The following is a 230,686-nucleotide window of genomic DNA, read 5'->3' as shown; positions in this document are numbered from 1 at the left end:
ACCTGTCGAAGCAAATAACGTCCATGAAGGTGATATGTTGGCTTTTTCTCTTCAGAATCAACCGGCTGATTCATGGAGCTGGAAAAGGTGGTTTGTACCACTCGTTCTTTTTCTGCCTCTTCTATGGTAGCAATTTCTTCTTGCGTTGCAGATGCATACAGCTCGTTGAGCCGATCGAGTCGTTCTTGATTACTTTCCAGCGATCTAAATGATCCATAATCACGATCTTTTTTACTTGAAATGGACTGGCTCTCTCGCTGTATATTAAGGTGATCGAAACTGACATCAGCAGAGAAATCCAAAGAAGGAGTCACATTAAAGGACGCAAGGCCCTGACGTACTGCAGAATTGATTACGCCATATAGCATCCGATCATCATCAAACTTCACTTCCGTTTTGGTGGGATGCACATTGATGTCTACATGAATCGGATCTATTTCAATAAACAAGACGTAGAAAGGAAAGTAATCCTCTTTCAACAGACCTTGGTAGGCGCGTACCACCGCATGATTGAGGTAGCTATTCTTGATGAAACGATTATTTATGAAAAAGAACTGTTCGCCACGGGTTTTCTTGGCATTTTCAGGTTTGCCTATATATCCTGTAATCTTAACAAGGTCGGTCTCCTCACTACATGGCACCAATTGTTGCTGGTAATTTTTCCCGAAAAGCTGTACAATACGCTTACTCAACTTACCAACGTCAAGCTTATAGGTCTCCAGGTCGTTTTGAACCATGGTGAATGCAATTTCAGGATTTGCTAAAGCAACTCGCTGAAATTCGTCATTGATATGTCTTAGCTCGACAGGGTTGGATTTAAGAAAATTTCTTCTTGCAGGCACATTATAGAAAAGATTTTTAACGCAAATGGATGTGCCTTGATTGAAGGCGATGGGCTCCTGACTCTTAACTTCCGAAGATTCGATGATAAGCTGTGTGCCTAGCTCATTTTGTTCTTGACGTGTTTTTAGCTCCACCTGTGCCACCGCGGCTATGGACGCCATCGCCTCCCCTCGGAACCCCAAAGTGCGAATCTTGAAAAGATCATCGGAAGTGCGAATTTTTGAAGTAGCGTGTCTCTCAAAACTCATTCGGGCATCTGTGCCACTCATCCCACATCCATTATCTATGACTTGGATCAATGATTTGCCAGCATCTTTTACAATGAGTTTAATAGAAGTAGCCCCAGCGTCCACGCTGTTTTCAAGCATTTCCTTGACGACAGATGCTGGTCTTTGCACCACTTCACCAGCTGCAATTTGGTTAGCGATGCTGTCCGGTAATAGGTGAATGACATCACTCATCTTTTTCTTCTAAATGTTCTTAGACGGTAGATTAAGTAAAGAGGAACGATCACCCACAATAGGTAGTAGAAAATATCATTCCCAAACTGTAACCATCCTAAAACCATACTCCCTAGCAGAGCTGCGATTCCCAACTGAAGCATGGATGTTGCAGGAGCTGATTTCGTTTTTCTTTTAAAATTGATTTTGGTAGAACGGTATTCTTCAGCTTTTTTCCCTTCCATTTCTTCCCGAATTCTTTCTGTTCGCTCAAGGATTTCTTCCTTAACCGGGTCATAATAGCGTGGCTGTATCCGGAATTGTTGATGTTTTGGTAGTCTAAAAAGAGAAGGAAATCGCATTAGGTATACTTATTGATCGAATGTTGTCTAAATGAACACGAGATGAGTGAAAAATTGTTCAAATTTAATCCTGATGTTTGACATTAAATATGAAGTTGTGTTGATGCTTACAAAATCAGGATTTATCTTGACAACAAAGTTCGTCAAGATTTAAGATTAATTAAACACGTTAAAGAACATCAGCAGATGTATTCAGATTTTTCAAAGAAACCACCACTCGATCAATGAAAAATTATTTAAAATAGATTACTGATAATATGAGAAGCCGCCTATTCATAGGGTTGATGTGTGTCTGTACTGCCATTCTTGCCTCTGATAACGAGACAAGAGAGGAGGTGTGGATAGATGGTGACTCTTTTTACAAATCAGTCCGTCACAAAAAAAAATCTACCATCTATTTTGGAGAGTGGTCTAGCTATGCAGCGCAGTTTCTTGAAGATAAAAACTATTATGTAGCACTTCAATTAGATGATCGCTTTGACCCTTTGCCTAAGGATGATGTCATACTCCCTTCATTAGCTACAATAGCAGCAATATCAGACCCTTCCCTTAGAAAAGATTATTACCACTTTCTTGAAAGTTTCGGTAGAACCAAGGGGGTTAATCACATGGTATTACCTGATACCTCCGCCTATACAGATTTCGAAAAGGAGGTAATTCTGGAGCTCAATCAGCATTCTCCTTTTTATTTCATCGACAAATCGATTCTTTCCTATTCCCTTCCTGATTCAAGAAAAGAGTTTGAAACAGAGGCCAAGGTTCAGCCTACCATTTGGGTAGCAAGCCAGGATGCAAACACGAAGAAATTGTCTCGTTGGGGAGAAAAGATGGACAAGGATGAGTTAGATGCTTTTTACACCCGCATTAAACAATCAAAGCAAACAGCCTTTTTCCCGGTATATGATTTGCCAGGTTCGCTTGCTGAAAAAATGTTTGCAGAAAGTGTGCTCGCCTTTGATCCTGATAGTGTTTTCCCACTTCAGGTAGATCGAATAACATATCTGGGGTTAGACCTTCAATTAAGAAATAGATTGAAGCAGTATGTGGAGGTGTTGGACTATCGGGTGCCGGGTGTCCCGTGTATTGTTGATAAAAGAAATACTAATACAAAACTTTATGATCACGATATTTTGATTCAAAAAGGAGTTGGAAATAAAGATCATTCTGCACTTGTTTTACCTGAATTTACCATTGAGGAGCCGGATGTGCTCATTGCACAAATGTTGTTTGGAGCCCATCAGATTGTTGGAAGAAGCAATCATATGCATATCAACCCAATTAAAAACCCAGCCTATCTGGGCTTTTCTGACCTTGAGCGTGAAGGGTTAAGTAAGGAAAAACTGATTTGGATTGATTCCCTGGCGACCCTTGCAATCAATCGATTTGCAACACCCGGGATGCAAGTAGCAGTGGTTAAAAATGGTCAAATGGTGCTGGAAAAATCATATGGCTTTTTTACATATGACAGCCTCATTCCTGTTACCAGAAATACGGTTTATGATATCGCTTCCATTACCAAGGTGGCTGCTACTTTACCGGCTATTGCGCTTTTGATTGACCAAAATAAAATTCAGTTAGACGATTCTTTAAGTCAGCATTTAGAGGCCTTTAATGAGTCAAACAAGGGTCAAATAACCATCAGGCAATTACTTGCCCACAATGGTGGTTTAAGATCATACGTGCCATTTTGGAGTATGATGATGGATGGAGACAGGCTGGATGCGTTTTACTATAAGACATCTGAGGACGAGGCAAGGGATATTAGAACATACGGCCTGGAGCCACATCCTAGCATGTTAGATTCACTCAAAAGCTTTATTGTCAGGTCAGAATTAATCAAAAACCCGGAAAACTATAATTACAGCGATTTAGGATTCATGATCCTTCATTTGCTGGTAGAGGAGGTGTCTGGTTTATCTTTTGATGCATTTGTTACCCAAAATTTTTATGATCCAATGGGGATGAAACGCACCACATTCTTACCCATTAAAAATGGGATATCACCTAAAGAAATCGCTCCTACAGAATATGACAATCGCTATCGTAATTACCAGGTTTGGGGAGAAGTTCATGATCGTAATGCGTTGGTTTTTGGTGGTGTGGCTGGTCATGCCGGTCTGTTCTCAACTGCCAGGGACCTTGCAAAATTGATGTATATGTTCCTTAATGATGGTTATTATGGCGGAAGACAATACTTGTCACCGGAAACGCTAAGTCATCTAAATGCACGCTACTTTGAAAATAACAGGCGTGGACTTGGGTGGGATAAAAAGGATGGTGAAAAAGATGCAGCTGCTTCGCTGGCAAGTGATCGTAGTTTTGGTCACACGGGGTTCACTGGTACAATGGTTTGGGCTGATCCTGATCAGGATTTGATTTACGTGTTTCTGTCCAATCGTATCTATCCAGACGCTAATAATTGGCGCTTAGGGCAATTAAATATTCGAACTCAAATGCATGATGTGATTTATAAATCGCTCAAAAACGTGAATTAACGAAACTTATTTCACGATGTGGTGGTTTAACTCCCTTGAAGAATTTGACCTAAAGAATGAAGGTAGGAATTGTATGTTATCCCACGTATGGAGGAAGTGGAGTAGTTGCCACTGAGCTTGGAAAAGCACTTGCTAAAAAAGGGCACGAAATCCATTTCATTACCTACTCTCAGCCCACCAGGCTAGATTTCTTCAATCCGAATCTTTATTACCACGAGGTTAGCGTTAAATCGTATCCGCTATTTCAGTATGCTCCTTATGAGCTTGCATTGGCTAGCAGAATGGTAGACGTAGTACTAAATGAAAAACTTGATCTGCTTCATGTACATTATGCTGTGCCACACGCATCAGCAGCATATATGGCTCAGCAGATCCTTAAAACCAAAGGATACGAAATTCCATTCATCACCACTTTGCACGGAACAGATATTACAATCGTAGGGAAAGACGCTACCAATGAACCGGTTGTAACATTTTCAATCAATCAGTCTGATGGAGTCACGGCGGTATCGGAAGATTTGAAGAGTGACACTCTGGAGCATTTTGATATTTCTGTGCCGATAGAGGTGATTCCAAACTTTATCGATTTGGAACGCTTTAAAAAGCAGCGCAAAGATCATTTTAAAAAGGCCATTTGTCCGAACGGTGAAAAACTTGTTGTACATACTTCCAATTTTAGAAAGGTAAAGCGAGTAGACGATGTTCTGAAAGTTTTTTGTGAGGTAAGAAAAGTGGTGCCTTCGAAACTGTTGCTTATTGGTGATGGGCCTGAAAGGCAAAGGATGGAAGATATGGCTAGAGGCATTTGCACAGAAGATATACGCTTCTTAGGAAAACTAGAGGCTGTCGAGGAAGTACTTTCAGTGAGTGATCTTTTCTTGATGACCTCAGAAAAAGAAAGCTTTGGACTTGCGGCACTCGAAGCTATGGCCTGTGAAGTACCTGTCATCTCAACTAATGCAGGGGGTCTTCCGGAATTAAACAAAGAAGGTGAGTCAGGATATGTATGCGATGTTGGAGATATCGACAGCATGGTCAAGCGCGCAATACATATTCTGGATAATGATAATCTGGAAGCTTTTAAGATTGGAGCGCTTTCGAGAGCAAAAGAATTTGACGTGAATAATATTTTACCAAAATATGAGGCCTATTATCAGTCAGTATTAGAAAAACATAAAAAGTCATTATCAGAGAGTTTGTAAAAAATTAGGGTTTCTTTTCCCTAATTTTGTCTTGAATTAAACGAAGCAATGGAATTACAGAATAAACCACACGTGAAAGGAACCAAGGCACTTTTCAAGAATAAATTCATGGAAAGGCTCACACGAACGCATATAGCTATTCCGTTAGTCGTGTTCTCAGTTATTTCTACAGGGTTATTGATCTATGGGTTTCAGCAATCTTATATAACTGCAGTATCTGCTCCTCTATTATTCATTGGTGGGTTATTAGCGTTTACGCTAGTGGAGTATGTGATGCATAGATTCGTTTTTCATTTGAATCCAAAAAACGAAAAGCAAGAGAAATTTGCCTATACTGTTCATGGGGTGCACCATGACTATCCAAAAGACAAAGACAGATTGGCTATGCCTATTCCACTTAGCCTTGCTTTATCTACTGCGTTTTTCTTTTTCTTCAAGCTGATCATGGGTGTGAACGTTTTTGCATTCTTACCCGGCTTTTTAATGGGGTATGCAGCCTACCTATGGGTTCATTATATGGTGCATGCCTTCCAGCCACCTAAAAACTTTTGGAAAGTACTTTGGGTTCATCATGGAATTCACCACTATAAGGATCCTGGAAATGCGTTCGGGGTATCTTCTCCTTTTTGGGATTTGATATTCGGAACAATGCCTAAGAAATAACTACTCCGATTTCTTTTTTTTCTTAGCAGCTTTTTTAGCCTCTCTTTCTTTTCGCTTTTCCGGAGATGCTGGCTCTAGTGTTGCTTTGAATAGTAAATCTCTGGTTCCCCAAAACAAATTGGTGATCAAAGAAGCGAATATGGGACGTCTGCCAGGCATAACATGCGGAATATCTTACGTTAATTTAACGTAAAAAATTCTGATTTCATTGCCATGTTGTTTTTTCTATCGGAATTGCAATTCAAGGAGGGGCTTTGCGCCAATTAAAATCTGCCTCTTTGATTTTATTCTACTTGCATCAGGAAATCATTCTTGTCCATTTTTAGTTAAGTTAATGCTATGATCGGATACCGATTTACAGAATACATTCCAGAGAAAAATCCTGAACAGAATACATTCGATAATTTGCTCAATATTTTTCTCCAACTTCTTGTCATTACGTCTGGTGATGTGAGCGAAGCACTTAGCTGGTTGACTAATCTTGATCGTGAACATGGAATCTCCAATGCAGAATATGGGATTGGAGATTTTATAGACGATTTAAGAAACAAAGGATACATCGATGATAAAAACGAGAAAGGTGAGTTTAGAGTTACCGCTAAGAGTGAACAGGAAATAAGAAAAAGTGCACTGGAAGAGATTTTCGGAAAGCTGAAGAAGTCAGGGAAAGGCAATCATCGATCAGATCATACGGGGATAGGTGATGAGATTACATCGGATTACAGAGAATTTCAGTTTGGTGATTCCATAGAGCAAATTGAAATGACGGAGAGTTTACGTAATGCACAGATCAATCATGGGCTCAATGACCTGACTCTTACTGAAAACGACCTGGAGATACGCGAACGGGAATACAAAACCCAAACCTCTACAGTGCTCATGATAGATATCAGTCACTCTATGATTCTGTATGGAGAAGATCGGATCACTCCGGCAAAGAAAGTAGCCATGGCTCTTGCTGAATTAATCAAGCGGAAATATCCAAAAGATACACTGGATGTTATTGTTTTCGGAAATGATGCCTGGCAGATTGAAGTAAAAGATTTGCCGTATTTGAATGTCGGTCCATACCATACCAATACCGTAGCAGGCCTGGAGCTTGCGATGGATCTATTGCGCAGAAGGAAGAATAAAAACAAACAAATCTTCATGATTACAGATGGGAAACCCACCTGTTTGAAAGAAGGAATTAAATATTATAAAAATAGTTTCGGACTGGATCCGAAGATTTTAAATAAAACGCTGAATCTGGGAGCCCAGTGTCGTCGAATAAATATCCCTATAACCACGTTTATGATTGCTTCTGACCCGTATTTACAGGAGTTTGTAAGAGAGTTTACAGAGGTAAATAATGGCAATGCTTACTATAGCAGTTTGCAGGGTTTAGGGAATTTGATTTTTGAAGACTACAGACGAAATAGAAGAAAAAACCTCTAATGAAATATAAAGACCTAAGTACGGACCAGATGCTGAAAATCAGCACCTTGGGAGAATTGAAAGCGAGTGATTATTATCCTCAAAGTATAAAAGAGGAGCTGAGAACCAACCTGATCGAGAAGAAACGAAAAGGAGAAAGTGTTTTTGAAGGTATTTGGGGCTATGAGGATACGGTGATTCCGGATGTTGAGCGCGCCATACTTTCTCGTCATAATATCAATTTTTTAGGTCTGAGAGGTCAGGCGAAAACGAGAATGGCGCGCATGATGACCGGATTACTTGATGAATATATTCCGGTAGTAGAAGGTGCGCCTCTCAACGATGATCCACTTAATCCAATCTCAAAATATGCACGTGATAAAGTTGCTGAGTTGGGAGATGCTACTCCAGTTGGTTGGATGCATCGAGATGAGCGATATACCGAAAAGTTAGCAACTCCGGATGTGACCATTGCTGATTTAATTGGAGATGCAGACCCGATTAAAGCAGCCAGTCTCAAATTACCTTATTCTGACGAACGAGTGATTCATTTTGGATTGGTGCCTCGCTCACATCGTGGAATATTTGTTATCAATGAATTGCCGGATTTGCAAGCCAGAATCCAGGTCGCTTTGTTTAATATTCTACAGGAGGGAGACATACAGATTAGAGGTTTTAAATTGAGGATGCCACTAGACGTTCAGTTTGTCTTCACAGCAAACCCGGAAGACTACACCAATCGAGGCTCGATTGTGACTCCTTTAAAAGATAGAATCGACAGTCAAATCATTACACATTACCCATCTTCTATCGAAATCGGGAAAAAGATTACAGCACAAGAGGCCGCACTTGCAAAAGAGCAGGAAGAAGGTGTTGAAATCTATGATCTGGCAAAAGACCTGATTGAGCAGATCGCGATGGAAGCTCGTGAGAGCGAATATGTAGATGCTAAAAGTGGCGTTTCAGCACGTTTGACCATCTCTGCCTATGAAAATCTGGTGAGTGCTTGTGAGCGAAGAATGTTAGAAAGTGGAGAGACAAAAACTTCGGTTCGCTTGACTGATTTTATTGGTGTGATACCATCCATTACGGGTAAGGTAGAACTAGTCTATGAAGGAGAACAGGAGGGTCCTGGAATTGTAGCCAACAATCTAGTTGGAAAAGCCATTAGGACGCAGTTTATTAATTACTTCCCAGATCCCGAGAAGGAACGAAAAAAAGAAGAAGGAAACCCTTATGAGCCAATCAAAGAGTGGTTTGAAAAGGGCAATATGGTGGATTTAATATTCTCCGCCACTGAGAAAGCTTATCGAAAGGAACTTAAAAATATTCCGGGATTAGAAGCACTTGTGAATAAACATCAAAAAACTTCTCATGAAGGGTTTAAGTACTTTTTAATGGAATTTGCGTTATTTGGATTAGCAGAATATAGCATGCTCAGCAAGCACCAGCTGCAGCAAGGGATGCAATTCAAAGACTTATTTACCAGCATGTTTTCTATGCCGGAAATGGGGGATGAAGATTAATTGGGTTCGTCAGAATTGCAGTTGTGTTGAAGATTTAAAGAAACGATGCGAATTCCATGGGGCCAACAAAAAACAGCGATACACAAGCAAAAGTCAAAGAGGCGCTTAAGCTGATTCGAAGAGGGGAAGGCCAATTTGTTGAGTTTAAAAAAAAGGCCAATCACCCTGAGAAAATTATTCGTGAGGTTGTTGCATTTGCTAATGGAAGCGGCGGCAACCTATTCGTTGGTGTAGATGATAACGGAATACTTGCAGGCCTTAAATACCCCGAGGAAGACGAGTATGTATTGTCAAAAGCAATCAATGAATTGTGCCGTCCGGTCATTGATTTTTCAGTTGACATATTGCAGGTTAAGGAAGACATTGAAATTCTCCACTATCAGATTCCTGAAAGTGAAAACAAACCGCATTTCGCATTCCTTGAAAAGAAACATCGGTATGGAAAAGCATTTGTAAGGAGCGATGACCAGTCCATTCAGGCCAGCTATGAATTAAGGCAAATACTCAAAAAGAGCAAGCGGTCTCATCAGCCAATTGAATTTGAGGAGCAAACTCGAAAGTTGTTTCAATATTTTGAAAACAATGCTAGCATAACTTTGACAGAGTACACACAATTGAGCGGACTTAATAAAAAGCTTGCGTCTAATAAGTTAATTCATTTGGCTTTATCTGGGGCTTTAAAAATTGAGCCAAAAAAAGGAGGGGATATCTTCATGCCCACAGAATAATTTTACCCGAAATATACAATAGACTATTGGGTTTAATAAAGCCAAATATTCTATTGCATATTGACGGAAAAGTTCTTGTTGGAAAATTTTTGTCAGGGTAACTCCGACAAAGCAAAGCTTTTGTCTGCTGATGACGCTTTGGCCACAGTCAGACAAGTTTCACTTAGTCTGACCCATCAGGCAAATTATGCTTAAGCATAATTTGGGTTTTACAGAAATTCCTTCACTTTCTCTTCTTTTTTTCAGGCGAAACTCCAATATTACAGTCAATCCTTTTTGGAACTGTAAACCACTACTCCGCATGGCAAAATCTTCCAAGCAGAAAAAAATTTTCGTACTCGATACCTCAGTAATTTTATTTTCACACGACTCTATTCTCAACTTCGCTGAGCATGATGTAGGCATCCCAATTACCGTCCTTGAGGAACTGGATCAGTTTAAGAAAGGCAATGACACCAAAAACTTTGAAGCCAGAGAATTTATTCGCTTACTGGACAGGTTAGCTAAGGACCATAGCCTGCAGGACTGGATACCATTAAATGGAAAAACCAAAGGGTGCTTCAAGGTGATCATGGACACTGACAGCACTTTAGATGCTACTCAGGTTTTTAATGACGGTAAGAATGATCATAGAATCCTAAACGCTGCACTTACCATTAAGGAGCAAGAACCGAAACGAAATGTAATTCTTGTATCTAAAGACATCAATCTGAGACTCAAAGCAAAGTCTCTTGAGCTTCCGGCCGAAGATTATGAAACAGGTAAAATCAAAAATGTAAACACCCTTACCACTGGTAAAACGGAGCTGGAAGACATCAATTCAGAAGATATAGACGAGCTCTTCAAAAAGAATGTGGTGGATCGCAAAAAGATTCTTAAGCGGAAGAAGTTCCCTGCCAATAACTACTTCATATTAAAGAGTGAGAAGAATTCGGTGCTGGGTTATTACAACCCCCTTGAGGACACAGTAGAGAAAGTAGAAAAGCAAACTGTGTATGGCATTAAACCGAAGAATGCAGAGCAAACATTTGCCATGCATGCCATGCTCAACCCTGAGATAAAGCTGGTAAGTATCAACGGTGTTGCCGGAACAGGCAAAACACTTTTAGCTCTTGCATCAGCTTTAGAGCAGAGAAGAAACTTTAAACAGATATACCTGGCAAGACCTATCGTTCCACTGAGCAATAAGGACATTGGTTACTTACCTGGGGATATTAAATCCAAACTAAACCCATACATGGAGCCATTGTGGGATAACCTGAAATACATCCAGCATCAGTTCAAGGAAAATGACAAAGAATTTACCCGAATTACCGATATGGTCAATCAGGAAAAATTGATGATTACACCTTTGGCGTATATCAGAGGTAGAAGTTTGTCAAATATTTTCTTCATAGTGGATGAGGCTCAAAACCTTACACCTCACGAAATAAAAACGATTATAACCAGAGCGGGAGAAAATACGAAAATCATTTTTACCGGAGACATTTACCAGATTGATACACCGTATCTGGATTCCCAATCTAACGGACTTTCGTATCTAATTGATCGAATTAAAGATCATCCAATGTTTGCTCACATCACATTGGAAAAAGGCGAGCGTTCGGAATTAGCTAATCTCGCAAATGAATTACTGTAATGCCTTACATAGATGTAATACAGCCTGATGAAGCAGAAGGCCATTTAAAGGAAATCTATGACGGTCTGGTAAAAAGCCGTGGTAAAACAGCTGAGGTTCATAAGATTCAGTCATTGAACCCTGAGACAATAACCAGGCATATGGATTTATACATGACCATCATGTTTGGCAAATCTCCCCTACGAAGAGTTCACCGCGAAATGATGGCGGTGATAGTTTCCATTTCTAATAGATGTCAGTACTGTCAGATACATCACCTCGAAGCTGTAAAGAATTTCTGGAAGGATGATGAGAAGCTGAAAGCCTTTCAAATTGATTTTGAAACCGCATCTTTAGACGAAAAAGAAAAAGCCTTATGTCGCTTTGCAAAAGAACTTACAGAACATCCAGAGAAGTCACATGATGGAAGATTGATATCTCAACTCAAAAATGTTGGGTTAAATGATAGAGAGATTCTGGATGCCACGCTGGTCATTTCCTATTTCAATTTTGTCAATCGAATTGTACTTGGATTAGGGGTAAATCTGGAAGAGAATCCGGGAGGTTATAAATACGATTAATGTATCCAAATTCAATTCAATTCGTTAGGTTTAGCTTGTCAAAAACTTAATTAAAATGATCAACCTAAAAGACGTCAGCAAATTCATCGAATCCAAATATCAGCGAACTTTCATTTTGAAGGGGATTGATCTTGAGATAAAAGAAGGTGAATTTGTTAGCATTATGGGACCATCCGGTTCCGGTAAATCTACCTTGCTCAACATTATCGGAATGCTGGATAAGCCATCTGAAGGCGAGTATTACTTCATGGATGAACCAGTCCATAAACTTAGAGAAAAGCGTATTTCAAGAATACATAAAGAGCACATTGGATTTATCTTCCAGGCCTATCATCTGATTGATGAACTGACAGTCTATGAAAACATCGAAACGCCTCTAATCTATCGTGGAGTGAAAGGAAAGGAGCGTGCGAGTATGATTGCCGAAATGCTGGATAAATTCAATATGGTTGCTAAGAAAGACCTTTTCCCAGAGCAGCTTTCAGGCGGTCAGCAGCAACTTGTTGGTGTGGTGAGAGCAATCATTGGGAAGCCGAAATTACTACTTGCGGATGAGCCTACCGGTAATTTGCATTCCTCTCAGGGAGAGGAAGTGATGGATGTGTTGAAACAGCTTCATTCGGATGGTATGACGATTATCCAGGTAACACATAATGAAAAGTTTGCTGAATACGGATCCCGAATAGTTCAGCTCGAGGATGGACGAGTGATATCATAAATATATAAGTGGTTAGATAGGTTACTAAAATCCGTATCTTTGGATTAATAGAAGATTTAATTTAACAAAACCTATCTAACCATGAATATGCCAGATTATTTAGAGCGTTTAATTCACACAATCAGTGAATCTCTTCCCGGAGTGGTGGGAGCCATTGTGGTTCTCATAGTGGGGTGGCTCTTTGCTGTATTGATACGCAAAGTAGTCCATAGTTTAATGAAGAAAACCGAGTGGGATGAGCGTCTGCTGGGCAACACCATTGTGGACACAAATAAGTTCATTGCCAATCTGGTTTATTACATTTTGATGCTCATCGTTCTCCTCATCGTGCTTGAGATGCTTGGTGTGAGTTATGTGCTTGATCCAATCAGAAACATGCTCAATGAATTCCTTGGGTTTATTCCTAATATTCTCGCCGGAATGGCCATCATTTTCATAGGTTATATCATTGCTAAGTTTATTTCAAACCTTGTGAAAATGGCTGGTAGTTTCTTTGACAGGCTCGCCAATAACATGGGCTTTAAGGAGACAGACAAGTTGGTTCATTTCATCCAACAAGTTGTTTTTATTGTCATATTCATTCCTTTCATCATCCAGGGCCTTAATGCCCTTCATTTAGAAGCAATTACCAATCCGGCTAACAATGTTTTGCATCAGATGCTGGATTCAGTTCCTAATATCATTGGAGCAATACTTATCATTTCCATCTTCGTGGTTGGAGGTAGGTTCATCACCTCCTTTGTGAAAGATCTACTTGCGAATATTGGCATGGACAATATGATAGAACGCCTGCAACTTAAGTCTGTGTTGGGAGATCAAAAGCTGTCATCCATTGTTGCAAATATCATTTTCTTCTTCATGGTATTTTTTGGCGTGATCTCAGGAGTAGAGATGCTTGGTTTGGATAGACTGGCCGAAGTTTTACACACGATCCTCAATCTTTCAGGCAATGTGCTTTTTGGATTAATCATACTGGTGATGGGTAATTTTTTAAGCTCAATCATTTACAAGTCTATGAATGCTTCTGGCGAAAATGCATTTATGGCGGGCATAGCCAGAGTGGCAATTATAGGTTTGTTCCTGGCTATCGCATTGAGGACAATGGGCATTGCCAATAGCATTGTGGAATTGGCGTTTGGTTTGACATTAGGCTCGATCGCGGTAGCAGTTGCACTTTCCTATGGACTGGGAGGTCGTGAAGCCGCAGGGAAACACATGGAAGATATTCTCAAAAAACTAAAGGGAAAGAAGAATTAGTAGATAACAAAAAACAGCCCCGATACTTAAATGTGTCGGGGCTTTTGTATTTATTCGAAGCAGGTAGCTAAAATTGGTTGATACTGACTGCTGAATTTACGATAACACCATTCTTTGAGTAATACAACTTCTTCCGGAACAAGTGCCTTAATGGCCTTTTTTAATTCTTTCTCAAATAGCCGTTTATCAAAGCTTACTTTCGATAAAATAGTTTTGAAGTACTCTAGCATGTGAATAATTGTTAATGATCAAACCCACACCTTAAATTTGGCGTTCTGGTCTGATGGATGATAATCTTTAACATTTAGTTTGAGTAAAATAACGAGAGTTACATGAAATTAACGAACAAGATTCTCTTAGGTTGTGCCGTGATGTTGGTTTTTACCATGTCTGTTTTTTCTCAAGATATTTCCATTAAGATAGGGGAAAATGAGATAGGAATCAACCAGTATTTTACTATAACCATTCAGGTTGAAAATGATCGACTGAAGCAGTACAGCGATTTCCCTGAGATAGAAGGATTCATAAAAAGAGGGACCTCTTCATCAACAACTACCAACTACGTGAACGGTAGAATGTCATCTACGCAAAGCTTAACGCAGAATTATCAAGCTACGGAAAAAGGGACATTTCTTCTTGCTCCTTTTTATATGACCATTAATGGCGAAGAAATTAAATCTGAGGGTACGCAAATTGTAGTTGGAGATGCTGTGCAGCGGCAGGCACGAAAGAGTCCATTTAGCAGAGATCCATTTGAGGAGTTTTTCGGAGGAAGAAGTGAGACGGAAGAATTTGTTGATGTGGAAGCAGATGCTTTTGTTGCCCTTTCTCTGGATAAGGATGAGGTGTATGTTGGGGAGGGATTCACTGCTACACTCGCATTTTATGTGGCGGAATCCAATCGAGCTGAAATGAGGTTCTACGATCTTGCAAATCAAATTACTGAAATCGTAAAAACTGTAAAACCGCCTAACTGTTGGGAAGAAAACTTTAGTATTGATCAGATTTCAGGAGATCCGGTCACGATCGGAGGAAGGAACTATACCAGGTACAAAATTTATCAGACTGCCTATTATCCTTTGACACTGCAGGATATAGATTTCCCTTCTGTTGGCCTTAAAATGATCAAATATAGAGTTGCCAAGAACCCTTCGTTTTTCGGTAGAAACAGGCAAGAGGATTACGAGACATTTTACTCAAAAGCAAAGACGGTAAAGGTTATCGAGTTACCACCACATCCATTGAGAGATCAGGTAGCTGTAGGTAATTACAGATTGGATGAAGAATTGAGCAACGAGAGCTTAGCAACGGGACAAAGCTTTAATTATTCGTTCAATATTGTTGGTGAGGGAAATATCAGTTCCATTGAAGCTCCTGATCCGGGGAATAGCGATGTTTTTGATTTTTACGCTCCAAATGTGACTCAAAGAGTAAATCGTGCAGCGGGTAAAGTCACCGGGGTGAAGCGTTACGATTTTTATGCGATCCCAAATGAGCCAGGAGAGTATCAATTAGCCGATTTTTTCTCGTGGATTTATTTTAATCCGGCAATTGATTCCTATGACACTCTACGCTCTGAATATAACATTACTGTAACGGGAGATAGTAGAAAAAATCTCTCGATAGCTTCGAATGATTTAGGAGACTTTTATGACCAAATAGCTTCCGCCGACAATGACTTGCAGTCACTTGATGGAAATAGCTGGTTTACCATCATAGTTAATATCTTTATCGTTTTAATCTTAGGCTTTACTGCCTACCTGCTGTTTAAAAAGACAGCATGATTAATGGTCAAATTTTGATTACTTTTCTGTCATGAAAGCCATCGAATTCAAATCAAGCATTAAAAACAAGAAGATTACCATTCCAAAAAATGTGGATGAAGAGTTGTTGACCGATCGGGATGTAAAAGTTATTATTCTGTTTGAGGAAGCTAATGATTCTTTTGATGAGCTCACGGTATCACAGTTTTTGACAGGATATGATGAAGTAGACGCCATCTACGATGAAGCTTGAATTTGGAACCATTGTCCTTTTAAAATTTCCATTTTCCGATCTCAAAAAATCAAAAAAGAGACCCGCATTAGTAATATTGGATGCCGGAGATGGAGATATTTTAGTGGCAAGAATCACTTCTAAGGAATACCATTCTCATTTTGATGTTGTCCTTGATAATTGGGAGACCTATAACCTTAAGCTTCCATCTGTTGTCAGGCTGCATAAATTGGCTACTTTAAATGTAGGTATGGTGGATAGCATTTTAGGTAAACTCGATAAAAAGGATTTTAATAAGGTCAGGAGTAGTCAGTCGCCATTTGATTTATTAAGAGTAGATGGGTAATACACTCGGAAATATATTTAAGATCACTTCCTTTGGGGAGTCTCATGGAGCCGGAGTAGGCATTGTTATTGACGGATGTCCGGCCGAGATAGACTTAGATGTGGATTTTATTCAGTCTGAGCTTAACAGGCGTAAGCCCGGTCAATCCAAAATAACAACCCAAAGAAAAGAGGGGGATGCTTTCGAGTTTTTTTCCGGTGTATTTGATGGCAAATCAACAGGAGCTCCAATTACTATTCTGATCAAAAATCAAGATCAAAAAAGTAAGGATTACGATCACATAAAAGACATTTACCGCCCTTCGCATGCAGACTTTACATATCAGGAAAAATATGGCATTCGAGATTATAGAGGAGGAGGGCGAAGCTCAGCCAGAATAACTGCAGGCTGGGTAGCCGCGGGTGCCATTGCAAAACTTATTCTTAAGCAGGTCGGAATTTCAAGTCATGCATACGTTTCTCAGGTTGGGGGTTTGAAGCTTGAGAAACATTATACCGAGCTGGATCTTTCAAAAACAGATTCCAACGATGTAAGATGCCCCGATGAAAATATGGCCCAGCAAATGTTTGAGTACATTGATAAAGTAAGGAAAGAGCGAGATACCATAGGGGGCGTTGTGACCGGTTTAATAGCTGGTGTACCAGCGGGACTAGGCGAACCGCTTTTTGATAAGCTAAATGCTGCATTGGGTCATGCGATGCTCACAATCAATGCAGTAAAGGGATTCGAATTCGGAAGTGGCTTTGATGGTGTGCAAATGAGGGGGTCTGATCACAATGATATCATTGAAAACACAGGAGAAAAAATCAAAACCCAAACCAATCATTCGGGGGGAATACAAGGAGGGATTTCGAATGGCGAAGACATTTATTTTAATGTGGCCTTCAAGCCGGTAGCGACCATTATGCAGGATCAGGATTCCATAGATAAAGACGGGAAAGCCACAACCGTCAAAGGAAAAGGCCGCCATGACCCGTGTGTAGTCCCCCGTGCCGTACCAATTGTAGAGGCTATGTCTGCTATTGTCATGGCAGATTTCTATTTATTAGCTCAAACCAATAAATTGCGAGGCTAAGTTTCGGTCTAGATTATTTAATTTAACTACGAATCAACAACATGAAAAACCTACCCCTTCACGTAAAAATCATTATTGGCCTGGTGGCAGGTGTTGTATATGCATTTATTTCCAGTGCATTAGGGTGGAATGAATTCACCATCAATTGGATTGATCCTTTTGGTACCATATTCATTCGCATGTTGAAATTTATTGCTGTTCCATTAGTGCTGTTTTCGATTATTAGTGGAATCAGCGGATTAAGTGATATATCCAGGTTAGGTAAAATGGGTGCTAAAACCCTCGGCTTTTACCTGGTGACTACCGTTTTGGCAGTCTCACTAGGATTGCTTCTTGTCAATACAGTAAAGCCGGGTACATTTCTGGATGAAACGCAGCGTATTAAAAATCGCCTTTCTTATGAGCTCTGGGCCAATGAGACAGGGAAAGAGATAAAAGACAATAAAAACTTTTTGAATGATCCTCAATATGCGGATCTGGTATTGGAAGTATCAGGGTCAGAACAGGTGATTGATGAAAAGGTCGAGAAACTTCAAAGCAATGCAGAGTCTACCAAAGAGGCTTCTCCTTTACAGTTTTTAGTTGATATGGTTCCGGAAAACCTGGTCTTCTCCATCTCCAACAATGGACTGATGTTGCAGGTGATTTTCTTTGCGATATTTTTCGGGATTTCTATCGCTATAGTTGGACAGAAAGCCCAGCCAGTTGCTCAGTTCATTATTAGTATAAATGAGGTCTTTTTAAAGATGGTTGAGCTGGTGATGAAGGCGGCACCATATTTCGTGTTTGCACTATTGGCTGGTGTGATTGCAAAAATGGCGGATACTCCGGCTGAGGTATTGGAAATTTTCAGAAGCCTGGGGTCCTATGCCTTGACAATGGTAGTAGGATTAGGAACACTGATCTTCATTGTATACCCGATCATACTGATCCTTTTTGTAAAAGGAATGACCTATAAAAAGGTATTTAAAAATATCAGTCCTGCACAACTAATGGCATTTTCAACAAGCTCCAGTGCTGCAACACTACCTGTTACCATGAAGTGTGTTGAAAATAACATGGGTGTATCAAAGAATGTTGCCAGCTTTGTGCTGCCAATCGGTGCTACTGTAAACATGGATGGTACTAGCCTCCTACAAGCTGTTGCAGTAATATTCATGGCTCAGCTACACATGGTTGATTTGTCCCTTGGTCAGCAGTTAACAATTGTACTCACTGCCACACTAGCCTCAATCGGTGCTGCAGCAGTACCAAGCGCAGGGTTAATCATGATGATGATCGTACTAGGATCAGTCGGATTAAATCCAGCCTGGATCGCTATCATTTTTCCTGTTGATAGACCGCTTGATATGTTGCGAACTGTCGTTAATGTTACCGGTGATGCAACGGTAGCAACACTCGTGGCAGGCACAGAAGGAGAATTAAATCCAGAGGCCTAAGCCAGCATCAAATACGATATGTATACGGAAAGACCTATAGCTATCAGAATAACTGTAGCCATTATAGCTGCTTGAATTTTCTTGGTTACCATGACTTTTTGATTTAGGGTGATAAATAACGATTAAGAAGTATGGTGACTATATAAACGGCTATTCCTGAGCTACTTTCGAACTTTTCTACGAACTTTGTAATTGTATTGCTAAACGCACAAACTATGCAGATGACTGAGGAACCAAGAGTAGTGAATATCTACACTGAATCGAACCCTAATCCGAACTCCTTGAAGTTCGTTGTAAACTTCATGTTGATGCCTGAAGGGGTCAGCAGGGACTTTCCAACTATTGAGAGTGCGAACGAAGCACCGCTTGCTAAAGCCCTTTTTGAAACGTTTGATTTTGTGACAGGTGTATTTTACATGAGTAATTTCATTACGGTTACTAAGAAGGAAGAAATCGATTGGTTCGAAGTAAAGGCCAAGGTTCAACAGTTTATCAAAGATTTTCTTACCGATGGTAAGGAGATTCTTACGGAAGAAATCACTGACAATATTGATGAAGAATTGACGGGTAGTGATGCAGAAGCTAAAATCAAAGGGGTTTTAGAAGAATACATAAAGCCTGCTGTAGAAATGGATGGTGGCGCAATCAAACTTGCATCGTACAAAGACGGAATAGTAACGGTAACGCTTCAAGGGTCATGCAGTGGATGTCCTTCATCTACAATTACGCTTAAAAATGGCATTGAAAACCTGTTAAAGCGAATGGTTCCTGAGGTCAAAGAAGTGGTTGCAGAAGAGGGCTGATTTATTCATCTTTAAAGAAGTAAAGCTTCTTTTATGAAAAAATTATTCCTTGCGCTTCTATCGATAGGTATTTTACTTGCCTGTGAAAAGCCCGCAGCATCTTCAGCTGCTGAAAAATCCGAAATGATAATATCAAGCTATGACTCTTTGCTCGCGGTTGAAACGGGAGCAGATGACTATGGGATGAGAAGGTATGTAATGGCCTTATTGAAAGAAGGTCCAAATCGTGATCAAGATTCAACGGAAGCGGCACAACTGCAACGTGCTCATCTTGATAACATCACCCGAATGGCTGAAGAAGGAAAATTAGTGATGGCAGGGCCGTTTTTTGATAATTGGGAAGTAAAGGGCATTTATATTTTCGCTGTTGAGACAGTTGAAGAAGCAAGAGAGCTAACGGCAACAGATCCAGCCATTCAGGCAGGAAGGCTGGAAATGGAGTTGCACCCCTGGTATGGTAGTGCAGCTTTGATGAAGATGGGAGAAATGCACGAAAAGCTTGCCAAGGAATCTATATGATTGCCAATAGGATCAGAGTAAAAGGAAAAGTACAAGGTGTTTTTTTCAGAGCATCTACAGAGGAAAAAGCAAATCAGCTTGGTTTGAAAGGGTGGGTTCGTAACGAACCTGACGGATCAGTCTTAATTGAGATTGAAGGAAAAGAAGAGCCAATTAGGGATTTTAAGCAATGGTGCACCATCGGTCCGTCAGCTGCTCAAGTGGAAACAGTGAAGGTTGAAGAGATAGAAAAGCAAGGATTCACACGTTTCGAAGTGCGTCATTAGTGATTACTTGCTGAAATTCTGGATATCAAGAACAGTTAAGTTCACCGAATCAATGAGATCTGGATCAGTCCCAATTTCAATCGCGTTTGATTTCCAGCCAAAACTAGTAGGCTTAATAGATTTGATCGGGATTCCCTGTGACTGTAAAGTGAAAGCCACAATTTTAATATCTTCCACAGCTACATCCGATCCATAATAAATGACATTGCTACCAAGTCCGGCTGTCTCTGTTGCTTCTTTTTCATGAATGTAGTAGCCTAAATCTTTAAGGGCATAGACCTTTTCTCCATCCTGATCGTGCCGGTAGTACCTGATGACAACATCTTCACGCAACTGACCCTGAGGAAGCTTAGAAATAATAGGGGCTAAATAAGTGTTTTTTAGATCACTTAAATCGTTGGTGTTTGCAAAATCAGATCCCTGAGATTCATTTTCTTCCCAATCTCCCTGTTCTTGACCTGACGCCTCTTGCAGGTCGTCATTGACATTTGTAGCCACTTCTAACGTATCTGTGGTTGGCTGTGTTTCTATCCTTAAAGAATCAATACTGGCTCCTGCCTTCAAAACATCCTTCTTTTTAGGAGTCTCTGTTTTATTGCTGTTAGAAAACTTGGTTTCCTTGCTCTTTTTGTACTGATCAGCATCAAATACAAATATTTGCAGGATTTTAGCGATTCCTAAAAAAACAATCGCTAGGAAGAAGTAGACAGGAAATTTACCCTTTGACATATTCGTGATTTGGTAGCCTGAATTTAACGGTTAATCTGACAATTGACAACATCAATGAAGATTTAGGAGTGTTTGATAAGGTCGCTAAATGATCAAAAGGCATAAAAAAACCCACACCTGAAGGGGTGTGGGCTTGATTAAAATGCTTACTATCAGACTTCTTTTTTATTCAAATCCACCACAATTGGTGTAGCTATGAATATGGATGAATACGTACCTACAATAATTCCGACCAATAAAGCGAAGGAGAATCCTTGAAGAACTGCCCCACCAAAAAGGAATAAAACAAGCACCACAATCAAGGTAGTTAATGAAGTGATGAAGGTTCTACTCACTGTATTATTGAGTGATTCATTGAATACAGGGATTAGCTCAGAGCCTGATTTGATTCCCAGGTTTTCTCTGATTCTGTCGAATACCACCACTGTATCATTAATGGAATAACCAATGATGGTCAGAATTGCAGCAACAAATACCTGGTCAGCCTCAAAGGAGATTCCCGCAAGGTTTGCGATTGCAAAAGCAGACAATACAAACAAAGTATCGTGGAATAGTGCGATGATCGCCCCTAGCCCAAACTGCCATTTTCTAAATCGGAATACGATATAGATAAAGATACAGATCAGTGCAATGATTCCTGATTTATAGGATGAATTCTTAATATCATCAGCAATAGTGGCGGTCACTTTTGAAGAGCTGGATATAGTGAAATTCCCATCACTTAGCTGCGAACCATCCTCAATGTATGAAAGCCCTGTTGTTTCTGACAATCCTTTAATCAGCTCGTTTCTAACGACTAAATCAGCTTCGTCATTTTCTTCATCTATCTTATATGAAGTGGTAATCTTTAAAACGTTTGGAGCCCCAAAGGTTTTCACCTCTGTTCCTGCATTTTCAAAGTAGTTACTCAATGAAGTTTTTATCTCCGTTGGGTTTCTGGGCTCATCAAATGTGATTACATAAGATCTACCCCCCTTGAAGTCTACTCCTAAAGTAATACCCTTAACAAACATCGCTACAACCCCAATAGAGATGAAGACGATGCTAAACATATAGGCAAGCTTACGTTTGCTTAAGAAATCGATGTTCAGATTTGTCAGTGCATTTCTAGAGAATGCATTAGCAAATGAAAGCTTCGAATTATCTCCCTTCTTAGAGAATGCTTCTACAATCACTCTTGTGATGAATACAGCACTAAAGAATGAGCAAACAATACCTATCATCAATGTGATAGCAAAACCTTTTACAGGGCCTTGACCCAGCGTGAAAAGGATAAACCCAACAATCAAGGTGGTAACATTCGCATCAAAAATTGACCAGTAAGCTTTAGAGTACCCGGAAGAAATAGCTGCTTTTAACCCGGCTCCATTTCTTAGCTCTTCTTTAATTCTTTCGAAGATCAGTACGTTCGCATCGATCGCCATACCGATGGTAAGCACAATACCTGCTATACCTGGTAATGTCAGTGAAGTACCAAACTGGGCTAGAATACCCATGATGAAGAATACGTTGAAGAAAAGCGCAAGATTTGCAATCAAACCGCCTTTGGCGTAATAAAAAACCATGAACACAATCACGATGATTAGACCTATCATGATTGAGTTTAGTCCTTGACTCTGCGCTACTTTTCCGAGTGTTGGCCCTACAACAACATCTTCCACAATAGTAGTAGGAGCAGGAAGAGATCCGGCCTTTAGAATATTAGCAAGATCTTTTGCTTCTTCTATTGTTTTAAATCCACCGGAAATTGATGAGCTTCCATTTGGAATTTCACCATTTACATAAGGAGCAGAGAACACATAATTATCAAGAACAATAGCAATTCGTTGACCGATGTTTTCTCTTGTCATTTTCGCCCAGGTTCTTGAGCCTGTAGCATTCATTTGCATGCTAACTTCCGGTTCAGCTCGCTCATTTAATGAAGCAGTAGCGCTTGAGATAGTCTCTCCTGTAAGCGATGCTTTACCACTTCTATTGGTGCGAATAGGATATAGTTCCAATAAGTCTGGACCTCCAACATCTTCGCCTTTATCTTTTGGCTGCACATCCCACAAAAACTTCATAGTTGCTGGGATAATTGCTTGTACATCATCACGCTCCAGGATTCTATTGACCTTAGACGTATCTTTCACGTCATAAATCAATCCGCCATATTGTGAATTTACAAGTAAATCAAACAATGGAGATTGTGTTGTATTGATCAGAGAGTCCAGCGCATCATTTTCCGTTGAATCCCCTTCAGTGGAAGCAAGTGAATCTGTTTCACTACCCTCTAATAAAGCGGTAATGTCATCCTTTACTTGTTTGTCTCCCTCATCATCCAAATCAATAGAAGAAGGATTGTTTTTCATTTCCTCCACTATCAATGAATTGATAGACATAAGTACAGGTGCTACTTCCTGCTGCTGGTAAACCTCCCAGAACTCAAGTTTCGCAACACCTTGCAAAAGTTTTTTAACCCGTTGCGGATTATCAACTCCCGGAAGCTCAATTTGAATTCTGCCGGTTCCTTGTAATCTCTGAATGTTAGGCTGTGAGGTACCAAATCGATCAATCCTTGTTCTTAGAATATTGAATGATCGATCAATTGCACTTTCTACTTCAGTATCGATAATTTCAAGTATCTCAGCATCTGTGCTTTGAAGGCTGATTCTTCCTCTATTAGCTGCAGTAGCAAAGATTTGTGCAAGCTCTTTACCCGGTGCTCTCTCTTTGAACTCACTATAGAATTCATCAACAAAGTTTAATTGTGTACCTCGTACATTTTGTTTTGCTGCAGCTAATGCAGCTAGAAAATCCTGATCAGTGCTGTTTCCGCTTAATCCTTTGAGGATATCAATTGGAGATACCTCCAATGTTACGTGCATACCACCCTGAAGGTCAAGACCAAGATTTAATTCAGTTTCCTTGATTTCCTTGTAGGTGTAATCAATTCCGAATAGGTTGTAAACCGGCTCATTCCAGATAGAATCCAGATATCGCTGTTTTTCAGAAACGTCTACCGTTCCATCTGCATTCTCAGTAGCCGATCTGGCTTCTTTTTGAATGTTTTGAGAGATGTAAGTAAACGATAAATAGTAGATACAGAGTAATGAAATCAGTATCGTTAAAAAGACTATAAATCCTTTGTTTTTCATGGTTATAAGATTATTTCATTGGATTATCCAATGAGTTTTGGTTGTAAAATTTGCTTGAATTTGAGACTATAAAAATGGATAGACTCAGGGCGCGTTTGGAGAAATGATACGCCGGAAAAGTATTTTTAATGCTTTTTGACTAGCCGGTAGCAATGTCTTGACCACAGGCACTTTTTCATCTTCATCATCTTGATAAAAAAGCTCTGTAACTAAATACGATTGATAATCCAGGTTAATCTGTAAAGTAGAAGTAGGAACGATCGCTGACTTGGAGATTTGCTGGCTTGCATCGCTCTCTGATTCGCCTTGCTCCTGTTTATCCACCTGCTCATTTGGAATAATTACCGCCTGGGTAAGCACAAATATCCCTATCATCACGCCAAAAACAGCTTGATAAAATTTCTTCGATATAGATCTGAGTGGTTTCAAAGTGGGGGCAAATGTAGTAAAATCACTGATTAAGAAAAGCGGTTATTACTTTTAGTGCATTTTCAAAGCTGTCGTGATTAGGGATTATTAAGTCTGCGTAATCTTTTGAAGGCTCAATGTATTTTTTATAGGCGGGGGTCACATGATGCTCGTATCTGTAAAGCACGTCATCTAAATCATAACCCCTTTCCTTGGAATCGCGAATAATTCTTCGCTTCATCATCAGGTAATCCGGAGCTTCGATATATAGTTTTAAATCGAGTAGTTCACGAACGGTCTGTGTATGGAATGCGAATATTCCCTCCACAAGTATGATAGGCTTACTTTCAATAATCAGCTTCTTGGGCGTGGGGTTGTCCCGGTCATTATTGTAGGTATACTCGGTGATTTCAATGCTATTGCCTGAAATCAGAGTTAATAAGTCTTCACTAAATTTTTTTTGGTCAATAGAGTCAGGAGTATCGAAGTTCTCAATCCCCTCATCATCTTTGGGCTGACTTTTTTTGTCAATGTAGTAATTATCCATTGAATGTAGCGCTGCAGTGGGCACTTGACGAATCAGCTCATTCATGAAAAGTGTTTTTCCTGAACCACTACCCCCGGTTATTCCTACGACTATTGGTTTATTGGCTGACATGATGTAAATGTTCGAGTAGCTTTTGAATAGCTTTTGCTCTATGGGAGATGCGATTTTTCACTTCGGATGATAATTCAGCAAAGGTCTTATCATACCCTTTAGGCATGAATATGGGATCGTATCCAAAACCATTGGTTCCCCTTTTTTCAGTAATAATTTCCCCTTCTACATGCCCTTTAAATTGATGGGTGTCTCCCTCGCTATCAATAAAGGTAATTACTGTTTGGAATTCGGCGGATTTGTCAGTTTTACCCTTGAGGTTTGACAATAACAAGTCCATGTTTTTGTTATCGTCCTTTTCAAGACCAGCATATCTTGCCGAGTAGACTCCAGGCTCTCCATTAAGAGTGGTTACCAATAATCCACTATCATCAGCTAAAACCGGTAGTCGGTGTTTATCATAAACATACCTGGCTTTGATTAAGGAGTTTTCCTCTAGTGTCTTTCCGGTTTCCTGAATGTCCTCAGTAATTTGTAATTCATCAAGCCCGATGATCTGAATGTCATCGGGCATTAACTGATTGAGTTCTTTGACTTTGTTAGCATTATGCGAAGCAAAGCAAATCTTCATTTTATTGTTTGATTACTTTGGTAGGATAAAGTTCAAATAAAATCGGAGTATTAGGAGCGATTAGCGTTCCGTTTCCTCTCGTTCCGTATGCTATTCCGGAAGGAATGATAATAATTGATTTACCACCCACATTCATTTCTTTGAATGTCTCAGTGACACCATCTGAAAAGCCGGTAATAAATTGCTCATTGATGGTCCATCCCGATGAGGAATAGGTATAAGTCAAAGGTGCATATACTTTTCCTTGACTAAACAGCGTCAAAAACGTTTGGTGGATAGACTTATCTGCAAGACCCACACTATCCTGAAGAAAATGAGCTCTGATGCTATCGCCTACAGATTTTATTGATGTATCAAAAATGGTGTCGGATAGGAGAATACCTGTATAATCAAAAGAAACAATGTCACTTTCATCAATAGGTAAGCCATCGCCTTCCTCAAGGATTATATATCTTGTTCCGGTATCAGTGATTTTGTAATCATCATAGCCCTTCTCTGAAAGATATGCTGCAATAGCAATACTATCCTTCTCAAGCTGGATATCCGGATCTTCTTGAATGATCACATTTCCATCACCACAGGCCATTAAAAATGAAATGGCAGCCCCTAGTCCAATTAAAATCCCTTTTTTCATTTGATTACTCAACTATGTCTACTAGCTCAACGTCAAATACCAGGATAGAATTCGGTTTAATCACATTTCCTGAACTTCTACTTCCATATCCAAGTGGACTTGGTATATATAGTGTTGCTTTTGTGCCAACATTCAGCAAAGCAATTCCTTCATCCCATCCTTTTATCACTCTTCCTTGACCGATTGGAAAGGTAAATGGCTCGTAAACTCTACCCTCTCTATAAATACCTTGCTCTTTAGCAATTGATTCAATGCTTGTGTCAAAATATTCGCCACTCAAAACGTATCCTGCATAATTTACTTTTACGCTTTGTCCTACTTCAGGTTTAGGACCCGTTCCTTCTTCTTTGATTACATATCTCAATCCACTTTCAGTGGTTTGAGCATCAATACCTTTTTCTTCCAGGTAAGTATCTAAAAGCTCGTTATCGATGACCATTTGCTTTTCTGCAGCAGCCTCTGCTTTTTCAGCTACCATATCATAGTATCCTTGCTCAGTCAACTGATCTATGTAGGCAATTTCGAACTTGATTTTGCTGTCAGCCGGAATTGAGTCGGGAAGTGGTGCTCTAAACGTATTTTCGAATAACTCAGAAGCAACCAGTTCAAATCCAACACTATCTCCTGTTCTAAGCTGTGTCAGCACTTCAAAAAGTTCGCCTTGCGCTACTGCATTATTTGGATCAATCTTAAGAGGCATAGGCTCATTTGCATCCATCATCACAAATCCATTCTCAGTAGTATATTTTATTTTGAACATTGAAACTAGACTATCTACTGGTGTTTCTCCGTCCCCTTTTTCAACATAGGTAACAACTGTGCCACCTTCTGTTTCAAAGGTGTTGGATCCACATGCTACCATTATGATGGCTAATACGATATATCCTAATTTTCTCATTTGATTCTTGTATTTAAAATGTCTTTCTCTATTAATTCCTTGAATTTTTTTTCTGTTTCCTGTAGTGATAACTCTGACATTCCGCCAGAAGCATTCTTATGTCCACCACCACTAAAGTATTCTTCCGCGAATTTATTAACTGCAAAGTCCCCTATACTCCTGAATGATAGTTTTATTTCATTATCACGCTGGATAATAATTGCAGCAACTACTATGCCTTTGATTGAAAGCGCATAATTCACTAATCCTTCAGTATCTCCCTGCTTAAGTCTAAAATCTTTAAAGTCTTCCTCACCTATTATAAAGTAAGCAACACGGGATTTTTCATCGACTTTTAGTTTCTCAGCCAAAGCATGACCAAGAAACCGAAGGCGATCAAGTGAATTGGTGTCGTAAATGAGACGGCTCACCTTATTGACATCTGCCCCAAGATCTATAAGCTCGGCCACCATACGATGTATTTTGGAGGTGGTAGATGGATGCTTAAATGATCCTGTGTCAGTCATTATTCCTGCATAAAGGCATTCTGCAATATCCTTATCAATCGCATTTTTACCACTATACTCTACAATTAAGTCAAAAATGAGCTCGGCCGTTGCTGCAGACTTGTCATTCCAAAAATTAAAATCCGGCTTTATTTCAGGATTCAGATGATGATCCACTAGCGCAATCTTAGCTGAAGTGCCGGATGCTGCTTCTTTCATTCCCTTTATTCTTCCGAAACCGGAATAGTCAAGACAAAAAAGTAGTTCAGCATTAGCTAAAAGCTTTTCTGCAGCCTCTGTTGATTTTTCATAGTTTATCACCAAATGGTTGCCCGGCATCCACTCTAGGAAGTCAGGGTAGCTATTTGGGACAATCGTACTCACTTCATGACCCAATTGTATCAAAAAGTGATGCAGACCCAGTGAAGACCCCAATGCATCCGCATCCGGATTTGCATGAGTGGTAATAACGATCTTTTTAGGGGATTGTAAGAAGTCCTTTAACGCTTGTGTGTCCTTCATAAAAAATGCCCGAAACGGGCAAAAGTGAACCGCAAAATTAGTAACATTTATAAAACATGATAATGCTGAGTAAACTCTTTACGATTCCTTTATTTTTGCGGCGATTTTAGAAGCGTAAACAAAAACGAATAATGGCTGGAAAAAAGACTTTTACAATGATTAAGCCGGATGCGTATGCAGCTGGCAACTCTGGTGCAATCATTAAAATTATTGAGGAGGCAGGATTTAAAATTGAAGCAGCAAAATTGACGAAGCTTTCTGCTGAGCGTGCAGGTCAATTTTATGAAGTACACAAAGAGCGTCCGTTTTATAATGACTTAGTGGCTTATATGTCTTCTGGACCTATCATAGCAATGGTGCTTGAGAAGGATAATGCAGTGGAAGACTTCAGAAAGCTTATTGGTGCAACCAATCCTGCAGAAGCAGAAGAGGGAACGATCAGAAAGCAATTCGCAAAATCAATTGAAGCAAATGCAATTCATGGATCTGACTCTGATGAAAATGCTGCAATTGAAGCAAGCTTTTTCTTCTCCGCAACAGAGAGATTCTAATAAAAAATTGATTTTTTTAAGTAGGCCTGTTCATGATTTCATATGAACAGGTTTTTTTTATGCCTTCGCATCTGCCATAGCAGACTCATCGCGCCTTTCAATCCAGAAGTTGTTAAATCCTTCACCCAGGGAGATTACTATTTGCTTGAGCTGAAGAAGCTCCAGAATGGAAAGAAAGTTAAATATAACGAGGATTTTATCCGGCTTTTCTTCAATCATTTCAGCAAACGAGAGTTTTTTACCATACACTAAACGCTCCATTAGCTTGGTTTTTTGCTTATCTATCGTGTATGGATACTGTACTACCTGATGAACCGGCTTATTTTGTTCAAATTCATAACGCTTCATCACCTTTTGAAAGACCTTCATCATTTTATACAAATCAAGGTCCTGAAGCTCGGCTTCTACATTGATTGTTTCCGACAGGTGCCGAATCTCCTTTTTCAGATTGCCTCTTTTTTCTCGGTCAAGGCGATCTGATTCCATTTTTGAAAGCGTAGAGACCACTGACTTGTACTTCTTATATTCAAGCAGGTGCTTCACCAGTTCTTCTCTAGGATCAATCTCGTTACCTTCCTCATCTACTACGGGTCGTGGTAGTAGCATTTTAGCTTTTATACGCATTAAGGTAGCCGCCACCAAAATAAACTCACTGGCAACTTCAACATTTAGTTTTTCTAAATGCTCTAAATATTTGAGGAAGTCATCCGTGATTTTTGCGATCGGGATATCATAAATATCCAATTCGTCCCTTTCTATGAAGAATAGTAGTAAATCAAATGGCCCTTCAAACAGGGGAAGCTTAATTTCGAATTTTTGATCTGTAGTCACCTGCCAAAATTACTGACAATATGGAATTTCACTTTGATTAATTTACCTTTCTGTCTAATGCTTACTTTTGCAGACTGTCCTTCTATTAGAGCAGCAATTTTCAAACAATCTGAGCATTAGTATCGTTTGGAAGAAATACTGAAAAAACATGGAGATCAAACCCGGACCACTTTTAGCTGAAATTGATTCACCTGAGGATCTAAAAAAACTGGATGCCAGGCAGCTTACACAAGTATGTCAGGAACTTCGAGATTTTATCATTGATAATGTTTCTGTCTATGGAGGTCATTTTGGGGCCAGTCTGGGGGTTACTGAGCTCACAGTCGCATTGCATTATGTTTTTAATACGCCTACAGACCAACTGGTGTGGGACGTGGGTCATCAGGCGTATGGTCATAAAATCCTAACAGGACGAAAAGAAACATTTCATACCAACAGAAAATATAAGGGGATTTCAGGCTTCCCAAAACGTAGTGAGAGCGAATATGACACTTTCGGAGTGGGGCATTCATCAACATCAATCTCAGCAGCGCTTGGCATGGCTGAAGCTTCACGATTAAAAGAAGAAAAGGATAAACAGCACATTGCTGTTATTGGTGATGGAGCCATGACCGGAGGGTTAGCGTTTGAGGCAATGAACCATGCTGGAGTGAGCAATTCTAACTTATTGATAGTGCTCAATGATAATTGCATGTCAATTGACCCGAATGTTGGTGCATTAAAGGATTACTTAACAGATATCACTACAAGCCAGACTTACAACAAATTCAGAGATGAAATTTGGAAGCTCCTGGGTAAGATTAGCAAATTCGGGCCAAATGCACAGGAAATTGCAGCTAAGGTTGAAAACTCAATGAAGAGCTTGCTGCTCAAACAAAGTAACCTGTTTGAGTCTTTGAATCTACGATACTTTGGTCCAATAGATGGACATGATGTGAATCACTTAGTAGACGTGATGGAGGATCTGAAAAAGATCCCGGGTCCTAAGATTTTACACTGCCTGACTGTAAAAGGAAAGGGCTATGAGCTCGCTGAAAAAGATCAGACCTTGTGGCATGCTCCAGGCACTTTCGATAAGATTACAGGTGCCATTAACAAGAAGAAACATGACACGCCACAGCCTCCGAAATTTCAGGATGTGTTTGGTCACACTCTAGTTGAGTTAGCTGAAAAAAACGAGAAAATTGTAGGGATTACGCCTGCTATGCCGTCCGGATCTTCTATGAAAATCATGATGGAAGCCTTTCCTGATCGATCCTACGATGTGGGAATAGCTGAGCAACATGCTGTCACCTTCTCTGCAGGATTGGCAACCCAGGGCATGGTACCATTCTGCAATATTTACAGCACATTCATGCAGCGGGCTTATGATCAAGTGATTCATGATGTCTGCATTCAAAACCTACCTGTCATTTTCTGTATGGATAGGGCCGGAGTGGCAGGCGCTGATGGACCCACTCACCATGGAGCATATGATATTGCATATATGCGATGTATACCAAACATGGTGGTTTCCGCTCCTATGAATGAGTCGGAGTTAAGAAATCTAATGTTTACTGCTAGTGAGCACAACGGTCCATTTTCCATTCGATATCCTAGGGGGACAGGTGTAATGCCCGAGTGGAGGACTCCATTGGAGCAAGTAGAGATAGGAAAAGGACGAAGATTGATAGAAGGTGAAGAAATTGCTATTCTTTCCATTGGCCAGGTGGGGAATTATGCATTAGACGCAGCAGATGAATTAAGTAAAGAGGGTCTTAATCCTTCTGTTTATGATATGAGATTCGTAAAACCATTGGACGAAAATTTGCTGCATGATATATTCAAAAATCACAATGCTGTAATCACCGTAGAAGACGGATGTTTGATGGGAGGTTTTGGGTCTGCAGTATTGGAGTTCGCTGCTGATAATAATTACCAAGCAGCGGTTAAGCGACTTGGAATTCCTGATAAGATCATTGAGCATGGAGAGCAACCTCAGCTCCATAGGGAGTGCGAATATGATACTGAGGCAATTGTTAAAGCGGCGCATGAGTTGGTCGCTTCAAAAACTACCGTGATTTAAACTCTAGAAGCATTAAGACACTTCGTCATCACGATTAAGGATATTTTGTGTATTTTAAGAAATGATATGAATATTCATTTCAAGACCGCCTTGCTAACCACAATGCTGATGGTTAGTGTTTCCTGCAAGCAATCATCCTCTAGTAAATCAAATAATGATTATCCGGAGCGAGAGGAATTTATTATTGATTTAGATCTTCCAAAAATCAAAGAGCGAGGGTATCTCACTGCGATCATGGACAACAGCTCTACGGGTCTTTTTGTATACAAGGGCAAGACCATGGGTTATGAATACGAGCTTCTGAAGATGTTTTGTGAAGAACAAGGGCTGGAACTTCGTATAAATATTACGCAAAATTTGGGGGAAGCCTTCAACAAACTGAATACTGGTGAGGGAGATATCCTGGCATATAACCTAACCGTCACAAAGGAGCGAAAGAAGCGCATCGCCTTTACGCATTATCATAATCTTCAACGCCAGGTACTCATCCAAAGAAAGCCGGATAATTGGAGACAGATGAAGCTTCATGAAATTGAAAAAGAATTAATTAGAAATCCAGTAGAGCTTATAGGAAAGGAGGTTGTTGTGAGACCTTATTCGTCCTACTATGATCGTATGGCAAACCTGTCTGATGAAATTGGTGGAGATATCCTTATAGTACCGGGAGAAACCAACATTGAAACCGAACAATTAATCAAACAAGTCGCGGAGGGTAAAATTGATTATACGGTAGCTGAGGAAGACGTTGCGCTAGTAAACTCAACATACTACCCAAATCTTGATATCAAAACGCCGGTAAGTTTTTCTACGCAGATAGCATGGGGCGTTCGAAAAAATGCGGATCAGTTGTTAGCTGCCTTAAACGATTGGATTTTGAGAATGCGAAAAACGACTGATTACTATGTGATTTACGATAAGTATTTTAGGAGCTCAAAGTCTGCATTAAGAAGATCAAGAAGTAAATACTCGACCATAAACGGTGAGGGTGCAATATCTCCTTATGATAGTTTGATTCAAAATGCTGCTGCTGAACTTGGATGGGATTGGTTGCTGCTAGCCGCACAAGTATTCAGGGAATCGAAGTTTGACCAAAACGCCGAGTCCTGGGCAGGAGCGATAGGGTTGATGCAAGTAATGCCTAGAACAGGGAGGGAGTACGGAGTTAAAAACTTGTATGATCCCGATCAGAATATTTACGCGGGTATGAAGCATCTGATTTGGTTGCAGCGCCAATGGAAGAAAAAGATCGATGACGATGCAGAAAGGCTGAAATTTGTACTTGCTTCATATAATGTTGGGCTTGGGCATCTACAGGATGCAGTCAGACTTACAGAAAAATATGGAGGCAACACCGAAAGCTGGGATGATGTAAGCCAGTATTTGCTGAAAAAATCCCGGTCAAAATATTTTAATGATCCTGTAGTTGAATATGGATATTGTAGGGGATCAGAACCTGTGGAATATGTAGACCGCATTTTAGACATCTATCAGAATTACAAAGAGATTCTACAGCAGGAAAGTCAAATGCAAACCATTGCAAAGGAGTAAGCCTAAGGCAAAAATGATTTATTCCTATACCGGCTATCTGACGAAACAAATTATCTTTAGGCCCCAATAGCCACCATAGAAATGAAAAATCAGCACGAGACACTACTTGAAGAATATCATAAAGTAAGAAAGTCTGAGCTAGGCCTTGATCAGTTTACTTACATTTTAAAAATTTACCCCTCCTTGCTCGTATGTATGAGTGATGGAAAACTGGACAAAGAAGAGTGGGATGGAGTGCTTAATATTTCCAAGGGGTTGGCGCTTCTCTACCTGGACCAGATGCCCAATACAAATGCTGAAAAAGTTGAAAGCCTTTTCAGAACCGAGTTTCGATACCTACTTGAGAATATTGATAAGTGGGAGAAAAAGTTTTTAAACACGCTTAAAAGCTATTTGGAAGAACACCCTGATGAGCGAGAGTTTGTTTATGAAGCCATGTATTTGTTTGCAAATGCAGCAGACGGTATTTCTGCTGACGAGCAGCGAACGATAGACTCGTTGACTAGTCGCCTTTCTTTAGAGTATTAAAGCGGGCAATTACTTCACTAAAATCAATTTCACCTTTTTGATTCAAAAATTCATCCATTACCTTTTTCTGGATCTTTCCTAGCCTTAATGCTTCTGAATATGGTAAGTCTGAGAAGGTGACCATACTATAAAGAGGGATCCATTCCTTAGGATATTGCTCCTGAATCTGCGCTTCAAGTTTTTTCCTTCTCAGGAAATCCGGATCACCCACATGATCGCGCATCTCAATAAAGTTATGAAGCGCTAGTTCTGATATAGCATCCGCATCTTTTTTTCTGGTAGAACTATAAGCTGGTAATATTTCATTCCATTTCCAGTTCATTTCTTTAGCCATCTCCACTAAAAGGCGGACATCCTCAAATCCTGAGTTCATCCCCTGACCGTAAAAGGGAACAATCGCATGAGCTGCATCACCCAGAAGGAGCGTGTTGTTTTTATGCCATGGTTCGCACTTAGTTGTGACTAGAGAAGAAGTTGGGTTGGTAAAAAATTGATCAGCTAAATCTGGGATTAAATCCTTTGCATCCTTAAAATATTTGTCAAAGAAATCATTGACTTCCTCTTTGGTATTCAATTTAGCAAATGACGGACTTCCTTCAAAAGGGAAAAAGAGGGTGCAGGTGAATGTTTTGTCGTTATTGGGCAGTGCAATTAACATGAAGTTTCCCCTTGGCCAAATGTGCAGATAATTTGGCTCTAGTAAAAAATTCCCATTTCTTGGTTCAATACACAATTCTTTATATCCATGCTCGATGTAATGCTGAGAAAAATTGAATCGATCTGTGAACTGTAGTTTTTTTCTGATTGCAGAAAATGCCCCATCTGTTCCTACGATCAAGTCTGACCGGATGGATTTGCCGTTATCAAATTGTATTATACTTTTTTCAAAATCCACATCGGTGCATTTGTGATCAAAATGAACCTCAACGCCTGCTTTCTCTGCACTTTCTATCAGTAGTTCATTTAATTGGGCACGGGATACAGAGTTGATGAATTGGCCTTCTTTTCCATAGGGCTGAAATGTAAGCTCGCCAGCTTCGTCATGCATCATCCGCCCCTTCATTGGGATCAAATACGGCTCGATGATGTCATAAACGCCAGCCATTTTTAGTGGAAGAATCCCTCTCCGACTCAAAGCAAGGTTGATTGAGCGACCTTCAGCAACTTCTGATTTTCGAGGATCTTTTCGCTTTTCAAAGACCTGGACATCAAATCCTTTTTGCTTTAAGATTACGGCCAGTAATGAGCCTACCAGCCCGGCACCAACAATGCTGATTTTATCCTTCATTGGAAATAGCTTCTTCAAGAATTTTGACAAAGTTCACTGCGTCAGTGAATGAATTGTAAAGCGGCACTGGAGCCACGCGAATGACGTTAGGCTCTCGCCAGTCCAGAATTACCCCTCGTTCAATCAGATACTCAAACACGCTTTTCCCGTGATTGGTTAGATATATCGAAAGTTGAGCTCCACGCTCTTCATGACTTGTAGGAGTGAGAATCTTTATTTGATTATTGAGCACTTCAGAATTTAACATCAATTCCTCCATAAAATCCGTCAACAACAGGCTTTTAGCTCTCAAATTTTCCATGCCAGCCTCTTCAAATACCGAAAGGGATGCAAGATGTGATGCATGAGAAAGAATATTCACATTACTCAGCTGCCAGCCATCAACAGTAGGAATTGGATTGATCTGATTAGCCATTTTAAAGCGTGCCTCAGCATTATGTCCCCACCATCCGGATAATCGTGGCATCTCTTTGTTTTTACCATGATTTTCGTGGATAAACAATCCTCCTACACCTCCTGGGCCTGAGTTGAGATATTTATATGTGCACCAAACAGCAAAGTCAGCCTTGTCCTCATGAAGGTTTAGTGGTACATTCCCCACAGCATGAGCCAGGTCAAATCCTGCATATGCGCCCACTTTATGCGCTGCAGCAGCAATTTGGTTGATATCAAAAAACTGTCCGGTGTAATACTGAATGCCGGGAAACATCACCAAAGCTAATTCATCTCCGAGCTCTTCAATTTTTCGAATGATTTCCTGAGTGCTAAGGTTATCCGATCCAACTGCCGGCTCTAATTCAATAAGGTTTTCCTCAGGGTCATAGCCACTTACTTTAATCCGTGAATTAACCGCATAAAAATCGGAAGGGAATGCTCCTTTTTCAATTAAGATTTTTGATCGTTTTCCTTTCGGCTGGTAAAAGGAGGCGAGTGCAAGGTGCAGGTTTGTGGTCAGGTTATTCATGGCCACTACCTCGTGTTCATGAGCACCTACAATTTTTGAGAGATATGGCTTAGCATTCTGATGATAACTTACCCATGGTTTATCACCGGTGAAATGCCCTTCTACGCCCCATTTTTTCCACTTTTGAAGCTCTTCATTCACAAATTCAGAAGTTCTTTTTGGCTGTAACCCCAGAGAATTTCCACACAGATAGATGCAGTCTTTTCCATCTTTTTGAGGAAAGTGAAACTCCGACCGGAATTTAGATAGCTGATCCTGCTCGTCTAGTTGTTTGGCTTTTTGTAATGCTTCTTCCTTCAAAATGATTGTTTAGTCAGTAAATCGTGGATCCGTTTCCATGATTTCACCGCAATTATCGCAAGTTCTTAACTCTTCAGAATTGAAAAACTCTCTAAATCTTGGAAGAAAGTCTTTTTCAATGTTTGTGAGGTGGAAATATGTTTCGTGCAGTTTGTTGTTGCAGTTGTCGCAGTACCAAAGCAACCCATCCTGATGAGTTGACTCCCTTTTTCGCTCGATTACAAGCCCTACTGTATTGGCTGGCCTGGCGGGCGAATGCGGAATCCTCGCTGGGTGTAGGTACATTTCACCCTCCTTAATCGGAATTTTTACAGCCTTTCCGTCTTCCTGAATGGTTACCTCTATATCTCCCTCCAGTTGATAAAAGAGTTCTTCTGTTTCATTGTAATGATAGTCTTTGCGTGCATTTGGTCCACCCACAATCATCACTATATAGTCACCAGCGTCAGCATAGAGGTTTTTATTTCCTACCGGAGGCTTTAGCAGGTCTCGATTATCTTCTATCCATTTTTGAAGGTTAAAGGGTCTTTTTATCGCCATGTCAGAGATGTTTATTTTTGAAGAAAAGTTAGAAAAAATTTATGGATTTAGACCTGAAAGGAAGAAGAGCTTTAGTTTGTGGTAGTTCCCAGGGAATGGGACTGGCGATAGCAAAGGAACTGAGTGAGATGGGGGCAAACGTGACACTATTTGCTCGAAATGAGCATTCACTCAAGAATGCGCTGAATCAGTTGGCACCTGGTGATCATGATTACCTGGTTGCTGATTTCGACGATTTGGAAGCAGTCAAAAATGCAATCGATGTGGGATTGGCAAAGGCACCTTATCAAATCCTAATCAATAATTCAGGCGGACCAGCCCCGGGACCACTGGCAGATGCCGAACTTTCAGAGTTTCAAATCGCAATGAACAGACACCTTCATGTGAGTCACACCTTGGTTCAGAAAGTACTCGAAGGAATGAAAGAAGCAGGATACGGCCGAATTGTCAATATCATATCAACCTCGGTGAAAGTGCCAATAGCAGGCCTGGGTGTCAGCAATACTGTTAGGGGTGCCATGGCATCCTGGGCGAAAACGTTAGCCAATGAGTTAGGAGGGTATGGAATCACCGTGAATAATATTTTACCTGGATTTATCAACACGGCTCGTATTGAAAGTCTGGTAGCCGGAAAGTCTAAAAAACTTGGTAAATCTGAAGAGGAAATAGAAGAGGATATGAAAAAAACGATTCCTGCTGGTCGTTTCGGTGAACCTGAAGAAATCGCAGCATATGTAGGGCTTCTATGCAGTAATAGTGGAGCTTATATCAATGGAACTAGTTTACGAATAGACGGTGGCCGCACAGGCTCAATTTGATCATGCAAAGAATTCAAAATTTCATCAATGGCGAATATGTTGATCCGGCTAAAGGTCAATACATAGACAATGTAGAGCCAGGCACAGGAAAGGTATTTGCACAAATTCCAAATTCCACTCAGGAAGATTTAGATCAGGCTGTAGAAGCTGCTAAGGAAGCGTTTCCCGTTTGGAGCACCATGTCAGTGGATAAGCGCAGTAAGATTATAAATAAACTTGCTGATCTCATTGAACAGAATCTGGATGACTTTGCGCTGATGGAAAGCCGCGACAATGGGAAACCAATGTGGCTTGCCAGAGCTGTAGATATTCCTCGAGCGAGCACCAACTTTCGCTTTTATGCTTCAGCCATAGTGAATTATTCTTCGGAAGCACAGGTCTCAGAAGGCTTCATGGTAAACTACACGCGTAGAGCACCAATAGGCATTGTGGGATGTATTTCCCCCTGGAACCTACCACTTTACCTCTTTTCATGGAAAATTGCCCCAGCCCTTGCTATGGGCAACTGTGTGATTGCTAAGCCATCAGAGCTTACCCCGATGACAGCCTATTTGCTTGGGAAGCTTGCCAATGAAGCAGGGATGCCGCCGGGTGTTTTGAATATTCTCCATGGTGAAGGCAAAGGAATTGGACAGGCGATTGTAGAGCATGAAGCAACGAAAGCCATTTCATTTACCGGAGGAACAACAACTGGTAAGATTGTAGGAGCTACTGCAGCACAGCAATTCAAGAAGGTTTCTCTGGAGCTAGGGGGAAAGAACCCAAATATCATATTCGCAGATTGTGATTTGGATGAGGCGGTAAAAACCAGCGTGAAAAGTTCTTTTACAAACCAGGGAGAAATATGCCTGTGTGGTTCGAGAATTTTGATCGAAGAATCGATTTATGATGAATTTAAAAAGCGATTCCTGGAGGAGTGTAAAAAAATAGTTGTGGGAGACCCAATGGATGCTAAATCCATCATGGGTGCGCTTGTATCGGCCGATCATCTGGATAAAGTTGACTCGTACGTAAAGCTTGCTAAGGAAGAGGGGGGAACCATCTTACACGGAGGTAAGCGAATTGACAAAGAAGGTTTTTACTACGAACCGACGGTCATTGAGGGATTAGATAAAGACTGCAGAACGAATCAGGAAGAAATCTTTGGTCCGGTAGTAACGCTGAATCCGTTCAAGACCGAAGCAAATGCGATAGATATCGCTAACTCAACCCGATATGGTCTATCATGTACTATCTGGACATCCAATTTGAAGCGTGCTCACCGTGTTTCTCACGCCGTGCAGTCCGGAATCATATGGGTCAATTGCTGGCTTGTCAGAGATCTTAGAACACCATTTGGGGGAATGAAAGATTCCGGAATAGGAAGAGAGGGTGGAAATGATGCGCTTCGATTTTTCTCAGAGTCTCAAAATGTTTGCATCAAACTTTAGGCAATAAAAAACCCCGACAGAGATCGCCGGGGTATATTATCTATTCGGTTTTGAATTTCTTAGGTTGTAGCCTCGCCTGCTTTAAGCATTGCGATTTTGAAAGATTTTCTTTCCTTGTGTCCACAATATCCACAAGAATAGTATTTCATTAACTCACCTTCTTCAGTTTCAGTAGCAGTTTGAATAACTTCTTCTCTATCTACCTTAAGTGTCTGGTAGTTACAGTTGCTGCACTGAAGTGCATGTAACCTACCATTGTACTTTTCGATTTTAGTAAAACCAGACTCCTCATCAATCCATACATCATAGTCTACTGAGAAAGCATCTTCTTCTGCTTGCATACCTTCATCAAGGTATACATCCTCTTCTTCCTCACTCAATAGCTTCATTTTTCTTCCGTCAGGAGAAGTTCTAGGAGTATATCGTAGTTTTTTCAGACGCTTCTCAATGAAAAACGGATAATAGAACTTCAGCACATTCTGGATGATCACTCCAAGAATCACCGCAAACATTGAACTCATAAAGAGTCTTACAAAAAACCACAACCAAGTGGATTCGCTGAACATCGTGTTGAAATAAAGCGTGCCACCTACAATAATAAGCAGTGCTCCATTCCACAGCATGTTAATTTCATGCATGTTGATGTAGTCGTAGCGAGTTTTAAAATCACTAGTGGCTAGTAGTTTTAAATAATGGCCTAATAAAATTAACACTCCAACACCAGCCACAGCCATGGCAAGGTATCCTCCGTAAGTGTTCCAATTATTTAATAGTTCAGGTGAAATAGGGTCAGTCATAGCGTCTGTTTGTTAAATCGGAAATACTCCTTTTACAAAAATGTCAATTTTTTTAAAAACTCAACGTATCAAATTAAAATAAGAAGCATTTAAATCCCTCTAATTTTCTTGTAAAATATCAAAAAAATGTAATACGGACAATCCTATTTTATTCTGCAGTGGTCTAAAGTGGTTTAGGTATTTTTGTTGAAATCAATCAATTTGAAAAGAAATATGAATTTTTTACTTAAAAAAGCATTCACATTAGTTGTCTCTATAGCATTTATAATCGGTTGTACGGCTCCAAAAGAGGAGGCAATTGATTATACAACTCTTAGCGATGATGAATTGGCAAAAATCGCTGACTCACTGGCTCATGCCTACATTATTGTCGATGGCCATGTGGATTTACCCTATCGAATGAACGTAAAAGGGTTTATGATAACTAAGACTGTAGAAGATGTTTCGGTAGAAACCACCGGAAACTTTGACTATCCAAAAGCAAAAAGGGGTGGACTTGATGCACCTTTTATGTCCATATATGTTCCTTCAAGGTATCAGGAATCCGGAGGAGCTAAGGCTTTTGCAGATTCTCTCATTGATATGGTTTCTCGTTTACCCGAGACTTTTCCATCAAAATTTGCTCTTGCTGATTCTCCAGCAGATATTGAAGTTGCATTTGATCAAGGCTTGATCGCATTACCTATGGGAATGGAAAATGGTGCCCCAATCGAGGATGACATAAATAATGTGAAATATTTTTATGATCGAGGAATCCGATATATCACATTAACGCACTCAAAGGACAATCAAATTTGTGATTCATCTTACGATACCACTTATACCTGGAATGGTGTGAGCCCATTTGGCGAGCAGGTAATTGGAGAAATGAATAAGTGGGGGATCATGGTTGATATTTCGCATGTGACAGACAGTGCAGCGTTTGATGCACTACGTTTAACAAAAGCACCTGTGATCGCTTCTCATTCTTCGTGTAGAAAGTTTACTCCTGGATGGGAAAGAAATATGCCTGATACTTTAATTAAAGCAATGGCTGATAATGGAGGAGTGATTCATATTAATTTCGGTTCTAGTTTCCTTTCTCAGGAATCTCAGGACAAATTTGAAAAAATGAGGGAGGATCTGACAAACTACAGGGCTGAAAATAGCTTATCACCTGAGGATTCTATTTATAAAGCATATGCCAAACAGTATGCCATGGATAATGATGTTTATGAGGATGTGGAAAAAGTAGCTGATCACATAGATCATGTCGTAAGCCTGGTAGGCGTTGATCATGCTGGGTTAGGATCAGACTATGATGGAGTAGGAGATAGCCTGCCAAAAGGACTTAAAGACGTATCTACCTATCCAAACCTCATTCAAGAATTATTGAAGAGAGGCTACTCGCCTGAGGATATAGCAAAAATCTGCTATGAAAACACATTCCGAGTATGGAGAAGAGTACAGGAAGTAGCACAAGAGCTACAATCTGATATCTAATACTAATTAATTCTTTCGCTTGAGTGAATTGATAAAATTCGCCCAGGCGAAAGGATTTAGCAATTGATTTTGAGGAGGTGAATACCTGTTGATATAGGATTGCCGCTGTAGCTGCATATAATACTGATGATTTGCATTTGGTGATGCAGGAATATTAAGGTAAGCATCCCTCATGTATTGACTGTTGAGCCATTGATGAATATTGGCGTATTCTTTTTGATCGGGCAGCTCCATACTTATAAGTGCCTCTTTAAACATGCTCTCAGTAGGGTATGGTCGTATTTCCACTTCTTCTAGAAATGTTATGTCATCTTGTAAAGCAATGATCACTCGAAGACTAGACTCCTTATCATGTTTAGGTACAATAAAGTAAGCCCTTTTATAACCCACCGCACTGAAAACAATGCTATCTCCCTCTAAAACCGGGAGAGAGAAGAATCCGTAAGGATTTGTTGTGGTTCCTCTTCCTGATTTTGGGATGTAAACGTGAGTTCCGGGAACAACCGATGTACTATCCGAGCCAAAAACAACTCCTGTGAATTGAATAACCTTCTTGCTTTGCTCCTGAGATGAAGCTGAGAAAAAACAAAAAACTAAAAATAATGGTATCAGTATATATCTCAAATCAAGTTCCTTTGTCTATTAAAAGAGTTTTAGCCAATAAAAGTTTAACTTCGGTAAAAGTAGTGAAAAAATGAGGCTCAAGAATTTCAATCTCACTTTTGGCACCCAGATATTCAAGTCATTTTCGGATGAGTCTCGTACCCGTATCCTCCACCTTTTATACCGTCAAGAAGAGCTTTGCATTTCAGATTTAGAATCAATTTTAGATTTTACCCAGACAAAGACTTCCAGACATATAACGTACTTAAAAAATGCTGGTTTGGTAACTTTTCGAAAATATGATCAGTGGGTTTTCTACAGTATTAAAGAGGAGGGATATGATATGGTGAGTCAGATTTTCGAATTTTTAAGTAAAGATCCGATCTTGCGAAAAGATTTAGAAGTGTATAAAACAATGAACGCAAACTTGGCGTTGGCCAAGAATAAGATAGAGGCGAAAAAGTATAATAGGTGAAGGGAATTAAACACATTTTCTTCGATCTGGATCACACCATCTGGGATTACGATCGAAGTGCTCAGGAGACATTATTAGAAATTTTTGTAAATCTTGAATTGGCCACTTTAGGGCTTTCAGAGAAGAAATTCGTAAACACCTTTTATGAGGTGAATAACAAGCTCTGGGTTAAATACAATGAAGGTCTGGTGGATCGGGAATACATCAAAAATGAACGCTTCAACGATGTGTTTCGAACCTCCGGAATAGATGCAACCAAGTCAAAATTAGCCTCAGCGTATTTTTTAAGTCATTGTTCCTTGAAGCCCTATTTGATGTCGGATGCGATGACTGCTCTCAATTACCTATCAGGCAAATATGAGTTGCATATAATTACCAATGGGTTTTTAGATGCACAGAATAGAAAGCTAAGCAACTCAGGGATTTCTAAGTTTTTTAATGTCATGGTCACCTCAGAATGCGCAAACTCCAGGAAACCAAGCCCTGAAATATTCGAATATTCATTGAAGGAAGCAGGCGCATCCAAATCCGAAAGTATCATGATTGGTGACAACCCCAGAACAGACATTCATGGGGCCAGAGAATTTGGCCTAAAAACGGTCTTTTATGATCCCAGTGGACGTAAAAAGTCGTTGGCAGATTTCACCATTCAATCACATATGGAGCTAATCAAATTGTTTTAAAAACGTGGTTTGAAGCCTCTTCCATAACCTGGCTAAAATTTGAACTATTCCCCTTAATTTTGCGCTCCATTCATAAAAAAGAAAAGAGATGCCAAAAGGAAATTTTTTTGTCCCAGATCCAATCAATGAACCGGTACTAAGCTACGCTCCAGGCACTGCTGAGCGAGATGAATTGCTTGCTAAATACAAGGAAATGTACAATCAGCAAATTGATGTGCCGATGTACATCGGAGATAAGGAGGTTCATACCGACAAAAAAATTGCTATGACATGTCCTCATGATCACAAGCATGTTTTAGGTCATTTTTCAGAAGGCGATTCTTCGCATGTAGAAGACGCTGTTTCAGCAGCACTTGCAGCGAAAGAACAATGGGAAGGAATGACTTGGGAGAATCGAGCCAGTATATTTTTGAAAGCTGCAGATTTATTAGCTGGTCCCTATCGATCTAAAATCAATGCGGCAACCATGCTTGGTCAGGGCAAAAACGTTCATCAGGCAGAAATAGATGCAGCATGTGAATTCATTGATTTCTTAAGATTCAATGCAGCATTTATGCAAGAGCTGTATATGCAGCAGCCAATTTCTTCTGAAGGAGTTTGGAATAAGATGGAATACAGACCATTGGAGGGCTTTGTTTTTGCGATTACTCCTTTCAATTTTACAGCGATTTCGGGTAATCTTCCTGCTGCGCCAGCCATGATGGGCAATACTGTAGTTTGGAAACCAAGCTATACACAAGTGTATTCGGCACAGGTAATCATGGAAGTGTTCAAAAAGGCGGGGTTACCGGATGGTGTTATAAATCTGATATATGTGGATGGACCTGTTGCCGGGGACGTGATTTTTAATCACCGTGATTTTGCCGGACTCCATTTTACAGGAAGTACCGGTGTTTTCAAGATGCTTTGGAAAACGATTGGATCTAATCTGGATGCTTACAGGACATATCCAAGGATTGTTGGCGAAACAGGAGGTAAAGATTTTGTTGTTGCTCATAAGTCAGCAGATGCAAAAGAAGTTGCCACTGGATTGGTGCGAGGAGCGTTCGAATTTCAAGGGCAGAAGTGTAGTGCAGCATCAAGAGCTTATATTCCTTCCAATCTATGGGAGGATGTGAAAAAATACATGGTAGAAGACCTGAAGTCAATCAAAATGGGTTCTCCGGAAGATCCTTCCAATTTTGTAAATGCCGTTATTGACGGAATCGCATTTAAGAAAATTTCAGCCTACATCGATGACGCTAAAGCGGCAGATGGTGTTGAGCTTATCGCAGGAGGAAACTATGATGATTCGAAAGGCTGGTTTATTGAGCCAACCGTGTTTGAAGCAAAAGATCCTAAGTACAGAACCATGTGCGAGGAAATCTTCGGGCCTGTTCTTACGGTTCATGTATATGATACTGATAAGTTCGAAGAAATTCTGAGTGTGGTAGATGAAACCTCTCCTTATGCACTCACAGGAGCAATTTTCAGTAAGGACAGATATGCTGTTGATTTGGCAACATATAAATTAAGAAATGCAGCCGGTAATTTCTACATCAATGATAAGCCTACCGGTGCAGTTGTAGGTCAGCAACCATTTGGAGGAGCAAGAGCTTCCGGTACAAATGATAAAGCAGGTGCAATGATGAACCTGATGCGATGGGTAAGTGCCCGCACAATCAAGGAGACTTTTGTTTCGCCTACTGATTATCGGTATCCATTTTTAGGCTAATTTTAGATTAATGCCTTTAAGACCATTTCATTTAGCTGTGCCGGTAAGAGATTTGGGTGAAACCAGATCTTTTTACCGGGATATTATGGGGTTTGAGGAAGGCCGCTCTTCAGACAGATGGGTTGATTTCAATTTTTACGGCCATCAATTTGTCATACACATGGTTGACAAAAAGGATGAACTTGAAGTAAATCCGGTAGATGGCCATTCGGTACCTGTGCCACACTTCGGGGTAGTCCTTCAGTGGGATGATTGGGAAATCCTAGCCCAACGATTACAAGAAGCCAAAATCGATTTTATTATTGATCCTTATGTAAGGTTTGAAGGTGAAGTGGGAGAGCAGGCAACTATGTTTTTTAAAGACCCATCGGGCAATGCACTTGAGTTTAAAGCCTTTAAAAACGACTCAGAAATTTTTGCTAAATAAGGAAAGTGGTTCTCTTTTTTGAGAAATCTTGCCTACTTTCAAATTCTTTAAAACTGACACTATGAGTGAAATTTCAGAAGGCAAGGTAGATGCGATACTGCAGCTCACAAAGTCAGAATCTCTTCAAAGCGGAAAATTCAAGGATTTTGTATCTGAGTTAATTCCTGCCATCTGTGCATGCATTAGTGCCTATCAAGCCTCGTTTTGGCTTTATAGAAGTGAAAATGCTTCGTTTGAAGCTATTCAAACCTATGATGTAGATTCAAAAAAAGCATCTAAAGGGAAAGCATTGGAAGCTTCCTCATTTACGGAATTCATGGAAGTAATAAAAACTAATTTATTTGTTCACCTGCAAAGTACAGATGACTCAAAAGCAAATGAAGATTTTGTAGTGGACTACTTACTAAAAAACAGGCTGACATCCTGGGCCTCAGTTCAGGTGTGGAATGACAATCGACTATTCGGTCTTGTGGTTGTTGAATGGAAGTCGAAAAAGGACTTTGTCGACACAGATAAGTTGATTTTGACTACTGCATCTTCGATGATCAGCCAATGTTATGACGCCTTACTTAGGTTAAAAGAAGATTTTCTGCACCGAAATGAGGTGAGTTCATTGAAGGTTGAGGAAAAGGAAAAAGAAAAGCTGGCAAAAAAACTTTCCGATCACGCTTTTTACACCTCTCATAGTATTAGACATCCACTTTCTACGATCTTGGCACTTATCGATTTAATCAAATTAAATTGGGAAAGTCGTGAAGCTTATGAAGAGCTGCTACAGCAATTAAAAATAGAAACAATGAATTTGGATGATGCAATCCGAGTGATGACGGCAAAAATTGAATTAGATTAGTCGCCTTATTTTTACGTACTGCCATCTCCAATGACCAAGAAATCTAACCGGATTAAAGAAGTAATTCTTAAGAGGAGCACCTTTATCATTTTTCTTATTCTGATATTGGGAGCATTTGGATTGCTTCGAATAGTGACTACCCATAAGGATATCGACGATGTAGCCAACATCGACCTGCCAATCATTGAGATTCTCACTCAGATCGAAACGTATCAGTTAGAGCAAGCGATTGCGTTTGAGCGCGCAATCCGATATGCAGAAGAAATCGAGCCTGGAAACAACCTTGCTTTGCAAGGTTTTTCGGAAGCAGATAGTACGTTCAGGTATTTGGCTCAGTTGGTAGATATTCTACTCCTTGATTCCGAACAGACGGTTGTGGATGCACTGAAGCAGACCAATCAGGAGGCACAACGAATTAAGCTAAAGGGGCTGTTGCTTTCAATTAGGAAGTTGGAAAGTGACCATACCAGCTATGAAAAACATGCGTTGGAAGTGGTTGATCTTTTGGAGGAAGGCAGAATAGACGAGGCAGTATTTGCATCCGAGCGTGTTGAATCAGAGGAAGATCAATTCAACAAGCAAGTGGAAGGTGTGCTCATGCGTCATGAAATGTTCACTGAAGCTTTGGTGAAAATAGTGGAGCAGGAAGAGGTGTTATCTATGAAATGGATAGTGACATTAACGCTCTTATTCATTATCCTTTCGTTACTAGCAGTCTATACATTCAGTTATAAAATATGGCGTCCATTAGAAGATATCCGCACGGGTGCAGAGAGAATTGGTCGTGGTAATTTGAATGCTCGAATCAAGTTGACGTCAAACAGTATCACCAGCGATATTGTCGATTCATTTAACGAAATGGCAGATCGACTGTCTTATTCTCAGAAGGAGATTGATCAATTCATACATTTCTCCTACAGCACGGCCGATGACCTGAAGGCTCCAATTACAAATCTTGGGTCACTTCTGGACATGCTAGGAAAGGATAACATGAATACTTCCAATTTCAAGGCGATTCTCAATAATGCGAAAAAGACTAATCAGCAACTTCACAAAACGGTGAATTCACTTGTAGAAGTGAATAAAGTAAGAGAAGAATTGGGCAGTGAGAATGAGCTACTTGAGGTTGATGAAGTATTAAAAGAGGTAGTTGCTAGCAATATCAGTAAGATTAAAAATGCCAATGCGGTTATAAAGAAGGATTTCTCAGAATGTGCAGATTTGGACTATCCAAAATCGCAATTGAAGATGATTTTCAAGCATCTTTTAATTAATGCGATTGCTTATAGAGATCCTGAAAAACCACTTCAAATTAGGGTAAAAACCAAGCGTGTCAGCGGACACACCACACTCATCTTCAAGGATAATGGACTTGGTTTTGATTCAATCAAACATAAGGAGGAGATTTTCAGGCCTTACACACGATTACATTCTCATGTGGATGGGTCAGGCTTAGGCCTCTATATCATCAAAATGATCATTGACTATCACCGAGGAGGAATAAGAGTGGAGAGTGAACCCCGAAAAGGAGCCACATTTGCAATCAGGCTGAATTAATTTTTCACCAGGTGATCTTCGTAAATCTGATAAAGCAGCTCTGGAGAAAGTGGTTTGGAAATGAAAGCTGCAATCTGTTTGGACAATGAAGCCCTTTCTTCGTCTTTAGCTGAAATTGATGATGTAAGCATCACAACCTTAGTGCCGCCATTCATTCCGAGCTTCTCATATTCATCCATGAAATCCCAACCGTCTTGATCAGGCATATTAAGGTCTAAAAAAATAACATCCGGGGTTTCACCTGATGATTTTGCGTGATTCAGAAATTCAATAGCCGACGGAACATTGTTAATGGTTTTTACTTCATCAGCGAATTTTGCATGTTTTATAATGACCGAATTGATTGAATTTACAATATCGTCATCATCAACGAGAAGTACCTTTTTGAATCGTTCCAAAATTAAGCGATGGTTTATGTGCTAAAGTTAAAAAAAGCATCATGAATATTGATTTTCAGTGTGGCTTTTTTTGAGTTTAGGCCAAAGTCTTCGATGAGACGCTGATTTAAGCGATGGTTAAAACAAAATATTCATGATCCAAGAACACCAACAACCATGTAAGTCATCCTACCACTTTGAGTGGTGGGACGACTAGATTTTATGTTAATAGAAACAAAAAAAGCCCGGCGATTTGCCAGGCTTCTGCTCTCCCTCTTGGGCTCGAACCAAGGACCCTCTGATTAACAGTCAGATGCTCTAACCAGCTGAGCTAAGGGAGAATTTTTTATAAAATCAATCCTTTTAGAAGGTCTTCTCTGCTCTAATGCTGACGCTTCGGTCAGCATCTAAGGGAGAAGATTTCCTAAAAAGGAGTGCAAATGTAAACATCCAGTTTGCAATTCTCAATGCCTCCGATTAAAAAATTTTCAAAATCTTAAATTACTTGATAATAAGACATAATGACATGAAATATGTCATTATTCATTCAAATGAAGACATAATGGCATTAAATTAAGTCCGTAAAGTGATTGGTACAGAATTCGATTAATGTCTAACCGAATTTGAAACATGTAAAACCAAAAAACTTAAGAAAATGGGACTTATAAAGTACAACACGGACGATTACAGACCAACAAGCTTTAGAAGCTTTGTAGACAGGTTTTTCAACGATGAATTTGTGGGTGGCTCTATGCCGACCTTCTCACCGAAAGTGGACATTGCTGAAACTGAAAAGGAATTCGAAGTTCAGTTACATGTTCCTGGAATGAAAAAAGGTGATTTTAACATTGATCTAAATGATGATCAAATCACAGTAAGTGGTGAGAGAAAGTTTGAGAATGAGAAGAAGGACAAAAATTACCACAGTGTAGAAAGCTACTATGGATCATTCAAAAGAACTTTTTACTTACCAGACGTGGTAAACAAAGAAAAAGTAGATGCTTCTTATCAGGATGGTATTTTGAATATCATCTTACCAAAGGATGAGAAGAAAGTCACAAAGAAGCAAATAGCAGTTAAGTAGTGTTTTGAGTAGGTGATTGGGGTGTCCACCGACCGGTGGATGCCCTTTTTTTTGTTAATAATGGTTAACCTTTGGGTCTTTATTGATTTTGGGTATAACCATTTGATCAATTTTGTGGTATAATGACTACAGTAAAAAGGATAGGATATGAGTAAAAGAAATTTAATAATGGCGATGGTGTTTTCCTCGTTGTTTGGAGGAATTGTCGCTGTAGTAGGATACAATTTAATATCACCAAAAGAACGAATTATACAGCAAGCCACAGGGGAAGCCAATCCGGTTAGCCTTACAAACTATGTGTTTGATTCGGCTGATTTCATTGTACCGGAGGGACTCAACTTTGTATTTGCAGCAAAAAATGCTACACCCTCAGTGGTACATATTAGAACACAGTATACTGACGGCTCAAGAGCTAACAGTCCATTCAATGAATTTTTTAGGGATTATTTCGGAGAAAGATATGATCGAAGAGGAGGCCCTTCTCGAGGTGCCGGATCCGGAGTTGTGATTTCCCCGGATGGTTACATAGTGACGAACAATCACGTGATTGAAAATGCTGATGAAATTGAAATAGTGCTCAATGATAATAGAAGCTACCAGGCCAAAGTGATTGGAGCTGATGAGGACACAGACCTTGCGGTTTTGAAAATTGATGAAGAGAATCTGACTGCCGTTAAATACGGTGATTCAGATGATATAAATATTGGCGAGTGGGTGCTGGCCATCGGCAATCCATACGAGTTCAGATCTACTGTGACCGCCGGTATTGTAAGCGCGAAGGGGAGAAACATTAATATTCTGGCAGGTGATTACAAAATCGAATCATTTATTCAGACAGATGCCGCTGTGAATCCCGGAAACAGTGGGGGAGCATTGGTAAATTTAAATGGAGAACTGGTAGGCATCAATACAGCGATTGCATCACCTTCCGGGGCTTTTGCCGGTTACTCATTTGCTGTACCGGTTTCATTGGTTAAAAAGGTAGTAAGCGACTTGGTAGAGTATGGAGCTGTTCAGAGAGCACTGCTTGGTATTAGAATTTTTGATGTGAATGCGCAGGTTGCAGAGCAGTTTGATCTGGATATTTTAAAGGGCGTATATATTAATGATGTGGTTTCCGGTGGTGCTGCTTCAAAAGCAGGCCTTGAAGATGGTGATGTTATAGTCGCCATTGACGACCGTTCAGTCAATAATGTAGCCCAGCTTCAGGAACAGATTGCTATTAAGCGTCCAGGCGATCAGGTCAAAGTGAAATTTATCAGAAATGGCAGAGAAAAAGTGGCAATTGCAAAGCTTAGGAATGAGTCCAATACGACTGAGGTTGTAGAGTTAGCCGCTGACTATCGAATTGAAGGGGCAACATTTGTGGATGTTTCTGATGCACTTAAAGATCAGTTAGGGATAGATGGAGGAGTTCAAATTAAAGAATTAGGTCCCGGTAAATGGCGCGAAGTACGAATGAAGGAGGGATTCATTATCACGGGTATTGATAATGAGAAAATCAGAAACATTCGTGATTTGGAAAATTACTTCAAACGTCCACGAGCAGACGGAATTTTAATTGAAGGCGTATATCCGGACGGTAGCAAGGCGCACTATGGATTAGGTCTTTAAAACAATAAATTACATATTGTCAACCCCGCATGTGCGGGGTTTTTTATTTCTATAATTTCGGGGTAGTGAAAGATGTGATAGTCATTGGAGGTGGTCTTGCGGGATTAGTAAATGCGATTCTACTCAATAGGGCCGGGATAAGCGTGAAGCTTTTTGAAGAAAAAGAATACCCCTTTCACCGTGTTTGCGGCGAGTATATTTCAAATGAGGTTATTCCATTTCTGAAGTCAAATGATTTATTCCCCGATCAACTGCAACCATCTCCCATCACTCAATTTCAACTAAGTGCCATATCAGGAAAGCTACTGGAAATGCCATTAGACCTTGGCGGATTTGGGATAAGTAGATATGCTTTTGATCGATGGTTGGCTGAAATAGCGATACGGGAGGGTGTGGAAATCATTTATGAGCGAATTGTGAATGTGGAGTCTGAATCTGAAACCCTGATTGCAGGGGCTAAAGATGGAACCAATCATGAAGCCAATATCATAATTGGAGCATTTGGTAAAAGAAGCACGCTTGATAAAAGACTTGATAGAGACTTCCTGACCCGGAGGTCACCATACATCGGTGTGAAATATCATATCAAAACAGACCTGATGGCTGATGATTTAATAGCGCTGCATAATTTCCACAATGGGTATTGTGGCGTAAGTAGAGTGGAGAATAATACGTTCAACTTATGCTATTTATCCAGCCGGGATAATTTGAGGAAGCACGGTTCTGTTGAGAAAATGGAGCAGCATGTCTTAATGAAAAATCCATTTTTGAAAGATCTTTTTTCAGAGGCAGAATTTCTGTTTGAAAAACCTCAGGTCATAAATGAGATCACTTTTGAGAAGAAGGAGCCTGTCTTCAATCATGTATTAATGAGTGGAGATGCAGCCGGAATGATCACGCCTTTGTGTGGCAATGGGATGGCTATGGCCATTCATTCAGCTAAGCTGTTGAGTGAGTTAATCATTGAAAACTATGATTCTGGATTTAACAGACAGAAGTTAGAGAAAGATTATGCGAAAATCTGGAATGATCAATTCGCAAATCGACTGAAAGCAGGTAGATCCATTCAGAAATTATTTGGTTCTAAGATTATCTCAAATTCAGCCATTTCGATCGCTAGATCTTTTAGCCCGCTTGCAAACTTCCTTATGCGGCAGACCCATGGACAGCCATTTTAACGTCGGCGAAACTCTGTTTTCGTCAGCTGATGACGCTTTTGTTTTAATAAAACCAAAGAAATATAAAATAGGCGTTGAGCATTAGTGAAGAAATCAGGTTTAAACGCATGGTTGATTCATAATCAGCATTTTGTGAATTCGCTCTTACCCTTAGATACCAAGAGGTGAAATAGCCCAGTATTGGTGTCATAAATAGAAGAAAAACGTAGGCCTCTATGCTAGAATGATAGTGGAAGAAATAATAAAGAAAACCTACACTAGACACCAAAAAGGCAGCAGAGGTAAAATGAAAGGTTCCGATTATTCCCAATTTCAGGCTGATGGTTTTATCACCTCTTGATCTGTCTTCATCATGCTGATAAATCTGAGTCATAGGATATGATCCGAGAAGCAGAAGTGAACTTAAAATTCCGGGAAACTGAATGCTCCAAAGAAAGGTATCTGCCACATGTAAGTTATTAATTGCGATATAGCTAAGGATGAAGGTGAAATAACCTTGAAAGATTCCAGCGGCTAACCATCCAATAACTGCAAATTTCTTAAGACGGATGTCCGGATGGCTGTAGGCTTTTGAGATCAGACCATACACCAATATCATCATCATAAACTCTACTGAAATTAGAAGTGCCAGTAATAGTGCAGCAACGTCCAGAAACAAAGAAATGTAATAAAGCTCTTTGGTCGTTTTGGGTGGCTTTTTAAGTCCACCAATACTTCCTTCGTCTTTATCAAAATAGGAATTGTATCCGTTGCTTGCCGGGTAAACCAGGAAATGAAGAATAAAAAAAGCAAGTGCTGAATTAATCCAGGATATATGCTCTGAAACTGCCAATGCGAGCAGGAATACAGGCATTAGGAAAAATGAAAACGGAATTCGAAGATGTAGTAATGTGGATTTTTTCAAATGGAATAGATCATCTCGGCTAAAAGTTGGTTAATATTAATGAACTAGTAGCAGATGGCCACATTTATTCAATCCATAGGGACCGCATTACCACCAAATTTGGCAAGTCAGGATCAAATAGCTGACTTCATGACCAGCCATTTGGAGCTATCTTCTCAAGAAGAAAGAAAGCTCCGCGTACTTTATCGAGCCAGTGGGATTAAGCAACGTTATTCCGTGCTAAAAGACTTTAGTCAAAATTTAAATGGTCAAAGTTTTTTTAAAGAAGACGCAGCATTTCCATCTGCTAAACCACGCATGCTAGTCTATCAAAAATATGCGATCGGATTAGCTCATGATGCATGTTTGGAAGCGATCAAAATTTCGGATGTAACTAAGGAGGAAATCACACATCTTATTGCGGTGAGCTGTACAGGAATGTACGCTCCAGGCCTTGACATTGAATTGATTGATCGGCTAGGTTTAAAGACTTCAACGCAACGAACCTCAATCAATTTTATGGGATGTTATGCAGCATTCAATGCGATGAAGGTAGCTGATAGTATCATTTCCGGAAACAGTCAAGCAAAAGTACTGGTGGTATGTGTCGAACTGTGTAGCATCCATTTGCAACAGAAAAAAGACGATGAGAACTTACTGGCCAATGCCATATTTGGCGATGGCGCTGCAGCAATGATCTTTTCAGGCGCTCCTTCCTCACGGTCATTGGAACTGAAAAATTTTTACAGCGACTTGGCGCTGCAAGCACGCGATGAAATGGGCTGGTACATCGGAGATCATGGATTTGAAATGCATCTAAGTGCTAAGGTGCCTGACGTTATTAAAGACGGAATTGGCCAACTGACCCAGCGGTTGTTACAAAGCATCCAACTAGAAGTTTCAGATATCAATTACTTCGCGATACACCCCGGAGGCAAAAGAATACTTGATGTGATAGAAGAGAAACTACATATCACCAAAGATCAAAACAAAGCAGCCAGAGAGGTGCTAAAGACACATGGGAACATGTCATCACCAACCGTCTTATTCGTAATTCGGAAAATCTTGGAAGAATTGTCTGAAAAGGATGATCAAAAACACTTACTGACCTTTGCTTTTGGGCCCGGACTCACCATGGAAAGTGCTGTGCTTAAAACTCACATCGATGCTTAGGCAAAGATCCCATGAAATCGAAATAATGGACGACCTCTCAATCTCGGGAGAGGTAGTTGATCAGACACTTCGGGAACTCAACACCATCAATAAGCGGCTTGGCGGCAATCAAATCAGTATTGCTGCCTTCAAGCAATTAAGTCGTGGAAAGGACGAAATTATATTGGCTGACCTGGGTTGTGGGGGTGGAGATATCATGGAGGAAATGGCTTCCTGGAGTAGGAAAATGAATATGAATGCTTCATTTATTGGCATTGATGCCAATGAAAATATTGTACACTACGCTGAAAAGAATACACGGAAGTTTCATGAGATAACCTATCAGGCTATTAATATATTTAGTACTGAGTTCAGGCAACAGACCTTTGACATAATTCATTGCTGCTTGTTTGTGCATCATTTTACAACAGAACAGCTCATCGAGCTTTTTGGTCAATTTAAGAAGCAAGCCAGAGTAGGCGTAATCATTAACGACCTTCACAGACATCCCCTGGCCTATTGGAGTATTTCTCTACTAACATCTCTTTTTTCTAAATCAACAATGGTCAGGAATGATGCAGCAATTTCTGTGGCACGCGGCTTTAAGAAACATGAACTCAAAGAGATAATGAGAAAGGCTGGGATTACAGATTATAAGCTAAGTTGGAAATGGGCTTTTAGGTGGAAACTAGTGTTTTAGATTACTTCCATTCACCAAAAATCAAGTTGCCTTTTGCATTTTCGTCACTAGACCTGAAAAAATTGTGAAGACCTGCAATCATCTCTTCAGCAGAGATATGATCATCATTATTTTCATCCAGTTCCTCAAAACCCTGAACAGCTACTTTCTGCGAGATATTGTAGATGGTGAGCATATTGGCATATTCCTCCCTTGATATCAATCGATCTTTATTCATATCAAACAGATCAAAAATATGCCTGGATGTTCGTTTGATGTAATGATCCAGTATCCCCGGTTCATCCGATTCTACCTGATCTCTGAAGAAAGCGATCCAGTCCCAGAGTGTGAGATTGATTTCAGGGTTATTCACATCTGTCAGTAACTGAACGAATAGTCGATGTGATTTAAGCAAGATTAAACGTGCGCTTCTTGATTTGGGACTAAGATTTAATTGCGCAACGATTTTCTTCCCAACGTTCACAAAATCGTTTGGCTGCAGTTGCCCATTCCGATCGATATCCAGCACATTAAAAAGGTGATGAACCTTCTTTTTTTGTGTTTCAGAAAAAACAGATCGGGGGCTTTTGGGTTGTGTGGTGGCCGTGCTCCCCATTTATCAAATGACAATTTACAAAAATATTTCCAGCCTTGCATGCATTTCGTAGCTTTGCACCCCAATTATTAACCCTATCAAAAAAATATGTCCCAGGATATTCAATCAATTTTAAAGAAGCTTCAAGTAGAAGCTAACAATAAAGGAGCTGCCTATGGCAGTAATTGGCTTAGCTCGGCAGGCGAGAGTATCGCTTCTAATTCTCCGGTGGATGGCAAGGTGATTGCCAATGTTCAGCTGGCGGATGAAAAAGCTTACGAGCAAGTGATTAATGAAGCACAAGCTGCTTTTAAAGAGTGGAGATTGTTACCAGCTCCTCAAAGAGGTGAAATCGTACGGCAGCTTGGCAATGAACTAAGGGAGTTCAAGCAAGAGCTTGGGTCTTTGGTTTCATATGAAATGGGCAAATCACTGCAAGAAGGACTTGGTGAAGTACAAGAGATGATTGATATCTGCGATTTTGCTGTTGGGCTATCCCGACAGCTTTATGGCTTAACGATGCACTCTGAAAGACCCTCACATAGAATGTACGAGCAATGGCACCCGCTAGGAATTGTTGGTATTATATCAGCATTTAATTTCCCTGTTGCCGTATGGTCATGGAATGCGGCCCTTGCCTGGGTTTGCGGAGATGTGTGTGTGTGGAAGCCATCCGAGAAGGCGCCTATCTCAGCTATAGCATGTCAGAAGATTGCACAGCGAGTATTCGAAAAGAACGGAATACATCCGGGCGTATGCGGACTTGTGATTGGAGATGCTGAAATCGGAAAGAAATTAGCAGCAGATACTCGTGTGCCGTTGATCTCAGCGACAGGATCCACCAGAATGGGTAAGAAAGTAGGAGAAGTTGTGGGAGCACGACTTGGAAAACACATCCTTGAATTGGGTGGAAACAATGCAATCATCATATCCGAACATGCGGACTTAAATATTGTGATCCCGGGAGCAGTCTTTGGAGCAGTAGGTACTGCAGGACAAAGATGTACTTCTACCAGAAGACTAATCATCCACGAAAGCCAGTATGAGGAGGTAAAGAAGAGACTGGTGAAAGCCTATGGTCAGTTGCGCATTGGTGATCCATTGGATGAAAACAATCATGTGGGGCCGCTTATCGATACGGACGCAGTAAAAATGTATCAGTCAGCTATTGAAAAAGTGAAAGCTGAAGGAGGAAAGACTGTGATTGAAGGAGAGGTGCTTTCAGGTGAAGGATATGAATCAGGATGCTATGTGAAGCCGGCAATCTATGAAGCTGAGGCCGACTATGAAATTGTTTGTAACGAGACCTTTGCACCCATTTTGTATCTGATTAAATACTCAACGATAGAAGAGGCCATTGACATTCAGAATGCCGTTCCACAGGGACTATCTTCCGCGATCATGACGACAAATATTCGGGAGTCTGAGTTGTTCCTTTCGCATGCGGGATCGGATTGTGGAATTGCTAATGTTAACATTGGTACTTCAGGCGCAGAAATCGGTGGAGCCTTTGGTGGTGAGAAGGAAACCGGTGGAGGCAGAGAGTCAGGTTCTGATGCATGGAAAGCGTATATGAGACGTCAAACCAATACGATCAACTATTCTACTGAATTGCCACTGGCACAGGGAATTAAGTTTGAGTTATAAAGGATAGAAATGCTAAAAATTAAGGCCTGCTCATTTGAGCAGGCCTTTCTTCATTTATTTAGCTCATATTGATAAACCAACCTACCCAATTCCCCTAAAAAGGGAAGGCCAACAGAGTCATATTCATAAATGCCATCGTTGTAGATTTCGTTTTCATTTACATGTATGGTGGCTGCTAAGAAAAATTCTACATCATTTTTTGTGTCTTTGATGTAGGCTACATCAGTGAGGTAGCCATATGCCCAACCTACCTTATTCATAATGACCATCGATTCATCATAGGTAGAGGCTTGAGAATCTCCGTAGATTAAAAACTTAACATAATTATCCTTTAACGTATCTATCGGGTACGGAAGGTCTATGGGCCTCAATGACATAATTTCTTCTAGCTCCTGATACGTTTGTTTATCAAAATCAAAACGTGAATCAACTCTGAAAAATGATGGTTTAATCACTCTTTCCAGTGAACCAATCAAACTTCTTAGCGGCACATAATTTTTGACCGTAAAATCAAATGGCTTCATAATCACATCGCCGCTTTTATTCATATACCCTTTTCCTTTCCGTTGATTTTTTGGGCTGAGATCGCTATTAAAATCTTGTTTTGAAGCTGCAGATTTTACTGCGTTTTTAGCATGGGTTATGATGGTTTTTGCTGACCATGAGTTTGATTCAGGGGTGAAGGAAAAGGCACTTTCCCCCAGTTGATGGATGATGCGTGTTTTTAATCCAAGGTTAGCATAAAGGCCATTTACATAGTCCTTACCTATGGTATTAAATAGTATGTTATTGGCTTGATTGTCACTGTAGACAAATATCTTTTTCAGTAGATTCTCTACTCTCAAAGAGTCTTTGAATAGTGAATCATATGTTAGGTTTCTTGGATGGTGGACCGTAGAGTCCATCTGAACAGTCGAACGTAATGACAACTTGTTTTCTCTTAGCCATTGTATCGAAGCAAATGCATTTAGCATTTTAATGGTGCTTGCAGGATAGAAATACTGAGAAGTATCTCCATAAACATGATGGATGATGGAATCACCTTTGACCTCTCCATATATTATTTGAATTTCATGTTTTTCATTGTCTAGTGTTTCTAGAAAAGTAGCAGAGCCATCACTTAATATCCTTTCGAGTTTGGGTCTTTCACCACACCCGATGAGTAGTAGTACGAATGCAATAATTACATTTTTCATATAGTGGCGATGATTTTAAAAAGCTTCGGGATTGATACCCTTAATTGAATCTCGCACCTTTAAAATAATAAACATAGATCGGATTATCTTTTTTTGAGAACCCAATTAGGGTCATTCCTGACGGAGTTTTAGTTGACCCTACCCTCTTCAAACGAGGGTTTTCCATTTCAGCAATTAAGCCAATTGGCCTATCCTTTTCATCAGTTGATTTTGAATAGTATTCTAATACCTGAATAGTTTCCTTAGTCATTTTGATAAATAGGCCAGGCACTCTGAAGTCAGGCGCTATCATTCCTCTAAAAACAAATAAATTGTTTTTGAGAGGTGCATGGTGTTGCTTATAAGAAGTGGTGACTCCTATAATCGTATCTTTTTCATTTCTGGCAACAATGACTACCTGCTTAGCACGCTTTGAAATATCTTCAGAAGGTGGAATAGCTTTGTATTGATTCCAGAAGTCAATGATTTCCTTAACCAGCTCATTTGGTTTGTTTGCCCATACGTTGTGGATGGTGATTTTTTGTTCGCTCATTTTAAACAGAGGTTGAATGATTGATAGCTTTTGATCGTATACTGATCTCTCAATACAGGTTCTTTTTCAATACTCAGCCGATCAAGGATTGGCAATAGTTTTTCAATTAAGACCTCAGCTTCAATTTCAGCAAGCTGGCTCCCAAGACAATGGTGGAGACCATAGCCAAAAGAAAGATGCTCATGTTTTTTTCGATCCCATATCAATTCATCAGGGTTTTCAAAGTGTGCAGGATCAACGTTGGCGGCAGCTATACAAACGGTAAGTGCAGCATTTTTGGGAATCGTCTGACCATCCAGTTCTATTTCTCTGTTATTGGTTCTACCAGTAATCTGAACAGGAGAATGAAGCCTTAAGATTTCGTTGATAAAAGACTTTACTCCGTACTTTTCTATTCTACTACGATATCCTTTGTTTTTAATAAGGTGATAAATGCATAGCGTCAGCAAAGAGGAGGTTGTTTCATACCCCGCAATGAAAATGAACAGCAATAAATTGATCACTTCAGTTTCAGGATACTTTTGAATCAATAAGTTGGTGAGTTTTGTTGGTGAGTATCCTTCCGCAAGGATATTTTCTTGTATGAACGATTGTAGTCTTTTGGAAGATTCTCCGATTGTGAGAATATCTCGATAGGACAAATAAGGACCAAGAATCTGAACAAGATTAATTCCATCTATGGCGTATTTCTTAGTTTCCTCTTTTGGAAGACCAAGCAGTGTGCTGATTACATTCAGCGGCACCTTTCTGCAAATGCTTTCTATGGCGTCAAATTGAGGAGGTAATTCATTAATTGCCACTGTGATTATTTCTTCAGATACTTTCTTCAATTCAGCCGTGCCGGGCCAGGATTTTGCCATGTCTGACTTAATTACCTGTTGTTCAGGCGGATTTATTTGGACGAGCATTCCGGCCACAGAGTCGATGAGGTGTGACAGGTCCTGACCTCTTTTTGAAGATTCATTAGCCATTTTTTCCACCCAGGATAGTCTCAGGCCTGTCCCGAATGAAGGATCCTGGAGGATATGCCTACACTCCTGATAACCTAAAACAACATAATCCCCAGTGTTTGCCCTAAATACGTCATGTGTTTTTCTAATCTCTCGATATGCATGGTAAGGGTTATGAATAAAGTCCCTGCTTGTTGGTTTCCAAAGATCAGCGACTGTCATGACAATTCTGTATGTAAAAATTCAGAAAATGACCTGATCGTTGGATTATCATAGACACTGAGAGGGTCAATGTACATGTCTAATTTCTCCTCCATCTTGGCCAGCAAGAAAATGCTATTTACAGAGTCAAGGCCAAGGTTGTGGAAGCTCTGAAGCTCGTCAAGATCCTCTGAATTTAAATTTAACTCTTTAGCGATAATGTCTTTAACATGTTGTTTTATCTCAGGTAGTGATGCCATACAACAAAAGTATTGTAAATAGAATTGTGAGTTGATGCTCAAATTATTTAGCTACAGCGAATAACATTTATCAGATGTAAAATGGGCTGTTTTATCCAAGAAGAACTGACCAAAGTTCAAATTCCGTTCAAGTCCTGCTTTAGGTCATACTCATGCCTTTCAAATGTCATCCAGAGTGATGTTAAAGGTCATATTTCGGTCTGTTCTATGTCATAATTAGGCACTTATTCCACCTCTAATTTAGCCTTAAAAATAAGAGGAAATAAGTGATGAAAAACCTGATAATTATGACAGTCTTAGGTGGCTTTTTCACCCTGGGACAAATACAACTAAATGCGGAAAAAAGTAGCCTGATAATCACAGGTACTTCCTCCCTGCATGATTGGGAGATGACAGTAGATGAATATGACGTGACAGGCTCTATCACGGACGAACAAGTTCAAAATCTTAAAGTGACCATAAAGTCCAAATCCATGAAAAGTGGAAAATCTATTATGGATGACAAGGCTTATGATGCGGTAGAGGCAGACGACTATCCTGAAATCATTTTTTCAGCGAATACCCTTCAGGTGAACGGTGATAAAATTTCAGGGACCGGGAAATTAAATATCGCCGGAGAATCCAGACCTGTTAATCTGGAAGCAAAAGTCATCAAAGACTCAGGAGCTGAAATCCAAATAAAGGGATCAGTACCTCTGAAAATGACAGATTTTAATATCGATCCACCAACTGCCATGTTCGGCACTCTGAAAACCGGAGATGCTGTGGTGATCGAGTATGACATTTTTTTAAATAAATAATTTATCCATTAAACAACCTAGATGATGAAAAACTCAATTTTTAAACTTTTATTAACGGGTGTGATGCTATTCGGGACAATAGCAATTTATGCTCAATTACCCTCTATTCAATACTACAGGTATAATGACTTAAGAGGATGGAATGTCTTCGAAACAAGCAAAGAAGATACTGTAAAATATGACGGATTTAAAGTCCGTGTTGGTGGTGGTTTTGCCATGCAATTTCAGGGTCTTTCCCAATCAAATGACGATGGTCTTACTGCCAATGTAGGTGGTACTGATTACTCACTTGACCTTGTAGATCTTGATAATAACATGACTCTTCCTACCGCAAACCTCAATTTTGATGTCCAATTGGAAGATGGACTTAGAATGCACTTAAGAACATATCTATCTTCTCGGCACCATCCGGAAGCCTATGTAAAAGGTGGGTATTTACAAATAGATAAACTTGATTTTGTGAGTCCTGGATTTATGAGCGGACTAATGGAAAAAGCCACCATCCGCGTGGGTATGGATGAGATCAATTATGGTGATGCTCACTACAGAAGATCAGATAATGCGCGAGCATTGTTCAACCCATTTGTTGGAAACTATATCATGGATGCGTTTACAACAGAGCCATTCATTGAATTGCGCTATCAATCAAATGGCTTTATTGGGATGCTGGGTATAACAAATGGTAGACTGAACCAGGAACCTGTACCAGGTGATGACGGGCGAGTGATTTTTGGAAAACTGGGATATGACAAGCAGATGAATGACGACTTTAGGTTGAGACTTACAGGATCGTTCTATAACAGTAGCGATGGAAGTACAAGAGATTATCTCTATGGTGGTGACAGAGCTGGTGCAAGATACTACAGTGTTCTACACACAATTAATGATGATGTAGTTAATAGAAGAGGACCTAGTGATTTTGAGCCGAGATGGAATCCAGGCTTCTCTTCACACACCGCGATTATGATCAACCCATTTGTTAAGTTTAAAGGCCTGGAATTCTTTGGAGTATATGAAACAACAAGCAATGGTGATGACACAGGTGGAGGATACAATCAAATTGCAGCTGATGTAATCTACAGATTTGGTGAAAGTGAAAGGGTATTTCTTGGAGCAAGGTATAATGCGGTAAGCGGTGAAGCTGCTGACGGTGCTGCAACTCAGGAAATTGACCGAACACACCTTGGGTTTGGATACTTCATGACTAAAAATGTGATGATGAAAACTGAATATGTAACAAGTTCATATTCTGGCGATGGATTTACTGGAACGAAACTTCAGGGAGCTGAATTCAGTGGAGTTGTAATCGAAGCGGTGATTCAATTCTAGTTTTAGCTCGATCTTAATGGATGAGAGCCACTCAGTTAATTGGGTGGCTTTTTCCTTTTTATAAGGGTGAAACTTTCATCCCGATCTCGAACTCGATGATTATATCATCCGTCACCTGAATCATTCCAAACATCTTGGAAGGAGGCTCAATATTAAAGTGTGTCATGAGCAATTGTTTCTTCCCTTTCAGTGTCAATTCCGCAGAAGAATGATTGATGACCTTTCCACCGCTAATCTCCACTTGTTTTTGCACGCCGGCAATAAATACCTCTACCTCGGCATCCACATTCAACTCCTCAAATGCATCATTTCCCGGATGTAATGTGATGGAATTGAGCTGTAGAAATAAATGAGGTTCTTCATCGGACTTTAAGAGTTCCTGAAAGTCGCTGTTCATCGCTCTTAGTCCACAGTCAAACTGATCTACCGGGTACTTGAGTCTTAATCCCTCAAACTCAAGCTTTTCATTCAACCAAATGTTCTTGACGCGTATGGAGTCATTAAGGGCCAGTTGGTCCATGCTACATTTAAACTTGTTGAGGTTTGTCTCCCCATGTATGGTAATTGCACTGGCCGTAATTGTCACCTGGTGGTAATTAGCCGTTCCATTTTGACAAAATGCCTGGATCGATGCATACCCAATAACTGTAGTGAACAACATTGCTCTCCAACGGATCATGGCATAATATTATAAAAAGTATGCCATAGGTGTGGTGATCAGATTTTTGAAATAGCTAAAATTTAAAACAGACCGGTGATTTTTCCATTTTCATCGATATCTATTTGCTCAGCTGCAGGCTTAGCTGGTAATCCCGGCATGCGAAGCATTTTGCCTGTAATTGGAATAATGAATCCTGCTCCAGCAGCAATCTCTACTTCTCGAACATTAATGGTAAAGTTGGTAGGTCTCCCATATGAAGCGGCATCATCGGAAAATGAATTTTGAGTTTTTGCCATGCATATTGGAAATTCACCAAAGCCCAAGTCTTCAGCTCTTTTCAGCATCTTTTTAGCATTTGGGCTGTAGCTGATTTTGTTTGCTCCATAGATGCGTTCCGCGATAGCTTTAATTTTCTTGGTGAATGGATCTTCTAATTCATAGGTGGGTTTAAACGGGCCCTCACACTTACTGACAGCCCTCACGACTTTCTCTGCCAAATCCTCCATCCCTTTACCTCCGTTTGCCCATCCATCAGAAATGGACACATCTACTGCGTGGGAGTTACATCTATCAATAATATGTTGCATTTCCTGTTCGGTATCCGCTTTGAATTTGTTGATGGCTACTACCACCGGGATGCCAAATGACTTTAAGTTCTCAATGTGTTTTTCGAGGTTTTCAAGGCCTTCTTCTACCGCTTCTGCATTCGGTTCCATAAGGTTGTCTTTCTTGACTCCCCCATGATATTTTAGTGCTCTTACCGTGGCAACAAGCACTACCGCTTTGGGGCTGATATTTCCGGTTCTGCATTTGATATTAAAGAACTTTTCTGCACCCAGATCTGCTCCGAATCCTGCTTCAGTTACGACATAATCAGCAAGCGACAGGCCCACTTTGGTGCCAATTAGCGAATTGGTGCCCTGAGCAATATTTGCGAACGGGCCTCCATGAATAATAGCGGGGTTGCCTTCAAGCGTCTGAACAAGGTTTGGCTTAATGGCATCTTTAAGCAGGGCCGTCATTGCTCCATGCGCATTGAGGTCTTTTGCAAAAATAGCTTCACCAGAAAAGGTATCCCCAATATAAATATTTCCTATCCGTTCTTTTAAATCCGGTAAGTCTTTGGCCAAACAAAGGATAGCCATGATTTCTGATGCAGCAGTAATATTGAATCCTGATTCCTGCAAGAATCCACCTGTTTTGCCCCCTATCCCTGTAATAATGTGTCTCAATGAACGATCATTCATATCCATTGCCCACCTCCATATTACTGTTCGGGGATCAATGCCAAGGCTTCTTGATCTTGAATAAATGTTGTTATTGATCAGTGCTGAGAGGAGATTGTTAGCTTTTTCGATCGCAGCAAAATCTCCATTGAAGTGAAGGTTGATGTCTTCCATTGGAATGATTTGAGAGTGCCCACCTCCGGTTGCACCACCCTTGATTCCAAAGACAGGTCCTAATGAAGGCTCTCTTAAAACTGCAATCGCTTTTTTTCCAATGCTGTTAAGCCCATCGGTAAGTCCAACAGATACTGTGGTTTTACCCTCACCGGCTGGTGTCGGAGTAATAGCAGTGACAAGAACCATGTTGCTTTTGGCAACCTGTTCCTCATCAATGTACGTTAGCGGAATTTTTGCTTTATACTTTCCGTATTGCTCAATCTCTCCATTGGTGAGATCAAGTTTTTTAGCTATTTCTACAATCGGTTTAGGTGTTACAGATTGGGCAATTTGGAGATCAATATTTTCTGTAGGCATTTAATTGGGGCTTTTATTTTGCTGCCAAAATAGCTCGTATACGGTCCTTTGAATATGATTATTATCAATATTTTGGCTGTAAATAGTCTTATTGGCGTCTTATAGCCTACAATTTACTCAAGTTAATCGCCTCTTCAATTTGTATCATATGACGCTGCTCATGTACCAATAAAAATTCAAAGCACTCCGGCACGTAAAATTTTACTTTTTCACCGAGAGCTGTAGGGATTTTTACATTTTTAAGATCTTTAGTTCTGGCAAGCTTGATTAATTCATTGAACCGGTTCTTCTTCGATAGGAACGTTTCAAAAACCTCATGCATGGAATCAGGACCAATGGCAGGGCGGAAGAAATCAAACGTTTTTACTTTGAACCTTCTCTTTTTTCCCTTTGGCTTGTTCGCATAAATGGATAGTCTCCCCAGAATAGTGCGTCTCATCTCAGGGGTTGCATGATCATTTAGCTTATTGGCATCATCGATGACCTTTTGAAAATTATCCAGATATACATCATATACCTTATTGAGATGCTCCACTACTTCCAATGCTGACCATTTTTTGGGTGAAACTTTGTGAGTTAGTTGTTCAGCAGGCTTTGCCGCGATTTCAGCTTTTATGTAGTTCTTAATCTGGTTGGAGTCCTGAAGGAGCTTTTCGTAATTAACTTCCATTGTATTGTGTTTTTGATTACCCAAAGCTCACGCATCCATTTCTTAAAAAAATTGATCTGTATCAATTAATCTCTTAAGGCTCTTAGACGACTAAATGTCTCCGGTTTCATATTTAAGTAGCTGGCAAGATACTTCTGTGGGATTTGCAATAGCTCCTGAGGACATCTTTTTACAAATGCGTCAAAACGTTCTTTGGCTGCTAAGGTCATCATTTCTACTTCTCTTGAAATACGACCCAAAAGTAAGTCTTCCATAAAGTGGGCTCGCCACTGATAGAATTCCGGAAAGCGATCAAATAGCTCATCCCATTGTTGTTTTGTTATGCCAATCATGGTAGATGGAGTAAGTGCTTCCAGGAAAAAATGAGAAGGCTCTCCCGTGACAAAGGAGTCAAATGCTCCTGAGGGTGATCCTCGGAATGAGAATCCAAGAATTATCTTTTCACCTTTTTCATTGATTAGATAAAGTGCCTGTACTCCTGAAAGCACGAAATAGAAATATTTGGCATAATTACCACCTTCTACTATCATTTCGCGAGAAGCGTATGTTTTTAACTGAAAGTTTGTCGATAAATAATTGTTAGCCTCTTCTGATAAAGGGATGTATTTCCCAAAGGTCTTATCGAAAAGCACTTTAATATCAGAGTTGTCCATGTCTTTAATTTAGGAGCTTCAAAGCTGTACTTAAGTGCAAGTCGTTCCTTAACCGACTGTTGATATCTAACTTTATAACCTCGTTATAGTTTGCTTGTGATTGATCAACAAAATAATCTGGTAGTATGCCTTTGGTTTGCCATGAAACACCTTTAGGGCTATACATCGCATTGGTGATAAACTTTAATCGGTATTCATTCTTTAGGGTAAATGTGGTTTCAATAACTCCCTTTCCATAGGTTTTCTTACCTACCAAAACCGCTCGCTCATGATCACGCAATGCAGCCGCTATTATTTCTGCAGCAGATGCCGTTTGTTCATTGATTAATATGACAATATTTAGATCATAAAACTGATTAACGTCTGCTACATAGTTTGTCACACCGCTGGATCGAGCTTGAGTTCTGAGAACGATATCGTTCTTTTTCATGAAAAGCTTTGCAATGTTTACTCCTTCGTTCAATACTCCACCACTGTTATTTCGAAGATCCAAAATAATATTTATTACTCCTTCGGATTTTAACTGAACTAAAGATGCTTGAAGCTCACCGGCCATGCTAAGAGTTATTTTTCTGAGTTCGATGAGCGCTGCATTTCGGCTGGGTATTTTGGTCACAACCATATTGTCTACCCTTAAAGAATCCCTGGTGAGCGAAACATCAAAGATTTCTATGTCACGTACCACTTTAAGCGTTGATGTTTGATTTAATTCTCCATCTATCAGTTTATTGACCTCATCAATGCTTTTATTTAGAAGTGGTTGATCATCAATCCGTAATATTCTGTCGTTTATCCTTAGCTTTTTTTCAGCTTCAGACCCCTCAGTCAGAGTGGTCACGGTAAGGCTGCCGTCATTGCTATTAAAAGTGCTATTAAATCCCATAGTGACCTTAATTCCTTTTAAAGAGTTAAGAATTCTTTCATATTCTTCATCTGTCCAAAGTGTCGCTAGCTCTGGAGATTCCGGTGGAGAAATATGCCTCAATATTCCCTCAATGGCAGCCCAGTTTAAATCTTCCCTTGTGATGCCATCGAAGTAATACTGGTCAAGAATAAGCTGTTGAACTTCTTCTAAGGTAGCCTCAGCGTTTGCGGACTTATTAATACTAACTTCAAATAATGGCTTTTGCTGACCGGATACATCAAATGAAATAAGGGTGCTGAATAGTAGAACAATCGGTAGACGAATCACATTTTTAATTTTAAAGTGCTGAAGGGAATTTACAATTTAGGAAATCAGACCAAAAGATGGTTTGGTGACAATAAAAAAAGCGGCCCCACCACGAGCCGCTCTATTTGCATCTGTCTGCTGACAGACGCTCCGCCTTAGTTATTCACTACCACCTTGAATAATCTAAAATGCCTACCTACCAATTTTCCAATCCTCAGCAGGAGTGCCAAAGAAGCAATTTGGTGTTACCGGAAATTCACTTGTTATCACATAATAATAGGTGCCGCCGGGATATTCCGGAGTGATGCCGGTTCGACCATTACACTCATCTAAATCTCCCAGATTTGCTACATATTCAAAATCCTGAATATAGTTACCATCGTGATTGCCATCGGGATAATCTACACCTGCTGTGCCAGTACCGGTACGGACGCCACTTTTCAACTGATAGCTACTTTTCAGTTCAATTATCTCACTGGTTGGATCATCCGAAACAGCATATCCATATTTGTAATAAATCGGGAATCCGTCCGCTGCAAAACCATAGATCAGTGAATGCCGAGATCCGTCTTCCTCCCCGGCAAGCCCTACAATGTCGCCATGATAATGATACAGACCTTGGGAGGTTACATGGGCACCAAATACATCCACATGCGTTTCACCCTGATCAGTTACTTTGGCTTGCCATTCCCAGTTTTCTTCACCGTTATTGGGGTTTTCCCATGGTTTGAGCCCCATGGGGTGAAATTCCACCCCATTGGTAGCGATTCCAAATTGCCAAAAATTATCATTGGATGGAGTCGGTGGTCCGGTTTCATCATACACGTATATGGGTTGACCGGTGTAAGTTGGTGACAAATCCAGTTCTCGGGTAATTTCAATAGCAGTAGGGTCTGCGTTTGGAAAACTCCCCACTTCATGATTCGCTAATTGATTGGATGAAATCGTTCTCAAATCAGAAGCAATATCAAAGCAAACTTGCCCTTCGGTTGTATTGGTTGTGACGCAGTTATTTGTAGAGCTACTAGTACTACTTTGCGAATTATCATAATTAGTACCGGTTTTCGGTATGACTTTGAAGTAATATTGAGTAGTTGATGATAGCAATGAAACCTCAAAAGGACTGTTTGTTGTGCCATTAAAAACCACCTGTTCGCCATATCCAATGTATGTGGTGCTGGCTAACTGACTTGTCTGATCACTAAATTCAGCGAACGAATCTTCTGTATTAATTACTACCAAATAGCTGTCTGCCCCGGTATCGGTCCATCCATTGACTACAATCGTATTTCCAGTTTTCGCTCCAAAATCTATCTCAATATCAGGATTAGCATTGGTGTCATTGTCACTTATTGAGATAGAAACAGCCGTTTTTGATCCTTCGGTCAATAGCTCGGGTAAGTTTCCAAGAGTTACAACAATTGTTTCATCACCTTCTACTTCCGAATCGTCAGAAATATTGATATCGAATGATACCTCTGTTTCATTGGCTCCAATTGTTACTGAGCTTTCATTAACAATATAATCATCATTCAATGTTGCTGTTCCTGAAAATGAAAGTGGGATCGAAAGATCAAACCCGGCAGTATTAGGCTGATTGAGATCAATTGATATCGAGATCGTTCCGGCATCTTCTCCAACAGATGAAGGAGCAGAAATAATGCTAACAGAGGCGGAAAAATGGTCGATAATATCATCATCCAAATCTTCACCACATCCCGAAAGCATTAGCGAGCAAAATGCTACAATTAAATATCTGTTCATATTTTATTTATTAATAGATGGCTTCTGTTGATGTACGATCTCTATGCATCCTGAATGATCGGTTTCGATCATTTAGTCGAAGTTTCACGATGTTGTCATGATCTTCGAAAAGGTCTACCATACACGTATTGGAGATGGTGACTTTTTGTATGTTATCCACTTCAAGATTTAGAGAGCCTTTTAAGTGGATGTTTAAATCTCCAAATTCAATTTCATGAATGCTGAATGAAGTACATGCTCCATTCACTTTTATGGACACTCTGCTTTCCAGATATTCGAAGGCTAAATCCCGGATTTCATGTTCCTGAATTTTGATAGGATACTCTTCCGACAGTGCGCTGTAAAAATCTTCTTTATCTACAGTGACAGTCATTTCCAAACCTGATTTCCCATCGTAGATTTCGAACATGGCCATTTTTATATCATGGCTAAATCCGAGATAGAAAGAACTTAATAAAAGGATACTGATTAACTTTTTCATGATTAAATGCCAAGTTTGAAGGTATTGTCAGGTGTGCCTACAAGACACCTTGGGATTACCGGAAACTCCTCTGTTATTACATAAAAGTATTCGTAGGTTTCGTTCCCGATCGTAACCGACCGATCAATTCCATTGCATTCATCCAAGTCGCCATTTGAAGCAGACCATTCATAATCTTTGGTGTATTTCCCATTGTATTCACCGCATGGCTCGTTTACACCATCTCCCGGACGTTCTCCTGGTTTGAGCGAATAACCCGATGTAAGCTTTTCTATCCCATTTCCGTTTGCGGTAGGCGCATACTTGTAATAAACAGGGAAGCCATCTGCTGCCCAGCCTATCTGTATCGCTTCTGATGGAGTAGTATTCCCATCTCCCAGTCCGGCAAGTATTGTGTTTGCATATTCAATCATGTTGCCATGATAATGATAGGTGCCATCCGGTTGCACATGCGCAAAGGCACAATCAAGCCCTACCGTTTCAGCATTGTTTGTTGGTTCAAACACCCAGTCCCAGTTATACTCACCCGTGTTGGTGTTTTCAAAAATGAATGGCTCAGCAGGAGCCGGATCTAATGGAACCCCGTTTCTAGCAATACCAAATCGATAATTTGGTCGATTTTGATCGTTAGTGATCGAGGTTGTAGTTGATGCTTTTGCCGGATCATTCGCAACAAAGTATGTTTTCGTGGAAGTGCTCAGAGTAACCCCTTGTCCGGAAAGCTGGTTTGCATAATCATGATTTGGCACACCATTGGTTACAATCTCTCGAAGACCATTCTGATTAACCGTATTGTCATCGTATGAATTTTCAATATTAGGAGAAAGGTCACAAGCAACATGTTGGTTGGAGGTCGAATTGTCATTAGCACATGAGCTAGATGAGTTATCGTCATTATCTGTAATTGTAATTGTCAGGCTTGAAGAAGAACCCAAACTCACATTCGAAGCTAGTCCTGTAGATGAAACTGTAATGATGATTGTTTCATCATCTTCTTCTTCATTGTCGTCTAATATGATAATCGGAACACTTGCTTCTGATTCCCCATCACTAATTGATACAGAACCGCTTAGCGTCTCATAATCCATATTTGAACTGGCTGTCCCTGATACGGAATAACCAATTGTTAAATTATTTCCTGATTCATTGGCAGGTGAGAGTTTTACTTTGAAACCTGTATTATCACCTTCAGAAGCCGCTGTATTTCCTTCAATACTTACGGTGTAGGCGGTTTCATCAATAACAGGATCCTCATCCTCACCGCATGATTGGGTGATAAAAAGGAGTGTAAGTAAGGTGATAATTTTCGTAAAAGGGGAATGTTTCATAATAGTAATAGTAGGTTTAAAAATATGACGGGGATGGGTTTAAATACCCTACCTTTTTGTTAGTACCTGACATTTTTCAGGCACGTTGGATTTCTTGTTTATGTAAATGATTAGACTCAAAAGACCAGCAATCCCAAAAGCTATTAAAATGATCATTTCTGATGTAAGTTGTTGTTGAGGTATTTCAGTTTTAAGCACTTGCTGATTTTGAAGAGAGGCAAAAGTAAAAGCATCGCTATATGTTTGGTTCATCCTTGTAAGGACTTGTCTAATTTGATGGTTACTCAATACGCTCATAATATTTGTGTCTGAATCCTATAGTGAACAAAGAGAAGTGTGAGATAAACCCTACCAGGGCTTTTGGTATTAGTGGCTACAATGATTGGTTATCAACAGGTTAGCTTGTCGGCGAGTCGAGAATATACACAACCAACGATGAGTTACTTTTGTCATTGGATTAAGCAACGAAAACTAGCAAATACGTGAAGCCACAACTTTGTGAGGAACAAGTCTTCCATCAGGAGTACACCAGCCATGAACTGAAGATCAGGAACTTCCTTTTTTATAAGCTTGGCGATTTAGAAAAAGCGAGGGATTTTACGCAAGAAGCCTTTATAAGATTGTGGGACAATTGTGCCAAAGTAGCCTTGGACAAGGTGAAGGGATTTTTGTTCACTACAGCTAATCGACTATTTCTTGATCATTACGATCATCAAAAAGTAGTCTTAAAATTTGAATACCGAATGGATCGATCAGAAGATCAGATGGAACAAAATCCGGAATTCCTTTATGAGGAAGGTGAATTTAAAGAGCGACTGGAAACTGCAGTATCCACCTTGCCTGAGAAGCAGCGGGTTGTTTTCTTGATGAGCCGAATCGATAAGTACAAAAACAGAGAGATTGCTGAGTTAATGGACATTTCCATTAAGACTGTGGAGAAGCACATAAGTACTGCTGTTAAAACCCTGAAGGATAATCTGGATGAACTTTCTAATCTCAAAGTTTGATGGAGGGTTTATTGTTACTTCCTCTTTATAAGGTCAAGACATTCTAACTATGGAAGAAAACGTATCAAAATGGCTGAATGGTGAGATCACAGAGGAAGAGCTTATTAAGCACATCGGACGTGAAGAAGCATTGAAATATATCCAAATCGTCAAGGAGGTAGATCAATGGGTGCCGGACCAGTCTAAGCATTTATTTGATCCAAAAGAAATCACAGCCCAACCAAAGGCAAAATTGCGATCTATAAGGCCATGGTTTGGCTATGCTGCAGCTGCCATAATTTTCTTGTCCATTGTTTCTTATTTCTGGGTGATTATGGGTGACAGCACCGTAACTTTTTCCTCTCAAACAGGAGAAGTCAGATCCATTGAATTACCAGATGGATCCACTGTTACATTAGCATCAAATTCGGAAATATCCTGGGATGAAGAGGAGTGGGGAAAAGTTGTTGCAATGAAAGAAAAGAGGCTTAAATCAGGAAGTGCTAGCAGAAAACTAAAATTGAGAGGTAAAGCGCTTTTTGAGGTTGAAAAAGGAGCACCTTTCAGTGTGGAGTCTTCTGTTGGAACAGTAGAGGTTCTTGGCACTACATTCGAGGTGGATGATTTTGAGGAGGGCCTCAATGTGGTTTGTTTTGAGGGCAGAGTGCGGGCAAAACCTAAAAAAACATCTAAATCAGTGACTATTTCCGGAGGTGAAGGATACCTTTTCTTTAAAGGCAGATGGGAAAACAAAAGAACCATTACAGATGACGAACCCGTATGGCTACAAAATCAGACAAAATTTGAAAATGCCCCACTTAGCCAGGTGATCAAAAATCTGGAAAAAATTTACGGCATTACAATAGATAAAGGGAACGTTGAAATCACACGAAGATTCACCGGCACCATTCCTAATAACAAGCTGAATGTTGCCCTGAAACTTGTTTTTACTCCTTTTAAAGTCGACTATAAAGTAGATGGAAAGAGTGTGACTCTATCTAAAGGGAATTAATACATACATGCGCGCCTTAGTTTTTACATTGTTTATTCTGACCACCTTGTCATTATATGCTCAGACTGACTCAAAGCCCTTTTTTGGAGCAATTGAAGCCTATGAAAAAAATGATGAAATCACTTTTTCCTTTGATGCTGAGCTGCTTGGGCTGATTGATAATCATACGCTGTTTACTGCCAACGATCTCACTCGCTTTAGGAGTGAAATTGAGCGTCGACTTCCTTTAAAAGTCGAAAAAATCGATGACAAGTACTACACAATGAGCGCCACTGAAACAACCTTTAGAATGGTGGTTTCCGACTCTTTGGATGGATCTATCATTGATCAATCTTTTGGGGTCCTAGTGATAGTAAATGATGCTGCCATCCCAACAAGTTATTCCAGTGGGTTTTGGGAGTTCGATTATAAACCAGATCACACGGATAAGATTCTAATATTTAGCCAGGGGTATAAATCGACTCCAATAGCAGTCAAAGATCTTTTCAATCAGAAGACGCTTGCTGTCAGTCTTGGCTTGACCACTCGTCGGTTAAGCACTGTTGTGGTTGAAGATTATTTAACAAAAGGAATCAATATGCTTCCCTCGAAGCAACAGATACAAATAGATGTCGATGATCTTCCATTGCTCCCCGGTGAAACAGATGGAGATATTTTCGCCTCTATCACGGCGCTCCCAGGCATTACCAATCCGGATGGAAGAGCCGGAAATATTTTTATTCGTGGAAGTGAGACGGATCAAACACTGATTCTTTTTGATAATATTCCTGTCTACCATCGTGGACACTATTATGGTACTATTTCGCCATACAATCCAAAAATTGTAGATGATGTGGAGGTATATCGAAGTGGCTTTCACCCCAGATTAGGTGATCGGGTAGGTGGTGCTATTGTGATCAATTCTGATGAGGCCGTGGATGGATCTAAATATGGACTGGGAGCAAATACCTTGTTCGCGATGGGTTATGGAAAATTTAGACTTTCAGAAAAACTCGGTGGCTCTCTTAGTATTCGAAATTCATATCCAAGAAGTTTTAAGTCACCTAAACTGGAAGAGATATCTGAATCTGTCTTTGCGGGTACTTCCCTCGTTACCCAACAAGGCTTACTGACCAATCGGGTAGAAGTTGGCTTTAGTGACTACAATGGCAAGTTGTCTTATCATATAGATAAACGAAACCGTCTTGGATTGTCAGTTCTTCATACCTTTTCAGATATCAATTTTTTACCGGTCACTCCTCAAGGCCAAATTCCACGGTCAAATGATAACAGGTATAAAAATACGGGAGCTAACCTTTTCTGGAAGTCAAACTGGGGACAAGGATGGAAATCAAATTTGAGCACTACGTATTCTAACTATGATTTTGAATTTCAGGTGAACACTTTAGCGCCAGATGTGGAGCCTTTTCTATCTAACAATAGCATTGATGATTTTAATGTAATACAGGAATTTTCAAAAGAAAGTAGTTATTCCAGCTTTCAATTTGGGCTGGACTATAAGTGGCAAAACGTATCTACCAATTACCAAAACCAGCTAAGAGATTCTTCAATTTATAAAATACAAAAGACAGTCACGTCTAATACGATTGCGCCATTTGCAAATTATGAATATTATGGATGGAATAAATGGTATTTACAAGTGGGTCTCAGGAGCACATACTATAGTGCTTTAAATGATTTTAGCGTTTCTCCCAGGGTTCTGTTCAACTATGATTTATCCGATCGAATTACTTTGAAGGGCTCTCATGGATGGTACAATCAATTTTTAAGTCAAGTGAAAAATTTGGAGTACTCTAGTGGCGGATTCGATAACGAACTATGGACCCTGGCGGATGATGAATCCGGATTTATCATTCGGGGGTCTCAGTCAATGTTCGGAGGAGTAGTTGATGTCAATGACTGGATTGTTGATGTGGAGGCATTTTATAAAAATGCAGATGATGTGACCATTTATGAAGACAGAAGACTGAATCCGAGCAAGAGATATTATGCGATGGATCAGGAAACTTATGGAGTTGACTTTTTAATAAAAAAGCAAGTATTTCAAGAGCTATCCATTTGGACTGGATATTCTTACCATGATTCTAAGATCGCAATAGACACAACAGATCAAATTAGCTATAAGTCAAAGTATGTTCAGCCTCATGTCTGGTTTACAGGAGGAGCTTTTAAGAAAAATCGCTGGAAAATCTCTGCCGGATGGAGATATGCCTCAGGTTTATATGCATATTCACTGGATATTGCGTTTGCTGAGTCTATTTTTAAAGCAGGACCTCCGCCTGGATCCGGCCCACCTCCTTCTGGTCCTCCACCCCGTAATCCATTCGAAGATGTTCCGGAAAGATATCCGAGTGTGCACTCACTTGACATATCAGCTTCCTATAAAATTCCACAAACAGATCAGCGGGAGTGGAGTGCATCTTTCGGTCTGTCTATCATCAATTCCTTGAATCAATCAAACCTGACAGATAGAGTGTACAGGAGTAGAGATGGATTTGTGGATAGAGAAGCCATTGGGTTTGCACCAAACCTGATGATCATCGTAGAGTGGTAGATTTGACTACAATTTCTAACTGCACGTGACGTTTTGGGATTAACTTAACTGAAAATCGTGTTATGCAAAATCTAAGAACGAGTGTGTCATTCGTAGCACTATTGCTATGTCTGATTATACAAGCCCAACCGGTCACTAAAATTGAAGTTCAGCTTGATGTAAGCAAGAAAGAACGAATCGCTGTAAAAGTTTTTCCTCCAGAACAAAAGTCAGATTGGCGATACGTAATTCCTGAAATCATTCCCGGCACCTATATGAAAATCAACTACGAGCGATTCTATGATAAAATAAGAGCAGTAGATGTAGAAGGCAATAAGATGAAGGTAAAAAAGAAAGATAATGTCTTCCTTATATCAGGAGATCAACCACTTGACTACATGACTTATGAGGTAGAGCAAAGCCAGGGTGATTGGAAAATATGGGATCGAATTTTAGCCTGTGCCGGTACTGTTTTTACTGAGGATGGCTATCTGCTAAACTTCCAGCTGATCAGTGGATATTTTGAAGACTTTAAGGATTTACCCTATGAAGTAGAATTCTTGAAGAAGAAAGATCTCTTTGCAGCCACTTCCATGAACGCAACATTAAGATCTGCTGAAAAAGATGTATTCAGAACAAACAATTATTTTGAATTAATTGATCAGCCAATTTTATACAGCGAACCAGATACTACCTCTTTTCAAATAAATAATAATCGTTTCAAAATTGCTGTACACTCCGAAACGGAAAAGGTGAAAGCTGAAATGCTTAAACCTCGACTTACCAAAATCATGCATGCAATAGATTCGTTTTCAGGCTTCACAAGTGAGGAAGATTATCATTTTATTTTCTATTATGTGAATAAAGATCGATTGAAAGGAGTGCTAAAAACGTTTGGAATGGGTTCTGCACTTGAGCATAATCAATCGTCAATTTATTATTTTAACGAGGCAGTATGGGATTCTACATTTAGTAATCTTGACTGGATTGGAGCACATGAGTATTTTCATACCATTACTCCTCTAAGCTTGCATAGTGAGAAGATTCATGACTTCAACTTTGAAACGCCTGATATGTCAAAGCATGGATGGCTTTATGAGGGTGTTACGGATTATTTTGCTGCATTGCTTAGTGCTCAGTACGATCTGTCTAATTCGATCACATTCAATATGAAATGGGCGGTTTACACAGCGGAAAAGCAAAAGCCAAGAAGCTTCACAGAAAGTAGTCAGAATATCATCAAGAAAAATATGTTTAGCTGGATAGGTAAGATTGGCCAGCTTGGCAATTTTTACGAACGAGGTAAGCTTGTAGCAATGGCAATGGATGTAGAGATTTTTGAAAATTCTGAAGGAGAAAAGCGACTTATTGATGTGATGTTGGAGATGAGAAAAGATTTTGAAGGAAGCTATTTTCCAGATGACCAATTACGCGATTTATTGGTCAAATATTCATACCCTGAAATTGGTGAAATCTATGATAAATATGTGGAAGGGAATGAGGTGGTGCCGTATGAAAAGTATTTTTCAAAACTAGGATGGAAATATTACCCAAAAGGAAGTAAACGCCCGTCATTTGGTAGATTCGGTATTTTTTATGACGATGAGAATCAGAAATACTATCTAAAAACCGTAAAGAAGAATATAATTGGATTCCAAAAAGGAGACACCCTTAAAACAGTAAACGGGGTTGATGCTACTCGTGAAAATGCATTGGAAGAGCACTTCTTTTCTTACATCTTTTACCCGGAAGAAAACAAAGAGCTAACCATTGAGGTGTTAAGAAATGGAGAGTTGATAAAGTTGGCAGAAAAGCCGGCAGAAGAAAAGATAAAATTTCCTCAAATTGTGGTTCAAAAAGAATTCACTGAAGAGCAAGAACTCTTTAGAAAAGACTTTTATGAGCAAGAATGAAAATCTTTACAAAAAAAATAACGGTAACCAACGATCACCTCGATTTCAATGACCATGTGAATAATCTGGTGTACATGCAGTGGGCCCTGGACATTTCTCGTGAACACTGGCTTTCGGAGATTACAGGAGAGATCGATGAAAAATATTTCTGGATGGTGCGCTCACACCATGTCGAGTATAGAAAGCAAGCTTTTCTGGGTGATGAAGTTACAGTAAAGACTTATGTGGATGGATACAGAGGTCCTTTTTCAGACCGGATCGTAAAGGTTTATAGAGAAGATGAACTGCTTGTAGAGGTAAAATCCAATTGGTGTTTAATAGACAGAGAGACGCAGAAACTAAAAAGAGTGCCTGATGAGATTCAAGCACTCTTTCAATAGTGGAGCTAATGGGATTCGAACCCATGACCTCTACACTGCCAGTGTAGCGCTCTAGCCAACTGAGCTATAGCCCCAAGAGTGAGCGAAAATAAATAAAAGCTACTTAATCACCCTCCGAAAATTTTTCACATTCTTTTTATAATAGTCAGCAAGCAGGCTAGATTCTATGACCCCCTTAGACGATGACGCATGAATAAATAAGATCTTATCTTCACTTACATAAGTGATCATACCGCTGTGAAACCACTTGCTACCCTTCTTTTTGAATTTGAAATAGACAAGATCTCCTTCACGGATACCGTCCCATCCACGTTTCTTTCCTGTTTTAGATTGCTCTTTGGCGGTTCGTGGCATGTCCACTCCAATGGTACTATACGCATTATATATGAGGCCTGAGCAGTCAATGCCTGAACGTGACATGCCTCCCCATTTATAAGGGGTGCCAATGTATGAGCGACCAGCTACAATTACCGTTTCAATGTTTCGCTTTCTGCGCTTCTTTTTTTTCTGCGCGGGGGCTGAAATAAAAATACCTGCTATCAAAAAGGCTGACAGCAGGTACCGAAAATATTTTAATTGATTATTTTTCACTTACCTAACCACGAATTAAACATCCATTGGGTTTTTTCCTGTGCGTTTACCAACCCAATCATCATGTCTTCCGTCTCATTGTCTTCTGCTTCAACGGCCAACTCTTTCACTTTATTTTCCTGAGCTACAAGTGTGGTTAGATTGCTGACAATCATTTTGACAAGAGCTTCATCCTTAGACTCATCTTTCACTGATTGGATGTTAGACTTTTCCAGATAAGTTTCTAAAGCATGATCAGGCCGACCACCGATTGTCAAAATGCGCTCGGCAATCTCATCGATGTTTTCCAAAGCTTCTGTATATAACTCCTCAAATTTTGCGTGCAATTCAAAGAATCTTGGACCTTTAATATTCCAGTGTGCTCCTCGTGTATTTTGATAATACACGTGAAAGTCTGACAATAATTGATTGAGTTCGTTTATTAATTTATCGTTCATTTTCAGAATAAAATTTTGATTCCCTTTCTATTTGGTTAGTAAACAGAATAAATCAAGGTTTTGTTCGGATTGATCGGCTAAACTAAAGTCTTCAAATGTGATCGATTTTACCAGCTCATCGTCCGTTTCTTTAAGCCTGTTTCTATTCACACGATTGAGTATGTCATAAGGAATTCTAAGCAAACCTGCAGGGAGCTTATGCTGTAAGTCGAAGATGTCAAATCGCATGAGCCGCTGAACTGAAATGCGGTTTCTTTCATGGTATTTCAATACGTTCTCATTTCCGGCTATTCCCTTCATCTCCACATTGTCGAAAAACCTTTTGCATAATGCCGTTAGTTCATCTCCGGTGTACTCTCTTTCATGCCATGGGTTTCTTGAGAGTGTCATTTTAATATTCGGGGTGGTTATTAGTGCTCTACCGCCTGGTTTCAGTACCCGATGGATTTCTTTTATAAATCCATCATCATCTTTTACATGCTCGATCACCTGAAATGTGATGATAGTGTCAAATGTATTGTCCTCAAACGGGAATGGAGGGAACACACCACTCATAAATTCATAATTTGGAAACTTCTTTTCCAGACGATCAATTACTGATTCTATTTTATCAATTCCTACGTATGAATCCGCTAGTGGAGCCAGCAGTTCTACTCCTCGACCTTCACCACATCCAAGCTCTAGTAGCTTTCCTTTAATGTAAGGTTTAGCTTGATAATAAGCTGAGAGGAGTCGTTGGTGGATCACATTGTCCGAAGGAATTTTATCTGAGGCTATTTCCGTGGTGTATACACTCATTAGAATATGGGTCTGCGAATGATTTTTTGTTTAAAGAGCACAAAGAAAATCAATTATATGGCTAATTTGGATACCTATGAGAAAGCAAATCCCATTATTCAGCATTTTTGCCCTTTTGATAGGATTCTCAGCCCATGCAATTAATTTTTCCAGAGTGAATGTGGCATGGCAATACGATGTAGCATTTGATGTGAAAATGGCTCATCGAGTGGTGAAGGACGAAGCTGGAATGTTTGTGTTTTTAAAGGTTTCATCAGATTCCATAGACTACTGGACCTATGAGTTTTTACTTCAGGAGGAGTATGAATCCGAAGCTCATCGCACCATTCAGTCTCCTTCCCTTGATACATTGGTGGACGTCAATGGACAGGTACTATTAAAATTGAACCTAAATCAAGTGAAAGAAAACTTGCTGGTAGTAAAGTTTTCAAAGCCTGAACAATTCTATTATTATGATATCAGCCTTAGAATCGGTTCATTGTCTTACCCCTCGATCTATCCCATAAATGAACAGCGGTTGCCGATTTTGGAAAGCTATATCAATAGATCAGGGCATCAATGGGTGGGTAGTGATACTCTTTTAGCGATGCAATATTTAGAAGTTGCGCCTCCTGCAGACCCTCCAATGGCTGACATGAAGCCACTAGCACCACAGGTGAAACTAGACTCTTCATTTGTTTTTAGTGAATCACCTGACTTCAGAGAAAATTACTTTTACAATGTGCGTAAGGACTCGCTTGCTACCGTTGGTGTTACAATACTACGGGTGCCCCCTTATTTTCCGGAATACCGAAAGTTGAACGAACTGATTGAGTCTATGCTTTACCTTACAAGCGAGCAGGAAAAAAAAGCAATGCTAGGCTCTAAGAATCCGAAAGAATCATTCGATTCGTTTTGGCTCAACACATACAGTACTAAATCAAGGGCTAGAAATGCAATCAGGAAGTATTACAACAAGTTAGAGAACTCAAATAGGTTATTTACAGATTACAAACCTGGCTGGAAAACGGATCGAGGCATGATGTATATCGTTTTTGGCAAGCCTGATGAGGTTTATCGATCCGCAAGTTCAGAGGAATGGTATTATGATAATGGTGGTGCCTTTGAGTTCACGATTATCTCCTCTTTTTTTGCACCCAAAACATACACACTCAGAAGAAGCAGGGATTTCGAAGAGCAATGGTACACTCAAATAGCAGCGATGCGGCGATGAATCAATGAACAAAAAATCAGATATTATTTATGGTCTTCGAACGGTTATCGAAGCGGTTAAGTCAGGACAGCATTTAGAGCGTGTGTTTATACAAAAAAACCTCAAAGGCGACTTGTATAAAGAGCTGATGCTGGAATTGCATCAGACCTCAACACCCATTTCGAAGGTTCCGGCTGAGCGGATTAATAAATTCACTAAAAAAAATCATCAAGGCGTTGTTGCACTAATCTCCCCTGTGCAATATCACTCGCTCGAGCATTTGATTCCGAAGCTTTATGAAGAAGGAAAAAATCCCCTAATCCTAATTCTGGATGAAATAACTGATGTACGAAACTTTGGAGCCATAGCCCGTACCGCTGAATGTCTGGGTGTGGATGGAATTGTAATTCCCTCAAGAGGAGGTGCACAAATCAATGAGGATGCTGTTAAAACTTCCGCCGGGGCATTCAATTATTTGCCGGTGTGCAGAGAAAGAAGTCTCATTGATGCGGTTCGCTTTCTGCTTGATTCGGGAATTAGCGTTGTTTCATGTTCTGAAAAAACAGAAAAAACACTCGATCAAATAAACTTCACCATTCCTACAGCCATAATCATGGGCTCAGAGGAACGAGGTATTTCCCCCGAACTAATAGATCTATCCAACGAGATCGCAAAGGTTCCAATGATTGGTTCCATAGAGTCTCTCAATGTTGGTGTAGCTGCAGGTATGGCTTTATACGAAGTTCAAAGGCAGAGGAAGTCTTAAACGAATTTATCGCCTTTTTCTGCCTTAACATCGGTGATAAAATCTCTGAATACAGATGAATCTTCTTTCTTACAAACCAGGAGCACATCGTCAAAGTCAGCGATAAGCATGCCTTCGCATCCTTGCACTACTGTTATCTTTCCTTTTCTTCCTTTGATGTAATTGTCTTTTGAGTCATAAGTCATGACTGATCCTTCTATGACGTTTTCATCTTCGTCCTTGCTCTTTATTTCATGCAGTGCATTCCATGACCCCAAATCAGACCAGCCAAAATCGCCGGGCACAACATAAACGTTGTTGGCTTTTTCCATGATGGCATAATCAATGGAGATGTTTTTACACTGACTGTAAGCTTTCTTTATAAAAAGCTGCTCATTATCCGTGTAATACTCGGAGAGCCCGTCTGCAAATAAACTGGCTATTTCTTCATCATGCTTTTCAAAGGCTTTAATGATTGAGTCGATGGACCAAACGAAAATGCCAGAGTTCCATAGAAAATCTCCGCTTTCTAAAAATTTAGCAGCAAGATCAGCTTCTGGCTTTTCAGTAAAGGTTTTAACCTTTTTAACAGGAACACCAGGTTCGCTGATGTACTGAATGTATCCGTATCCGGTCTCCGGTCGATTGGGTCTGATACCAATCGTTATCAGTTTTTCTTCACTAGCAGCACTATCCACAGAGGTTGAGATTACCTCTTTAAACTCTTTCTCCTTAAAAATGGCATGATCAGATGGACTCACTACAAGAACCGCATTCGGATCCTTTTTCATGATTTTATAAGAAGCATAAGCAATGCAAGGGGCCGTATTTCTCTTTTCCGTCTCAAGAAGAATTTGATGAGATTCCAATTCCGGAAGCTGCTCCTTGATAAGTGCGTCGTATTTTTCATTAGAAACAACCCAGATTTTATCCGGAGTTGTAATCTCTGTAAATCGATCGAAAGTCATTTGCAAAAGTGACCTGCCGGTCCCTAGCACGTCCAAAAATTGTTTTGGTTTTGCATCCCTGCTGTATGGCCAAAATCGGGTTCCACTTCCGCCAGCCATAATCACTACATAAATATTTGTACTCATAAGATTTTGGTGAGAAATTCGCGTTAGAATTAACCTCGGCAAATATACATTTATCCCTAAGTAATTGGGGATACAGCAAGCCAACCTAATCTAGTATTTGTTTGCCATCAAGGTTTTGATTAACTTTTTACTTTACATCTTATAATTGATGGAGACAACTTTGGAAGTGGGTCTTAAGGAAAGCCTTAAGCGCGTCTTTGGTTACGATAACTTTAGAGGCAAGCAGGAGGATATTATTAATAATATCCTGGACAGGGAAAATACATTTGTGATAATGCCAACAGGGGCAGGAAAGTCACTATGCTATCAGTTGCCAGCCATTGTACAAGGGGGAACAGCCATTGTCATTTCACCACTGATAGCTTTGATGAAAAATCAAGTGGATCAGATGAATGCAGTTGGCATTCATGCACGATTTTTAAACTCTACACTTACTAAGTCTGAAAGCAACAGGGTAAAAAAAGATACGATATCAGGGGTGGTCAAGCTTCTTTATGTGGCACCCGAATCACTGACCAAAGAAGAAAACGTAGAATTCCTTAAGCAGGCAAAAATATCTTTTGTAGCCATAGATGAAGCTCATTGTATTTCGGAATGGGGACATGATTTCCGACCGGAATACCGTCGAATCAAAGATATCATCGCAAGGCTTGGTGAAATACCAATGATTGCTCTCACGGCGACAGCAACACCAAAGGTTCAGCTCGACATTCAGAAGAATTTGTCGATGGATGATGCAAGGTTGTTCAAGTCCTCATTCAATAGAACCAATCTCTATTATGAAGTTCGCCCAAAAAAGGATGCTAAAAAGCAACTGATCAGATTCATCAAGGATCATAAAGGAGAGAGTGGTATTATCTATTGTCTGAGTAGAAAGAAGGTACAGGAAATCGCCGAATTTTTGCGTGTGAATGATATCAATGCTGCACCGTATCATGCCGGTATGGAATCCAAAGAGCGGATGAAGAACCAGGATGGATTCCTGAATGAAGACATTGATGTAATTGTTGCAACAATTGCCTTCGGTATGGGTATTGATAAGCCGGATGTGCGATTTGTCGTGCATTATGATGCTCCTAAATCCATTGAAGGGTATTATCAGGAAACAGGTCGTGCTGGCAGGGATGGTATAAATAGTAACTGTCTGATGTTCTATTCTTATAATGACATCTTGAAACTTGAAAAATTCAATAAAGACAAGGCAGTAACAGAGCGTGAAAATGCACGGTTTTTATTGGATGAGATGGCCTCATATGCAGATTCAGCCATTTGTAGGCGTAAGCAATTATTGCATTATTTCGGGGAAGAATTTCCGGAGGATAATTGTGGCCAATGCGATAACTGTGTCCATCCGAAGGAGCAGTTTGAAGGAAAAGAAATAATAGAATTAGTGATCAAGGCTGTTCAGCAGACCAACGAACGTTTTGATATCAATCACCTGGCTTCTTTGCTGGTAGGTAAGGCTACCCAGCATGTAAAAAGCTATGATCATGATAAATTAGATCTTTTTGGAAAAGGAAAGGAGATTGATGAAGATGAGAATTTTTGGAGATCAGTGATCCGACAAACACTGCTTCATGAGTTTTTGAAAAAAGACATAGAAAACCCTTCTGTATTTAAGGTTTCAAAAAAAGGAGCTGACTTCTTAAAAAGTCCATATTCGCATAAGCTTACGAAAGATCACGATTATACCACAGAAGCAGATACGGAGGAGGAGTCAGACAGAGCGCCGGTAAATGTCAGTGCATACGATAAGACGCTTTTTGGTATACTCAAAAAGCTTCGCAAGGATATCGCACATCAGGAAGATATTCCACCATATGTGATTTTCAGTGATCCTTCTCTAGAGGAAATGTGTACGGTATACCCAACGACCATGGACGATTTGAAACAAATCGTAGGTGTGGGTGAAAGTAAGGCCAAAAAATTCGGTGAACCATTCCTTCAAATGATTGATGAGTATGTGGAGGAAAATGATATTGTTACTGCATCCGATGTACTTGTAAAATCTTCAGGCACTAAGTCGAAGAACAAAATATACATCATTCAACACATCGACCAGAAAATGGATTTCGAGGAAATCGCTGAGGCAAGAGGAATGACGTATGAGCAGGTTATCGCTGAGGTTGAAAATATCTGTTATTCAGGTACAAAACTGAATATTGATTACTACATCGATCAACTACTTGATGATGACCGACAGGATGATATTTATGACTATTTCTTAAATGCTGAAACAGACGAGCTGAAAGTAGCCATGGAGGAGTTAGGTGAATATTATTCAGAAGATGAGGTTCGATTGATGCGAATAAAGTTTATGTCTGAATACGCACATTGATACAATTGCTTTGAAAAACGAATGAATACGGTGAACTTAGCCACCTGTTTTCAAAATCACACTCAATGAACATTCTAATTCTTGGTTCCGGTGGTCGGGAGCATGCACTCGCCTGGAAGGTAAAGCAAAGTCCAAAATGCGGAAAAATCTTCATAGCTCCGGGTAATGGAGGAACGCATAAGGTGGGTACTAATCTGGATATTGATCCTAAAAACTTCGAGAAAGTAGAGGCTGCCATAAAGGAAAATGAAATAGATATGCTAATCGTTGGACCGGAAGACCCGCTGGTTAATGGTATAGTAGATCATTTCCATTCGAATAAAGCGTTCAAAAAACTTCGAATTATCGGTCCCAATGCGAAGGGAGCTCAGTTGGAAGGCAGTAAGGAATATGCCAAGGAGTTCATGAAAAAATATGACATTCCAACAGCAGATGCACGAACTGTTACAAAGGACAACCTTGAAGAAACGATTAAATATATGGAGCGGTTGGAGCCCCCATATGTTTTAAAGGCTGACGGTTTGGCCGGAGGAAAAGGAGTGATCATTACTGAGGAGTTAGAAGAAGCTCGGAAATCCCTTCGAGACCTTATCGAAAACAAAAAGTTTGGGGAAGCAAGTGAAAAAGTGCTCTTGGAGCAATTTTTAAAAGGAATAGAAGTATCCTTTTTTGTCATTACAGACGGCAAAGACTATCGCATCTTACCGGAAGCCAAAGATTACAAGCGAATAGGTGAAAAGGATACAGGGCTCAATACCGGAGGAATGGGAGCAGTTTCTCCAGTGCTATTTGCCGATCGGGCATTCAAGGAAAAAGTAAACAAGCGCATTATTAAGCCTACCATTGAAGGGCTGAAAAAGGAAAAGATCGACTATTGTGGATTTATATTCTTTGGCCTGATCAATGTAGGTGGGGATCCTTTTGTAATCGAGTATAATGTGCGTATGGGTGACCCGGAAACAGAGGTGGTGCTTCCACGAATTAAAACAGATTTCCTGGAGCTACTTATAGCTGCTGCTGACAAAAACCTAATTGACACAGAAATAGAGTATGAGCGGTTTACTGCCTCAACTGTAATGTACGTTAGTAGAGGTTATCCTGAGTTTTATGAGAAGGGTCATGAAATCTCAATCGGAGATATACGAACCGTGCTCCCTTTCCATGCCGGAACCTCAATGAAAGACGGAAAACTAGTAACGAGTGGCGGTAGAGTGATCGCTTTAACAGGTCTTGGAAAGAACCTTGGCGAGGCACTGAGTAAATCTTATGCCGGTGGTAGAGAAGTGAATTGGGAAGGCAAAAGATTCCGACAGGATATCGGATTCGACTTAAAGGAGCTGGGTCAATAATTTTCATCAGCTCCAATATTCAAATTCCTAAAGATATCTATTAGATTACGGGATTATGGGATGCGCTAGTTGTGGTACAGGAGGATCGGCAGGATGCAAAAACAATGGTCATTGCAGCACGGGAGGATGCAATAAGCTCAATGTATTTGACTGGCTGTCAAATATGGATGTACCTGCCATGCATCGGTTCGATGTAGTGGAAGTTCGTTTCAAAAATGGCAGGAAAGACTTCTACCGTAATGCCAAAAAACTGGACATAGTAACCGGAGATCCGGTGGTTTTAGATGTCCCAAACGGTCATCACATTGGGTACGTTTCGCTTCAGGGTGAGTTGGTGAGACTTCAGATGTCAAAAAAAGGCATCAAGGATAATGATGAGGTTCGTGAGATTTACCGAAAAGCCACAACTCGCGACATGGAACGATGGGAAGAGGCCAGAAATCGTGAAGAATCGGTCATGTACCGAACCAAAGAAATCATACAGGATACAAAGCTCGAAATGAAACTCACTGATGTGGAGTTTCAGGCGGACGGTACAAAAGCCACATTTTTTTATTCTGCAGAAGGTCGAGTTGACTTCAGAGAGCTGATTAAAATCCTTGCCGGGGAATTCAAAATTCGTGTGGAAATGCGTCAGATCAGTGTTCGTCAGGAGGCCGGTCGAATTGGTGGTATAGGTGTGTGTGGAAGGGAGCTCTGCTGCTCTACGTGGTTGACTGATTTTAAAAATGTGAGTACTTCAGCGGCCAGATACCAAAACCTTTCCCTTAATCCAAGTAAACTTTCTGGGCAGTGTGGAAGATTGAAATGCTGCCTCAATTATGAACTTGATACGTACACTGAGGCGTTAAAAGATATACCGGAGGTCGAAGAGCCCCTGATCACCCAGAGAGGAAAAGCCAAACTTCAAAAAACCGATATCTTTCGGAAGATCATGTGGTTTGGTTATGATGATGACAACAACTGGCACGCAGTGGATGTCGGCAGAGTGAAGGAAATTCAAACGCTCAATAAAAAAGGAGAAAAACCAGCATCACTACAAGAAGATGAGATAGAAGTAGATAACCTGGAAACGGGTAAAATAAATAGTGACCTGGAAGCCATGGACAAAAAGTTTAGTGGCAAGGGGAAAAAGAAGAAGAAAAAGAAAAGAAATAAGTTTAGAGGAAAGAAGCCCAAAAACAAAAAACCAGAACAATCCTGATATGAGATACTTAGCTATTTTTCTGATCTTTATTCTGATAGCTTCATGCGACTCTAATCGCGTTTATGAAGATTTCAATGATATGGAAGAAGCGTTTTGGCATCAGGATTCCACACAATCCTTCATCTTTCAAATAGAGGATACTACCAAATCATACAATCTACTTGCTACCTTTAGAAACGCATCTTCTTATCCATTCTATAACCTGTACTTTCAATACACTTTGACTGATTCCGCAGGTAACATTTTGAGAGAGCAGCTTAAAGAAGTAGACCTTTTCGACCCAAAAACAGGAGAGCCTTATGGAAGTGGCTTAGGAGATTTATTCGATCATTCGTTTCCATTGGAAGAAGGCTACCAATTTTCAGTCCCTGGAGAATACAGAATGTCTTTTGAGCAATATATGAGAAGAGATACGCTCCCGTTTATTTTATCTGTAGGAGCTCGAGTCGAATTCGTCAAGTGATTTAGGTCCTTCCCTCATCTTGCTATTCGTATCAACAATGATTCGTTGAATCTCATCTTTGTATTTGAAATAATATACTAGCGGAAGTACAGGCAATAGAATAACACCAAAAACAATCCAACCAAGTTTTTTCCATGTGTTTAGATGTCGATTGAAAAGCACAATGGAAATCATCAAACCAAGCACTGTTAAATACACTAATCCAAGCATCATTTTTTCCAGTGTCTCCGAACCCGGTAAAACAAAAAATTGATACACCCAAAAAGAAGCGCAAAGCAAAAGACTAATTAGAATATGGTGATGCTTTTTCACAACTAATTAGAATATAAGAATTTCCTCATTTTTTCTTTAGCACTATCTGGATCCAGCCAAAATTCCCGACTATGGAATCTGACATGCGGCCAGTTTTTCATTAGGAGGTGAAAATGCTGGAAAGCATAAATCTGTTTCGGTGAGAGCGCCTGATAATATCGTTCGTCATCGGTTAATATCAGCCCGGTATAGGTGTCTCCTTTCTTAACCGACAAATCTGCAAAAGGCAGCTCTTTGGCCAACATAAATTCATCAAATTCATGAAAAGACTTATCCTGAATCTTATTTCTTAAGAACCAGTCCACATGATGCTCCTGATACTCAGGTAGATGAGGTTTCCATTTCCCAATACTCACCTGCCATGCGTATTCAAGGTATTTTTTTAGCAACTTAGGGCCCTCATTTTTTGTGTCCTCGGTTTTGAGAAGCTGAGGGAGGATGCTGCAAACCACCATCACTTTTTCTCTTGCACGTGTCACAGCAACATTCAATCTGTTCTCACCACCATCAGCATTAAGGCTGCCAAATTGTACCTTCATTTTTCCTTTCTTATCCGGTGCGTAACCGATACTGAAAATGATCACATCACGCTCGTCTCCCTGAACGTTCTCAATGTTTTTAACAAAAAGCGAGTCAGGCACAAGTATGTTTTTCTTAGCTGATCGTTCCTCAAGGAGGTCCAGAATCAATCCTTGCTGTTTATAATTAAAGGTGACTATCCCAACCTCTTTTTCCGGAGACTGCTGGATTAGCGTAAGGGCCTGGGCAACAACCTCACTTGCTTCGAGCTCATTCACTCCGTCTTCCCACACACCTTTGGTTTGAATGTATTCTATGCCCGGCTCTTTTTTGTTCACGTAAGCATAGTCAGGTAATAGTCGAAGCTTACCTTTATAAAAGTGCTCATTTGAAAAATCGATGAGCTCGAGTGATTTACTTCTATAATGACCTGCGAGACTTACCTCAGGAAGGTAATGCCGAGTGAGATTTAGTAACGAGTCGATGGCTAACTCAGGAATGTCATCGTCTTCATCATCCCACCTGACACGATATAAATCACTAGGCTGTAGCTGCATGCTATCACCTGCCACTACAATCTGTCTGCCTCTGTACATGGCCGGAATCCCTCGTTCGGCAAAACATTGTGAAGCCTCATCAAAAATCACCAGGTCAAACATTTCCCTCATGGGAAAAATGGCGGAAGCACTTTCAGGTGAGCACATCCAACAGGGAAGAAGCGTGAATAGCTCATCTGAGAATTCCGAAATTACCTTCCTGATTGGCCAAATACGACGTTTTTTTGTGACCTGATGCTGCAGATCACGATATGTCACGCGATTTTTAAGCCGATTGTACTCAATGTTTTCATACGTCTTTTCGCGAGATTTCAAAAGTAAAATCTCTTTACTTGCCTGCCGTTTTGATTCAATTTGATCCCGAAGCTCCTCGGCCAATGCGTCTAATTTCCCACTCGCAACATTTCTAAGGTCAGGGTATTTCGACTCGATGTGATCGATCCATGCTAGAGAAAGGCTATTTTGAAAAAGATCAATTCCCTCATCAATATTTGCAGCCTCACTGGATGTGATTTCATACAACACTTTTTCCTCTTCACTATTTAGGTTGGCTTTCAACTTGTGATATTCACAAATGGCATCAAAGTCTTTCTTTAAAAGCTTCTCCAGTTTATGAGGATCTTCCTTTTTTAGAATGATTGCTCGAATCTGATGAATGTTGATGTATCGCTTCCAGAGTGAGAGCTGCTGTGGAATTTTGTGCAGTAGGGATATTAATTGATCGAGCCTCTTATGATAGTTTTTGTGATCCAGTTTAGATATAGGAAGATAGTCATTAAGCGACCGGATGGTTTGGCCAACCATATACATATTCAAGCCCATCTTCTGCCAGTAAAACCAATCTTGAAGATCGATCTTTCTAAAACCTTCCGGAAAATTGTGAAGCCATGGGTTGTCTTGAATCAAAGACAATGAATGCTCAAAATTCAATCGATTATCGATGCGTTCGACCAAGACCTTGAATCCTCTTTTGTTACTCTTAAGATCATTGGCCACCAGTACCCTTTTAAGAAATATTTTTTCCTTCGAGAATAGACTCCAGCGCAACCAGCTAAATGGGTTTTTTCTTGCTCTCATTGCCGATTGTAGCACTTCCTGAAATCTGCCCAGCTGATCTGACTTCAGTGTGCTTTCGATACTAACCCCACGGAAACAGGCCATCATGGTGCGTTCAGTCTGTGACAGCCAATTCAAGTCTTTTGTAGGTGTATCTGCATGAAGTTGTTGGAATACCTTGAACACAACAGATTCTTTGAGCCCCTCATGTAGCTCCATTAGTTCAGGTAGCTTGTTGGATAGATATTCACCGGTTTCAAAATCCACCGGCTGAGAACAAAATGTTTTGCTTTTGGAAATCAACATTTCATTAAAGGATGGCACCTCATGAAGGACGTCTTTTAGCTTGACCAGATCATTTGTTTGGAATCCGGCAAACGAAGGACCTTTAGTCCAGAAATGGGTTCGTTTCTCAAACTTGTCGAAGTAATTGAGATAGGTTTTGAACTTTCTTACGGTCTCGTCAAGGCTTGAAAAATGAAAAGCTCGATACTCAAGGTTCATACTGAAACTTGGGCGGTCAGGACTGCTTGTCAGGTATAATTCCTTGGCTGATTTACCACATTCTGACTCATCAAATAATGCTTCCCTAAACTCCTGTAACTCTTCAACAATTTGATCTATCCGTCTACTAGCTTGTAAAAAACCACGCTCAAGCTGTATTGCATCCAGGCTGTTGTTCTTCTTCTCGTAAACTTCTACTGATTCGATCTGCTGATCTATTTGCTCGTATATGGGTTTTCGGTCATTTTTAAAGTCATGAACAAGAGCCACGAAATCGTGCATATCCTTTTCTTTCAGTCGCTGATAGACCACATCTAATGCAGCTTTTTTCTGGCATACCAAAAGCACGTTCTTGCCTCTTGCAATAAAGTCGCAGACCAGATTACTAATAAGCTGAGATTTTCCTGTTCCGGGAGGCCCCTGAACTACCAGAGAGTTTCCCTTTTTGATTTCTTTCAATGCATGCTCCTGATAAGCATCCAAAGGGAATGGAGTGAATGTGTTTTCCTCGTTTACACGATCAAAAAGAGCAAGTTGATTTTCATTTTCCTGCTGCACTTTTTTGACAAAAAACTCCTCAAGATCTGTTTCTTTTTGATCTTCAAGAAGCTTTACATAATCAGGCACGAGATATGATCCTGATTGAGGAAAAATTCCTAAAACCGCTTGCGGAAAGAGCTTTAGCTTGCCTGTGCGTTCACTTGATTCCAGTTGAGACTTCTTGAGATCGGTGAAATTTTTTAGCTCATCAGCGAAATTTTCCTGATTGAAATTGAGCTCAACACCACTGTTTTTGAGGAGTTCATAAAGCTGAGTTCGAAATACAGTTGCATCCCTGTCGTAATCATCAATTACAGTCTCTATCAGCTCCTCGTCCAGAGGTGTGTCATTGTAATAGGCATATGCTAGTAAGAAAGTTTTGTTGAGTGTGATGTTTACATCGTCCCGACGTGACAGATACCATTCATTGCCGTCCGTATCGATAGAGACAGGAAAAAAAAGTAATGGGCACCTAATAAGCGTATCATCTGCGAATTTACCTTTTATGAAAGGCCAGCCGATGTATAAGTCTTTAGCACCTCTTTCATCAAAAATGAATTTCTCAATCCGCTTTATTTTTTTCAGTCGAGTGCTTAGGTCGTTTGATGACTTACTTCTGCTATCTATATCTGAGCAAAGAGGAATTTTTTTTTGCTTTTCGATCAGGTTTTTAATGATGCTAAAACTTGCTTCATTTTCAGCATAGTCAAAATCATGGACGTCTATGAATTGATCCTTAAGCAAGCGAAGCAGTAGAAGCGACCTGTTATTGCCGGATAAGTTACTGAGACGCCTTAGGTATGACTTTAGAATCTTTTGCATGGATTATTCCAAATATGGCTTTAATCTCCTGAAAGTACGTTCATCTATGGCTTTTATTTTGATCAGTTCTTCCACTCTTTGAATGTCGCCGTGCTCTTTTCGGTAATTGATAATAACTCTCGCCAAATCATAAGAGATATATGGATGTCTGGCCAACAGGCTGACAGAGTCTGCATTGATATCAATTGAATGAATAGGATTACTAACGTAGAAAGATTCTAGTAATCGATGAATCGTTTCTTCTTTAAGGCCATATACCTCGTATAATTGTGTGGTGTCTGCAAAACCACCTAAAAGATCACGATATTTTATGATTCGTTCGGAATAAGTAGGCCCTATTCCTTTTACCCGTTGCAATTCTTCAGCTGTTGCTGTGTTAATATCTAGAACCTTAGTGTTTAATTTTTCCGTAGGTGACTCTGTGATTTCTGAAAGAAACTTTTTTGGACGGTGATATTTTTTAGGCTTAAAAACCGGTTCATACGCTTCATCATCAACATGCTGCGATTCACGGATCTCATATGAGGCGTGTACTTCTTTTATCCATTGCAAAACGGAACTATCCTGAACGATTGTTGATTGACTTTTTAGATGATTAATTCTCGTATTGGATATTAAAATGGCCGTCAAGATGATAAAAATCAGTACCAGTGTACCTCTGGATTCAGTCTTCGTAAAGCCTAATGACCTGGAAATAGCATTTATTAGAAACCTAAGCATTATTTAAAATGATTCTAAATAAGAAAAGCTTGATTTTTATCAGGGCCAATATACCAAACCCACTGTTATTTTTGCATGCCTAATTGATTGAGATGGAAGGATTTAAGGCTTTAGGATTATCATACAGAAACGCTCCGATCGAATTGCGTGAGCAGGTGGCTTTGAGTGAAGTTGATGCAGGTCAATTTCTTTTGAAGTTGAAGGAGGTATGTAATGTGCAGGAGGCCATGCTTGTATCTACATGCAATAGAACAGAGTTATACTATTCTTCTGAAGCAGACATTAAAAAAGAAATCTTCGCACTTATCTCATCCTTTAAATCCATTCCTTCAAATAAGCTTGCGGAGGTGTTTGAGGAGTACTCAACCGAAGAAGCATCCAAGCATCTTTTTAGAGTGGCACTAGGTCTGGAATCTCAGGTCTTGGGAGATATTCAGATTAGCAATCAAGTCAAAAGAGCTTATCAGCAAAGCGCCGATCTAAATTTGGCCGGACCGCACTTGCACCGATTGATGCATACAATCTTTTATGCCAACAAACGAGTGGTTCAGGAAACCAGGCTTCAAGATGGCACAGCATCAGTTGCTTCTGTAGCTGTGGACTTAATTGGCGGCTTCATTCAGAACATCGAATCTCCACGAATTGCTTTGATTGGTCTTGGGGAGATCGGCCAAAACGTTCTTGAAAATCTAAATACTGATGAAGCCTCGATCACATTGGTAAACCGCACGAAATCAAAAGCGAGTAAACTAGCTGAAGGAAAAGACATAGCTGTCCGCAGCTTTGAGGATCTGGATGAAGTTATCGCTGAAAATGATGTGGTCATTTCTGCAGTATCCACATCAAATCCGATCATTTCAGCATCAAACCTGGATATTGATTCCATTCATAAACTAATGATAGATCTATCTGTGCCGAGAAGTATGGATAATGATCTTGATAGCGTTCCGGGAGTTTCACTTTATAACGTGGATCAATTAACAGAGCGCACTCAGAAAGCCAGGAAGATAAGAGAGAAGTCAATTCCGGATGCAGAAAGAATTGTTGAAGATGAATTGAATGGCTTTTTCAAATGGAAAAGTGAAATGGAGGTTTCTCCAACCATCCAAAGACTTAAAAGTGCTTTAGATCAAATCAGAATTGAGGAACTGGCCAGACATAAGAAATTATCCGATAAGGAAATGGAATTGCTTGAGGTAGTCACCAAGAGCATGATCCAAAAAGTAATTAAACTGCCGGTATTGCAATTAAAGGCAGCATGTAAGCGTGGAGAAGCGGAATCACTTGTAGGGGTGCTTAATGATTTATTCAACCTTGAATCCGCTGAAGTAGAGAAAAAATAGACCCACTTTATATTTGTTTGTGGGGAGTATGCGGAATTTCATTTCAATTATTTGTTTTTGTATTGGTTCGTCTGTGATGGCGGATGGATTTACCGTCTTTGAAAAAGATGGTTACTTCGGCATTAAAGATCAAACAGGCAATGTTACTGTCCCTCCAGTTTATGAAAAACTAGGGTGGTCTGATGGGTCATCACAAGTAGTAAACGGTGTGATTGGTTTTCGGAAAAACAATCTGTGGGGCTTAATCACAGTAAGAAACAAGTCGCTGACAGGCCAGAGGTTTTATACCATACAACCAATTGCAAATAGTTTTTTTAAGGCATCCATTAAAGGTAAGTTCAGCAATCATTTGTTTCATGGAGTTTTAGATGAAAAGGGCAAAACGATCATTAGCTTCAACTATTTTACCATCGAACCATTGGGGGCTAATTGGCTGGTGAGTGCTTTTGATGGACACACGCAGCGTTATGGTGTTGTGTCATTTCAAAATGAATTGTTAATCCCTACGAAGTACAAATCCATCATGGAGTTGAACGGGCTTTATCTGTCACTACAGTATGGAGGTAAACGGGATTTATTCTCAGGCGCAGGTCAAATTTTAGAATTAGGGTTGGATTCATTGATCTCCCATGCAGGATATGTGGCATATAGAGATGGCTTTGCTGGCTATTTGTCAGATGCAGGTGAGCAAGTGTATGGTTTTGATTATAAGTCATTTGACCTATCTGCTGATCCGGTGAGACCGATTCCATTTCCTGAGTGGACCATTCACCAAGGTGATTCAATTTTAATGAAATGGAAGTGTGATTCATTAACTGTAAGTTCCAATGGATTACTCGCCGCATATCTAAATGGAGCGCCACATCTGTTGTTAAAGAACAGTACACTTTTGAAAAATCATGATTTGATTCTAAAGGAGTTTATAGACGATCACCTCATCATTCAAAATAGTAAGTCTAGGAAATGGTCAGTTCTCAATTATGATGGCAGCACTATTTTTTCGGGCTATGATTCCATTCATTCATTAAATGACTCGTATGCGGCTCTGAATGAAAAGGGCTGGTGGGTAATCAGCCAATCTGGAAAGGTTAAAAACAAGCTACCGTTTCAAAAACTAAAAAAAGGAGATGGCGAACAGTATATAATCAAGAAAAACAATCACTGGGGAATACTCAATAAAGAAATTGAGGAGGTTAGCACATTTAAGTACGATAGCATTTCGCTTTCAGGTGATCAATATGTTGTCAATTACCTGAATAGAACCGGATTGATGAATCGGGAGGGCTCTTGGATTGTAAGACCGGAATATCATTCGATTTTTGAGTTTGGAGAATTTGTGATTGGACAAAAGGGCAAAGCCTATACTTATTTCAGTCAGGGGCGTCCATCCCTCAAGACCACTTCCAGACCTATTGAGATACTTGGTTCTTTTTACCTGGTAAAGAATGAGAATGGTTACGGGTTACTCAATGCTTACGGAGAATATGTGGTATACCCTGAATACGATTCTATCCGGATGGTAAAGGATCATTTGGTGCTTCAAAGGAATCAATCTTTAAAGCTGATTACATCTACCGGAGAAACAATTATTAGTCCAGATGAATCATATCAGGAAATATCAAATTTTAGTGAAGGGTACTTTGTAGTCAAGAAAGAAAACAGATGGGGATTCGTGGATGACAAAGGAAGACTAAGGATAAGCAACAGGTATGATAGCGCCAGAAGCTACCAAGAAGGCATGGCTCCAATAATGTTAAGAGAAAAGTGGGGGTTTATAGATAAAAATGAGACATTGAGGGTACAACCCTATTATGATCAGGTTGATCACTTTCAGGAAGGCGTAGTAGTTGTGCGGCAAGGTATGAAGTATGGGTTGATAGACATGAATGGTCGAGAAGTTTTAGAACTTATCTGGAAAACTATTTTGCGATTAGACTCAGGTAACTATCTTGTGCAGGATATAAATGGTCATTATGGTCTCGTAGATAATCGGGGTGGATTTATTTTGAGGCCGGCATATGACTATTTGGAGGATTTTGGAGGTCAAATTTTGGTTTCCAAAAATGGATATTGGGGAATACTGGATTATTCCGGTAGACCTATTTTTAAGATTAACCATAAAGCAATCAAAGTGTCCGGTGATCTCACCATGATCAGGAATTAAACTTTGGGGCTTATAACTAACGTATGGCAACCAGCATTGCAGCTAAAATGGATTTTAACCAACTTTTGGAATCCGTCAATCAGAATATTAGCGAAGCAGTATTCAGGAGCGATAAAGATGGATTGATTTATGTAAATAATGCTTTCGTGAAGATGTTTGGCTATTCTTCCGAGGAAGAGGTCAAGCTACTTTCGATTTCAAGCATGTACAAAGATCCTCGCGATCGGATCCGACTCATTAATAAGCTTAACGCTGATCATTCCTATGAAAACGAGGAGATTGTTTTCAAAAGAAAAGATAACTCTGAGTTTGTAGGCTTGGTGAGCACGATCATGCATAAGGGTGAGAGCGGAGAGGTCTACTGGGATGGGGCAATTCGTGATGTAACAAGAGAACGTGAATTTCTTAATCGTATTCGATCCAGGGAGCAACTTCTTGAAAGTATCAATAAAAACATCAATGAAGCGATTTATCGCAGTGAAAGTGAAAAAGGAATCATCTATGTGAATGATGAATTTGTGAGGATGTTTGGTTACGAATCTGCGCAGGAAATCATGGAAATGGATCCGATGGATCTTTATAAAAACCCGGCTCAGCGTGCTGCTATTGGAGATGAAGTTTTAGAAAAAGGCTCCATTGAAAACAAAGAAGTTGAGTTTAGAAGAAAAGATGGAAGCACCTTCTGGGGATATTTGAATTCCATCATGGTAAAGGGAGTAGATGGCGTCATTTATTTTGATGGAGCTGTAAGGAATATCACTAAAGAAAAAGAAGCCGAACAGGCTTTAATGAAATATGCTGAAATGCAGCGTATTTTGATCAACCTGTCTACCAAATATATTGACCTACCCTTAGAAGAAGTAGAGCAAGCTATCAATGACTCGCTACGAGAGCTAGGTGAGTTCGTTGGTGCAGATCGATCATACGTATTTGACTTCAATAGGCAAAAAGGTATTTGTAGCAATACCTTTGAGTGGTGTGCGGAGGGGATCAGTCCTGAGATTCAAAACAATCAAAATTTACCACTCGAAATTATGCCTGAGCTGGTAAATGCGCATCTCAAAGGCAATCCAATGATTGTGAGGGATGTGCGGAATTTGAAGAAAAAAGATTTTAAAAAATTACTGGAAGATCAGGGAATCAAGAGCTTGATGACCATGCCAATGATCCACGATAAAGAGTGTGTTGGGTTTGTTGGGTTTGACTGGGTAAGAAGATATCACTCAGCTAGCGAAAAAGAAGTATTGCTTTTAGAGCTCTTTTCTGAAATGCTTGTGAACATCCGGATCCGTTCTCACAACGAACGAGAGCTTCATAAGCTATTTGATAAGACCATCGAGCAAAATCAACGACTCAAGGATTTTTCTTATATCACTTCGCATAATTTCAGATCATCAGTAGCCAATCTTGTAGGGCTGCTTTCCGTTATCGAGGACGACCCTTCCAATACGGAGTACTTTGAAATGCTAAAGGCGACTGCATTAAAGCTGAATCTTGCGATAGATGCGATTAATGATCTTCTGAATTTTGAAAAAGACATCTCTACACTTGAGAAGGAGGAAATAAATCTTCGAGGAGTCATTGATGATATAATTTTATTGAACCGAAAATCAGCAACAGAAAAAAACATCGAGTTTGAAGTTGATATAGATAAGGGCCTCACACTCCGTATTTTACCGGCTTATTTGCAGAGTATATTACACAACTTAATCACCAATGCGATGAAGTATGGAGTGACTAAGGATCAACGAAAAATAAAAATTTCTGCAAAAAAAGAATCAAAAGAAGTACTTTTAACTGTGGCAGACCAAGGAAGGGGGATTGACTTGAGGCGGTATGGAGGTAAAATGTTTCAGCTTGGGTCTAGGTTTCACGCCGATGAAGAGAGTGGGCACGGCATGGGATTATATATGACTAAACAGCAGGTTGAAGCTATTGGTGGTCGCATAGAAGTAGAAAGTGAAATAAACAAAGGCACCAAGTTTAAGGTATATTTTAATGCATAGTGCAAACAAAATACTACTAGTCGATGACGACCCTATATTCTTAACATTAGCTGAACTTGCAATAAAAAAAGAACACGCTACTGTTGAAATATTTAAAGCAATGAATGGCGAAGAGGCCATTGATTTTTTGAAGAATCAATCTGTAGACATCATTTTTCTAGACCTCAATATGCCTGTTATGAATGGGTGGGAGTTCTTAGATGCACTGCCAAGTGTTGAAAATAAAGGCAATCATATTTACGTGCTAACTTCATCCATCGATCCTTCTGATCAGCGTAAAGCAGATGAAAATCCATACGTAACCTCAATGCTTGAAAAGCCTTTGGATCGCGAAAAAATCGCTCAGACGCTGGTTTCTTAATCCGGAAATAACTCTAACTGACTTGGTAACAGCTGAAAGCTCATCCGGTGATGCGGTGTGCTTCCCATTTCCTTTAACCCATCGCGATGAGCCCTGGTCGGGTATCCCACGTTTGTTTCCCATCCATATCCTGGAAAATCAATGGCAAGTTGCCTCATTAAATCATCCCTGTATGTTTTGGCAAGGATCGAAGCAGCAGCAATGGATAGAAACTTTCCATCTCCTTTAATGATGCACTCATGTGGGATATCATTAAATGGCTTAAATCGATTACCATCTATTAGTAATAACTCGGGAGTGACTTTCAATTGTTCAACGGCCCGATGCATAGCGAGATAGCTGGCATTAAGAATATTGATTTCATCAATCTCCCCCGGAGAAGCGACCCCTACTCCCCATGCGAGTGAGTCTTTGATGATATCGTGTTTTAGTTCAACTCGCTGTTTTTCCGATAGCTGCTTGGAGTCATTGAGGATTTCGTGTGTGTAATCCTTTGGTAAAATCACCGCCGCAGCAACCACCGGGCCCGCTAAACATCCCCGTCCTGCTTCATCGCATCCGGCCTCAATTTTCTTTTCTTGAAAGAAGGATTTTAGCATGCACCAAAATTAATTAAATGAACATTTCAATCACTACTAGGGGATCACCAGAATAAAAATGTTCCCACTTTGAAGCCTAATGAAATTTCTTACGTCTGTAAGGTGTCACTACTCAATAATTACTACTAATGACTAAACTACTATTCAGCTTTGCAGGAATGCTATTGCTTTTCTCCGCTCAATCTCAATCACTCACACAAACAATTAAAGGTCAAATTACAGACGAGCAGTCAGGTGCTCCGATCATAGGAGCAACGGTTGTGTTGATCGGAAGTAATCCTCCAATTGGCGGTATCACAGATGTTGAAGGATATTATAGGGTAGAAGGTGTACCCATCGGGAGACAATCACTTGGTGTTTCTTATTTGGGATATGAGGCTATATCAATTCCAAACATCCTTGTTGGAGCAGGAAAAGAGGTTGTTGTAAATGCTAAAATGATTGAATCTTTAGAGCAATTAGATGAGGTAGTTGTGAGCGCCTCAGAGCATCAAAAGGGCCAGCCAAAAAATGAGCTTGCAACGGTCTCTGCAATTTCATTGGGAATGGATGAAATCAGCAGGTTTCCTGCAACATTTAATGATCCTGCCCGGGCTGCCTTGATGTTTGCCGGTGTTCAAACGGGGGGAGATGATTTGCTTAATGAGATTGTAATCCGCGGTAACTCACCTAAAGGAATCTTATGGCGATTAGAAGGAGTAGAGATACCAAACCCAAATCACTTCACATCCATTGGTTCATCAGCTGGTGGTATTAGCATGCTTAGTAATAACATGCTCGCCAATTCTGATTTTTTTACCGGAGCATTTCCGGCTCAATATGGAAATGCTACTTCAGGAATTTTTGACCTTCAACTCAGGCAAGGGAATTTTGAAAAGCATGAACACACTGCCCAAATCGGCTTGCTGGGGGTAGCAGCGGCATCTGAAGGTCCGATATCAAAAGGAAACCGATCTTCCTATTTAGTGAATTATCGATATTCCACATTGGCAATGCTTACGCAACTTGGTTTGAATATCCTGGGTGAACAAGAAGCAATCAATTTTCAGGACTTATCATTCAAAATCCGAATCCCCACTAAAAATCTTGGTTCCTTTTCAGTGTGGGGATTAGGCGGTAAAAATTCGTATCGTTTTTTACCGGATCGATCAAATGGAGATTGGGAAAATGACAAAGAGGATCAAACAACGGCTGTGGCCGGGATTACAAATATTATGTACGTATCGGAGGACTCTTTTTTTGAAACGATCCTCTCTACTTCTTACAATCAGATTTCAAATCAATTTGATTCGTTGGAAGTCTTGACAATTGAAAAACAGAATTTCATTGAGTCTCAAACGCGATTTTCTACGTTTTATAATCATAAATTTTCAGCCCAACATACGTTACGGGTGGGTACTATTCTTAGCCGTCTCTCTTATGATCTTACAAACTTTTATTGGGATAGAGAACGTGAAGAGCATGTGACTCCATTGGATGAAAATGATCATGCAGGTTTTTACCAGGCATTTGGAAACTGGCAATTTAGAACGAGTAACCAGTTCACGCTTAATACAGGGTTACATTTTTCTCATTTTGCACTCAATGGAAAATCATATTTAGAACCAAGGCTTGGGTTTAAATGGGATAGAGGTACCCATGTTTTATCAGGCGGATTAGGTTTGCACAGCAGAATGGAGACTGTGGCACTGTACACTGCAAGGCAATACAGATCGGATGGAAGTTTTGTTCAGAACAATAAAGACCTTGGTTTCACACAGGCATTTCATTCGGCGCTTGGTTTTGAGAAGATGTTAAAACCAAAGCTTCGGCTAAAAGCAGAAATCTATTATCAATACCTTTTCAATGTTCCGGTCTGGCCCAATGACACCACACCTGATTTTAGATTGATAACCTTTTCTGCACTAAATACATTTGATGGGTATACTCCTGATGAATTAGCCAATGATGGAACAGGAAAGAATTACGGATTGGAGCTGACACTGGAGCAGTTTTTATCAAAGGGTTTTTATATGCTATCAACAGCTTCCCTTTACCGGTCGCTGTACACTGGTGCAGATGGGGTGGAACGCAGTACGCAGTTTGATGGTGGGTATATCTTCAACTTCCTTGCAGGCAAAGAGTATAAAGTTGGGAGGAATGGGAATAATTCGATCAGCCTAAATGGAAAGTTGATTTTTGCAGGAGGAAAAAGGCAGGCGCCAATTAATATCGCTGCATCCATCAATGAAGGGCATACAGTATATCGCTTTGAGAATAATTATGAAATGAAGCTAGATGGCTATTTCCGTATGGACGTTGGGATTAGCTATAGAAAAAATAAAAAACGAACAACGTCCGTCATTTCATTGGATATTCAGAATCTGACGCAAAGAGAAAATGAGTTTTTTAGATATTATGACGTTGGCAACAGAAGTGTTGTTTCAGAAGCTCAGATCAGTTTTTTCCCTAACCTGAGTTATCGAATAGAATTTTAAACATCTCAAATGTAAGGAGGTTTACATACTGTACATTCTCGAAATCGTTTCGGATTCATCTATCGTACATAGTTTAAAAAGAGGGTCATGAAATATTTAGCATTAGTTACAGGATTACTTCTTTTCAGCTGTCAAACGCAGGGCAATGAAAAGGAAACTAAGAGTCCAATATCACGAGAGGCAGATTATCAAAAATTGGATACTGCCACTTTTGCAGGAGGATGCTTTTGGTGTGTTGAAGCTTCATTTGAGCAAATCAAGGGAGTTGTAGAGGCTGTTTCCGGCTATTCTGGTGGGAAGGAATCAACGGCTGATTATCGATTGGTAAGCTCAGGAAGAACAGGTCACGCGGAAGCAGTGCAGGTGTATTATGATCCTTCGGTGATTGACTATGAGACTTTGCTGGAAATTTTCTTTACCGCACATGATCCAACACAGCTAAACCGACAAGGTCCGGATGTAGGGCCACAGTATCGATCCGAAATTTTTTATCACAATGAGAAACAAAAAAGCTTAGCGGAAGCAAAAATGGAAGAATTAGCATCGGAGTTTTCTGACCCTATTGTTACCAAACTGAGCAAATTGGAGGCTTTCTATTTAGCAGAAGAGTACCATCAGGATTACGAAGAAAAGCATCCAAACAACGGATATATTGTGAATGTATCTCGCCCCAAAATTGAAAAAGTAGCTAAAAAATTTAAAGACCGATTGAAAAATAAGTAGAGTTGCTTATGCCGGATCTGTTCCGGTATTATCCTTTTCAGCGAAAAAATTTTCAATCGCATCCACAGCGCATTTCTTGCGTTCACCTTCTATTCCTGATACAATGGCAAAAGGGTGCTTATTACGCTCCAGATACTGCCTGTAAATATCAAAGAAGTGTTCTCTCATTTTCGGGTGTTCTCGTTGAGGATCAGGAATCCATGGAATGTCAATATTTGATAGCAGATAAAAATCATACCTTCTCTTTTTTAATTGCTCTTCAATCCAGGGGTCAGTTTCGCCATATTTATGATCACTCCAAATCTTGATCACAATAAGATTGGTGTCGCAGATCAGGTAGTTATTGGCATATGTTGTTTTTTCATTTTCCCAGGATAGCTGGCCTTCTGCAATTGATTTCAAGTCATGCTGCTCGTACTCTCGATCAAGACGATCAATATAAAAGCGAGCATACTCAGGCACCCATTCAGTGTCATAATGCCTGGCGAGGTGCTGGCAGAGTTCACTTTTACCAGTGGATTCAGGCCCGATGATGGCTATTTTTTGTATCATTTATTCAAAAAAAGGAAGCTTTCTCGTTCTGATTTTTTCTGGCTCAAAGATTATCATATGTCCTTCAACCAATAAATTCGAAATATTTTCAAGATTTGAAAGTAATAGATCTATTTGACGCGAAGGTTCAACTTCTATTCCTTTTCGGAACAATATGACTGAAGGTTTTTGCTGATCCCAATGCGCAAGGAGAAAGCCGAAATCAGTATCTGCTGAAATGATAATCCTATCTTCGTTGAAGGCTCTTTTAAAAATTTCTTCATCAGAGGCTTTTGCCATTTTAATGTCCCTTACGTGCAGGGCATCATGTCCTATTTTAGAAAGATATTCAGCTATTCTTGGAGATAGCGCATTATCTATAAGGAATTTCATTTAATGATTGATCGCAATTTCTTTTTGCCGAATGGATTGAGCTGCAAAATCAATTGATTCAGCAATATCCTCCTTTTCCAAATCAGGATAGGCATTTAATATTTCATCTATGGTCATCTGATTTAGCATAGATAAAACAGTAGCTACAGGTATTCTAAGGCCTCTTATACATGGCTCCCCGCTCATTTGATTTGGATCTATAGTTATTCTATTTAGTGGCATCTTTTAAAGTTAATCAATTCAATCTTCACTCATCAACAATTTTCGTTTCCAGGACACCCAGCCCAGCACCGCGATATAGGTGAACACCATAAACTGGAAACTGGTAAATGGCAATCCCTTATAAATGTAAAGTGGAATGGCAATCAGATCACAGGCAATCCAAAACAGCCAATGTTCTATTTTTTTCAATGCCATGAGATACATGCCGGTTACAGCAAGCCCGGTTGTCATTGCATCCAGGATGGGCACATCACTATCAGTGAATTTTATAAGTAATAAGTAGATGATTCCAAATGCTGCCAGAAATGTTGAAATGTTGAGGACATGCCCCCAGCCGGAGCTTCTGCTTATGGGTATTTGGCTTCTTCCAATTTCCTTAGTGTTTTTCCAATTCCACCAACCATACACACTCATGACAAAATAATAGACATTGATGCCGGTCTCAGCGTAAAGCCCGTACTCGTAGGTCAGATACACGAATATCAAGACGCTGATTATTCCGAATGGATAAACTAAAATGCTTTCTTGCTTGCTAAACCAAACGCTCAATATACCGCATATTACAGCGATAAACTCCAACCAGGTGGTCTCAAGTAATTGGTCGTAAAAAGAACTCCATATCTCCATAGTATTGAAATTGAAAGTGCTGTTTGTTATTGAAATGGTCGATCAATAAAAATAAGCTATGCTTACCTTGTTGTAAAAATATGTCTTGTCATAGTACTTATTCTATGGAACCAACATAATTTTGCACGGCAAATAATCATAACAGTTCAGTATTATTTGCCATGACGACAAACGAAAAATTCCTCTTTGAAGCACTCACCTATGATGATGTGCTTCTTCTCCCCGGTTATTCTGAAGTACTTCCACGTGACACTGACACCTCTGCTCAGATCACACGAAATATCCGATTAAATATTCCTTTGGTTTCTGCAGCGATGGATACAGTTACAGAGGCAAAACTTGCCATTGCCATGGCATTGGAAGGAGGAATTGGCATCATTCATAAGAATATGACCATCGACCAGCAGGCGATTCAGGTTCGAAAAGTAAAGCGATCTCAAAGTGGCATGATCCTAGACCCAATCACGCTGCATGTAGATGCAACGGTAAGTGATGCGGAAGCCATCATGAAGGAAAATAAGATTGGAGGAATTCCAGTCGTAGATAAAGATGATAAGCTAATCGGAATTGTAACTAACAGAGATTTACGATTTGAAAAGAAGCCAAAAAAACCGGTAAAGGACATCATGACGAAAGATAATCTGATCACAGCCACTGCTGAGGTTGGACTGAATGAAGCAGAGGCAATTCTTCAGGAACATAAAATTGAAAAGCTTCCGATTGTTGATAAGAATGGCAAACTGACCGGACTGATTACTTACAAAGACATTCTAAAAAATAAGGATCGCCCAAATGCATGTAAAGATGAATACGGTCGATTAAGAGTTGGTGCTGCAGTGGGTGTGACTCCTGATATTGAAGACCGGATCGCCGCTTTGGTGAAAGCGGGCGTAGACCTGGTTTCCATTGATACAGCGCATGGTCACTCCAAAGGAGTAATCGATATGGCCAAAAGAATCAAGAAGGCTTTCCCTGATCTAGAGACAATTGTTGGAAATATTGCTACTCCTGAGGCAGCTAAGGCCCTTGTAGAGGCTGGAGCTGACGCTGTAAAAGTAGGGGTAGGACCAGGGAGTATCTGCACCACCCGAGTCATTGCCGGTGTTGGTGTACCGCAGCTTTCAGCCGTTTACGAATCATCACAGGCAATTAAAGGGTCCGGTGTTCCTATTGTAGCTGATGGGGGTATTCGATTCTCAGGAGATGTGGTCAAAGCGATTGCCGGAGGAGGAAACACCGTAATGATTGGATCATTGCTGGCTGGAACTGAAGAGGCTCCAGGAGAGGTGATCCTTTACGAAGGAAGAAAATTCAAATCTTACCGTGGTATGGGTTCTGTAGAAGCGATGGAAGAGGGCTCTAAAGACCGCTATTTTCAGGATGCTGAAGATGACATCAAAAAGCTAGTTCCGGAAGGAATTGTTGGCCGAGTACCATTCAAAGGTTCTGTTCAAGAAGTTCTTTACCAGATGGTAGGCGGGCTCAAGGCTGGTATGGGATACTGCGGAGCAGGAAGCATTGAAGCCTTACAGGAAGCGAAATTTGTGAAAATTTCAGGAGCAGGCGTAGCAGAAAGTCACCCTCACGATATTCATATTACAAGAGAGGCGCCTAATTATAGTAGGAAGTGATGTCGCTCAAGCCGCTGGGCTTTTACTTTTTTCATTGTCAAAAAAGTAATCGCAGCGGCGAACCGCCAAAAAGACTAGTCAAAATCAATCCAGCCTTCGCGCTTTGCCGTCACGAGATTTTGACATTCGCCGTTGTGCCGCGATGAACTCGGCCTCTAAATCATGAGCGTAAAAAAAATTGATTTATGAAATACTGTCTGCAAAATCACTGTTTGATCCGCCAGCTGGCGGAGAGTTTGATTTTGCGTGTATGATCAAAATCAATTTTTAGCGAAGGATTTATAGCCTTGATTTTTTGATTCTTTTTTATCAAGAAAAAAGAAAAGAATTTAGAAAGTGAGTTTAGTATCCCTGTCTTCTTAAAGCTTCATCAACTCCGTGGAGTAGGAGCTTTAACTGAATTAAGTATCTCTTTTGTTTGGAACTTTCTTTGTTTGAAAAAGGCATTGGGCCTTTTAAACGGACAATCATTGCAATGATTTGTTCCACAATATTTAATTCGTAATCATCGCTGTTGTAAGTGGCTAATTTGTTAGCACAATCGCGAATCATTGTATCATTATATCCAAGGCCGATCTCTCGAATTATTACTACTTGGTTTATAAGCCTCGAGTGGTCAATGTCTTTCGACCTAAGTAGACGATCACATTGCTCTATTGCATTCTGAACGTACCAACGGAAATCTTTTGGACTCATGACTCATTTCAACTTCGCCACCTCAGTCTCCCCACCCTTCGTCAAATCACCAATTTTGACTTTGATATCTGCGTCAAGAGGGAGGAATAAGTCTACACGGCTTCCAAAACGTATGAAGCCCACATGGGTGCCTTGTTCAACAGCATCACCTACCTTTGGATAGAAAGCGATTCGTCTAGCTACAGCACCTGCAATTTGACGCATAAGAATAGTTACTCCATTTTCTGCTTTGAAAGCTACAGATGTTCGCTCATTTTCTGTGCTGGATTTTGGGTGCCAGGCTACTAAGAATTTGCCCGGATGGTATTTGAAGAAATCTACTACACCTTTGATTGGGCTTCTGTTCACATGCACATTAAGCGGTGACATAAAGATTGAAACCTGAATTCGATCCTCTTTGTGGTATTCGCCTTCATATGTTTTTTCTATCACCACAACTTTTCCCTCAGCTGGTGCATACACCACACCATCTTTTTGAGGAGTCTCTACATTTGGAAACCTGAAGAAACGTACCACAAGAATCATGAAAATGATTGCAGCGGCTGCCAATATCATCTGTATGATGAATACTGGAATTAGCCAATATAGCAACGCATACAGACCACCTGTTAGCACTGCCATTAGCGGGATCATCTTAAAACCTTCCTTGTGTATCCTCATCGTTAAGTCAATTTTAGAATGTCATCTTGAACAAAGTGAAAGATCTATCTTCTAAAAAAGCAGATTCTTCGCTGCGCTCAGAATTGACACAAATTAAGGGGCCCTCCGTTCAACGACCTAGAAGCCGCCTCTGAACTTGTAAGTTTTAGCCACCTTATCGATCGCCACGATATAAGCTGCAATACGCATGCTTACATTGTATTCCTGTGATGTTTCATAAACCTTATCAAAAGCAGTTTTCATAATTCGATCAGATCGTCTGCTCACACGCTCTCTCGTCCAGCCATAACCGAGTCTGTTTTGTACCCACTCAAAGTAAGATACGGTAACACCTCCGGCGTTTGCCAAGATATCAGGTACAGCTAAAATGCCTTTTTCATTAAGGATCGCATCTGCTTTTGCAGAAGTTGGACCATTGGCCCCTTCCACAATCATTTTTGCTTTGATCTTATCTGCATTTTTCTGAGTAATTACATCCTCAATGGCTGCAGGAACCAATACATCCACTTCTAACAGAAGAAGTTCTTCAGGATCTATTTTTTCCGCACCTGAGAAGCCCTCTAAGCTCCCATTATTGGCATTGCGATATTCCATCGCTTTTTTGATGTTAATGCCCTCAGCATTGTGATATGCGCCTGAGAGGTCGCTTATAGCCACAATGTTTACTCCTCTTTCTTCTAAGAGTTGTGCAGCCCATGAACCCACATTTCCAAATCCTTGGATGGCACAAGTGGCTTTGAATGGATTGATTTTTTGTTTTTCCATGGCAGCCAGAGCAGAGATCATTACCCCACGTCCGGTAGCCTCTTCTCTTCCCAAAGACCCACCAAGTACAAGCGGCTTACCTGTTACTACCGAGTTAACAGTCATGCCTTGATTTCTGGAATATTGGTCCATCATCCACGCCATCTCTCTTGGCCCGGTACCCATGTCAGGTGCAGGAATGTCACGATCTTTTCCAAATACGTCGTGCATGGCCTGTGTAAATGCTCGAGTTAAACGCTCTACTTCGCCGGCTGACATTTGACGCGGGTTGCATTTAATTCCTCCTTTTGCTCCTCCATATGGGATATCTACCACGGCGCACTTCCATGTCATCCATGCAGCAAGTGCTTTTACCTCATCAATATTTACATCCATATCATACCTCACACCACCTTTAGATGGACCTAAAATGGTAGAGTGGATGACACGATACCCTTCAAATACTTTGATTGAGCCATCGTCCATGGTCACAGGAAGAGAGACGATTACCTGCTTAGCGGGTGTCTTCAATACATCGTAAACTTCCTGATCCAAACCAAGGTGCTCTGCAGCAATTTGAAATCGAGACATCATTGATTCAAATGGATTGTCTCTGTCCTTTATTGGCGCGGGTTCTATATATGCCATAGGAATTAAATAAAAATGGGGTTGTTGTTTATTTTCAGCGCAAAACTAACGGGATTTCTGCTTCTCTTTAGAATAATTTCAAGAAAACTACAACGAAAGGTACAGCGATCAAAAAACTATCAAAACGATCTAAAAACCCACCATGTCCGGGGATAATGGTGCCTGAGTCTTTTATCTGGATTGAGCGCTTGAAATGAGACTCCACCAGGTCACCATATGTACCTGCAATTACGACAATAATTGAGATACTAATCCACTCAATGGGATTCAATCCCTCAAAGTAGAAGCCAATAACAAGTGCAGTTAAAGAAGCAGTGATAGCTCCGCCGATGCTGCCTTCCCACGACTTATTTGGAGATATGCGTTCGAATAATTTCCTTCGGCCAAATAAAATCCCTGAAAAGTATGCGCCAACATCATTAGCCCAGGTTAGAAATAATAGCCCCATGATGATTTCATAGGAATATTCACCGCTGTAAAAAACCAAAATGTTTATTAAAGCGAAAGGCACTGCAACATAAAGAATGCCTAAATAGAATAGTGCAATATTTATGAATGGATGGACATCACTCTTTTTATAGAGTTTAATGAGGAACACAAAAGAAGCAAGTGGAAAGAGTGCCATGTAATACTTAGATGGAAGCAGGTCAGCTTCAATCAAAAATGTGAACACAAACAGCAGCCCTCCGATAGAAACTCCCAGAAGTCTGATTGGGACATAGCTTTGAAGCCGCATGAGTCTGTAAAACTCCCACATAGTCATACAGGATATGAAAAGAAACACAGCAAAAAATCCCCATTTATTCCAGAGCAATGAAAGAATAATAATCATTCCACCAATGATGGCAGAGAACAGGCGTGGGGCTAGATCCGGGTATTTACTCAAAACTTAATTTCCTCTTTAATAATTTTTAGTGCGCGAATTACATGATCGGGCGCCACAAATATTTCAAAATTTCCGAAACCATGCTGTGAAACTTGCTTATTGATTTTTACGGGTGCCATGCCTTTGTCCTCTAGCACAGCTTTCACAATTTCCACTCGATGTTCCTGATCGTCAGAATAGACTGTTTGCCAATCACGCATCATTAAATCTTTTATAAAAAGTTCGCATTAGGAGAAAAGTAATCACAGCAAATACCAACACTGCAGGCCATGGAGCTGCTTCTTCCATTTGTTCAGGACTAACCTCTACAATGTCTTTTTTCGTAAGATACAGAGCAATGAGCGCAAGACCATTATTAACCAGGTGTCCAATCATTGCAAGGCTCAATTTGCCACTCCAATGATACAAGTAGCCAAACACTACACCAAGCAGCATTCGAGGCATAACTCCGAAAAACTGCATATGAATAGCAGCAAAAAGAAATCCTGTGATCCATATTGCTATGTGATGATTAGCAAACGCCCGTGAAAACATGTTTTGAATGAGTCCTCTAAACAACAGCTCCTCACCAATTGCCGGGATAATGGCGACCACTAAAAATGCAACGATGAAATGAGAGGTCGAAGTGAAATCAGTGATGTGCTCTGTCAACACTTTGAGTTGTTCTTCAGATCTTTTAGCCCATTCTGCAAAATCAGAATTACCAAAATCAAGATTCATATTCCATTCCCCAACGGCGCTGTTGACAACCATAAAGCTTATGGATATTAATATCGTGAGGCCCGCGGAGGTTAGAGATACTTTAGGAAAAAACTCTGAAAACGGAACTCTCAATGCGATTGCAATGAAGATAGCAGGGACACCAAGGAAAAGAAAAGCGGATGCAATGCCCTGAACAGCAAGTAAAATTATGGGATCCATATGAAGGATCATGCTTGTGTCTACCTCTCCATCATTTCCCAAAATCATGAAAATAGAAATGTATGCAGAAAGCCCTAGTCCAAAGGCCCAGGCTCTGGCTCTGCGCTTATCTTCTGCATTATTTCTTAGAATGTCCTGCATATGGCTAACTTTGTTGCTAAAATAAGAGAATCATGGGTGATGCATTGAAATATTTGGTAGATGAGAGTGGCAATAGGCAAAGTGTGATTGTTCCCATCGAAAAATGGGACAAGCTGAATAAGGATAATAATCGCTTAAAGAACAAACTTAAAGTTTTAACTGGTATTGAGAGAGGGTTGAAAGAGAGTAAATCAGATAGCAATGCCTTTAAAAGTTTAGACCAATTTATTGATGAGAATAAGCGTTGAAATCACTCGAAATTTTGAGAGTGATGCTAAGCCTTTCTTTAAGAAGTACAGAAAATTTGGAGAGGATCTTAAATCATTAAAACAGTCTCTTGAGTTAAATCCTGAGCAAGGAGTAGCTTTAGGTTACAACATCTACAAAGTTCGTCTTGCATTAACTGATAAAAATAAAGGAAAGAGTGGTGGTGCACGGGTTATTACACATGTGTTAATGGAAATCGACAAGAAGAGGGTTAGGTTAATTTCCATTTATGATAAATCAGAAATAGATGCAGTCCCTGTCAAGGAAATTAAAGAATTAGTAAAAAGAATCATTGGTTAAAATCAGCGACATAGAAATAGGAGAGTTCCCATTATTGCTGGCACCCATGGAGGATGTAAGCGATCCGCCATTTAGGGCTGTTTGTAAGCAGAATGGAGCAGACTTGATGTATACCGAATTTATCTCTTCGGAAGGATTGATTCGGCACGCTGAAAAAAGTGTGCAGAAATTAGATATCTACGATTACGAGCGCCCGATTGGCATTCAGATTTTTGGAGATAAAATAGAATCCATGCGCGAGGCAGCCTCTATTGCAGAGGAAGCCAATCCTGAAATCATCGACATCAACTATGGTTGTCCGGTTAAGAAAGTAGCTTGCAAAGGAGCCGGAGCAGGCATTCTACTTGATCTGCCTAAGATGCAGAAGATGACAGAGGAGATTGTAAAGCAGGTGAGCAAACCGGTTACAGTGAAAACCCGCCTGGGTTGGGATGACTCTACCATTAAGATTCAGGAGGTAGCACATAGACTTCAGGATGTGGGGATCAAAGCATTGAGTATTCATGGGCGAACCAGGAAGCAGATGTACAAAGGGGAAGCAAATTGGGAGCCCATAGCTGAAGTGAAAAATGATCCTGGCATACATATTCCAATTTTTGGAAATGGAGATATTGACTCACCAGAAAAAGCGCTGGAATACAAAAATAAATATGGTGTGGATGGGATCATGATTGGTCGTGCAGCAATTGGATACCCCTGGATTTTTAATGAGATCAAGCATTTCATGAAAACGGGCGAGAAACTTGATCCGCCTTCATTGGAAGAAAGAGTTAGAGTAGCCGTACAGCACCTTGATTTTTCTATGGAATGGAAAGGAGAGAAGCTGGGACTCTTTGAAATGAGACGTCACTACACCAATTACTTCAGAGGGATTAGGGACTTTAAACCTACTCGGACCACCCTTGTGGAGTCAGAATCCTACCAGGAAGTGAAGGAAACATTACTTCAAATACCTGAAATGTATGGTGATGCCGTTATCTTAGGTTGAGATTTGGGCTAAAACATGAAAGTTTATCGATCCAGGAAAAGCATCCTTCTAGGCGCTTTTATTTGGGGAGTATTATTGCTTCCTCTATTAATTGATGGGAATGGAATAATATTCTTATCATTCTATACCCTGATTCTCGGTTTTGTAGCCATTATCTGGTTTGGAATCGCTTATAAGATCAATGACAGCCTTTTATGGATTATGATAGGGCCACTTTGTGTATACAAAATCGCCATTGATGAAATCCAATCTGTAAATAGAAGCTATAATCCACTGAGTTCCCCGGCAGCTTCTCTTAGAAGAATGCTCGTAACATTTAAGGGAGGCGAAATTCTGATTTCACCAAAAAATGAAAAAAAGTTTGTCGCTCACTTGAAGGAGATAAATCCAACTATTTATTGTGGAATCAGTTGGGAGAAGGAAAATGAATCAATATTTACACGATTTGTTTATGCTATTTTGTAGCTCATTTATTGAATCATACTAAATGCAAAAGACACCACTCCTGGCCTGGGTGCTATTGTTCACACTGGCTTTTATTTGGGGCAGTTCGTTTATTCTTATTAAGAAAGGATTGGTTGGCCTTACACCCCAGGAGGTAGGCTCCCTTAGGATTGCTTCTGCTTCATTGTTTTTGCTCCCATCGGCCATCCGAAGAGTGAAATATGTTGACCGTAAACGGATTGCTTACCTTGTATTTTCAGGATTTCTTGGTAGTCTGATACCTGCATTTTTGTTTGCCATTGCACAGACTCGACTTGAAAGTGCGATTACCGGAGTTTTGAATGGGTTGGTACCCATTTTCACCATTCTGATAGCCCTATTTGTTTTTGGCCAAAAACAAACGAAAGCAGTGTATGCCGGAGTGATTATCGGTTTTATTGGAACAGCAATTTTGATAACGGCTGGTGAAGGCAATTCGCTGAATGGAATTAATGTGTTTGCATTGCTAGTCGTTCTTGCTACGCTTTGCTATGCTTCTAACCTAAACCTAATCAAGCAAAAGCTGAATGATCTGCATGCGGTAACGGTCACCAGTGTCTCTTTGATATTGGTGGGGCCAATTGCATTGATCTATTTGTTCGGATTCACTGATTTTTGGTCGAAGCTTTTAACTCAGGAAAGCACTGGGATGGCGACTTTTTACATCTGTTTATTGGGGGTGCTAGGAACAGCCATAGCATTGATTATTTTCAATAAAATCCTCCAGATGAAGAATGCATTGTTTGCGTCTTCCGTCACGTACATCATTCCAATTTTCGCTGTGATGTGGGGTGTATTGGATGGTGAGAAACTCTATGTAATGCATTTTATTGGTATGCTGGCGGTTGGTGTTGGTGTTTATATAGCCAATACGAATCGTGCCGCTCACAGAAATGCCGGCAAGACAAAATAGACCAACGCACTAATCAATATACTGGAGACTACATTGAGCCAAACCCCGGCTCTTACCATGTCATGCATCTTTAATTCTCCAGAGCTAAATACAATCGCGTTGGGACCGGTAGCTATTGGAAGCATAAATGCACATGAGGCAGCCATGGTTGCAGGGATCATTAAAAGGAATGGATGTACCCCTATTGCTTCAGCTAAGGATGCCAATACCGGAAGCATGATTGAGGCAGTAGCTACATTTGATGTTACCTCTGTCAAGAAATTGACTGAGAGAGCCACAATCAAAATAATCATAAAAAGTGGCAGCTCTGCTATTCCTGTTAATTGAAGCCCGAGCCACTCCGCAAGCAATGAGCTTTGAAAAGCAGCAGCAATTGACAGTCCACCACCAAATAGTATGATCACACCCCAGGGCAGCCGCTCAGCTTCTTCCCAGGTAAGTAATGGCTTTCCATTTTTTTGTTTGGAGGGCAATATGAACATTGTGAGGGCGGCAGCAATAGCAATTACAGTATCATTTATTCCTGGAATTAAGTCACTAAGTAGGAATGACCGGGTGATCCAGAGAATGGCGGTGATTAAAAAGACTATAGCAATGACTTTCTCCTCTTGCCCCATTTTTCCCAATGCCTTTTTCTCCTTTAGGATCATTTCCCTACCAATAGTGATGTCAAGTTTGTGAAGCGGGAATGCTAGTCGAGTAAGGACAATCCAGCAGAAAAATAACATTACCAGTGAGAAAGGGAGTGCGAAGGCTAACCAGGTAGCGAAGCTGAATTCCTGATCATACAATTGAGTGGCGATTGAAACAAAAATGGGATTTGTTGGGGTACCCACTAAAGTAGCGACACCACCGATGGACGCAGAAAAAGCAATTCCCAACAAAAGCGATTTGAAAAACATTACCCCGGATTTACCGGTCAATTCTTTCATTTCCGTAATTAGCGCTGTACCTATTGTGACCATCATTAAAGTGGTGGCTGTATTGGAAATCCACATAGATAATAGACCTGTGGCAAGCATAAAGCCCAGTACAATTAATCGGGCATTTGTACCGACAGCAGAAATTATTTCAATGGCTATTCTACGATGCAGATTCCATCGCTGCATGGCTATTGCAATGATAAAGCCACCAACGAACAGATAGAGCATTTTGTCACCATAAGCAGCTGTTGTCTGTGCAATTGGGGCGCCACCGGTGAGAGGAAGTAAAACAATGGGCAATAGCGCAGTAGCGGATATAGGTAGTGCTTCGGAGAGCCACCAGCTGGCAATCCAAAGTGTGCAGGCCAAAACCGAGTTGGCCTCAGTGTTTAAGCCATCAAATGGCTGCCCAAAGAAAACGACACAAAATAAAATGGGCCCGATTAAGAGCCCAATTCTTTTTCTGATCATAAGGTGAGATTAGATTGACTCTTCCTCTAATTTCTCAAAATCAAATTCATTTAAGAAATTTTTAGCTTGATCAAGGTTTTGGAAGTCGTACTCTTTGACTTCTCCCTTTGTGCCATGGATTTCAATTTTCACTACGGAAATTCTGGAATCATGTGCTAACGGATCGTCAATTAACTTTCCTGTAGTTCCATCTTTGATTTTATGAGCAAGCACAACGTTCTTACGTTTGATTCGATTACAATAAGAACATTTAAATTCTTTAAGAAGCTCTCCGTCCTCTGTTTCAGTTGCTTCTTTAATGACTTCCTCTTTTTGTAATCTGAGCGTTTGAAATCCACATCTATCGCATTCAAGCGCGCTGAGATGTCCTTTATACTTTTCGATTTTGGTGTAGCCTGTAGTCTCATCGATCCAAACATCATAGTCTACAGAAAATACATTTTCCTCAGCCTGCATTCCTTCATCCAAATAGGCATCTTCTTCATCTTCACTGAGCAACTTCATTTTTTTTCCGTTCTCAGGATTGATTCTAGGTGTGTACCTCAGCTTCTTCAGTTTCTTCTCCAGAATACTTGGGTAATAAAACTTTAGAATAAGCTGTGCGATATATCCATAAAGCACGCCAATACACATGGAAACAAACAGACGGATAAAGAACCACAGAGGATCCAGTTTCATTGTCTCATATTCCAGTGTATTGCAGAATAGGAAAAGCGCTACTGCAATGAGTATGTGCCCTGTGAGCAGTTTTTTAGACTCTTTTTCACTGGCCAGATCATACTTTTCTTTGTATGTCTTTTTTGAAGCAAATGAGAGTTTAAATATTAAGTAGTTGAGTATGCCGGCAGCAAGAACTACAAATACTAGGATGTAAACGATTTGTTGCCATTTGGCAAGGAAATCGAGGTAGAAATCATTATTCATACGGGTGACTTGTTTAGACAAAAATAAAACGATTTAAAAAATCGCCATACTTTCTTAAAAACAGTACGAAAAATTGCTTCCCTAATTGTTTACCGAATTAACTTTTTGTTTAGTGGTATCGGCTTGAAATACCTGCAAAAGTGAAGCATTTTGCTTGTAGGGATTGATAGAGTTGACCTCTTGTTTTTGGTTCACAGGAAGTAAAGACGCCCACCTAGAAAGCTCTTTTTGCGCTAAAGTTGATACTCTTTGCTCAGCTTCCATGAAGAAAGCGAAGGTGCCGAGTAGCAGCAGTAGTGTAATGAGTTTATTGAACTTGGGTTTTTTCATTAGTCTTAGTCCTTTTTTCTAAATGAGCGTCTGTCACTTCATGCTTGAAAACCTAACCTTGTCTTAAAGATGTGTGTGACTATGAAAAAGTTGCACAACACCTTAAAATTCACGAATTCGAGTGTTAATTGCTGTTAATTAATGTTATATGGTGCAATTCAACACCTGAATTGTACTGGAAGTACCTTAGAAAGTCAGGAAGGTTACAGGGGTTAAGTGATTATTTCCAGCTCATTGGATAACCCTCATCAACATACTCAAGCCCGTCCTCTGTAACGTAAATCGGCCCAAATGTATCGAGCATCACAGCAAGTTCTTCTGTTTCTTTAGCTCCAATACTGGCCTCTACAGTACCCGGGTGTGGTCCGTGAGGTAGTCCCCCTGGGTGTAAAGTGAATGACCCTCTGTCGATCCCTTTTCTACTCATGAAGTTTCCTTCAACATAGTACAATACTTCATCTGAATCGATGTTGGAATGATTGTAAGGAGCAGGAATAGCTTTTGGGTGATAATCAAATAGTCTGGGCACGAAGGAACAAATCACATAGCCATGTGCCTGGAATGTTTGGTGTACCGGAGGTGGCTGATGTATTCTACCAGTGATAGGCTCAAAATCGTGAATAGAGAGTGCATAAGGATATAAATAGCCATCCCAGCCAACCAAATCGAATGGCGAATGCTTGTAATGATAGTCATGAAGCATGTCTTCATGTTTGATTTTCACCAAGTAATCACCTTCTTCTTTTTCGGTAACTAATTCTGATGGCGGGCGAATATCACGTTCACAATATGGAGAATGCTCAAGCAACTGCCCCAACTCATTTCGATATCTTTTTACTGTCTCAACAGGATTAGTCGATTCGATGATCAAAAGCTTAAGCGGCCCTTCATCCCACTCTAATCGATAGATTGTGGTTCGGGGGATTACTACATAATCGCCTTGCTTGATTCGCAGTTTGCCAAACTGAGAGTATAGGTATCCATTGCCATCATGAATGAATATGACCTCATCTGCCTGACCATTCTTGTAGTAATAGTCCATTTTTCGTGAAGTAGGATGGCAAATAGCCATGCTAACATCTTTATTTTTTAGCAAGACCTTACGCGCTTCCAGAAAATCATCACCTGTGGTCTCTACTTTGGAAGTATTGAGGTGTGTTTGCTTTAACGAGTAATCAGAAGCAATCTGAGTATTCCAGGGACGAGATTCACCCACCTTCTCAACTCTTGTTGGAGGGTTGATGTGATACAGATTGGAGTAAATACCTGAGAATCCTCGTGAAGAAACAAGTTCCTCAGCATATAGACTTCCGTCTGGTTGCCTGAATTGGATGTGTCGCTTTGGTGGTATTTCGCCTAATCTGTGATAATATGTCATTGCTTTGCTATTTTATCTGCTTCGTCCATCATTCGGATGGCTTGTAGAAAAATTTCATCTTGTTCATTGAAAATAGGATAGAATCCATCATTATCCCAAATTCCACGAGCAATATAAGCTTTGGTTAGTTGTTTTAACAACTTTTTTGAACGATTGAATTCAGCTTCATTGAACTTTAGTTTGTTTTCTTCCGCAATCGACACTAAATCTTTGAGCATCGCATCAGATATTTGAAATTCTGACCGGAATTGATCCAAGCCCATTTCTTCAATTTTTGCCCGATTGTCCTGGGCGTATTTCAATGTGTATTCCTGAATGGAATTAGTGCTGAATAATTTATTCAAATATCGTGATGTGTAAGTGGTATCAAGCGGAACAAAGATGTCAGGGGTAATGCCACCGCCTCCATAAACAATCCTTCCTTTATCTGTTCTGAACTCAAGGGTGTCATTTACTTTGATGCTGTCTGATGAATAAACCTCGCCATTTTGAAAGCGTTCGTATGCTTCCATGTAATACTCGTCAAGGTTTCCACCTGTATATGTTTTCTGAATACTTCTGCCACTTGGGGTGTAATATCTGGATATTGTAAGGCGTAATTCTGATCCGTCATTCAAATCGATCGGCATTTGAACAAGTCCCTTACCAAAAGATCTTCTTCCAATAATTAATCCTCGATCATGATCCTGAATGGCGCCTGCGACAATTTCTGAAGCAGAAGCAGATCCCTCGTCGACCATAATAACCAAAGATCCTTCCTCAAAATCTCCCGGATCACCCGAATAATGCTCTTCTGAATATCTTTTTTCCTTGCCATCGGTGTATACGATCATTTGATTACCTCCAAGTAGCTCATCTGCGATCTGTACCGCACGATTTAAGTAACCACCAGGGTTTCCTGTCAGATCAATGATTAGTTTTTCCATTCCCTGATCCTTGAGTTCCAAAAGGGCTTCCTTGAACTCCAGGTAAGTAGAGTTGGCAAATCGGGCCACTTTGATGTAACCAATTTTATCATCCACCATATATGAAACGTCAACGGAGTATTGAGGAATGACATCTCTGACAATTGTATAATCGATCAGTTCGTCTTCTCCCTCTCGTTTGATAGTAACGGTTACCTCAGAGCCTCCGGGCCCTCTTAAAAGCTCTACCACTTTTTGATTAGTCATTCCTGTTCCTGCCACATTTTTTCCATCTACCTTCACAATTTTATCTCCTGCACGAATGCCGAGTTTCTCCGATGGACCACCACTTAGGGGAGTTACCACATGAATGGTGTCTCTGAAAATATTGAACTCAACACCAATCCCTTCATAGTTTCCTTCAAGCCTGGATTGCACCAATTCAAGATCTCTAGCTGGGATGTAAGATGTGTGCGGATCCAGATCTTCAAGCATGTTAGTAATGGCACTTTCCACAAGATCCTCGCTGTTTACCTCATCCACATAATCATTCTCAATGTGGGTCAGTACCTGCCTGAATTTGTTCAGACTTTGCATGAAATCAGAGGTTGGGGTAGTTGATGTACCCACCATGTTTGCACCAATAAATACACCGACACATAAGGTGATCGCGATGTATAGTGGAAGTGTAATGGCGCGTTTGGAATTCTTGTGTGTGCTCATAATGATCTTAAAATTCAAAAATAAAGCTTATTTAAAGGAAAGAACGCATTGAACGTCAAAGTGTTGACTTGATCAGGTTAAGAGGTTATTTTTGTATATGGTCTTCGAGAAAACTGTCAGTCAGGTTGTAGATGAAAATTATGTATATGCCCGGGCATTGCATTATCTCGGTATTGATTTTTTTGAAGAACCAAACAAGAAACTTAAAGAGATATGTGCTGACCGAGGCTTAGATCGAAAAACAGTCATCAAGAGCTTTTACGCTTTCGACTCCTCCAATCGCCTCAAATTTTCAGATTTAGAGCGTTATCCAATCGAATTACTGATCGAGTTCCTAAAGCATTCACATTATGTTTTTATCAAGGAAAAGCTTCCTTATATCGTTCACCTTGTGCGTAAATGGAATCGAGAGGAGGGATTGAAAAATATGCTCCCTGAGTTTGTTGAAGATTTCATCAAACACATTTACGAAGAAGAAGATACCACATTCAAATACATAGAGCTTCTCTGTAAGATCAAAAAGGGATCGTACGCATCATCATTTGATTTATTGATGGACTTCAAAAATTATTCGTTACAATCAGAATTTGAAGATCATCAGCATGAAGATGAATTCGGAGCAATCCGATCTCTGATGTCGACCATTAAACCAAAAGATTTACACGATCATGTGCTGATTCATGAGATCAAAGCTTTTGATCGTGAAATGATCTATCACGCAGAGATTGAAAACCACATTTTCTTCCCGAAGGCTATCGAATTGGAGACGACCATTTGGAAGAAAATTAAAATGCTCTCTCAGCTTAATTAATGCCGAGAATACTGGCAATAGATTATGGAGCCAAGCGCACCGGCCTGGCAGTAACTGATCCTTTAGGGATGATTGCATCCCCTCTGGACGTGATTCCAAGCCATACACTTGAAAATTTTCTAAAGGAGTACTTTATCAAAGAAGATGTAAGTCGTGTGATTATAGGTATGCCTAAAAACACGGATGGGCGTCCGACCAATGCAACGCCATTGGTTCAGGCATTTATTAACAGATTCAAAAAAGTTTTCCCTGAGAGGGAATTAATTTTGCATGACGAACGCTTTACTTCAAAGATGGCGATGGATGCCATGATAACAGGAGGGATGAAGAAGAAGGACAGAAGGAATAAGGGGAATGTTGACAAAGTAAGCGCCACAATAATTTTGCAATCATATTTAGAAAGTAGTTCATGATTTTTCCTATCGTTTTATACGGTGATCCGGTACTTAAGAAAAAAGCCAGTGAGGTAGAAGAAGGAGACGACACTGTCAAAGAATTTGTTGAGAGCATGTATGAAACCATGTATGCTGCTCAGGGAGTGGGCTTAGCAGCTCCGCAGGTTGGACAGTCACTTCGTGTGTTTGTAGTGGACACTAGTCCTATGGAGGATGATGAGGAGGAGGGTCTAAAGCAGGCTTTTATCAATCCGATCATGATTGAGGAGATGGGAGAAGAATGGGCGTTTGAAGAAGGGTGTTTAAGCATCCCTGGGGTTCGAGCGGATGTAAACAGAAAGCCTCAGATCAAGATTGAATATTTTGATGAAAACTGGGAGCTACACGAAGAAACCTTTGATGGAATGAAAGCACGAGTGATCCAGCACGAGTATGACCACATTGAAGGGAAACTGTTCACGGATTACCTTACTCCTTTCAAAAAACGATTGATTAAAGGGAAGCTGGCCAATATCAGCAAAGGCAAGACGGATGCAGAGTATCGGGTAAAGGTGCCGAGGTAATTTCAACTACCCCCAGCCCCTAAAGGGGTGACTTTATAATAGTGTCTTAAATTAAGTATGTGGGGGTGATCCCTATTGGGAGGAATATGTGGACATTCAATAATTGATTCAATTAAAATTTATGAAAGACCTGACCATTTCATTGATCCAAGCTGACCTCCATTGGGAGGAAATAGACGCGAACCTGGCGATGTTTGAGGAGCTGATTTGGTCCATTGATGAAACAGATCTAATTATTCTCCCTGAAATGTTTACTACGGGCTTTTCAATGAATGCGGATAAACTGGCTGAGCCGCCCGGAGGGAAGACATTCAGATGGATGAGACAGATGGCTACCCAGCGAAAAGCTGCTGTAACTGGAAGTGTTATCACCAAAGATCAAGGCAAGTTCTACAATCGCTTGTATTTTGTATATCCGGATGGATCTTCGAAACAATATGACAAAAAGCATTTATTTAACCTGGCTGCTGAGGGAGATACGTACACCGCAGGGTCAGAACGAATGATTCTGGAATACGAGGGATGGAAAATACATCCGATGATTTGTTATGATTTGCGATTTCCGGTGTGGGCACGTTCAAAGAAAACAAGTAAGCACACCTATGAGTATGACCTGCTAATTTATGTAGCCAACTGGCCGGATACACGTGTAAATGCCTGGGATACGCTACTCAAAGCTCGAGCGATTGAAAACCTTTCCTATTGCGTGGGAGTGAATCGCATAGGAACAGATGGGTTTCCCAAAAAATACAATGGTCATTCAGGAGTTTACTCAGCAAAGGGAGAGGAGCTTGCTTTTTCTGATAATAAAGAAGAAATCCTCACCGTCAATCTTTCAGCACAAGAATTAAAGACTTATAGAAAAGATTTCCCTTTTCAGGAAGACGCAGATGATTTTGAGCTTAGATAGCTATCTCAATCAATAATATGTAACCTCGCATTCACTGAATGCAATTTTGAAATCATCCACTTCGTCTTGCGATAATCTGGTGTTGTAGCAGATCAACTTTTCAAGTTTGGTCAATCCATAAATGCGTAAGAGCTTCCAAACCCTGGTGTTGCTCACATTCAGGTACTTTAAGTTTTTAAGTTCATCAATGCCCTTGAAGTTCTTGATACTCGTTCCGGAGCAATCCAGCCATTCGATGGATTTCATGTTTTCGATAGGTCGAATGTCATCCACAGCAGTATTCGATATGTTCAGCTGTTTCAAATTCTTCAGGCCTTTAATGCCCTCCAACATTTTGAGCGGTCCATTGGTGCACGTGATGGATGTCAGATCAGTATGTTGACTCAGTGGAGAGAGATCAGTAATTAAAGTCTGATTAAAGTCAACTTCTTTTAGATTGATAAATGGGCCAAGTGGCTCCAATGATTGTATTTGAGTATTCGAGACTGAAACCTGTTCCGATTCAATGAGTTGATGCAAATGAAAACTGTCGATTGTTTTGAGGTTGAAAGCTTCTTTCCATTCACCGGATAATCCGTCCCACCAGTTTTTTAGCTCATTTGATTTAAAGATGACTACCACTTCCGGATTAGCCTGGATCAAACTCCTTACGTCATTTTCTGAGATGTCGGTATTATCAACATTCAATAGTTTAAGGTTTTGAAGTGTTTTAAGCCCACTTAGTGACTTGAGGCTAGAGCCCTTAAGGGATAGCGATTGGAGGCCCGTAAGGTTGCTAATCGATTCGGCAGATGATATTGGAAGGCTGTCAGCTTTTAAGGCTTGAATGCGATCAAAAGTCGATAAGAAATTGAGGTTGTTGAAATAGTTTCCACTGACATTCAAATAAGTCACCCCGTTAAATATTTCCAGTGGGTTTGGATTTATAAATTCACCATTGGAAACATCCAGCGAATCAATATTGATCAATCGAATCAGGTCTTCTTTTCCGTCTGGTTCGAAACGTACATTGCTAAGTATTTTTTCTTTCCACTTTGGGGATAATGAAAGCCACCATTTTTCTATTTTATCACTGTTACTGATTACAATCGTTCCAGGCTTTTTACTCATGAATGTTGAGGCATCTTTTGAGCTAATCGTCGTATAGTCAGCAAGAATTTTCTTTAAAGGCGAGACATTTAGCAAAGGCTTTAGATCCTCGATTGCTGTATACTCTATGTTTAATTCCCGGAGCGATGGATGAGCATCCAATGCCTCCATAGTTGTAATTGATGTTTTTGAAAGATCAAGGGATTCGAGATTCCTCAATTCTGAAAAAACCGAAATGTCCTCAATAGCTGTACCAGCCAAGCTCAGGTCAGTGAGAGATTTAAGAGGCTGCAGAAAATCGATATTTGAAACATTGGAGTTAGTAAGGTCCAGCCGTTTTAAATCTGTGAGGACTTCCAGTGCTCTAAAATCGGCAGAATCAATATTTGCAAGCGCTAAAACTTCAAGTTTTTTTAATCGCTTGACATCAGAGATATCCGTAATTAACGTTCCTGAAGCCTGAAGCTCCCTTAATTCCTCGAAATACTGTAGTACAGAAAGGTCCGATATAGGTGTTTCGTTGATTAATAGATACCTCAATTCATTCGCATATCTAAGGGGTTTTAAATCGACTATCTGTGTGTTGCTAATGTTGAGGTAATTGAGGTTTTTCAGTGCGGCTAATGGTTCCGCGCTCACGATGTATGCATTTCCGGATATATTGAGGCTGTCAATTTCAGCCATTTGATTCAGAACTTGTGCCGAAATTGAATCATGGGGAATACGGTCCTTAAATATTTTGATCCACTCATAAGAAAGAGAAGACCACCACCTTCTCAGTTCTTTTTCACGACTCATTTTATTGGTGTAGACGCTGGCAATACGTAGGTCTGCTTCGTCTACATCCACGTTTATCTCAATGAATCGTTGATTATTAGACCGAAAGGGTTCACCTTCTATCGTAATTCCATCAATTACGTTCTCAAAAGAGACCAGATAGAAAGTGGATTCGTCACTTTTTGCTTTTTCCTCTATGACAATGTTTTCAAAGTCAAATGATATGTGTTCGAAAAAGAAATCGACATCTCTTAAGTAGGCGTCTACATTTTTATTGGTAATCACTCTACGATCAGGAATCAGGTCATCTTCAATTTGAACCAGATCGTTCTCAAAAATCTTTTGGTAACTCTCCGTAATAATTACTTCCTTGTCTCGTGTAGACGTTTTTTGGGATCCGACAGTGTTTAGCATGTACTCAAAAAACTGCACCAGGCTTCTCACCTCTTGTTCACGAGGACTTGTCTCGTCATCAGCTTCCTGGGCTGTGAGAGATGAAAAAGAGAGGAGTAAAAGAACAATGATAGAAAAACGCATTGCCCTACTTAATGTCATAGATGTAATTTTTGAGTGCATCACGATGCTGGTCGTTTTGAATAGGAACTACATTGTCGATGAGCCATCCGGAATTATAACCCATACGGTTGAAATTAGCCAATGAAAAATACCAATCATCAATGGTAAAAAAGTGGAATTTAACATCTCTTACCGTCTTGAAAGACAAGACTCCCTGGTTTAATTCATGAAGAAAAAGAGTCAACTGATCCGGCCTGAAATCCCTGGCGGTAAACTGCTCTGTGTGTTTTTCTTTAGCCAATGCTTTTCGTAAAGTCATGAAATCTAACTCATGACTCATAGGGTGTAGAAAGCGCTTGCTTTCCGAGGTGTCTTTTTTAAAATAATTCTGATAGTGGTCAAAGGAAATTTGATCAATGACCCATTCATATCCCTGACCTTGCTGCTGTAATTTCATAAAGAGTAAGCCGGATATTTCTTTTCCCTCTTTGCTGAAAACAGTCTGAACTTCGGCAAACCAATTGTTTGCATGAAAATCTAGATAGCGTGGTGACTGTTTGTTTGTAACATCCCTTACAAACACTTTGGCCTGATCTGCAATGTTTTCATTGTTGCGATCGAACAGGTTAGGTAAATAGTTCCTTCGCAATGAACTGGACCTATATGCTTTATCTGTCTGGTTCAGACGGTTACCTTTTCCGTCCTCTTCACCATTAAACCTCCTAAAAAACTGATTTATTTGTTTGTTGGAGGCATTGAACTGTAGTTCGTTTTCAGCCATGTCATCTGTAAGCCCGGTTTGGCTCACAGATGAATGAATGATTGATATATATATAATTAATCCGATCCAGTATTTCATGCAGTTGTTTCGGTTACTCGAATATCACCTAACATCACATCCCAAAACTCAATGATACGTCCTGCGATCTGCGTTTCTTTCTTCTTCACATAAATGGTGATATCCTTTTTTGTCGTGTCCTTGTATGTAAGGCCATCGTTTGAGCTTCCTTCAAATCGTTGGTAAACAGTAATCACACCTACATATGTGCCATCAGGCTGCTTTTCAAGATCACTTACGTAGTGAATGTCATACCATTTTATGGTCACCTTGTCATAATTAAGTGCGGAAAGTCTTTCGAAGTATTCACGAACTTTGTAGTATGTGATTTCTTCTCGATTCAGTGAAGAAACACCCATTTCACTACCTGGAGCAAATAACTCCTCAGCTCTGTCCATCACCCGGTTGGCTTCAGAAAACTGGGTTTCCTTATTTCCAATGATACTGATGTACTTGCTGAGGTCTTTTACTTTTTCAAGCGCAAGCGAATCAATTGCCTGCTTTCGCGCAGGATCTACATTGGTTTGTGAGTTGCCTATTGTTGCAATTCCAACAAAGAAGGCAAGCATGCTATATTTTAATAATTTCATCATTTTATTATTTTGATTTTTTAAGAACTATTTCTTTGATCTTGCCACTTGAATCTTTCACCATCTCGTCCACTCTCGCTTTGTTATTGTTCGTGTCTTTGAGATAATTGAGATACTTTTCGATGGTAGTAGGTTCGTCATAGCTAGGCGTACCATTTGATTCATAGAAAACGATCAAAACAGGCGTGTCAGAAGAGCTAAATAATGTCAATGCTTCTTCAATGCTATTGTTTGCACTCGCCAAAGAGGATGCATTAGCTATAGCACTGAAGTAACTATTCACCCTTGTTTCCAAACTTTCAACAGGTTTTTTGCTAACCGATTTTTCTACTTGTTTTGAATTGTCTTCACTATCCTCCTGACCGATAGGCTTTCCTTGCTCTACTTGCTCCTGAACGTCGGTTGGGTCACTTAAGTCTGCCATTTTCTTCTGATTCTTACAGGAAGTGAATACCAGAACTGAAGCAATAGTCAGTATTAGGTAATTTTTTGAAATACTAGTCATATGTTTTGTTTTTTGATAATATTAAAAACTGAAAGCTTATACTCAAAATGTGTTCCACATTGTCATTAAACGGATTAAAGCGAGAAATAATTTTTATTCTTGTATCATTTTTAGAATCGGGAAGTCAAAATGAGAAATTTGACGTGCTTGCGACGAATCAACAACATTAATAAACACTTTGATTCCCAGCGGGTTTAAAGTAGTATGAAATCTATTTTAAGTATCGTGCTGGTCATTTTATCCGTTTCAGTCTTTAGTCAAAATTTGTCTGAAATACGCGCTGAATTCCATTCAGTGGTTCTGAATCCGGATGACTCCAAAGAATTCCATGCATTCTTGTCCAGTGTTGAAAATCCCTCAACTACGGTGAAGGCCTATCAAGCAGTATCGGAAGCTCTGCTGGCGCAGGTGCTGTGGAATCCATTTAATAAGCTAAAGCAAGTTGTCAAATACGGCAATCAAATGGAAGAAGCTGTGAATGCTGATCCTGATAATATTGAAATACGATTTTTGAGGCTGGCCATAGAGTATAATTTACCGGCTTTTTTAGGGATGAGCTCTCATTTAGAGGAAGACGTGAAATTGATAGCAGAAAATTTATCTAATGTTTCATCTATGCAGGTCAACCCGATGTTTGGTCAGTATATTTTCCATTTTTTAGAGGAAACTGATCTTTGCTCAAAAGCACAACTGTCTCAGATGAAGCAGACTTTTGATCGAAGTGCTACTGCTATGGCAGGATCAAAGTAAAAATTATCAAGAGGTATTACTCATACCCTCTTCCATGCCACACACCCTTCGTGAATTCCACTTCGAATCCTAGGAATAACTGTTTTCAGACGTGGACGGCCAGTCCTCCGCATTCGTTTAAAGTTTTTTAGAAGTTTGAGTGGGGAAGGATTACTGGTGTGATCCCATTTGGTTATCTAGTACAAGCAATGACCCTTCCTCGCTTTGCTCAAAGGTTGTTTTTTGTTTTTTCACTCATTTGAGCAAGCTCGATTCGTTCCAAAACAAAAAACCCTGATGTTTCCATCAGGGTCATTGCTTGCAGAGGCGGAGGGATTCGAACCCCCGGTACCTCGCGGTACAACGGTTTTCAAGACCGCCGCATTCGACCACTCTGCCACGCCTCTGTGATCTCTGCAATTTCTTTGTGAGTAGCTTCCTACTCTTTTTAACCTCCGAGGCGGTTCCGCCGCATTCGACGCGGACGGCTAGTCCACTCTGCCACGCCTCTGGGTCTCTGCCATATGTTCGCTCTTTGCGAAAATTGGAACGCAAAAGTAGCCGTTTTTAGGAAAGAGACAAATTCAATTCACTCGAAAAAAGGAGAAATTGATTCTTTCATTCTTTCCGGCATTTTTACTGGCCTTCCGGTTTCCATATTCATGAAGGCTAATATGGTTTCTCCGGTATTGACAAGCACTCCCTCTTCATTCCTGATTTCATAAAGAAATTTCATGCGTGCTCTGGGCATTTCCGGAATAATTAACTTAATAGTGAGCAAGTCATCATATTTTGCCGGTCCATGATATTTGATCGACATGTCTAACACAGGCATTCCCACTCCGGCATCTTCCATTTCCCGGTATGGGAACCCAATCGCTCGAAATCCTTCAACACGAGCCACCTCATAATAGGCCGGATAGTTACCATAGTATACGAAACCCATTTTATCAGTTTCTGAATACCTGACCCTTACTTGTGTTTCGTGTGTATACATTATCTATAAATTCTTTCCTGATTCAATGCTCGCTGAAATTTTCTGGCGTTGACATTGTGTTCTCTTAGCGTCCTTGCAAACACATGATAACCTGAAAAATCAGCTTTTGCACAGAAATATAGGTAATTGTGATCTTCGTAATTCAAAACCGCATTTAATGCAGGAATACCAGGCATGTTGATTGGGCCAGGAGGTAACCCCTGATATTTATAGGTGTTGTAGGGCGATTCAAATTCCTTGTCTTTATTCAGAATCCTTCGAATACTAAAATCTCCAATTGCAAATACGAGTGTTGGGTCTGCCTGTAATGGGATCCCTCTTTTGATGCGATTAATGTAAACGCCGGCGATGGAAGGAGCCTCATCCATTTTGTTAGTTTCTCCCTGCACGATTGATGCTAGCGTAGATATTTCCGTTTGAGACATCCCCAAGCTTTCAGCTTTTTGCTTTCGCTCTTCCGTCCAAAATCTTTCATACTCCAACTTCATTCGATCCAGCAGACCTTTTGGTGTAATAGTCCAGTAAACTTCATAGGTGTTGGGGATAAACATGCTGATGAATGTCTCATTTGTAAACCCATAATATTCAGCAGTAGTGTCTGAGAGAAGAATAGGAGCAAGGTCTGCAGAGTCTATTTCTATATTTTGAGTGAGGATTTTTGGTAGTTGTTTTAGCAGTCTTGCATTTGAGAATGTAAGAGCGATGGGTGTTTGTGAACCTGATCTTAGAAGATTGATCAATTCTAAGTTGGTCATATTTGCTTTTATAAGATACATGCCATTTTTGACATTTGTATCCAGGTCTTTTAGCTTGGCTAAAAAGCTGAAACTTACCAGATCATTGACAATTCGCTCTTTCGCCAATTTATCTTGTAACTGTTTGAACGTGGTTCCTTTTGGGATTGCAAAGTACCTATCATCATCTTCTACCAAAACGTTTGGTGTATAAAGAATTTGGTAGGTGTAAAATGCAAATGATGACAACATCATGGTGAATACCACGAGGAAAATGGCGAGGAAATATTTTTTACGCATTGTGCAAAAATAGTATGGGTGCTGGACTAAATAAGACTTTTTGGAAATGCTACAGCCCCATATCGACCATGATGTGAGATAGAAATTTCAATATGGTCTGGTTCAATGGTAGGCAGATTCAGTTCATCTGATCCAATATGATAATCAATACCCATTTCTCTGAAATAATTGATAATCATAAAGCGAATACCTTCACTCCAATCATCATTTGATTTTTCAAAAACGTGATAATCAATGCTGTCTAAATCTCCGCAAATGGCCATCATGTACTCATCGTTCACTATAATTTCACCATTTATTTCATCAGAGCTAAAACGAATCGCTCCATCATTTTCGCTGACCTCAATAGGGATTTTAGTAGGGGCAAAATTTAGCGGCTCTCTTCTACACTTAAAAACTGCTTCTTTTGCTGACCATAGAATCCAGAATATGTGAGGATGGTCTATGGTCACATCATTTTCATTTTGTATGAGCTCCAGACTTCTACTATTCCGCTCTTTAAATGATGGGTCTTTTAGGTCAACTATGTCTATTCCAAGCATGAATCATGAAGTTAAATTAATTTCTACACTAAGCTTTAATAGTAAACTTATTTTAAAGTTTAAGCCTTCCACCAAAAGCAAAACCGATATTGCCAATATCGTAAAATTCATAGTATCTGCTGTAATTATGACTCAATATGGCTTCAGCAAATAAATCATACTTTTCAAATGATTTTTGAGCTCCAATTGAAAGGGTATATTCCATGTCGTGAAGGTTGGCATTTCGAATTTGGTTAACGAAATAATCCCTGTCCCGTTCGATCCTCTGGATTAAAATGAAACTTGAAAAATCATCTTTGATGTATCTAATGCCAAAATTATCGCTATTTCCTCCTGGACCTATCCCCGCTCCAATAAGTTGACCATCGTTAGTGTAACCTTGTCTATTTATTCCATGGGCGTAAAATGGCGGTGTAGGCCGCCAAGGCGTGTGTCCAATCGAAAGGTTGCTATGCTCATAATTGATTATGAAAAGGTCTCCTTTTTTGTTTTCAAGAGATTTTTCAAATCCGATCGTATAACCCCTGGAATGCTCTGGCTCTACTGCTGTTGGCCTTATTCCCCCTCCATCTGAAGTGAAATCATTTTTAGCGAATTCTAGATATGCACGAAACCCAATTTCCCTGAAATTCCATTCCATCGATATAGATGCCATTTGGTCAAAGGCATCATTTGGTGAAAGTGTATCTCCATCTACTACCCCATCATCGATGATGAAGAAAGGGGAAAGAATATCTGCGTTTTCAAAGTATTGCGTTTGTTTATAAAGCACTTTATTAAAACCAATAGTTAACTCTGGTAGAAATGACGGTGAAAATGCCAGAAACATACCATTTAAGTACCTGTTATCGTTTTCCGAATTATCATCGAAGTACTCTGATTCTGCAAGTAACCCATACATCAAGTTTGCTTCAACCTTACCAATATTTTTGTTTTCGGATAGATAGGTTGGTTTAATCCCTAATCGAAAGTGAGGAAATCCACCACCTTGCCTGCTTAAAATAATTGGATTGTAAATAGCTGGACCTAGTGAATAATTTTGAGTGCCAACAGAAGCCACAAATTGTCCAATATCAAACCTTATTTCAGATTGGCCAGGGTGAAATTTCAAAAATGGATCATTTCCATATCGGAAAACCCAGTCAATTCTGTTGGAAAATGGATATGCAAATTCATTGATGCCTGAAGAATTACGAGGTAATCTGATTGCTTCGTTTTCGGAATAGAAAATAACCGGATTAAAACTGAATGATAGCTTTCCTTTTCTGCCGCTGATTCCGGCGTGCAATTCTGAGGTAATTCCTTCACCTTTCCAGACAGGCCCATCATTATATCCCCTTGCGTAGTTGCTATTATAAGATGTTTTAAAGAGAATGTTATTGATGTAAAACCCATCAGTTTTAGCTGGTATTACTGATGAATAAAAAGTAAGTGTGGTTGTATCACTCGATTTATCTAAAAAATCATAGTTATCCCCAGGAATTAGTACTTGCCCGAAACTTAAAAAAGGTAAAAGGACGGAAAGAGTTATAATAATTCTCATTTGCTTGAAAGTTCTTTATGCGGATTTGCTTATTGTTCTTAAATGCAACCAACATATCAATATCTTTGCGCGAAGATAACCATCTCTGTTTCTATTTGAATTAAATTATGAGCCTTGTCAGCGTCTGTGTCCCTATTTATAATGGTGAAAAATATCTTCGAGAAAGTCTTGATTCAATCGTGAATCAAACCTATGAAGATTTGGAAATCCTCATCGTGGATGACTGCTCAACTGATAACAGTATTTCGATAGTTAAGGAATACCAAAAATCTGATTCAAGAGTCAAGATCATTCAAAATGAAATCAATCAGGGGTTAGTAGGAAATTGGAATCGATGTATTTCTGAATTCTCTGGAGAATACATGAAACTTCATTTTCAGGATGATATGATGGAGCTGGATACCATTGAAAAAATGGTTATGCTAGCAAAAGGAAGTGGTGTTGATCTGGTTTTGACAGATAGGGAATATAAATTCGAACATGATATTAAAAAGTTTTATTTGGATGAGTTGCCTCGCCTTTCAGACCACTTTAATGAAAGTGTAGTCATTGAGCCGGAATTTATAGCGAACCTATTACTTCAAATTGGCACAAATATGAATTTCATGGGGGAGCCTATTTTGGGATTAGTAAAAAAAGAGGTTTTTGAAAGATATGGAATCTATGATGATACCTTAAAACAAATATGCGATTTCGAGTTTTGGCTCAGAATTGCAATTAATGAGAGAATCGGATTCATACCCGAGCGCTTACATATATTCAGGCTTCACAATGAATCTCAGGGAGCTAAAAATTCCAGACAAAAAGAGATAAATCCATCCCATTTGGATCGCATACATCTGGCTGACAAAATGCATAATGATGAAACATACGCTAAGTTTCGAGAAATCGCAGGAGAAAATTATACCTACAAATTACTTCATGGTTATGTAAACACTTACACAAAAAGATATGGTAAGAATATTCTCTCTAAGCATATACATGAACGATTTTTTGAATATCTGGATCCAGCACCTCTCTGGAAGCGTGTAATAAATGTTTTTAGTCGATCTTAAAGATATTGATGCTTTTTAGCTAGCTCATTATCCATGATATCATTACTTGCATTATCGTACTCTTCAAAATAACTTAGATTTCTTATTTCATCATGAGCTTTTGTATCAGCCGCACCCCTCTTACACTTTACATTTAAAAACCATTCCTTAGATTGAAGTGCATAATGATTTAAATGAAGAAACGACTTATCTAAAATTTTTTCATTTATTGGCTGGAAGTGCTTTTTTTCATTGTCCCGTTTGTATCGCAACCTTTTACCATCTGCTGTAATTACAGAGCACTTTCCATTTAAATAGCAGAAGTGAATGTGATAACGTTCTACATTCTCAGGTTTAATAATCACCTTACTTTGAGTGACTTTTTTATTGGGCATCCATGGTTTTTTAACACCATCTTGTTTCGCTCTTTTCACGAAAGAAGAAATTAAGCTGTCAGGTTGTTTTATATGACCATTGGAGCCAAAATTTTTCCAGGGAATCCTAACAACACCTACTTTTTCAGGTAAATCTTTAAGGAAAGAAGCAATGGTTTTATAACCTCTTCTAGCATAAACAAATTCGTCTAAATCGCATATTAAAACCCATTTACTTTGACCTTTTAGAGATGGAAAATATTTATTGTAGAGTTCAATCTGAGCCCATTTTGTATCATCATAAATGATAGTAATTAACCCTTTTTCAATGTAATCGCTTATTTCTTTTTCATAGTCATCGGTGCTACCATTGTCAATCAAAAGGAAGTGATTTGCACCTTCTTTTAGGTAATGTTCCACCCACTCTTTAATTACATGAGATTCGTTTTTGAATATACCAGCTACTGTGAGAAAATTCATGTTTGGATTTTGAATTGTGAATTTATAGCTAACTAGTTTATTGGATTTATTAATTATGCAGATAATTAAGAAATGAGGCGATGTTGAGAGTTATAGGATTTTTCTTTCGGTCTTCCTGGCAAGTAATTGTTCTTGCTGGTGTAGCCAGTGCTCTGGCAGCAGCTTCTAATCTCTACGCCTTAAAGCTTCTGGGAGAGATCGTCTCTAATGATCAGTCAGAGCTATTTGTTCTATTAGGATACATTTCATTATTAATTATTGCTTCTTCAGTAATTACATTATTTAATGGAAAGTATGTTACAAAATATTTTGAGAATAAAGTCGCTAATTATAGAAAGGAACTCACTGAAAAGTCGTTGCTTTCAAAGTATGACAAGATTGAGAAGAAACTAGACAAACTGGTTCCTATTCTCCTTTTTGAAACGAGTGTAATTGGAGGTTTTGGAAAAGGAATACCGGATTTGCTTGTAGCAATATTCCAATCTACAGTGGTGCTCGCTTACCTATTTAAACTTTCGTGGGTACTGACCATTTCTTTTTTACCGATTTTCCTGGTGGTAACCATTACAAATTTTGTGACCCTTTCATGGTTTAAGAAAATCGAAAAGTCAATCTCAGATGGCAGATTCAAGCTTCATTTTGCTCTTGACACGCTTGAAAAAGGGTTTAAAGACTTGATAGTCAATAAGAAACATTCACAATCTTATATTAAGCATACCATTGACGAGCCTAATTCTGAACTCGTCAACTTGAGTGTTAAAAACGTTTACCTCCGTACGTTAATCGACAAATCACAGAATGCATTTGTTATTATTTCATTAGGGTTTCTATTGGTATATGCTATGTCGACCAATGCATTTGGGCAGAATGATTTAATAGAATACATGGCGCTTATTTTATATATCAGACCGTCATTGAATAAGATAGCTAATTTCACTAAGCAAGTAAAAGGCGTAGAAAACGCTCTGGAACAAGTAGAGTCTTTAGATATTGACATTAAGGAGTCTCGTCTTAGATCAGAGGACTCCATTGATTTTGATGAAGGAGATACACAGCCGTTAATAAATGCAAGCAAGGCAACATATGCTTTTGGAGGCACGAATTCTTTTAAGTTGGACACTATCGATTTTGAAATTCGAAAGAATGAGATTGTCATTATCAATGGGAGTAACGGTAGTGGTAAGTCTACGTTGTTTAAATTATTAATAGGCCTTTATACACCTCAGAAAGGAAATATAGAGTTTCAAGGAGAAGTAATTACTAAAAGAAACGTTCAATCTTACAGGAGGTTTTTCTCATGCTACTTTACAGATTCCCCTCTTTTCGTTGATTTTAGATACTTAATTACGGAGGAGAATAAGCCAAGATTCGAAGAACTGATTGAGTACCTGGGGTTGAAAAACAAGGCTGCCTTAGATGAAAATCAAAACTTGGTCAATATAAATGTATCTCATGGCCAACGAGGACGACTTAACTTGCTAAGACTCCTTCTTGAAGATCGAGAAATATATTTTCTTGACGAGTGGGCAGCTAATCAGGATATTCACTTCAAGGAAAAGTTCTACAATGAGATAGTTCCTGACCTTAAAAAGAAAGGTAAAACCATCATTTTGATCTCACATGATGATAAGTTTTATTCAGTAGCCGATCGAGTCATCACTTTGAAAAACGGCAAGATTGATAAAATTACCACGACCAATGAAGTCGCCTAAGGTTTGTGTGATTATTGTAACCTACAATGGCTTTGAGTGGATTGAAAAGTGTATAAATAGTCTCTCCAACTCCGAAAGCCCAGTAGATATTATGGTTATCGACAATGGCTCAACTGACGGCACGCTTGAATTCTTAAGAAAGAGTAAAAAACTGACATATTTGTTTGAATCTAAGGAGAATTTGGGGTTTGGAAAAGCCAATAACGTTGGTCTGAGATATGGATACCAAAATGGATATGACCACTTCCTCTTGCTGAATCAGGATGCGTGGGTCGAACCAAATACAGTCGGCGCTTTAATGAAAGCATTAGAACAAAATTCTGACTTTGGACTAGTATCTCCGTTGCATTTCAACGGACAAGGAACTGAGCTAGATCAGCTATTTCAAACGTATTTGGATCGAGTTGAGTCTTATAACGGGGACAAAAAAGCCAATCAAATCAAACCTATTTATGAGGCGCCATTTGTGAATGCCGCATGCTGGTTGTTAACTAGAAAGTCATTAGAAAAAGTGGGGATTTTTCATCCATTATTTGATCATTACGGAGAGGATGATAACTATATTGATAGATTGCATAGTGTGAATCTGAAAGTTGGTATTGTTCCAACGGTTAAAATATTTCATGATAGGGATAGTATCGGGGTAAACCCAATGAAAGATGATCCGAGGAAATTATACAGCAGGACGTTACTTCAGGAGATGCTCAAACCGCAAGAAAGACTTTCTAGGGATAAAGCCCAAGAAATAGCAAAGAAGCTTGAAGAAAAGGGGGCTAAACGGCTTCCAATTATGAATAGGAGATCTTTTCGTCTTTTTTGTGAAAAAGAGTTTTCTCGCATTTTTAATGCGGTTAAGGATTTCCAACAAAACCGTCAATCTGAATTAGATATTTCTTGAAACCACTAATTGCCATAGGATTAGGAACAAGAGATCGCCCGGAAATGCTGAAAGAAGCATTGAATTCTCTTATTAATATTCACTTGCCGGAAGAAGTAGATGTGCTGTTAATCGTATGCGACAATGGGTCTACTGACGAATCATTTAAGGTTGTACAAAATCTTGAAGAAAAAACCCCTTTCAAGGTTTCTTATTTGAAAGAAGAGCGTCAGGGGATTGCCTATATGCGTAATCGAATTCTTGAAAAAGCGCTTGATGAAAAAGCAACTTATCTAGCTTTTTTTGATGATGATGAGACGGTAGATGAAGACTGGCTGGTTGAGTTAACCAACGCAAGAATCAAATATTCAGCTCATGTTGTTCAGGGAAGATTAGAACAGAAATTCCCTGAAATTAGCGATTCCAAAATAGTCAAAAAATTCTTTCCTGGAGACTTCAACAAGAATTCGGGAGATGACCTAAATGAGGCATATACAGGCAATGTGATAATGGACATTTCTTTTGTAGTATCTAATAACCTAAGATTTAACCATCGTTTTAACCTTACTGGAGGATCAGATAGTTATTTTTTCAGGCAGATGAAGAAAAATGGTGCTCGAATCGTTTATTGTAAGGAAGCCGTCGCAACAGAAACAATCCCGGAATCTAGAGCCTCCATTAATTGGATTTTATCTAGATTTTATAGAAACGGCTATACCAAATACTTAATGGATGTTGCTGATTATGGCAAATACAAGGCTTTTTGGATGGGGTTTCTATATGTTTTCAAATCAGTTAAAACCTGCATATCTGTTACTTTTTCTAGTCACAAATCAATAGATGAAATCAAAATGAAAAAACTAAATAGGTGTCTGCGAGCAAAGGGTGTGCTTCATGCAATGTTTGGCGTTCCATTTGAAGAATACACATCAATTCATGGAAAATAAGAGCGATCATGCTAATAAAGTGGTAATAGCCATTTGTACGTATCAGCGTCCAAACAAACTACGTGAGGCACTTATTTCAGTTAGAGATTTGGTTATACCTACAGATTTGAGAGCACATCTTGTAGTAGTTGACAATAGTCCTTCAGAGGATGTGAGGTCGGTGTTTGATCAGGAGACAAAAGAATTGCCCTTCAGCGCTGAGTATGCCATTGAAAGCAATAGAGGGATTGTTCATGCCAGGAATAAGGCACTTGAGGTAGCCGGAAAGAATGATGCTGATTATATCGCTTTCTTTGATGATGATGACTATGTAGATAAACATTGGTTAAAGGAATTGTGGAATTGTGCTAAAAGATACTCAGCAACTGTAGTGTCAGGTAGAGTAAGGTATTTCTGGCCTGCTGCTTGTGAACTTTCTGAAGATGTTAGACGTGTTTATGACAATGCAATGAGTAATATGCAAACCGGAACAGAAAGAAGGAGCAGTAGTACCTGTAATACCCTGTTCGATATCAGTTTTAGTCAAAAACATAATCTTAGGTTTCATCTAAGACTTAATCTGACAGGAGGTGAAGACTCTTACTTTTTTGAAAGTATGTATTTGTTGGGAGCAAAGATTGTATGGTGTGAAGAAGCCAAAGTCTACTCACAGATTGACCCTGCCAGGGCCAACCATGAATTTGTCTTTCGAAGAAGGTACAATGTTGGGTATACCGCTTATATCATAGATTCACTACTGTATGGAAAATTATTAGCATTGTGGAAGTCATTCAAATATCTCATTGATATTGGAGTTCGAACACTTTTTAATTTGTTTAGAAGTGGAGAGAAGGTCAGAATTCGAACCAGGAGAAGAATGAATGAAGCCAAGGGTAGAATTGACGCAATGCTTGGAAAAAAATTTGAGAGTTATAAAGAGTCTGATGGTAACTAGTCAATATTCTGAAATTGCTAGTTTAGCCATGTGAAAATTCTCATCATATCCAACTTGTATCCTTCAAGCGGCAATGCGCAGGATCATCTGGGTAAGATGTTACTGCATCGATATGCCCAATGCTGGTCAAAAGATCATGAGATTGTAGTAATTAACCCTCATTCATACAATATTCTAACGGCCCGAAAACTTAGGAAGAAAGCGTTGATGCACAGTTTCAAGATCGATGGAATCACGGTCTATAATATTCCAATATTGAGGCTTCCGGGGGATAAACTTCAAGTAAGAAAGTTCAAGAACTTTGTGAAAAACCTAGGCGAATTTGATTTTATCCTAGGTTGTCTTCCTGTTGGTATAGAGATTTCAAATTTTGTAAGTAAAAGTCTGAATATTCCGTATTTCACATACTTTCATAATACTGACTATCATCGTTCCGGAATCAGTAAAAACCGAATTACACGTAAGTACACCAGGTTCATAGAGCAGGCCACTGGACTTATGTTCGTTTCTCCTAAACTTAAAAAGGCATTTGAGAAATATTCAGCGAATAAGAGCATCTTACTGACTGGAGGAATAGACACGTCATGGATAAGTGATCACTCAAAAGTGACATTTGGTTCCGGGTTAAACCTGGTCACCTCAGCACGTCTTGTTAGACAAAAAAATATTGAGTCAGTTCTAGTCGCTCTAAATGATCTAAGCGTTGAATTTCGATTATCTATTGCGGGAGATGGTCCACATAGAAGTTACCTAGAGCAACTAATTAACAATCACACCAATTTAAAAGAAAATGTGTCGTTATATGGAATGGTGAATTTCGATCAGCTAAAAGTGCTGTTTGATTCGAGTGACTTTATGATTCTTATGAGTACTAATGAAAGTTTTGGTTTGGTATACCTGGAGGCAATGGCGAGAGGTTGTATTCCAATTGGGACAAGAGGAGAGGGTATTGACGGAATCATTGTTGATGAACAAAACGGGTATTTATGTGATCCAGCCCCCAAGTCTATTGGATCGCTTCTTGAAAAGATAAGCAAAACTCCGAATGAAAGACTGATTGAAGTCTCTGAAAATGCCCTTGAAACTGCAAAAAATTATGTTTACGAAAGGCTTGCAGAGTCTTTTATTGCTTTTGCTAGAGCAAAAATCATGTAGGTGTAGATTATTTATGTTTCTTTGAACAAAATTCAACTTTTTGGCAAAGCAAGTCCTTTTGATCTCCCCTTACTTCCTCCTCACAATACTATTTGAACAATGCGTGCTATAAATTTGTGCCAAGGGTTCACGGACAAAATGATTGAGAATGTATGTACACATTTTTTTACGTCTGTCTCAAAAAATTATTCTTATTTCAGAATCTCAAAAATGATTTTTGACAAACATTATGATATTTGAATAATGTTAATGAGAAGACATGCAATCATTATTGGTGCTATGAAATCAGGGACATCTTCTTTGTTTAGATACCTTGGTCAGCACCCGTCTATTTGCTTATCTCAGCCTAAAGAGCTACAATTTTTTTCCAAAAGTGGTTTCAATAAAGAGCCAATAGATTATCTAAAAAATTGGAAAATAAAAACTCATCATAAGGTACTTTTAGAGGGATCAACCAATTACACTAAATACCCATCTTTTTCAGATGTAGCGTATCGAATTCATACATTTGAAATTGATCCAAAATTTATATACATCGTCAGAAATCCCATTCACAGATTGGTTTCTCATTATAATCATTCTATTCAGCGAAATCGCCCATGCACTATTCTAGACTCACATTTAATTAACACTAGCAATTACAACTTGCAACTAAACCAGTATCGAAAGTATTTTAGCAAAGAAGATATTTTTATTGTTGATTTTGATGACCTTATTCTTGAGACACAATCAACAATCAATCAAATATTCTTATTCTTAGGATTGAAAGAATTTAAAATTCAATCAAACAAAATTCATAATAGAACTAAGAAAATTAGACTCAAAAGTCTTTTTCATCCTGCAAAGCCATTATTAAAGATCAATGAACTTTCAGTTCACGAGCATGCTGAAATTATTCGATTATTAAAACCCGAGATGCAAATTTTTGGGCAAGAGTACAACATTGATATTAAGAAGTGGGGGTTTTAAGATCATTGTCATTTTTTGATTTTCATCCTTGATGAGGAGGATAAAAGTATTAAATGTGTTGTCTCCAAAGTAGTACTGTTGCCGTTGAAGATACTTTTTATATCCAAGTTTTCCTCCTGTAAATCTTTTTTGAAAATGTTAAACCTTTAAAAATACTATCGGACATTTCTTAATGTAAGTGAAAAGATCTCGGTCATTGAAAGATAATGAACGGGAAAAAATGTATTTATAAATATTTAGCTCAATCTTTTATTGAATTAGCTCAAACAAAACTCAATCATCTTTAGATAATTATGTTTCTTTGAACAAAATTCAACTTTTTGGCAAAGCGAGTCCTTTTAATCTCACCTTACTTTCCTCCTCACAATACCATTGGCACCAAACGGGCAATAAATTTTGCAGAAGGAGTGCATGGAGAAGATGGTTGGGAGGTAATCGTAATGGCTAGCAAGCCATTTAAATATGAATACGATTTCAGATTGAATCAATGCGTTCCAAAGGACGTAAAAATACACTATGACTTTGTGGGGATTTTTCGTCCGTTGATAAAGTTGCTGGCTCTAGGCATTCCAAAAAAAAAGCCTCAAATTGAGAAAAGACCCAAAAAAACCAGGTCAAAAAAGAGCATTTCACTAACCCCTTTTGATCAATACGTATGGGATGTTAATTCAGCTATTCATAATGGGAAGAAGCTTGTAAAAAAGTATAAGCCGGATGTTATTTGGGTAAATGCTGATCCATGGTCGGGTTTTTTGGTGGCAGATAAGTTAAGCCGAAAATTCAACATTCCGTGGGTGGCAGACCTGAGAGATCCCTGGACGGTATTTGAAAAAAAAATGCAGTGGAGGCCGTGGCTTACGGTAAAAATTATCAAGAGCTACGAGCAGCGATTTTTTAAGTCCGCATCGAAAGTGATTCTAAATACTGAAACAGCTTTAGATGCTTATAAAGAAACCTACCACAATGAGCCGGGGAGCAAATTTTCATTTATCAGGAATGCCTTTAATGAATGTTTGTTGAGGGATATTGGAATTAAGCTTGAAACAGAGCCATTCACTTTTGGATATTATGGAGGATTTAGGGAGTTAGTTCCATCGGGAGAAATATTGAAGGGATTTTCTCAACTTGTAAAAAAACATAATCTCAGCCCTTCCGAAGTTCGATTTGAAGTGAGAGGTACCGTTTATCCAGAATTTTGGGATCAGGTATCGCAATATGAATTGGCGGACTATGTAAATGTTGAGGGTGAAATTAATTTGGGGCATACTGTTCGGTTACTCAGGTCCTGGGATGTACTTTTAATAAGTGCCATTCATGATCGAAGGTGGATGATTCCGGCTAAGTTTTATGATTACATCTTTGCGCGGAAACCAATTTTAGCCATTTCAGATAATACTGAATTGAATTCGTTGATTGAAAAATCTCAATCAGGCAGCTGGGTTGCTACCAAAAATCCAGACGAAATTTTCAAGCAATTTGAAACCTATTTTCTTAAGGGAAAATCTGGGTTGCTTAAAAATGAATCATTGATTGAGCCCTATGGCTTAAAAAGCCAGGCAGGCCAATTTCTTCAGACGCTTACAGAGGTGAGTAAGTGAGAATTACCATTCACTTAAGTCATACGTTGTTTCCCAAACTTTCCCAATGGCATTGTCATCTCCAAATTCATGAACAAAATCAACAATCTCTCCATCTATGATTAGATCATATCTGACCTCCCATTTTGGGTCATGCTGCGGGTTGTATGGCTCTACACCATTGTAAAGCTCTACCCTAACCTTTTCATTGCCATTTTCGATGAATTGTGTCAAGTCAATCTGAAAATCGACCTTTGGACTGCTATGAATCGTTCCTGAGGTAAAAATCAATGAATCTTCAACAAAGACACTCACGCTATTATCGATCTCAGATATTGCGATTAAATAGCCTTCAGAAGATTGTTTTTCCGCTTCCGCTTTTTCATCAGATTTCGATTGATCCTTCTGATCTTTTGACGGTGAACCACAACTTGCAATGATTGATAAGATGATAAGTATGATCGCGTTTTTCATTGTTTGTTATTTCAAAGTATTTGGAATCGCAAAAGTAACCAATTGAGTTTCATACAAGCGCCTTACTTATCAAAATGGATGCCATAGGTGATTGAATTGTCATACATTTGAAGTTAGATTAATACCTGACTATATCTAACATTACCATTTTGAGATTACCATTTTTAAGATTCAGAGCTTTTATACCGTCAAAAAAGACAAAGACAAGTGATTCCATTCATTTTTACGGAAAACGGAAAACAAAAGAAGAACGTGCGAAAACACCCAAGAGAACGGAAATAATTAATTTCTTAATTTCCTTTTTAGATCGAGATGTGAATTACCTGGAGATTGGTGTAAGAAACCCTGAGGAAAACTTTAATGACATAAAAGCCGCGACCAAGTATAGTGTGGACCCGGGATTAGAGGCCAAAGTCAATCTTGCAGATTTTAAATTTACTAGTGATGAGTTTTTTGAAAAACTTGGTAAAGGAGAGATCCTTTCTAAGGACATAAAATTTGATGTCATTTTCATTGATGGATTGCATTTGGCTGATCAGGTAGATAGAGATATTAAGAACGCATTACAGTACCTCGCTGAAGATGGATTTATAGTAATGCACGACTGTAATCCACCAACAGAGTGGCATGCGCGAGAGAACTACTATTATGCAGATACTCCTGCGGGGGCATTTTGGAATGGGACAACATGGAAAGCATTTTTGAAGTGGCGATCTGAGTCCAAAATATATTCATGCTGTGTTGATACAGACTGGGGTGTTGGTGTACTATCTAAGAGTCATAAAATCGGAGAAAGCATTAAGCATTCTAATCCATTCTTCGAATACAGCCACTTAGATGCCAATAGAAAAGAGTTAATGAATTTAGTCAGTTTTGATCAACTGAAAACTTCGCTAAAAGCTTAAGATCGCTCTACCAGATTTCCGTTTCTAAGTTTGATTACCCGATCTGCGCAATCAAAAAATAGCTCATCGTGTGTAATAGCGATTACAGTTTTTCCTCTTCTTTTAAGGTCTGGGATAATTTCCTGATAAAATATCTTTTTGAATGACGGATCTTGATTTGCCGCCCACTCGTCAAACAAATAAATATTTGCGTCTTCCATGATAGCGCTAATCAATCTTAGCCTGTGCGTTTGGCCCTGAGAAAGTTTTGTCGTTGAAAAAGCACCATCCTTGATACTAACTTTTCTGTCGATTCTAAAGGCTTTAATCAATTCTGCTGCATAGGACTCAGGTAGGTCACTAGACCTGACCAGAAGTTTATTGAATAAGTAAGAATCATCGAAAATCGCCTTGAATTCATCCCGGTAACCATTGATGTTGGCTTTATCAATTTTTTCTCCGTTGTAGAGAATATGCCCATCCTGAGGAGTGTAAAGACCAAGCAACAGTTTTGATAATGTGGTTTTTCCGCTTCCATTACCTCCTACGATAAAAATCACTTCATTTGGCTGAATCTTTAAATGAATGGGGCCAAGTAAAAACTGATCATCTTCGGTATCATTATAATACGTATAAGTGGTTCCCATTAGCTCTATCACACCAGGTTTGCTAGTATCAGAGTCAAGCTTATGAACGCTCCGGTCAGTCACCACCAGCTTAAGACCCATCTCCTCAATATTATTCAGAGCTACTTCAATGGCTTTTATATTTCCCAGAAACCCGGTGGCAGAGGAAAGAGGAGAAACGGTGAAAAGAGAGATCAATAAAAATTCGCCTAGTAAGTCAAATTCAACTATTTGGGTGGTATAGATAACGAAAATGAGAATAACGATTCCGAAAAGGAGCATCACGTCAGTCATCCTTGAAAGCAATGAATTGATTACACTCTCTTTTACTTTAAGGTCCTTTTCCTGATCACTCTTTTTTGTCAATTGATCATCCAGAAACGTATGTTTTAGCTGTTGGTTTAAGCTAAGCTCCTTAATTCCTTTTACCACGGCTTCAAGTTCTACAAACACCTCATCCCATTTCATTCTGGCCTGATGCGTATACTTTTTCAAAAGTGGGAGCATAAAAGAGACGATAAGAAACGTAAGTCCAAAAACAACAATGGTGAAGCCGAATAGTATTGGCGAAAGCCAAATCATGTAAATGAAAAGGCCAATGACCGTAGTTACACCGGTGACAATGCCCGGGAAACGATTAATTGCAACCGAAATCGTTGAAATATCATGCGTAAGCATTGGTAGTAGTCGCTCCTTATTTTTTTCAACAATGCTGTATTCAGCATTTAGAATCTTAGTTGAAAGTTGCACCCTTAAGTTATGAATAATCGTTTGGGTAAGCTTAGCCAACATGTAGGAGCTAATCACAGCAAAAAGTGGATACGCAATTAACAAAGCACCCACTTTTACACTAAAAAAGACAATATCATCGATTCCGCTATTTAGCGTTTCATGGATGGTCTTAATCAATAAAGTAGAGCAAACTCCGGTTACAACGCTCCCTAGAGAGGCAATAATGAAATTCTTTTTAGATGCGCGGAGTAAGTAGTATAGAAGTTTCAAATACTTTCCATTTGGTTTAAATCGCAAAAAAACGACAACTTGCAGCGGCAAACAAGTAACAATGGATAATAGTGTTTTAGTTGCAAAGAAGGGAGAAGGAAATTGCTGCACGATAATAGTAACTTATAATGGGGCAAAATGGATTAAAAACTGTCTCCTAACACTCTTTCATTCTACCTACCCCACCGATATTATCATTATCGATAATGGCTCAAAGGATGATACTGTGTCCATTTTAGAAGAATTCACTGATAAAATTCATTTGATCGAAACCGGTGAAAATCTTGGCTTTGGTGGAGCCAATAACATCGGCATAAAACTCGCGCTTGATCATGGCTATGATTATTTCTTTCTCTTAAATCAGGATACATGGGTAGAACCCGACACGATTCAGTACCTGATTGATGGCATGAAAGAAGATGAAGGGTATGGCATATTGTCACCAGTTCATGTGAATGGACAAATGAATGCTTTTGACAGAAACTTCAAGAAGTTTGTAAGAAGATATAAGAAGGACAATTTGCCATTCAGTGAGTCTGAGCTAGCAAGACATGAATCTCCAATCGATGTAGATTTTGTAAATGCTGCTGCCTGGATGATCACTAGAAAATGCATTGAGGTGGTAGGTGTATTTAGCCCTCTATTTTATCATTACGCAGAGGATAATAATTATTGTCATCGAACATTAAAGCATGGCTTTAAAATAGGAATAATCAAAGAATCGCTGATCTACCACGACAGAGAGTACAGGAATGACTCTTATTCACCAACTAAAGATTTCGAGAGAGAAACGGTTAAGAGTTTATCAAATCCATTGAAGAATAGAACACTACTACAGGATTTTTCAATTGCGATATTGAAAATCCTTGAAATATCTTCAAAAATCCGATTTTATAAAATACCAGCATTTATGTACTGGGCGACTAGGGAGTTTTTTGTTTTAAGAAAAAAGGTAAAATCTTTTGATGATAGTGCATTGTATAACTTTGAGCTCGATACCAAATATTCATAATGGCTAAGAAACATTTTCTAACCTTCGCAACGAATTTCAAGAACGAAAATCCATATCTCAAAGATTGGCTGGACTATCACATAAAAGTTGGTGTAAATCACTTTTATCTGTACGACCAAGACGGTGGTGAAGAGGCAAAAGAGATACTTAAACCCTATGAGGAAAAGGGATATGTCACCAGACACCCATGGACTCATTTGGATGGAACCAAATATGATGGGGCGACTAAGTGGTGGCAGAGAAATAAAAATCACATGGGTTTTGCTCATGCAGCCAAAAACTATCGAAAAGATTTTCAATGGTTGATGAAAATAGATGTAGATGAATTTTTATTTCCTTTAGATGGAAGTGATCATCTGCACACCTGGCTAAAGACAGTTGATGAGAAGAAAATCAAAGGGATCAAACTTCCACGAATCAACTTCGGGAATAATAATTACGATAAAAAACCTGAAAAATCAGTATTAGAGGCATACACCAAAAGAGAAGAAAACTATTCAGATCATAAGGATTTGGGCAATGGTGATTTCTTATCGGGCAACCGTTTCGCTTATAGCGCTCACTGGTGGCATTACAAATGGTATAAGTTTGGTAAGATGCTAACCGATACCGATCAGATGGGCTGGAGAATTAACCATTACTATACGAAATCCCTTGAGGAATACCTATCTCGTCAAAATGTTTCTGGAGGTAGACCTGTGGGTAGAGAAGGATTTGATGAAAAAAACAGAGGTTGCAATGATGTAGAAGACACTAGCATGCTTGATTTACTCAAGCGAATCGGATGGTAGTTTAAATCTCAAATCTTGAGCTTTCCGGATAATAATTAGCTAGAAATTCTCGGACAATTTGCACCACTTCCATGTTCGGGGTTTCTCCCTGATCATCATTTAGGCAATAAAACTTTGGTTGCTTCTTTTCAAGCCATTGAAAAGCACGTTGTTGTTTTTTCAGGTTGTTGGTGATTTTATGAAACGAATGAATTTTGAGTAATTCTGGGAGCTTTATTGCCCGGCAGTGCTCTGATTGATGTTTAAGAGCATACCAGCGATACAACTTGTATGTCATCACGTCGGTCCCTTCCCGAAACTTGTGTGATTTGATCTCATCGATTAATTCCGGGCGGGAATCCTGCATTCCCTGCCACCATTCTTTCCGAATCAAAAGCGGGGAGTGTTCAATAAGACCAAGTCCTACAATATCATTTTTCTTATTATAAATACGCCATCCAAGGTTTTCCCCAAACAGGGTTCCATGGATCAATACTTTTCCATCTTTGGTATAGAAATCTTGAGGATGTACTTCATTACCAAATAAGAAGTCATCATTGAGATAAATGAAATCATCGGATAGTCCCGGGATTTTATGAATGTAGCTTTCAATTACATTGTAGTTGAATGTCGGTACATCTTGTTCATCAAAGACTTCATCATGATGAACCACGGAGATTTTTGGATGATCAACATTGAGCCAGTCTGGTTTCTGAGGCCGGCAGGTGAAAATGTAAATGTGATTGATCCATGGAGCAAACTTTTCAACAGATCTCAAGCTATACTTCATCAATTCAAAAAGATCACGATACCTCTCGGGGTTGAGATCCAATGGTTTTTCAGAGTATTTATTTACTAATTTTTGATACTCCAGGTCATTGCCATCTACCCAGGTATAGACCAGATCAATTGGTTTATTTATCCCCTCTTTATTCAAGTGCTCAATTAGTTTTGTTGAATTAGCTTCTTTTGCGTCATGAATCGACTCATCCAATATCTCAAACGCGTTGCAAATGTAGTTTTATTCGCTTTGCCCGGTCAATACCGTCAGCGAAAGCTTGCGATTTTGGAGGAGATGTTTCGAAAGTCCATAAGTGTCCTCAAAGAATCTGGAGAACCTTATTGGTTAGATTTTGGGACTTTGCTCGGTTATCACCGAACGGGTGGTATTATCCCACATGACATTGACATTGATGTGGCGATGATGGAAAGTGCTTATGAATCCGTTAAAAAATTGAAGGATAAAATGCCAAAGGGCTTGCAGTTTTATGATACTTCAGCAAATCATGAAGGGCCAAAGGTTTACTTTTCGTACAAAGGATATGATTTTGATATCTTTTTTTACGAAGATCAAGGCGATTCTGTCCGAACATTTGTAGAGGCCAACTACCCCAATGAGCGTCAGCATATTCCCAAGAAGCTGATTTTTCCATTGAAGGAGGATTCTTTTCTGGGAGAAAAAGTAACCGTCCCTAATGATGCGTTAGGCTACCTTGAACTCATGTACGGTTATTTAGGAACAGGGGGATGGAGAGATCAAAAAACGGGACTGTGGCACCCTCCAAAATCTTAGTCTAATCTTGGGAGTATTTTCTCCTTCGCTCGCTCCAGGTGATCCTGGTTGTCAATCTCGCACCAGATCAGGTCATTTAGTTTTAGTACGTCTACTTGATGATCATCAGAAAGCTGGGCAATAGCAATTTCATAGTCTTTTTTCGTGCCATCTTCAGCTTCTTTATGATGCTGCTTCAATTTTTCCAGTAGGTCCATTGAGATTTTCCATATCCCCACCAGTTCGGCATCCACTGAGCCTAACTCTTCTTTCTTTTTGGAAAGACTTTTCAGCTTTCCATCTTTCACCTCAACATAAACCTCGTCATTGGATTGTGTAAATCCACTGCACAGAATGACGTCTTTTTCGTCTGCTTCAATCAGGCTTTTAATCGCATCAGAATGGTAAAGCAAGTCTGACTCCAACAAAAGAAAATCTCCCTTAATCAAATCCGAGCCGTAGATCAATGTGTGAAAACTACCGGTAGTCGCATAGTCAGGACTTAAAAAGGTGGTCAATCCATGTTCTTTCGCAAACTTTTCGTAATGCTCATGTAGGTGACCGGTTCCTATGATGACATTTTTGATCCCATTTTCCTTTAAAAGTCGTACCGATCGTTCAATTAACCGTTCTTCACCTACAGGCATGAATCCTTTTGGGATATCAAAGGTGTATGGTTGAAGCCTGGTTCCCCTTCCGGCGGCTAATATTACAGCAGTTTCAATCGTTTGCGTCATCTCTTAGAAAATAAGGAGGAGATTCCCTCGGTTTCCAATTACTTTTGCGCGAAGATAGAATATTCTAAATCGCAATAGGTGAGCATAAATTCATAATTATAAATATTCTGTTTAGGGGTAAATGAATTTACAAACACCTATTAGAAAATTTTCATAGCTAAATGAAGAAAGTATACGTAGGAATGGGGACAGACCTCATCCACCATGGACACATAAATATTATTGAAGTAGCTCGTGAGCTTGGAGAAGTGACTGTTGGTCTCCTCTCAGATAAAGCAGTAAGCAAATACAGCCGCACGCCGTTTTTATCTTACGATGAGCGAAAGAAAATCCTCGAGAATCTCAAGGGAGTGAAGGAAGTAATCCTTCAGGAGGATTTGGATTACGAAAAAAATCTTCGTGACCTTAAGCCCGATTATGTGGTTCACGGAACTGATTGGAAAACAGGCCCACAGAAACATATACGCGAGAAGGTGATTAAACTTCTGGAAGAGTGGGGCGGAGAGCTGGTAGAGCCTGAATATACCTCAGGTATTTCTTCCACCGGCTTAAGACAGGCAATGAAGGAAGTTGGAACTACTCCGGACATCCGAAGAAGGATGTTGAGAAGACTTCTTGAGTCAAAAGATATTGTTCGTGTGCTTGAAGCTCATAATGGGATATCTGCATTGATCGTAGAAGAAACGAAAGTGGATGCTGGAAACGAATCACGTGAATTTGATGCCATGTGGGTAAGCTCTCTGACTGATTCTACAGCGAAAGGAAAACCGGATACGGAATATGTTGACAGAACTTCACGGTTCAATACCATCAATGATATCCTGGATGTAACTACCAAACCAATTATACTGGATGGAGATACAGGGGGAGTTACAGAGCACTTCGCTTTATTGGTGAAAAACTTAGAGCGTTTAGGTGTTTCTGCTGTAATCATCGAAGATAAGGTTGGACTGAAAAGAAATTCACTTTTTGGCACAGAAGTGAAACAAGAACTGGATACGATCGAAGGTTTTTGCGAAAAAATCAATTCAGGAAAAAAAGCTCAGGTCACCGAGGACTTCATGATTATTGCCCGTCTGGAGAGTCTAATAGCCGAGCATGGAATGGAAGATGCACTAAAAAGAGCCAAGGCTTACATTGAAGCTGGTGCTGATGCTATCATGATCCACAGCCGCCATAAGGACGGTTCTGAGATCATGGAGTTCATGAAGCATTACCAGGAGTTTGAGTATAAAGTTCCGGTTGTTTCTGTGCCTTCTTCATATAATCAGTTTACAGAAGATGAATTAAAAGAAGCAGGTTTCAGTATTGTGATTTATGCGAACCATTTGCTTCGGGCGGCATTCCCTGCGATGAAGAAAACAGCGGAATCGATTTTGGAAAACAAGCGCTCGAAAGAGGCAGATGAATACTGCATGTCGATCAAAGAAATCCTGACTATACTCCCTAATTAAACAATGCTAAACCCTCAGAATTTTTTAAAAGCAATCCGATCTCAGGGCATTGAGTTTTCAGCAGGCGTACCTGATTCCTTGCTGAAAGATTTTTGTTCAGTGATGACTGATGAAGGCTCAGACATCATCGCAGCAAATGAAGGAGGAGCTATTGCATTAGCAATGGGTCATCACCTCGCTACTGGTAAAATTCCGTTGGTGTACATGCAGAATTCCGGTTTTGGAAACTGCGTGAACCCACTGACTTCTCTGGCTGATAGTGATGTGTATTCAATCCCGATGTTGCTGATGATTGGCTGGAGGGGAGAGCCTGGCGTGAAAGATGAACCTCAGCACGTGAAGCAAGGACGTATTTCTGAGGAACTGTTGCAAGCAATGGAGATTCCATATGTCATTCTTTCTGAGGAAGAGTCTGAAGCAGAAAAACAACTGGAAGAGGCTGTCAACACAATGGGAGAAGCGAATGCTCCTTACGCTTTATTAGTAAGAAAGGGAACGTTTGAGAAATATAAGCTTCAGACCAAAGTGGAGAATCCATATACGATCAACCGTGAGGAAGTTATCGAATGGATGCTAAAGGAGATGGAGGAGGAGGCAGTAATTGTTTCTACTACTGGAAAATCTTCCCGTGAAGTGTTTGAGATCAGAGCACGAAACAACATGGGTCATGGCAAAGATTTTCTTACCGTTGGAGGCATGGGTCATGCTTCACAAATATCTTTGGGCATAGCCTTGGGTAAAAAGAATCGACCGGTTTACTGCCTGGATGGAGATGGTGCTATGATCATGCACATGGGAGCTAGTGCGATTGTTGGCAATCAATCGGTTAGCAATTACAAGCATATCCTTATCAATAATGGCTGTCACGAGTCGGTGGGTGGTCAGGCAACTGTGGGTTTTGCTATTGACTTCCAAAAAATCGCAGAGGCATCAGGCTACAAACAAACCTGGTTGGTGGATAAAATGGATGACTTACCTGCTGTTTGGAAAAAATTCCAGCAAGCGGATGGTCCAGTGATGCTGGAAGTAAGAACCACAGAAGCTTCCAGAGCTGATCTAGGAAGACCTACTACCACACCGGTTCAGAACAAGGAAGCTTTCATGAAAAACCTTAGCAACTAATAAGATGCTACACAAAAAAGAACTTGATCGTAAAATATTACTAAATCCAGGCCCAGCCACCACCTCTCAGCGAGTGAAGGAAGCACAACTGGTTTCAGATATCTGTCCGAGAGAGAAAGAGTTTGGACAAGTGATGCACGATATCTGTGACGGTATCCTGAAAGTGGGCAGTGCCCAGGAAACCCACCGGGTAGCGCTTTTTGGAGCGAGCGGAACCGGTGCGATGGAAGCCTGCATGGTTTCTGCCATTGGCAAAGACGATCATGTGTTGATCATCACGAATGGAGCATACGGAATCCGAATTAAAGCGATTTGTGATGGTTATGGATTGAAGAGTACTTCCATGTTTGAGTTTGGTGATTATCCTGAGCCAGCAAAAATTAAAGAGGCCCTTTCCTCAGGGGAGTACACCCACTTGGCGATGGTACACCATGAGACATCAACAGGAATGATGGATCCATTAGAGGAAGTCGCTGAAATATGTAAGAAAGCAGAGGTGAAATACATTGTGGATGCTATGAGCTCATTTGGGGCTTACCCAATGAATTTGGCTGAGCTTGAAATCGATTATTTATTCTCCAGCTCCAACAAGTGTATCCATGGGATGGCAGGTCTTTCTTTCGTGATTTTTCACAAGGATCGAACAGAGGATCTAAAAAATAATGGTACTGGCTTTTACTTTGATGTATACAAACAATGGGACAACCTGCAGAAAAAAGATCAGCTTCGATTTACTCCACCAGTGCAAACCAGTTATGCGTTCCACGAGGCAATTAAAGAGCATGAAGAGGAAGGGTTAGAAAATCGCTGGAAACGCTATCAGGCTAACTGGCAGAAACTATATGATGGGTTCACCGAACTTGGTTTCACACCTTTCTTGCCGCTAGAGCAGGAGTCTAAAATACTACTTGCCTTGAATCTGGACAAGCCCGGATTGGACTTCAACCATTTCCATGATTACCTCTATGAAAAAGGGATCACAATTTACCCGGGGGTGATACCTGAGAGCAAGACATTTCGTGTCGCTGTGATAGGAGATCTTTACGAAGGGGACATGGATTACGTGATGGAGAAAGTGCAGGCTTACTTCAAGTAAACCTCATTTACTTCTTTAGAAACTTCCGACCAGTCGTACTTTTTCACTTCCTCCAGGCCATGTGTTGAAAGCTCTTTTCGAATGGAAGAAGGAATCAATTTTTCAATGCAGGAAGCAAACCCCTCCAGATTCCCAGGCTCAGCAAATCCAATGTTCATCTCCCCGGTGATTACATTTTTGTAGCCTGCATTAGCATAACCCGCGATGGGTGTTCCAACTGCCATTGATTCGAGGAGAACAATACCAAAGCTTTCACCATAAAGCGCAGGTGCCAGATATATGTCAGACTCTTTAAGCAATCGATATTTTTCTTCTTCACTAACAAAGCCTAGCAATTTCACATCAACCAGCGAGTGATCTTTGATATACTGTTCCACTTCGGCTCGTCCGTCACCATCACCGGCGATCAGAAGCTTCATTTGGGGATATCGTTGCTTAAGTTGATGAAAAGCCTGTAGCGCATGCATCACCCCTTTGCGAGGTTCTAAGCGACCCATGAAAAACATCTGGAAATAGTCATCATTCCTCATATTTTTCTTAGGTGCTATTTTCTCAATTTCATCCAAATCAATTCCATTGGGAATGATATGTATTTTTCGTTTAGAGAAACGCGAAATAAACTGTGACTGGCTTTTTGAGACACTTATAACTTGATCTAAAAACTTAAATATCCCTTTAGCAACTGCCGGCATGATCCAGTCCCCAACAAACTGACTTTTAGGTGTATCGTGAAAAGTAGCTACCTGTTTTGCCTTTGAGTGCTTTAATACCTGAAGTGGAACAAACGGGTTCCAGATCGTATGATAATGAATGACATCAAATGATTCTTCTTTAAGAAAAGCCTTTAAAGCTTGCTTTTCATCACCTAACGCGATATTCACATCAATCTTAGTCCCACCAATATTCACCGACCTGTTGCGTCCAAAAAAGTGAACATTCTGCTCTTCTACTAAACTGGAGTTAATATTAGGTGCGATGATTTTAACTTGATGACCTATCATTGCAAGATGTTTGGACAAACTCACAATGTGAGACTTAACACCACCAGGGCGTGAGAAATCATATGGACATACAAGCGCGATCTTCATTGGATTCTTTCATTCAGATATGGAAGGTGGCGGTGTTTGTGATCGTTATGATCTTGGCCGGTTTCCAAACTCAGGCTCAAAATAAATCATATCCATTCAAACCAGGAGAGAAACTGACCTATAACATGAAGTTTGGGTGGTTTAATATTGGAGAAGCTGTTGTTTGGCTCGATCCGGAATTCCATTATCCCAATGGAAAGAAAAAACCTCACTATAAAATTCAGTTTACAGTATCTACTGCAAGTTGGTTTAAAGTCTTTTCCAAATTGAGTATTTGCATGGAATCACTGATAGAAGCAAGTACACTTCAGCCGCTACGATCAGATAGAGATATGGAAGGTAAGGGCAAAATAGATATTAGGCATGATTACTTTTCCTATGCAGACTCCATTTCTGTGAAAGCATACATTGAAGACATTGATACTTGGAGGTATCACAAATTTCCATCTGGGAATACGCCGGTTCGTGATGCTTTAAGCACTTATATGTGGTTAAGAAGTAGAGATAAATCTCAGTTTACCAAGACAGTTGAGGTACGAACGTTTTTTTCCAATGACCTCTATGAGTTTAAAATGCTACCGGGAAGTAGTACTACTCATAGATATGACAGTCGAAAAGTCAGTGCCCTCGAGTTTGGTCTGGACTTCCCCGAAGGAGAGTATTTTGATAGTGGTAAAACAGGAAGAGTGATTATGAGCGATGATCTAAACAGATTCCCACTAAGATTAGAAATCGATATGACTGTCGGTTCTTTCGTTTTCGACTTGGAGAAAGTAGAGTATATGGATTAGGTTCAGTTACTTTGCTCCACAAAAGTTTCTAATTGGTAAAATCAAGAATTTTATTGGGATCTGATGCCTTTATGAATAGGCTAAAGGAAGTTGCTAGCAAAGCAAAGGAGTCCTTTTATGCCCAGGCAATGACCTTCGAAGGGGATGAGGCTGGAAAGTGGCTGATTGAGTTGATGAAATCAAGTCCAGCTAAGCAAAAAAAGCTCTTGATTGATAGCTACTCTAAGTTGGTCATAAATGATCACTTTGTTCCGTCATTCAAATATCTGCTCAATCAGGAATTCAGAGACGAGGTAAAAGCAACCTCTCGCCTAGTGAGAAAAGCACGAGAAAATGGAATTGAGGTAAAATTCACCAATCCGATAGGGTTTTTGGCTTTGAAATACCCACTTCGGAATCATAAGAAAATGGTCATCGTCGATGACGAGACAAGCTTTCTGGGAGGTATTAACTTCAGTGATCACAACTTTGACTGGCATGATATGATGGTGGAAGTGTCGGACCAAAAATTGGGCTCTAGTTTGATTGAAGATTTTGAGCTGACTTGGGATGGACATAATCAATCAAGAGTCATCGATACCGATCAGGGTCAGTTATTCCTTTTTAATGGTTCAAGGAGTAAAACGCTCTACGATGATTTTTTCAATCACATAAGAGGTGCCAAAAAACATGTACAGGTGATCTCACCTTATATTTCTGAGCCATTATTAGGGGTATTGCGTTCGATAGCTGACAAGGGTGTAGAGATCACGGTTATTTCTCCACAAGAGAACAACAAGTCGATCTTTAAGAACATCATTTTATCGGAGCAGGAAAAAGGTTATTTCCATTTAAAGGAGTATCCTGGCATGTCACATATGAAGGCCATTTTGATAGATGATGGAAAATTGATTTTTGGGAGTAGTAATTATGACTTGGTGAGCTACTACTTTGAGCAAGAGGTAGTTTTTGTGTCTGAGGATAAGAATCTGATACAAGATTTCAAACAAAAGGTGCTGGCAGATGTGGGTGAATTCAATGCTGAGTCGGTTTCAGTATTTGGAAAACGAAAGGCAGATTTTCTGATGGGAATGCTCAATAAAGTAGGTGGGTTTATGTCAAGAACTTTTTTACGTCCCCATTAGTTAATCCTGACGAAAAATAAACTGAATTCTTGTCAAGATTTAATCCACACGTACCGACGCTTTCTGTCGGTATCGTCTGATTACACAATAGAGTTCAATTGCGTAATTACGGTTAAATTTGCGGTTGATTATGAAGGACTTAGATTTTATACGAAGCGAAGAGAAGGAACCTCACTTTCAGCGAAGAAAAGTGATTATGGAGGAGCACCCGGAAGTTAAGAAACTATTTGGGAACGATCCTTCATTGATTTTCAAGACATTATTTGTGGCAGCTCTACAGCTGGCCATTCCCATCTTTTTCCTTCCGGAAAACCCGTGGTTATTCGGCTTGCTGGTATTATTGGTGGGGACTACATTGACTCACATTATCGTATTGGCCGTTCACGAGATCACACACGATCTTGCCTTCAAAAAGAAAGTCTTAAATAATTGGTTGGCCATTGTGGTGAACTTTCCACTCGTTGTGCCATTTGCCATGGCTTTCAAAGCATATCATGCAAAACATCACTGGCATCAAGGCAAAGAAGGAGTCGATACAGACTTGGCGGTATCATGGGAGGCAAGATTTTTTAGAGGCCCAATCGGAAAATTCATTTGGCTGATCATTCAAATTCCGATTTATGCTGTTCGTCCTTTATTTGTTCACCCGATGGTGCCTGATAAGTGGCAAATCATCAATGCCATCGTGCAGATTTCTGCGATGGTAGGATTCTACTTTCTTGCTGGATGGGAGGGACTGCTATACTTGGGACTTTCAACGGCATTAGCTACCGGGTTACACCCTATTTCGGGTCACTTTGTGGCGGAACACTTTGTTTATAAAGAGGGCCAGGAGACATATTCCTATTACGGCTGGTGGAACAAGCTAATCTGGAATGTGGGCTATCACAATGAGCACCATGATTTTCCTACCATACCAGGTTCAAAGCTTCCGGAATTGAAAAAAATTGCTTCCGAGCACTATGACAATCTTTACGCCCATAAAAGCTATTCGAAGGTTATCTGGCAGTTTTTGTTTGACAACAAGATTTCTCTATTCTCAAGGGTGAAGCGAAATAAATAATCAATGCTCAACTACTTTAAGAGGAGGTATAAAAACCACTTGAATAAGGTGCTATCCACCGTTAAGTTAATAGATGTAGAAGAGCGTTACGATCTTCATTTTAGTCGTTTCTACGGGCTGTATTTTGCTAATGTGGCAAAATGGTTGAAGATGACGCCTACACAGGTTTCTATCATCAGTTTAGTAATTGGTGTAGTTGGCGGAACTTTATTTTATTATCAAGATGCTTTGTGGATTGTTGCTTTGGGTGGCTTTTTGGTAACCTGGGCAGGCATATTAGATAGCGCTGACGGACAGCTCGCCCGAATGACTGGTCAGTCCTCTGAGCTTGGGCGCCAGATTGATGGTCTGATCGATAATCTGGTGTTTATCTCATGTTACATTGGAGGTACACTTTATCTCATCCCTATTTATGGATACTGGATACTTCTGTTGATGGTTGCGGCTGGGCTGGCGCATAGCTACAAGGCAGGGTTATATGAATTTTATAAATCTGAATACATTTATTTAGTTGGGAAGTCTCAGGCAGGATATATCCCTTTGACTAAGGATGAAATCAAGCCAACAGGTGATAAATGGCATCATAAAATCATGCATTATATCAATCTGGATTATACAGGTAAGCAGATAAGCTCAACTACACGATCTCCGGAAGAGCGAAAAAGGATGCGTGAACTTGCTGAGAGTAATCCTAATGAGTTCGATCCGCTCTATAGAAAATGGAATTTCAAGATGCTATTTTGGTGGGCATGGCTTGGTGGTAGCAATACCCACCGGAATGCGATGGTAATTTCTGCGCTCTTTGGGAGGTTTGATATCTATCTGGCAGCCAGTCTGGTTTGGACATTAGGCTACCTACCTCTTAATATCATGCAGAGGAAATACGATCAAAAATTATTGAAGGAGTTAACCAACTAGATTAGGCAGTCTTTTGCAAAACTACGTCGATTGAATCCTGCACGGTATTCATCTCGCCAATCACGTCATCATCAATCATGATGTCGAATTTATCCTCAATATCAAGTACGATATCAACGATGTGTGCAGAATTAATCATTAAATCATTGATTAGGTGCTTATCTTCAGACACCTCTGTAGCCATTACATCTTCAGGTAGGTAAGGCTTGATAATATTAATCAGGTCGGTTTTAACAGTTTCTCTAGTCATCATTCTTTGTATTTCCTTAAAACGAGCGCGCAATTTAAATCACCAAAGCCAAAATTAGCCTTGATAATAGTGTTTACTTCCTTGTCTTGGCAACTCGTTGGGATACAACCCCCAAAAATTTCTGAAGAAATTTCAGGATGAATGTTTTCGACGTTCAAATTGGCGTGTACAAAGTCTTTGTGCAGTTGCAAAACACTGGCAACCAGCTCTACCGAACCAGCTCCTGCTACTGCATGACCGATCATAGATTTGGGTGTGTTGATCATTGGAAAATCCTCTCCAGATCTTCCCAATGCGGCTACCCAATTTCTTATTTCAGCAGGATCACCCTTTGTTGAGGTGAGGTGTCCATTGATTAAGTCAATTTCTTTAGAATCAATATCAGAGACTCTTATTGCTCTCTTAATGCAATCCTGCACTGCTTCAGGATTTGCAGCGGTCATTGTACCACCGCTCCGCTGGCCACCGGAGTTCACATGCCCTCCTAATATTTCTCCATAAATTTTAGCACCTCTTGCCTTAGCACTTTTCAGTGTTTCCAATACTAATGCACCTGAGCCCCCAGCGGGAACAAATCCGGAAGAGGAATCACTCATCGGGCGAGACCCAAACTCCGGATTATCGTTAGAATTTGAACAGAGCACGCGCATCGCGTCGAATGCGGCCCAGATGTATCTTCCATCACCTTCGGTACTTCCACAAATCATACGATCCGCTTTTCCAAGAGCTAAATGCTCATATCCCATTAAAACTGCCTCTGAACCTGTAATACATGCAGAGGAATTAGATTGGATTCTATTTCCTAGACCTAAAATATTGTTAAGATAAGCGGCAGCACCGCTATTCATACACTCTGAGATAGTACGTGACCCCAATTTTCTGCTCTCCCCATTGTCGATAGGGTATGCCGGAAAATCTCGATTGATAAAGCTGTCAAAGCTTAGATCTCCAGCGCCAAAAATCATTCCTGAGTTGTAGTCTGTATTTTCTGTGTTTGGCTCAAGCCCTGCATCTCCCCATGCTTCAACTCCAGCCAGCATGGCATAAAGAATGCCTTTATTGGTGATTTTTTCCGCCAGTAATCTGGGGAGGTGATCGCCAAGATTGACAGAAGAAAGATCCGGTGCTCCACCAATTTGGCACCTGAGATTGATGCTATCTAATTCCGGCCAATGCTTGATTCCGGATTTTCCTTCTCGAAGTGCTTTCTCATAATTATCAACACCAATAGCATTGGCTGATACGACTCCTAATCCGGTTATTACAACTCTATGTTTTTCCAAAATTTACGCTTCTGATTTTACCACCATCCCTGCTAACTCTCCTTTGGCCACCACAGTTCCATCTTCTTTTTTGCAGGAAACAGTGCATTTCAACTTTCCAAAGCGAAAATAGACTTTTTTTGACTCAACAATAAGCTTGTCTTCAGGGATTACTTTGTATAAGAAATCTACATTGGCGCTAGTAAAGGCAGGTAAAACTCTCGAATCCTCATCTAAATCCATCAAATGCATAGCTAGCGTTACCAGCCCGATCTGGCACATAATCTCTGTTAAGATCACACCCGGAACGACCGGATTTCCAGGAAAATGACCTTCCAAAAAAAACTCGTCTTTTCTGATAGTGTAATTTCCTATAGCACCCTCCTCATTGATGGATGTGATCTCATCCACAAACAGAAAGGGACGTTTGTACGGAAGAAGCTTTAATATTTTATCGTAAGCACTCATATCAAATGTTCTCCACCATCCACATGTATCAGCGCCCCATTTATCCAGCTGGCTTCAGGTTGTGCCAGAAGAAAAATGGTGTTGGCTACATCCTCAGGTGTAGTGAGTCTCTTGTATGGGTTTCGATTTTTCGACTGTTCTATCAATTCTTCAGATCCCGGAATTAACCTCAAGGAAGGTGTATCAGTCACTCCGGCTTGAATGATATTGACCGTCATGCCTTTCGGGGCAAGCTCAATAGCAAGGTATCTGGAAAGTGTTTCGAGCGTGGATTTTGCTAGTGCTACTGCGCCATAGCCTTCCCAGAATTTATCGTTCCCCTCGGAAGTTAAAGTCAGTATTCGGGTACCTTCTCCGATTAGATTTTTATTTAGAAGTTCATCCACCCAAACTCTAAGATTCGTCCCCATCGCATCTATGGTTAAAGCTAAATCTTGTGAATTTAGTTTTGGTCCATCAGAAATGAATGGTTTTAGGTTTCCCCTGGAAACGGCGTGGAGTACAACATCATATTTTTTAACATCACTTTCAGCAATGGAGCCAATACACTCATGAATTTTCTCTGCATTGGTTGCATCGATGTTAAAGTTGGAAACAGAGATATCGTGACCGGATTTCAATTCATTCATCACAGATTCCAGGTCAGCCAAGCCTTGGCGTCTGTCCCTATGGATAATGGTGATATTACAACCATGAGAAGCAAGCTTTTTTACAGTGGCCAAACCGATCCCGCTGGATCCACCAATGATCAATGCATGTTTGCCTTTTAATTCCATGTGGTGAAACTACAAAAAATGGCTAGAAATGTTTGATAAAGCAGGAGCGCTTTATTTTACCAATATCAATATCAAACTCACTCCAGGTGTTTAGCACGTTTTTGTTGTCCTCCAGCATCGGACCGGAGGCCATGTATTTAATACCATGCTTTTCGTAAACCTTTTGCAAATAATCGAAAATAAGCGCATGCACGCCCAACTTTTGATATTCTGGTTTCACACCAATCAAAAACAGATCGGCCGTATCATTGTAATAAAAAGCTTTCAGTACATGGATGAAGCCAAAAGGATAGAGGGAGCCCTTTGCCTTTTGAAATGCTTTTGAGAGAGACGGTAGCGTCAGTGCGAACCCTACCACTTCATCCGCTTCATTTACGATGACGCACACAAAATCTTTTCGGATGAAACCGAAATATTGCTCAACATAGTAATCTATTTGCTTTTGTGTGAGAGGGATGTAGCCGTAAAGGTTTGAGTAGGCTTCATTTAAAACTTCAAATACCCCGGGAGCATATTTGAGAATCTCTTTGGTGTTTTTGAAATCCTTAATTTTTACTTTATAGCGATCTTGAATAAGCTTCACCACCCGACTTACCTTTTCAGGGTTTTTGGTTGGAGCTTTTCCTCTAAGCTCTACCCAGGTGGCAGCAATCTCCATATTCCAGGCGCGGAAATGATCAATATAATAGGAGTGATTGTAAATGGTTGCTTGAGTTGCGATTTGATCAAAGCCTGAGATCAGTGCTCCTTCAAAATCCAAATCGGTAAAGCCCATAGGTCCATGAATAGCTTTTGCTCCTTTGGTTTCCGCCCATTTTTTAGCTGTGGTGAACAATAGTTGTGAAACCTCTTTGTCATCTATGAAATCGATCCAACCAAATCGAGCCAACGATTTCTCTTTGAGCTCTGGTTCTAAAATGATAGCTGCTATTCTACCTACTATATTTCCATCCTTTTCAACTACCCAATATTGAGCCTCCGCATGATCGAAAGCCGGGTTTTTATCCTTGCGTAGGGTGCTCATTTCAAATTCGATGAGCGGAGTGACGTAGTATGGATTGCCTTTATAGAGATCAAAAGGGAACTTAATGAATTGCTTGAGCTCCTTTTTAGTGTTGACTTCCTTTATTTTAAGTGACATCAGATGAGGTTGTTTTCCCGGTAGTATTTGAGTGCGTCTTCAAAGCCTTCCTTCAAAGATATTTCAGGCTTTACAGATGAGTGCTTTAAATCTGTAGTGTGAAGATCCCAGTGCTGAGATATCTCATCAAATTTTTCAAGTGTAATTCCAGGTCGTTTGTTGATCAGTTTGTGCCACACATCAGAGGAGCCCATCGAAAACTTAGCCAGCCATTTCGGGAGAGGGAAAGTTCTGATCTTTTTTTGAAAAAGGACTGTGAAGATTTCAACAAAATCCTTGTGAAGATATGTCTGTCCGTCATTGTAATGTAAAGGACCAGTCTCTTTTTGTATATCCTGAACGACCATACGTGCCAGATCGGCTCCATGGATCATACTCATGCGTTGGGTAGAGTCAGTGACTGGGTAAACACCCATTTTTGCCCCTTTAAATAACGGTAAGAATGCCTCATCTCCTGCACCATATATCGCTGTAGGACGTACCAGAAGATGTTTGTTCATCTTTTCTTCAATTACCTGCTCTGCTTGTAATTTGCTGTGGCCATAATGAGAAACCGGCTTCTTGGTATTTGCCGGGCCATGTGCGGCATAAGAGGAAGTGTAGACAAATGTTCCATCATCTTTTAGTAGGTCGGTTTCTAGTAGCGCATCACAAATGGTCGTAGTTAATCCAACGTTTACCTGATAGTACTCATCATCCTTAAGGCTCACGGTCATGCCTGCATTGTGCAGGAAAAAGTCTATTTGACCAGCTTCCTTTTTGATATCGGAAAACTGGGAGGCTAGCTCTTTTCGGTAATCAACAGTTTTTAAATGAAGGTTCTCACTTTCGGGTAGGAGTGTGGTATTGGCGCCTGCTCGTATTAAAGCATAAACCTCCATCTGCTGACGGAGGCATTCTTTCACTAAGTATGATCCAAGAAAACCATTGGCTCCAGTGATCGCTACTTTCAATTTAAGCTACTTCGGTTTGACGTTTCACTTCAAGTTCGTTTGCTACCTTCAAAATCTTGTCAATAGCAATGTCGATTTGTTCGATGGTATGAGTTGCCATCAATGAGAATCGAATGAGCGTATCTGAAGGTGCAACTGCCGGGGCTACAACAGGGTTGACAAAAACGCCTTCTTCAAATAGACGCATCGTCATCTTGTAAGCTTTTTCATTGTCCCGAATGTAGATTGGAATGATAGGAGTTTCTGCAGCTCCGGTATCAAAGCCAAGCTCGTTTAATCTCTTTAAGGAATAATTAGTGTTTTCCCACAACTTCAACCTTCTAGAATCATCGGTCTCCATGATATCCAATGCGGCTAGAGTTGCGGCAGTGGATGAAGGAGTCATGCTCGCACTGAATATCAGTGAACGTGCTACATGTTTAATGTATTGAATTGTTTCCTTATCTCCAGCTACAAACCCTCCTAAAGAGGCTAAAGATTTACTAAACGTACCACCGATCAGTTCAACTTCGTCATTTAATCCAAAATGATCCGGAGTGCCTCGACCATGATCTCCCAGAACGCCAATAGCATGAGCACAATCTGTCATTACAGATGCTTTGTATTTTTTTGCCAGCTCTACGATTTCTGGAACTTTAGCAATATTTCCCTCCATGCTATAGATGCCATCCACAACGATGATTCGGTTATTTGCATCCTGCAGTTGTGACAATCGCTTTTCTAATGATTGCATGTCGTTGTGACGAAAAATAATCGTAGAAGCATCACTCAACTTAGCTCCTTCATAAATGGAAGCATGATTCATTCGATCTAAAAGAAGGGCATCTCCTTGCTTGGCAATGGAAGGAAGGACCCCAAGGTTTACCTGAAATCCAGTACTAAAAACAAGTGCTTCTTCTTTGTTAAGGAATTTTGCCAGACGATGCTCAAGCTCTTCATGCATATCTGTGGTTCCATTTAGAAAACGGGAACCTGAACAACTTGATCCGTACTTTCTTACAGCTGCCTCTGCAGCCTCAACCACCTTAGGGTGTGTAGTTAAGCCCAAATAGCTGTTTGACCCAAACATCAAAACATCCTTCCCATTCACCTTCACTTCAGTCTCTTGCTTGGACTGGAAAGTTCGGAAAAACGCATAATATCCGTTCTTCTTCGCGTCCTCTGCTAGCTTGAAGCTTGAAAATCGTTCTCTCAGAAAATTCCCCATTCCGCAAAAATAGTTATATCACTTGGAAACATTTTCGTAACATTGAGATTTGAATCGAAAGCTTCATCATTTTTAATACGAAAATCATTTCATTTTGAATCTAGTAATCCTAGCTGCAGGTAAAAATACCCGATTAGACACAGGCATTCCAAAAAGTCTTGTCAATTTAAATGGCGAAACACTAATGTCTCGGCATATTCGAATTTTTAAAAGCCATGGTGTAAAAAAGTTTTGCATCATCAGTGGTTATGGATCTGATAAGTTAGAAGAAGCACTACCTGAACTTAAAGGAACACATAATACTGATATAACCATTCTACATAATGAGAGGTTTGATTTGGAAAATGGATTTTCTGTTTTTCGTGCCAAAGAGTGGGTAGAGAAGAATAAGATGTCAGACTTTTTCCTCACAATGGGTGATCATGTTTTCGATCCTGAGTTTGTTGAAGAGTTTGTAAAAAAATCCAGCGGGTTGGAGAATACACTGCAGTTGGCAGTAGATATGCCGGGAGAGTCTAATAATCACATTGATATTGATGATGTGACTAAAGTACTTGTTGATGAAGAGGGATTTATCAAGTCGATCAGTAAAACGATTCCGGAATATAATCGATACGATACTGGCTTATTCAGACTGAAATCTGAAGTGTTTGATGTGTTTCAGCGATCGTTTGACCAGAAAGAATATACCATTTCTGAGTCTGTCTCGAAATTAATCGATAGCCGGGAGGCAAAATCAGTACTAGTGGAGGGGTTCACCTGGAATGATGTAGACAATCCAGATGACCTCCAAAGCACTAAAGATTTAATGGATCAGAAACGACTCTGATCAATCGAATTTGGTTATCCCAACCCTAAAAGGGTCCAAATTTAATTTTCACCTTTCACTTTAGGGATAGGGTAAATGCTGAAAATTGATTTAAAAATCAATCGTAATAATCTAATCCTAAGTTCGTGATAAGCGTTTCACCTGCAAGGTGTCGCAGCGTATTCTTAAGCTTCATCAACTGAACAAAGATGTCGTGCTGCGGCTTCAACCCTTTCAACGCTTGCGGCGATTTCAGGTAGAAAGAAAGCCACTCTTGAATGCCTTTCATTTCAGCACGCTGAGCCAAATCAAGGAATAAAGCCAGGTCCAGAACCAAAGGAGCTGCAAGAATGGAGTCTTTACACAAGAAATCCACTTTAATCTGCATTTTGTATCCTAACCATCCTTTAATGTCGATGTTGTCCCAACCTTCTTTGTCATCACCTCTAGGTGGGTAATAGTTGATTCTTACTTTGTGGTAAAGATTACCGTATAGTTTTGGGTGCAATTCAGGTTCTAAGACCTGCTCCAACACACCAAGTTTTGATACTTCTTTGGTTTTGAAGTTATCCGGATCATCCAATACCTCTCCATCTCTGTTACCAAGGATATTCGTAGAGAACCAGCCATCAATACCAAGTGATCTTGCTTTCAATCCCGGGGCAAGAATCGTTTTCATAAGTGTTTGACCGGTTTTGAAGTCTTTTCCGGCAATTGGAGTTCCTGTTTGTTTTGCAAGCTCTACAAGACAGTCAACATCGCATGAAAGGTTAGGCGCGCCATTCGCATAAGGAACTCTTTTTTTGATCGCAGCATATGCATAGATCATACTTGGTGGAATATCAGGGTGGTTGTTTCTCAGACCTTCTTCAAACTTCTCGATAGTTGAGTGAACCTCACCTTCCTCGATATAGATCTCCGTGGATCCACACCACACCATCACCACTCGCTCGCAGTTATTTTCTTTTTTGAAGTTTTCAATGTCTTCCATCAACATCTCAGCGAGCTCCATCTTGTTAGCTCCTTTTTTGTAGTAGCTGCCTTCCAGACGCTTCACGTAGTTTTTGTCAAACACTGCCTTCATCGGCTTGATTTGCTCAAGCTCATCTTTCAAGTCGTTCAATAAATCCTTGTCCAGCACCTTTGCATGCATGGCTGCTTCATAGGCATTGTCTTCGAATATATCCCAGCCACCAAGAGCTACATCTTCCAGTGATGCTAATGGCACAAAGTCTTTAATAAGCGGATTTCGATTTTCAGTTCGTTTGCCCAGTCGAATAGTGCCCATTTGAGTGAGGGAGCCGATAGGTTCTGACAAGCCTTTGCGAATGCTTAGCACCCCGGCCATGAAAGTAGTTGCAACAGCACCCATTCCTGGAGTAAGAATTCCTAGTTTGCCGTTAGGTTGTTTGATTTTTGATTTATCTGACATGTGTTTGTTCTATTAAAAACTTCGTGCGTAAAACCTTCTGTCATAAAATGAGGTCATTCACCCCAAAACTCTACAGAAATTTTCCGCAAAATAAATTAATCCCCAGCGGATAATCTTAACAATTCAATTATTTGATTGGAAAACACAGGTAATTCTTACCATTTTGTAACTTCATTCCACTAAATAGAAATATGACAGCTGAATTTATAAAGCTCTATCCGGAAAACCCTGAACGCAGGAAAATTGTGGAAATAGCCAAAGTGTTGCGCAATGGGGGTGTCATTATATATCCAACAGATACGATTTATGGTCTTGGCTGTGATATATTCAATCAAAAGGCGATTGAACGTATCAGAATAATAAAAGGTATAAAAGGCAAGCACCTGAACCTATCATTTATATGCTATGATCTTAGCCATATTTCAGAATATACGAAGCATCTGGATACTCCTACCTTTAAATTGATGAAGAAAGCTTTGCCGGGACCATATACATTTATCCTTGAATCTTCTTCTAAGGTCCCTAAGATCCTTAATGTTAAAAAGAAGACTGTCGGTATTCGAGTACCGGACAATAATATTCCGAGGGAAATAGTAAAGGAGCTTGGAAATCCGATCATAACTACTTCTGTGCATGATGATGAAACAAAAGACCATGCTACCGACCCTGAACTTATTTATGATGAATTTAAAAACTTGGTAGATATAGTAATTGACGGAGGTTATGGGGAAATTCATCCGAGTACTGTGATTGATTGTACTGGAGCTGATCCTTTAATCGTGCGTGAGGGGATTGGCGATATCAATATTATGGTATGAATAAGGTTGTTATCGAGCCTCATTATATAGGCTGCCTTGAGTATTATGCGCTAATACTTCAGTATGATGAGGTTTGTCTTGAGATAAATGATTCATTCCCCAAACAAACATTTAGGAACAGGGCATACCTGCTTACATCCAATAAAATTCAGCCACTAATTATACCAGTAAAGTATTCGAATGGTAGTCCTACCAGCGAGGTGGTCATTGACTATTCTCAAAGATGGGTCAAAGACCATTGGGGTGCTTTTTATTCGGCATATGGCAAGGCTCCCTTTTTTGAGTATTTCGGAGAAGATGTAAAATCGATCTGGGATTCTAAGATCAGTAGTTTGGTTGAGCTTGACGTTTCTTTTATGAAGTTAGTTTTTAAAATCCTTCAAAAGGATATCCAGATATCTTATACCTCCCAATACCTCGAAAATCATCAACAGGACTTCAGGGATGTCGTCAGTCCTAAGAAACCATTCTCTAATCGAAAAATATATGAGCCATTCTCATATCCGCAGCTTTTTGGTGATAACTTTGTGCCTAATCTGAGCATCATAGATTTGATCATGAATGAAGGTCCCAATGCGGCACATATTTTGATTAAATCGTTCAAAGGTTTGAAATAAACACAAGTAGTTCGTCGTGGGTTAAAGTATTTCGACGAGAGAATGAACAAATCTGAAACTGCTCACGTTTTTTCATCTACATTAAAGGATATTTCTTCATATATCCTATATTTTTACTAAAAAGCGAAAGGCAAAACGCATGTCAAAAGAGGCAAAATTTTCAAACAGAGTCAAAGAAGTTATCTCACTCAGTAGAGAGGAGGCCCTTCGATTGGGCCATGACTATATTGGCACAGAGCACCTCTTACTGGGTATGATCCGAGAAGGAGAAGGCGTGGCTGTAAGCGTAATGAAAAAACTTGGCTTGTCCATGAAAGAATTACGTTCTGCAATTGAGCAGGCCACCAAAGGAACAGCAACCAGCAATGTGAAAAACCTGGCGAATATTCCATTGACTCGTCAGTCAGAAAAAGTATTAAAAATTACTTACTTGGAGGCCAAAATCTTCAAGAGTGCATTGATAGGAACAGAGCATTTATTGCTTTCCATCCTTAGGGATGAAGATAATCTGGCAACTCAGATACTAGAGAAGTTTGAAGTAAACTATGATTTAGTGAAAGAGATGCTCGAGTATCAGACAGAAAATCCAATGGCGTCTGCTGACACAGATGATCCAAACGATGAAGGAGATGATTTATACTCAAGCAGCCCAAGAGGGTCTGGCAGAGCTTCTTCAGGTAAAGAGAAAGGAGCTGAAAAATCAAGAACTCCGGTTCTCGATAATTTCGGCAGAGACCTCACCAAATTGGCAGAAGAAGACAAATTGGATCCAATCATTGGGCGGGAGAAGGAAATTGAGCGAGTGGCTCAGGTATTGAGTAGAAGAAAGAAAAATAATCCAATACTCATCGGAGAACCTGGTGTTGGTAAGACAGCTATAGCTGAAGGGTTGGCATTACGAATTGTACAAAAGAAAGTATCTCGAATATTATTCGGAAAACGAGTAGTAACTCTTGACCTGGCTTCTCTTGTAGCCGGAACAAAATACCGTGGACAGTTTGAAGAGCGAATGAAGGCTGTCATGAATGAGATTGAGAAATCACCTGAAGTGATTTTATTCATCGATGAGCTTCATACAATTGTAGGAGCTGGTGGTGCTTCAGGATCACTGGATGCTTCCAACATGTTCAAGCCGGCCCTCGCAAGAGGTGAAATTCAATGCATCGGAGCTACAACACTGGATGAATACCGTCAGTACATTGAAAAGGACGGAGCATTGGCTCGAAGATTCCAGATGGTTATGGTAGATGCCACTTCTCCCGAAGAAACACTTCAGATACTGGATAACATAAAAGACAAGTATGAAAATCATCACCATGTAAACTACACTCCGGAAGCGGTAAAAGCATGTGTGACATTATCTGACAGATATATCTCTGACCGTTTCTTACCGGACAAGGCGATTGATGTGTTAGATGAAGCCGGTGCAAGAGTTCATATCAACAATATCAATGTTCCAAAGATCATTACTGAGCTTGAGGAACAAATTGAAGATGTGAAGAAGGAGAAAAATAAGGTAGTGAAGAGCCAGAAATATGAAGAAGCGGCTCAATTGCGTGACAGAGAGAAGAAACTAATTGCCCAACTGGAAGAAGAAAAGACGCGATGGGAAGAAGAAACCAGAACGAAACGCTATGAAGTTGGGGAAGATAATGTGGCTGATGTTATCGCCATGATGACAGGGATTCCAACCAAGCGAATTGCGGAGAATGAAAGTGCGAAGCTTCTCACCATGGGTAAGGAACTGGAAGGCAGGGTAATTGGTCAGGAAGAAGCAATCAAGAAGCTTGCGAAAGCCATTCAACGGACAAGGGTAGGGTTGAAAGATCCTAAAAAGCCAATTGGCTCATTTGTTTTCTTAGGTCCTACAGGAGTGGGTAAGACAGAAATGGCCAAAGTGCTTTCTACTTTCCTATTTGACAAGGAAGACTCCCTCATTCGTATTGATATGAGTGAATACATGGAAAAATTCTCCGTGTCTAGGTTGGTAGGAGCGCCTCCGGGATATGTAGGGTACGAGGAAGGCGGCCAACTCACTGAGAAAGTGAGAAGAAAGCCATACAGTGTTGTGTTGCTTGACGAAATAGAAAAAGCGCACCCGGACGTATTTAACATCCTTCTTCAGGTGCTAGATGATGGTGTTCTTACGGATGGTTTAGGAAGAAAGGTAGATTTCAGAAATACCTTGATCATCATGACCTCCAATATTGGAGTACGCGATCTTAAGGATTTTGGTGCTGGAATTGGTTTTGCTACGCAGAGCAGAAAAGACAGCATGGATGACATTATGAAGTCAACCATTCAAAATGCTCTTAAAAAGACTTTTAGTCCTGAATTCCTTAATAGACTTGATGATGTGATCATTTTCAATTCTTTGGAAAAAGAGGATATCTTCAAAATCATAGATATTACTCTTGGCAAACTGTTCTCACGAATTACAGATCTTGGATATTCCATTGAGTTGACCAAGAAGGCCAAAGAATTCTTAGCCGATAAAGGATATGATCCTCAGTATGGGGCAAGACCATTGGCTAGAGCAATTCAGAAACACCTGGAAGATCCGGTAGCGGAAGAAATTCTGAAAGGTGAAATTCAGGAAGGGGACACTTTATTAGCTGACTGGGATGGTAAAAAAGAAGAACTGAATATCAAGCTGAAAAAGAAGAAAACGCCAAAAGCGTCAGACAAAAAAGAAAAATAGAATAATGAAGGGGTGGCTTATGTTGTCCCTTTCTTTTTATCAATTTAGTTTATATTATAAACTATTTTATATTTGTATCGTATTTATAGTAAACATCTATAAAATCATGAGTAATAAAGAATTATCAAAAGACGAAAGCCTGACCTTAATCGCGGAAATGATCGGACAGGCCAAACGGAATGTAGCCAAAGGAGGAAGTTTTTACTTCTTGCTTTGGGGCTGGGTGGTAATGGTTGCTAATTTAGGACATTACCTTATTGCAAAGTTTCAATGGTATGAGCATCCATACATCGTATGGTTATTGGTTATTCCAGCATCCATAGTATCTATGGTTCATGGCGCTAGGAGAAGCAAGAATAGCCCAGTGAAAAGTCACCTTGACGGACTTTATGGTCAGATTTGGCTGGCAGTTTTTATCGGAATTATGGTTATTATATTCTTTATGGCGGAGGCTGGAAATTTAAATGCAATAATTCTCACATTTGCCGGAATAGGAACTTACATCTCAGGTCAGGCATTGCGATTTACACCATTAATCATGGGAGGTGTAGCATTGTGGGTAGCTAGTATTGTAGCATTTAATCTTGATCCTATTGATCAATACCTTGTAGGCACAGTTGGTATTTTAGCCGGATATTTGATTCCTGGTTACCTACTTAGAAAAGCAGAGAAATGAGTTTTGCACAATTAGATCCTTTATTGCATTCACAGCTTAGACTGGCAATAATGTCATTGCTAATCGGTGTGGATTCTGCTGAGTTTGTTTTCATTAAAGAAAAAACAGGAGCAACAGCCGGCAATCTAAGTGTCCAATTGGACAAACTTTCAAGTGCAGGATATATCAGTGTTACCAAGTCATTTAAAGGGAAAAAACCTTTGACTACCTGCAGCATTACGAAGGTGGGAATAAAGGCATTTGAAGATTATGTAAATAACCTTAAACAGTATATAGAATAATTTTTTTGAATTTATAGTTTATAAAATAAACTACTTTAAATATTAATAATTATGAAAAAGCTATTATCAATTACAGCACTATCGATGGTTTTTCTATCGTATGCGCAGACATCAAAAGAAACACAGTACGCTGCTTATTTAAAGGCAAGCAAAACCATGTGGGAAAGAAGCATAGAACAAGCAAAAAAAGAAAGTGGGGAAGAAAGCTTCGAAGTTGCCATGGCCATGTATGGATTACTAAACAATACAATGGCTACAGAGGATGAAGATACATTTGATGATTATAAAGATATCACGATTGATCTTCTGGAAAAGCTTATTGAGGATAATCCGGAATGGGGTGAGCCTCGGGCAGTTTTGTCTTCTACCTATGGATTAGTGATGGCCTATAGCCCATGGAAAGGAATGTACCTTGGAAGTAAGAGCTCTTCATTGATGGAGAAGGCTGTTGGGTTGCAGCCGGATTCACCATTGGTTCAAAAGCTTTTTGGTGGGTCGAAACTTTACACACCGGAAATGTTTGGTGGCGACCCAAAAGTAGCCGTTGATGCATTCAAGAAATCTTTAGAGCTATTTCAAGAAAACGATACAACCAATAATTGGCTATATCTGGACACCATGATGGGTCTTGCAATGGCTTACAGAAAGACGAATCAAAACGACAAAGCAAAGTCTACGCTTGAAAATGCTGTTGCTAAGGAGCCACAATATCAGTGGGCAAAATCAGTACTTGATAAGATCAATAAATCATGAAGCTCAGCATCGTTTTTTCCATTCTTATATCTTTTGCCTGCTTTAGCACTTATGCTCAGCAATCGATAGCCGGTAAGGTGGTAGATGCTGAGCAAGGTGAGGGCCTCATTGGCGCGCATGTTTATCTGCTCAACAATTGGCGAACAGGTGCTACCACTGATGTTGATGGTGTTTTTTCTTTAACCATTGCCGAGGAGGATAAAGGTGATACACTTGTCGTTTCATATGTAGGCTTTCAGGAACAGTTAGTGCCATTATCTGAAGGGATTACCATAAGGTTGGAACCTCTGCAATTGGAAGGGGAAACTGTAGTGGTGACTGCAAAACCTCTCATCGCGGAGGAGTTTAAATACATGGAAATCAAAAAGATTGAGATATATACCAATCCCGCAGCAAAGGCAGATCCATTGCTTGCCGTGAATTCTCTGCCTTCATCTACAACCGCAGATGAGTCCGCTAATATAAGTCTGCGAGGGAGTAGCCCAATTGAAACCGGTGTTTTTTTAAATAATGTACCAATATATGATGGCATTCGCTATTCTCAATTAAACGGAATTGGCACATTCAGCATTTTCAATACGGCTATTATTCAAGATGTTACGGTATTTCCGGGAAACCCACCCTTAGAATTTGGAAATGCAACTTCCGGTATTATTTCAATGCAGACAGATGATGCGATTGTAAAAGGAAATACTAATTCATTGATTTTAAGTCTGGCCAATATTGGATTTTCCAGAGAACAAGTCATTAATGAAAACCAAAGTCTCAAATTGTTTACGAATTGGCAACCAAGTGGTCCTATTAAGCAACTCAATGAAAGAGCTTTGGAAGATATCGAGTCATTTACATCCAATGATTTGGGTCTTTATTGGTACGGATCGACAGAAAAAATGAAATGGAAAATATTGAGCTACTCAGTAACTGAAGGCTATCAATTCAACTTTGAGCATCCCACTTACAGTGGCATTTTCGATCAGAGCAAACAAAGAAGTTTTCTCATTTCAAACATAGTGCGTCCATTGGGTATAGGATCCATTAGCCTGAATAATGGACTTAGTTACAGCAAGGGTAACTATGCTTACTCCAATGTTGGGTTTGGGGTGGAAAAGAAGGATCTCTTTTTGGGACTGAATTATCACTTTTCAAGTGAACGGTACAGTTTAAAAACAGGAGTAAGCTATGACCTAAGAAACTCCACTGTAAACGGAAATTTTCACGAATATTACTTTGCCTTAGGTGAGAATCACCCAACAATCGAGCTGAATGAAAGTGCTGTCATAAGAACCCTGGAAGGTTATAGCTATTTCAAATTCTATTTTTCAGATAAGTTGGCATTTGGAACCGGCTTGAGGAAAAATATTCCATTGGAGGAAGACGAAAGCTATCTAAGCAGCCAGGCTAATTTGTCATTCTCAGAAGATGAGTGGACCATTACTGCAGGAGCAGGTGTTCATAATAAACTTGGTCTTTTTGAGAATACGGGAGAGCCTTTTGAAGCTCAAAACTTCCAGAAATCTATTGATATTAAACGAGATAAAGACGGACTTGAAACAGCCTTAAGCCTCTTTGATAAGAAGGGTGAGATCAATGGAGAAGAATACACAGCAAGAGGGATAGAGATATATACTAACTATCGACTTAATCAAAAACTAGGAATGTCTGGTTCTATTACATTGCTCGATGCAGCAAGTAAATCAGTGGGAAACTACACGTACGATCTCTCTTATTTTATAAGAGCTAATGCTTCCTATAGGCCTGGTCGTTTATGGACGGTAGAGGCTATTTTGGTCGCCAGACAGGGCTCCAGCTATTCGCCCCTATCAACAGCCATCTATCGAGATACCCTGGATGCCTTTGAGCCTATTTATTCAGACATTAGCTCACGTCTGCCTCATTATTCCAATATTGGCTTATCTGTGAGTAAGATTTTTGCCATCTCGGAAGACTTTAACATGATCGCTTTTGGCAGTCTGAATAATGTGTTAGACAGGGAAAATATTCGTGGGTTTAGTTACAATTTCGACTATACCCAGCGTGATAGAAATTTCTTTTCCAGAAGAACAGCTTACATGGGAGTGGTTCTCAACTTTTAATACCCACCCCAGTATTTTCTCAAAAACCATTCGGAAGAAAAGAGCAGAAAAATAATGAGGTACCACCACCAGGTTTTATAAAGTGGTATCAGAGACTCTTCACTTTTAATTTTAGATTTAAAATCTCTGGACTCAACGTCTGCTATTAATTGATTGGTATTAGCACGATGTGCATATGATCCACCAGTTTTTTCTGCAAGATTTTTAAGGAGTTTGTGATCGGCAGTGAGATTGATATACTCCGGATTGATGTCCTGGACAGAGAATTCGCCTCTATCTGTGAATCGTGTGTCACCTATCCTGACTTCTGCCACATATTGGTATATGCCGGGTGGAAAGGTGGGTGATCGGAAGGTAGAATTATACTCTGAATCGGTAAAGCTATAATTCTGAGCATCTCCCTCAGAAGAGGTAATGGTGATTGAGATGTTGTTGTTGTAAATACGCTCATAAATATCGTTGTAGACTTCTGCTTCAAATTGGGCAGGCTCAGAATCGGTTATGTTCCGCTTTTGTATTTCAAATCGAAATTGCTTCTTATCATTTTTAATCGCTAGAAACTGGATGGTTTTTGTGATGAGGTTGTCAAATTGATTGGCATTGCCATTAATGGCTGCCTCCTGCAGCTTCCATTGCCAAATATTTTGTCCAAATAGCACAGCGTTTTTGTCAGAGCCATCATCATAAATAACCATCAATGGTTTATCTGTTTTCACACTTCCCAATCGCTGATACATGACAATTTCAGTTGGGCCGCTCACATTGTAATTACCAAATGGAACCTGAATTGGAGGGTAGTCTTCAAATGCAGAAACGTCCTCGATCTTGAACTTGCTGAAGTTTTGATTGAAGGAGCCTACAACCTTATCCGGTTGCGATCCTCTTCGTTCAATATTTACAAATGATAGCGATTTGTTTACTGATGTAATGGAGCTTTCGTTGCTTAAGATGTACCATTTACCGGGGTTTTCTTTGGGAGTAAACTTCACTCCGGAAGTGAAAGCACCATGAAAAATGACTACATCAAAGATTTCATTAGGCTTTTCATCGTGTATTCCAGGGATGTAAATATCCGTTTGATAGTTGCCGGTCTCATTAAGCGTGTTTCGAATGGCTTTGATATCCGGATGAGGAGCATTTGCTACTATCAAAACTTTCTGACTACCATCTACTACTTCCATAAAGATGTTAGACCTATTATTTTCAAGTGTGGTCTCGTCTTTTAGTGGAGTGACAGAGGCAATTATATGTCGCAAGCCTTCCGTTTCCGATTTTATATTGAATGTTACTTCCTGCACTTGTTTGCTTAGCTCCAATTCCTGCCTATCCAGGAGTTTACCGTTTTCAGTAAGTTGAAGACGTACTCTTTCATTTAAGAATCCATTTTGCCTCAGCTCAATACGGATGGGGGTTTCATTGTCCAGATAAGAGATTTTATTATACAATACTCTCGAGATGCTGAGGTCTTTAGAAGGGATGGTATCGCCTAATCCCAGAGTGTAGATTGGAGTTATGAAATTTTTATATAGTGGAGAACTGCCACGATTATAGATTCCATCTGTAGCTAATATAATTCCACGAAGATTCTTTTCATCGGTTTGTGCAGTAGCCTTCTCCAGTAGTTGGGTAAGGTTCGATGTAGAATAATTGAAATCAGCAGAATCATTGAAGTTAATGATTTCAACTTCCAGGTCAATGTCCTCTAACTGTTCTTTTATCTCATTGATGGTGAGAAGAATATCATCTGCACCAGTCCCTCTGGCAGGTACAGACTCTGAGTTATCAACTGCTATCGCAACTACAGGACGTTGCACTGTATTTGTGACCTGTCTCACGGAAGGTGTAAGCAGCAGTAGTGCTAGTGAAAGGATTGCAAGGAAGCGTATACTTGCTAGAATCCAATTTTGAGTTGATGTCCATGGCACCTTCTTTTTTGTATATAGAAAGTAGGAACCCAAAGCTGCAGCAATGATGATAACGATTACCCACCACCCGGAATACTCAAGTTGCAGAAAGCTTCTATTCATGAATTCATGTTGATTTCATTATGTACGAATACTCAGGAAAATATCCTGAACTTGAAATCTAATTCAAAAGAACAATACGAAGCAGGTTTTTGATTGATTCTATTTTTTGTTGAGTGGTTAATTCAAATATTCCGTCATTTCCGATGCAGATATTTTGTTTAAAGTGATCCGCTCAAACCGGCCCGCTACGAAAGTAGTCCCAAGTACGATGAGCGAGTTATCACCTGCTACTTTAATCGATGAAAAAGTAAATGGATTTAGGTAACCAATACGATGCACACCGCTGATTTCGCCGTTTTCGGTGTAGAAGTTAAGTAGTATTTGGCGTCCTTTGGTTTCAGTGGCGAAAATGGTATAGGCTGCACCATCATTATAGCCGATGATTTGTGTAGGAGAGTATGGTTTTATCTCTGCCATATTTCCCGGAAAGAGGTCCACACTAGAGCTTGTACCACTGGTAGATAAAGCAGTTGTTGCCAGTTGAAAATTTGCATCAAATTGAAACCCTGCTACCGCAAAACTACCTCCACTAAGAGGCATTACTGCACGTAATCCAGCATTGCTGGATTGCCCCTGCACCACACCGTTTGGGGAATCGGAAAAGTCGGTAAAGACGAGTGAAAAGCTATAATTGTAAAACCCATTGAAATAGTAATTGCCTGAAGACACCTCGCCACAAAAGAAGGGTAGTGGACGTTCACCCGCGTTGAGGTAATGGTTGATAATCTCCGCCTGAACATCATCACCGGGCCCTATGGAATAACTGTTTCCGCCAATAAAGGTGCCATCAAGCCCAATTTCCGAAATCTCTGTCTCTTGAGTCAGTGGGTCATAGCTTTGAAGTAAAAGATTTCCATTGCTCAAGATGGATGATGAAAGCGGATAGTTGATTCCACTTATGGATGATTCACTTTGAATTTCAAGCTGTGGATTTACGGCAATCAGGACTGCTTCCAATGTGGATGGATTCATCGCGAAGAAGTAGCTATTGCTATCAGCTTCATTTAAATACATATTGCCAATTGGAACAACATAGTCATCTAAATCGGAATCAAATTCATAAGTGCCTTCCTCATCTATTTTAATTAGTCGGACACCCATAAAGTCTGATTTGGAAAGTTCTGTTCCTGCTAAAATGATAAACCCATCGACTGTTTCAATGACATCTATGGGTCGATAGCTTACATCCAGATCAAAATCATCATAAATCTTAAAAAATGATTCACTTAGTGCAGGCTCATCATCAGCACAAGAAAGAAATAATGGAACCAGCATAAGAAAGAAGACTTTTTTAATCTTGCTCCTAAATTTTGCTGTGTGGTAATATTTAAAAATCATGCACATATTATCTCAATAAATGGCTGACCTCCCAGGTCAGTAAGCTTTGAATTGTGAATCGATATATCTAAATGGAAATACGAAGCTCAGTGATACATTGAAATCTCTGAGGAATACTTCATCATTGGTTTCACCTAGTGATGCCAATTCATTTTGTTGGACATTTGGCTGAGTGGCAGAAGTCAGGGATCGTTTATAGCTCACTTCGAAAACGGTTCTGATATTCCAGTAATCTAAATTCAATCCTGCACCGCCGGCAACTCCTGAAAATGGTTTAAATGCATCTTTAACACCCAAAGAAGTATTACCCCCGTTTGATGTCAATGGATTACCTGATGAATAGTCAATCTGTGTAATTTCGACTTCCTTCTGAGCTGCCAATATTCGAGAGTGAAAACCTCCAACCATCACGAAAGGACGAATCTTGCCTGATCGTATAACATCATACTTCAACATTAAGGGTAATTCAATCACATCCAGTCGTTGCTCAACATCATATCTGGTTTCAAATCTGTTTCCGGAGTTCTCACCCTGCCATTCCAAAAGACTATTGTATTTATACCTGCTTCGTTTATATGCCGGTTGAAATGACACTGAAAAACCACGGTGATAAAAATTCATTTCCAAACCCACATGGGCTCCTGGAAGCGCAAAATCATCATAGCTTTTTTGCAAACTGTCAGCGGAATAATTAATGGGGCTGAATCCTGTATTTCTAGTTTGCGGAAAGGCTTGCGTGTAATTAATCCCCATTTTCAGACCCAGCCAGAATTGAGTATCCAGAAAAGACTCCAGAGGATTTTTCTCAGGTTTCATTTGTGCCTGAAGGAAGGAGGACATGAGCATCATGCATATAAATGCAGGAAGCTTATTTACGAATGACGAGCCTTTTAGTATCATCGAGCATTTCAGATTTAGCTTTAATAAAATAGAACCCAGGGCTAAACGAATCTAGCATAAAAGAAAATGAATGATCACCAGGGGATAACCTTCTCTTTTGCTGTGCCACAATATCACCGCGAATATTGATCAATTGTACGCTCACATCCTGATAGTTATTCACAAATATTTTAGCCTGTGCATAGGTGGATGCCGGATTTGGATAGACAGATTCGATCCGATAATTACGCTTCAGGTATTCTTTTTCTCCCAGGATGACTTCTTTGATTAAATCCATGGGTTCATAATTGCCTCCCTCCGGATTTGGTCCTTCTATGAAGTCTCTGTAAAAAATGTCATTTGAAATAACAGACCGTTCTACACCCATCCATTCGTGCAGTACATTCGCGTATATCTGTCGGTAGTCAAATTGCATGCCAACATTGCTCTGCGAAACATCAGGAACCGTTCCGTAGATACCCGGCTTAACACCTAAACCAAACATCATTACCGGGCCGCCTGTACCATGATCACTTCCATAGCTTCCGTTTGAGCCTACACGTCTGCCAAATTCAGACATGGTCATCGTGAGCACACGATCTTCCAGTCCACGGGACCTAAGGTCTTTTTGAAATGCATGCATCGCTGATGAGATGTGATGTAAAAGTGCGGAATGGACGCCCATAGTAGGATCGTAATCTTCTACCTGAGATGCATGTGTATCGAAACCACCCATTTTAACAAGAAAAACCTTTGTTTTCACACCCCCGGCTAGTAATCGGGCGACTAGTCTCAGCTGACTACTCAATGGATTTCGTCGGGCACCTTCCGGGGCATTGAACGGATATAATTCCGGGTATGTAACTGAGGTATCCGATGCGGAATCATAGATTTCCGCCAATCGCTTAATGTACGTCTCTGATTTGTCCTCCAGTCCCAGGATCCAATTCATTTCCTGCCCATAAGGTGAATTATTCAGAAAAGCAGGTGGGTTTCCCCGTGGGTCAACTCCTTCATCTACAAATCCTTCCAACTGATCAATGAGATTAGCCAGATTTCCGGGACTACTGCCTAATGAGATAGAAGTTGGAATATTGCCATCTTGATGAAAAAGAAGAGATACATCATTACCCATTTCAAGTGCTAATGGATCCGGCATATCATTCGTTGGGAAGTCGGAAGGATAGGTGAGAGGCTCATATTCTTTGCCAAGATATCTGCCAATCCAGCCTGAGCTAAAATAGTCATCGGCACCACCTCCCATAAACCATATATCACGTCCTCTGAAGTGAGAACCATTGTTGTTTTCATAAGAGACCCCCTGGAATACTGCTGCTTTTCCAGTATCATAAAGTCGCTTGAAATCATGCATGTCAGGGTGCAATCCAACTTGCTCTTCACTTCCAACAGTGCTATCTAAAGGAATTAATGTTCTGTTTCCTACTTTGTAAGGAATCGCGATATTGGCTCTTCTGCTATAGTATTCATCGTAGTTTGAAATAGGAATAATGGTGTTTAATCCATCATTCCCACCATGTAGTTGCAGAATGATTAGCACACGATCGTTGGTGCTTTGTTGGGCGAGGTGCTGGATTTCCTGATGAGATCCCAGCAACTTTAATGGTACACCTTGAAAAGCAATGGGAGCACCTGCTGCAAAACCTATTTTCTTTAAAAAATTCCTTCTTTTCATGTGTGTATTATTTTATTCAAACGCCACATGGAATTCGCATAATTGTTACTTCCAATTGTCAGTTTAGTTTCCATTATTATGCTCATTTCATAGCCCTACATTAATTGGTACTCAGGTGATTGCAGCATGGCGTTAAATAATCCGGATAGTTGATTTCTAACTGTATCCATGTCAATTCCATTATCCCATCTGTTGGTCCATGCCGCTTCCGGATCAGCGTCAATTTGTGGTGAAAACAGAAAAGCAGACAGGAAATAGTTCAGTCTTTCAACCGTAAGCTCACCTACGCCCGGAGTATCAAAAGATAAGTTTTCTGCAGTAGGTAAAAGATACTCTGCAATGGCAATGATCAAGTCTCTTGCATTACTGGCAACACCCGAAAAATTTGTCTGAACGAACTGCACAATATCCACCTGTCCCATTTCAATCATTTGATCAGCGGTAATAGCTCCTCGAATGAAATTATATCTGTTCGTTAGGTAGTTTGTAGTGATCCAACTTCTATTAAAAATGGGAAATTGATGATAAGCAGCATAGCCTGCAACTTCGAATGGTTCGTAATAGTCCATTCCCTGAACATTTATTTCATTTAAAAGACCACCTGCAAATTCATAATAGGTATTCAGGTCTGTTTGATAATCAGGTAATTGAATTTCAAAGTTTCTGATAAAGCCGCACACCAAATCCAATGGAGATTTTATGATACTTCCGAAATTATTATCATCCGGACCTGCTTCTGCTTCATAAAAATGCTCACTTGTTAGTAGTGCTTCTAAAACCGGCTGTAGTTTAAATTCATTGGCTGTGAAAATATCAGCCATATCCTGAATGATGTCGTCTTGTAGCGTCTGATCTACCTGGTGATATACAAAAAAACGATATACCTCACGACAAATGCTTCGAGCAGTTTCTGCCTGGTCATAGATAAGATCCACAAATTGGCTGACCTCATCCAAGACACTCGCTTCCGTTGGACGTCCTGCCAGTTCCAGGTCAGGGTCAGGAGATACAATTCCATTTCCCATTCTCGAGCTGAAAGTCTTATCACCTTCTTCATGACTAGAGGCAATGTTGCCACCTCTCACTACACCACGAGGCAGTCCGGTATCTTCATCAATATTAGAGAAGGTCTGATCAACATTGAAGCCAGATAAAACACGCGCTCCTGCTTGCACATCCTCTTCAGTAAAGTAGAAGTAATCTCCGGCAAATTCCGGTTCCGGAACGTTCCCCTCAAGGCCTCTCCCAACAGAGTAAAGTTCAAGTAACTCTCGCGCGTAGTTTTCGTTTGGACTGCCCTTGACATTAAATCGCCCATCAAGGAATACGAGCATGGCGTTATCCACGCTTAATTTTTTTGTAAGTTCTTTGATATTTCTAGGAACGATTGTGTCGGTTGCATCAGGATCGTCCGGATCATCAGGAGGGATGATAATGTCGTTAGCATCGAAAGCAAATAACCTAAAAAGTGCTTGTTGATAATAAAGCGCTCTGGAGCTATTTACTACAGATCGTTTAGTGGTAAAATGCGTATGAAAGAAAAACACCAATCGTTCACGGAAGATGTATGACAGTTTAAGAGATGGATCAATTCCATTGCCTAGTAGCTGGCCTAGGTGCCAGGCTAAAAAATATCTTTCTAATTCAAACCCTTCGCTTTGAGCATTTCCAGTAGTTATCCATTCGTTACCTGTCAGCGGATCGATGGGCAATACAGGATCCGGTAAAGTAGTATTGAAAAGCTGATCAACTGCCTGGGCTGGTGTAAGTGCTGCAAACGAGTCAATTTCAGCAATTGACCCTCCGAAGCACGTGCGCCTAAGAAGGTGAGCAGCTCTCTTTTTTCCCAATGTGCTGGTTAGTGCATTTAAAGGCATCAGAGCTGTTTTGATAATACAACACTAAAAGTAAATCAATTATTATAAAATAAGTTATAAATAATATTGAAATAGTTTAATTGATTGTTAAGACAATAAAAAACCTGCTTAGAGCAGGTTCGAGATAGTCGTTCTCCTTTGTCAACCTTAGCCGAACAGATACTGAAATAAGTTCAGTATGACTTTTCGATTGAAATAACGCCTGAATTTTAAAGCTGCCATGCTGAATTTATTTCAGCATCTAAAACTTGACAAAGGAAGTCTAGTTATGCTATAATAAAATCAGGTCAACATCCCACCGTCTACCTGTATGGTTTGGCCGGTGATATAAGCTGACATATCAGAACCCAAGAACACACATGCATTGGCAACATCTTCAGGTGACCCTCCACGCTTCAATGGAATGGCGTCTCTCCATCCTTGCACCGTTTTTTCATCCAATGCGTCAGTCATTTCTGTTTCAATAAATCCAGGAGCAATGGCATTACTTCTAATACCTCTAGAGCCTAGCTCTAATGCAACTGATTTAGTAAAACCAATAATTCCGGCTTTAGAAGCTGCATAGTTAGCCTGACCAGCATTTCCTTTCACTCCTACCACTGAAGACATGTTAATGATAGAACCACTTCGTTGCTTCATCATGGTTCTGCAAGCAGCTTTCACGGTATTGAAGCACGATTTTAGATTGATATTTTGTATCGCATCCCAGTCCTCTTCACTCATGCGCATCAGCAGGTTGTCTTTTGTGATACCTGCGTTATTGATAAGAATATCCAGCGAACCAAAATCTTCAACTACACTTGCAATCAGATCCTGTGCAGCCTGATAGTCAGAGGCATCTGAGCGGTATCCTTTGGCTTTGATGCCTTTGGCAGAGAGTTCTTTTTCCAAAGCTTCTCCTTTTTCTACACTAGACAAGTAAGTGAATGCAATATTGGCTCCATGCTCAGCATATTGTTCGGCAATTGCTTTGCCTATTCCTTTAGATGCTCCTGTGATGAGTGCTGTTTTTCCTTCAAGTAGTTTCATTGTTCTAGTTCTGTGTCAGTGATTCAAAAAAAAATGAGTGTCAAAGATAATGAGAGATAGAAGACTGACCAGCTACTTACTTTCCACAACTTTTCGAGTTAAATTTGCGCCTCAAAATAAATTGAATAATATGGCGTCAAAATATGATCTTATTGTAATCGGAAGTGGACCTGGTGGATATGTAGCTGCTATCAGAGCATCTCAGCTAGGAATGAAAGTAGGAGTTGTGGAGAAAGCTGAACTTGGTGGTGTATGTCTAAACTGGGGCTGTATCCCTACCAAAGCACTACTGAAAAGTGCACAGGTATTTGAATATATCAATCATGCGGATGATTACGGGATCAAGGTAAAGGATGCAAAAGCTGATTTCTCAGGTATGGTAAAAAGGAGCCGTGAAGTTGCAGGAGGAATGAGCAAAGGAATTCAGTTTCTATTTAAGAAAAATAAGATTGATCACATTGCGGGGCATGGTACGCTGAAGAAAGGTAAGAAAGTAGAAGTGAAGGCCGAAGATGGCAAGGTGACTACCTACAATGCAGATCACATCATACTGGCCACCGGCGGGCGAGCAAGAGAGCTCCCCAACTTACCAATAGACGGAAAGAAAATCATCGGGTACAGAGAAGCAATGGTTCTTGATAAGCAGCCAAAGAAAATGGTGGTTGTTGGTTCCGGTGCAATAGGAGTTGAGTTTGCTTATTTCTATAAATCAATTGGTACTGAAGTGACCATTGTGGAGTTTATGGATCGAATCGTTCCTGTAGAGGACGAGGAGGTAAGTAAGCAACTGGAACGAACCTATAAAAAGGCTGGTATGAAGATCATGACCAGTTCTGAGGTAACCAAAGTAGATACTAAAGGTTCGGGTTGCAAAGTAACAGTGAAAACAAAGAAAGGTGAAGAGCAGATTGAATGCGATGTGGTACTGTCCGCTGTAGGGGTTGCTACCAATCTTGAGAATCTTGGGCTTGAAGATGTAGGGGTGAAGACGGATAAAGGTAAAGTCGTCGTTGATGATTACTATAAAACCAATGTGGATGGCGTTTACGCGATCGGAGACATTGTAAAAGGCCAGGCGCTAGCACACGTAGCTTCTGCAGAGGGTATCATCTGTGTTGAGAAAATCAAAGGCATGAATGTTGAGCCTTTGGATTATAACAACATCCCGGGATGTACATATTGCTCTCCGGAGATTGCATCCGTAGGATATACTGAGAAAGCTGCTAAAGAAGCAGGTTATGAAATCAAAGTAGGAAAGTTCCCATTCTCAGCTTCTGGTAAGGCGAAAGCGGCCGGAGCATCTGATGGATTTGTAAAAGTAATCTTCGATGCGAAATACGGTGAGTGGCTTGGTGCGCACATGATCGGCGCGAATGTTACTGAAATGATTGCAGAAGCTGTGGCAGCCAGAAAACTGGAAACAACCGGACATGAAATCATCAAGACCGTTCACCCTCACCCGACCATGAGTGAAGCGGTGATGGAAGCGGCTGCAGCTGCTTATGATGAGGTGATTCACCTTTAATATTCAGTTAATGAAAAAAGTTATGTTACTAGCAGTCCTTTTCCTTTGGACTGCTTTTTCTTTTGCACAAGATTCAAATGCGAGTCTGGGGCTTGGTTTAGGGTTTGATTATGGTGGTCTTGGAGCTCAAGTAGCTGTTAAGACGAGTGATGAATTTGCACTATTTGCTGGTTTAGGAACCGCAATAGCAGGCCCTGGCTATAATCTAGGAGCTCGATATTTCATTGAATCCAAAAGACCGGAACAGTTTTATGTACATGCCATGTATGGCTATAATGCCGTGATTGTGATTCAAGGAATGTCAGAAGCTAACAAGGTTTATTATGGGCCTTCAATAGGAGGAGGAATTAATCTTCCTAATAAGAATAATACGTTTTGGGAGTTCGCATTGAATATTCCGTTTCGTCCATCTGATTTTCGTGATGATTGGGATGACCTAAATAACGATCCTGATATTCAAATTAATAGGTTGCTCCCTTTTACTATATCAATAGGGTATAATTTTAATTTGTAGCATTTTTAAGAATTAAGTAAACCCGTCCACCAAATGAAATGGTGGATCGGGGTTTTTATGCTACAGTCTTAACCTTTTTACTAACCTGATAACTGTAGCCATCGAGGAGGCGTTTCAAATCTTCCAATACTGCCGATCCTGTTGGTAAAGCTCCTGCACCTTTGCCCATGAATACATGGCGCCCACTGATCAGTGTTTCCACACTGACTGCATTGTTCTCAAAATCCACTGAATAGAGCTCATCATTTGGGCCAATACTCTCCGGCTTCACAGAGCAAATAATTTCATGATCTGTTTTTTTAAGGGTAGCTACCAATTTTACTTTTCTGCCTTTTGCCTTTGCCCGTTTGATATCTTCCTTAGTAACTCCTTCGATACTTTCAATCTCAAAACTCTTGATAGAGGAGACCTCTCCAAAAGCATGGTATGCTAAAATGGAGAGCTTGTACGATGCATCGATTCCACTTACATCCAACGATGGATTCCGCTCTGCAAAACCTTTCAATTGTGCATCTGAGAGTGCTTTATCAAACGACCAGTTATTTTGCTGCATTTGTGTCAAAATGTAATTGGAGGATCCATTCAATATTCCACGGATTTCCGTTACTTCCTGATCTCTGAGAAAACCATCCACTGAGTGCACAATTGGAATACCACCTCCAACAGCTGCTTCATATAAAAAACGAGAATCATAAGAAACATGCCATCCATGAACATCATTTAGGGATTCTCCAATCATTTTCTTATTTGCACTTATGACATCCTTTCCGACAAGAAACGCTTTTTCAACATACGTTTTTGCAGCGATTGGGTCATCAATTAACTCGATGATGATATCTATTTCATGGTCATCCAACAATTCATCCGGATTATCGGTGAAGTATAGCTCATGACCAATGCGAGGCAGGTCTAATCTTTTTACGCATACTTTTGAAATAATGGCAGGAAGGTTTGGATGCTTTTTTAGGTTTTCATAAAAGCCTTTCCCCACAGTACCAAACCCAAATAAGCCTATTTTTTTGGGTGTCTTCATATTGTTTCGTTTTTTAAAATGTTGTTGATCTGTTCCGTCTCTATTAGAAATCCATCATGACCATAAAGGCTCGATATGACATGTAGAGCGCTGTTTGAGACATGTTTGGCAATAAATTCCTGTTCTGAAACAGGGAATAAAAGGTCTGTGTCAAGCCCTATGACGATCGCTTTGGATTGTATTCGCTGAAGTGCGTTTTCTAATCCTCCAAAATGCCTCCCGACATCATGGCTATCCATGGCTTTCGAAAGCACGTAATAGCTATATGGACTGAATCGCTTTCTTAGTTTTTCACCTTGATAGCGCTGGTAAGATGAAGCTGAAAAATCTTCCCTTCTTCCATCTTGATCTGTTTGGGTCTTCTCATAGGTACCATAGTGACGATAGGAAAGCATCGCAATAGCTCTGGCTGTATCCAAACCATTGGCTGGATCAGCTTTTAGTGCCAGACGCTGTGTTTCATTAAAAGCAATTCCCCAGGCTGAATGCTTTGCATTGGTTGCAATGGGAATGATTACTTCAAATAAATCAGGTTCCTGTACAGCCCATTCCAGCAATTGCTGACCACCAAGTGAGCCTCCAATTCCGAGTTTGATAGAGTCAATTTTCAGGTGTTTTTTTAATTGTTTGTGACCTTCAACTATATCCCGAACGGTGATTAATGGATAATCATAGTCTTTTGGCTCGGTGCTTCCATAGCATGACCCTATTACATTTGCGCAGATAATAAAATCTTTTGTCGGGTTTATTGGACTACCTTCCTGAAACAGATTTTCCCACCATTCAGAAGGATCACTGTTTGCAGTAAGTGCATGAAAAACCCATACAACATTGGATTTTTCTGTATTCAATTCACCCCAGGTGGTGTATTGGATCCTAAGATCCCGGAGCGTTTCTCCACACTCCAGGACCAAAGGTTCCTCAACCTTAAAACCAAATGACTTAGACTTGTGCTGCGTTTGCATATACTTTTTCAAATGCTTGTTCAAAATCGGATTTGATGTCATCTATATGCTCAATTCCGACGGATACTCTCAAAAGATTGGGTAATACACCGGCATCCTTTTGTTCTCCTTCGGATAACTGCTGGTGGGTAGTAGCCGAAGGCTGAATGATCAGCGTTTTTGCATCTCCCACATTCGCCAGATGACTCACCAGCTTTAAGTTATCAACAAACTGTGTGGTTTCTTCCTTTTCTCCTTTTAGCTGGAAGGAGAGCACTCCTCCAAAACCATTTTTTAGGTACTTCTTAGCTAACTCATGATAAGGGCTGGAAGAAAGTCCCGGATAGTTTACTTTTTCTACCAGTGGGTGTTGCTCCAGCCATTTAGCCAATTCAAGTGCATTATCTACTGTTCGCTGTACTCTCAGTGAAAGGGTTTCTATTCCCTGGAGTAGTAGAAAGGAATTAAATGGACTAAGTGCCGGACCAAAATCTCGAAGACCCTCTACTCGCGCTCTTATTGCGAATGCGATGTTTGGTAAGCCCAATGGATTACCCTCACCAAACACCTCCCAAAACTTTAATCCATGATAACCTTCAGATGGCTCGGTAAATTGAGGGTATTTTCCGTTACCCCAATTGTAATTTCCACCATCGATGATCACCCCTCCAATAGTAGTACCATGTCCACCAATCCACTTGGTAGCCGAGGCAGTTACTACTGAGGCTCCATGCTCCAGAGGTCTAAACAGGTAACCAGCCGCTCCAAAGGTATTATCGACAATAAGCGGGATGTCATGATCCTTTGCTACTTCGGCGATCGCTTCAAAATCAGGGATGTTGAAACCCGGATTCCCGATGGTTTCCAGGTAAATCGCTTTGGTGTTCTGATCGATCAACCGTTCAAAATCGGAGGCTTTATCTGTTTTGGCAAAACGAGTTTCAATTCCCAGTCGCTTAAACGCCACCTTAAATTGATTATACGTGCCACCGTATAGAAATGACGTGGAGATGAAATTATCTCCTGACTGAAGGATATTGTTCAAGGCGATGAACTGGGCCGCCTGTCCTGAGCCCACTGCCAGTGCAGCCACTCCACCCTCCAAAGCAGCGATTCGCTTCTCGAATACATCATTCGTTGGATTCATGATCCGTGTATAGATGTTTCCAAATTCCTTAAGAGCAAACAGATTTGCTCCATGCTCAGAATCCTTGAATGTGTAAGATGAGGTTTGATAAATAGGCACTGCTCTCGATCGAGTTGTTTCATCGACTTCCTGTCCGGCGTGTAGCTGTAGTGTTTCGTATTTTAATGCTTGTGACATGTGTTGTAATTCTTTGATTGTAGAAATGAGATGTTGTGGATTTATCATAAATAACTGCCAAGTTGATTTATGAAGGGGTTTTTCCGGTTGAAGACGCACTTCAGACCTAAGATGATCGCAAACCCTAATGGATCAAATGGGAATTACCTGTTGCTACAACAGCAACACATACACATGAGATGGAATATCGATGAAGAAACGCAATTTCCCTGTCTGACTTGCTTGTCAGCTACTTGGGGAACGATGTGATTTTGTGTGTTCATAGCAATCAATTTATCGTTCAGGAATTAGCACCGTTTCCAAATTTCGGAGGGTTGCTAGCGCGTCATAGAGCCTGTCTCTCGGCGCTTCTTTATAAATCGATACCTTATCGATTTGATGATGCAAACGTAGAGCAGGAATTTTGGTTTCACCAAATATTTCCTTGATTAAAAAATTAAATAGTCGATAACTTATTGATTATGAGTTAAATAAAAATTATCGAATAAGTAACAGAAATAGTCTTAGAGTAGTAGTCATTTGATCTTTATCTTTATTCCAAACACTTCGAATATGCCTAAAACCATTATCGTATCTAATCGACTGCCAATTAAAATCAAACAAGAGGATGGTGAATTAACTCTTGAGCCAAGTGAGGGTGGACTAGCAACTGGCCTGGGGTCTATCTACAAAGAGGGGAACAATATTTGGATTGGTTGGCCAGGCCTTGCGATTAAAAAATCCAAGCAAAAGGAGGAGGTAATTGCCAGATTAAAGGAAGAAAACATGCGTCCTGTTTTCCTGACGGAGAAAGAAATTGAGGATTACTACGAGGGCTTTAGCAATGAAACTTTATGGCCTAATTTCCATTATTTCAATCAATATGCAGTTTATGATGAGAGTTTCTGGAGGGCCTATCAGCTGGTGAATCGCAAGTTTGCCGAGTCAATTGAAGCAGTTTTAGAAGACGGTGATACGCTCTGGATACACGATTATCAGTTATTGCTACTGCCTCAACTTGTAAGAGAAATTAAACCAAATGTAAGTATCGGATTCTTCTTGCATATCCCTTTTCCTTCTTATGAATCATTTCGACTTCTGCCGTGGAGAAGAGAGCTTTTACAGGGCATGATGGGGTCTGACTTTCTTGGATTTCATACTTATGATGATATGAGGCACTTTCTTTCAAGTGTCAATCGATTAGCAGGAATAGGGAATACGAATGGTAAAATCACGGTTGGTAATCGTCCGATCATGGCAGATGCTTTGCCAATGGGGATAGATTATGAAAAGTATGCAGAAGCGGCAGCACATCCGGATACTCTTGCCCGAGAAGTACGATATCGTACATCACTCGGAGATGTAAACGTCATTTTATCCATAGATCGACTGGATTATTCTAAAGGGATACCCCAGCGATTGCTGGCATTTGAACGTTTTTTAATGGAGTACCCGGAATTTAATGGAAAAGTCTCTTTACTAATGGTAGTAGTTCCTTCCAGGGACAGAGTGCCAAAATATGCGCAGTTGAAAGAAGAAATTGATTTGCTGGTGGGAAGGATAAACGGAAAGTTCAGCAAGATGGATTGGACACCCATTCATTATTTCTACCGCAGCTTTCCTTTGAATGCTTTGAGTGCATTTTACAGAATGGCAAATGTGGCGTTGGTCACACCAATGCGTGATGGCATGAACCTGGTTTGCAAAGAGTATATCGCAAGTAAATTGGATAAAAAGGGTGTGCTTATTTTAAGTGAAATGGCAGGCAGCTCTAAAGAACTGTCAGATGCGATTTTGATTAACCCAAATGATATGGATGCCATGGTGAGAGCCATGCGTGAGGCACTTATCATGCCTGAAGAAGAGCAGCAGCGCAGAATGGATATTATGCAACAATCTTTGAAACGATACAATATTCATTCATGGGTGAGTCTGTTTATGAAGCGTCTAAACTTTGTAAAACAGGAGCAGGCGAACCTACAGACCAAAGCCTTAAATGAAGAAATCACATCTCAGATCGAATCGTCTTATCGTAAATCAAAAGATCGAATCATTTTTCTGGATTATGACGGCACATTGGTTGGCTTCCATGCCAATCCGAATGATTCCAAGCCGGATAAAGAATTAAAGGATTTGCTTGCCAAAATCTCCAAGGATGCATCTAACAAAGTGGTAATCATCAGTGGCAGGGATCGGCATACCTTGAATGAATGGGTAAGCTCTTTCAATGTAGATATTATAGCAGAACATGGTGTGTGGCATAAAAGAAAAGGAGAGGAATGGACGCAGTTTATGGATCTTGATAATAGCTGGAAAGATGAATTTAGAAATGTACTTGAGATGTACGTAGACCGAACACCAGGATCATTTATTGAAGAAAAAGATTACTCGCTAGTGTGGCACTATAGGAAAGTAGAGACTGGTCTTGGGGAAATGCGAACGAGAGAGTTAACCAGTCATTTAAAGTACATCTCTTCAGAAAAGGATATTCAAATATTAGAAGGTCATAAGGTTATTGAGGTAAAGAACTTCCAGGTAAATAAAGGATTTGCAGTCACTCAATGGCTAAAGGAACATACCTACGATTTCTACATGGCATGTGGTGACGATTGGACAGATGAAGATACATTCAAAGCTTTACCAGATGAAGCGGTAACCATCAAGGTGGGTTCATCTTCTTCATCGGCCAAATATCGTGTTCAGAATCAGAAGGATATTCGTTCAGTCCTTAATAGGCTAATTGGGTGATTACAAAAATCCCGGCTGGTCTAGTTTCCTAGAGATTCGGCTAGCTGCATTTAGAAGTCCTACATGGCTATATGCTTGTGGGAAATTACCCCACATGCTGCCGTCTTCCGATTTTACATCTTCACTCAACAAACCTAGGTGGTTGCTGTAACTATTGAGTTTCTCAAAATATTCAATCGCTTCTTCTATTCTGCCTACGCAAGCTAATGCCTCTACATACCAGAAACCACAAATTAAGAAGGTCGTTTCAGGCTCGCCAAAATCATCCGTATGTCTGTAGCGATAGAAGAGTCCATCACCGCTGTGAAGTTCATTTTCCAGAGCTTTCAGGTGGTCTTTTGCAGCATCTGAATTAGGGTCTAAATAATTCATCAAAATGAGTTGAATGGTACTGGCATCCATTCGATCCACGCCGATGGCCTGGGCATAGCCTTTTTTACCTTTCACAAAACACTTTTCAATCATCTGGGCCGATTGGGTTTTTAGCTTGGTCGCAAGTTCACCCATGTTACTGTCCTTGAGAATTTTAGCAATTTGTATGGCCGCACTGCTTCCAGCCCAGTGAAAAAGATACGTGTAACAATGGTGTTGAGCTAAGTTTCTAAACTCCCACAAGCCTGCATCTTTTTCATCAAAGGTTTTCTCTATCATCTTCAGCGTTTTAAACACTAGTTCAGAAGTATTGAATCGTTCATTGAAAATGATTCGATGATCATTGTATAGCGGTAGAAGAGATATTAAAACCTGTCCATACACATCATTTTGAATATGAGTGTAGGCGTCATTGCCAATTCTGACCGGTTTGTTTCCAAGGTAGCCATCAAGTGGCAGTTCTTTTTCAATTAAAGCCTTTTGACCGGTGATGCTGTACAGCGGCTGGTACCGATCATTTTCCTCCAGGGTAGTATTGAGAATGTATTGAAAGTATTGCTCTGACTCTTCGAAGTGCCCAATGTTATTGAATGCGTTAAGCGTGTAATAAGTATCTCGCATCCAGCAGAATCGATAATCCCAATTCCTGGTACTTCCCGGGCTTTCGGGCAAACTGGTTGTGGTAGCAGCTACAATTGCACCGGTATCTTCATACTGGTGAATCTTAAGTGCCAATGCGGACCGAATGGCACTGGCTTGGTGAAAGTTCGAAATGTTGGCAGTTTTGACCCATTGCTGCCAATAATTTCTGGTCTTGATTAAAAAGTTTTCGCACGTTTCATCGAGAGATGCCTCTAAGGGTGGGCCCCAGGTCATCACTAAATATTTTGTTTCATTGAGCACAAATGATTCCTGGTTTAGGATATAACTCAATGAGATATTCGAGGTGAGTCTCACATGTGCCTCTAGTCCAAGAAAACGAATATGATTACTGCCCAGACTCGCTTCTGGTTTGATTTCGCCATACCCCCCTGATGGTTCACATTTTACTGTAATGCTCGGTGCTCCTGATAAGGGCTCTACTTTTCTGATCAGCATCAAAGGTTTGAAGTACCTGTTCATTTGGAAGAATCTGGGAGCAAAGTCAGTCACTCGATAACTTCCGGTTCCGGTGTTTATTTCGGTACAAAGGATGTTGGTGTTTTCTGTGTAATACTGGTTAGCGTGGTATTTTTCATCTGATGGCAATATCGAAAACGATCCTCCCTTGGCATTATCCAATAATCCCCCAAAGATGAAGCTGCTGTCAAATCTTGGCCAGCACATCCATTCAATGTTTGTGTTTAAGTTAATGTGTGCAGCAAACGCACAGTTGCCAATGATGCCATGATTATAGGCGTGTCTTTCTTTCATATACCGAAACCTTTAATGGGTGAAACTACAAAAGGAAACCGATACTGCTGCACCCAAAAAGGACTTAATGACGATTTGTAAAGGCGGTTTAAGTATATGATTATTGGCTCGAAGTAATGTTTGCTTTAATTTCACTGCTTCAAAAATTACACTATGGGTAAACTAATCATCAATAATCACGAAGAATTTGAGTCTCACCTGGGTAAGGTTATGGGGGAATCGGAGTGGCATCAGATCACTCAGGAGCAGATCAATAAGTTTGCAGATGCTACGCTAGATCATCAGTGGATTCACATAGATGAGGAAAAAGCGAAAAGTGGGCCTTTTGGAACGACCATTGCACATGGATACTTGACGCTATCATTGATGCCATACCTATGGGAGCAAATTGCCCAATTCAATAACGTGAAAATGTTAGTGAATTATGGAATTGATAAACTGAAATTTGGTCAGGCGGTGAAAGTGAATGATGAAATTAAGCTTACTGCTACGTTAAAATCTTTGGCCAATTTAAGGGGCATTTCCAAAGCAGAAGTAGAGGCTTTGTTGGAAATTAAAGGGGAAAAGAAACCAGCTTTTACAGCTACGATGATATTCTTATATCATTTTGAATAAGTGAATAAAAAAGGCCTAAGAAGAGGCCTTTTTTAATCCGTAAGAATGTTAATCATTCAGGTAGTTTGAAGAGAATATTCTGAATCATTTTTTGTCTAATTTTCTTACCACGCTGCTTGCCGGGGTTCCATTTCGGTGAGTTCATAAGTACTCGCACGGCTTCTTTGTCACATGCCCCACCAATTCCTTTTACTATATGGACATCAGTTAGACTTCCATCTTTTTCGACAATGAACTGAACAAACACACGTCCTTCTTTTTTATTATCCTGAGCAACCTGTGGGTATTTAAGATTTTCTCTTAGATATTGATTGAAAGCATCTATTCCACCTGGAAAGGATGCGGACTCTTCTACGATGGTAAAGACTTCATTTTCATAATCTGCTTCCTGCACTTCTACTGCTTTATTAAAGAGCTCAGAATCCTGGCTGACAATCATTACAACACTTTTATGATCACCTTCCTTATTGACGAAAATTTTAGCTATTTGTCCCGGATCATAAGTATTTAGCTTTTCTATACTAGCTTCATTGTCCAGGCTTGTTTCAACAACTGTATATTTTACGTTGGGATTATTTCGTTGAAGTTCTCTGAGTGCTGCTTTCACATCTTCTGAGTAATCGATTTGCTGATTGCTCTCATCCGCGATTCGCTTAATCTCTGATTCCAGCTCATCTTCACATGCGAACATTGCTCCTGAGATGGCCACTAAAGCGGTAACGCTAGCTACCTTCCAGTTACTGATTTTCTTTTTCATTTTTTTCATAAAGTTTAAACGGTTAAAAATCGGAGCATCATCGAATGAACTGGCCAGGTTCATCCCATGAGCTCGCAAGGTGCATTGCACCAAGGTCTTCGTGTACGTCTTACTGTTTGTATTCAAGGCAAATGCATCCGCCTCAAATTCATGTACTTTTTTCAGTTCTTTGATCATTAACCAAATGGATGGAAGCCACCAAAGAGGAATTGTCAACAAGTGGAAGAAGATCATATCAATCGAGTGAAGGTTCTTTGCATGTCCCAGCTCATGCCGAACGATATCTGAAGGGTTTTCGAAATGATCACTGTCTATGAATATCCATTTGAGAAACGTGAAGCTGGTCTCTAGAGAGGAAAGGTGGTATACTTTAATTCCATCAATATGTTTTTTCACGCTATTCTGGTGGTAGCGTACAATTTGAAAGAGTCCTGTTAGAAATTTTACTGCGAAAAAACCAGAAATACCAATAGCGATTATTTCATACCAGGTCGTCGAGGCTGATGTCAGATTTGATTCTGAGGTAACAAAGGTTGGATATACACTTGATGAAAGATTGACAAATACTGACTCAGATGATGTGGGAATCTCTAATAATGGTATCATCAACGCTACTATACTTGAACCCAAAAGAAAGAATCTAAGAAAGCTCAGCTGTGTTTCTTTCGCAAGCATAAGCTTGTAAATACCATAAAAAAGCAGATGAAGTATGGCAACTTCTATAATGTAACTAATCATGATTTATTCTTTTTTAGCTCATCCAAAAGTTTTTCCAAATCCCGCACACTCATCTCTTTTTCCTTCGTAAAGAATGAAACAAGTTCTTTATATGATCCGCTGAAATATTTGTCAACAAAGCGGTTGAGGTATTTCTTGCTGTAGTCTTCCTTATCGATAAGTGGGAAATACCGATGTGATTTACCAAATGCTTCATGTCCAACAAATCCCTTCTTTTCCATTATTCTGATGAGGGTGGAGATGGTATTATAGGCGGGCTTTGGGTCATTATATTCTTCAACAATCTCTTTGACAAATGCTTTTTCCAATTGCCAAAGAACCTGCATGATTTCTTCTTCTGCTTGAGTGAGTGGTTTCATGGTTTAACTAATAACTTAGTTTCAAAACTAATCTTTTAGTTTAAAGATGCAAATTATTTTAAACTAAATTTTTAGTTGATCAAGGATCGGGCATAAAAAAAGGCCTCAAATGAGGCCTTCAGAAATTATTCTTTGGTTGTTATTAAGACAGTGCCTTCTTCATTACCGCCCCAATATCAGCAGGAGAGTCCACTACATGCAAACCGCACTCGCCCATGATTCTCATTTTTGCTTCTGCAGTATCATCTTTTCCTCCGATGATCGCACCTGCGTGTCCCATTCTTCTTCCCGGAGGAGCTGTCTGTCCTGCTATGAAACCAACCACCGGCTTTTTGTTTCCATTCTCCTGAATCCACTTCGCAGCGTCAGCCTCGTATGAGCCACCGATCTCACCAATCATCACTATGCCATCTGTCTCAGGATCTTCCATCAGCATTTGAACGGCTTCTTTGGTAGACGTACCAATGATTGGATCTCCACCAATTCCAATTGCAGTAGAAATACCCATTCCTGCTTTTACTACCTGATCGGCTGCTTCGTAAGTCAGTGTTCCTGATTTTGAAACGATTCCTACTTTTCCTTTTTTGAAAACAAAACCCGGCATAATGCCCACTTTCGCTTCTTCCGGAGTGATTACTCCCGGACAGTTTGGTCCAACGAGGATCGCTCCCCTTGATTTAGCGTAAGGTTTAGCTTTCATCATATCTTTTACAGGAATACCCTCAGTGATGGTAACTATCACTTTAATGCCTGCATCTGCAGCTTCCATAATTGCATCTGCAGCGAAAGCCGGTGGAACAAAAATGATGGTAACATCAGCACCCGTCTTATCTACAGCTTCTTTTACGGTATTGAATACCGGTTTATCCAAATGAGTCTGACCTCCTTTGCCGGGAGTGACACCACCCACAACATTGGAACCGTATTCGATCATTTGACCTGCGTGAAACGTACCCTCAGAGCCTGTAAAACCCTGTACAATGATTTTGGAATCTTTATTTACAAGAACACTCATTTCTATTAGATTTTCCGCAAAAATATATGATTAAATCTGTCTACCAATTACTTCAGCAATTTGCCGTTCATAAAATGACAATTAATCCACTTGAATTACTGTGATCTTAAAATTTTCTTCTGAATCCGCATGTAATTGGCATGCTTTTCGCAAAGATTTTTAATGTTAATCTTATTGAGGAGTTGAAACTTTCGACGAGTGGCCTTGTCCATTAGTTAAAGAAGGTTAAATAGCCCAACCTCAATAGGATATGTGCGTAAGAAATAAGTAAGTAATAAATCCTCTTCATATTTACTTAGGTTTAGAATTAAGGAGCTTTCGAGCTCCTTTTTCTATTTTCACGGTATAATACCTAAGTATGCTCACCTCTGCTCGAACATTTTTCGGTACGGAAGTAGATAATAGTCCATTGGTTCTTTTCCGAATGGTGTTTGGCTTCTTAGCTGCGGCAGAAAGTTTTGGTGCAATTTTTACCGGCTGGATAGATAAGACGTTCATTGCTCCGGACTTCACATTTACCATGATAGGTTTGGAATGGCTTCAGCCATTAGATGGAAATGGCATGATTTACTATTTCATAGTGATGGGCACTGCCGCTCTTTGTATTATGCTGGGGCTATTCTACCGAACGGCAACATTCTTATTTTTTAGCATGTGGACAGTCGTTTACCTCATGCAAAAAACTCACTACAATAATCATTATTACTTATTGGTATTGTTAAGTGTGGCTATGATGTTGCTACCAGCACATAAAAGCAGGTCATTGGATGCGAAATGGGGACTTACGATACCCAAAGAAACATGCGCCAGGGCGTGTCATTGGTTTTTTATTCTTCAAATCCTGATTGTTTACGTATATGCCAGCATCCACAAAATGCATTGGGACTGGCTGCAAGCCCGGCCTTTAGATATATGGTTTAGCTATAAAGCAAACTACTGGTTGATTGGACCGCTGCTTCAGGAAAAATGGGTACAATATTCCGTTGCATGGGGCGGTGTGGTTTACGATGGGATGATCGTTTTTTTACTTCTCTATCCTAAAACAAGAAAATTAGGTTTTGGCCTCTCCATATTTTTCAATCTCTTCAATTCGATAGTTTTTCAGATAGGAATCTTTCCATATTTGATGATTGGTCTGACGGTTTTCTTTTTTCCTCCGGATGTAGTTCGCAACATCTTTTTTAAGAATAAACCTAAAGTATATCCGATACGAAAAAAGCCTTCTTTGGCATGGACTTATGTGCTTTCTATTTATTTCTTAATTCAAGTGATATTGCCCTTAAGACACCACTTTATCGAGGGAGATGTTTCGTGGACAGAAGAAGGACACAGGCTGTCATGGCGCATGATGTTGCGTGCAAAATCCGGATACATGAAAGTGTACGTAGAAGACAAGAACACAGGAGATCGTGAGAAGCTTAACTTAGCCAAATATGTCTCTCGAGACCAGTTATCGTCACTTTCTGTGCAGCCGGATATGATATGGCAACTTGCTCAACGATTGAAAAATGAATATGAAGCAAAAGGAAAAGATGTGGCAGTCTACACGGATGCAAAAGTTTCATTGAATGGCCACCCGAGAAAACCACTGATAGATAAGGAGGTGGATCTTACCACTGTACCCTGGGACACATTCAAACACTCCGACTGGATTTTAACTTACGATACTTATGATTGATTTAAGAAGCGATACCATTACTAAACCCACTAAAGAAATGTTGGAAGCGATGATGAGCGCAGAGGTAGGAGATGATGTATTTGGAGATGATCCAACTGTAAATACGCTTCAGAAAAAGATAGCCGAGATGTTTGGTGTGGAAGATGCAATTTATTGCCCTTCGGGCACCATGACCAATCAAATAGCAATGCGAATTCACACTCGTCCTCAAGATGAGGTGATCTGTCATAAGTATTCACATGTGTACTTGTATGAAGGAGGAGGGATGATGTCCAATTCAATGGTGTCACCCAAGCTTTTGGATGGCGACCGGGGAAGGATCACTGCAGAACAAGTCGCTGATAGTATAAATCCTGATGATATTCATTTCCCAAAATCAAAATTGGTGGTGCTGGAGAATACGATGAATAAAGGAGGAGGGGCTATCTACGACATTGCAGAGATTGAAAAAATAAAAAAGGTTTGCGATGAAAATGATCTTAAACTGCATCTGGATGGTGCTCGGTTTTTCAACGCGATAGTAAAAACAGATGAAGATCCGAAAGCATACGGGAAACTATTCGACACCATTTCCATCTGCTTTTCTAAGGGGTTGGGGGCACCTGTTGGATCTGTTTTGCTAGGCACTTCAGAACAGATCAAGGAGGGCAGGCGAGTGCGCAAGGTTTTTGGTGGCGGAATGCGTCAGGCCGGGTACCTCGCCGGAGCTTGTATTTACGCATTAGATCACCACGTGGATCGATTGGGAGAAGACCATCAGAGGGCACAAAAAATTGGAGAAATTTTAAGTGAGTTACCCTTTATTGAAGAAGTGATGCCTGTCGATACCAATATTGTGATTGGCAGATTGATAGATGGAAAGTCTGAGAAGTGGTTATTGGATGAACTAGAAAAGCAAGGCATTCTAGCGGTTGGTTTTGGCAAAGGACTGGTAAGATTTGTCACTCATCTTGATTTTGATGACGAAGATCTGGATCATTTCACTTCGTCGATTCGTACGATTGTTGCTTGATTTACCATGTTAGTCCGCTTTTACATAGGGGTAGATTTAGATCTGAATTGTTCAGTATTAAAAGCGTTTGGTTATGAAAAATCTGTTTTGGTTGATTGTATTTCTTTCATTTTCGTGTGGTTCGGATGATAGTAAAGATCAGGGACCTAATGTAATTATAGACGAAGCACTCTATGCTCAAACACAAACCAATAACTACACCATTACGGAAGCTTCCATTGAGGGGGATGTTCTCAGAATCACCATTCAGTCCTCTGGCTGTGACGGTAGCCTATGGAAAGCTAAGCTTGTAGATTCAGGTGCGATTGCGGAATCATATCCCGTGCAGAGATTCGCTAAGGTTTCACTTACTAACACGGAGATGTGTGATGCCATTGTTACCAGAAACTTCACGTTTGATATAACGCCATTAAGAGTAGAAGATCAATTGTATTTAAATCTGGAGGGTTGGAACGATCAACTACATTATGATTTTTGATGCTTCCTTTTGAGTGTCACAAGGTAAACCCCTGTGAATACGAAAAATGCAGCAATAAGGTGCTTAAGTAGAAAAACCTCACTAAAGAATAGGATGGCCGTGAGAGTAGCAAATATGGGCTGAAGGTAAATAAAGGAGCCAACTACAGACGAGTTTACCCGAACTAAAGTCCAGGCATTGAGAAAATAAACCAGGACTGTCACCACGACAATGGTATAAGTCATACTCCACCAGACTTTTGGTGGAAAAGATGAAAAATCTGCTGCGCTCACTTGATGGAATCCGACCGGGATCACAAATAATATAGCGATGGTAAAAACCCACGTGACTACTGTCATTGGCTGATACTTTTTCATTAGTGGCTTCACCAGCACAAGGTAGCAAGCATAGCTGGTCCCATTTATAAATACCAGAATATCCCCTCGCCAATCTCCTGAAGTTAACAGAGCATCAGGTTGATATAGAATAATCACCGCTCCAATAAGACCGAGAATCACACCAATAATTTTTGTTCGGGTGATTTTTTCACCAATTAGTAGAGATGCCCAGATCAATACCAAAACAGGCGTGAGCGTCATAATGATGGAGCCATTGACAGCAGAAGTGAGGCTTAAACCTTTATAAAATAGGAGTTGATTTACAGCCACACCAGTAAAAGCACAAAGAGCCAACATCCATCCATCTTCCTTCCAATTTATTTTTTCTCTATTGAATGAATGTATGATCCAGAAAATCGCTGATGCAACGACCACACGAAAAACGATGAACCCATAAGGGCCTACATACTCAGGGACAACAATTTTCAGTACACTGTAATTAACCCCATAAAAAAGGCTGACCAGCGTTAGGGCTACATATGTTTTTATTATGTCCCAATTCACGCTGCAAATGTATGGTGAGAGCCAAAGGAGTTTTCTTAATTTTAGAAAATGTTTCAAGACACATCCCCTCTTGCCGAACGCATGCGGCCCTCCAAACTCTCTGACCTGGTGGGTCAGGAACACCTGGTTGGTGATAATGGCGTATTGAAAAGAGCGATTAATTCCGGTCAGGTTCCATCTATGATTTTGTGGGGACCTCCGGGAACCGGGAAGACCACCATCGCAAACATTATCGCTAATGAAGTCAAAAGACCATTTCATACGCTGAGTGCAATTAGTGCAGGGGTAAAAGAAGTTCGGGAAGTCATTCAGCTAGCAAGTCGTGGGAACAAAGCGATTCTCTTCATAGATGAGATTCACCGGTTCAATAAGGCACAACAAGATGCGCTGCTTGGTGCGGTTGAAAAAGGAACGATCACGTTAATTGGCGCTACCACTGAGAACCCAAGCTTTGAAGTGAATTCGGCCTTAATCTCACGCTCTCAGGTATATACCCTCAATGCACTCACAAAAGAAAATCTGCTAACCCTGGTAGAGAAAGCACTTCAGCAAGATGAAGAGCTGAAGAAAGAGGAGGTGATGCTTAAAGAAACTGAAGCGCTTTTTAACCTTTCAGGAGGGGATGGTAGGAAGCTTCTGAATTTGCTGGAGCTGGTCATCAAAAGCGATGAAGGGAAACAAAAGATCATCACTGATGAAAAGGTGATTGAAGCAGCTCAGCGTAAAACAGTACTTTATGACAAGAAAGGAGAGATGCATTATGATGTTATTTCTGCCTTTATAAAATCCATTCGAGGCAGTGACCCGAATGCTGCTGTTTATTATTTAGCCCGGATGATTGAAGGTGGGGAGGATGTGAAGTTCATTGCTCGCCGGTTGGTCATACTCGCTTCTGAAGATATTGGAAATGCAAATCCTACAGCCCTTGTCATGGCTACCAACGCGTTTCAGGCAGTCAATATGATTGGCTATCCAGAGTCGAGAATTATTCTTTCACAATGTGTGACCTATTTAGCGTCATCCCCAAAAAGCAACGCCAGCTATATGGCCATCAATCAGGCCCAGTCCCTGGTTCAGAAAACAGGAGATTTACCCGTACCAATGGCTATTCGTAATTCGCCTACCAAACTAATGAAGGATCAGGGGTATGGAAAGGGGTATAAGTATGCGCATGATCATCCGATGAATTTTGCAGAAATGGAGTTTCTCCCGCAAGAGATTGAAGGTACTAAACTGTATGATCCAGGTAAAAATGCACGAGAGGAGGAACTTCGAAAGTTCCTGCGAACAAGGTGGAAGGAGAAATATGGGTATTAGGACTGTTCCTTAATTTTTGATGATTGTGTGAATTGATTTCCGGCCATCAACGATCACCTCTATGTGATAGATATTGTCTTTAAGGTTTGATATATCCAGATTCAATTTGCCAGAATCTAATTTACTAGAGAAGACTATTATCCCTTTGAGATCCAATATTCGGATAAATACCTCCTTTGGTACTTCATCTAATCCAATAGATAATTCTCCATGATTAGGGTTAGGATAGATAGTTGTAGTAAGCCCAATTTTGTCAAAATCAACCGATATAATAGGCGAATACTCATAGCTTCCGTTGAAGTCTATTTGCTTCAATCGATAAAATTGAATTCCTCTCTCAGGATAAAGGTCTGAAAAATTATATGTAATTAATTCAGTAGAGTTTCCTGAACCTTCGACACTGCCTATAGTGGACCAGAAACTCCCATCCAATGATTTCTCAATGATGAAGCGATCATTATTAATTTCTTGAGCAGTTTTCCATATGAGTTTAATTCTATCTTCAAATGCAATTCCCTCAAACGAAATTAAGTCAACGGGTAAAGGTGTATTCAGAATAGTCGCAACGGATTCTCCCCGACCGGACCCACTTGTAAATATGAAACTCAAATCTGAGCCTTCTAATGCAATGGATAATTGCCGGATACCATCACTGCCATTGCCATTACCACTCAGAAAAAGCACACCAAGATCGTCATCATCGAGTGCTACATGGAGCGCCGGAAATCCAAACATTCCGTCTCCATCTCCACTAAAAAATGGTTGACTTAAATCAACACCATTAGCTGACAAGTGAAGCTGTCTTAAACTTTCAAATCCTGCACCATCACTACTAAAGAAAATCGGACTGAGGTTGCTTCCGTCCAATGCTTCCGACAATTCGTAGAAGACAACATCCCCATTTCCATTGCCTCCGAAAAACGGAGGCCCTACATAGGCTCCATTTAGGTCAACGGAAAAAGTTGAAAACAGATAATCACCTCTCCCACTCCCACTAAAAAAAATCACATTAAGGTTCTGCCCATTTAGTGAAGAGTTTCTTGTGATTAAGTGGATATCACCGTTACCTGTACCTCCACTGAATCGGGCATTCAAGTTGTCACCGTTCAATGATCTACCAAATTCATTGAATAGAAAATATCCATATCCATCACCACCATTATAGAGGACATTTAGTCCCTGCCCATTTAGCGTGGTTTGTTCACGGTCAAATGTACTTCCATGCCCATCCCCTCCATTGTAGAGAGCACTTAAACTCGTACCGTCTAAAGAAAAATCAACGATCTCAAAATCATCAATACCAGCTCCATTCCCACCAACAAATTGAGAAAAAAGGAAGCAGGGGGTTAAAAAAATAAGGGTCGTGATCGACTTCATGATGAAATCAATCAATTAGGATCGACACGGGCACCTCTGCCACCGTAGTAGCTTACTCTTGAAGCTATGGTTAATGCAGCATCAATTCTGTCTGATATTCTTAGTCTGGAAGAGCCCTCAAACCAATCCCCACCCCTTTCTCCAATTCCATCACCAGTTGTGGCAGGCCAGTTTGTTACATCAGCGTCTCCTGATGCATCAATAGCTCCATCTCCATGGAGTCCAGTAAATGATCTTCCGTTAGTTCTGCCAACGGATACGTATCGTTCCTTTAGGTTCCCAGATAATTCCATTACCCCATAGAATGATGCCCCGGAGGTTTCTCGCCCGGTGTTAGAGCCATTGGCAGCAAAGATTCCATTGCGTAGAGGTCCATCAATGGCTCCATCAGATGTATCATAAGAAGCATTGCCGCCAGCAGAATAATTGGTGGCAATTCCCTCATCGATTGCACCTGCATTGCTTAATGTGTAAGCGTTACTTACTAGTGTGGTTGTGCCCCAAGCGTACTCATTTGGTTCCGGGGTTAATGTGCCTCTGGCAATTTTTTCGTATTCTAATTCTGTCATTGGGCGGAGAGCAGACCAGTCGAGGTATGCTGCAAGATCAGCCCAACTTAGAAAATTACATGCTATATATGGTGTTGAAGTGCTGTAAACTCCTCCTGAAACAATAATTCCATGTCTATTAGCAGTTTGACCAGGATACCGCGCGGTTCCTTGTGTCCCATCAATGGTATTCAAGAAATCAACATATCCTTGCTGACTGATTTCATACTTCATGACATAGATTGCATCAAACCCTTTCGGAAATTCTGCCGCTAGTGTCCCAGTTGCACCTATTGTGTTGTCGCCTGAGGTAGATGTGCCATATAATTCACCAGTGCCAGTACCGATGGTTAGTGCACCTTCCGAAGTAATTTGAAGCGGTACAGGATCACCACCTCCATAATCTCCTTCGGTAAAGCTACCAGACTCACTGCCACCACTACCAACAAAAAAGCTGGCTTGTGGGATATTAACCATTTCTATTGCGAAAACTTTGATATCTACACCGTCATTATCATCCACACCGTTTTCACCATAGTTCCATCGAAGCTGAACACCCGTTAGATTGATAGTACCACTTCCGTCAGCATCCCTATAAATAAACACTCCTAATGAAGGGTTTGTAGTTGCGTTGAAACCTGAACTTGGGTCTTCAAGTCCATCGGTGATGGTACTTCCAGCAGGTGCAGCGTGAGTTGCCGCTTCCAACCAGGCATGTTGCCAGTCCCCACTTCCCACTCGGTATTTTACAAAGACCCATACAGCATCCCAGTTGGCTGGTCCTGCGCTTACACGCCAGGAATTTTCCCATGTGATGTCAAACTGGACAAATGTGAAGTCGCTCGCAGCATCCTGACCTGTTAGCGTCACATTACTAACAGTCACATTGTTAGAATAGCTTAGGTGAAATGATAAAAAAGCAATGAGTAGACATAGATGTCTAAGTGTGTTTTTTAGGTGGTTTTTCATGGTGATAGAATTTTATAGCTTTTTGAATTTATAGAAAAACTCTAATAGATCATTGCCAAACGATCAGATTTTCAGTTGATTAAATGAGACAAAGCAGTTTTATAGGATTAAAAACAGATTTCTTTTGACAAAAAATAGTTGATTACTTTTTTAAAATTGGGACATGTAGAGTTTCCGATCTTAGATCCACGTAAAAATGCACGAGAGGCGAAAGTTTCTTAAAGCAAGGTGGAAAGAGAAATATGGGTATTAGATAATTACACCTTTTTAAGCACCCAAAATCCAAGGATGGATATGGCCAGGCACAGTGGTGAAAAGAAAAAGTAGTCCAAAGTAGCAAATTCACTGGTTCGCATACTTTTGAAAAAACCGACGTACTTAAAATCTCCAATAGCCCTGAAAAGAAATATTAATGGGATGACCCATAGCAGAGGTTTACGGATCCAATAAATTATGTTGAATGAAATCAAGTCTGTTTGAAGCAGGTAGAAGATTCCGAATAGGAGCAAGCCGATACCTACTATAAAGCAATCAATGGCAGTCGGACTCAAAACCGGGTTGTTATTGCTATCTACAGGGATGGCGCTCGTAAACGCCCATCTTCCACCAAAACCCCAGTAGAAATGAATGATGGCTAAGACAAGAAACAGCGTCATTAATGTTGAACAAATGATCATCGACTTATGTGATAGCATCTTTTTTACATCTTAAATGCCACCCCAAATTTCAAGACTAGCAAATCAGTCGTTGATTCTCTTGGCCGGTTCTCATAGGATAAGTTATCTCCAGAAACAGTTTCTCGATCATAGGAGTTGGGGTCGCCGTTGAATTCTACCGTCCAGGAAGAAGTATCATCTCCGTCATAGTACTGAGCTCTTTGTCCTTTGAAGAAGTTAGCTCTTAAATCAATGAATACACTTGGTCCTACTTTGATTAGGAATCCACCACCATACCCGTAGCTAAAAATCCAGTCATCCAGCACCGTCTTTCTGGAGATCACATTGTCATCGTCATCATCGGACCACCTGCCATCATCCGATCGATCCACAATTTTGGTATTCGTAGAGATATATCTGAATCCAATCAGTCCTTCAGCATATGGCTGAATCAATTCGAAGGGGGCTACTGCACGCATAAATAAATGTGTGCCGAAAATACTATTCGTATTGGTCACCCTTAAAGGAATAACCAATTGATCTATTAATTGACCATTAGCCACAATATCTGCAGTGAGGTCATGATCCGTCGAATTAAGACCGTAAACCATGTAATTAATATCTCCTCCCAGATAAATAGGAGTTCCTTTTTGAAATGGGAAAGCAAATGATAAATCTCCTCCGAATCCGGTAGCGTCAGTGTTTTCCCTAAAATCATTTTGAGGCAGACCAAAAGCCAGTGACAAGCTGCCCATTTGTGCAAATAGTGACACTGCTGTAAACAAAAATGTTAGTGTGAGTAGATTTTTTTTCATGATGGGTGTGGTTCGTGATACTTTAGCAAAAATCGTAACTTTTAGACTTATTTCAATTTTCGTACCATGTTAAAACTCATAGGGCCATTTAAGGAAATTATCACACTTTCAGGAGCATCACAAAAAGGGACTCTGGGTGACTCAAACCTTGATATAATCAAAAATGGTGGAGTCATTATTGAAGATGAAAAAATATTGAAAGTTGGCAATTTTGAAGACTTGCGGTCTGAGGCTAATACCATTGAAGAAGTGGAGGGGGACTATATTCTACTGCCTGGGCTTATAGATTGCCACACGCATTTGGTATGGGGAGGCACCAGAGCAAGAGACTATACCCTTCGAATGTCCGGAGAATCTTATGAGAAAATATTAGAGCAGGGTGGAGGTATTTTTGATTCGGTGGAAAAGACCCGAAAAGCTTCTGCAGATGAATTGAGGGAAGGGCTGATAAAAAGAGCAAATCGCCATCTCAATGATGGTGTGACCACTATAGAAGTAAAAAGTGGATATGGACTGAATGTAGAGAATGAGCTAAAGGTGTTGAATGTCGTTAAGAATGCGAAAGCAGATGTAGAAGCAGATTTAATCCCAACCTGCCTGGCAGCACATGTTTGCCCAAAAGAATTCAAGGATAAGAAGGAATTTTTGACTTACCTGGAAAAAGAACTATTGCCACAGCTGCTGGTTAAAGGACTTGCCAATCGCGTAGATATTTTTGTCGAACCCTCTGCGTTTCCGATGGAAATCGCTAAGGAATATATGTTGGCAGCTAAGAATCTGGGTTTTGATTTGACCATACATGCTGATCAGTTTCACACAGGAGGTAGTCAGATCGCAGTGGAATTAGGTGCAAAAAGTGCAGACCATTTAGAAGCTAGTACTGACACGGAAGTTGACCTTTTGGCAAAGTCTGACACGGTGGCTGTGGCATTACCCGGAGCGTCCATTGGTTTGGGAATGCAGTTTACGCCAGCACGAAAACTGCTGGATGCAGGTGCATCTGTAGCCATTTCCACTGATTGGAATCCGGGATCAGCACCTATGGGTGATTTATTGGTTCAGGCAGCTATTTTGGGTATCTATGAAAAATTATCTTCTGCTGAAATCTTTTCAGGGATCACTTTCAGAGCTGCAAAAGCACTGGGGTTAGATGATCGTGGTAAAATAGCTGCAGGAATGAAAGCAGATTTGATTGCTTTTCCTGTGGATGATTATCGAGAAATCTTATATAATCAAGGGAAGGTGAAGCCCGATTTGGTTTGGAAGAATGGAAAACAAGTAAAGCATGTATAAGCCCGGCAATAAGTCGACTTGGAAAGGAAGACAAGACCCTGGTTCGATTCGGGATGTTTGGCACCAGATAGTGGAAGTAGGTGATCTGAATGCGAATGTTCCGGCTGGCATTAATTTTCTCGGGTTTTGCTCTGATTTGGGAGTTAAAAGAAACCTGGGGAGAACAGGTGCTGTAGAGGGACCCGATGCGATCCGTAAAGCAATGGTGAATCTGGCGATCCATTTTGATGATGAAATACGATTAACAGATGTAGGAGATGTTGTAGTTAGTGGTGATCAATTGGAAAACGCGCAGAAGGAGTTTGGCAGGTATGTAACAAGCATTGTTAAAAATGGATCATTTCCTATTTTACTCGGTGGTGGTCATGAGATCAGCTATTCTCACGGAAAAGGTGTTTTGGATGCCTTTCCTGATAAGAAAATTGGAATGATCAATTTTGATCCTCATTTTGATCTTAGACAATACTTTCAGGGTGCACATTCAGGTAGCTGGGCGCGTCAACTTTTTGAAGAAAGTGAAAACTTTCATTACCTACCCATAGGCATTAATGAAGCAGTAAACATTGCTTCAATGTTTGAATTGATGCGCGAGAAAAATCAATCCTTCATTTCCATGGAAGAATTATTAGAAGATTCAACAGAAGAGCTATTTGCTCGAATTGACTACTTTATGGATGAGATGGATGTGATCTGTATTACCCTTGATTTGGATGTATTTTCTGCAGGGATAGCTCCTGGTGTAAGTGCAGCAAACCCTTATGGGGCTTTACCGCATCATATTAAGCCATTGATGAACAAAATTTTGCAATCTGAAAAAGTGGTCAGCTTTGATGTGGCCGAGATGAGTCCACAATACGATGACGGACGAACAGCTAAGCTTGCAGCAAGTTTTATTTATGATGTGGTTATGAGATAACTGCAGTTGCCTCAATCTCAATAAACATATCTTTTTCAATTAGTGAGCTTACTTCTACCATGGTCGTTGCGGGCTTGATTTCACCGAAAAATTCTCCATGTGCCTTACCAATTGCTGCCCATTGAGCGATATCCGTTACAAACATTCTTGTTCGTACCACGTCCTCTAGCTTTCCTCCTGCCTTCTCAATGGTAGATTTGATGATTTCAAGACATATTTTGGTTTGCTCGTAGGGACTGTCACCAACAGTTTTGCCATTTCGAACCGGGGCTGTGCCAGATACTTCAATGGTGTTACCAATACGCACAGCTCGGGAATAACCAACCTCATCTTCCCAGGGTGCTCCAGAAGGGATGTTTTGTCTCATTCCTATAAAAATAAAAAAGTCCGATTCGAAAAACCGGACTTTTACACTTTAATTCCAATGAATTTTTAGTTGTCTTTATGCACATGTACATCCATTTGAGGAAATGGAATATTCAATCCTACCTCGTTGAACTTGTTATATATCCTTTCGTTCATATCGAATTTCAACGGCCAGTAATTGCCTGCTTCTACCCATAATCTTACTGTAAAGTTCACCGAACTGTCTGCAAGCTCAGCTACCGCTATAAATGGTTCCGGGTCTTTGAGAATACGATCATCGGCATTGATCAATTCCATCAATGTTTCCCTGGTCTTCTCGGTGCTATCACCGTATCCTACTCCAACGGTAAGATCTAATCTTCTTTTGGGCTCTGTTGAGTAGTTAGTTAAGGATGAATTAGCTAGCGGACCATTTGGAATGATAATCGTTTTATTATCCGGAGTTTTTAGAATGGTATGGAAAATCTGTATGGCATGAACGGTACCTGAATGACTTGATGTGTCAACCCAATCACCTACTTTAAATGGTTTTATTAATAAAATGATGACACCTCCGGCGAAGTTTTGTAGTGTGCCTTGAAGCGCAAGACCAACTGCGAGACCTGCCGCACCAATTACAGCCACAAAGCTTGTTGCTTCGATACCCACCATTCCAATTACAGAAATGAAGAGCATTATTTTTAATGCTGTGGATATTAAGGTTTTGAGGAATGGTCTCAATGAAGGGTCAACATCTTTTTTCTGCATGGTCCTACCCACACCACGTGTGATCATACCAATGATCCACAGACCAAGAATTAAAGTGATTATCGCAGCAATTACTTTAGGTCCCCAGGTCATTACTATATCAATAGCTAGTTGTGTGTATTTAGAGGCTTCAGAAGCTACTTCTTCCATGTTGAGTTAGGTTTTGAATTTAAAAAATTGTTCTAGGGAAAGATACGTAAAAAGAGCCTTTCAAGACTTCTAAGTCCCAAATATGTAACAGGGATGATATTGAAATGTTCATTGTGACAGAGGATTCATTAAAAAAGCTATTTTTGTCGGATTGCGAAAATCGAATATTTGAAATCAAAACCTGATTCATGCGAGAACTTAATGAAATACTAAATCAAATCGATGGTGCCATAGGTGGATCTTCCTGGTTCGTTTACTTACTGCTGGGAACCGGGCTTTTCTTTACGATCTATCTTAAATTTCCTCAAATACGGTATTTCAGATTTGCCTTACGCGTTGTAAGAGGAAAGTTTGATAAAGCCGATGACGAAGGAGATGCTTCTCACTTCCAGGCGTTGGCGACTGCTCTTTCAGGGACGGTGGGAACAGGAAATATTGGAGGTGTTGCTTTGGCTGTGCACTTAGGTGGTCCTGCAGCATTGTTTTGGATGCTAGTGACAGCAGTGCTTGGTATGACAACCAAGTTTGTGGAGGTAACACTATCGCATAAATACCGAGAAAAAGTGGGTGACGGAATTTCAGGTGGTCCGATGTACTACATGAAGAAGCGATTGAACATAACCACTAAGTCAGGGAAGGTCATAAAGACCGGATACTTTTTAGGAGGTTTGTTTGCTGTTGCAACAATCATGTCCTCATTTGGAACAGGAAATCTGCCACAAATAAATAATATTGCCAATTCAGTCTTCACAACTTTTGGAGTAGAACAATGGATAACAGGTGCAGTCCTGGCAGTCTTACTTGCTGCAGTAATTCTTGGTGGGATTAAGCGAATTGTTAAAGTGACGGAAAAAATTGTTCCGTTTATGGCTGTGGTTTATGTCATAGGAGCTTTATCAGTGATTTTCTATAATGCAGGTAATATCCTGCCATCAGTAGTTGCAATTTTTGTTGATCTTTTCTCAGGTAGTGCAGCCATGGGTGGTTTCCTTGGTGCTAATCTTGCCTTTGCCTTTAACAGAGGGGTAAATAGAGGATTATTTTCAAATGAAGCAGGTCAGGGTTCAGCACCTATTGCTCACTCTGCAGCACGTGCACACGAGCCGGTATCGGAAGGTATGGTGGCTATTCTTGAGCCATTCATTGATACAATTATCATTTGCACAATTACAGGTCTGGTTCTTTTATCATCTGGAGCCTGGGCAAAAAAATATGAAAATGAACTTCAGTACTCAGATATTATCGTATTTGCGGAGGCATATGATGAGAACAATGAAGCGGATAAGTTGGTTGTGAAAAATCACCTGATTCAAGAGGAGCCTGCCCCATTATTTACCGGATATTTAAACGTATCAGAAGGAGTAATTCAAAATCCTGTAACAGTTATTGCTGCCGAATCTTTTGCAGAAAATGTGAGGATGAAACTTAATGAGAAGCCATACACAGGCAGTATCAGTGTGATCAATGGGAGCATATCAGGTGAAGTTGATGTGACTATAACAGGAAAATCACTTCTACATAGTGCTCCGCTGACTACTGTGGCATTTAATGAAGGGTTCTTTGGTGATTATGGAAAATACATCGTATCCATAGGGTTGATTTTGTTCGCCTTTTCTACAGCGATTAGTTGGTCATACTATGGTGGGCGAGCAACCACCTACCTTTTTGGCACGAAGTATATCATCATTTATAAAATCGTATACGTTGTTGGATTCTTCATCGCCTCATTCGCAGATACTACTATCATTTGGACATTGGCCAATATCACGATTGCGTTAATGACCATTCCTAACCTGATTGGAATTCTGATTATGCACAGAGAAATGAAACAAACTGTGGGTGATTACTGGAAAGACTTTAAGCTGGAATGGCCGGATGAAAAGACACCTGAGTAATTTTTGTGCCATGAGTATGATCCTACTTACTGTCCAATGTAAGCAGGATTCACCAACTCCTGATGCGGTAATAGAGATAGCTAGCTTTTCTGAGTTGATCGAGGTAGTAATGGAATCTGACTCTGCTGATCAAGTCGTGTTGACAGAGGGTTTTATGGATACTGTGGAGGCACCTTATATCGAGGAAAAATCGAATGCCTATTTCTTGTACTATGGTGATGCAAGTAGTGTTCAGGTAGCCGGCGATTTTAATGGATGGAATCCATCAGGAAGGAGTTTCACCAAACTTGGCAAAACGAACTTATGGTATAGAAAAGAAGCTTTCGAATCAAACGCCAGACTTGACTACAAGTTGGTGATTAATGCTTCAAACTGGATTTTGGACCCAAAGAATCCGAATCGAATAGGAGGAGGATTTGGGCCAAACTCCGAATTAGCTATGCCGGATTATATTCAACCGGAAGAAATAAAGTCGAGAGACGGAATAGATAAAGGATCTATTTCAGAATTTCAAATTACCAGTACCCATACAGGGAAGACATACGATGTGCACCTCTATTTACCGGCTTCTTATAGTGAGTCGAACGAATATCCTGTTGCATACTTTCAAGATGGATCTGACTATCTAAATTTGGCAAGCACACAGAATGTGCTAGATAACCTCATCGCTGATAACAAGATCACTCCAACCATTGGTGTTTTTGTAGTTCCAAATGACCGAAACATTGAGTATGCCTTTGATGACCGTTTCAAATACACCGATTTCTTTGTAAATGAGTTGGTGCCTTACATTGATGGCAACTATAGCACAGATGCATCGGCATCATCCAGAGCTGTAATAGGCGATTCGTATGGAGGAAATATTTCAGCAATCATTGCTTTTCAAAACCCTGAAGTATTCGGGAATTGCGGCATTCATTCAGGGGCATTCCAGCCTAATAATTTTCACACTAATGGTATTGTGATGGATGGAGTGAAAAAGGATATAAAAGTGGCGACTATATGGGGAACCTATGAGGGAAGTTCTTTGCCTCCGAATATGCGAAAAGTAAAAAACTACCTCATCGAAACAGGTTATGATGTAATCTGGAAAGAGCTTCCGGAAGGCCATAGCTGGGGTCTATGGAGAGCTACAACCGACGATATACTCGAGTTCTTTTTTCCGGCTAATTAATTTTTAACCCTAATTACGCGATAGGCGTAATTTGCACTGACGAATTGGTCAGTATTAAAACTGTGGCTGGAGGGTCATCAGAAGACGAAAACTCTGCTTTGTCTGGATTAGCCCGTGACGTTAAGTCAGGGTGTGAGCGTCCGGGTTTAATGCCGTTTGGTTAAGAAAAATTTTCAGTAATTTGATTGAAACCCCTGACCCCTATAGGGGAAATGACTTAAACCCGTAAGCCATCCCTTTAGGGACTGAGGGTAAGAAAGTCTTAACAAAACGGCATTGATTCCGGGTTTAAAGAATATTAGTAGTTTACCGGATTGGACTTTAAATAACCTTTGGATACTAAGTCCATTAGATCAGTTGGAATATCAAAAACCTACTAATTTTATACTAATTAGTAGGTTTTAGTAGTTAATCCTGTCCATACTTAGGGTTTCCTTCAGCAAAGGATTTGAAGTCTTCCATGAATGCTTGTGTTTGCTTCTTGAAAGGCTTTTTACCCATAAAGAAAGCCATGATTTTCATGAAACCTGAGAATTTGAACTCTGCTTCAGAAATCCATCGTGTCTTCCCACCTTCGTCCTTAAAATAGTTTTTTTGAATATTGACTACACCTTTCGTTGTGTAGTTGCCATGAAATTCATCCGGGAGCTGCCGAAACGTTATTGTTTCTATCAATTCCATTTTGCGATTCCCGAAATCATACTTGATGATTGATTCAGCACCAGGTTTTCCCGGCTCACCCGAAACATGCTCAAAGCTTTTAAATCCTTTTTGCCAGTATTTCATGTTGTCTGGGTTGTCAAATAGATTGATCACCTCATCCCGAGGCTTATCAATGACGACTTCACATGTGTATTTCATAGTAGCTTGTTTAGGTCAATGATAGAATGTCTCTTAAAAGTTAGAAAGTTTTTCTAAAAAATCACCTGAAAGTATGATCACTTCTTTTTGGAGGATTTCGCTTCTTTATTGAATTCCAGACATTGATCTACCCACTCACTAAGCTCATCATCGTTATCCCAACCTGCCGGGTTGACGTATAAATATCCTTTCATGGGACGTTTGGTGAAATCCATCACCCGTGCATAGGGTTTATCTAAAAACCGCTGATATTCATGAGGCCCGACTCTGGCCATGAGGTCATCCTTAATGACTCCAATACACATTTTATCATCGACCATAATGCACAACCCTCCCATCATTTTCTTTTCCTCAAAGACGACCTTACGCTCTTTCAGTGACTGACGTAATTTATCAGCTAAGAATTCATTGAATGCCATTGTATAAAGGTAAAAAATGCTTGTTCAATTTTCGGTTGTACCTTGATGCCCATGTTCTCTACTTTTGATTCATGATTTCAGCACGCCCATCTACTGACGAAATGTATCAGGCACTACTGGACAAAAACTCTCACTATGAGGGAGTATTTATTGTAGGAGTAAAGACTACAGGGATATTTTGCAGACCAACTTGCCCTGCACGAAAGCCAAAGTATGAAAACGTAGAATTTTTTCATAACACGAAGGAAGCTCTTATCAATGGATACCGCGCCTGTAAAGTCTGCCGCCCAATGAAGAGCTATCAATCTGCACCAGACTGGTTAATACCACTTTTAAAAGCAGTTGAAGAGGAGCCGTCCAAAAAGTGGAAAGATTTTGAATTGAGCCAGCTTGGATTTAGTCCAAGTAGAGTGAGGAGGTATTTTAAGAAAACGCATGGCATTACTTTTCAAGCATACTTACGGATGAGCAGGATTAACGAGGCGTTCTTAAAAATAAAGGAAGGTCAGACCGTGACACAATCAGCCTTTCAGCATGGATATGATTCACTCAGTGGCTTTTCAGATACATTTAAAAACATGACAGGATTTTCCCCCGGCACACAAGGACAAATCATTACTATCAATCGCATTGCAACACCATTGGGCCCCATGATGATTGGCGTGACAGATGCGGGTTTGTGTTTGCTGGAGTTTACTGATCGCAAGATGCTGGAGACACAACTTGATGTATTGAAGAAGCGAATGCAATCGGAGATGATCACAGGAAAGCATCCTTTGATTGATAAGGTCAGTGCCCAGTTAGACGAATATTTCAATGGGAAAAGAAAATCCTTTGATTTACCTCTGGCGGTACCGGGTACCGACTTTCAGCAAAAAGTTTGGAATGCATTGGTCCAAATCCCCTATGGTGTGACACGTTCTTACAAACAGCAGGCAGATGTGGTAGGGGATGTGAAAGCCGTGAGAGCAGTGGCAAGAGCAAATGGTGAGAACCGAATCTCAATCATTATCCCTTGTCACCGCATCATCGGTTCTGATGGCAGCATCGTTGGTTATGGGGGTGGTATCCATCGGAAACAATGGCTCCTTAAACATGAGTTTGAGAATCAGTAAAAAGCAATTGTAGGCCTTTTATCCTTTAACCACAGAGGTCACTGAGTTTTTCACTGAGAGCTCTGAGAGTTCGCAGCGCTTAATATTCCCTAAGAAAATCTAGGTCTCTTAAGCTTCTTCTTTTTCTCAGCGGTTATTTCTCTGATCTCTCTGCGGTTAATCATTCCGCCTTTCCTTCGATGTTAATGGCATTATTAGAAAGAAATTTCAGCCTCAACCTGTGTACTTAATAAATCCCCTATCGTTTCTCTCCTACGAATTAAATGATCTTTTCCGTCTAGAACCATCACTTCGGCAGGACGTGGACGTGAGTTATAATTAGAAGCCATTGTAGAACAATAGGCGCCCGCATTTTTAAATACCAGTAAATCATTCTTTCTGACCTCCGGAATAATTCGATCGGAAGCAAATGAGTCTGTCTCACAAACGTACCCAACAACATTATAAACTTTCTTTTCCCCTTTTGGATTTGAGAGGTTCTCAATGTGATGGTACGCATTGTAAAACATCGGTCTGATAAAGTGATTAAAGCCCGTATCTAATCCTACAAACGTGCATGAAGTTGTCTGCTTGATAAGGTTGGCTTTTGCCAAAAAATAACCTGCATTACTTACCATGTATTTTCCCGGCTCAAACTCCAGGGTGTATGATTTTCCTTGCTTTTCGCAAAACTCATTAAAGGATTTGCTAAACTTTTTACCAAATCGGGCGATATCGGTATGAAGGTCATCCGGTTTATAAGCAACTTTAAATCCACTACCAAAATCAATGTGAGTGACCGTATCAAATTTTTCAACGACGCTGAAAACCAATTCTGCTGCCTTGATGAATATGTCTGCATCCAGGATATCTGAGCCTGTGTGAACGTGAACACCCATCACATTAACACCTAGTTTTTTTACAATCCGCTCGATATTAGGAACCTGGTGAATGGATATACCGAATTTTGAATCAATATGACCTACAGATATATTCTGGTTTCCCCCTGCCATCAAATGAGGATTGATACGGATATAGATTGGGATTTCGGGATGATTCATTCCGAAATATTCCAGGGTATAAAGGTTATCTACATTGATTTTCACTCCGAGCTCAATCGCTTGCTCATACTCTTCTGTTGAGATGTTGTTTGGCGTGAATAAGATATCGTCGGCGGGATATCCGGCATGAAGCCCTAGGTGCACTTCTTCAATGGAGACACAATCCAGTCCTGCACCCAATGATTTGAATAATTTAAGAACGGACTGATTATTTAACGCCTTGCAAGCATAATGTACTTTTAATTGATCCACTTCAAATGCCTTTGTGAACTGTTTGTAGTTCTCCTTCATTTGATTGGCATCATAAACATAAAGTGGTGAGCCATGGGTACTGGCTACATTCATCAAACTTGCATTTTTCATTTTCTAAATTTTGATCAGACAATTAAACAAAAAAACCGAAGTGTAAACTCCGGTTTTTGAAATCTCTTTATAAAGCATTTACAATAGCCGGATCTACAGAAATCGTTTTGATTTCTTATCAGATTTTCTCTTTTTATTTGTCCAGCTTGTAAACATGCCGCTAAATTAATCGCTTTTATCGATTTACAAAGGTTCCGCTTACAGATCCGGTAAGCTCAACCCCTTGCCCAAACGGGACTTCAAAGGTTAAGCTATATGTGCTTTCTGATCCGGATATCTTTACTATGCCGCCAGTGAACGCTTGTTTTCCTCCATCAGATGTAGTGACTTGAATATCTGCATATTTATCCGGGACATCCGTGCTGGTCTCATAATTTCCACTTGCAAGTGTGGATGTGCCTTTGGATGTTGCTACCACTGAGATTATTATTTGACTATCACTGGTGGAAACTCCCGTTGACGTTGGAGTCAATGTGCCATCAGCTATAAAAAACTCACCCTCTGCATTCCCATCTTCAACAGATAATGAAAATATACCATTTGAAATAGCGTACGATTCACCATCATATGTAACCGTTCCACTTAATCCAATCACTGTTGGCCCCTCATCATCCTTGCCACAAGATGAGATGAGCAGAAGGCCTGCGATTGTGATACTTAATGCAATTTTTTTCATGTGATTGTCTTTTAAATTCATAATTGGAATTGAGTGCTCGCCTCTCATATAAAACCAATACTAAAGTAATCAATTTGAGAGCTTATGCTCTAGCTGAAGTATTTATTAGAAATTTAGAATCAAGTCTTATTATCTCATTAAACTTGCTAAATGATGAAAGCTACAATTTGTCTTTTGATTTTGGCACTCTCCGGATTTAATCAGGGGCCGTTTAAGTTGGCAAAATTTGAAATGGAAAAAAGGACAAATAAAGATGGGAAGACCATGAAGATGACTGCTGATATTTATTTTTCATCTGCAGGCAATATGGTATCTCACTTTTTGTCACCAGCGGAGGTGTATATCATTAATAATGAAGAAGGGGAGTTGAAAATTTATAATCCTGAGGCCAATCAGGTATTTCAATCAACGAATTATCAAGCCGGGTCTCAAAACACTAACTTTTATTACTTCCTAAAAAACCAAACCGCTGATATGGGACTGAAGCGTGTTGGGTTTGAGCTGGATGGAATAAAGACTGAGGGGAATATGCTGATTAACTATTGGAAACCTCCTGAAAAAGTGGACGGGTTTGATCATATAGAATTGGTAAGAGAGTTTCGAAGACCAATATTTATGGGGTACAGAGACAGAAAAGGCAACTACATGAAGAAGGTCTACTATTACAATTATGAAAACATCGGGTATGGAATAGAATTCCCAATGGCGATCACAGAAATAGACTACTTCGAAGGTGACTCTATTGTGTCAAAGACAACCTTTCAGAATTTTAGATTTGATGATGAATCAGATTTCGAAATGCTTAATTTCAAAATTCCTGAAGATGCCGAATTAGTCAAATGAGATTAGCAATCATCGTATTTCTTACCTTGTGTGGACTGACCTCAACAGCTCAACTAACCGATTTGCAGTTAATTGAAAAGGCTATCCATAAACCTCAAAAAGCAGATAAAAGGAAGACTCACATCGAAGTAAATCAGTTTTTCGATACATGTATTTATGATCAAAAATGTGGCGTATTCATGTCCAGATCATTCAAACAATTTGATCCGATCAAAGGATTTTTCTTGAGTATTGATCGAAGATTCAGGTGCTCGGCACTGGTAAAAAGTCAGGCACTTCCTATCACCTTTAATAGCGATGGTTTTATCGTAAATCATGCAGAAGACTACTCATTTAAGAATAATTAGTATTGCCATTTTCCAATGCTTTTGTTTAAAGGTGAGCTGTCAGGAAAGCTTTCAATGGACTACTGACTTCATTCAGCACTTAAATGAAATTGAAGCATATGAGGAAGGAATATTTTTTATTGATAATCAAATGTCAAAGTTTAATGGTGCTCAAAGTGATTCATTAAACTATTACAAAGGCTATTTCAATTACGAACTTAAACGTATTGATCAATCCATACGTGCATTTGAAAAAGTACGCAATGAGTCCCACCCTCTCTTTTTAGAAGCTAAATTCCTAACCTCCTTTCAATACGCTTACACAGAAGATTATTCAAAAGCTAAGTTGCTTATCGAATTGGATCTGGATAGTAATGCCTTTTATCATGAATTGAAGTTGTTGGAATTATCAGGGATTGCACTTTTAGAGCGAGACTTTGAAACGTTTCAAGCTTATTCAAAAGGATTTACAGGTAACTACTATCAGCTTGCTAGCGTCGAAGAGAACTTTAAGCTGAATCACGAAGGTCTGCTAAAGACCAGAAAAAAATCTCCTCTGCTGGCGGGAGTGTTATCAGGAGTAGTGCCAGGTGCTGGGAAGTTCTACGTAGGGAAAGCAGGTGAAGGGTACCTCACACTTCTACTTTCTACAATCGCCGGATTACAAATGAGAGAAGCTTACAAAAAAGACGGAATAAATAGCACAAGATTTAAGGTATTTGCAGGTGTATTCGGAGCGATATACGTCGCAAATATTTGGGGATCCGTGCTTTCGGTTAAGGTTTATAGAGAAGAAATTAATAAAACATATAATGAAGCCATTCTGCTTAATATGCATGTGCCTCTTCGCACCATTTTTAATTGAAGCGCAGGATGAAAGTGATGCTCATCTATTGTCATCGTGTGTGTCATTAGAGCAGCAGATATTTTCTGAAAGTAGTCTTGAAAAAAAAGATAGTCTGCTCTTGGCTAAAGCAGTAGTCTATAAACAATACCAAGATTTTGAAAACGCTTTAAAAACCATTGATCGGATCAGCAATCTAGCAGGCCCAGATTTATCAAGCCGGGTAATGGACGAGAAGATCAAACTCAATTACTTAATGGGGAATCACAAACAAGTAAAAAACCTCATAGCAGAGACCATCTTTTTGGAAGATTATCAAAAATCTAAAGATATAATTCTGTTCGAATCCCTTAATTATGTAGCGCTGCAAGAGTTGGATCAAGCGAGAGAGAGTTTTGAAACATTAGTAAGAGATAAAGAGGTGATCACCCATGCCTTTAGAAAGGTAAAATTTAAAAACCCTGAGAAGGCTTTTATCCTGTCTTTTATTGTACCTGGATCAGGTCAGATTTATGCAGGAAGGACTTTTAAAGGGCTGCTCAGTTTAGGGGTTCAAGCGCCACTTTTTTATGTGGGCTTTAGTGGAATCTCTCGAGGATATGTTTTTACGGAATCTATCCCATCTATAGCGCTCTTTCAGGGATTTTATTTTGGTGGTGCTGAATATGCTAAGGAATTAGCAATAGAGTATAACCAAGCAACAATAGAAGAGTTGAGTTCCTCCATGATATCGGCCATAAAAAAAGAGGCCTCATTAAATTAAGGCCTCTCTCATTATCTATTAAGTGGTTATTTACCACATGATGAAAGCATTGCTGCCAACATACTTGCTGATGTCATCACTATTGATAATCAAAGCAATAAGATCTCCAAATGGGATAATTCCGAAGATTCCTCCAAATGTGAAGAAATAACCCAAGATAAGCACCCAAGTACCACCAAGGTATACTCTGTGAATAGCAAGACCTCCTAAGAAGAAGTCAATTACACAAGCAATCCACACATTTGGATCAGCCGCTTGAACTGACATCATATTGGCCATTTCAGCACCATTTTCAAATGGGTTAATTTGCTCCGAATTTTCCAGTAGATCTTCTACCGCGTTATCATTTATTTGATAGGAATTCGCAAATGAATACGAAATAAAACCTAACGTTAAGCAAAGTGTAAATAGTAATTTTTTCATGTGTTTTATTTTTTTATGAAGCTAAATAAAAACTTTCAGCATTAAAAAATATGTCTGAAATTTTCTACTTCGCAAAGGCTACAGCCCTTGTTTCACGTATCACAGTCACTTTTATTTGACCCGGATACTGCATGTCTTTTTCGATCTTCTGAGAAATATTGAAAGAAAGGTCACTTGCGTGCTTATCATCTACGTTCTCAGCATCTACAAGTACCCTGAGTTCTCTTCCGGCCTGAATGGCGTAACATTTATTGACACCATCAAAATTGAGAGCGATCCCTTCCAGGTCTTTCAATCGTTTCAGGTATTGTTCCATAATCTCACGTCGGGCTCCAGGGCGTGATCCGGAGATGGCATCACAAGCCTGTACAATAGGGGAGATCATAGAAGTCATCTCAATTTCATCGTGGTGTGCACCTATTGCATTGCAAACCTCAGCGTTTTCTTTATACTTCTGCGCCAGCTCCATACCTATGATTGCGTGTGGTTTTTCCGGCTCATCCGGCCATACTTTGCCTATGTCGTGTAATAATCCTGCTCGCTTAGCTAGTTTAGGGTTTAGCCCTAGTTCAGATGCGAGCGTAGCGCATAGATTGGCTACCTCTCTCGAGTGCTGGAGAAGGTTCTGACCGTACGAGGATCTAAATCGCATGCGACCCACCATCTTAATTAATTCCGGGTGCAGTCCGTGGATGCCCAGGTCTATCACGGTTCGCTCTCCGATCTCCACAATTTCATCACCTATATTTTTGGAGGTCTTATTAACGATCTCTTCAATTCTGGCTGGGTGAATTCTTCCATCCTGTACCAATCGATGAAGGGAAAGCCTTGCGATCTCTCTTCTTACCGGATCAAATCCAGAAATGATGATTGCCTCTGGCGTATCATCTACGATTATCTCTACACCGGTGGCAGCTTCCAGAGCACGAATATTTCGTCCCTCACGACCAATAATTTTCCCTTTAATGTCATCGCTCTCGATATTGAAAACAGAGACCGTGTTCTCGATGGCATGCTCTGTGGCAGTTCGCTGAATCGCTTCAACCACAACTTTTTTAGCTTCTTTGGTAGCTGTCATCTTCGCTTCTTCTACAATCTCTTTAATGTGGGCAGAAGCACTGGTTCTGGCCTCATCTTTCAATGCCTCCATCAGTTGCGCTTTCGCTTCTTCGGCAGGAAGATTTGCGGCTTTTTCAAGTATAGCTACTTGCTGTTTTTGCATCTTTTCAAACTCTTCCTTCCGCTGACGAGCGATCTCCATTTGATTAGCGAGCGTTTCCTTCAAGCTGTTGAGCTCATCTTCTTTTCGCTTCACCTGTTCAAATTGCTTATTCAGGTTGTTCTCTTTCTGTTTTAGCTTTTGCTCATTGGTGATGAGGATGTTTTTCTTTCGAGCCGACTCCTCTTCAAATTCACTCCGCATTTTAAAGAACTGCTCTTTGGCTTCATGAATCTTGTCTTTTTTTATGCTTTCAGCAGTAACCTCAGCCTCTTTGAGGATAAGCTTGCTTTGTTCTTCAGCTTCCTTTACTTTTTTGCTGGCAGTTTTGCCCTGCATTGATCTGCCAAGCAAAAGGCCAATAACAGCTCCTGCAACGACAGCAATTACGATAATTATTGTGGTGTCCATCTGTGTGTATTTGAGTGTATCAAATAACAGGACAGTCAGGCATATCTAAATCAAGGGCGATATATCAGATAGAGTTGCTTATGAGCTGGTTTAACTTAGAAATTTCACCTAATGCAAAGTCATCTGAAGCTTCTGAAGCTTCTTCACGTTTTAGCTTTTCCACAAGGCAATCAAAAGCTACCATGGCCACCAGATCTTGTGTATCATCGATACCGAACTGATTTTGGTAATTTTTTATTTTCTCATTTAATAATTTTCCTGCTCTTCGAATTCGTTCTTCATCCTCCGCTTTCACTCTCATGGGATACTCCCTGTTCCCAATTCTGATTTTTATGGATAGTTCTGCCATTCGGATGTCATTTATTTATTCTGCCAAATGGGCAATACATTTATCTATCTCCTTGATGTAGCCTTCTATCGTCTCTTTCAGCTGTACTGAATCTCCCTCACTGACTACCATGTTATTTGCTAATTTATTGATATTCATTTTGTTCTGAAAGCTATTTAGACTACTCTCATGAGTCTTCATTTTTTCTTTCAGTATGCCATTTTCATCTCTGGCGTGATTCAATTCATCCTTTAAGCGCTTATTTTCATTAAGCACCAGCTGAATTTTTCGCTCCAGATTTTGAAATTCACGATATAATTTTTCGCTTGGCATCTTTATTTACGTATTACAGCACCCAGCTCTTTTTCATAAAGACTCATGAGTGCATTCATACTTTTATCGATTTGTTTATCTGTTAAAGTTTTGAATTTATCTTGAAGAAAAAAACTAATTGCGTAAGCTTTTTTTCCTTTTTCTATCTTATCCCCCTCGTACACACTAAAAAGGTTCATTCTATTCAATAATTTCTTCTCTTGCTTGAAGGCAAGTTGCTGGATGTCAGCGTAAGATACACTTTTGTCCAGCACCAAAGAAAGGTCTCTTTTCACCTCCGGGAATTTAGGAATCGGCTCGTAAGCGATATCGGACTTGTAGACACTAAGGATTGTATCCCAGTCTAGTTGTGCATGAAATACATCCTGTTTTATGCCATAAATGGAAACCAATTCTTTTTTTAGCTTCCCAAGTAGGCCGAGCATTTTCCCCTCTTTCTTGACTACCACACCGTACTCATAAAGCGTCCCTTTCTCAGAAGGCACAATTTCTGTTTTCCGAATGCCGGCGTATTTCAGCATTCCCATTACAGCAGTGCTGAGGTCATGGAAAGAATTCTTTCTGGGCTCATCCAGCCAGTTTTCTTCCAAGGTGTTTCCAGTCAGGTAAAAAGATAGCCATTCGGTTTCCTTGTATTCACCTTCCTCTTTTTTGTAAGACCTCCCAAACTCAAAGAACTTGAGGTTCGGGTTTCTTCTGTTGATGTTATATGCTACAGACTCCAATGCTGTATACACTGGAGATGTTTTCATGATGGTCAATTCTTCACTTGAAGGATTCAGCATTTCAACCGGCTCACCACCTAATGGAAACTTTTCATGGTATTTCGGGCTAGTCAATGAGTTGGTAAGGATTTCAGAAAAACCATTTCCGGCTAAAAATCTCGATAGATCCTCCTGCACTCGGTATGGTTCAAATTCATTGAACTCAGCCAGGTAGTCAGCTGAGAAGTCTTCGTCAAGTTCTACCTCATTGAACCCGTAGATTCGAAGCACTTCTTCCACTAAATCTGCCGGACGTGTCACGTCACTTCTATAAGCAGGCACTATGGCTTTAAAGCCTTCTTTAGTGATATCTTCTGTTTTGATATCCAAAGCATTGAGAGTGTCAATGATCAGCTTGTGATCCAATGACTTGCCTATCAACCAATGGAAATGCTGGAAAGTGATATCAATTTTCTTTTCTTTGATCGGTTCTGGATAGATATCAACTACTTCGGAAGAAACTTTTCCTCCGGCGATATCCAGAATTAACGTAGTAGCAAGTTTCAGCGCCTCTATCGTAATTTCAGGATCTGTGCCCCGCTCGTACCTAAAAGAGGCATCAGTGGATAGTGTGTGTCGCTGAGCAGAGGCTCTCACCCAGTCTGCAGAGAAGTATGCACTTTCAAGAAAGATATCTTTTGTGGATGCTGTCACTCCTGACTTGGTGCCTCCGAACACACCAGCAATGCACATGCCTTCACTTTTGCCATTACAGATCATGAGGTCTTTTTCGTGAAGCTCTCTTTCTTTTTCGTCAAGCGTTGTGAATTTGGTTTTGTTAGGAAGTGTTTTCACCAGAACCTTATTCCCATCAATCCTATCTGCATCAAAAGCATGCATGGGTTGGCCAATCGCATGACATACATAATTGGTAATGTCTACAATGTTATTGATTGGCTCTAAGCCAATCGATCGTAGCTTCCATTGCAGCCAGTCAGGGGAGGCTTTAACTTCTACTCCACGAATAGTAATGCCGGAGTATCTTGGACATGCCTCGGTGTTTTCAACTACCACCTCAATGGGCTCATCGACATCTACTTTGAAATCTTTGATCTCAGGCAGCTTTAAATCCTTTCTAAAATATGCTTTCAGATCTCTGGCTGCACCCATGTGAGAAGTGGCATCCCCTCTGTTTGGGGTCAGCCCGATTTCAAAGACGTGATCCTCACCGGTTTCAAAGAGTTCTATTGCAGGTGTGCCATTGGGCTTGTCTGTATCCAACACCATGATGCCATCATGGCTTGTGCCCAAGCCAAGCTCATCTTCTGCGCAGATCATTCCTTCAGAAACCTCTCCTCTGATCTTGGCTTTCTTGATTTTGAATGGCTCGCCGTTAGTAGGGTGGATGGTTGAGTTAACGGTTGCCACTAGTACTTTTTGTCCGGCAGCTACATTGGGAGCTCCACATACGATATCCGATAGTTCATCAGCACCGATATCTACTTTAGTGACTTTGAGCTTATCTGCGTTAGGGTGTTTTTCACAGGACATGACTTCCCCTATAACAATCCCCTTTAATCCATCCGGAATTTTTTCTACTTTTTCAATGCCTTCAACCTCCAGACCTGTTTGGGTTAGGATGTCTCCGAGTTGCTCCGGCGTTTCTTTGAAGTTGATGTATTCTTTCAGCCAATTGTACGAAATCTTCATTCTACTCTATCTCTGAATTTAAGAGAGCAAAAATAAGGAATCTGTTAAGCTGTGTGTCGGGTTTGATGACCTAATAAGGATAATTCTTTTCACCTGCCTCGATTGCAACATCTAAAAGGTTTTCACGAGGGGGAAGGGGACAAGTAAAATCATCGAAATAGGCACAGTAGGGGTTATAGGCTTTATTAAAATCCAGTGTAACCTGATCTGATTTTCCAATTGCTACGTCCAGGTAGCGACCACCACCGTAAGTAGTGTCTCCACTGGTGGCATCACCGAATGCCAATAGGTATTGGTTGCCGAATCCCAGGGCTTTTAAAATAAGTAATGAGCATTTCTGACCCTTGATTTTGAATTGTACATCAGCAAACTTGAGATAGGTGGTTGTGGTACCGTCGCTATTGCCTAGTTTGAGTGTTTCTCGCTTGGTAAACCGGTTCAGTGTTCCATTTACTTTGTATTCCGGATTGGGCTCGAAGTATTCGACCGATTTATAGTCAACATCCTTTTGGACAAAAGGGCTTGCTTCTGACGTTTTGAAGAAGTCATGCCTGTCTTCCCAAAATTGATCGATCTCCTGCGAGTAGCTTTCATCGTTCCCTCCGGAGCGCATCATAAAGAATACGACTAGTGCAATCGGGATAAGGATAAGCCAGGCTTTTTTCATTTTTAACTAGTTATTAATTCCAACAACAAATAAAAACATTATTAATGTCCCCTCCCCACGCTCTCCCAATGCTACTAAGTTAAGGTCACTCCAGAATGGAGTCTTTACATATAAGTCAGCTCAACTTCTATGAAACCCAAAGATTCCATACTGGAATGACTTGTGAGGAGGAAGATGAAATTCAACTTAACGTCAGTCGAAGTAATAACAAGAAGAAAATGGCTAAAATCCCCTCCTTGGAGGGGTAGGGGTGGGTTGAAGAACCTACAAAAGTCCCTCATCAGCGAAGCTGAAAAATGAATGATCCGTAATAATGAGATGATCAAGTATGGATATGTCAAGCGATCGACCGGCCTCTTTTAAGCGCTTTGTCAGATTGATGTCTTCCTGACTGGGTTTTAGATTGCCACTGGGATGGTTGTGTGCGAGAATGAGGCCACTGGCCGTTTCCTCGAGCGCACGTTTGAAAATAATTTTCGCATCAACCACTGTTCCGGAAACACCACCCCGGCTGAGCATCTCTTTTTTGATCACTTCATTGTTTCGCTTTAATAAGAGCAACCAGAATTCCTCATGATTCAAATCCATCATATCACCCTGAAGCACCTGAAATGCATCGTGTGATGAAGTGATTTTGATTTTTTTGGACGGCTCGGATTCCTTTCGCCTTCTGCCTAGTTCAAGTGCTGCCACAATGGAGATTGCTTTAGCTTCTCCAATACCTTTGAATTTCTGAAGGTCTTTAACCGAAAGACGGGCAAGGTTGGCCAGGTTGTACTCGCACTGACTGAGAATGTGCTGTGAGAGCTCTACTGCCGTTTGTTCAGTATTTCCTGAGCCTATCAAAATGGCAATGAGCTCAGCTTCTGAAAGTGACGCCTTTCCTTTTAAAAGGAGTTTTTCTCTTGGACGATCTTCTTCTGCCCATCGCTTTATTGTCAAACGGTTATCTTCCATTCCGTTTGTAAATTAAAACCTCAAAATGAAAAAACCCTGTGCAATTGCTCACACAGGGTAAAAAAATATCTTTTATAAAGTCTTAAAGACCAGCTACGTGCTTAGTCAACTGTGACTTAAGGTGTCCAGCTTTGTTTTTGTGGATAATGTTTTTCTTAGCTAGTCTATCCACCATTGAAACAACCTGAGTTAGAAGCTCTTCGCCTGCTTTCTTATCAGTCGTCTCTTTTAGTCTTTTAATGAACGTACGCGTCGTTTTATGCTGATATCTATTTCTCAGTCTTTTCGCTTCGTTGCTTCTGATTCTCTTAAGTGCTGATTTATGGTTTGCCATAACGCTATTCTGTATTCCAAAAATTTAGGACGGCAAAGATAGGATTTTTCTTTTGAAATGTAAAAGCTTTTCCCAAAGAGAAATTAAGATCAGTTCTTTTGGCGGAATGCTGTCACATTCTGTGGCACAAAGATGCACGTTTATTAGATTTAGACCTATGAATGATTTTACTAAACCCCATCGCATATCCTCACTTAGTGAATACACCAGAAAGTATGATCAAAGTATTGAAAACCCGGAAGGTTTTTGGGCAGAAATAGCTGATTCTTTTGTCTGGAAGAAGAAATGGGATAAAACTTTGGAGTGGGATTTTAGAGGACCGGATGTCAAATGGTTTGTTAATGGTAAATTCAACATCACAGAAAATTTACTGGATAGGCATTTGGATGATAGAGGGGATCAAGTTGCAATTTTGTGGGAACCAAATGACCCTAAGGAAAAATCACAAGCAATAACATACAAAGAGCTTCATAGCCGTGTTTGTCAGTTTGCAAATGCAATGTCAGCAAATGGAGTAGGGAAAGGAGACCGTGTAATCATATATATGCCTATGGTGCCCGAAGCAGCAATTGCGATGATGGCATGTGCAAGAGTAGGGGCTGTGCATTCTGTTGTATTTGCAGGATTCTCTTCCAGTGCTCTGGCGGACCGCATCAATGATTGTCAGGCTAAAATGGTGCTTACATCTGACGGAAATTTCAGAGGTTCCAAGCAAATAGATGTAAAGGGAGTAGTGGATGAAGCATTGGAAAAGAGCAACAGCGTTGAAAAAGTAATCGTATTTCAGCGAACAAAGTCTGATGTGGCTATGAAAACCGGTCGGGATGTATGGTGGCATGACGCTATCAAGGATGTTTTGGATCAACACGATGCAGAAGAAATGGATGCTGAGGATATGTTGTTTATCCTTTACACTTCGGGTTCTACTGGCAAGCCAAAAGGGGTGGTTCATACCTGCGGTGGATATATGGTTTATACCTATTATTCATTTTTGAATGTCTTCCAATATAAACCAGGAGATGTTTACTGGTGTACTGCTGATGTAGGATGGATCACCGGTCACTCCTATATTGTATATGGGCCACTTCTTGCCGGCGCGACAACCATGATGTTTGAGGGGGTGCCGACCTACCCGGATGCCGGTAGGTTTTGGGAAGTGTGTGATAAGCATCAGGTCAATCAATTCTATACTGCACCAACTGCAATCAGAGCATTGGAAGCACATGGTCTGGAACCGATAGAGAAACACAAATTGGATTCTTTACATGTCATTGGTTCTGTAGGCGAACCAATCAATGAAGAAGCGTGGCACTGGTATCATGAACATATAGGAAAACGAAGATGCCCGTTGGTTGATACCTGGTGGCAAACAGAGACAGGAGGTATTATGATATCAGCGCTGGCAGGAATTACTCCGAATAAGCCGGCCCATGCTTCACTTCCTTTACCGGGAATTCAGCCGGTAATTGTAGATGCTGAAGGAAATGAGCTTGAAGGAAATAATGTTGAAGGGAATTTATGCATCAAGTTTCCTTGGCCTTCAATCTTACGAACGACCTATGGAGATCATGAAAGATGCCGGAACACCTACTTTTCTGCTTATAAGGATAAATACTTTACCGGTGATGGGGCTAAACGAGACCATGATGGATACCTGAGAATCTTGGGACGGGTAGATGATGTGATAAATGTATCCGGGCACAGGATGGGGACTGCAGAAGTGGAAAATGCGATTGATGAGCATCCAAAAGTGATTGAGTCAGCAGTGGTTGGATTCCCTCATGATATCAAAGGACAAGGTATTTATGCGTTTGTTATCGCAGAATCCGAAGGATTGGAAGAGGAAATAAGGCAAACAGTAAATAAAATGATCGGACCTATCGCCAAGCCCGATCACATTCAGTTAGTTTCTGATTTACCTAAAACACGCTCAGGAAAAATAATGAGAAGAATATTGAGGAAAATTGCCAGTAAAGAGACCGACAGTCTCGGAGATACCTCAACTCTTCTCAACCCTGAAATTGTTGATGAGATAATAAAAGGAGCGCATTAATTCTTATTGAATTCAGTTAGCAAGGTGTAACTAACCATATCTCCTTTTTTATTGTAATTCTCATTTTTCACCATACCAACACCCTTGGCAAACCAAGAGGCTGATGAGCTTTCTGTGGTTTTGTTCATCCCCATCATTTTCATAGTGACGGTGGTAGTCTGTGTTATTTTGAATGTCTCAAATGAACCGGCTAGGGTTTCCAGGGTTTCCATTTTCTCTACCTTGCGATCAGTTATTTTCATATCCATGGTGATATTCATAGCTGCAGCGCTAGTCATTTCGATAGTTACTTTCCCCTCCCCATCAGGAAGCGATTGCCCTTCTTCGAGATCGGCCGGAATAGTTATAAAATCACCCTCTACAGTGACTTCTGCATCTCCATATTGATCCAACATTCCCTCCGGAATGAAATTATTGAAATCCATTTTGATGGTATTGCCTTCACAGACAATTGTGTACTCCCCATCGGCCACTTCTTTGCCCTTTTTATCGTATATGACATTCTTAACAGAGGCAGAAGACTCATCTATTACAACAATTTCACTAAATGTTTTTCCCTGAACTTTCCCTTTTTTATCATAGGTCGTTTGCTCAAAGCTCACACCTTCTTCAAATGGAAAAAAGGAGTTGTCACATTGAGCGTTCAAGGCCAGTGTACTAATAGAAAATATTAGGATGAGTATTTTTTTCATGATGTATGATTTTGGTCAGCGATCAATTTACATAATTATTTAATGAATAAATAGGATGTTTCAATGTAAGCGCAAATAAAAAGCCCCATCTGCTTTACAGCGACAGGGCTTTAAAAGAATTACACTTATTTACTTTAAGAGCCGCACATCTCGCAATCATCCGGATTATCAAGCGAGCACTGCATGGCTGCTTGTTGATCAATCTGTGCTTGTGTCTGAGCGTCCGTTTGCTGTGCGGCTATGGCTTCCTTTGGCTGCTCTTGTTTTTCTTTTGAAACGGTAAACTTGATTGCATCTGTTGCTGCTTTGGTTCTCAAGTAATACATTCCTGTTTTAAGACCTTTTTTCCAGGCGTAAAAGTGCATAGAAGTCATCTTACCAAAGTTGGCATCCTGTAAGTGGATGTTCAAGCTCTGGCTCTGACAGATGTATGCACCTCTGTCAGCAGACATATCGATGATCGCTTTCTGAGAAATTTCCCAAACAGTCTTGTATCTTTCCTTAATCTCTTCCGGAATCTCCGGGATGTTCTGGATGGATCCATTTTCTGCTTTGATACGGTTCATCATACGCTCATCCCAAAGTCCAAGATCGATCAGTTCCTTCATCAGATGCTTGTTAGCCACGATGAACTCACCAGAAAGCACTCTTCTCAGATAAAGGTTAGAAGTATAAGGCTCAAAGCACTCATTGTTTCCTAAAATCTGAGAAGTAGAGGCTGTTGGCATAGGTGCTAGAAGCAGAGAGTTTCTTACTCCGTTCTTTTTCACTTTTTGCTTAAGATCTGTCCAGTCCCATCTACCGGAATCAGGAGTCACGCCCCACATATCAAATTGGAACACACCTTTAGAAACCGGAGATCCTTTAAACGTTTCATAAGGACCTTCCTCCACTGCAATTTCCATGGAAGTTTCCATTGCAGCAAAGTAAATGGTTTCGAATATCTCTTTGTTAAGCTTTTTAGCTTCCTCAGATTCAAATGCCATTTTCAGCAGGAGGAATGTGTCAGCAAGTCCCTGTACCCCAATACCGATAGGGCGGTGTTTCATGTTGGAGTTTCTTGCTTCCTCTACCGGGTAGTAGTTCACATCGATCACCTTATTCAGGTTTCTCGTAACTACTTTGGTTATTTCATAAAGCTTCTGATGATCAAACTTTCCATCGATAACAAATCTTGAAAGAGCAATAGAAGCCAGGTTACATACAGCAACTTCATCTTTTGATGTGTACTCCATGATCTCAGTACATAGATTACTGGATCGGATGGTACCAAGATTTTTCTGATTTGACTTCTTGTTGGCCGCATCCTTATATAACATATAAGGTGTGCCTGTCTCAATTTGAGCTTCAAGGATTTCAAACCAAAGGTCTTGCGCTTTAATGGTTTTTCTGCCTTTTCCTTCGCGCTCGTATTTTTCATAAAGCGCCTTAAACTCTTCGCCATAAGCTTCATAAAGACCTGGGCACTCGTCCGGTGACATGATTGTCCAATCTCCATTGCTTTCCACTCGCTCCATAAAAAGGTCAGGAATCCATAAAGCATAGAACAAGTCTCTTGCTCTCATTTCTTCCTTACCATGATTTTTTCTTAAATCAAGGAAATCGAAAATATCTGCATGCCATGGCTCAAGGTAGATAGCAAAACTTCCTTTTCTTTTACCGCCACCTTGATCAACATAACGAGCGGTCATATCAAAGTTTCGAAGCATTGGCACAATTCCGTTGGAAGTGCCATTGGTGCCTTTAATGTATGCGCCTGTAGCTCTTACATTATGAATGCTTAGACCAATTCCTCCAGCGGATTGAGAGATTTTTGCGCACTGCTTCAATGTGTCATAAATACCATCAATGCTGTCATCCTGCATGGATAGCAAGAAGCAAGAAGAAAGCTGTGGTTTCGGTGTTCCTGCATTGAAAAGGGTAGGAGTGGCATGTGTAAACCACTTCTCTGACATCAAATTATATGTCTTTATAGCTGAATCAATGTCCTCACCATGAATACCTACAGAAACTCTCATAAGCATGTGCTGTGGGCGCTCCACAATTTTGCCGTCAAGTTTCATCAGGTATGAACGCTCTAATGTTTTGTAGCCGAAATAGTCGTAGTTGTA

At 40.1% G+C, this 230,686-nt stretch carries 224 protein-coding genes, 3 tRNA genes and 1 riboswitch (2 of these 228 running past the window's edge); of the genes, 112 read left to right on the top strand and 115 right to left on the bottom strand.

The genetic code is table 11. The features are described from left to right. On the bottom strand, positions 1-1,304 hold the 5' portion of the coding sequence (gene mutL / locus ACQK2H_RS19465) for a DNA mismatch repair endonuclease MutL (protein ID WP_425393055.1). The gene continues 520 nt to the left of window position 1, outside the view; the window shows 1,304 of its 1,824 coding nt (coding positions 1-1,304); the start codon lies at positions 1,302-1,304; its stop codon lies beyond the left edge, outside the window. Further along, a complete protein-coding gene (locus tag ACQK2H_RS19460; protein WP_425393054.1) occupies positions 1,301-1,645 on the bottom strand; it encodes a hypothetical protein in 345 nt (114 codons plus the stop codon). Before ACQK2H_RS19460 ends, mutL begins: the two co-directional genes overlap by 4 nt. 257 nt (positions 1,646-1,902) lie before the next feature. On the opposite strand from ACQK2H_RS19460, the gene ACQK2H_RS19455 reads away from it, so the two are divergent. Genes ACQK2H_RS19455 through ACQK2H_RS19445 form a run of 3 tightly spaced genes read left to right on the top strand, consistent with a single transcriptional unit; the run spans position 1,903 to position 6,005 of the window. Further along, entirely contained in the window at positions 1,903-4,140 is a 2,238-nt protein-coding gene (locus ACQK2H_RS19455; protein WP_425393053.1) for a serine hydrolase domain-containing protein, read from the top strand. 56 nt (positions 4,141-4,196) lie between these two features. Further along, complete coding sequence (bshA, locus tag ACQK2H_RS19450; RefSeq protein ID WP_425393052.1) at positions 4,197-5,342, top strand: N-acetyl-alpha-D-glucosaminyl L-malate synthase BshA; 1,146 nt, start codon at positions 4,197-4,199, stop codon at positions 5,340-5,342. A gap of 48 nt (positions 5,343-5,390) precedes the next feature. Beyond that, a complete protein-coding gene (locus ACQK2H_RS19445) occupies positions 5,391-6,005 on the top strand; it encodes a sterol desaturase family protein (RefSeq protein ID WP_425393051.1) in 615 nt (204 codons plus the stop codon). Here ACQK2H_RS19445 and ACQK2H_RS19440 read toward each other — a convergent pair whose 3' ends face one another. Beyond that, entirely contained in the window at positions 6,006-6,164 is a 159-nt protein-coding gene (locus ACQK2H_RS19440; protein ID WP_425393050.1) for a hypothetical protein, read from the bottom strand. A gap of 180 nt (positions 6,165-6,344) precedes the next feature. Here ACQK2H_RS19440 and ACQK2H_RS19435 point away from each other — a divergent pair, with 180 nt between their 5' ends. From ACQK2H_RS19435 to ACQK2H_RS19405, 7 genes are all read left to right on the top strand, one after another. Further along, the gene (locus tag ACQK2H_RS19435; protein ID WP_425393049.1) at positions 6,345-7,442 is read left to right on the top strand and encodes a vWA domain-containing protein; all 1,098 of its coding nucleotides are present in this window, start codon (positions 6,345-6,347) and stop codon (positions 7,440-7,442) included. Further along, positions 7,442-8,947, top strand: coding sequence for a sigma 54-interacting transcriptional regulator (locus tag ACQK2H_RS19430; RefSeq protein ID WP_425393048.1), 1,506 nt, complete (start codon positions 7,442-7,444; stop codon positions 8,945-8,947). The genes ACQK2H_RS19435 and ACQK2H_RS19430 overlap by 1 nt, the downstream gene beginning before the upstream one ends. Before the next feature lie 56 nt (positions 8,948-9,003). After that, the gene (locus ACQK2H_RS19425) at positions 9,004-9,675 is read left to right on the top strand and encodes an AlbA family DNA-binding domain-containing protein (protein ID WP_425393047.1); all 672 of its coding nucleotides are present in this window, start codon (positions 9,004-9,006) and stop codon (positions 9,673-9,675) included. Positions 9,676-9,976: 301 nt separating this feature from the next. Then, a complete protein-coding gene (locus ACQK2H_RS19420) occupies positions 9,977-11,314 on the top strand; it encodes a PhoH family protein (protein WP_425393046.1) in 1,338 nt (445 codons plus the stop codon). Beyond that, positions 11,314-11,874: a peroxidase-related enzyme gene (locus ACQK2H_RS19415; RefSeq protein WP_425393045.1), complete on the top strand. Its 561-nt coding sequence runs from the start codon at positions 11,314-11,316 to the stop codon at positions 11,872-11,874. The genes ACQK2H_RS19420 and ACQK2H_RS19415 overlap by 1 nt, the downstream gene beginning before the upstream one ends. A gap of 55 nt (positions 11,875-11,929) precedes the next feature. Further along, the gene (locus ACQK2H_RS19410) at positions 11,930-12,592 is read left to right on the top strand and encodes an ABC transporter ATP-binding protein (RefSeq protein ID WP_425393044.1); all 663 of its coding nucleotides are present in this window, start codon (positions 11,930-11,932) and stop codon (positions 12,590-12,592) included. A gap of 87 nt (positions 12,593-12,679) precedes the next feature. Further along, a complete protein-coding gene (locus tag ACQK2H_RS19405; RefSeq protein WP_425393043.1) occupies positions 12,680-13,849 on the top strand; it encodes a mechanosensitive ion channel in 1,170 nt (389 codons plus the stop codon). 50 nt (positions 13,850-13,899) lie between these two features. Here ACQK2H_RS19405 and ACQK2H_RS19400 read toward each other — a convergent pair whose 3' ends face one another. Then, positions 13,900-14,079 carry a hypothetical protein gene (locus ACQK2H_RS19400; protein WP_425393042.1) on the bottom strand — a complete coding sequence of 60 codons (180 nt, stop codon included), beginning with the start codon at positions 14,077-14,079 and terminating at the stop codon, positions 13,900-13,902. A 102-nt stretch (positions 14,080-14,181) separates the two neighbouring features. On the opposite strand from ACQK2H_RS19400, the gene ACQK2H_RS19395 reads away from it, so the two are divergent. From ACQK2H_RS19395 to ACQK2H_RS19360, 8 genes are all read left to right on the top strand, one after another. After that, complete coding sequence (locus ACQK2H_RS19395) at positions 14,182-15,633, top strand: BatD family protein (protein WP_425393041.1); 1,452 nt, start codon at positions 14,182-14,184, stop codon at positions 15,631-15,633. Between the two features lie 31 nt (positions 15,634-15,664). Next, positions 15,665-15,865, top strand: a complete 201-nt coding sequence (locus ACQK2H_RS19390; RefSeq protein ID WP_425393040.1) for a hypothetical protein — start codon at positions 15,665-15,667, stop codon at positions 15,863-15,865. Next, positions 15,855-16,190, top strand: a complete 336-nt coding sequence (locus ACQK2H_RS19385; RefSeq protein ID WP_425393039.1) for a type II toxin-antitoxin system PemK/MazF family toxin — start codon at positions 15,855-15,857, stop codon at positions 16,188-16,190. The genes ACQK2H_RS19390 and ACQK2H_RS19385 overlap by 11 nt, the downstream gene beginning before the upstream one ends. Further along, complete coding sequence (gene aroC / locus ACQK2H_RS19380; protein WP_425393038.1) at positions 16,183-17,265, top strand: chorismate synthase; 1,083 nt, start codon at positions 16,183-16,185, stop codon at positions 17,263-17,265. Before ACQK2H_RS19385 ends, aroC begins: the two co-directional genes overlap by 8 nt. A gap of 41 nt (positions 17,266-17,306) precedes the next feature. After that, positions 17,307-18,704, top strand: a complete 1,398-nt coding sequence (locus tag ACQK2H_RS19375; RefSeq protein WP_425393037.1) for a dicarboxylate/amino acid:cation symporter — start codon at positions 17,307-17,309, stop codon at positions 18,702-18,704. Between the two features lie 215 nt (positions 18,705-18,919). Next, positions 18,920-19,507 carry a NifU family protein gene (locus ACQK2H_RS19370; protein ID WP_425393036.1) on the top strand — a complete coding sequence of 196 codons (588 nt, stop codon included), beginning with the start codon at positions 18,920-18,922 and terminating at the stop codon, positions 19,505-19,507. Positions 19,508-19,540: 33 nt separating this feature from the next. Further along, the gene (locus ACQK2H_RS19365; RefSeq protein ID WP_425393035.1) at positions 19,541-20,026 is read left to right on the top strand and encodes a YciI family protein; all 486 of its coding nucleotides are present in this window, start codon (positions 19,541-19,543) and stop codon (positions 20,024-20,026) included. After that, positions 20,023-20,292, top strand: coding sequence for an acylphosphatase (locus ACQK2H_RS19360; protein WP_425393034.1), 270 nt, complete (start codon positions 20,023-20,025; stop codon positions 20,290-20,292). The genes ACQK2H_RS19365 and ACQK2H_RS19360 overlap by 4 nt, the downstream gene beginning before the upstream one ends. Positions 20,293-20,295: 3 nt before the next feature. On the opposite strand, the gene ACQK2H_RS19355 is transcribed toward ACQK2H_RS19360, so the two are convergent. From ACQK2H_RS19355 to ACQK2H_RS19320, 8 genes are all read right to left on the bottom strand, one after another. Continuing rightward, positions 20,296-21,021 carry a hypothetical protein gene (locus ACQK2H_RS19355; protein ID WP_425393033.1) on the bottom strand — a complete coding sequence of 242 codons (726 nt, stop codon included), beginning with the start codon at positions 21,019-21,021 and terminating at the stop codon, positions 20,296-20,298. A 152-nt stretch (positions 21,022-21,173) separates the two neighbouring features. Then, positions 21,174-24,158: a protein translocase subunit SecDF gene (gene secDF / locus ACQK2H_RS19350; RefSeq protein ID WP_425393032.1), complete on the bottom strand. Its 2,985-nt coding sequence runs from the start codon at positions 24,156-24,158 to the stop codon at positions 21,174-21,176. A gap of 84 nt (positions 24,159-24,242) precedes the next feature. Further along, positions 24,243-24,587: a hypothetical protein gene (locus ACQK2H_RS19345; RefSeq protein WP_425393031.1), complete on the bottom strand. Its 345-nt coding sequence runs from the start codon at positions 24,585-24,587 to the stop codon at positions 24,243-24,245. Between the two features lie 22 nt (positions 24,588-24,609). Beyond that, on the bottom strand, positions 24,610-25,224 hold the full coding sequence (locus ACQK2H_RS19340; RefSeq protein ID WP_425393030.1) for a uridine kinase family protein: 615 nt from the start codon (positions 25,222-25,224) through the stop codon (positions 24,610-24,612). Further along, positions 25,211-25,795 (bottom strand): RdgB/HAM1 family non-canonical purine NTP pyrophosphatase, encoded by a 585-nt coding sequence (gene rdgB, locus ACQK2H_RS19335; RefSeq protein WP_425393029.1) that lies wholly within the window; start codon positions 25,793-25,795, stop codon positions 25,211-25,213. Before rdgB ends, ACQK2H_RS19340 begins: the two co-directional genes overlap by 14 nt. 1 nt (position 25,796) lies before the next feature. After that, the gene (locus tag ACQK2H_RS19330) at positions 25,797-26,429 is read right to left on the bottom strand and encodes an FKBP-type peptidyl-prolyl cis-trans isomerase (protein WP_425393028.1); all 633 of its coding nucleotides are present in this window, start codon (positions 26,427-26,429) and stop codon (positions 25,797-25,799) included. 4 nt (positions 26,430-26,433) lie between these two features. Continuing rightward, positions 26,434-27,327: an FKBP-type peptidyl-prolyl cis-trans isomerase gene (locus ACQK2H_RS19325; RefSeq protein ID WP_425393027.1), complete on the bottom strand. Its 894-nt coding sequence runs from the start codon at positions 27,325-27,327 to the stop codon at positions 26,434-26,436. Then, the gene (locus tag ACQK2H_RS19320; RefSeq protein ID WP_425393026.1) at positions 27,324-28,334 is read right to left on the bottom strand and encodes a DHH family phosphoesterase; all 1,011 of its coding nucleotides are present in this window, start codon (positions 28,332-28,334) and stop codon (positions 27,324-27,326) included. Before ACQK2H_RS19320 ends, ACQK2H_RS19325 begins: the two co-directional genes overlap by 4 nt. Before the next feature lie 131 nt (positions 28,335-28,465). On the opposite strand from ACQK2H_RS19320, the gene ACQK2H_RS19315 reads away from it, so the two are divergent. Beyond that, positions 28,466-28,885, top strand: coding sequence for a nucleoside-diphosphate kinase (locus tag ACQK2H_RS19315; RefSeq protein WP_425393025.1), 420 nt, complete (start codon positions 28,466-28,468; stop codon positions 28,883-28,885). 57 nt (positions 28,886-28,942) lie between these two features. On the opposite strand, the gene ACQK2H_RS19310 is transcribed toward ACQK2H_RS19315, so the two are convergent. Further along, the gene (locus ACQK2H_RS19310; protein WP_425393024.1) at positions 28,943-29,716 is read right to left on the bottom strand and encodes a segregation and condensation protein A; all 774 of its coding nucleotides are present in this window, start codon (positions 29,714-29,716) and stop codon (positions 28,943-28,945) included. A gap of 148 nt (positions 29,717-29,864) precedes the next feature. On the opposite strand from ACQK2H_RS19310, the gene dxs reads away from it, so the two are divergent. The 3 genes from dxs (at position 29,865) to ACQK2H_RS19295 (ending at position 33,857) form a co-directional block, all read left to right on the top strand. Next, positions 29,865-31,781, top strand: coding sequence for a 1-deoxy-D-xylulose-5-phosphate synthase (gene dxs, locus ACQK2H_RS19305; protein ID WP_425393023.1), 1,917 nt, complete (start codon positions 29,865-29,867; stop codon positions 31,779-31,781). Between the two features lie 66 nt (positions 31,782-31,847). Further along, a complete protein-coding gene (locus ACQK2H_RS19300) occupies positions 31,848-33,329 on the top strand; it encodes a transglycosylase SLT domain-containing protein (RefSeq protein WP_425393022.1) in 1,482 nt (493 codons plus the stop codon). An 81-nt stretch (positions 33,330-33,410) separates the two neighbouring features. Further along, complete coding sequence (locus ACQK2H_RS19295; RefSeq protein WP_425393021.1) at positions 33,411-33,857, top strand: hypothetical protein; 447 nt, start codon at positions 33,411-33,413, stop codon at positions 33,855-33,857. Here the strand turns inward: ACQK2H_RS19295 and ACQK2H_RS19290 are convergent. The 3 genes from ACQK2H_RS19290 to ACQK2H_RS19280 are packed head-to-tail and all read right to left on the bottom strand — an operon-like array spanning position 33,832 to position 36,949. Next, entirely contained in the window at positions 33,832-35,163 is a 1,332-nt protein-coding gene (locus ACQK2H_RS19290; protein WP_425393020.1) for an FAD-dependent oxidoreductase, read from the bottom strand. The genes ACQK2H_RS19295 and ACQK2H_RS19290 overlap by 26 nt on opposite strands. Continuing rightward, complete coding sequence (kynU, locus tag ACQK2H_RS19285) at positions 35,135-36,409, bottom strand: kynureninase (protein ID WP_425393019.1); 1,275 nt, start codon at positions 36,407-36,409, stop codon at positions 35,135-35,137. Before kynU ends, ACQK2H_RS19290 begins: the two co-directional genes overlap by 29 nt. A 9-nt stretch (positions 36,410-36,418) precedes the next feature. After that, the gene (locus ACQK2H_RS19280; protein ID WP_425393018.1) at positions 36,419-36,949 is read right to left on the bottom strand and encodes a 3-hydroxyanthranilate 3,4-dioxygenase; all 531 of its coding nucleotides are present in this window, start codon (positions 36,947-36,949) and stop codon (positions 36,419-36,421) included. Between the two features lie 41 nt (positions 36,950-36,990). Between ACQK2H_RS19280 and ACQK2H_RS19275 the strand changes: the two genes are divergently transcribed. Both ACQK2H_RS19275 and ACQK2H_RS19270 read left to right on the top strand, forming a co-directional pair. After that, the gene (locus tag ACQK2H_RS19275) at positions 36,991-37,767 is read left to right on the top strand and encodes an SDR family oxidoreductase (RefSeq protein ID WP_425393017.1); all 777 of its coding nucleotides are present in this window, start codon (positions 36,991-36,993) and stop codon (positions 37,765-37,767) included. A gap of 2 nt (positions 37,768-37,769) precedes the next feature. Beyond that, a complete protein-coding gene (locus ACQK2H_RS19270) occupies positions 37,770-39,197 on the top strand; it encodes an aldehyde dehydrogenase (protein ID WP_425393016.1) in 1,428 nt (475 codons plus the stop codon). 59 nt (positions 39,198-39,256) lie between these two features. Here the strand turns inward: ACQK2H_RS19270 and ACQK2H_RS19265 are convergent, their stop codons facing one another. Beyond that, positions 39,257-39,994, bottom strand: a complete 738-nt coding sequence (locus tag ACQK2H_RS19265; RefSeq protein WP_425393015.1) for a hypothetical protein — start codon at positions 39,992-39,994, stop codon at positions 39,257-39,259. Positions 39,995-40,207: 213 nt separating this feature from the next. Here ACQK2H_RS19265 and ACQK2H_RS19260 point away from each other — a divergent pair, with 213 nt between their 5' ends. Beyond that, positions 40,208-41,476, top strand: coding sequence for a dipeptidase (locus ACQK2H_RS19260; protein ID WP_425393014.1), 1,269 nt, complete (start codon positions 40,208-40,210; stop codon positions 41,474-41,476). Positions 41,477-41,482: 6 nt separating this feature from the next. Here ACQK2H_RS19260 and ACQK2H_RS19255 read toward each other — a convergent pair whose 3' ends face one another. Further along, complete coding sequence (locus ACQK2H_RS19255; protein ID WP_425393013.1) at positions 41,483-42,100, bottom strand: carboxypeptidase-like regulatory domain-containing protein; 618 nt, start codon at positions 42,098-42,100, stop codon at positions 41,483-41,485. A 70-nt stretch (positions 42,101-42,170) separates the two neighbouring features. Here ACQK2H_RS19255 and ACQK2H_RS19250 point away from each other — a divergent pair, with 70 nt between their 5' ends. The 6 genes from ACQK2H_RS19250 to ACQK2H_RS19225 all read left to right on the top strand — a co-directional run bounded on the left by ACQK2H_RS19250 (position 42,171) and on the right by ACQK2H_RS19225 (position 47,785). Beyond that, a complete protein-coding gene (locus ACQK2H_RS19250) occupies positions 42,171-42,554 on the top strand; it encodes an ArsR/SmtB family transcription factor (RefSeq protein WP_425393012.1) in 384 nt (127 codons plus the stop codon). Continuing rightward, a complete protein-coding gene (locus tag ACQK2H_RS19245) occupies positions 42,551-43,237 on the top strand; it encodes a YjjG family noncanonical pyrimidine nucleotidase (protein WP_425393011.1) in 687 nt (228 codons plus the stop codon). Before ACQK2H_RS19250 ends, ACQK2H_RS19245 begins: the two co-directional genes overlap by 4 nt. 88 nt (positions 43,238-43,325) lie before the next feature. Continuing rightward, complete coding sequence (gene pruA / locus ACQK2H_RS19240) at positions 43,326-44,951, top strand: L-glutamate gamma-semialdehyde dehydrogenase (protein ID WP_425393010.1); 1,626 nt, start codon at positions 43,326-43,328, stop codon at positions 44,949-44,951. Between the two features lie 10 nt (positions 44,952-44,961). After that, a complete protein-coding gene (locus ACQK2H_RS19235; protein ID WP_425393009.1) occupies positions 44,962-45,378 on the top strand; it encodes a VOC family protein in 417 nt (138 codons plus the stop codon). Between the two features lie 61 nt (positions 45,379-45,439). Beyond that, a complete protein-coding gene (locus tag ACQK2H_RS19230; RefSeq protein WP_425393008.1) occupies positions 45,440-46,228 on the top strand; it encodes a hypothetical protein in 789 nt (262 codons plus the stop codon). Between the two features lie 30 nt (positions 46,229-46,258). Next, the gene (locus ACQK2H_RS19225) at positions 46,259-47,785 is read left to right on the top strand and encodes a sensor histidine kinase (RefSeq protein WP_425393007.1); all 1,527 of its coding nucleotides are present in this window, start codon (positions 46,259-46,261) and stop codon (positions 47,783-47,785) included. On the opposite strand, the gene ACQK2H_RS19220 is transcribed toward ACQK2H_RS19225, so the two are convergent. After that, entirely contained in the window at positions 47,782-48,183 is a 402-nt protein-coding gene (locus ACQK2H_RS19220) for a response regulator (protein WP_425393006.1), read from the bottom strand. The genes ACQK2H_RS19225 and ACQK2H_RS19220 overlap by 4 nt on opposite strands. Positions 48,184-48,429: 246 nt before the next feature. Further along, positions 48,430-48,503, bottom strand: a tRNA-Asn gene (locus ACQK2H_RS19215). A 314-nt stretch (positions 48,504-48,817) separates the two neighbouring features. Between ACQK2H_RS19215 and ACQK2H_RS19210 the strand changes: the two genes are divergently transcribed. The 3 genes from ACQK2H_RS19210 (at position 48,818) to ACQK2H_RS19200 (ending at position 52,038) form a co-directional block, all read left to right on the top strand. Continuing rightward, positions 48,818-49,246, top strand: coding sequence for an Hsp20/alpha crystallin family protein (locus ACQK2H_RS19210; protein ID WP_425393005.1), 429 nt, complete (start codon positions 48,818-48,820; stop codon positions 49,244-49,246). Between the two features lie 147 nt (positions 49,247-49,393). Next, positions 49,394-50,860 (top strand): S1C family serine protease, encoded by a 1,467-nt coding sequence (locus ACQK2H_RS19205; protein ID WP_425393004.1) that lies wholly within the window; start codon positions 49,394-49,396, stop codon positions 50,858-50,860. A 65-nt stretch (positions 50,861-50,925) separates the two neighbouring features. After that, positions 50,926-52,038: an NAD(P)/FAD-dependent oxidoreductase gene (locus ACQK2H_RS19200; RefSeq protein ID WP_425393003.1), complete on the top strand. Its 1,113-nt coding sequence runs from the start codon at positions 50,926-50,928 to the stop codon at positions 52,036-52,038. A gap of 43 nt (positions 52,039-52,081) precedes the next feature. Here the strand turns inward: ACQK2H_RS19200 and ACQK2H_RS19195 are convergent, their stop codons facing one another. Next, positions 52,082-52,891: a UbiA family prenyltransferase gene (locus tag ACQK2H_RS19195; RefSeq protein WP_425393002.1), complete on the bottom strand. Its 810-nt coding sequence runs from the start codon at positions 52,889-52,891 to the stop codon at positions 52,082-52,084. Between the two features lie 105 nt (positions 52,892-52,996). Between ACQK2H_RS19195 and ACQK2H_RS19190 the strand changes: the two genes are divergently transcribed. Together ACQK2H_RS19190 and ACQK2H_RS19185 are read left to right on the top strand one after the other, a co-directional pair. Further along, complete coding sequence (locus tag ACQK2H_RS19190; protein ID WP_425393001.1) at positions 52,997-54,094, top strand: type III polyketide synthase; 1,098 nt, start codon at positions 52,997-52,999, stop codon at positions 54,092-54,094. Then, a complete protein-coding gene (locus tag ACQK2H_RS19185; protein WP_425393000.1) occupies positions 54,087-54,773 on the top strand; it encodes a methyltransferase domain-containing protein in 687 nt (228 codons plus the stop codon). The genes ACQK2H_RS19190 and ACQK2H_RS19185 overlap by 8 nt, the downstream gene beginning before the upstream one ends. 1 nt (position 54,774) lies before the next feature. On the opposite strand, the gene ACQK2H_RS19180 is transcribed toward ACQK2H_RS19185, so the two are convergent. Beyond that, positions 54,775-55,368, bottom strand: a complete 594-nt coding sequence (locus ACQK2H_RS19180) for an EF-hand domain-containing protein (RefSeq protein WP_425392999.1) — start codon at positions 55,366-55,368, stop codon at positions 54,775-54,777. A gap of 87 nt (positions 55,369-55,455) precedes the next feature. Here ACQK2H_RS19180 and amaB point away from each other — a divergent pair, with 87 nt between their 5' ends. Further along, on the top strand, positions 55,456-56,994 hold the full coding sequence (gene amaB / locus ACQK2H_RS19175; RefSeq protein WP_425392998.1) for an L-piperidine-6-carboxylate dehydrogenase: 1,539 nt from the start codon (positions 55,456-55,458) through the stop codon (positions 56,992-56,994). Positions 56,995-57,044: 50 nt separating this feature from the next. Here amaB and ACQK2H_RS19170 read toward each other — a convergent pair whose 3' ends face one another. From ACQK2H_RS19170 to ACQK2H_RS19155, 4 genes are read right to left on the bottom strand one after another with little or no spacing between them, the layout of a single operon-like run. Then, positions 57,045-58,190 carry a serine hydrolase gene (locus ACQK2H_RS19170; RefSeq protein ID WP_425392997.1) on the bottom strand — a complete coding sequence of 382 codons (1,146 nt, stop codon included), beginning with the start codon at positions 58,188-58,190 and terminating at the stop codon, positions 57,045-57,047. A gap of 40 nt (positions 58,191-58,230) precedes the next feature. After that, positions 58,231-58,722, bottom strand: a complete 492-nt coding sequence (locus ACQK2H_RS19165; RefSeq protein ID WP_425392996.1) for a hypothetical protein — start codon at positions 58,720-58,722, stop codon at positions 58,231-58,233. Beyond that, positions 58,719-59,894: a cytochrome P450 gene (locus tag ACQK2H_RS19160; RefSeq protein WP_425392995.1), complete on the bottom strand. Its 1,176-nt coding sequence runs from the start codon at positions 59,892-59,894 to the stop codon at positions 58,719-58,721. Before ACQK2H_RS19160 ends, ACQK2H_RS19165 begins: the two co-directional genes overlap by 4 nt. After that, complete coding sequence (locus ACQK2H_RS19155) at positions 59,891-60,133, bottom strand: acyl carrier protein (protein WP_425392994.1); 243 nt, start codon at positions 60,131-60,133, stop codon at positions 59,891-59,893. Before ACQK2H_RS19155 ends, ACQK2H_RS19160 begins: the two co-directional genes overlap by 4 nt. Positions 60,134-60,402: 269 nt before the next feature. On the opposite strand from ACQK2H_RS19155, the gene ACQK2H_RS19150 reads away from it, so the two are divergent. After that, positions 60,403-60,933, top strand: a complete 531-nt coding sequence (locus ACQK2H_RS19150; protein WP_425392993.1) for a YceI family protein — start codon at positions 60,403-60,405, stop codon at positions 60,931-60,933. Between the two features lie 24 nt (positions 60,934-60,957). Beyond that, entirely contained in the window at positions 60,958-62,262 is a 1,305-nt protein-coding gene (locus ACQK2H_RS19145; protein ID WP_425392992.1) for a hypothetical protein, read from the top strand. Between the two features lie 58 nt (positions 62,263-62,320). On the opposite strand, the gene ACQK2H_RS19140 is transcribed toward ACQK2H_RS19145, so the two are convergent. The 8 genes from ACQK2H_RS19140 to ACQK2H_RS19105 all read right to left on the bottom strand — a co-directional run bounded on the left by ACQK2H_RS19140 (position 62,321) and on the right by ACQK2H_RS19105 (position 70,750). Next, the gene (locus ACQK2H_RS19140) at positions 62,321-62,941 is read right to left on the bottom strand and encodes a hypothetical protein (RefSeq protein WP_425392991.1); all 621 of its coding nucleotides are present in this window, start codon (positions 62,939-62,941) and stop codon (positions 62,321-62,323) included. A gap of 62 nt (positions 62,942-63,003) precedes the next feature. Further along, the gene (locus ACQK2H_RS19135; RefSeq protein ID WP_425392990.1) at positions 63,004-64,683 is read right to left on the bottom strand and encodes a formate--tetrahydrofolate ligase; all 1,680 of its coding nucleotides are present in this window, start codon (positions 64,681-64,683) and stop codon (positions 63,004-63,006) included. 106 nt (positions 64,684-64,789) lie between these two features. Next, positions 64,790-65,353 carry a DinB family protein gene (locus tag ACQK2H_RS19130; RefSeq protein WP_425392989.1) on the bottom strand — a complete coding sequence of 188 codons (564 nt, stop codon included), beginning with the start codon at positions 65,351-65,353 and terminating at the stop codon, positions 64,790-64,792. Positions 65,354-65,418: 65 nt separating this feature from the next. Then, positions 65,419-66,006, bottom strand: a complete 588-nt coding sequence (locus ACQK2H_RS19125; protein WP_425392988.1) for a Crp/Fnr family transcriptional regulator — start codon at positions 66,004-66,006, stop codon at positions 65,419-65,421. 4 nt (positions 66,007-66,010) lie between these two features. Further along, on the bottom strand, positions 66,011-67,198 hold the full coding sequence (locus tag ACQK2H_RS19120; RefSeq protein ID WP_425392987.1) for a S41 family peptidase: 1,188 nt from the start codon (positions 67,196-67,198) through the stop codon (positions 66,011-66,013). 171 nt (positions 67,199-67,369) lie between these two features. Then, entirely contained in the window at positions 67,370-68,941 is a 1,572-nt protein-coding gene (locus ACQK2H_RS19115) for a YHYH protein (RefSeq protein ID WP_425392986.1), read from the bottom strand. A gap of 10 nt (positions 68,942-68,951) precedes the next feature. Beyond that, complete coding sequence (locus ACQK2H_RS19110; RefSeq protein ID WP_425392985.1) at positions 68,952-69,422, bottom strand: DUF6702 family protein; 471 nt, start codon at positions 69,420-69,422, stop codon at positions 68,952-68,954. A 2-nt stretch (positions 69,423-69,424) separates the two neighbouring features. Further along, positions 69,425-70,750 (bottom strand): YHYH protein, encoded by a 1,326-nt coding sequence (locus ACQK2H_RS19105; protein ID WP_425392984.1) that lies wholly within the window; start codon positions 70,748-70,750, stop codon positions 69,425-69,427. A 482-nt stretch (positions 70,751-71,232) separates the two neighbouring features. Here ACQK2H_RS19105 and ACQK2H_RS19100 point away from each other — a divergent pair, with 482 nt between their 5' ends. The 5 genes from ACQK2H_RS19100 (at position 71,233) to ACQK2H_RS19080 (ending at position 77,574) form a co-directional block, all read left to right on the top strand. Then, on the top strand, positions 71,233-71,757 hold the full coding sequence (locus ACQK2H_RS19100; RefSeq protein WP_425392983.1) for an RNA polymerase sigma factor: 525 nt from the start codon (positions 71,233-71,235) through the stop codon (positions 71,755-71,757). A gap of 49 nt (positions 71,758-71,806) precedes the next feature. After that, entirely contained in the window at positions 71,807-72,748 is a 942-nt protein-coding gene (locus ACQK2H_RS19095; RefSeq protein ID WP_425392982.1) for a FecR family protein, read from the top strand. Positions 72,749-72,755: 7 nt separating this feature from the next. Next, the gene (locus ACQK2H_RS19090) at positions 72,756-75,302 is read left to right on the top strand and encodes a TonB-dependent receptor plug domain-containing protein (RefSeq protein ID WP_425392981.1); all 2,547 of its coding nucleotides are present in this window, start codon (positions 72,756-72,758) and stop codon (positions 75,300-75,302) included. 62 nt (positions 75,303-75,364) lie between these two features. Continuing rightward, positions 75,365-77,194 carry a hypothetical protein gene (locus ACQK2H_RS19085; protein ID WP_425392980.1) on the top strand — a complete coding sequence of 610 codons (1,830 nt, stop codon included), beginning with the start codon at positions 75,365-75,367 and terminating at the stop codon, positions 77,192-77,194. Continuing rightward, on the top strand, positions 77,191-77,574 hold the full coding sequence (locus tag ACQK2H_RS19080) for an acyl-CoA thioesterase (RefSeq protein ID WP_425392979.1): 384 nt from the start codon (positions 77,191-77,193) through the stop codon (positions 77,572-77,574). Before ACQK2H_RS19085 ends, ACQK2H_RS19080 begins: the two co-directional genes overlap by 4 nt. Here the strand turns inward: ACQK2H_RS19080 and ACQK2H_RS19075 are convergent. From ACQK2H_RS19075 to ACQK2H_RS19060, 4 genes are all read right to left on the bottom strand, one after another. Further along, a tRNA-Ala gene (locus tag ACQK2H_RS19075) sits at positions 77,575-77,648 on the bottom strand. It abuts the gene before it with no gap. A gap of 25 nt (positions 77,649-77,673) precedes the next feature. Further along, entirely contained in the window at positions 77,674-78,165 is a 492-nt protein-coding gene (locus ACQK2H_RS19070; RefSeq protein WP_425392978.1) for a C40 family peptidase, read from the bottom strand. Further along, positions 78,162-78,602 carry a Dps family protein gene (locus ACQK2H_RS19065; RefSeq protein ID WP_425392977.1) on the bottom strand — a complete coding sequence of 147 codons (441 nt, stop codon included), beginning with the start codon at positions 78,600-78,602 and terminating at the stop codon, positions 78,162-78,164. The genes ACQK2H_RS19070 and ACQK2H_RS19065 overlap by 4 nt, the downstream gene beginning before the upstream one ends. Positions 78,603-78,629: 27 nt before the next feature. Next, on the bottom strand, positions 78,630-79,400 hold the full coding sequence (locus tag ACQK2H_RS19060; protein WP_425392976.1) for a class I SAM-dependent methyltransferase: 771 nt from the start codon (positions 79,398-79,400) through the stop codon (positions 78,630-78,632). Positions 79,401-79,476: 76 nt separating this feature from the next. On the opposite strand from ACQK2H_RS19060, the gene ACQK2H_RS19055 reads away from it, so the two are divergent. Both ACQK2H_RS19055 and rlmB read left to right on the top strand, forming a co-directional pair. Beyond that, a complete protein-coding gene (locus ACQK2H_RS19055; protein WP_425392975.1) occupies positions 79,477-80,613 on the top strand; it encodes a GWxTD domain-containing protein in 1,137 nt (378 codons plus the stop codon). Between the two features lie 4 nt (positions 80,614-80,617). Further along, the gene (rlmB, locus tag ACQK2H_RS19050) at positions 80,618-81,358 is read left to right on the top strand and encodes a 23S rRNA (guanosine(2251)-2'-O)-methyltransferase RlmB (RefSeq protein ID WP_425392974.1); all 741 of its coding nucleotides are present in this window, start codon (positions 80,618-80,620) and stop codon (positions 81,356-81,358) included. On the opposite strand, the gene ACQK2H_RS19045 is transcribed toward rlmB, so the two are convergent. Next, on the bottom strand, positions 81,355-82,431 hold the full coding sequence (locus ACQK2H_RS19045) for a mannose-1-phosphate guanylyltransferase (protein ID WP_425392973.1): 1,077 nt from the start codon (positions 82,429-82,431) through the stop codon (positions 81,355-81,357). The two genes, rlmB and ACQK2H_RS19045, sit on opposite strands and share 4 nt — an antisense overlap. Positions 82,432-82,579: 148 nt before the next feature. On the opposite strand from ACQK2H_RS19045, the gene recQ reads away from it, so the two are divergent. From recQ to ACQK2H_RS19025, 4 genes are all read left to right on the top strand, one after another. Next, positions 82,580-84,769: a DNA helicase RecQ gene (recQ, locus tag ACQK2H_RS19040; protein ID WP_425392972.1), complete on the top strand. Its 2,190-nt coding sequence runs from the start codon at positions 82,580-82,582 to the stop codon at positions 84,767-84,769. Positions 84,770-84,834: 65 nt separating this feature from the next. After that, positions 84,835-86,118 (top strand): phosphoribosylamine--glycine ligase, encoded by a 1,284-nt coding sequence (gene purD / locus ACQK2H_RS19035; protein ID WP_425392971.1) that lies wholly within the window; start codon positions 84,835-84,837, stop codon positions 86,116-86,118. A 55-nt stretch (positions 86,119-86,173) separates the two neighbouring features. Continuing rightward, complete coding sequence (locus ACQK2H_RS19030; RefSeq protein ID WP_425392970.1) at positions 86,174-87,322, top strand: PSP1 domain-containing protein; 1,149 nt, start codon at positions 86,174-86,176, stop codon at positions 87,320-87,322. Between the two features lies 1 nt (position 87,323). Then, positions 87,324-87,788: a gliding motility lipoprotein GldH gene (locus tag ACQK2H_RS19025; protein ID WP_425392969.1), complete on the top strand. Its 465-nt coding sequence runs from the start codon at positions 87,324-87,326 to the stop codon at positions 87,786-87,788. Here ACQK2H_RS19025 and ACQK2H_RS19020 read toward each other — a convergent pair. Genes ACQK2H_RS19020 through ACQK2H_RS19010 form a run of 3 tightly spaced genes read right to left on the bottom strand, consistent with a single transcriptional unit; the run spans position 87,753 to position 92,818 of the window. Then, positions 87,753-88,100, bottom strand: coding sequence for a hypothetical protein (locus ACQK2H_RS19020; protein ID WP_425392968.1), 348 nt, complete (start codon positions 88,098-88,100; stop codon positions 87,753-87,755). The two genes, ACQK2H_RS19025 and ACQK2H_RS19020, sit on opposite strands and share 36 nt — an antisense overlap. A 2-nt stretch (positions 88,101-88,102) precedes the next feature. Next, the gene (locus ACQK2H_RS19015; RefSeq protein ID WP_425392967.1) at positions 88,103-92,098 is read right to left on the bottom strand and encodes an AAA domain-containing protein; all 3,996 of its coding nucleotides are present in this window, start codon (positions 92,096-92,098) and stop codon (positions 88,103-88,105) included. Between the two features lie 3 nt (positions 92,099-92,101). Then, positions 92,102-92,818, bottom strand: a complete 717-nt coding sequence (locus ACQK2H_RS19010) for a ComEA family DNA-binding protein (protein WP_425392966.1) — start codon at positions 92,816-92,818, stop codon at positions 92,102-92,104. A gap of 92 nt (positions 92,819-92,910) precedes the next feature. On the opposite strand from ACQK2H_RS19010, the gene hemA reads away from it, so the two are divergent. The 4 genes from hemA to ACQK2H_RS18990 are packed head-to-tail and all read left to right on the top strand — an operon-like array spanning position 92,911 to position 98,692. Continuing rightward, a complete protein-coding gene (gene hemA, locus ACQK2H_RS19005; protein WP_425392965.1) occupies positions 92,911-94,161 on the top strand; it encodes a glutamyl-tRNA reductase in 1,251 nt (416 codons plus the stop codon). 28 nt (positions 94,162-94,189) lie between these two features. Further along, positions 94,190-96,325, top strand: a complete 2,136-nt coding sequence (locus ACQK2H_RS19000; protein WP_425392964.1) for a WG repeat-containing protein — start codon at positions 94,190-94,192, stop codon at positions 96,323-96,325. A gap of 23 nt (positions 96,326-96,348) precedes the next feature. Beyond that, complete coding sequence (locus ACQK2H_RS18995) at positions 96,349-98,331, top strand: PAS domain S-box protein (RefSeq protein ID WP_425392963.1); 1,983 nt, start codon at positions 96,349-96,351, stop codon at positions 98,329-98,331. Further along, positions 98,324-98,692: a response regulator gene (locus ACQK2H_RS18990; RefSeq protein WP_425392962.1), complete on the top strand. Its 369-nt coding sequence runs from the start codon at positions 98,324-98,326 to the stop codon at positions 98,690-98,692. The genes ACQK2H_RS18995 and ACQK2H_RS18990 overlap by 8 nt, the downstream gene beginning before the upstream one ends. On the opposite strand, the gene ACQK2H_RS18985 is transcribed toward ACQK2H_RS18990, so the two are convergent. Beyond that, a complete protein-coding gene (locus ACQK2H_RS18985) occupies positions 98,689-99,291 on the bottom strand; it encodes a ribonuclease HII (RefSeq protein ID WP_425392961.1) in 603 nt (200 codons plus the stop codon). The two genes, ACQK2H_RS18990 and ACQK2H_RS18985, sit on opposite strands and share 4 nt — an antisense overlap. A gap of 128 nt (positions 99,292-99,419) precedes the next feature. Between ACQK2H_RS18985 and ACQK2H_RS18980 the strand changes: the two genes are divergently transcribed. Both ACQK2H_RS18980 and msrA read left to right on the top strand, forming a co-directional pair. Then, positions 99,420-101,768: a TonB-dependent receptor gene (locus ACQK2H_RS18980; RefSeq protein ID WP_425392960.1), complete on the top strand. Its 2,349-nt coding sequence runs from the start codon at positions 99,420-99,422 to the stop codon at positions 101,766-101,768. Positions 101,769-101,855: 87 nt separating this feature from the next. Next, positions 101,856-102,491 (top strand): peptide-methionine (S)-S-oxide reductase MsrA, encoded by a 636-nt coding sequence (msrA, locus tag ACQK2H_RS18975; protein ID WP_425392959.1) that lies wholly within the window; start codon positions 101,856-101,858, stop codon positions 102,489-102,491. A 6-nt stretch (positions 102,492-102,497) separates the two neighbouring features. Here the strand turns inward: msrA and ACQK2H_RS18970 are convergent, their stop codons facing one another. The 4 genes from ACQK2H_RS18970 to pnuC are packed head-to-tail and all read right to left on the bottom strand — an operon-like array spanning position 102,498 to position 104,264. Beyond that, positions 102,498-103,043, bottom strand: a complete 546-nt coding sequence (locus ACQK2H_RS18970; RefSeq protein WP_425392958.1) for an AAA family ATPase — start codon at positions 103,041-103,043, stop codon at positions 102,498-102,500. After that, entirely contained in the window at positions 103,044-103,415 is a 372-nt protein-coding gene (locus tag ACQK2H_RS18965) for a DUF5615 family PIN-like protein (RefSeq protein ID WP_425392957.1), read from the bottom strand. Beyond that, positions 103,416-103,637 (bottom strand): DUF433 domain-containing protein, encoded by a 222-nt coding sequence (locus ACQK2H_RS18960; RefSeq protein ID WP_425392956.1) that lies wholly within the window; start codon positions 103,635-103,637, stop codon positions 103,416-103,418. A gap of 18 nt (positions 103,638-103,655) precedes the next feature. Continuing rightward, positions 103,656-104,264 (bottom strand): nicotinamide riboside transporter PnuC, encoded by a 609-nt coding sequence (gene pnuC, locus ACQK2H_RS18955; protein ID WP_425392955.1) that lies wholly within the window; start codon positions 104,262-104,264, stop codon positions 103,656-103,658. A gap of 161 nt (positions 104,265-104,425) precedes the next feature. Between pnuC and guaB the strand changes: the two genes are divergently transcribed. After that, entirely contained in the window at positions 104,426-105,895 is a 1,470-nt protein-coding gene (gene guaB / locus ACQK2H_RS18950) for an IMP dehydrogenase (protein WP_425392954.1), read from the top strand. 342 nt (positions 105,896-106,237) lie between these two features. Here the strand turns inward: guaB and ACQK2H_RS18945 are convergent, their stop codons facing one another. The 6 genes from ACQK2H_RS18945 to ACQK2H_RS18920 form a co-directional block, all read right to left on the bottom strand. Further along, positions 106,238-106,591: a hypothetical protein gene (locus tag ACQK2H_RS18945; protein WP_425392953.1), complete on the bottom strand. Its 354-nt coding sequence runs from the start codon at positions 106,589-106,591 to the stop codon at positions 106,238-106,240. A 3-nt stretch (positions 106,592-106,594) separates the two neighbouring features. Continuing rightward, a complete protein-coding gene (locus tag ACQK2H_RS18940; RefSeq protein WP_425392952.1) occupies positions 106,595-107,251 on the bottom strand; it encodes a phosphatidylserine decarboxylase family protein in 657 nt (218 codons plus the stop codon). Positions 107,252-107,368: 117 nt separating this feature from the next. Continuing rightward, positions 107,369-108,643, bottom strand: coding sequence for a Glu/Leu/Phe/Val family dehydrogenase (locus ACQK2H_RS18935; protein ID WP_425392951.1), 1,275 nt, complete (start codon positions 108,641-108,643; stop codon positions 107,369-107,371). Positions 108,644-108,710: 67 nt separating this feature from the next. Then, positions 108,711-109,529 carry a phosphatidate cytidylyltransferase gene (locus ACQK2H_RS18930; RefSeq protein ID WP_425392950.1) on the bottom strand — a complete coding sequence of 273 codons (819 nt, stop codon included), beginning with the start codon at positions 109,527-109,529 and terminating at the stop codon, positions 108,711-108,713. Continuing rightward, positions 109,526-109,729 carry a hypothetical protein gene (locus ACQK2H_RS18925; RefSeq protein WP_425392949.1) on the bottom strand — a complete coding sequence of 68 codons (204 nt, stop codon included), beginning with the start codon at positions 109,727-109,729 and terminating at the stop codon, positions 109,526-109,528. Before ACQK2H_RS18925 ends, ACQK2H_RS18930 begins: the two co-directional genes overlap by 4 nt. Next, complete coding sequence (locus ACQK2H_RS18920; protein WP_425392948.1) at positions 109,722-110,591, bottom strand: CPBP family intramembrane glutamic endopeptidase; 870 nt, start codon at positions 110,589-110,591, stop codon at positions 109,722-109,724. The genes ACQK2H_RS18925 and ACQK2H_RS18920 overlap by 8 nt, the downstream gene beginning before the upstream one ends. A gap of 32 nt (positions 110,592-110,623) precedes the next feature. Between ACQK2H_RS18920 and ACQK2H_RS18915 the strand changes: the two genes are divergently transcribed. From ACQK2H_RS18915 to ACQK2H_RS18895, 5 genes are read left to right on the top strand one after another with little or no spacing between them, the layout of a single operon-like run. Further along, a complete protein-coding gene (locus ACQK2H_RS18915) occupies positions 110,624-110,839 on the top strand; it encodes a hypothetical protein (protein ID WP_425392947.1) in 216 nt (71 codons plus the stop codon). Further along, on the top strand, positions 110,823-111,158 hold the full coding sequence (locus ACQK2H_RS18910; protein ID WP_425392946.1) for a hypothetical protein: 336 nt from the start codon (positions 110,823-110,825) through the stop codon (positions 111,156-111,158). The genes ACQK2H_RS18915 and ACQK2H_RS18910 overlap by 17 nt, the downstream gene beginning before the upstream one ends. After that, positions 111,151-112,146, top strand: a complete 996-nt coding sequence (gene dusB, locus ACQK2H_RS18905; RefSeq protein WP_425392945.1) for a tRNA dihydrouridine synthase DusB — start codon at positions 111,151-111,153, stop codon at positions 112,144-112,146. The genes ACQK2H_RS18910 and dusB overlap by 8 nt, the downstream gene beginning before the upstream one ends. Before the next feature lie 15 nt (positions 112,147-112,161). Next, on the top strand, positions 112,162-112,611 hold the full coding sequence (locus ACQK2H_RS18900) for a PH domain-containing protein (protein WP_425392944.1): 450 nt from the start codon (positions 112,162-112,164) through the stop codon (positions 112,609-112,611). A gap of 22 nt (positions 112,612-112,633) precedes the next feature. Then, entirely contained in the window at positions 112,634-113,542 is a 909-nt protein-coding gene (locus ACQK2H_RS18895; protein WP_425392943.1) for a DMT family transporter, read from the top strand. On the opposite strand, the gene ACQK2H_RS18890 is transcribed toward ACQK2H_RS18895, so the two are convergent. The 5 genes from ACQK2H_RS18890 to ACQK2H_RS18870 form a co-directional block, all read right to left on the bottom strand. Further along, positions 113,515-114,936, bottom strand: coding sequence for an SLC13 family permease (locus ACQK2H_RS18890; RefSeq protein ID WP_425392942.1), 1,422 nt, complete (start codon positions 114,934-114,936; stop codon positions 113,515-113,517). The two genes, ACQK2H_RS18895 and ACQK2H_RS18890, sit on opposite strands and share 28 nt — an antisense overlap. Positions 114,937-114,945: 9 nt before the next feature. Continuing rightward, positions 114,946-115,860 carry a hypothetical protein gene (locus ACQK2H_RS18885; protein ID WP_425392941.1) on the bottom strand — a complete coding sequence of 305 codons (915 nt, stop codon included), beginning with the start codon at positions 115,858-115,860 and terminating at the stop codon, positions 114,946-114,948. Positions 115,861-115,941: 81 nt separating this feature from the next. After that, positions 115,942-116,190, bottom strand: a complete 249-nt coding sequence (locus ACQK2H_RS18880; RefSeq protein ID WP_425392940.1) for a hypothetical protein — start codon at positions 116,188-116,190, stop codon at positions 115,942-115,944. A gap of 220 nt (positions 116,191-116,410) precedes the next feature. Beyond that, a complete protein-coding gene (locus ACQK2H_RS18875) occupies positions 116,411-117,568 on the bottom strand; it encodes a homogentisate 1,2-dioxygenase (protein ID WP_425392939.1) in 1,158 nt (385 codons plus the stop codon). Further along, positions 117,565-119,196: a S41 family peptidase gene (locus ACQK2H_RS18870; protein WP_425392938.1), complete on the bottom strand. Its 1,632-nt coding sequence runs from the start codon at positions 119,194-119,196 to the stop codon at positions 117,565-117,567. Before ACQK2H_RS18870 ends, ACQK2H_RS18875 begins: the two co-directional genes overlap by 4 nt. A gap of 97 nt (positions 119,197-119,293) precedes the next feature. Here ACQK2H_RS18870 and ACQK2H_RS18865 point away from each other — a divergent pair, with 97 nt between their 5' ends. The 4 genes from ACQK2H_RS18865 (at position 119,294) to ACQK2H_RS18850 (ending at position 121,875) form a co-directional block, all read left to right on the top strand. Next, positions 119,294-120,007 carry a hypothetical protein gene (locus ACQK2H_RS18865; protein WP_425392937.1) on the top strand — a complete coding sequence of 238 codons (714 nt, stop codon included), beginning with the start codon at positions 119,294-119,296 and terminating at the stop codon, positions 120,005-120,007. Continuing rightward, complete coding sequence (ruvX, locus tag ACQK2H_RS18860) at positions 120,007-120,420, top strand: Holliday junction resolvase RuvX (protein WP_425392936.1); 414 nt, start codon at positions 120,007-120,009, stop codon at positions 120,418-120,420. The genes ACQK2H_RS18865 and ruvX overlap by 1 nt, the downstream gene beginning before the upstream one ends. Then, the gene (gene def, locus ACQK2H_RS18855; RefSeq protein WP_425392935.1) at positions 120,417-120,965 is read left to right on the top strand and encodes a peptide deformylase; all 549 of its coding nucleotides are present in this window, start codon (positions 120,417-120,419) and stop codon (positions 120,963-120,965) included. Before ruvX ends, def begins: the two co-directional genes overlap by 4 nt. A 121-nt stretch (positions 120,966-121,086) precedes the next feature. Further along, the gene (locus ACQK2H_RS18850; RefSeq protein ID WP_425392934.1) at positions 121,087-121,875 is read left to right on the top strand and encodes an amidohydrolase; all 789 of its coding nucleotides are present in this window, start codon (positions 121,087-121,089) and stop codon (positions 121,873-121,875) included. A 9-nt stretch (positions 121,876-121,884) separates the two neighbouring features. On the opposite strand, the gene ACQK2H_RS18845 is transcribed toward ACQK2H_RS18850, so the two are convergent. From ACQK2H_RS18845 to ACQK2H_RS18830, 4 genes are read right to left on the bottom strand one after another with little or no spacing between them, the layout of a single operon-like run. Continuing rightward, on the bottom strand, positions 121,885-124,296 hold the full coding sequence (locus tag ACQK2H_RS18845; RefSeq protein WP_425392933.1) for a leucine-rich repeat domain-containing protein: 2,412 nt from the start codon (positions 124,294-124,296) through the stop codon (positions 121,885-121,887). After that, positions 124,283-125,116: a hypothetical protein gene (locus ACQK2H_RS18840; RefSeq protein WP_425392932.1), complete on the bottom strand. Its 834-nt coding sequence runs from the start codon at positions 125,114-125,116 to the stop codon at positions 124,283-124,285. Before ACQK2H_RS18840 ends, ACQK2H_RS18845 begins: the two co-directional genes overlap by 14 nt. Beyond that, positions 125,113-125,664 (bottom strand): hypothetical protein, encoded by a 552-nt coding sequence (locus ACQK2H_RS18835; RefSeq protein ID WP_425393148.1) that lies wholly within the window; start codon positions 125,662-125,664, stop codon positions 125,113-125,115. The genes ACQK2H_RS18840 and ACQK2H_RS18835 overlap by 4 nt, the downstream gene beginning before the upstream one ends. Positions 125,665-125,692: 28 nt before the next feature. Next, the gene (locus ACQK2H_RS18830) at positions 125,693-126,190 is read right to left on the bottom strand and encodes a nucleoid-structuring protein H-NS (protein WP_425392931.1); all 498 of its coding nucleotides are present in this window, start codon (positions 126,188-126,190) and stop codon (positions 125,693-125,695) included. A 204-nt stretch (positions 126,191-126,394) separates the two neighbouring features. Between ACQK2H_RS18830 and ACQK2H_RS18825 the strand changes: the two genes are divergently transcribed. After that, positions 126,395-126,940 carry a hypothetical protein gene (locus ACQK2H_RS18825; RefSeq protein WP_425392930.1) on the top strand — a complete coding sequence of 182 codons (546 nt, stop codon included), beginning with the start codon at positions 126,395-126,397 and terminating at the stop codon, positions 126,938-126,940. A 301-nt stretch (positions 126,941-127,241) separates the two neighbouring features. On the opposite strand, the gene ACQK2H_RS18820 is transcribed toward ACQK2H_RS18825, so the two are convergent. The 5 genes from ACQK2H_RS18820 to ACQK2H_RS18800 all read right to left on the bottom strand — a co-directional run bounded on the left by ACQK2H_RS18820 (position 127,242) and on the right by ACQK2H_RS18800 (position 131,035). Then, positions 127,242-127,326 (bottom strand) — tRNA-Ser (locus tag ACQK2H_RS18820). 182 nt (positions 127,327-127,508) lie between these two features. Further along, a complete protein-coding gene (locus ACQK2H_RS18815) occupies positions 127,509-127,916 on the bottom strand; it encodes an acyl-CoA thioesterase (RefSeq protein WP_425392929.1) in 408 nt (135 codons plus the stop codon). Beyond that, positions 127,916-128,950: an endolytic transglycosylase MltG gene (gene mltG / locus ACQK2H_RS18810; protein ID WP_425392928.1), complete on the bottom strand. Its 1,035-nt coding sequence runs from the start codon at positions 128,948-128,950 to the stop codon at positions 127,916-127,918. The genes ACQK2H_RS18815 and mltG overlap by 1 nt, the downstream gene beginning before the upstream one ends. A 26-nt stretch (positions 128,951-128,976) precedes the next feature. Beyond that, a complete protein-coding gene (locus tag ACQK2H_RS18805) occupies positions 128,977-129,492 on the bottom strand; it encodes a 4'-phosphopantetheinyl transferase family protein (protein WP_425392927.1) in 516 nt (171 codons plus the stop codon). Between the two features lie 52 nt (positions 129,493-129,544). Next, complete coding sequence (locus ACQK2H_RS18800; protein ID WP_425392926.1) at positions 129,545-131,035, bottom strand: hypothetical protein; 1,491 nt, start codon at positions 131,033-131,035, stop codon at positions 129,545-129,547. 107 nt (positions 131,036-131,142) lie between these two features. Between ACQK2H_RS18800 and ACQK2H_RS18795 the strand changes: the two genes are divergently transcribed. Continuing rightward, on the top strand, positions 131,143-132,090 hold the full coding sequence (locus tag ACQK2H_RS18795; protein WP_425392925.1) for a glycosyltransferase family 2 protein: 948 nt from the start codon (positions 131,143-131,145) through the stop codon (positions 132,088-132,090). On the opposite strand, the gene ACQK2H_RS18790 is transcribed toward ACQK2H_RS18795, so the two are convergent. Then, on the bottom strand, positions 132,087-132,923 hold the full coding sequence (locus ACQK2H_RS18790; RefSeq protein WP_425392924.1) for a glycosyltransferase family 92 protein: 837 nt from the start codon (positions 132,921-132,923) through the stop codon (positions 132,087-132,089). The genes ACQK2H_RS18795 and ACQK2H_RS18790 overlap by 4 nt on opposite strands. 80 nt (positions 132,924-133,003) lie before the next feature. Here ACQK2H_RS18790 and ACQK2H_RS18785 point away from each other — a divergent pair, with 80 nt between their 5' ends. The 7 genes from ACQK2H_RS18785 to ACQK2H_RS18755 all read left to right on the top strand — a co-directional run bounded on the left by ACQK2H_RS18785 (position 133,004) and on the right by ACQK2H_RS18755 (position 141,115). Next, positions 133,004-134,635 carry an ATP-binding cassette domain-containing protein gene (locus ACQK2H_RS18785; protein WP_425392923.1) on the top strand — a complete coding sequence of 544 codons (1,632 nt, stop codon included), beginning with the start codon at positions 133,004-133,006 and terminating at the stop codon, positions 134,633-134,635. Then, complete coding sequence (locus ACQK2H_RS18780) at positions 134,622-135,533, top strand: glycosyltransferase family 2 protein (protein ID WP_425392922.1); 912 nt, start codon at positions 134,622-134,624, stop codon at positions 135,531-135,533. The genes ACQK2H_RS18785 and ACQK2H_RS18780 overlap by 14 nt, the downstream gene beginning before the upstream one ends. Beyond that, positions 135,530-136,459 (top strand): glycosyltransferase family 2 protein, encoded by a 930-nt coding sequence (locus ACQK2H_RS18775; protein ID WP_425392921.1) that lies wholly within the window; start codon positions 135,530-135,532, stop codon positions 136,457-136,459. The genes ACQK2H_RS18780 and ACQK2H_RS18775 overlap by 4 nt, the downstream gene beginning before the upstream one ends. Further along, positions 136,449-137,393 carry a glycosyltransferase family 2 protein gene (locus ACQK2H_RS18770; RefSeq protein WP_425392920.1) on the top strand — a complete coding sequence of 315 codons (945 nt, stop codon included), beginning with the start codon at positions 136,449-136,451 and terminating at the stop codon, positions 137,391-137,393. Before ACQK2H_RS18775 ends, ACQK2H_RS18770 begins: the two co-directional genes overlap by 11 nt. Before the next feature lie 30 nt (positions 137,394-137,423). Continuing rightward, positions 137,424-138,548 carry a glycosyltransferase family 4 protein gene (locus tag ACQK2H_RS18765; RefSeq protein ID WP_425392919.1) on the top strand — a complete coding sequence of 375 codons (1,125 nt, stop codon included), beginning with the start codon at positions 137,424-137,426 and terminating at the stop codon, positions 138,546-138,548. A gap of 249 nt (positions 138,549-138,797) precedes the next feature. Further along, the gene (locus ACQK2H_RS18760; protein WP_425392918.1) at positions 138,798-139,517 is read left to right on the top strand and encodes a sulfotransferase family protein; all 720 of its coding nucleotides are present in this window, start codon (positions 138,798-138,800) and stop codon (positions 139,515-139,517) included. Between the two features lie 320 nt (positions 139,518-139,837). Continuing rightward, positions 139,838-141,115, top strand: coding sequence for a glycosyltransferase (locus tag ACQK2H_RS18755; RefSeq protein WP_425392917.1), 1,278 nt, complete (start codon positions 139,838-139,840; stop codon positions 141,113-141,115). Positions 141,116-141,118: 3 nt separating this feature from the next. Here ACQK2H_RS18755 and ACQK2H_RS18750 read toward each other — a convergent pair whose 3' ends face one another. Further along, entirely contained in the window at positions 141,119-141,568 is a 450-nt protein-coding gene (locus ACQK2H_RS18750; RefSeq protein ID WP_425392916.1) for a hypothetical protein, read from the bottom strand. 149 nt (positions 141,569-141,717) lie between these two features. Between ACQK2H_RS18750 and ACQK2H_RS18745 the strand changes: the two genes are divergently transcribed. After that, the gene (locus ACQK2H_RS18745; RefSeq protein WP_425392915.1) at positions 141,718-142,473 is read left to right on the top strand and encodes a class I SAM-dependent methyltransferase; all 756 of its coding nucleotides are present in this window, start codon (positions 141,718-141,720) and stop codon (positions 142,471-142,473) included. Here the strand turns inward: ACQK2H_RS18745 and ACQK2H_RS18740 are convergent. Then, entirely contained in the window at positions 142,470-144,080 is a 1,611-nt protein-coding gene (locus ACQK2H_RS18740; RefSeq protein ID WP_425392914.1) for a cyclic peptide export ABC transporter, read from the bottom strand. The genes ACQK2H_RS18745 and ACQK2H_RS18740 overlap by 4 nt on opposite strands. Positions 144,081-144,141: 61 nt before the next feature. Here ACQK2H_RS18740 and ACQK2H_RS18735 point away from each other — a divergent pair, with 61 nt between their 5' ends. Both ACQK2H_RS18735 and ACQK2H_RS18730 read left to right on the top strand, forming a co-directional pair. Further along, on the top strand, positions 144,142-145,092 hold the full coding sequence (locus ACQK2H_RS18735; RefSeq protein WP_425392913.1) for a glycosyltransferase family 2 protein: 951 nt from the start codon (positions 144,142-144,144) through the stop codon (positions 145,090-145,092). Then, positions 145,092-145,883: a glycosyltransferase family 92 protein gene (locus tag ACQK2H_RS18730; protein ID WP_425392912.1), complete on the top strand. Its 792-nt coding sequence runs from the start codon at positions 145,092-145,094 to the stop codon at positions 145,881-145,883. The genes ACQK2H_RS18735 and ACQK2H_RS18730 overlap by 1 nt, the downstream gene beginning before the upstream one ends. A gap of 1 nt (position 145,884) precedes the next feature. On the opposite strand, the gene ACQK2H_RS18725 is transcribed toward ACQK2H_RS18730, so the two are convergent. After that, positions 145,885-146,856 (bottom strand): Stealth CR1 domain-containing protein, encoded by a 972-nt coding sequence (locus ACQK2H_RS18725; RefSeq protein ID WP_425392911.1) that lies wholly within the window; start codon positions 146,854-146,856, stop codon positions 145,885-145,887. Here ACQK2H_RS18725 and ACQK2H_RS18720 point away from each other — a divergent pair. Continuing rightward, complete coding sequence (locus tag ACQK2H_RS18720) at positions 146,839-147,435, top strand: LicD family protein (RefSeq protein WP_425392910.1); 597 nt, start codon at positions 146,839-146,841, stop codon at positions 147,433-147,435. The two genes, ACQK2H_RS18725 and ACQK2H_RS18720, sit on opposite strands and share 18 nt — an antisense overlap. On the opposite strand, the gene ACQK2H_RS18715 is transcribed toward ACQK2H_RS18720, so the two are convergent. Continuing rightward, positions 147,432-148,151 carry a phosphocholine cytidylyltransferase family protein gene (locus tag ACQK2H_RS18715; protein WP_425392909.1) on the bottom strand — a complete coding sequence of 240 codons (720 nt, stop codon included), beginning with the start codon at positions 148,149-148,151 and terminating at the stop codon, positions 147,432-147,434. The genes ACQK2H_RS18720 and ACQK2H_RS18715 overlap by 4 nt on opposite strands. A gap of 161 nt (positions 148,152-148,312) precedes the next feature. Here ACQK2H_RS18715 and aepX point away from each other — a divergent pair, with 161 nt between their 5' ends. From aepX to ACQK2H_RS18700, 3 genes are read left to right on the top strand one after another with little or no spacing between them, the layout of a single operon-like run. Next, positions 148,313-149,605 carry a phosphoenolpyruvate mutase gene (gene aepX / locus ACQK2H_RS18710; RefSeq protein WP_425392908.1) on the top strand — a complete coding sequence of 431 codons (1,293 nt, stop codon included), beginning with the start codon at positions 148,313-148,315 and terminating at the stop codon, positions 149,603-149,605. A 3-nt stretch (positions 149,606-149,608) separates the two neighbouring features. Beyond that, positions 149,609-150,727, top strand: a complete 1,119-nt coding sequence (aepY, locus tag ACQK2H_RS18705; protein WP_425392907.1) for a phosphonopyruvate decarboxylase — start codon at positions 149,609-149,611, stop codon at positions 150,725-150,727. Positions 150,728-150,731: 4 nt separating this feature from the next. Next, a complete protein-coding gene (locus tag ACQK2H_RS18700) occupies positions 150,732-151,823 on the top strand; it encodes a 2-aminoethylphosphonate aminotransferase (protein WP_425392906.1) in 1,092 nt (363 codons plus the stop codon). Here ACQK2H_RS18700 and ACQK2H_RS18695 read toward each other — a convergent pair. After that, positions 151,811-152,911, bottom strand: coding sequence for a glycosyltransferase family 4 protein (locus ACQK2H_RS18695; RefSeq protein ID WP_425392905.1), 1,101 nt, complete (start codon positions 152,909-152,911; stop codon positions 151,811-151,813). The two genes, ACQK2H_RS18700 and ACQK2H_RS18695, sit on opposite strands and share 13 nt — an antisense overlap. On the opposite strand from ACQK2H_RS18695, the gene ACQK2H_RS18690 reads away from it, so the two are divergent. The 4 genes from ACQK2H_RS18690 (at position 152,887) to ACQK2H_RS18675 (ending at position 156,807) form a co-directional block, all read left to right on the top strand. Then, positions 152,887-153,702, top strand: a complete 816-nt coding sequence (locus ACQK2H_RS18690) for a DUF3108 domain-containing protein (RefSeq protein WP_425392904.1) — start codon at positions 152,887-152,889, stop codon at positions 153,700-153,702. The genes ACQK2H_RS18695 and ACQK2H_RS18690 overlap by 25 nt on opposite strands. Positions 153,703-153,773: 71 nt before the next feature. Continuing rightward, positions 153,774-154,826 (top strand): phospholipase D-like domain-containing protein, encoded by a 1,053-nt coding sequence (locus tag ACQK2H_RS18685; RefSeq protein ID WP_425392903.1) that lies wholly within the window; start codon positions 153,774-153,776, stop codon positions 154,824-154,826. Positions 154,827-154,956: 130 nt separating this feature from the next. Continuing rightward, positions 154,957-155,889, top strand: coding sequence for a fatty acid desaturase (locus ACQK2H_RS18680; protein ID WP_425392902.1), 933 nt, complete (start codon positions 154,957-154,959; stop codon positions 155,887-155,889). Between the two features lie 3 nt (positions 155,890-155,892). Further along, positions 155,893-156,807, top strand: coding sequence for a CDP-alcohol phosphatidyltransferase family protein (locus tag ACQK2H_RS18675; protein WP_425392901.1), 915 nt, complete (start codon positions 155,893-155,895; stop codon positions 156,805-156,807). Position 156,808: 1 nt separating this feature from the next. On the opposite strand, the gene ACQK2H_RS18670 is transcribed toward ACQK2H_RS18675, so the two are convergent. Genes ACQK2H_RS18670 through ACQK2H_RS18640 form a run of 7 tightly spaced genes read right to left on the bottom strand, consistent with a single transcriptional unit; the run spans position 156,809 to position 162,864 of the window. Then, complete coding sequence (locus ACQK2H_RS18670; RefSeq protein ID WP_425392900.1) at positions 156,809-157,057, bottom strand: acyl carrier protein; 249 nt, start codon at positions 157,055-157,057, stop codon at positions 156,809-156,811. After that, positions 157,057-158,340: a beta-ketoacyl-[acyl-carrier-protein] synthase family protein gene (locus ACQK2H_RS18665; protein WP_425392899.1), complete on the bottom strand. Its 1,284-nt coding sequence runs from the start codon at positions 158,338-158,340 to the stop codon at positions 157,057-157,059. The genes ACQK2H_RS18670 and ACQK2H_RS18665 overlap by 1 nt, the downstream gene beginning before the upstream one ends. Before the next feature lie 3 nt (positions 158,341-158,343). Then, a complete protein-coding gene (locus ACQK2H_RS18660; RefSeq protein ID WP_425392898.1) occupies positions 158,344-158,787 on the bottom strand; it encodes a 3-hydroxyacyl-ACP dehydratase FabZ family protein in 444 nt (147 codons plus the stop codon). Next, the gene (locus ACQK2H_RS18655; RefSeq protein WP_425392897.1) at positions 158,784-159,563 is read right to left on the bottom strand and encodes an SDR family oxidoreductase; all 780 of its coding nucleotides are present in this window, start codon (positions 159,561-159,563) and stop codon (positions 158,784-158,786) included. The genes ACQK2H_RS18660 and ACQK2H_RS18655 overlap by 4 nt, the downstream gene beginning before the upstream one ends. A 22-nt stretch (positions 159,564-159,585) precedes the next feature. Next, positions 159,586-160,704, bottom strand: a complete 1,119-nt coding sequence (locus ACQK2H_RS18650) for a hypothetical protein (protein WP_425392896.1) — start codon at positions 160,702-160,704, stop codon at positions 159,586-159,588. Continuing rightward, a complete protein-coding gene (locus ACQK2H_RS18645) occupies positions 160,704-161,657 on the bottom strand; it encodes an NAD-dependent epimerase/dehydratase family protein (protein ID WP_425392895.1) in 954 nt (317 codons plus the stop codon). The genes ACQK2H_RS18650 and ACQK2H_RS18645 overlap by 1 nt, the downstream gene beginning before the upstream one ends. A 1-nt stretch (position 161,658) precedes the next feature. Then, on the bottom strand, positions 161,659-162,864 hold the full coding sequence (locus ACQK2H_RS18640; protein WP_425392894.1) for an aminotransferase class I/II-fold pyridoxal phosphate-dependent enzyme: 1,206 nt from the start codon (positions 162,862-162,864) through the stop codon (positions 161,659-161,661). Positions 162,865-162,958: 94 nt separating this feature from the next. Between ACQK2H_RS18640 and ACQK2H_RS18635 the strand changes: the two genes are divergently transcribed. Continuing rightward, the gene (locus ACQK2H_RS18635) at positions 162,959-163,693 is read left to right on the top strand and encodes an NTP transferase domain-containing protein (RefSeq protein WP_425392893.1); all 735 of its coding nucleotides are present in this window, start codon (positions 162,959-162,961) and stop codon (positions 163,691-163,693) included. 97 nt (positions 163,694-163,790) lie between these two features. Here ACQK2H_RS18635 and ACQK2H_RS18630 read toward each other — a convergent pair whose 3' ends face one another. Continuing rightward, complete coding sequence (locus ACQK2H_RS18630; RefSeq protein WP_425392892.1) at positions 163,791-165,104, bottom strand: inositol-3-phosphate synthase; 1,314 nt, start codon at positions 165,102-165,104, stop codon at positions 163,791-163,793. 191 nt (positions 165,105-165,295) lie between these two features. Here ACQK2H_RS18630 and ACQK2H_RS18625 point away from each other — a divergent pair, with 191 nt between their 5' ends. From ACQK2H_RS18625 to ACQK2H_RS18595, 7 genes are all read left to right on the top strand, one after another. After that, entirely contained in the window at positions 165,296-165,922 is a 627-nt protein-coding gene (locus ACQK2H_RS18625) for an L-threonylcarbamoyladenylate synthase (protein ID WP_425392891.1), read from the top strand. Beyond that, positions 165,919-166,539, top strand: a complete 621-nt coding sequence (locus ACQK2H_RS18620; RefSeq protein ID WP_425392890.1) for a WbqC family protein — start codon at positions 165,919-165,921, stop codon at positions 166,537-166,539. Before ACQK2H_RS18625 ends, ACQK2H_RS18620 begins: the two co-directional genes overlap by 4 nt. 139 nt (positions 166,540-166,678) lie before the next feature. Continuing rightward, positions 166,679-169,240 (top strand): ATP-dependent Clp protease ATP-binding subunit, encoded by a 2,562-nt coding sequence (locus tag ACQK2H_RS18615; protein ID WP_425392889.1) that lies wholly within the window; start codon positions 166,679-166,681, stop codon positions 169,238-169,240. A 106-nt stretch (positions 169,241-169,346) separates the two neighbouring features. Further along, positions 169,347-169,916: a hypothetical protein gene (locus tag ACQK2H_RS18610; protein WP_425392888.1), complete on the top strand. Its 570-nt coding sequence runs from the start codon at positions 169,347-169,349 to the stop codon at positions 169,914-169,916. Beyond that, complete coding sequence (locus ACQK2H_RS18605) at positions 169,913-170,197, top strand: transcriptional regulator (RefSeq protein WP_348280895.1); 285 nt, start codon at positions 169,913-169,915, stop codon at positions 170,195-170,197. The genes ACQK2H_RS18610 and ACQK2H_RS18605 overlap by 4 nt, the downstream gene beginning before the upstream one ends. A 51-nt stretch (positions 170,198-170,248) precedes the next feature. Then, complete coding sequence (locus tag ACQK2H_RS18600; protein WP_425392887.1) at positions 170,249-170,950, top strand: tetratricopeptide repeat protein; 702 nt, start codon at positions 170,249-170,251, stop codon at positions 170,948-170,950. Beyond that, positions 170,947-173,043: a carboxypeptidase-like regulatory domain-containing protein gene (locus ACQK2H_RS18595; protein WP_425392886.1), complete on the top strand. Its 2,097-nt coding sequence runs from the start codon at positions 170,947-170,949 to the stop codon at positions 173,041-173,043. The genes ACQK2H_RS18600 and ACQK2H_RS18595 overlap by 4 nt, the downstream gene beginning before the upstream one ends. On the opposite strand, the gene ACQK2H_RS18590 is transcribed toward ACQK2H_RS18595, so the two are convergent. The 6 genes from ACQK2H_RS18590 to fabG form a co-directional block, all read right to left on the bottom strand. After that, positions 173,040-175,070 (bottom strand): hypothetical protein, encoded by a 2,031-nt coding sequence (locus ACQK2H_RS18590; protein WP_425392885.1) that lies wholly within the window; start codon positions 175,068-175,070, stop codon positions 173,040-173,042. The two genes, ACQK2H_RS18595 and ACQK2H_RS18590, sit on opposite strands and share 4 nt — an antisense overlap. Positions 175,071-175,187: 117 nt before the next feature. Beyond that, on the bottom strand, positions 175,188-176,345 hold the full coding sequence (locus tag ACQK2H_RS18585; RefSeq protein ID WP_425392884.1) for a hypothetical protein: 1,158 nt from the start codon (positions 176,343-176,345) through the stop codon (positions 175,188-175,190). Between the two features lie 99 nt (positions 176,346-176,444). Next, on the bottom strand, positions 176,445-177,308 hold the full coding sequence (locus ACQK2H_RS18580; protein WP_425392883.1) for an outer membrane beta-barrel protein: 864 nt from the start codon (positions 177,306-177,308) through the stop codon (positions 176,445-176,447). Continuing rightward, entirely contained in the window at positions 177,277-178,980 is a 1,704-nt protein-coding gene (locus ACQK2H_RS18575) for a DUF1501 domain-containing protein (RefSeq protein WP_425392882.1), read from the bottom strand. The genes ACQK2H_RS18580 and ACQK2H_RS18575 overlap by 32 nt, the downstream gene beginning before the upstream one ends. A gap of 95 nt (positions 178,981-179,075) precedes the next feature. Continuing rightward, on the bottom strand, positions 179,076-180,857 hold the full coding sequence (locus ACQK2H_RS18570; protein ID WP_425392881.1) for a DUF1800 family protein: 1,782 nt from the start codon (positions 180,855-180,857) through the stop codon (positions 179,076-179,078). A gap of 282 nt (positions 180,858-181,139) precedes the next feature. Continuing rightward, positions 181,140-181,886 carry a 3-oxoacyl-[acyl-carrier-protein] reductase gene (gene fabG, locus ACQK2H_RS18565; protein WP_425392880.1) on the bottom strand — a complete coding sequence of 249 codons (747 nt, stop codon included), beginning with the start codon at positions 181,884-181,886 and terminating at the stop codon, positions 181,140-181,142. Positions 181,887-182,016: 130 nt separating this feature from the next. Between fabG and lpdA the strand changes: the two genes are divergently transcribed. Together lpdA and ACQK2H_RS18555 are read left to right on the top strand one after the other, a co-directional pair. Then, entirely contained in the window at positions 182,017-183,411 is a 1,395-nt protein-coding gene (lpdA, locus tag ACQK2H_RS18560; protein WP_425392879.1) for a dihydrolipoyl dehydrogenase, read from the top strand. A 10-nt stretch (positions 183,412-183,421) separates the two neighbouring features. Continuing rightward, the gene (locus ACQK2H_RS18555) at positions 183,422-183,925 is read left to right on the top strand and encodes a hypothetical protein (protein WP_425392878.1); all 504 of its coding nucleotides are present in this window, start codon (positions 183,422-183,424) and stop codon (positions 183,923-183,925) included. Between the two features lie 55 nt (positions 183,926-183,980). Here the strand turns inward: ACQK2H_RS18555 and ACQK2H_RS18550 are convergent, their stop codons facing one another. The 3 genes from ACQK2H_RS18550 to ACQK2H_RS18540 are packed head-to-tail and all read right to left on the bottom strand — an operon-like array spanning position 183,981 to position 187,226. After that, complete coding sequence (locus ACQK2H_RS18550) at positions 183,981-184,958, bottom strand: homoserine dehydrogenase (RefSeq protein ID WP_425392877.1); 978 nt, start codon at positions 184,956-184,958, stop codon at positions 183,981-183,983. Further along, positions 184,955-185,923: a homoserine O-acetyltransferase family protein gene (locus tag ACQK2H_RS18545; protein ID WP_425392876.1), complete on the bottom strand. Its 969-nt coding sequence runs from the start codon at positions 185,921-185,923 to the stop codon at positions 184,955-184,957. The genes ACQK2H_RS18550 and ACQK2H_RS18545 overlap by 4 nt, the downstream gene beginning before the upstream one ends. Further along, positions 185,901-187,226: an O-acetylhomoserine aminocarboxypropyltransferase/cysteine synthase family protein gene (locus ACQK2H_RS18540; RefSeq protein ID WP_425392875.1), complete on the bottom strand. Its 1,326-nt coding sequence runs from the start codon at positions 187,224-187,226 to the stop codon at positions 185,901-185,903. Before ACQK2H_RS18540 ends, ACQK2H_RS18545 begins: the two co-directional genes overlap by 23 nt. 256 nt (positions 187,227-187,482) lie before the next feature. Next, a riboswitch (SAM riboswitch) is annotated at positions 187,483-187,587 on the bottom strand. 191 nt (positions 187,588-187,778) lie between these two features. Here ACQK2H_RS18540 and ACQK2H_RS18535 point away from each other — a divergent pair. Beyond that, entirely contained in the window at positions 187,779-189,953 is a 2,175-nt protein-coding gene (locus ACQK2H_RS18535; RefSeq protein ID WP_425392874.1) for a bifunctional alpha,alpha-trehalose-phosphate synthase (UDP-forming)/trehalose-phosphatase, read from the top strand. Here ACQK2H_RS18535 and ACQK2H_RS18530 read toward each other — a convergent pair whose 3' ends face one another. After that, on the bottom strand, positions 189,954-191,738 hold the full coding sequence (locus tag ACQK2H_RS18530; RefSeq protein WP_425392873.1) for a glycoside hydrolase family 15 protein: 1,785 nt from the start codon (positions 191,736-191,738) through the stop codon (positions 189,954-189,956). Positions 191,739-191,891: 153 nt separating this feature from the next. On the opposite strand from ACQK2H_RS18530, the gene ACQK2H_RS18525 reads away from it, so the two are divergent. Next, positions 191,892-192,353: a MaoC family dehydratase gene (locus ACQK2H_RS18525; RefSeq protein ID WP_425392872.1), complete on the top strand. Its 462-nt coding sequence runs from the start codon at positions 191,892-191,894 to the stop codon at positions 192,351-192,353. A gap of 52 nt (positions 192,354-192,405) precedes the next feature. Here ACQK2H_RS18525 and ACQK2H_RS18520 read toward each other — a convergent pair whose 3' ends face one another. The 3 genes from ACQK2H_RS18520 to sucD all read right to left on the bottom strand — a co-directional run bounded on the left by ACQK2H_RS18520 (position 192,406) and on the right by sucD (position 195,222). After that, complete coding sequence (locus tag ACQK2H_RS18520) at positions 192,406-193,848, bottom strand: TonB family protein (protein WP_425392871.1); 1,443 nt, start codon at positions 193,846-193,848, stop codon at positions 192,406-192,408. Continuing rightward, positions 193,845-194,207 carry a BlaI/MecI/CopY family transcriptional regulator gene (locus ACQK2H_RS18515; protein ID WP_425392870.1) on the bottom strand — a complete coding sequence of 121 codons (363 nt, stop codon included), beginning with the start codon at positions 194,205-194,207 and terminating at the stop codon, positions 193,845-193,847. Before ACQK2H_RS18515 ends, ACQK2H_RS18520 begins: the two co-directional genes overlap by 4 nt. Positions 194,208-194,349: 142 nt before the next feature. Continuing rightward, a complete protein-coding gene (gene sucD / locus ACQK2H_RS18510) occupies positions 194,350-195,222 on the bottom strand; it encodes a succinate--CoA ligase subunit alpha (RefSeq protein ID WP_425392869.1) in 873 nt (290 codons plus the stop codon). A gap of 358 nt (positions 195,223-195,580) precedes the next feature. On the opposite strand from sucD, the gene ACQK2H_RS18505 reads away from it, so the two are divergent. From ACQK2H_RS18505 to ACQK2H_RS18495, 3 genes are all read left to right on the top strand, one after another. Then, a complete protein-coding gene (locus ACQK2H_RS18505) occupies positions 195,581-196,900 on the top strand; it encodes an HTTM domain-containing protein (RefSeq protein ID WP_425392868.1) in 1,320 nt (439 codons plus the stop codon). After that, on the top strand, positions 196,893-197,912 hold the full coding sequence (locus ACQK2H_RS18500; RefSeq protein ID WP_425392867.1) for a threonine aldolase family protein: 1,020 nt from the start codon (positions 196,893-196,895) through the stop codon (positions 197,910-197,912). Before ACQK2H_RS18505 ends, ACQK2H_RS18500 begins: the two co-directional genes overlap by 8 nt. A 73-nt stretch (positions 197,913-197,985) precedes the next feature. Beyond that, positions 197,986-198,390 carry a hypothetical protein gene (locus tag ACQK2H_RS18495; RefSeq protein ID WP_425392866.1) on the top strand — a complete coding sequence of 135 codons (405 nt, stop codon included), beginning with the start codon at positions 197,986-197,988 and terminating at the stop codon, positions 198,388-198,390. Here ACQK2H_RS18495 and ACQK2H_RS18490 read toward each other — a convergent pair. Then, positions 198,378-199,271, bottom strand: coding sequence for a DMT family transporter (locus ACQK2H_RS18490; protein ID WP_425392865.1), 894 nt, complete (start codon positions 199,269-199,271; stop codon positions 198,378-198,380). The two genes, ACQK2H_RS18495 and ACQK2H_RS18490, sit on opposite strands and share 13 nt — an antisense overlap. 48 nt (positions 199,272-199,319) lie before the next feature. Here ACQK2H_RS18490 and ACQK2H_RS18485 point away from each other — a divergent pair, with 48 nt between their 5' ends. After that, positions 199,320-200,588, top strand: a complete 1,269-nt coding sequence (locus tag ACQK2H_RS18485; protein ID WP_425392864.1) for a replication-associated recombination protein A — start codon at positions 199,320-199,322, stop codon at positions 200,586-200,588. A 9-nt stretch (positions 200,589-200,597) separates the two neighbouring features. On the opposite strand, the gene ACQK2H_RS18480 is transcribed toward ACQK2H_RS18485, so the two are convergent. From ACQK2H_RS18480 to ACQK2H_RS18465, 4 genes are all read right to left on the bottom strand, one after another. After that, complete coding sequence (locus ACQK2H_RS18480; RefSeq protein ID WP_425392863.1) at positions 200,598-201,965, bottom strand: T9SS type A sorting domain-containing protein; 1,368 nt, start codon at positions 201,963-201,965, stop codon at positions 200,598-200,600. An 11-nt stretch (positions 201,966-201,976) separates the two neighbouring features. Further along, a complete protein-coding gene (locus ACQK2H_RS18475) occupies positions 201,977-203,482 on the bottom strand; it encodes a hypothetical protein (RefSeq protein WP_425392862.1) in 1,506 nt (501 codons plus the stop codon). 257 nt (positions 203,483-203,739) lie between these two features. Beyond that, on the bottom strand, positions 203,740-204,177 hold the full coding sequence (locus ACQK2H_RS18470) for a DUF3995 domain-containing protein (RefSeq protein WP_425392861.1): 438 nt from the start codon (positions 204,175-204,177) through the stop codon (positions 203,740-203,742). A gap of 5 nt (positions 204,178-204,182) precedes the next feature. Continuing rightward, on the bottom strand, positions 204,183-204,953 hold the full coding sequence (locus tag ACQK2H_RS18465; RefSeq protein ID WP_425392860.1) for a hypothetical protein: 771 nt from the start codon (positions 204,951-204,953) through the stop codon (positions 204,183-204,185). Positions 204,954-205,019: 66 nt separating this feature from the next. Here ACQK2H_RS18465 and hutI point away from each other — a divergent pair, with 66 nt between their 5' ends. Continuing rightward, a complete protein-coding gene (gene hutI, locus ACQK2H_RS18460) occupies positions 205,020-206,246 on the top strand; it encodes an imidazolonepropionase (protein ID WP_425392859.1) in 1,227 nt (408 codons plus the stop codon). Next, a complete protein-coding gene (gene hutG, locus ACQK2H_RS18455; protein ID WP_425392858.1) occupies positions 206,239-207,162 on the top strand; it encodes a formimidoylglutamase in 924 nt (307 codons plus the stop codon). The genes hutI and hutG overlap by 8 nt, the downstream gene beginning before the upstream one ends. Here hutG and ACQK2H_RS18450 read toward each other — a convergent pair. Both ACQK2H_RS18450 and ACQK2H_RS18445 read right to left on the bottom strand, forming a co-directional pair. Further along, entirely contained in the window at positions 207,152-207,529 is a 378-nt protein-coding gene (locus ACQK2H_RS18450) for a RidA family protein (RefSeq protein WP_425392857.1), read from the bottom strand. The two genes, hutG and ACQK2H_RS18450, sit on opposite strands and share 11 nt — an antisense overlap. Before the next feature lie 65 nt (positions 207,530-207,594). Beyond that, on the bottom strand, positions 207,595-208,425 hold the full coding sequence (locus ACQK2H_RS18445; protein WP_425392856.1) for a mechanosensitive ion channel family protein: 831 nt from the start codon (positions 208,423-208,425) through the stop codon (positions 207,595-207,597). 188 nt (positions 208,426-208,613) lie between these two features. Here ACQK2H_RS18445 and ACQK2H_RS18440 point away from each other — a divergent pair, with 188 nt between their 5' ends. Both ACQK2H_RS18440 and ACQK2H_RS18435 read left to right on the top strand, forming a co-directional pair. Beyond that, positions 208,614-210,320 carry an alanine/glycine:cation symporter family protein gene (locus ACQK2H_RS18440; protein ID WP_425392855.1) on the top strand — a complete coding sequence of 569 codons (1,707 nt, stop codon included), beginning with the start codon at positions 208,614-208,616 and terminating at the stop codon, positions 210,318-210,320. Positions 210,321-210,330: 10 nt separating this feature from the next. Next, positions 210,331-211,494, top strand: a complete 1,164-nt coding sequence (locus tag ACQK2H_RS18435) for an alpha/beta hydrolase-fold protein (protein WP_425392854.1) — start codon at positions 210,331-210,333, stop codon at positions 211,492-211,494. A 408-nt stretch (positions 211,495-211,902) separates the two neighbouring features. Here the strand turns inward: ACQK2H_RS18435 and ACQK2H_RS18430 are convergent, their stop codons facing one another. Continuing rightward, on the bottom strand, positions 211,903-212,355 hold the full coding sequence (locus ACQK2H_RS18430) for an SRPBCC family protein (protein ID WP_425392853.1): 453 nt from the start codon (positions 212,353-212,355) through the stop codon (positions 211,903-211,905). 77 nt (positions 212,356-212,432) lie between these two features. After that, complete coding sequence (locus ACQK2H_RS18425; protein ID WP_425392852.1) at positions 212,433-212,774, bottom strand: TfoX/Sxy family protein; 342 nt, start codon at positions 212,772-212,774, stop codon at positions 212,433-212,435. A gap of 71 nt (positions 212,775-212,845) precedes the next feature. Here ACQK2H_RS18425 and ACQK2H_RS18420 point away from each other — a divergent pair, with 71 nt between their 5' ends. Next, positions 212,846-213,889 (top strand): bifunctional transcriptional activator/DNA repair enzyme AdaA, encoded by a 1,044-nt coding sequence (locus ACQK2H_RS18420; protein ID WP_425392851.1) that lies wholly within the window; start codon positions 212,846-212,848, stop codon positions 213,887-213,889. A 194-nt stretch (positions 213,890-214,083) separates the two neighbouring features. Here ACQK2H_RS18420 and lysA read toward each other — a convergent pair whose 3' ends face one another. Together lysA and ACQK2H_RS18410 are read right to left on the bottom strand one after the other, a co-directional pair. Next, positions 214,084-215,292, bottom strand: coding sequence for a diaminopimelate decarboxylase (gene lysA / locus ACQK2H_RS18415; RefSeq protein WP_425392850.1), 1,209 nt, complete (start codon positions 215,290-215,292; stop codon positions 214,084-214,086). A gap of 175 nt (positions 215,293-215,467) precedes the next feature. Next, positions 215,468-215,968: a hypothetical protein gene (locus ACQK2H_RS18410; RefSeq protein ID WP_425392849.1), complete on the bottom strand. Its 501-nt coding sequence runs from the start codon at positions 215,966-215,968 to the stop codon at positions 215,468-215,470. Positions 215,969-216,121: 153 nt separating this feature from the next. Between ACQK2H_RS18410 and ACQK2H_RS18405 the strand changes: the two genes are divergently transcribed. The 4 genes from ACQK2H_RS18405 to ACQK2H_RS18390 are packed head-to-tail and all read left to right on the top strand — an operon-like array spanning position 216,122 to position 218,744. After that, the gene (locus tag ACQK2H_RS18405; RefSeq protein WP_425392848.1) at positions 216,122-216,811 is read left to right on the top strand and encodes a LolA family protein; all 690 of its coding nucleotides are present in this window, start codon (positions 216,122-216,124) and stop codon (positions 216,809-216,811) included. After that, positions 216,808-217,158 carry a hypothetical protein gene (locus ACQK2H_RS18400; RefSeq protein WP_425392847.1) on the top strand — a complete coding sequence of 117 codons (351 nt, stop codon included), beginning with the start codon at positions 216,808-216,810 and terminating at the stop codon, positions 217,156-217,158. Before ACQK2H_RS18405 ends, ACQK2H_RS18400 begins: the two co-directional genes overlap by 4 nt. Beyond that, entirely contained in the window at positions 217,127-218,002 is an 876-nt protein-coding gene (locus ACQK2H_RS18395) for a hypothetical protein (RefSeq protein ID WP_425392846.1), read from the top strand. Before ACQK2H_RS18400 ends, ACQK2H_RS18395 begins: the two co-directional genes overlap by 32 nt. After that, complete coding sequence (locus ACQK2H_RS18390) at positions 217,950-218,744, top strand: hypothetical protein (RefSeq protein WP_425392845.1); 795 nt, start codon at positions 217,950-217,952, stop codon at positions 218,742-218,744. The genes ACQK2H_RS18395 and ACQK2H_RS18390 overlap by 53 nt, the downstream gene beginning before the upstream one ends. A 30-nt stretch (positions 218,745-218,774) precedes the next feature. Here the strand turns inward: ACQK2H_RS18390 and ACQK2H_RS18385 are convergent, their stop codons facing one another. The 8 genes from ACQK2H_RS18385 to rpsT form a co-directional block, all read right to left on the bottom strand. Further along, entirely contained in the window at positions 218,775-219,167 is a 393-nt protein-coding gene (locus ACQK2H_RS18385; RefSeq protein ID WP_425392844.1) for an NINE protein, read from the bottom strand. 64 nt (positions 219,168-219,231) lie between these two features. Then, positions 219,232-220,797, bottom strand: coding sequence for a ribonuclease Y (gene rny, locus ACQK2H_RS18380; protein WP_425392843.1), 1,566 nt, complete (start codon positions 220,795-220,797; stop codon positions 219,232-219,234). 64 nt (positions 220,798-220,861) lie between these two features. Beyond that, positions 220,862-221,146: a cell division protein ZapA gene (locus ACQK2H_RS18375; protein WP_425392842.1), complete on the bottom strand. Its 285-nt coding sequence runs from the start codon at positions 221,144-221,146 to the stop codon at positions 220,862-220,864. A 15-nt stretch (positions 221,147-221,161) separates the two neighbouring features. Continuing rightward, a complete protein-coding gene (locus tag ACQK2H_RS18370; protein ID WP_425392841.1) occupies positions 221,162-221,458 on the bottom strand; it encodes a hypothetical protein in 297 nt (98 codons plus the stop codon). Positions 221,459-221,460: 2 nt separating this feature from the next. After that, a complete protein-coding gene (gene pheT / locus ACQK2H_RS18365; protein ID WP_425392840.1) occupies positions 221,461-223,872 on the bottom strand; it encodes a phenylalanine--tRNA ligase subunit beta in 2,412 nt (803 codons plus the stop codon). Between the two features lie 70 nt (positions 223,873-223,942). Continuing rightward, complete coding sequence (locus ACQK2H_RS18360; RefSeq protein ID WP_425392839.1) at positions 223,943-224,539, bottom strand: DUF1684 domain-containing protein; 597 nt, start codon at positions 224,537-224,539, stop codon at positions 223,943-223,945. A 264-nt stretch (positions 224,540-224,803) separates the two neighbouring features. Further along, a complete protein-coding gene (radC, locus tag ACQK2H_RS18355) occupies positions 224,804-225,496 on the bottom strand; it encodes a RadC family protein (RefSeq protein ID WP_425392838.1) in 693 nt (230 codons plus the stop codon). Positions 225,497-225,578: 82 nt separating this feature from the next. After that, entirely contained in the window at positions 225,579-225,830 is a 252-nt protein-coding gene (gene rpsT, locus ACQK2H_RS18350; RefSeq protein WP_349563746.1) for a 30S ribosomal protein S20, read from the bottom strand. A 157-nt stretch (positions 225,831-225,987) separates the two neighbouring features. On the opposite strand from rpsT, the gene acs reads away from it, so the two are divergent. After that, positions 225,988-227,883, top strand: a complete 1,896-nt coding sequence (gene acs, locus ACQK2H_RS18345) for an acetate--CoA ligase (protein WP_425392837.1) — start codon at positions 225,988-225,990, stop codon at positions 227,881-227,883. Here acs and ACQK2H_RS18340 read toward each other — a convergent pair. Both ACQK2H_RS18340 and ACQK2H_RS18335 read right to left on the bottom strand, forming a co-directional pair. Then, positions 227,880-228,575 carry a hypothetical protein gene (locus ACQK2H_RS18340; protein ID WP_425392836.1) on the bottom strand — a complete coding sequence of 232 codons (696 nt, stop codon included), beginning with the start codon at positions 228,573-228,575 and terminating at the stop codon, positions 227,880-227,882. The two genes, acs and ACQK2H_RS18340, sit on opposite strands and share 4 nt — an antisense overlap. A gap of 134 nt (positions 228,576-228,709) precedes the next feature. Continuing rightward, positions 228,710-230,686 carry the 3' portion of a ribonucleoside-diphosphate reductase subunit alpha gene (locus ACQK2H_RS18335; RefSeq protein ID WP_425392835.1) on the bottom strand. 420 nt of this gene lie beyond the right edge of the window, so the window shows 1,977 of its 2,397 coding nt (coding positions 421-2,397); the start codon falls outside the window, past its right edge; it ends in the stop codon at positions 228,710-228,712.

The organism is Ekhidna sp. (genome assembly GCF_965228795.1).
Lineage (GTDB): Bacteria > Bacteroidota > Bacteroidia > Cytophagales > Cyclobacteriaceae > Ekhidna.
Note: the sequence above shows the minus strand (reverse complement) of the source record. Positions and strands in the feature narration are given on the sequence as shown.

Coding starts and splice junctions, on each gene's coding strand:
- ACQK2H_RS19460 (WP_425393054.1), bottom strand. CDS start 1,645: ATGCGATTTCCTTCTCTTTTTAGACTACCAAAACATCAACAATTCCGG.
- ACQK2H_RS19455 (WP_425393053.1), top strand. CDS start 1,903: ATGAGAAGCCGCCTATTCATAGGGTTGATGTGTGTCTGTACTGCCATT.
- bshA (WP_425393052.1), top strand. CDS start 4,197: ATGAAGGTAGGAATTGTATGTTATCCCACGTATGGAGGAAGTGGAGTA.
- ACQK2H_RS19445 (WP_425393051.1), top strand. CDS start 5,391: ATGGAATTACAGAATAAACCACACGTGAAAGGAACCAAGGCACTTTTC.
- ACQK2H_RS19440 (WP_425393050.1), bottom strand. CDS start 6,164: ATGCCTGGCAGACGTCCCATATTCGCTTCTTTGATCACCAATTTGTTT.
- ACQK2H_RS19435 (WP_425393049.1), top strand. CDS start 6,345: ATGATCGGATACCGATTTACAGAATACATTCCAGAGAAAAATCCTGAA.
- ACQK2H_RS19430 (WP_425393048.1), top strand. CDS start 7,442: ATGAAATATAAAGACCTAAGTACGGACCAGATGCTGAAAATCAGCACC.
- ACQK2H_RS19425 (WP_425393047.1), top strand. CDS start 9,004: ATGGGGCCAACAAAAAACAGCGATACACAAGCAAAAGTCAAAGAGGCG.
- ACQK2H_RS19420 (WP_425393046.1), top strand. CDS start 9,977: ATGGCAAAATCTTCCAAGCAGAAAAAAATTTTCGTACTCGATACCTCA.
- ACQK2H_RS19415 (WP_425393045.1), top strand. CDS start 11,314: ATGCCTTACATAGATGTAATACAGCCTGATGAAGCAGAAGGCCATTTA.
- ACQK2H_RS19410 (WP_425393044.1), top strand. CDS start 11,930: ATGATCAACCTAAAAGACGTCAGCAAATTCATCGAATCCAAATATCAG.
- ACQK2H_RS19405 (WP_425393043.1), top strand. CDS start 12,680: ATGCCAGATTATTTAGAGCGTTTAATTCACACAATCAGTGAATCTCTT.
- ACQK2H_RS19400 (WP_425393042.1), bottom strand. CDS start 14,079: ATGCTAGAGTACTTCAAAACTATTTTATCGAAAGTAAGCTTTGATAAA.
- ACQK2H_RS19395 (WP_425393041.1), top strand. CDS start 14,182: ATGAAATTAACGAACAAGATTCTCTTAGGTTGTGCCGTGATGTTGGTT.
- ACQK2H_RS19390 (WP_425393040.1), top strand. CDS start 15,665: ATGAAAGCCATCGAATTCAAATCAAGCATTAAAAACAAGAAGATTACC.
- ACQK2H_RS19385 (WP_425393039.1), top strand. CDS start 15,855: ATGAAGCTTGAATTTGGAACCATTGTCCTTTTAAAATTTCCATTTTCC.
- aroC (WP_425393038.1), top strand. CDS start 16,183: ATGGGTAATACACTCGGAAATATATTTAAGATCACTTCCTTTGGGGAG.
- ACQK2H_RS19375 (WP_425393037.1), top strand. CDS start 17,307: ATGAAAAACCTACCCCTTCACGTAAAAATCATTATTGGCCTGGTGGCA.
- ACQK2H_RS19370 (WP_425393036.1), top strand. CDS start 18,920: ATGCAGATGACTGAGGAACCAAGAGTAGTGAATATCTACACTGAATCG.
- ACQK2H_RS19365 (WP_425393035.1), top strand. CDS start 19,541: ATGAAAAAATTATTCCTTGCGCTTCTATCGATAGGTATTTTACTTGCC.
- ACQK2H_RS19360 (WP_425393034.1), top strand. CDS start 20,023: ATGATTGCCAATAGGATCAGAGTAAAAGGAAAAGTACAAGGTGTTTTT.
- ACQK2H_RS19355 (WP_425393033.1), bottom strand. CDS start 21,021: ATGTCAAAGGGTAAATTTCCTGTCTACTTCTTCCTAGCGATTGTTTTT.
- secDF (WP_425393032.1), bottom strand. CDS start 24,158: ATGAAAAACAAAGGATTTATAGTCTTTTTAACGATACTGATTTCATTA.
- ACQK2H_RS19340 (WP_425393030.1), bottom strand. CDS start 25,224: ATGTCAGCCAATAAACCAATAGTCGTAGGAATAACCGGGGGTAGTGGT.
- rdgB (WP_425393029.1), bottom strand. CDS start 25,795: ATGAAGATTTGCTTTGCTTCGCATAATGCTAACAAAGTCAAAGAACTC.
- ACQK2H_RS19330 (WP_425393028.1), bottom strand. CDS start 26,429: ATGAAAAAAGGGATTTTAATTGGACTAGGGGCTGCCATTTCATTTTTA.
- ACQK2H_RS19325 (WP_425393027.1), bottom strand. CDS start 27,327: ATGAGAAAATTAGGATATATCGTATTAGCCATCATAATGGTAGCATGT.
- ACQK2H_RS19320 (WP_425393026.1), bottom strand. CDS start 28,334: ATGAAGGACACACAAGCGTTAAAGGACTTCTTACAATCCCCTAAAAAG.
- ACQK2H_RS19315 (WP_425393025.1), top strand. CDS start 28,466: ATGGCTGGAAAAAAGACTTTTACAATGATTAAGCCGGATGCGTATGCA.
- dxs (WP_425393023.1), top strand. CDS start 29,865: ATGGAGATCAAACCCGGACCACTTTTAGCTGAAATTGATTCACCTGAG.
- ACQK2H_RS19300 (WP_425393022.1), top strand. CDS start 31,848: ATGAATATTCATTTCAAGACCGCCTTGCTAACCACAATGCTGATGGTT.
- ACQK2H_RS19295 (WP_425393021.1), top strand. CDS start 33,411: ATGAAAAATCAGCACGAGACACTACTTGAAGAATATCATAAAGTAAGA.
- ACQK2H_RS19280 (WP_425393018.1), bottom strand. CDS start 36,949: ATGGCGATAAAAAGACCCTTTAACCTTCAAAAATGGATAGAAGATAAT.
- ACQK2H_RS19275 (WP_425393017.1), top strand. CDS start 36,991: ATGGATTTAGACCTGAAAGGAAGAAGAGCTTTAGTTTGTGGTAGTTCC.
- ACQK2H_RS19270 (WP_425393016.1), top strand. CDS start 37,770: ATGCAAAGAATTCAAAATTTCATCAATGGCGAATATGTTGATCCGGCT.
- ACQK2H_RS19265 (WP_425393015.1), bottom strand. CDS start 39,994: ATGACTGACCCTATTTCACCTGAACTATTAAATAATTGGAACACTTAC.
- ACQK2H_RS19260 (WP_425393014.1), top strand. CDS start 40,208: ATGAATTTTTTACTTAAAAAAGCATTCACATTAGTTGTCTCTATAGCA.
- ACQK2H_RS19250 (WP_425393012.1), top strand. CDS start 42,171: ATGAGGCTCAAGAATTTCAATCTCACTTTTGGCACCCAGATATTCAAG.
- pruA (WP_425393010.1), top strand. CDS start 43,326: ATGCCAAAAGGAAATTTTTTTGTCCCAGATCCAATCAATGAACCGGTA.
- ACQK2H_RS19235 (WP_425393009.1), top strand. CDS start 44,962: ATGCCTTTAAGACCATTTCATTTAGCTGTGCCGGTAAGAGATTTGGGT.
- ACQK2H_RS19230 (WP_425393008.1), top strand. CDS start 45,440: ATGAGTGAAATTTCAGAAGGCAAGGTAGATGCGATACTGCAGCTCACA.
- ACQK2H_RS19225 (WP_425393007.1), top strand. CDS start 46,259: ATGACCAAGAAATCTAACCGGATTAAAGAAGTAATTCTTAAGAGGAGC.
- ACQK2H_RS19210 (WP_425393005.1), top strand. CDS start 48,818: ATGGGACTTATAAAGTACAACACGGACGATTACAGACCAACAAGCTTT.
- ACQK2H_RS19205 (WP_425393004.1), top strand. CDS start 49,394: ATGAGTAAAAGAAATTTAATAATGGCGATGGTGTTTTCCTCGTTGTTT.
- ACQK2H_RS19195 (WP_425393002.1), bottom strand. CDS start 52,891: ATGCCTGTATTCCTGCTCGCATTGGCAGTTTCAGAGCATATATCCTGG.
- ACQK2H_RS19190 (WP_425393001.1), top strand. CDS start 52,997: ATGGCCACATTTATTCAATCCATAGGGACCGCATTACCACCAAATTTG.
- ACQK2H_RS19185 (WP_425393000.1), top strand. CDS start 54,087: ATGCTTAGGCAAAGATCCCATGAAATCGAAATAATGGACGACCTCTCA.
- ACQK2H_RS19180 (WP_425392999.1), bottom strand. CDS start 55,368: ATGGGGAGCACGGCCACCACACAACCCAAAAGCCCCCGATCTGTTTTT.
- amaB (WP_425392998.1), top strand. CDS start 55,456: ATGTCCCAGGATATTCAATCAATTTTAAAGAAGCTTCAAGTAGAAGCT.
- ACQK2H_RS19170 (WP_425392997.1), bottom strand. CDS start 58,190: ATGAAAAATGTAATTATTGCATTCGTACTACTACTCATCGGGTGTGGT.
- ACQK2H_RS19165 (WP_425392996.1), bottom strand. CDS start 58,722: ATGAGCGAACAAAAAATCACCATCCACAACGTATGGGCAAACAAACCA.
- ACQK2H_RS19160 (WP_425392995.1), bottom strand. CDS start 59,894: ATGACAGTCGCTGATCTTTGGAAACCAACAAGCAGGGACTTTATTCAT.
- ACQK2H_RS19155 (WP_425392994.1), bottom strand. CDS start 60,133: ATGGCATCACTACCTGAGATAAAACAACATGTTAAAGACATTATCGCT.
- ACQK2H_RS19150 (WP_425392993.1), top strand. CDS start 60,403: ATGAAAAACCTGATAATTATGACAGTCTTAGGTGGCTTTTTCACCCTG.
- ACQK2H_RS19145 (WP_425392992.1), top strand. CDS start 60,958: ATGAAAAACTCAATTTTTAAACTTTTATTAACGGGTGTGATGCTATTC.
- ACQK2H_RS19140 (WP_425392991.1), bottom strand. CDS start 62,941: ATGATCCGTTGGAGAGCAATGTTGTTCACTACAGTTATTGGGTATGCA.
- ACQK2H_RS19135 (WP_425392990.1), bottom strand. CDS start 64,683: ATGCCTACAGAAAATATTGATCTCCAAATTGCCCAATCTGTAACACCT.
- ACQK2H_RS19130 (WP_425392989.1), bottom strand. CDS start 65,353: ATGGAAGTTAATTACGAAAAGCTCCTTCAGGACTCCAACCAGATTAAG.
- ACQK2H_RS19125 (WP_425392988.1), bottom strand. CDS start 66,006: ATGGACAACTCTGATATTAAAGTGCTTTTCGATAAGACCTTTGGGAAA.
- ACQK2H_RS19115 (WP_425392986.1), bottom strand. CDS start 68,941: ATGAACAGATATTTAATTGTAGCATTTTGCTCGCTAATGCTTTCGGGA.
- ACQK2H_RS19110 (WP_425392985.1), bottom strand. CDS start 69,422: ATGAAAAAGTTAATCAGTATCCTTTTATTAAGTTCTTTCTATCTCGGA.
- ACQK2H_RS19105 (WP_425392984.1), bottom strand. CDS start 70,750: ATGAAACATTCCCCTTTTACGAAAATTATCACCTTACTTACACTCCTT.
- ACQK2H_RS19095 (WP_425392982.1), top strand. CDS start 71,807: ATGGAAGAAAACGTATCAAAATGGCTGAATGGTGAGATCACAGAGGAA.
- ACQK2H_RS19090 (WP_425392981.1), top strand. CDS start 72,756: ATGCGCGCCTTAGTTTTTACATTGTTTATTCTGACCACCTTGTCATTA.
- ACQK2H_RS19085 (WP_425392980.1), top strand. CDS start 75,365: ATGCAAAATCTAAGAACGAGTGTGTCATTCGTAGCACTATTGCTATGT.
- ACQK2H_RS19080 (WP_425392979.1), top strand. CDS start 77,191: ATGAAAATCTTTACAAAAAAAATAACGGTAACCAACGATCACCTCGAT.
- ACQK2H_RS19065 (WP_425392977.1), bottom strand. CDS start 78,602: ATGAACGATAAATTAATAAACGAACTCAATCAATTATTGTCAGACTTT.
- ACQK2H_RS19060 (WP_425392976.1), bottom strand. CDS start 79,400: ATGAGTGTATACACCACGGAAATAGCCTCAGATAAAATTCCTTCGGAC.
- ACQK2H_RS19055 (WP_425392975.1), top strand. CDS start 79,477: ATGAGAAAGCAAATCCCATTATTCAGCATTTTTGCCCTTTTGATAGGA.
- rlmB (WP_425392974.1), top strand. CDS start 80,618: ATGAACAAAAAATCAGATATTATTTATGGTCTTCGAACGGTTATCGAA.
- ACQK2H_RS19045 (WP_425392973.1), bottom strand. CDS start 82,431: ATGAGTACAAATATTTATGTAGTGATTATGGCTGGCGGAAGTGGAACC.
- recQ (WP_425392972.1), top strand. CDS start 82,580: ATGGAGACAACTTTGGAAGTGGGTCTTAAGGAAAGCCTTAAGCGCGTC.
- purD (WP_425392971.1), top strand. CDS start 84,835: ATGAACATTCTAATTCTTGGTTCCGGTGGTCGGGAGCATGCACTCGCC.
- ACQK2H_RS19030 (WP_425392970.1), top strand. CDS start 86,174: ATGGGATGCGCTAGTTGTGGTACAGGAGGATCGGCAGGATGCAAAAAC.
- ACQK2H_RS19025 (WP_425392969.1), top strand. CDS start 87,324: ATGAGATACTTAGCTATTTTTCTGATCTTTATTCTGATAGCTTCATGC.
- ACQK2H_RS19015 (WP_425392967.1), bottom strand. CDS start 92,098: ATGCAAAAGATTCTAAAGTCATACCTAAGGCGTCTCAGTAACTTATCC.
- ACQK2H_RS19010 (WP_425392966.1), bottom strand. CDS start 92,818: ATGCTTAGGTTTCTAATAAATGCTATTTCCAGGTCATTAGGCTTTACG.
- hemA (WP_425392965.1), top strand. CDS start 92,911: ATGGAAGGATTTAAGGCTTTAGGATTATCATACAGAAACGCTCCGATC.
- ACQK2H_RS19000 (WP_425392964.1), top strand. CDS start 94,190: ATGCGGAATTTCATTTCAATTATTTGTTTTTGTATTGGTTCGTCTGTG.
- ACQK2H_RS18995 (WP_425392963.1), top strand. CDS start 96,349: ATGGCAACCAGCATTGCAGCTAAAATGGATTTTAACCAACTTTTGGAA.
- ACQK2H_RS18990 (WP_425392962.1), top strand. CDS start 98,324: ATGCATAGTGCAAACAAAATACTACTAGTCGATGACGACCCTATATTC.
- ACQK2H_RS18985 (WP_425392961.1), bottom strand. CDS start 99,291: ATGCTAAAATCCTTCTTTCAAGAAAAGAAAATTGAGGCCGGATGCGAT.
- ACQK2H_RS18980 (WP_425392960.1), top strand. CDS start 99,420: ATGACTAAACTACTATTCAGCTTTGCAGGAATGCTATTGCTTTTCTCC.
- msrA (WP_425392959.1), top strand. CDS start 101,856: ATGAAATATTTAGCATTAGTTACAGGATTACTTCTTTTCAGCTGTCAA.
- ACQK2H_RS18970 (WP_425392958.1), bottom strand. CDS start 103,043: ATGATACAAAAAATAGCCATCATCGGGCCTGAATCCACTGGTAAAAGT.
- ACQK2H_RS18965 (WP_425392957.1), bottom strand. CDS start 103,415: ATGAAATTCCTTATAGATAATGCGCTATCTCCAAGAATAGCTGAATAT.
- ACQK2H_RS18960 (WP_425392956.1), bottom strand. CDS start 103,637: ATGCCACTAAATAGAATAACTATAGATCCAAATCAAATGAGCGGGGAG.
- pnuC (WP_425392955.1), bottom strand. CDS start 104,264: ATGGAGATATGGAGTTCTTTTTACGACCAATTACTTGAGACCACCTGG.
- guaB (WP_425392954.1), top strand. CDS start 104,426: ATGACGACAAACGAAAAATTCCTCTTTGAAGCACTCACCTATGATGAT.
- ACQK2H_RS18945 (WP_425392953.1), bottom strand. CDS start 106,591: ATGAGTCCAAAAGATTTCCGTTGGTACGTTCAGAATGCAATAGAGCAA.
- ACQK2H_RS18940 (WP_425392952.1), bottom strand. CDS start 107,251: ATGAGGATACACAAGGAAGGTTTTAAGATGATCCCGCTAATGGCAGTG.
- ACQK2H_RS18935 (WP_425392951.1), bottom strand. CDS start 108,643: ATGGCATATATAGAACCCGCGCCAATAAAGGACAGAGACAATCCATTT.
- ACQK2H_RS18925 (WP_425392949.1), bottom strand. CDS start 109,729: ATGCGTGATTGGCAAACAGTCTATTCTGACGATCAGGAACATCGAGTG.
- ACQK2H_RS18920 (WP_425392948.1), bottom strand. CDS start 110,591: ATGCAGGACATTCTAAGAAATAATGCAGAAGATAAGCGCAGAGCCAGA.
- ACQK2H_RS18915 (WP_425392947.1), top strand. CDS start 110,624: ATGGGTGATGCATTGAAATATTTGGTAGATGAGAGTGGCAATAGGCAA.
- ACQK2H_RS18910 (WP_425392946.1), top strand. CDS start 110,823: ATGAGAATAAGCGTTGAAATCACTCGAAATTTTGAGAGTGATGCTAAG.
- ACQK2H_RS18900 (WP_425392944.1), top strand. CDS start 112,162: ATGAAAGTTTATCGATCCAGGAAAAGCATCCTTCTAGGCGCTTTTATT.
- ACQK2H_RS18895 (WP_425392943.1), top strand. CDS start 112,634: ATGCAAAAGACACCACTCCTGGCCTGGGTGCTATTGTTCACACTGGCT.
- ACQK2H_RS18890 (WP_425392942.1), bottom strand. CDS start 114,936: ATGATCAGAAAAAGAATTGGGCTCTTAATCGGGCCCATTTTATTTTGT.
- ACQK2H_RS18885 (WP_425392941.1), bottom strand. CDS start 115,860: ATGAATAATGATTTCTACCTCGATTTCCTTGCCAAATGGCAACAAATC.
- ACQK2H_RS18880 (WP_425392940.1), bottom strand. CDS start 116,190: ATGAAAAAACCCAAGTTCAATAAACTCATTACACTACTGCTGCTACTC.
- ACQK2H_RS18875 (WP_425392939.1), bottom strand. CDS start 117,568: ATGACATATTATCACAGATTAGGCGAAATACCACCAAAGCGACACATC.
- ACQK2H_RS18870 (WP_425392938.1), bottom strand. CDS start 119,196: ATGAGCACACACAAGAATTCCAAACGCGCCATTACACTTCCACTATAC.
- ACQK2H_RS18865 (WP_425392937.1), top strand. CDS start 119,294: ATGGTCTTCGAGAAAACTGTCAGTCAGGTTGTAGATGAAAATTATGTA.
- ruvX (WP_425392936.1), top strand. CDS start 120,007: ATGCCGAGAATACTGGCAATAGATTATGGAGCCAAGCGCACCGGCCTG.
- def (WP_425392935.1), top strand. CDS start 120,417: ATGATTTTTCCTATCGTTTTATACGGTGATCCGGTACTTAAGAAAAAA.
- ACQK2H_RS18850 (WP_425392934.1), top strand. CDS start 121,087: ATGAAAGACCTGACCATTTCATTGATCCAAGCTGACCTCCATTGGGAG.
- ACQK2H_RS18845 (WP_425392933.1), bottom strand. CDS start 124,296: ATGACATTAAGTAGGGCAATGCGTTTTTCTATCATTGTTCTTTTACTC.
- ACQK2H_RS18840 (WP_425392932.1), bottom strand. CDS start 125,116: ATGAAATACTGGATCGGATTAATTATATATATATCAATCATTCATTCA.
- ACQK2H_RS18835 (WP_425393148.1), bottom strand. CDS start 125,664: ATGCTTGCCTTCTTTGTTGGAATTGCAACAATAGGCAACTCACAAACC.
- ACQK2H_RS18830 (WP_425392931.1), bottom strand. CDS start 126,190: ATGACTAGTATTTCAAAAAATTACCTAATACTGACTATTGCTTCAGTT.
- ACQK2H_RS18825 (WP_425392930.1), top strand. CDS start 126,395: ATGAAATCTATTTTAAGTATCGTGCTGGTCATTTTATCCGTTTCAGTC.
- ACQK2H_RS18815 (WP_425392929.1), bottom strand. CDS start 127,916: ATGTATACACACGAAACACAAGTAAGGGTCAGGTATTCAGAAACTGAT.
- mltG (WP_425392928.1), bottom strand. CDS start 128,950: ATGCGTAAAAAATATTTCCTCGCCATTTTCCTCGTGGTATTCACCATG.
- ACQK2H_RS18805 (WP_425392927.1), bottom strand. CDS start 129,492: ATGCTTGGAATAGACATAGTTGACCTAAAAGACCCATCATTTAAAGAG.
- ACQK2H_RS18800 (WP_425392926.1), bottom strand. CDS start 131,035: ATGAGAATTATTATAACTCTTTCCGTCCTTTTACCTTTTTTAAGTTTC.
- ACQK2H_RS18795 (WP_425392925.1), top strand. CDS start 131,143: ATGAGCCTTGTCAGCGTCTGTGTCCCTATTTATAATGGTGAAAAATAT.
- ACQK2H_RS18790 (WP_425392924.1), bottom strand. CDS start 132,923: ATGAATTTTCTCACAGTAGCTGGTATATTCAAAAACGAATCTCATGTA.
- ACQK2H_RS18785 (WP_425392923.1), top strand. CDS start 133,004: ATGTTGAGAGTTATAGGATTTTTCTTTCGGTCTTCCTGGCAAGTAATT.
- ACQK2H_RS18780 (WP_425392922.1), top strand. CDS start 134,622: ATGAAGTCGCCTAAGGTTTGTGTGATTATTGTAACCTACAATGGCTTT.
- ACQK2H_RS18770 (WP_425392920.1), top strand. CDS start 136,449: ATGGAAAATAAGAGCGATCATGCTAATAAAGTGGTAATAGCCATTTGT.
- ACQK2H_RS18760 (WP_425392918.1), top strand. CDS start 138,798: ATGAGAAGACATGCAATCATTATTGGTGCTATGAAATCAGGGACATCT.
- ACQK2H_RS18750 (WP_425392916.1), bottom strand. CDS start 141,568: ATGAAAAACGCGATCATACTTATCATCTTATCAATCATTGCAAGTTGT.
- ACQK2H_RS18735 (WP_425392913.1), top strand. CDS start 144,142: ATGGATAATAGTGTTTTAGTTGCAAAGAAGGGAGAAGGAAATTGCTGC.
- ACQK2H_RS18730 (WP_425392912.1), top strand. CDS start 145,092: ATGGCTAAGAAACATTTTCTAACCTTCGCAACGAATTTCAAGAACGAA.
- ACQK2H_RS18720 (WP_425392910.1), top strand. CDS start 146,839: ATGAATCGACTCATCCAATATCTCAAACGCGTTGCAAATGTAGTTTTA.
- ACQK2H_RS18715 (WP_425392909.1), bottom strand. CDS start 148,151: ATGACGCAAACGATTGAAACTGCTGTAATATTAGCCGCCGGAAGGGGA.
- aepX (WP_425392908.1), top strand. CDS start 148,313: ATGAAGAAAGTATACGTAGGAATGGGGACAGACCTCATCCACCATGGA.
- aepY (WP_425392907.1), top strand. CDS start 149,609: ATGCTAAACCCTCAGAATTTTTTAAAAGCAATCCGATCTCAGGGCATT.
- ACQK2H_RS18700 (WP_425392906.1), top strand. CDS start 150,732: ATGCTACACAAAAAAGAACTTGATCGTAAAATATTACTAAATCCAGGC.
- ACQK2H_RS18690 (WP_425392904.1), top strand. CDS start 152,887: ATGGACATACAAGCGCGATCTTCATTGGATTCTTTCATTCAGATATGG.
- ACQK2H_RS18695 (WP_425392905.1), bottom strand. CDS start 152,911: ATGAAGATCGCGCTTGTATGTCCATATGATTTCTCACGCCCTGGTGGT.
- ACQK2H_RS18685 (WP_425392903.1), top strand. CDS start 153,774: ATGAATAGGCTAAAGGAAGTTGCTAGCAAAGCAAAGGAGTCCTTTTAT.
- ACQK2H_RS18680 (WP_425392902.1), top strand. CDS start 154,957: ATGAAGGACTTAGATTTTATACGAAGCGAAGAGAAGGAACCTCACTTT.
- ACQK2H_RS18675 (WP_425392901.1), top strand. CDS start 155,893: ATGCTCAACTACTTTAAGAGGAGGTATAAAAACCACTTGAATAAGGTG.
- ACQK2H_RS18670 (WP_425392900.1), bottom strand. CDS start 157,057: ATGACTAGAGAAACTGTTAAAACCGACCTGATTAATATTATCAAGCCT.
- ACQK2H_RS18660 (WP_425392898.1), bottom strand. CDS start 158,787: ATGAGTGCTTACGATAAAATATTAAAGCTTCTTCCGTACAAACGTCCC.
- ACQK2H_RS18655 (WP_425392897.1), bottom strand. CDS start 159,563: ATGGAATTAAAAGGCAAACATGCATTGATCATTGGTGGATCCAGCGGG.
- ACQK2H_RS18650 (WP_425392896.1), bottom strand. CDS start 160,704: ATGTCACTTAAAATAAAGGAAGTCAACACTAAAAAGGAGCTCAAGCAA.
- ACQK2H_RS18640 (WP_425392894.1), bottom strand. CDS start 162,864: ATGGGGAATTTTCTGAGAGAACGATTTTCAAGCTTCAAGCTAGCAGAG.
- ACQK2H_RS18630 (WP_425392892.1), bottom strand. CDS start 165,104: ATGTCAGATAAATCAAAAATCAAACAACCTAACGGCAAACTAGGAATT.
- ACQK2H_RS18625 (WP_425392891.1), top strand. CDS start 165,296: ATGACAGCTGAATTTATAAAGCTCTATCCGGAAAACCCTGAACGCAGG.
- ACQK2H_RS18620 (WP_425392890.1), top strand. CDS start 165,919: ATGAATAAGGTTGTTATCGAGCCTCATTATATAGGCTGCCTTGAGTAT.
- ACQK2H_RS18615 (WP_425392889.1), top strand. CDS start 166,679: ATGTCAAAAGAGGCAAAATTTTCAAACAGAGTCAAAGAAGTTATCTCA.
- ACQK2H_RS18610 (WP_425392888.1), top strand. CDS start 169,347: ATGAGTAATAAAGAATTATCAAAAGACGAAAGCCTGACCTTAATCGCG.
- ACQK2H_RS18605 (WP_348280895.1), top strand. CDS start 169,913: ATGAGTTTTGCACAATTAGATCCTTTATTGCATTCACAGCTTAGACTG.
- ACQK2H_RS18600 (WP_425392887.1), top strand. CDS start 170,249: ATGAAAAAGCTATTATCAATTACAGCACTATCGATGGTTTTTCTATCG.
- ACQK2H_RS18595 (WP_425392886.1), top strand. CDS start 170,947: ATGAAGCTCAGCATCGTTTTTTCCATTCTTATATCTTTTGCCTGCTTT.
- ACQK2H_RS18590 (WP_425392885.1), bottom strand. CDS start 175,070: ATGAATAGAAGCTTTCTGCAACTTGAGTATTCCGGGTGGTGGGTAATC.
- ACQK2H_RS18585 (WP_425392884.1), bottom strand. CDS start 176,345: ATGCTGGTTCCATTATTTCTTTCTTGTGCTGATGATGAGCCTGCACTA.
- ACQK2H_RS18580 (WP_425392883.1), bottom strand. CDS start 177,308: ATGATACTAAAAGGCTCGTCATTCGTAAATAAGCTTCCTGCATTTATA.
- ACQK2H_RS18575 (WP_425392882.1), bottom strand. CDS start 178,980: ATGAAAAGAAGGAATTTTTTAAAGAAAATAGGTTTTGCAGCAGGTGCT.
- ACQK2H_RS18570 (WP_425392881.1), bottom strand. CDS start 180,857: ATGCCTTTAAATGCACTAACCAGCACATTGGGAAAAAAGAGAGCTGCT.
- fabG (WP_425392880.1), bottom strand. CDS start 181,886: ATGAAACTACTTGAAGGAAAAACAGCACTCATCACAGGAGCATCTAAA.
- lpdA (WP_425392879.1), top strand. CDS start 182,017: ATGGCGTCAAAATATGATCTTATTGTAATCGGAAGTGGACCTGGTGGA.
- ACQK2H_RS18555 (WP_425392878.1), top strand. CDS start 183,422: ATGAAAAAAGTTATGTTACTAGCAGTCCTTTTCCTTTGGACTGCTTTT.
- ACQK2H_RS18550 (WP_425392877.1), bottom strand. CDS start 184,958: ATGAAGACACCCAAAAAAATAGGCTTATTTGGGTTTGGTACTGTGGGG.
- ACQK2H_RS18545 (WP_425392876.1), bottom strand. CDS start 185,923: ATGCAAACGCAGCACAAGTCTAAGTCATTTGGTTTTAAGGTTGAGGAA.
- ACQK2H_RS18540 (WP_425392875.1), bottom strand. CDS start 187,226: ATGTCACAAGCATTAAAATACGAAACACTACAGCTACACGCCGGACAG.
- ACQK2H_RS18535 (WP_425392874.1), top strand. CDS start 187,779: ATGCCTAAAACCATTATCGTATCTAATCGACTGCCAATTAAAATCAAA.
- ACQK2H_RS18530 (WP_425392873.1), bottom strand. CDS start 191,738: ATGAAAGAAAGACACGCCTATAATCATGGCATCATTGGCAACTGTGCG.
- ACQK2H_RS18525 (WP_425392872.1), top strand. CDS start 191,892: ATGGGTAAACTAATCATCAATAATCACGAAGAATTTGAGTCTCACCTG.
- ACQK2H_RS18520 (WP_425392871.1), bottom strand. CDS start 193,848: ATGATTAGTTACATTATAGAAGTTGCCATACTTCATCTGCTTTTTTAT.
- ACQK2H_RS18515 (WP_425392870.1), bottom strand. CDS start 194,207: ATGAAACCACTCACTCAAGCAGAAGAAGAAATCATGCAGGTTCTTTGG.
- sucD (WP_425392869.1), bottom strand. CDS start 195,222: ATGAGTGTTCTTGTAAATAAAGATTCCAAAATCATTGTACAGGGTTTT.
- ACQK2H_RS18505 (WP_425392868.1), top strand. CDS start 195,581: ATGCTCACCTCTGCTCGAACATTTTTCGGTACGGAAGTAGATAATAGT.
- ACQK2H_RS18500 (WP_425392867.1), top strand. CDS start 196,893: ATGATTGATTTAAGAAGCGATACCATTACTAAACCCACTAAAGAAATG.
- ACQK2H_RS18495 (WP_425392866.1), top strand. CDS start 197,986: ATGAAAAATCTGTTTTGGTTGATTGTATTTCTTTCATTTTCGTGTGGT.
- ACQK2H_RS18485 (WP_425392864.1), top strand. CDS start 199,320: ATGTTTCAAGACACATCCCCTCTTGCCGAACGCATGCGGCCCTCCAAA.
- ACQK2H_RS18480 (WP_425392863.1), bottom strand. CDS start 201,965: ATGAAGTCGATCACGACCCTTATTTTTTTAACCCCCTGCTTCCTTTTT.
- ACQK2H_RS18475 (WP_425392862.1), bottom strand. CDS start 203,482: ATGAAAAACCACCTAAAAAACACACTTAGACATCTATGTCTACTCATT.
- ACQK2H_RS18470 (WP_425392861.1), bottom strand. CDS start 204,177: ATGCTATCACATAAGTCGATGATCATTTGTTCAACATTAATGACGCTG.
- ACQK2H_RS18465 (WP_425392860.1), bottom strand. CDS start 204,953: ATGAAAAAAAATCTACTCACACTAACATTTTTGTTTACAGCAGTGTCA.
- hutI (WP_425392859.1), top strand. CDS start 205,020: ATGTTAAAACTCATAGGGCCATTTAAGGAAATTATCACACTTTCAGGA.
- hutG (WP_425392858.1), top strand. CDS start 206,239: ATGTATAAGCCCGGCAATAAGTCGACTTGGAAAGGAAGACAAGACCCT.
- ACQK2H_RS18450 (WP_425392857.1), bottom strand. CDS start 207,529: ATGAGACAAAACATCCCTTCTGGAGCACCCTGGGAAGATGAGGTTGGT.
- ACQK2H_RS18445 (WP_425392856.1), bottom strand. CDS start 208,425: ATGGAAGAAGTAGCTTCTGAAGCCTCTAAATACACACAACTAGCTATT.
- ACQK2H_RS18440 (WP_425392855.1), top strand. CDS start 208,614: ATGCGAGAACTTAATGAAATACTAAATCAAATCGATGGTGCCATAGGT.
- ACQK2H_RS18435 (WP_425392854.1), top strand. CDS start 210,331: ATGAGTATGATCCTACTTACTGTCCAATGTAAGCAGGATTCACCAACT.
- ACQK2H_RS18430 (WP_425392853.1), bottom strand. CDS start 212,355: ATGAAATACACATGTGAAGTCGTCATTGATAAGCCTCGGGATGAGGTG.
- ACQK2H_RS18425 (WP_425392852.1), bottom strand. CDS start 212,774: ATGGCATTCAATGAATTCTTAGCTGATAAATTACGTCAGTCACTGAAA.
- ACQK2H_RS18420 (WP_425392851.1), top strand. CDS start 212,846: ATGATTTCAGCACGCCCATCTACTGACGAAATGTATCAGGCACTACTG.
- lysA (WP_425392850.1), bottom strand. CDS start 215,292: ATGAAAAATGCAAGTTTGATGAATGTAGCCAGTACCCATGGCTCACCA.
- ACQK2H_RS18410 (WP_425392849.1), bottom strand. CDS start 215,968: ATGAAAAAAATTGCATTAAGTATCACAATCGCAGGCCTTCTGCTCATC.
- ACQK2H_RS18405 (WP_425392848.1), top strand. CDS start 216,122: ATGAAAGCTACAATTTGTCTTTTGATTTTGGCACTCTCCGGATTTAAT.
- ACQK2H_RS18400 (WP_425392847.1), top strand. CDS start 216,808: ATGAGATTAGCAATCATCGTATTTCTTACCTTGTGTGGACTGACCTCA.
- ACQK2H_RS18395 (WP_425392846.1), top strand. CDS start 217,127: ATGCAGAAGACTACTCATTTAAGAATAATTAGTATTGCCATTTTCCAA.
- ACQK2H_RS18390 (WP_425392845.1), top strand. CDS start 217,950: ATGAAGCCATTCTGCTTAATATGCATGTGCCTCTTCGCACCATTTTTA.
- ACQK2H_RS18385 (WP_425392844.1), bottom strand. CDS start 219,167: ATGAAAAAATTACTATTTACACTTTGCTTAACGTTAGGTTTTATTTCG.
- rny (WP_425392843.1), bottom strand. CDS start 220,797: ATGGACACCACAATAATTATCGTAATTGCTGTCGTTGCAGGAGCTGTT.
- ACQK2H_RS18375 (WP_425392842.1), bottom strand. CDS start 221,146: ATGGCAGAACTATCCATAAAAATCAGAATTGGGAACAGGGAGTATCCC.
- ACQK2H_RS18370 (WP_425392841.1), bottom strand. CDS start 221,458: ATGCCAAGCGAAAAATTATATCGTGAATTTCAAAATCTGGAGCGAAAA.
- pheT (WP_425392840.1), bottom strand. CDS start 223,872: ATGAAGATTTCGTACAATTGGCTGAAAGAATACATCAACTTCAAAGAA.
- ACQK2H_RS18360 (WP_425392839.1), bottom strand. CDS start 224,539: ATGAAAAAAGCCTGGCTTATCCTTATCCCGATTGCACTAGTCGTATTC.
- radC (WP_425392838.1), bottom strand. CDS start 225,496: ATGGAAGATAACCGTTTGACAATAAAGCGATGGGCAGAAGAAGATCGT.
- rpsT (WP_349563746.1), bottom strand. CDS start 225,830: ATGGCAAACCATAAATCAGCACTTAAGAGAATCAGAAGCAACGAAGCG.
- acs (WP_425392837.1), top strand. CDS start 225,988: ATGAATGATTTTACTAAACCCCATCGCATATCCTCACTTAGTGAATAC.
- ACQK2H_RS18340 (WP_425392836.1), bottom strand. CDS start 228,575: ATGAAAAAAATACTCATCCTAATATTTTCTATTAGTACACTGGCCTTG.